The following is a 207,292-nucleotide window of genomic DNA, read 5'->3' as shown; positions in this document are numbered from 1 at the left end:
GATGGGTTCGCAGGACGCTTACCCCGGAATCGCCCGAATGGCCCGTGAACAGCCATCGGATCAAGCCCACAACTATGGCGAGAATCAAAGCCCACCACACCAGCATGAAGAGCCAGCCCAAACCGAAGCCGCCCCATCCGCCCATCATTCCATATCCATAGCCCATGACCATGCTCCCATTGGATGTTCACAATAACCAGGCACCGACCGGCTGGACCGAATCAGCGCCTTGATGATGGCACCGACGCAGCCCTCAGGCGCGCAGGGCCTCGGCGACGCGCTTGAGCTTGTCGCGCACTTCACCGCCGAGTTTGTCTACCTCGGGACGTTTGACCATGCCGAGCACGGCCGCTGGGTCCATGAACACCACGCTGACCCCGCCGTCCGCCTCTTCCCGCACGACGACATTGCAGGGCAGCAGCGCGCCAATATCCGGCTCAGCTTGCAGGGCCTGATGGGCATAGTGCGGATTGCAGGCCCCGAGGATGAGGTAGGGACGTTCCTCGATGCCGAGTTTGGCCTTGAGCGTGGCGGCCACGTCGATGGTAGTCAGGACGCCGAAGCCCTCATGTTTCAACGCTTCGGTCGCCGCTTGCACGGTGGCCTCGAAGCCTTTGGGGCTGGTCACGGTAAAGACATAGTCACTCATGGGTCAATCTCCGGGTTTGAGGAAAGAACGGGTTGAAGATGGTGGTGCACGGTCCTTGATGGCATCGTCTGGCGCATGGCTCTGTCGGCTGCATGTCACGCCTGCGCTGTTGCTACCTGCGGCCCGGCCACGGCGTTCGTGGCCGGGCCGATGCGAATGCCGGTCAACCGGGTGCGCTTGAGCATCAGGGCGTTGACTGCCACCAGCGCCGAGCTGCCCGACATGGCGAGCGCCGCCACTTCGGGACTGATGGTGAAGGGGTAGAACACCCCTGCGGCCACTGGAAACGCAATGACGTTGTAGGCCACTGCCCACCACAGGTTCTGATGCATCTTGCGCAGGGTGGCGTGCGACAGCACGATCGCGCCGACGACGTCGAACGGATCGCTTTTCATCAGCACCACGTCGGCGCTTTCGATCGCCACATCGGTTCCGGCGCCGATGGCGAAGCCGACGTCGGCCTGCGTCAGCGCCGGTGCATCGTTGATGCCGTCGCCCACCATGCCGACCCGCTTGCCCTGCCCTTGCAACTCCCTGATCTTGGCCGCTTTGTCGCCGGGCAGCACGTCGGCCAGCACGATGTCGATGCCGATCTCGCGGGCGATGCGCTCCGCCGTCGGCCGGTTGTCGCCGGTCAGCATGGCCACCTGCACGCCCCTGGCGTGGAGCGCCGCCACGGTGGGCGCGGAGGTCGGGCGCACAGCGTCGGCAATGGCGATGAGACCCATCAAGCGCCCCGCACGCGCGACGTGCACCACCGTCATCCCCTGCCCCTGCAGCCGCTGCGAATCAGCCTCGAGGCCGTTCATGTTGGCCTTGTCGAGCGCTATCAGCTTGTCGTTGCCCAGCAGCACCACCTCGCCCCCCAGTTCGGCCCGGGCGCCCATGCCGTCGATGTTGGTGAACGCGCTGGCGGGTTCGAGCGCAAGACCCTTGGCGCTCTCGAGGATCGCAAGCGCCAGTGGATGCTCGGAGAGCTTTTCGACGGCCCCGGCCGTTTTCAGCAGTTCGTCTTCGGCGATGCCGGCGGCCAGGACCAAGTCGACCACCTCCGGCCGCCCCAGGGTCAGCGTGCCGGTCTTGTCGAAAACCACCACGTTCAACTGGGTCGCATCCTCCAGCGCGGAGGCGTTCTTGAACAAGATGCCGTTCATGGCGCCGAGCCCCGTTCCCACCATCACGGCCATCGGGGTGGCAAGGCCCAGGGCGTCCGGACAGGCGATGACGAACACGGTGATGGTCAATGCCAGCGCCAGCAGCAGCGGCTGCCCCAGGATGACGTACCAGGCGACGAAGGTCGCCACGCCGATCAGGACGGCAATCACCACCAGCCATTGCGATGCGCGGTCGGCCAGCAATTGCGCCGGCGCCTTGGAGTTCTGCGCCTCCTGCACCAGCTTGACGATCTGCGCCAGCGCGGTGTCGGCGCCCACCTTGGTGGCGCGGTAGCGCAAGCTGCCGCTCTTGTTGATGGTCGCTCCGATCACCGCGTCGCCGGGTTTTTTCCCCACCGGCATCGACTCGCCGGTCAGCATCGACTCATCGACCTGCGACGCGCCTTCCAGCACCTCGCCATCCACCGGAATCTTGTCGCCGGGGCGGATGAGCACCACGTCGCCCGGCAGCACCGCGGAGGTTGCCACCGTGATTTCCGCACCGTTGCGCAGCACTGTCGCCTTGGGCGGCGCCAGATTCATCAACGCGCGGATCGCCTCGGAGGCACCGGCGCGGGCGCGCATTTCAAGCCAATGCCCCAGCAGGATGAACACCAGCAGCACCGATACGGCCTCGTAGAACTGCGCCCCCTCGAAGAGAAAGGTCGTGCCGACGCTGAACAGATAGCCCGTGCCGATGGAGAGCACGACCAGCACCGCCATATTGAGCACGCCGTTGCGCAATGCGCGAGCCGCTGCGACGAAAAACGGCCAGGCCGGATAGATCACCGCGGCGCTGGCCAGGCCGAACAGCCAGTCCTTGAGCGCGAGACCGAACGGCGGCGCCGGCGGTGCGAACAGCCCGCCCATGGGCGAGTACACGAACAGCGGGACCGTGAACAACAGGCATACCCAGAACCGGTTGCGCATGTCTCGCGCCATGTCACGCGCGTCCATGCCGGCACCATGGCCCATGTCGTGCGCCATGGCATCTATTCCGGGCGTGCGACCGGAATGGGCGTCGCGTTCGGCGCCTTGGAGCCTGGCTCCGCCATGCACCACTCCAGCCTTGTGCGCACCCTGGGCATGCACCATGGCATGCTCCTCGCGCGGCTCGCACAGATGGTCGGGAACCGACTCGCCGCGGCAGTGGTAGCCGCAACGCTCGACCTGCGCCTGCAGTGCAGCCAGGTTGGTCAAGGCCGCGTCGTACACAACCGTGGCGCTGCCCGCGACGTAATTGACCTGCACGTCGGCGACGCCCGGCAGGCGCCGGAGCTTCTTTTCGACCCCGCGGGCGGAAAGGCTCGACACCAGCCCGGAGACATCGATGACGCTGGTGGTGTTCATAGGGACCGTCTTGTTCCTAAATTGGGTGGCTACGCTGGCGGACCGGAACCTTCGCCGCTTCTCACGCTACGGTGAACTGCCCCATCATGCCGTTGCCTTCATGTTCGAGGATATGGCAGTGGTACATGAAGGGATGTGCATCGTCTGCGGGCTGAGTAAAGCGCGCGGCCATCCGGACGGTTTCGTTGATGCGCACGAGGACGGTGTCCTTCCAGCCCTGTTCCCACTCCGGTACCTCACCGCTGTTGCGCGACAGGAGGCGAAGCGAGGTGCCGTGGCAATGGAACGGATGGGCCATCATCGCATCGTTGCGCACCTCCCAGACTTCGTTGCTGCCAAGACGCACGCGCTGGTTGATCACCGCCATGTCCATGAACTGGTCATTGATGGAAAAAAGCCTCGCGCCGCCGATCCCCAGACTCATGCGGCCCGGACCCGAGTCGGGCGGGGCGCCGCGCTCCACGCCGCCACCCATGCGCATCATTCCCGAGTCGCCTCCGCCCATCATCCGTATGCCCTGCAGGGTGAAGCGGCGTACAGGCGCATCGGGCCGCAACGCGGCGTACTCGGCCATCCGTGCCGGCAGCACGGTTTTCGCCGCATTTGGCGCAACGACCCGAAGCTGAAGCAGATCGAAGCCGTTGCGGTCCCAGCCATCCGTATGCATCGGCGCGCCATTGAGGGCCGGGACCACGGCACCCGAATCGCTGCGCAGCACCAGAGTCTTACCCAGGTCGCGGGATAGATCGACGAAGATTTCGGCGCGTTCCCCCGGCGCCAGCACCAGCCGACGCATCTCCACCGGACGTTCCAGCAGGCCGGCGTCGGTGGCGATCGCATGGAACGCGCGCCCATCGCTCAATGCAAAGTTGTAGAAACGCGCGTTGGAGCCGTTCAGCAGACGCAGACGCACCCGTTGCGCCGGCACCGCGGCATAGGGTTGCTCGCGGCCGTTGACCAGAAAGCGGTCACCCTTCATGCCCATGAGATCCATCATCGAGGTCATGTACAGCAGCCGGCCGTCGGCGGCCATGCGCCGATCCTGGACGATCACCGGAATGTCGTCCACCCCCCCAGGTGCACGGCAGACCGAGGCGAGCGTCCACTCCGTTATCGATGAGCAGTAGCCCGGCCAGCCCGGCATAGGCATGCGCCCCCGTGCGCGTCTCCGGACGAGGGTGGTACCAGAGCGTCGCGCCAGGCTGGGGTCCAGGGTGAAGCGATAGTCGAAGGTTTGACCGGGAAGGATCAGACTTTGCGGACCACCGTCCATCGATCCGGGCACATGGGCGCCATGCCAATGCGTGGTGGTCGACTGGTCGAGGTTGTTGGTCACCGCGATGCGCACCGCGCGCCCCCGCGGCACGCGCAACGCCGGGCCGAGCAGCGGGCCGTTGTATCCCCAGGTCGGGGTGCGCGTTCCAGCTACGAGTTCGCTGGTGCCGACACCCATGCGCAGGGCATAGTGGAGCACACCGGCGCGCTCCTCACCGGAGATCTGCGGGGGAATCGCCAGAGGGCGCGTGAAAGCTCCTGCGTTCATCGTCGCGGGTTTGAGCAGGCCAGGCTCCATGCCCATCATTCCGCCCATGCCACCACCCATGGCTTGGGCGGACGCGCCTTTGCGCAGCGCGGGGGCGGCGAGGACCGCCAGCGCGGCTGTGCCGATCAAACGGCGTCGGCTCAGTTGCAAACCCGATTCGGTTAGCGTGGAAAGAGCATTGGACGTCCCGGAATCGGACATGGAAGATATGGAAGGACACTTGCGCTTCTTCATTTGGATACTCCCTTCGTCTCCCGCCAGAGATGGGCACTTTGCGCACTACTGATGTTTCCCGAATCTGTGACTGTCTGAACCTCTCCCCACCCCAATCCTCCCCCATCTCGTGGGGGAGGCCCGGAGGGGGAGCCTTGCGCGCTGCCTTGCGTCTGTCGCCCATTCTGGAAATCTCAATAGCCAAAAGTCGATGGACTCTAGTTTGTCGTGCAGCGTGCTTCCACTTTAGTGCCGCGACGCTGTCCCATTCATGACAGCGCCATTAAAACTTTGTCATCTCTCGCCGACCGACGCCTACGCTCACACCGACACGCCACCTGGATGATCCGCTCCGGACCGATTGACCGGTTCCGCATGGCATTCGCAGGGCTCGCCGGCCGCGGCGTGTCGCAGGTTCTGCAGGATGCCGCATGCGCTCGCCGTTCGGTTGACCTGACAGGACTCGCGCAGCGCGTGCAACTGCTGCTCCAGCAAGCGCAGCGATTCGACCTGATGATGAATGCGCGCGATCTGCCGGTCGATCAACTGGTTGATGTCGTCGCACGCCGATTCAGGATGCTCCTGAAAGCTGAGCAATACGCGCACGTCGGGCAATCCCATGCCCAGCGAGCGGCAGTGCCGAATGAAATTGAGTTGCACCAGGTGATCACTGGTGTAGTTGCGATAGCCGTTGCCCTCGCGAGAGGGCGCGTCCAGCAAGCCCTCGCGTTCGTAAAAACGCACCGTCTCCACGTCGCAGTGCCCGCGCTGCGCCAATTCCCCGATTCGCATCTTGCATTCCCCTGTCGTCTAAAGGTACTTGACCCTGTAGCAGGTACAGGCTGTTCAATGATCGCATTGTTCACCGAGATCCGCCATCATGAGCCAGCACGACCCCATCAGCACAGCGTTACGCCTGCCTGCCCAGGCGCAAGACCATGGACCCACCTGTGACCACGATCATGCGCAGGATCATGGCCACGACCACGGCCCTGATGCGCATATCCATGCCCACGCGGGGGCCGATGCCTGCTGCGCCCCGGCGACACAGACCGACTGTCTGACGGGTGTTTGCAAAACCAATCCGGCACCCGAAGGGACCAGCCGGGTTCGCTACCGCATCGACAAGATGGACTGCCCCACCGAGGAGCGCCTGATCCGCAACAAGCTGGAGGTCATGCCCGGGGTCGTCCAACTCGACTTCAACCTCCTGCAACGGGAACTCACGGTGTATCACCGTTTGGAGCAGCCGCACGAGATTACTGCAGTGCTGAGCAAGCTGGACATGGCACCCAATGTGCTGGAAGCCAATGCGTCGGTGTCTGTACTTCCCCCGGCCCTGAGCCCACGGCAAAAAGGCCTGCTCGCCGTGGCTGGCGTCGCCGCGGTCGCGGCCGAGGCCATCGCCTGGTCGACCGGGCGAGAGACCTCATCGATGGTGATGGCGCTTGCCGCTGTGTCCATCGTGAGCGCCGGCCTGCCGACCATCAAAAAGGGCTGGGTCGCGCTCAAGAACCTGACCCTCAACATCTACTTCCTGATGTCCATCGCGGTGACCGGGGCCGTGGCTCTCGGCAAGTGGCCGGAGGCGGCGATGGTGGTGTTCCTGTTCGCCGTGGCCGAGGCGATCGAGGCGCTGTCGCTGGAGCGTGCCAGGAACGCGATTAAGTCGCTCACGGCCATCGCGCCGGAAACCGCCGAGGTCAAGGCTGGCGAGGCCTGGCAGGCCAAGCCGGTGGCCGAGGTGGCCGTCGGCAGTCGCATCCGGGTGCGCACCGGCGCGCGGGTGCCGCTGGACGCGCGCGTCGTGTCCGGCCGCGCGGCGCTAAACCAAGCGCCGATCACCGGGGAAAGCATGCCCGTGGACAAGCAAGTGGGCGACCCGCTGTATGCAGGCAGCATTGTGGCCGATGGCGTGGTGGAAGCCTCCGTCACGGCCTCGGCCGGTGACAGCACCTTGGCCCGCATCGCCCTGGCCATTCAGAGCGCGCAGTCACAGCGCGCGCCGACCCAGCGTTTCGTCGATCAATTCGCGCGGTACTACACCCCAGCGGTGGTGGTCTTCGCCATCGCCGTGGCCATCCTCGGCCCGCTGCTGAGTGGTGGAGGCTGGAGTTCCTGGCTGTACGAGGCCCTGGTCATGCTGGTCATCGCCTGCCCCTGCGCCTTGGTGGTCTCCACGCCGGTCACCGTGGTCAGCGGTCTTGCGGCGGCGGCCGGGCATGGCATCCTGGTCAAGGGCGGGATCCATCTGGAAGGCGGCCGTCTGCTCAAAGCCGTGGCGCTCGATAAGACCGGCACGCTGACCCGCGGCAAGCCCGCACTGACCGATGCGATCCCGCTTGGCGACATGACCATCGCGCAGGCCTTGCGGATCGCCGCCAGCCTCGACGACCACAGCACGCATCCGGTCGCCCAGGCGCTGGTTGCCGGCTGGCGCGCGCAGCAGCCAGGGTCCACAGTGCTGCCCGTCGAGGATTTTGGTGTGCTGCAAGGGCGCGGCGTTAAGGGCAGCGTCACCGGCCAGCTCTGGCATCTGGGCAATCATCGCCTGGCCGAAGACATCGGGGTCTGTTCGGCGGCGCTGGAGGCGCAGCTTGCCGTGCTGGAGCGTGCCGGCAAGACCGCCATCGTGTTGTGCGACGCGGCTGGCCCCGTGGCCGTTTTCGGCGTCGCCGACACCCTCAGGCCAGAGAGCGCGCAGGCGGTTGCGGCCCTCAAGGGGCTGGGCGTCGAGCCGGTCATGTTGACGGGCGACAACCCGGCCACGGCAAGGGCCATTGCCGCTCAGCTCGGCATCGCCGATGCGCGAGGCAATCTGCTGCCACAGGACAAGCAGGCCGCCGTTGCCGAACTGCATGCGCGCTACGGTTCGGTCGGTATGGTCGGCGACGGCGTGAACGATGCGCCGGCGCTGGCGCGCGCGAACATCGGCTTTGCCATGGGGGCGGCCGGCACCGCCACGGCGCTGGAAACCGCCGATGTCGCCATCATGGACGACGACCCGCGCAAGATCGCCGACTTCATCCATTTGAGCCGGCGCACCGCCGCAATTCTCAAGCAGAACATCGCCCTAGCGCTGGGCATCAAGGCGGTGTTCTTCGCCTTGGCCCTGAGCGGCGTGGCGACCCTGTGGATGGCGGTGTTCGCCGATGCCGGGGCCAGCCTGTTGGTGGTGTTCAACGGCATGCGGCTGCTGTCGCTACGACGTGCAACGGTTTGATGTTCTGGGTTCATGGTTTCACAACAAGGAGATGCCGTCATGAAATGCCACGTCTGCAAGGAAAGTACCCTGGTGATGACCGAACGCCAGGGCATTGAAATTGACGACTGCCGCAATACCGCGGCGTTTGGCTCGATCGCGGCGAGCTTGACAAGATCATCGAGCGAAACCACCAACAGGAGGCGGCCAGCGCACCACAGCAAGTGAGCCGCCCATCACCACAGCCTGAAAGTCATGGCCAAAACGGCGACCACCACGGCGGTGGCAAACATCAGGGGCGCTATGGCCCGATGCCGGGCCGAAAATCGTTCTGGAAAGAAATTTTCGACTGAAGCTGCAAGGCGTTTCAGCACCGGACGCGTTGGCCGCGAGGCCACGCGCAACACGGCTTCGTCGACACCGCTCCCGGCACAGCACCCGGCGCTGAAAACTTCAACCTGACGTTGTGTTGCCATGTCAGAACTCCTTCGTTTGAACACCCATCTGTCTTGGCATGATCTCCGGGTGAACAAAGACCTGCCGCATCGCGATGGATGCACTCTAGACCTTGGAGTGAGGTCCAGAGTCAAGGGATTTCTGAACACGATAACCATCTTGCGGTGTGGTTTACGAGCCGCGCCGGAAGCACGCTGAACGCCATCACGCGCACGAACCGACAACACGTCGGAATGACGTCACCGCACGACAGCAATCTTGGTGACGATGTACTGTCCCGATGGTCCCTTGGCCAGATCGAAATTCACTGTTTCTCCCGCCTTGAGTTCGTTGAGCATGCTCTTGCTCCGCACGCCGAAGTCCATGGTCATTCCCGGCCAGCCCAGCGCCTTGATCGCCTGGTGCGTGATATTCACCGTGCCGGTGGCGGCGTTGACGCTGTTGATGGCCCCGTGAGCCATAAAGCCATTGGTCGCGGTGGCTGGATCGGACATGCCCCCCATGCCCCCACCATTCATATTGCCCATACCCGGCATCGCGTTCGATGCTGCAAAAGTAGGCGACATGGCTGCCGCGGAACCGATCAGAATGAGGGCGAGGTCGAAACGTTTCATCGAGTTCTCCTGTGTTGATCCATGATGTTTGTGGGTAGGTGCGAGCCACGGCTCGTCTGCGGCGAGTGGTGGCCACCCCGGCGCACGACCCTCAGGGCCATGCGCCACAGGGGAGGTTACTTCTGCATCAAGAATCCATGCTCCCTCCAGCAGTCCAACGGGTTGCGCACGGCTGGCTTGTCCATCAATTGGCCATGCATGCGAAAGCAGGCTTGAATTTGCGCCTCCCGGGCCTGCACCCCATTGCTGCCCGCAGCAAACGCCGGGTAGGCGGCGCCCAGCATCAGCAGGGGGGTGATGACGACCAACAGTTTCTTCATGGCAATGCTCCAGTTAATCGAAATGCAGCAGCGCTGATCCAGCAGACCTGGGGCCGGCTGCTGTGACAACCCAGATGGAAAACTTCGTATTGCCAGGCAGACTGGTGTCGCCAGTTCTGCCAAGCCGCGCATGCAGGTCTCACATCATCCCGCGCATCATCGCCGGCATGCCCTCTTTGGCGAAGCGGTCGAGCTCGCGCGAGTGCGCCTTGATCACTGCGACCATCTCCGGGTCGGTGGAGGTCTCGGTCACGGCCACGCCGTCGGGCAGGATGTCCAGTTTGCGTTGATATTTCGTCGGGTGGGCGAACATCTGCGGCACGCTGTTGCTCATGGGGTAGGGGAAAGGGTGGTTCTGATCGAGCCGTGCATACATCTCCACCACATGCTTCTGGATGAGCGCTGCAGTCGTGGGGTCGGCCGAGGTGGTCACGTCATGCACCCCGTTGGGCAGCTCGGTCACCTTGCGCTGAATCTGCTGGTGAACCTTGAACAATTCCATGCCGGTGCGCATGGGGCCGTTCATGTTCTCGGGCGACATCATGCCGCCCTTGCCGCCACCCATCATCCCTCCACCCATCATGCCCTGGGCCTGGGCGGACGGTGCGCCGCGTCCGGTCAAAAAGCCCACGACGGTTCCAACAAAACCCACAACGGTAGTCAAAAATGTACGACGTTGCATGATGAACTCCTGGTTGCAACACACGGAACAAACGACGAAAGGAAACCGATCATGATGACTTCTGTCTGCATGTCGGGGGGCGGCATGGCCCTCATGGGGTTGTTCGGACTGCTGGTGCTGGCCTTCATTGCGCTCGGCGTGGCGGCGCTGATCAAATACCTCTTCTCCAGCCCAAGGCTTTGACGCCGCAAGCTCCTGAAATGCGTGCGCCCTGCACACTGAGATCGGCGTTTGCCCAGCAGAGTTCTGGAAGCAGCCGAGCCCGGCAGCGGTGTGATTTGCCCCTGCTCAAGGGCGGGCAAGCTCGGCCGTTGCCGCATTTGCTTGACCCCTTTGGGCAAGTCTGCTTGCGGCCGATTCATGGCGTTCATGAAACCACCTCCAGCCTGGGACTCTCGCCCAGTCCCAGGCGCTGCTTCTGCCACAGGGCGTAAACCGCTGGAATCACCAGCAGCGCCAGCAGGGCGGCGGTCAGCATGCCGCCCACCATGGGTGCGGCAATGCGCTTCATCACGTCGGCGCCAGCGCCTTCGCTGAACATGATGGGCAGCAGGCCGCCGACCACCATGGTCAGGGTCATCGCCATGGGCCGCAGTCGCAGCAAGGTGCCCTCGACCACGGTCTGCTTGAGATCGTCCCAGGTGCTGAGGCGGTCTTGAATCTTGCGTCGCTCCAGCGCCGCGTCGAGATACAGCAGCATGACCACGCCGAACTCGGAGGCCACCCCAGCGGTGGCGATGAAGCCCACGCCCACCGCCACCGAGAGCTTGTAGCCGAGCCAGTCGACGTACCAGAATCCGCCCACCAGCGACAGCGGCAAAGTCAGCAGGATGATGGCGACCTCGGTGAGGTTCTTGAAGTTGAAATACAGCAAGAGCGCGATCAGGCCGATCACCGCCGGCACGACGATCTTCAGGCGCTGCACGGCCTGCTCCAGCGCCTGGTACTGCCCCACCCAGTCGAGTGTGAAACCGGGCTGCAGATGCACCTTCTGCGCCAGGGCTGCTTGCGCCGCGGCCACGTAGCCGCCGATGCTGGTGCCGGGCTTGAGGTCGATGTACACCCAGGAATTCAGCCGGCTGTTGTCGCTGGTGAGCATGGGCGGGCCGCCCTCGATGCGCAGCGTGGCCACCTGCGCCAGCGGAATCTGGCTGCCCTCGGGCGTGGCGATGCGACTTTCCATCAGCGTGGACAGCGATTGACGCAGTTCGCGCGGATAGCGCAAGATGATGGGGAAACGCTCCAGACCGTTGACGGCGGTGGACAGGATCTGCCCGCCGATCGCTGTCTCGACTAGGCGGTTCACATCCGCCACCGAAAGGCCGTAGCGCGCGGCGGCCAGCCGGTTGGTGTCGACCACGATGTAGCGCCCACCGGTGGCGCGCGCCGCATAGGCGTTCTGCGTACCCGGAACGGTTTGCAGCACGGCTTGAATTTCCTGCCCTAGTCGGTTCAGCGTGTCGAGATTGCTGCCGGTGACCTTGATGCCCAGCGGCGTTTGCAAGCCGGTGGTCAACATGTCCACCTGACCCTTGATCGGCTGGGTCCAGGTGTTCGATACGCCTGGAATCTGCAGCGACTGGTTCAGCTTCTCAATCAGCTTGGCGGTGGTCATGCCGGCCGGCCAAGTGCTGCGGTCTTTCAGGTTCACGACCGTCATGAACATCGAGATCGGCGTCGGGTCGGTCGCGGTCTGCGCCCGCCCCGCCTTGCCGAACACGCTCTCCACTTCGGGGAAGGTCTTGATGATGCGGTCGCTCTGCTGCAGGATCGCGGCCGATTGGCCGATGGAGATCGACGGATCCTGCGATACCGGCATGTACAACAAGGTGCCTTCGTTCAGGGGAGGCATGAACTCCGAGCCGAGATGCTTCCAGGGGAAATACAGACTGGCCACCGCGACGATGGCCAGCACGATCACCACCCAGGGAGCCCGCAGCACGCCGTGGATCAAGGGGCGGTAGAGCCAGACCAGTACCTGGTTCAAGGGGTTTTTCCCCTCCGGGCGGATCGGCCCGCGAATGAACCACGCCATCAGCAGCGGCACCAGAGTGATGGACAGAATGGCGGCTGCCGCCATGGCATAGGTCTTGGTGAAGGCCAGGGGCCGAAACAGCTTGCCCTCCTCGCCGCCGAGCGCGAACACCGGCAGGAACGACACCGCGATGATCAGCAGCGAAAAAAACAATGCCGGACCGACCTCCGCGGCGGCGACCCGCGCCTTCATCCAGGGATCGGCATGCGGGTCGTGCTCCATATGCTTGTGCATGTTCTCGATCATGACGATCGCGGCGTCGGTCATCGCGCCGATGGCGATGGCGATGCCCCCCAGAGACATGATGTTGGCCGGAATGCCCTGCGCCCACATCACCAGAAAGGCGGCGAGGATGCCCAGCGGCAGCGACACGATGGCCACCAGCGCCGAGCGCGCACGCAGCAGGAACAGGAAGGACACCAAGGCGACGATCAGTGATTCTTCCAGCAGCTTCTCGGTGAGGGTGTGGATGGCACGCTGGATCAGCGGCGCTTGGCTGTAGGTGGTGACGATCTTCACCCCGGGAGGCAGGGAGGGCTGGATGGCGCGAATCTTGTCCTCGACGTGTTGAATGATGGCATCGGCGTTCGAGCCCTGGTTCATCATCACGATGCCGCCGACCACCGCGCCCTCGCCGTTGAGGTCGGCGGCGCTGTTGGGCAGCTCCGGCCCGAACTGCACGCGGGCGACGTCTTTGAGCGTCAGCGGCACGCCGCCGCGCGCCGCCAGTGGCGCGTTTTCCAGGTCCCGCAGCGAGCGGATGTAGCCGGTGGTACGCACCATATAGCTGGCCTCACCCAGATCGACCACCGAGCCGCTGGTCTCGCCGTTCGCGGCGCGAATGGCATCTTCCACCTGAGGCAGGGTGAGGTTGTAGGCCAGTAGGGCCTGCGGGTTCACCACCACCTGGTATTCCTTGACCATGCCACCGACCGTGGCGACCTCGGCCACGCCCGGAATGCTTTGCAACTGGTATTTGAGGAACCAGTTCTGCAGGGTGGTGAGCTGGCTCAGGTCCTGCGTGCCACCGGTATCGGTCAGGGCGTACATGTAAACCCAGTCCACCCCCGAGCTGTCCGGACCCAGCGCCGGCGTCACCCCGGGCGGCAGTTTGGATTGCACCTGGCTGAGATACTGCAGCACCAGATTGCGCGCCTGGTAGATGTTGGTTCCGTCCTTGAAGATGACGTAGACGAAGGAGTCGCCGAACATCGAGTAGCCGCGCACGGCGCGCGCGCCGGGAACCGACTGCAGGGTGGTCTCCAGCGGATAGGTCACCTGGTCCTGCACCACCTGCGGCGCCTGCCCGGGGTAAGAGGTCTTGATGATGACCTGGGTGGGCGAGATGTCGGGGATGGCTTCCAGCGGCGTGTTGCGCACCGCCAGGATGCCCGCGGCCAGCAGCAGCAGCGCGCCGATCACCGTCAGGCTGCGGTTCTCGAAGCACCACTCCATGAGTCGCCGGATCATGGGGCGCTCCGGCCAGGGGCCATATTCATTCCGGCCATCGATCCCGCGTCAGGGGGCGCTGCTGCTGGTCTCACGGGCGGAGTAGCCGTCGGCGCGGGCATGGGCCCGGCAGCGCCGGCTTGCGGGGAGCTCGCTGGCGGCATGCCTGACATCGCCCCCGTAGCGGGCATGCCACTCGCTCCACTCGTGTTGGCTTGACCGCCGAGCATGCGCGCCTTGACCGACTGGAACTGCGATTCGGAGTACAGCAGGAACTGGGCGCTTTCCACCACCTGGTCACCCACCTTGAGCCCTCGGGCGATGACCACCCAGCCGTTCGCCTCGGGACCAAGCGCAACCTGCACCGGCAGGAAGTGGCCGCCCGCCTGCGCCAGCATGGCGTAATCGCCATCTTGCGTGCGCAGCACCGCGCTGCTCGGCAGCGCCAGCGCGGTTTGCGCCTGAGCCTGCACCGTGGCGTTGGCATACATGCCCGGGCGCAACATGCCGCCGGGGTTGGCGAAGCTCAGGCGCGCGGTGATGGTGCGAGTTTGCGGATCCAGCGTGGGGTAGAGAAAGTTCAAGCGCCCATCCCAATTCCTGCCGGGGTAGGCCGGGAGCTGGAGCTGCACGCCGTCGCCCAGACGCACCCACGGCATCTGGTAGTCGTACAGCGCCACATTGACCCAGACCCGATCCAGATTGGCGATCTCGAACAGGCTGTTCTGCGACGAGACATAGCTGCCCTGGCGAATATTGAGCGCCGTCACCACGCCGCTCTCGGGCGCCAGGATGGGAACGTCGCGCATCGGTTGGCCCGAGGCCTCCAACTGCTTGAGCGCTGCCTCGGGCAGGCCCAGCAGCAGCAGGCGCTGTTTGGCTGCGGCCAGCAAGCCCTGGTTGTCGGGGTGACTGCCGGTGTGGCTATCAGTCGTGCCCGCTAGCTGGCGCGCGATGCTGTATTCCTGCTGCGCGGCGTACAACTCGGGCGAGTAAATCTCCGCCAGCACCTGACCGCGCGCCACCGCATCGCCCACGGCACGCACCTTGAGCTGCACCACCCAGCCGGAGAAGCGCGGGGTGACGATGGTGACACGGTTCTGGTCCACCGCCACGGTGCCCACGGTCTGGATCGCCTGGCCCAGGGGGCGCATCTGTGCGGTCGTCAGACGCACGCCCAGGTTTTGCGTCAGACGCGGGTCGATGTGCACTCCGGTGTCGGCCCCTCCGGTTTCGGCCTGGGCGTAGACCGGCACGTAATCCATGCCCATGTTGTCCTTCATCGGATGGTCCGCATGGATCGCCGGATTCATCGGGCTGGCCCAGTACAGCACCCGGCGCTGCGGCGCCGCAGCCGGGGCGTAGACCGGCACATAGTCCATCCCCATGTTGTCTTTCATCGGGTGGTCGGCGTGGATGGCGGCGTTCATCGGGTTGGCCCAGTACAGCACCTGGCGGCTTGCCGGCGCTGCTGCGGAAGCTGTTGCGGAAGCCGGGGCCGCCGCGGTGTTTGCCGACTCGGCTTGCGAGGCGCCGTGCGGCAGCCAGCGACTGCTCCAGAGGCCCGCGCCGAGGCCCACCAGCAACAGGCCGAGGCCGAGAGTGAAGGTTCGCAAATTCATGGCTGCTGCTCCGAAGGCGTGGTCAGGTAGTCGAGTTCGGCCTGGGTGGCCAGCAGATCCCGGCGCAGTTGCAGGGTCTGGAGTTCAAGGGCAAAGACAGCTTGCTGCGCCTTGAGCACGTCGCCCATGCTGGCGCGGCCGTTGCTGTAGGCGGTGAGGGTGGAGTCATAGGCCTCGTGCGCCAGCGGCAGCATCTGGGCGTGCAGGCGCTGCCACTTCTCCTGCTGGCTGCGCATGCGCGCTGTGGCCGAGCGAATCTGCTGCTGCAAGGCCAGCCGCTGGTCCTGCTCGTCGTAGCGGGCTTCCATCACCTGGGCGCGCGCGCTGTCGAGTTCCTGGTCCAGCCGATGGCTGGAGAAGATCGGCAGATTCATCGACACCCCAGCCGAAAAATAGTTGGGGGAGCCCGGAACAAAGCTCTTGCCGTAGGAGGCGCCCACCGTGATGGCTGGCCGGAAATTCGTCTTGGCCACTTGCACGCCAGCCTGCGCGGTCAGCACCTTGGCCTGGGCCAGGCGCAGCAGTGGCTGGCCTGGGGGAGCTTGCTCCGGAGTCATCGCACCAGGCGCCAAGTTCGGCCAGGCAGGATCGATCTGCGGCGCATGCTCGCTGCCGAGTGCCTGAGCGATGTCGGCCAGGGCCGCTGCTTCATCGGCGGCGAGCGCGCTTTGGTCGTTGCGCAATTCGTCCTCGGCGAGACGGGCGCGCAACACATCGCTCTGCGCTCCGCTGCCCGCACGGTAGCTGGCCATGGCCGCGTCGACGTTCTCACGCGCCAGCGACTGCTGCCGTTGCACGGTCGCCATGGCCTGGCGCGTGTACACCGCCACCAGCCAGGCGCGTCGCAAAGCGAGAACCAGTTGCGCCCGCTTGGCTTCACGGCTGAAGCGTTGCTCCGAGGCTTGCGCCTGCAGCTTGCTCCCTTCGAGGGCCAGCTTGCCGATGGGTGAAAAGCTCTGACTGACGCCAACGCTGAGCATGGTCATGCCTTGCTGGGTCAGCGAAAAGCTGTTGGTGGGTAGGTTGACCGCGTCGAACGACACATGCGGGTCGGGCAAGTGCGTGGCCGCTGCAGCCTGATGCTGGAGAGCGCGGATGCGCTGTGTGGCTGCTGCCAGACTCGGGTTGGCTTGTGCCAGTTGCGCCTCGGCGGCTCTGAGGGTCAAGGGTGCATCTTGGGCTTGGGCAGCCACGCTGGCAAGCAGCGGACCGAGCAGAAACATCAAGGGGAGAGCCGCCACCCTGCGCTTTGAACAGGCGGTGGCAGATCGCCGGGCGAACGCACGGCGGCACTGAAACATGAGGGACATCGCTTTCCTCTTCGGCAGATGGTGCGCTGCAGAGTTGCAGCGTTGATCGCAAGGCGAACACGCGCATCGCCCGGTCAAAGTTCACCGGGCTTGCTTGCTGCCGAAGGGGTCAAACTTGGAGACGCGCCGCGAGGAAAGACGGTCTGGAGGGGGGTGGGGGCTCAATGCGCTGAATTTGCCAGTTCAGCAAAGCGGGGCGGACTTGCGGCACCAGCATAACACGCTGGATCAGCGCGGCGGGGCCAATACCAAAGCTCTTGATCGTGCTGGCTGGAGCCGCTGCGTTCAGGTCTTGGCAGGCTGCCTGACAAAACGCACGCTCAACCCTTGCGCTGTCCTGGCTAGAAACTTGTGCTTGTTGCCCAGCAGCTCCCATGGACATGGAGTCCATGGTCGGCATACCCGGCATATTCGCGCAGCAAGGGGCCGGAACAACCACCGGACGCGCCATGGCGACTTGCATCCACGGCAGAAACGCCAATGCGCAAACGAACGCCCAGAAGCGGGAGAAAGTTCGGAAGGAACGCATGGGCTTGGATGGGTGCATGGGACGATGAAGGTGGCTGATGATAGCGAAGGTTCCTTGCTCGTCAATCCCCTGCCCCGCCCAATGCCGATCCATCTCATGATCACCTGATCGTGTCCCCGTTCGATGGAGACCAGCGCAATGAATTCAAACACCCTATCCCCCTATAGTGTTGGCATGAGCCACACCATCCGAGAAAGAACCAAACTTCTCAACCGCGTGCGCCGCATTCGCGGCCAGGTCGATGCCATCGAGCGTGCTCTGGAGAGTGATGCGGGCTGTGAGCAAGTCATGCATGCCATCGCGGCTTGCCGTGGTGCGATGAACAGCTTACTGTCCGAGGTCGTCGAAGATCACATCCAGACCCACCTGATTGATCCCCGCAAGGGCCAACAGGATGAATCGGCCGAGGCTGCCGCCCAGTTGATCGACGTCGTGCACAGATACTTCAAGTGAGCGCATCCATGTCCGCGACCCCGTTTACCCATGAGCATGAGCATGTGTTTCTCGGTCAGGACCATGACCGCAATGCCCGCAAGACCCGGGCCGTCATCGCCCTGTGTACCGGGGTGATGGTCATCGAGATCGCTGATGGGGTTCACTTTGGCTCGCTGGCGTTGGTCGCCGATGGCCTGCACATGAGCACTCATGCTGCAGCCATGCTGATCGCCGCCATGGCCTACCACTACGCGCGCCAACATGCCCATGACGCTCGCTTCAGCTTCGGCACCGGCAAGGTGGGGGATCTGGCGGGTTTCTCCAGCGCCATCATCTTGGCCATGATCGCTTTATTGATCGGCTATGAGGCGATTGCGCGCTTCATCCATCCGGTGGCCATCGATTTCAATGCTGCCATCGCCATTGCCTTTCTCGGCCTGTTCGTCAACATCCTCAGTGCCTGGCTGCTCAGTGGCAATGAGCACAGTTATGGACATGCGCATGGTCATGTCCATGGCGCGGCAACCGCGGACGATGCCCAGTTCGTGGACACTGCCACAGGTCGCGTGCGGGTCGAGATTCATGAGGATCGCGTCCCGCCGAGGTTTCGCTTGCGTTGGCAAGATCAATCAGGCCCACCCACAAGCCTGCTGGCGTCGCACATGTGGATGGAGACGATTCGTCCTTCCGGGCAACACCAAACGTTTCAGTTTCAAGACCAGGGCGGGTACTGGGAATCGGTCGATACCATTCCGGAGCCGCATGCCTTCGAAGCACGGTTGCATCTGAACATCGGGGCAACGGTGGTATCTCGAACCCTGCACTTTGCAGAGTCTGAGGGCCATGACCATGGTCATGCAGACCATCACCGGGATCACAATATGCGCGCCGCTTTCGTGCATGTGGCTGCGGACGCCGCAGTTTCCGTGCTGGCCATTGTGGGGCTGGCAGCGGGCAAGTTCTTCGGCTTGAACTTTATGGATCCCGTGATGGGTATCGTCGGCGCGGTGGTGATTGCGAACTGGTCCTTCGGTTTGATCCGGGATACCGGCGCCATTCTGTTGGACGTCAATCCGGATGCCGCGCTGAGCCAGTCCATCCGCAAGGTCGTGCAGGAAGCGGGCGATGAATTGGCCGACTTGCATCTGTGGCGCCTCGGACCTGGGCACCTCGGAGCGATCGTGGCGGTGAAATGCAAAGATCCCACCCGGGATGCGTTGTACTACCGGCACAAGCTGCAAGGCTTTCGGGATTTGTCGCATTTGACGATTGAGGTGGAAAAAAGGCCGATAGCTTTGTAAGCCGGTCAGTGCTGACATGGCGCGAGCGTGCCCCAATGCCAGATCAGGCCGATACGCTGTCGGCGGATAGACATGCTGTATGGCTGCTCGACCCCGGAACCAGTCATTGGAACACCGGCGATACGAACGACGGGTAGGGGTCGATTGCGCAATTTCGTCATCGCCGGAACCAGACGCTGACCTGCCCGCCGCCACCGACGTCAGCAACGTGGGGCATTGCTGCCGTTGCCACGAGCCGCCCCAATGTCAGCACTGGCCGACGACCAGTCTCCCGGGGAGCGGATCGGCCTAACTCAAGGCGCAGCGTAGGCCAAGCCAAGCGATACGCCGACGCCGGTAGTGGCTTTGGATCAGAGCGACTGGCGGGTTTGAAGTGGAAACGGCGGCGGGTTCGATCAGACTACGCATGCCCGGCAAAGTGCGCCCCAAAGTGCTTGCGAGGAATGACTGAGCGCGGATCATCAAGAACTCCCCGCCCCATGCAGACAAACATGACCGTTGACCCCCTCGATGCCAATCGTGATCATGGAATGATCCGGGTCAGTTTGAGGTTATCACATCGAGGCCCGGCAAGCCACGCACGATCTTCATCGTCTCCAGACTCACCGTCACCACACGCATGAAAAGCTCCAGCGGGTAGCGTGGGTTGTGCATGGTTTCAATCGCCCAGGCGTTGGCGTCGTTGACGATGCCGCTGGCCTTGTCGGTTTTCACACCCTGACGCTCGACCACCCAGTCCAGCGCGGGCTTGCCGTTGACCACATACGCATACGCTTCAAGCGGAATGCCGGTGAGCGTGATCTTGTCGTTGTAGTGCAGGGTGGTGAGGTCTTTGTCCTTGTCGGCCTTGCCATAGCGCATCTTCTCGACGCGGTAATCGGCATCGGTCAGCGGCTGGCCGCCGCTTTCGATGCGCAGGGGGTAGGGCTCGACGGTTTCGTAATTCAGGTGCAGGGCAGCGAGGTCGCGCCCGGCTTGGGAGAACGCCCAGAAATCCGCAGGGGTTTTCACGCGCGGAATGCGCGGCAGTTCCTTGGCAAGGTTGTCGGCGTAGCGCTCGCGATAGCCGGGCGAATGCAGCAGGCCGTAGACGTAGTAGAACAAATCCTCTTTGGTGATCGCCTCATTCGGATAGGCTGCGCAAAAGTGTGCCAGCCCGGCGTCCGTGATCGCATCACGGCGGGTGCGCTGGCTGCTGGTGGGCTTGTTCTCGCTGGCAAAGAGCAGGTCTTGCTTTGGCATTTCGGGCGCGTCTTCAGCCTCATCTTCCCCTGCGGTGTCGTAGAGATACAGCGGAAAGCATTGACCTTTTTCAAGGTTGTCGTAATTGGGAAGTGTGTCGGTGATTAACGCCGAAAATCCTTTTTTGCTACCTGCTCCCAGCGCACATATGGCGACATTCTCCGCCGACGCATCCGGAAAAATCCGCGGCATCTGGTACACCATCTCGTTGAAGCGCCGGTCGAAATAAAGCCATTGCCTAGTGAAAGGCCGGTACAGGCTGGGAATCAGACTGGCGGGTTCAAATATGAATTGCCGCCCTTTGCTCAATTCCGCCTTGAGCGAGCGCGTCCAACTGATTTGCGCAGGGTCGGTATCGATGAAACCGTCCACCAGAGCGTCGCGCGCCTTCTTGTCCAGATGGCCGTGTGCCTGCTGGAAGCGCGCCGACTCGGCGTTGTAGAAGGCGATCATGCGCGCCATGTTGGCGCTCACGGCTGACTTGGAAGCGTTGTAGCACCATGCGTCGCGAGCTGTCAGAACCCCCTGCGAATAGTTTTCAAACAGGCGCAATCCGCCATCCTTTTTGTCGCCCAGCACGACGAATTCACCAAAGCCATCGTCGCGCTGCTTGAGCCAGTCGCCGTGCGCGTCTGGGGTGATGGTCTGCCAGCCACCCGCTGCGGCAATGCCCGCGACGCTGGCGTAGGCGGCGATTTTGTCCAGCTTGTCTTCGCGGCTGAGGTAGTCGCCGATGTCGTGGAATTGAATCTGGCCGGGGTGCGCAGCATTTGGGTTCTTGACCAGCAGGGTGATGGCAATCGGCGCGCGGCTGCCACTGCCAAAAATCTTGCCGCCCTCGCGCCGCGATAGCTCGCCAGCGGTGCGTTGATTGCCACGCAGGTGAAACACATACAGACTGGAAAACTCTTCCACCAGCGTCTTGCGCAAGCCGTCGGCGGTGTTGGCTTCGAGGAACCCGGCATTGGTGACAAAGCCAATGATGCCGCTATCGCCGATGCGGTCGGAAGCCCAGCGGAATGCGCGGATGTAGCTGTCGTACAAGCCTTTCGACAGCGTGGCTTTGGAGCGCGCGGCATAGGTGCTGCGGATGCGTCCGTCCAGGTGCGGGTATTCGACGTTATCGTTGTGGTCGTTCTCGCTCTTCTGCCCGATGGAATACGGCGGATTTCCGATGATCACCCGGATGTCGAGTTCCTTCTGCCGCTTGCGCCGTGCGCTGTTCTTTTCCAGAAGGGCATCGACCAGGTCTTCCTTTTCGTAGAGCTGGAAAGTGTCGGTGAGACAGATCCCCTCGAAAGGCTGGTACTCGCCGCCAACAATGCCGTGATACACGGCTTCGATATTGATGGCGGCGATGTAGTAGGCGAGCAGGACGATTTCGTTGGCGTGGATTTCAGCCTTGTATTTGGCGGGCAATTGCTCGGGCGCGATCAGTCCGCTTTGCAGCAGCCGGGTGATGAAGGTGCCCGTGCCGGTGAAGGGGTCGAGGATATGCACGCCGGGGCTGCCCAGCGTTTGCCCGAATTCGCTTTGCAGCAAGTGGGCCACGCTGTGCAGGATGAAGTCCACGACTTCGACCGGGGTGTAGACGATACCGAGCTTGTCACGCAAGCGCGGAAAGGCATTGGCAAAGAATTTGTCGTACAGCTCGACGACGATCTTCTGCTTGCCTTGCGCGTTGTCGATGCCCGCCGCGCGCAGTTTCACGCTGTTGTAGAAGGACTGGAGCGTGTCGGCTTCTTTGTCCAGGCGATGTTCCTGCAACTGGTCGAGCACGGCCTGCATGGCCTGGCTCATGGGGTTTTGGCTGGCGAAGCTGTAGCCTTCAAACAGCGCGTCGAACACCGGCTTGGTGATGAGATGCTGGGCGAGCATTTCGATGATTTCATCATCGGTGATGCTGTCGTTGAGATCGTCGCGCAGTTCCTTGGCAAAGGCGGAGAAGGCTGCGCGCTCGGCGGTGTGCGCGGGGTTTTCGAGGATGGCGTGGATGCGGTCGATGTGCGTGCGGGCGATCTTGGCGATGTCGTTGGCCCAGTCTTCCCAGTGATGGCGGTTGCCGACCTTTTGCACCAGCCGGGCATACAGCGCCCGCTCGATTTCGCCGATTTCGAATTGCAGTTCGGCCTGCACCTGCTCGGGATGCTCGGTGTTGGATTGGCCGATGGTGTGCTGGCCCCGCCCGCTGTTCTTGTTGCGCTTGCGCTGCTCAGGTGTCGTCTTGGCTGCGGGTTTTTGGATTTTGTCGGTGATGGCGATGACTTCCATCTTGCTGGGGTCTTTGCCGATCAGATCGAGTTTGTTGATGAAGGCATCAAAGCGATCGTCGTGCGAGCGCAGCGCCTGCAATACCTGCCAGACCACGGCGTAGGTCTTGTTGTCATTCAGCGCCTCGTGCGGCTCCACGCCAGCGGGGATGACGACGGGCAGAATGACGTAGCCGCGCTTTTTACCTGGCGCGTTGCGCATGACGCGCCCAACCGACTGCACCACGTCCACCTGCGAATTGCGCGGGGCGAGAAAGAGCACGGCGTCGAGGGCGGGCACGTCCACCCCTTCGGATAGACAGCGCACATTGCTGAGGATGCGGCAGGTGTTGTCGGGCGTTTCGGCCTTGAGCCATTCCAGCCTGGCTTCTTTCTGGCTGGCATTCATGCCGCCGTCCACATGCTCGGCTTCGCAGGTCAGCGCCACGGCAGGCTGATCGCCGGTGTCGCCTGAGGCGTGCTCCTGCTCCTGATAGGCCTCGACCACGGCCTGAAACATGGCCTTGATCTGCTTGGAGCTGACCTTGTGAACCTTGCCGCCTTTCTGCACTTCGATGACCTGGCAGAAAGCGACAGCGCGTTTCATCGGCGCGGCGTCGCCGATGAGGTCTTCGCTCAAATCCTGCTTGGACAGCGCCTTCCAGCAGCCGACGATGCGTGCAGCGTCGTCCACCTTGAGGGAGTTGCTTTCATCGGCCAGCAGGTTTTGCAGGCGGCGGTTGATGTGGGCTTCTTCCACCGCCAGCACGATGACCTTGTAATCGACCAGCAGGCCACGGCTCACCGCCTCGGAGAAGGTGATGACATACAGCTCGCGACCGTACAGGGCTTCATCGTCCATCGAGCAGAGGACGACGTTTTCCTTGTCGGCCTTGCTCTTGGCACCTTCGCCATAGATGCGCGGTGTGGCGGTCATATACAGGCGCTTGGCGCCGCGCAGGTAATCGGCGTCGTGCACGCGCACGAAAGCGGATTCGTCATCATCGCCAAACGTCGCACCCGTCGTGCGGTGGGCTTCGTCGCAGATCACCAGATCGAAAGCCCCCAGGCCGAAGGTGTGCTGGGCACGGTGCAGCACGTCGATGGAGTGGTAGGTGCTGAACACAACGTTCATGTGACTGGGGTCGTGACGCGCCGCGATGGCCTGCGCCAGGCGCGCGGCGTCGGTCGTGGCCGGGTAACGCAGTTCGTGGATCAGGGTCTGGTAATCGTCGCCATCCTGGCGCTTCTTGCCCACGTCTTCGTCGGAACAAACGGCGTAGCTGTGCAGCGGCACAGCGGATTCCTGCGTCCATTCAGTCAGGGTCTGCGACAGCAGGTTGAGACTGGGCACGAGAAACAGCACCTGCTTGCCCGCGCCCGCCATGGCTTCGGCGATTTTCAGGGCGGTGTAGGTCTTGCCGGTGCCGCAGGCCATGATGAGTTTGCCCCGGTCGGCATCTGTCAACCCGGCAACTACCTTGGCCAACGCGGTTTTCTGGTGGTCGCGGAGTTGCTTTTTCGGCTTGAGCTGTGGTGCCTGATCGGGCTGGTAACGCGCCCAGTCGATCTGGCTGGACTCCAGGTCATAAAGGGTGATGATTTGCACCGGCTTGTCACGCTGTTGCACCAGGGCGTTGACATGCTGGCTGGCGGTGTAGCTGGTGAGGAACAGCAGGCCGTCGGTATAGGGCTTTTTGCCCATCGCGGAGAAGAACGAGTCGATGCCATCGTCCTTGCGGATTTTGGAATCCTCGGCATAGAACTTGGCCTGGATAGCAAAGATGCGCGGGTTGTCCGCAACGTCTTCGACCGCCACCAGGTCGATGCCCGCATCTGCCCCTGGATCAGCCTGTCCCTGCCGCCTGCACTCGGCGCGCCACTCTTCCCACAGGAAGACCTTGCCGCCGAACAAGTCCCGGTAGGCGGGTTCGCTCAGTAAGTATGCCTTGACCAGCCTCTCGAAGTAGTTGCCTTTTTCGCGTTCGGACTGGGCCGCAGCACGGTAGGTGTCGAGCAGGCTGGATAAGGGGGTCATGGGTGCGTTTGTACGGGGGTGATGGTGCGAGGGATTCTAGGGAGTCAAACGTCAGACCATCCCCAGACTTTTCATCCTGCAGTGACTCCAAAAACCAGTGTGAGAAACGCAGTGCCGAACACGGCAAAACTCGGGTGTCGGGCGCAGCCTGACCAGGTGGCCGGGAATGCACGGCGCGCAAGCGCCGTGTCATACCCGGCCCTACCTTGCCCCATGCCTCTGCGTGACTCTGCGGCTTGGAAACAACACAACACGGCTTGCGGCACTACCTGTATTGCTTCGGGCTGCACCATCCCCTACATTTGGTGTATGGAAGTCATCCGAACTATTGCTCTCGCTGCCCGCGCCGCAGTCGAGCGGCCCATCAATCGCAAACACGCCATGGTTGGCGCGCTGTTGGGCGGTGGCGTCGGTTTGGTTTTGTTAACAGGTGGCGGTGCGATTCTGGCTGGCGCAGCTTGCGGGATCATTGCGCTGATGACGGCCCTCTTTGCAGGCGAACAAACTTACGGCACTTCCCTGCGACTTTGGTCTCGTCAAAAGACTGAGTCAGCCCGTGCCAATGTCGCCATGATGGTGGCGTCTTTGCTGGCCGCGCGAAGCTATGCGGTCAGCGTGGCCATCACGCTGTTGGGCATTTTGCAGCGTCTGCAAGGCTTGACACGCCAGTCGGCCAACCGCCGGACCGCACGCTGCGGCCATCGCCGCATCGTCCATATTGCCCTGACCGCCCGCGTCATCCCGGCCCCCATCGCCCGCGCCTGACGCGGGCTGTCATCCCCCATCTTTCGCTGCGTCCTGCAGCCCGCGTCGCCCCACCCGAGCAGCGTCACTCGCCGGAGGACGACATGTCGTCATTTTCTATTGGCGCGCAAGCGCTATTCGATGCGTTGCTGGCACAGGGCTACCCCATGGTCATGCCGTTGCATGATCCCCTGCTCCAACAGATTTTGAGTTTTTCTACGATTAAGGCGGCTCAACGCCGCCGCGAGCGTGGAGATTTTCCGCCTACGACGCGTATCGGCGGGCGCGTCGCCGTCATGCTGCCCGACTTGGCGGCGTGGCTGGCGAGCAAGAGCGCTGCAGCAAAGGCTGACGCGCCACCGCAGAGCGCCGGGATCCATGCTGACCACGCACCCGCTCCACGCAGACGCGGGCGCCCGCGCAAGGCCGCGCTGATCGGGAGTGCGTCATGATGCCCGGCGCAGAGGACGCTTTCGCCAGCGCGATGCGCGCGCACGGGATCGCACCAGCTGATCCTGGCGTGATCGTTGCCGACGGCGCTCTGCGCCGATTCGACGTGGAGGGTGACCGGCGCGGCAGTCGTAACGGCTGGGCCGTGCTGCACCATAACCACGGAGCAGCCGGGAACTGGAAATCTGGCGTGACCATCACCTGGATCGCCAAATCCATCGCTCGCATGACTCGGCAGGAGAGGGACGAGCATTTCCGGCTGATCCGGCAAGCCAAGGCCGAAGCCCAGCGCCAGCGCGAAGCCGATCAGCACGCCGCCGCAGAGCGCGCTGCGATGCTGTGGGAAAAGGCAGCGCCAGCAAATGCTGCGCATCCCTATCTGGTGCGCAAGCGCATCGCGCCCGGCAATGCGCGCCAGTCTGGCAATCTGCTGGTGCTGCGTATCGAGGACGCGGAAGGCAACACCCGGAGCCTGCAATTCATCGCTGCGGACGGCAGCAAGCGCATGTTGACTGAAGGCGCAAAGCGCGGGCACTTCATCGCCGTGGCTGGTGCGCTGCCTGCCGACCTGATCGTCATAGGAGAGGGTTTTGCAACATGCTCGACCGCCGCGTCACAGTTCCCCGGCGCATGCGTGCTGGCCGCAATCGACGCGGGCAACCTGGAGCCGGTCGCACGCGCAATCCGGGCGAAGTTTCCCGCCGCGCAGATCGTGATCGTCGCCGACGACGACCGGCTGACGCCCGGCAATCCGGGACTCACCAAAGCGCGCGCCGCCGCTGCTGCCGTAGGCGGCAAGGTTGCCCGCCCGATCTGGCCTGACGGCATCCCCATCGAGGCCAGCGACATCAACGATGCCGCGATCTACCTGGAGGGCCGCAGTCATGCCTGATCTGCTCGAAATCAAAGAAGTCAGGGTGCAAGCCAATATCGACGCGGTTTCCTTTTGCTCCATCCCTGCGACAGTTGCGACATCTGCGACAGCGCCCGATCCTCTGCCGCCGCTGCCGGTGTCGCAAGCATTGGAACGCGCCCGCGCCCTGCTGCTGCCACCAGAGAGCGGCACCGACGCGCCGTATCCGCTCGACGCTCTCGGCCCGCTGGCCGAAGCCGCGCGCGACCTGGCCGAAGGCGCGCAAGTGTCGCCCGCGATGGCTGGGCAATCGCTGCTGGCTGCTGCCGCGTTGCTGGCGCAGGCCGTGGCGAATGTGCGCACGCTCTCAGGCAACACCGCGCCCCTGAGTCTGTACGCCCTGACCGTTGCGAACTCTGGGGACGGCAAGGACAGCGCAGACCGACCGGCAACTCGCCCGATCCACGACATGCAGCGCGAGGAAGGCCGACGCTACGCCGCAGACCTGGCCGCATTCGAGGAGGCCAAATCGAGCCGCAAGAAGGGCGACCCAGCGCCCGAGCCGCCCGGCCCGGCCCCATATCGCATCGCCGCTGATCTGACGATCGAGGGCATGCGCAGGAGCTTTGCCGAGGGTGTCGCTGCGCAAGGCATCTTCTCGACCGAGGCGGGGGCTGTGCTGGCCGGGCATGCCATGACGGCGGAGCATCGCACCAAGACCGCCGCGAATCTGTGCGGGCTGTGGGACAGAGGGCATCTGTCCGTGGTGCGAGCCGGTGGAGGCCGCACCGAGCGTTACGGGGTGCGCCTGTCCGCTCACCTGCTGATCCAGCCCGCTGCACTCGGCGATGTGCTGGCCGACGAAACCCTATCGGGCATTGGATTCTGGCCGCGCTTCCTGCTGGCCTGGCCTGCGCCGCTTGAACCGCGCACCTTCAAACCGTGGCGACCCGAGGAAAGCGCCGCGATCCTGGACTACTGGCAGGCCTGCCGCCGCTTGCTGGCGCTGCCCATGCCTGACGATTGCGACCCCCTGCCGGTGATCGAACTCGACGCGGAGGCGACCGACCGCATGGCTGCGTTTTTCGAGAGCATGGAGATTGAAGGCAGGCAAGGCGCGCTGCGCGATGTGCAGCCCTTTGCCCTGCGCGCCACCGAGCAGGCATGCCGCATTGCCGGGGTGCTGGCCTGCTACGCAGGGCAGGATGTGATCGACGATCAGACCGCCGCTTGTGGTGCTGCGCTGGCCGCGCATAGCCTGGACAACTGGCAATCGGCGCTGGCAGGCAGGGCAGACCCAGCGCCAGCACGCGCCCTGACCTTGTATCGCTGGCTGGTGGAGCGAGTGGGCTGGGTGAGCCTGCGCGATCTGTCCAGACTCGGCCCGAACAGCCTGCGCACGCTCGACCGACGCAATGCGGCCATTGATCTGCTGGAATCCGTCGGACTGGTGGAACTCGACGGCGGCAACGTCAAAGCATCAGGGGTTGACCATGCGCGCCGCTGATCTGGTGAAGAGGATTTGGGGTGCTCCATCCCCTGCGACAACTGCGACAACTGCGACGCAATGCAGACCCCGGCCCGATCTGTCGCAACTGTCGCAACTGTCGCAAGGGGCAACGCAAGGGAATTCCCGCCTGGGTGTCGCAAGTGTCGCAGGTGTCGCAAGCGGGCAGGCAACGCAAAAGCCACCAGCTAACGACGCCAGCAGCGGCATCGCCCCGCGCCTGGCCGACCTGCTGAAAGAGCACAGCGGGTATCCCGGCGTTCGCTGGCACGAGCTGGCGCTGATCGACGCCGCGCAGTCTGATCTGTGGATCGTGCAGCGCCCCGACGGGCTGCTGACCGTGCTGGCGACCGTCGAGCCGATTGGCAGGCCGCAGAGCTATCCGCAAGCGTGGCCTGCGCGGTGGACGAGACCCGAGCTACCCGATGCAACAGACGCCACTAGTGTGCAGGCAAAGGCCCTGATCGAGCGTGTGCGCTGGTGCTGGGATTGCCGGTCTCTGTCCACCCTGCCGCGTCCCGGCAACCGCACGCCGCAATGCCAGGCCGGGCATCCCTTGCTGTGGCGCAGTGTCAACCCTGGACACCGCACCATGCCGGGCCGCACGGATGCGCGCAACTGTCCCGACCGAAAGACCGACGAGGACGGCAAATGAACGCGCCAAGCAGAGTCAAAGAGGGCACAGCTTGTCCCCGCGTCGCAGAGTCATGTGAACAGGGGCAAGGTAGGGCCGGGTATGACACGGCGCTTGCGCGCTGTGCATCCCGGCCACCTGGTCAGGCTGCGCCCGACACCCGAGTTTTGCCGCGTTCGGCACTGCGTGACTCACACAAAAGGAGTAGATGATGGTCAAAAAATCAACGCCACTCGACCGGCTCAAAGCTGCTGCCGATTTGACGCAACAACTGAAAGCCAAGCGCACCGGCGCAAGCGCACTTTGCGATACGTTCGTGCGCGCCCACATCGACGACATCCGCGAGCTGCGAAGCCGTGGCATTTCCATCGCTCGCTATGCACGTTTGATTGCACCCGGTCTGGAGGTGCGCCCGGCGGTGCTGGAAGCAGCCATTCATCGCGCACTCCCGGAGCAGATCGCACAGCAGACACCGGCACCGGCAGAGCAACCTGCCAAGCCGACCTCTGAGACAACGCAGCTAGGTGCCAGGAGCGATGCACCGTCCAGGGCCACACCGCCTGAGCGGGGCGCGGCAGATGCTTCGCGACCTGCTGCGCCCCGCTCGCTGCGCGGCCCAAAGGCCAAGCCTGTCCCGGCGGGCAAACCGGTTCAGCACTCCAAGTTCGCCAACACCATCCTGCCCGACTGGGCGGACTACTCCGACCAGCGGTTCGACGAGTCCGACGACGACTACATCTTCCGCAAGGCGCTGGAGATGCCGCCGGAGACGCAGGCCAAGTTCATCGGGGAGCATGACCGCCATGCGTGAGCGCAGTGCCATGCTGACGCTGCGCGTCACGCCCGAAGAAGCCATGCTGATCCGCCAGGCTGCCGATGCCGCCCTGCTGACGGTCAGCGCCTACCTGCGCACCAAGGCCCTGGGCGGTGATGTCTATCTGCCCCGGCTACAAAGCCTGCAAGCCGAACTGCGGCGGCAAGGGGGGCTGCTCAAGCATCTGAGCGCACAGGGGGCACTGTCGGCACAGCCCACGGCGCAGGCGCTGGCCGACTGGCAGCGCGCGGTGCGCAGCATCGAGGAGATGGCGCATGCTCGCCAAGGTCATCGCCCGTAAGTCCCCGGCGCGGGGCTTTGGCGAAGCAGTGCGCTATATCGCCCGCGACAACCCAGAGCAGGCCGACGAGCCGCGCCCGGAGATGGGCACGCTCGGACTGGACTGCCCTTTGTCAGATGCGCAAGATCGTGCGCTGGCCGTGGGCATCCTCGATGCCACAGCCGCCGCTGCCCGTAGGCCGGGCCGCAGCAGCCCGGTCTATCACGCCGTGCTGGCCTGGCAGGGTGCTGAGCATCCCACGACCAAGCAAATGCAGCAGGCGTGCGCGCATGTCATGAAGGCCCTGGGCTTCGAGGGGCATCAGGCGGTGTGGGCCATTCACCGTGACACCGAGCATGACCATGTGCACCTGGTCGTGAACCGGGTGCATGCCGACGGGCGCACGGCAGAGGTGCCCCGGCGCGACTGGCTGATTCTCGACCGCGCGATGCGTGAGATCGAGGTGCAGCAGGGATGGCGACACAGCCCCGGCCCGCACGTCGTGCAGGACGGCAGCATCACGCGCCTGAGCCGCGCCGAGCGCAGGGCGCGCGGCATCGGCCAGGACGGCCCGCACCTCTCCCCCGGCGCAGCGGCGGCAGCGCACCGGGAGGGCGGCGCGCTATCGTTCCAGGAATGGGCGGCAGGCGGGCCAGCCAAGGCGATCAAAGCCGTCATCGACACGCCGGGGGCGACCTGGGAGCGGGTGCATCAGCAGGCGGCGCGCTATGGGCTGGCGATCCAGCCTAAGGGATCGGGCATGGTCATCACCACCACGATGGACGATGGGCGAGTGTTGGCGGCCAAGGCGTCGCAGATGGGGCGCTGGGCGAGCAAGGCGGCGCTGGAGAAGCGCCTGGGGGCGTATCAGCCGCCACAGGGGCCGCTCCCCGCAGCGGGGGTGTCCTATCAGAAGGCGCTCGACGCGGACAAGGCACTGGGCACCGGGCAGAGCGCCCGGCGCGGGGTGGAATCGGAGGAACGCACGGCGCGGCGGGCGCAGCGGGCAGCGGCACGCAAGGCGCTGGCCGGGCGGTTCAAGGCTGAGCAGGACACGGCCCGGCAGGCACGGCCTGCACAGCGGGCGGCGCTGGTGCAGCAGCACCGCGCGCAGCGGCAGGAGTTGGCCAGCATGCTGCGGCAGGAACGCAAGGCCCTGCCCGAGCAGGCACGGCAGACCGGCCAGCCGCTGGCGGTGGTGCAGTCGCTGTGGGCGCTCAGAGCAGCGCAGGAACGTGAAGCCTTGCAGAAGCGCCAGGCGGCAGAGCGCAAGGCGCTCTCGGCGCGATTGCCGAAACAGGAGGTCTGGCGCAAGTGGCTGGAGCGTGAGGCCGAGCGTGGTGATGAAGCGGCCAATGCCGCGCTGCGCGGCATTCGCTATCGCGAGCAGCGCCACAAGAACAAAGCCATGGACGGCATCGAAGGGGAAGAACTCGACCCGCTGCGCAAGCTCAGTCTGGCCGGGTTTGATGCGCAGATCGACACCCGGCGGCAGCTTGTGCTGTATCGGGGCGCGGACGGGCGGGAGAAGTTCACCGACACCGGGCCGCGCATCGTGATGCACGACAAGAGCGACGAAAGCCTGGAAGCCGCCTTGCGCATGGCGGCGCAGAAGTTCGGCGGCAAGGTGGACATCACCGGCAGCGCCGAATTCCGGGAACGCGCCGCCAGGCAGGCGGTGCGGCTGGGGATCGAGGTGGAGGATGCTGATTTGCAGCACGTCGTGGCCGACGAGCGGGCGAAGATGCAGCAGGAGCGCCCGTCGCCCTTTGTGGTGCGGCCCGTCACTCAGGCGGAGATGGATGCAGAGGCCAGGCAGCGGCAGCAGCGCGTGGCCGAGATACTGGCACGCGCCGGGCAGTTTGAGGCCGCCGCCGAGCTACTGGCACACGGCGGGCACGCCAAGGCCGCCGGGCAGCCAACATTCCCGGAGGTGGATGCGGCGCTGCACGCCTGGCAGAACGCGGCCACGGCGCAGGCACGGCAGCAGGCCGTGGCGCGGTGGATGACCGGCATGGAGCGCATCGAGCGCCAGGGCGGGGACGCGGCCGCCGCCAACGCGCACAGCCGCAAGGTGCTCGGCGGGCGTTATGCCGGGTTCATGGGGGATGTGGCGATCGCTACCCGGCAGCGGCAGCGCAGCGGGCCGGGCATCGGGGGCTGAGAAACACTGGGGGCGGCCCAGCGTATTGATCAGGAGGTGTCCTGCGTCGAGCCGTCTTCGGAGTCATTCTGCAAGAGGGCTTCGTAATCTTGGCCACCGTAGAACACGCCCATGATGGAGACTTGATCGGCTTCTACATCGAACGCAATCACGGTGCGCTTTTTGTAGTGGGTGATGCGCAGGCCAGGCCGGATGTCGTCGCGCATCGTGCCGCGAAGGGGGAACGTGCACAGACTTTCGCAGTAGCTCACGATCGCCTCGGTATAACGCGCTGCGATGTCGGGTGAAGCGGCAGCGGCAATGTAGCCATACAGCGCTGCAAGCTGTTCCTCGGCTTCAGGGGTGAAGACAACGCGATACCTCATCGGGCCTTGGCATGTTCTGCGGCAAGGCGGGCGCGCACCTGGTCCACCGTCACGGCGCGGGATGGGTCTGCCTTGAGTGCGTCGTAGGCCGGTCCGACCTGCTGCTGCAGCCAGCTAGCGACGGCGCGGTCCCGTGCCAGCAGCGCCCGTAAACCATCACGGATGACTTCGCTTTCGCTGGCGTACTCGCCGGTACGCACCTTGGTTTTAACCACATCGGCCATGTCATTCGGCAGGGTGATGCTCAGTTGTTGCGTGGTTCGCATCGTGACCTCCAAACAAATCAATAGGATTGCATCCTACTCTGGGGATGCCGAGTCGTCCACGCTCATCGGGATAGGCGAAGCGCAACAGGCTCCGGCCCGACAACCGCATCCTCATGGAGGGGGAATCCAGGGGTGTCCAGCACGGGGTTGCTTTGGTGCAGTTTGGGGGAATCTAAGGGGAATCCGGGGGAAATACACCCCTCAACAGGCGAAAAAAAGCCCACATTGTTAGTGTGGGCTTGTTCTCTAATGCCTTGATTTGCTTGATAAAACTGGTGCGCCCGGCAGGATTCGAACCCACGACCCCTTGGTTCGTAGCCAAGTACTCTAATCCAGCTGAGCTACGGGCGCTAAAGAGCGGAATTATAGACATACTTCGATGAGCGCGTAAAGCCCCCTTGTGTTTCCCATCGGCCTAGGAGGCTGTCGCAGGCACAATGCCCGTCCATGTCGATGTTGCGTATTTTCTCGCTCAGCCTGCTGCTTCTGGCGGCCAGCCGCCTGCTGGGGCTGGTGCGTGACGTGGTGGTGGCCACGCAATTCGGCCTGAGCGGCCACGCCGACGCCGCGCTGGTGGTGCTGTCCTTTCCCGATCTCGCGGTGAGTCTGCTGTGGGGGGCGGCCATTCCGGCCGTGATGGTGCCGCGCATGGCCGGGCGCGGTGCGGCGCATATCTCGGCGGAGGGCGCGCGCTGGTCGCGGCTGGCTGCCCTGCTGTTCATCCTGGCGGGCATGGTCGTGTGGTGGGAGCGGCTTGCGATCGTGCATCTGCTCGCCCCCGGGCTGAATGCACCGGAGGCGGCGCTGGCGGCGCAGACGCTGGGGTGGTCGGCCCTGGTCGCCCTGCCTGCCGGGGCGGTGGCGATGGTGGGTAACGCCATGCTGCAGGCCCAGGGGCGCTTGCAGTGGCAGTACACGGGCCAGGTGGTGTTCAACCTCGGACTGATCGGCGGACTGATCGTTGCGGCGCAAACCGGCCAGTTCGCCTGGGTGGCCGGCGGGGTGGTGATCGCGGCGCTGGCGCGACTGCTGCTGATGCGCAGGGCCAGTCGCGCCGCGCTGCCCGCAGCGGCACCGGGCCGCACCTGGCCGGACGCCGCCAGCCTGCACGCGCTCGCTCTGGCGCTCGCGGCCTCCGGGCTGACGGTGCTCTACACCCTGGCGGCGCGCGCCCTGATGTCGGATGCGGGGCCGGGGCAACTCGGGGTGTTTCAGTATGCGCAGCGGGTGGGCGAGTTGCCGCTGCATACCGTTTTCGCGGTCGCTTCGGCGCTGGCGCTGGCGCGTCTGAGCGCTGCGGAAAGCCAGGGCGATTCCGCCCGCGCGCAGTTGGAGACGCGCCAATGGCTGCGGGCGATGCTGTGGCTTTCCGCTCTCATCGCGCTGGCGGGCATGGTGGCGGCGCCGGGCGTCATTCGCCTGCTGTTCGGCTGGGGCCGCATGACCGCCGAGGCGCAGCAGCAGATCACCGAAGCCATGCGCTGGATCTTGCTGTTGTTGCCGCTGCAGGCTGCGCAACTGGTACTGGCCACGCGGCTAAACAGCCACCGCCGTATCGCCGATCAGGTGCTGGGTTACGGCGCGGGGCTCGCCGCGCTCGCCCTCGCTGGCGCCCTGCTGCCGGTCACGTCTTGGCGCGGCTTGGCGGCGTATGGCGCCGCCTGGGGGGCGGCCACCGCGGTGCTGTGGTGGCGGCTGGCGCGGCATCAGGCCGATGCGCAGTGGCGCAACGCGGGAGTGCTGCTGGCGGCGCTGCTGGTGCTGGCGGCGGCAGGCGCTGCGCTGCGATTGATGCCGCTGCCCTGGGCGCTGGATCTGGCCTTGGCCGCGGTGCTGTTCGCAGCTGGCGTGTGGGCCTTGCTGCGCTTCGATCCGCTGGGACGGCTGGTGCGCGATCGCTACACTTCCCGTCGGCTACGCCGCGCTGCCTGAACCTTGCTCAAGATGGACTTCATCCAAATCACCAACGATCCCGACTTTGCCGCTTTCGCCGTGGGCTGCGGCGTATCGCGCATCATGGTCGATCTGGAGCAGCACGGCAAGCAGGAGCGCCAGGGCGGCTTGGGCACCTTCATTTCCGACCATGTTCCGCAGGACGTGGCCCGCGTGCGTCAGGCCGTGCCGAAGGCGGCGCTGATCGTGCGCATCAATCCCCTGCATGAGGCCAGCGCCAACGAGATCGATCTGGCCATCGCCAGCGGCGCCAGCCACCTCATGCTGCCGATGTTCCGCAGTGCCGACGCCGTGGCTCAGTTCGTCGCCCTGGTGGCCGGTCGTGCCCAGACCATCGCCCTGCTCGAAACCCGCAATGCGCTGCAAAGCCTGCCGCAGTGGGCGGGTCTGGACGCGTTGGACGAAATCTACGTCGGTCTCAACGATCTGCACCGAGAACTGGGCCTGCGGTTCATGTTCCAGCCGCTGGCGGACGGCGTGGTCGATCGCGTCGCCGCCGTGGCGCAGCAGCAGGGCAAACGCTTCGGCTTCGGCGGCATCGCCCGGCTGGACGAAGGCCTGCTTCCCGGACGCGTGGTGCTGGGCGAGCATCTGCGGTTGGGTTCGACCAGCGTGATTCTGTCGCGCACCTTCAACCGCGAGCGCATCGAAGCCCCCGATTCCGACTGGCGGGCCATCTACGCCGAAGAAATCCATCGTCTGCATCATGCCGTGCAGGTGCTGGCGCAGCGCGAGCCCGCCGAGATCGAGAACGATCGGCTGCTGGCCGTCGATCTCATCACCCGCGTCGCCCAGAGTCTGGGCCAACGTTGATGTTGCGCTGAACCTCCGTGGCCAAACGTCTGTTCGACATCGTGCTGGCGCTGCTGGCGCTGTTGCTGTTCTCGCCCGTGCTGCTCGCGGCGGCGCTGTCCGTGTGGCTGGACTCCGGCCGCCCGGTGCTGTTCGCCCAGACCCGCGTGGGACGGGGCACGCAGCCCTTTAAGCTCTACAAATTCCGCAGCATGGTGGTGGACGCCGCGCAGCGGGGATCGCACAGCACCGCGCAAAACGATCCCCGCATCACCCGCGTCGGCCGCATCCTGCGGCGCACGAGCATAGACGAACTGCCGCAACTGCTCAACGTGTTGCGCGGTGACATGAGCCTGGTCGGCCCACGGCCCGACGTGCCAGCGCAGCGCGCCAACTACACCGAGGAACAATGGGCGCTACGCCACAGCGTGCGCCCCGGCATCACCGGGCTGGCGCAGGCCCTCTACCGCTCGAGCGCCACGCCGCAGCAACGGCTGCAGGCCGATCTCGACTATGCAAGACACCACGGCCTGCTGGTCGATCTGCGCATCATCGGCCTCACCGTGGTGCAACTGTTCCGGCGCAACGCCAACTGACCCGTCAAACTGACCCGCGCCGTCAAAGCGCGACAATCCCGCCATGTGTGGAATTTATGGATTTTTCGACCGTACCGGCCGCGTTCTCCGCGACCAAACCCTCGCCGCGATGGACGCCAGCCTCGTCCATCGCGGCCCGGATGACAGCGGCGCCTTCACCGCTCCAGGCGTGACGATTGGCAACCGAAGGCTCTCCATCATCGACCTCGCCGGTGGGCACCAGCCCTTCGTCAGCGACGACGGGCGAATCGCCCTGGTGCAGAACGGCGAGATTTTCAACCACGTGGAACTGCGCGCCGAACTGCAGCGCCGGGGCGTGCGCTTCCACTCCGATCACAGCGATACCGAGGTCTTGCTGCGGTTGTTTGAACGCGAAGGGCTGGGCTTCCTGCCGCGGCTCAATGGCATGTTCGCCATCGCCATCTGGGACGGGCGCGATCCCGAAAACCCTCGGCTGCATCTGGTGCGCGACCGCATCGGCGTCAAACCGCTGTTCGTGCACGACGACGGCAGGCAGGTACTGTTCGGCTCCGAGATCAAGGCCGTGCTCGCCGCGCTGCCGGGCCGGTCGACGCTCGATCTGCCCGCGCTGCAGCACTACCTCGCCTACAACTACGTTCCGCCGCCCTTCACCCTGTTCGCGGGCGTGCGCCACGTCATGCCGGGCACGGTGCTCACTGTCGATGGCGCCGGCAGCCACGCCCGCCGCTGGTGGAGCCTGGCGGAGCAGACACCCGTGCCGCAAACCTTCAGCGCGTGGCAGGAAGAATTCCTCGACCTGCTCGACGACGCGGTGCGCCTGCGGCTGCGCGCCGACGTGCCCTTCGGCGCCTTTCTCTCGGGCGGGGTCGATTCCAGCACCGTCGTGGCGCTCATGGCGCGGCATGTGCGCGAACCTGCGCGCACCTTCTGCATCGGCTTTCCCGATGCGCGCTACGACGAATCGCCCTACGCCCGCGAGGCCGCGCAGCGCTTTGGCGCCACGCACCGCGAGCGCATCGTGCAGCCCGACATGCTCGACGACTGGGCCCGCGTGCTATGGCACTGCGACCAGCCGCACGGCGACGCCTCGTTCATGCCCACGCGCAGCGTCAGCCAACTCGCCGTTCAGGATGTGAAAGTCGTGCTTACCGGCGACGGCGGCGACGAGCTGTTCGCCGGTTACGACAAATACGCCAGCTTCATGGCCGACCCCGCGCTGCGCGACCTGCCCGCGGCCGACTTCGCGCGGCACTACGTGGAGCACACCGGCCTGTTCGGCGCGCAAGCCCGTGCGGCGCTGCTGCAGCCCTGGCTGCGCGCCAAGCTGGCCGATGTGGACAGCGAGCGCGACGTAGCCGCGCCCTGGTTCGAGCAGGCGTCGCACTTCGACCGCGTCAACCAGATGCTGTTTCTGGACATGATGTTGCTGCTGCCCGGCAACAACCTCGTCAAGCCCGACCGCATGGGCATGTCGGTGTCACTGGAGGCGCGCACGCCCTTTCTCGATTGGCGCATGATGGAGTTCGCCTTCCGCGCGCCCGGCGACACCAAGCTGAAGGACTGCGACAAGAAGCACTGGTTCAAACGCGCGGTCGAGCCCCTCATCGGCGCCGACCTCGCGCACCGCAAGAAGCAGATGTTCACCGTCCCCATCGGCGAGTGGTTTCGCGGGCCGCGCAAGGCCTGGCTGGCCGAATTGCTGTTCGCCCCGCAGGCGCTCGGCGCGCGGCTGTTCGAAGCCGACACGGTACGCAAGCTTTTCGACGACCATGTCTCGGGCGCGGCGAACCACACCCGCGAACTGCGCGCGCTGGCCGCGCTGGAACTGTGGGCGCAGCAGTTCGAGCCCGAGATTCCCGCATGAGCCGGGCGCAGCGCATCCTCGCCGTGGCCTATGGCGGCGGTCACATCGCCATGATGCTGCCAGTGCTGCGCGCCCTGCGCTCACGGCAGCCCGATCTCGACATCACCCTGCTGGCTCTCACCACCGCGGCCCGCGTGGCACGCGACGCCGGCGAGGCTCCGCTGGGGTACGCCGATCTGCTGCACTTGCTATCGCCCGAAGAACAAGCTCAGGCCCTGGCACTGGGCCGCGCACTGCAGCCGGGCAACACCCATCCCGACATTCTTGAAGCCGAAACCGTGGCGTATCTGGGCATCAACGCCTGGGATCTGCGGCAGCAACTCGGCGTTGCCGCAGCCGATGCGCTGCTCGCGGCGAAAGGTCGGCAAGGCTTCCACCCGCTGCATTTTTTTCGCCGCATCGTTGCCCATCTGCAGCCCGATCTGGTGCTGGCGACCAATTCACCACGCAGCGAATCTGCCGCGGTCGTTGCCGCCACTGAGGCCGGTATTCCCAGCCTGGTCATGCTCGACCTATTCGCCTTGCCAGGCGATGCCTTCGCCGCGCGCAAGCGCTATCCCAGCCGGGTCTGCGTGCTGTCTGAAGCCGTGCGCGACAACCTCGTCCGGGCCGGATGGCCGCCCGAACGCATCGCCGTCACCGGCAACCCGGCCTTCGACGCCCTCAATGCCCCGCAAACCCGCGCGGCAGGAATCGCGCTGCGCGCCGAGCTGGGCGCCCCACCGCAACGCCTCATCCTGCTCGCGCTCCAGCCCGAGCCCGCCACGCATCCGGCCTCTCCCGGTCGCCGCGGCGACCCGCGCCTGCCCGAACGCGTGCTGCAGGCTTGCCTCGACAGCGTGCGCGCGCATCCCGACTGGACCCTCATCGTGCGGCCGCACCCTTCGCAAACCCTGCCTGCTCGGCACGACGACCCGCAACTCCGCCTGTCCCTACCGTCCGAGCCGCTGCACCCGCTGCTGCACGCGGTGGACGCGGTCATCACCGGCACCTCCACCGTCGCCCTCGAAGCCCATCTGGCGGGCAAGCGCGTGCTGCAACTGCTCGATTCCATCGCCGCGCCCGCGATACCTTATCTCGCGCTGGGCGTGGCCGATGCCGCGTGTCACCTGACCGATCTGCCGCAGACGCTGTCCCCCCTGCTCGCGCAGCCCAGCATGAAGCGCGCAGCCGTCCGCGACGGCCCCGCCGCCGGGCCGCTCCAAGGCGGGCGTCTCCCCCTCCCAACCTCCCCCACGCCGTGGGGGAGGAGTGGCCGCTCCCTCTCCACTTGTGGGCAGGGCCGGGGTGGGGATGACCCCCTCGGGGGGCAGCGAGGGCAAAACCCGAGCGTGGGGGCGCCCAACACCGCCGCCGACCAAGTGAGCGAGCAGGCGCTGGCCCTGCTCGCAGCCCATCCACACCTCACCCCAACCACCCCGGCCTGAGCCCATGACCACCATCGCCACGATCTGCGCCCGCGGCGGCAGCAAAGGGCTGCCGGGCAAGAACATCCTGCCCTTCGCGGGCCTGCCGCTTATCGCGCACAGCATCCGCTTTGCGCTGCAGCACCCCGCCATCAGCGCCGTGTATGTGTCCACCGACGACCCAGAGATCGCGCGCATCTCCCGCGAGGCAGGCGCCGTGGTGCCTTATCTGCGCCCGGCGGAACTGGCGCGCGACGACACCCCCAAACTTCCGGTCATCGAACACCTCGTGGCCTATCTCGAAGCGCAGGGTCAGACCATCACCCGCATCGTCGATCTGCAACCCACCTCGCCGCTGCGCATCCCCGCAGATCTCGACGGCTGCCTCGCCCGCGCCGCCGCCCCGGACGCGCCGGGGCTGGTGCTCAGCGTGTTCGACAGCGGCTTCAACCCCTATTTCAACCTCGTCGAAGAGCAGCCCGACGGCAGCGTCAGCATCAGCAAGGGCGGCGGACTGGGTGCGCGGCAACAAGCGCCCAAAGTCTGGGCGCTCAATGGTTCGATCTACGTCTGGCGGCGCGAAGCCCTGGCTCACGCCGCGCAGCACGGCCTGTGGAGCGTGCCCGTAGCGGCTTACGCCATGCCGCCGCAACGCTCGGTGGATATCGACACCGCCGACGACTTCGCCCTGGCCGAGTGGCACTATGCCCGGCAGAACTCCGGAACCTAGAATGAAACAACCCCCTGACTCGCTACGCTCGCCTCCCCCTGAGGGGGTGTCAGTTCCTTCGGGACGGCCGTGCGGAACTGACATGCCCAACAACCGCGTCTTGCTCATTGCCGAAGCCGGCGTCAACCACAACGGCCAACTCGACCTCGCGCTGCAACTGGTCGACGCCGCCCGCGCCGCCGGGGCCGACGCGGTCAAGTTTCAGACCTTCCGCGCCGAAGACCTCGCGCTGCCCGGCACCGCCACCGCCGCCTACCAGCAAGGCGCCACCGGCGAGACCGATCAATTCGCCATGCTGCGCAAGCTCGAACTCAGCGCCGAGCAACACCGGATCATCGCCACGCATTGCGCGCGCGTGGGCATCGAGTTCATGTCCACCCCGTTCTCGGAAGACGCGGTCGATCTGCTGGTCAGCCTCGGCGTGCGGCGGCTGAAAATTTCGTCCGGCGAAATCGTCAATCGCCCGCTGCTCGCCAAGGCCGCCGCCACCGGCTTGCCGCTCATTCTCTCCACCGGCATGGCCACCCTGGCCGAAGTCAAGCAGGCCGTCGGCTGGGTACGGGCGGCGTGGGCGCTATATGGTTCACCCCTCTGCGAAGACACGCCTGACCCCGCTGCCGGGCCGCCCCAAGGCGGGGGGGGCAGCCCCCTCGGGGGGCAGCGAGGGCAAAGCACGAGCGTGGGGGCCTCTGCGCTCACCCTGCTGCAATGCACCTCCGCCTACCCCGCGCCGGATGACGCGCTCAATCTGCGCGCCATCGCCACCCTGCGCACTGAGACCGGCCTGCCCACCGGCTATTCCGACCACAGCCTGGGCAATGCCGCCGCGCTTGCCGCCGTGGCCCTGGGCGCCTGCGTAATCGAAAAGCACATCACCCTCGACCGCAATCTACCCGGCCCCGACCATCGCGCTTCCAGCGAACCGGCCGAGTTCGCCGCGCTGGCGCGCGACATCCGCCGCATCGAGACCATGCTGGGCGACGGCATCAAGGCCCCGCGGCCTGACGAGATCGACGTGCGCGCCGTGGCCCGCCGCAGCGTGGTGCTGGCCACGGCCCTGCCCGCAGACGCCGTGCTGCAGCGCGAACACCTGCAACTGCGCCGCCCCGCCAGCGGCATTCCCGCCGCCGAGCTGGATGCCGTCATCGGCCAGCGCCTGCGCGCCGACACCCCGGCGGGCGCCGTGTTGCAGTGGGAAAACCTCAAGGGCTGAAACGGAACCTAAAGCCGTTTCAGGCTTCAGCAGCCCGGCGCATCCAAGCGGGTCTGCTCGGTCGCGAGTAAAACCGGCAAAGCGTTCTGCACAATATTCCTAAGGGGCTGAAGAGCGGATTTATTTCCGTCATCACACGATATGGAACCTGATTTTGCGCACTTTCTCAATCCGGACTGCGCGAAATTTACAAAATTACCGCTGCACCGTGAAACCATGACGTGGTAATTTCGTCACATGAAGTAGATATCTTCGGGTTCGCTGCAAAACATCATGCCCACAAAAAACATCGATCTGATTTATTTCAACGCCGGAGGCGGCCACCGCGCCTCGGCTCTGGCCCTGGAAAAAAGCATTGCGCAGTCGGGTTTGCCTTGGCAGGTTCGGCTGGTCAACCTCACCGACGTGCTCGACCCGCAGGGCACGCTACGCAAATACACCTTCTCTCCGGAAGACTATTACAACGCCCGATTGGCGCGCGGCCTCACCATCGGCCTGCGGCACGAACTCAAGCTGCTGCAAGGGGCGTTGCGGCTGCTGCATCCCACCCTGCTCAAAATTCTCAAGCTGCATTGGCTGCGCACCGAGCCCGATCTGGTGGTGTCGCTGATTCCCAATTTCAACCGTTCGCTGTTCGAGAGCCTGACGGCCACTTTGCCCGGCGTGCCCTATGTGACCCTGTTGACCGATCTGGCCGATTTCCCGCCTCATTTCTGGATGGAACAGGGGCAAGACCAACACCTCATCTGCGGCTCGGCGCATGCCGTGCAGCAGGCTTTGCAGGCCGGGTTCGATGCCGAGAAAGTGCATGCGACCTCGGGCATGATCATTCGCCCCGATTTCTACGCCGAGCCGGTAGATTTCGACCGGGCGGCCAGTCTGCAGGCCATGGGTTTTGATCCGCAGCGTCCGGTGGGGGTGGTGATGTTCGGGGGGCACGGCTCGCGCAGCATGCTGGCCATCGCCGAGCGCCTGCCCGATGTTCAACTCATTTTCATGTGCGGTCACAACGCCAAGCTGGCGACCAAATTGCGCGCCTTGCCGACTACCGCGCCGCGCCATGTGATGGGCTTTACCAGCGCCGTGGCCGAGGTGATGCGGCTGGGCGATTTTTTCATCGGCAAGCCGGGCCCCGGTTCCTTGAGCGAGGCGCTGCATCTGGGCCTGCCGGTGATCGTCACGCGCAACGCGTGGACTATGCCGCAGGAGCGCTACAACACCGATTGGGTGCGTGAAAATGGCTTCGGCTTGGTGCTGCCAAGCTTTCGCGGCATCGAGGCGGCGCTGCCCGCGTTTCTCGACGATCTTGCCGCGAGCCGCGCGCGCGTGGCCGCGTATCGCAACCGGGCGGTTTTCGAGGTGCCGCAGATTCTGCAAGACATTCTGCGAAGCGCCGAGCAGGTGCAGCTTGATGCGCAGAGCTTGATGGGCGCTACCCCCCGCCTTTTTGAAAATGGGCGGTGAACTGCTGCCACCACGCCCTGCGCTTGGCGGGGTCTGCGGCAGTGAGCGACACCTCGGCCAGCCAGCGTTCGAGCACGATCAGCCCCAGCCGGGTGGGCTCGGCAGGATGCAGGCGGATGTGCCAGTCGCAACCTGCATCATGCCCTGAGTAAGCCTGTGGGCCGTCGGCGCGCAGAGTGGGGAACGCCATCGTCAGCTGCCGCGCAAACGCGCTGCGGGTGATGGCCATATCGAGTTCGCAATGAGCAGGGGCGCCTAGGCCGTACATGAAGTGTGCTCAGCCTCCAGCGACGGGCGGCCAGATCGCCAGGGTTTCACCTTCCTGTAGCACGCGGGTGTCGCGCTGGTCGGGCGCGATATAAACACCATTCACCAGAACCAGATGCACCAGCTTCCAGGGCAGGCGAAAGCGCTCCACCACGTCTTGAATGGTGGTGCCCGGCGCGATGTTGAGTGTGATCTGATGGCCCTGCCGCGGCTGCGGCAGATAGTCCGTCAAGGTGGCCATCAGCTTGAGCGTGATTTGCACGCCAGTCTGAGGCTGAGCCTGGGCAAGAGGGGATGAGGTGGGCGCATCCATGAGGGAGTGACTCGCCTTCAATGATGCACCGTATCGCCGCGACGGTCTTGCGCCTGCGCGCTGGCGAGGTAGGCTTCCATCAGGCGGGTGGGGTCGGCCAGCAGGCGGTCTTTCCAGGCGCCGAGCTTGACCCGGCCTTCGACCAAGCCGCGCAATACGCCGATGTGCTGCGTCGTGCCGATGCTGTTGCTGCCCACCATCACATCGCCCTCGAATTGCAGGCTGAGGTGTTTGTATCCTGCCCGGTCGGTCAGCTCCACGCCTTGCCCTCCTTTCACGCCCTGCCATTGGCCGAAGCTGCTGGAGATTAGTCCCAGGGTGTCGAGCACGTTGATCTGCGTCACTCCGCGCAGCTGGGTGCGCCGACCGGCCATATTCATGGCTGCGACATAAGCCTGATCGACCGCGTTGGGCTGGATGGCGCTGACCATCGGCTTGCCGTAAAGCATGTCGAACGCCTCGGCGCAATCTCCAGCGGCAAAGATGCCGGGAACATTGGTCTGCAGGTGTTCATCGGTGAGCACGCCTTGCAGGCAATGCACGCTAGAGCCTTCGAGAAAACCGATATTGGGCTTGACGCCGGCCGCCGAAATCACCAGATCGGCGGGCAGACGTTCGCCGGTGGACAGGCGCACGGCCAGCGGGGCGGCTATGTCGCTGGGGTTGGATTCGATGGACTCGATGCGCGCGCCGGTGTGCACCGTCACGCCCTTGCCCTGCACCCAGTCGCGGATCATGCCGCCGGCGGTTTCGCCCATCATGCGCGGCACCATGCGGTCGCCCATTTCCACCACGGTGAGCTGCACCCGGCGGCGCACCAGACTTTCCATGATGATGCAGCCGATGAAGCCCGCACCGAGCTGGATGACCCGCGCGCCGGGCACGGCGAACTGGGTGATGGCGCGGGCGTCTTCCAGTGTCCAGCAGGTATGCACCCGCTGAGCGTGAATGCCGGGAATGCGCGGCAGCGTCGGCGTGGACCCGGTGGCGATCAGCAGGGTGTCGAAGGACAGCGTTTCACCGGATTCGAGGGTGAGGGTTTTGCGCGCCGCGTCGAGCGACTTCACCCGCGCATGGCGCTGGCTGACGCCGATCTGCCTGAAGTGCTGCGGGTCTTTGCGCAGCCAGGTGCCGCGCTCGGTGATGTCGCCGTGCAGCAGGTAGGGAATCGCCATGCGCGAATACGGCGGCCCTTCTTCGTCGCCGATCAGGGTGATGGTGTCTTCGGTGGCGCTGTGCTTGCGCAGGGTTTCTGCAGCAACGACACCCGCGGGGCCGTTACCGATGATGATGTGATGTTTCATGGGGTCTGCCTCGATTCCGAGCCGATCTCACGCCGTCCACCATCCCCCCAAACCGTAGGGGAGGTGGTGGGTGCACAACCCTCCCCACGCGTGGGGAGGGGGCTCCAGTCAAAGCCCGAGCCGCGTGCGGGTTTCGGGCTTGAGCGTGCCTTCCGGAGTCCAGCCGCGCAGCTCGTAATACCGGGGCAGCATCTCGGGCAGCTTGTTGGTCAGCCCCTTGGCCGGGCCGGTCTTGGCGGGCTCTTTGAGCAGACGCGGCGGCAAGGTGTCGTCTTTGGCGGTGAAGCCCGCGCGGTTGTTGTAGTCGCGCTCCATGTTCCAGATGCGCTCGCCTATGGTGTTCAACTCGTCCATGGTGAACTCTTCCAGGCAGGCGGCGGCAAGCTGCGGCTGCACGTCGGCCAGCGTCCAGGCGAAACTGGTGAAGAGGCAGATGCCGGCAGAGTCGAACACGGCGGTGGCGTCCTGAAACGCCTTGACCAGTTCGGGTTTGCCGTCGGCCACGAGCGGGTCAGTCTTGACCGGAATGCCCAGCACTTCCGAAGCCACCGTGTAACCGCGCAGATGGCAGGCGCCGCGGTTGCTGGTCGCGTAGGCCAGACCCATGCCTTGAATGCCACGCGAGTCGTAGGCCGGGAACTCTTGGCCCTTGACGCTCATGCTCAGTTCCGGGTGGCCGTACTTGGCCGTCAGGCGTTTGCTGCCCAGCGCCAGTTCCTTGCCGAAGCCCTCGCCGCGGGCGGTGATTTCGGCGAAGTAGGTCAGCGCCTTGGCCGAGCCGAATGGCGCTTCCACGCCGAGTTGTTCCTTGGTCAGCAGGCCCATGTCGTACAGCTCCATCACCGCGCCCACGGTGGCGCCGAAAGTGATGGGGTCCATGCCGTCTTCGTTGCAGAGGAAGTTGGCGTAGGTCAGTGCCTCGAGGTCGCTCACGCCGTTGGCCGAGCCCAACGCCCAGGCGGCTTCATATTCCAGACCGCCCGATGCGCCCCAATACTGCGGCTTGTTCTCGACGCTGAAATGGTGTTCGTCGATCTTGCTGATGCGGCCGCAGGCGATGGTGCAGCCAAAGCACGCCTGGTTGGTGACCAGATTGGGCTTGCCATCGGTTTTGCGCGGCTCGTGCATGGCCTCGCCGGAGATGTCTTTCGCGCCTTCGAATTGCACGTCGCGGTGGTTACGCGTGGGCAGGGCGCCGATTTCGTTGATCACGTTCATCAACACCTGGGTGCCGTATTTGGGCAGACCCTGGCCGGTGACGGCGTTGTCGTGCAGCACTTTTTTGCCTGCGTTGACCGCAGCCATGAACGCCTTGGGGTCGCGCACATTGCCCACGCCCAGGGTGCCACGCACCGCGATGGCCTTGAGGTTCTTGCTACCCATCACCGTGCCCACGCCCGAGCGACCGGCGGCGCGGTGCAGATCGTTGACGATGGCCGCATACATCACCCCGTTTTCACCCGCACGGCCGATGGAGCTGACGCGGATCAGCGGGTCTTGGTGATGGTTCTTGATCCAGGGCTCGGTTTCCCACACGGTCTTGCCCCAGATCGGCGAGGCGTCGAGCAGTTCGGCCTTGTCGTTCTCGATGGACAGATACACCGGCTTGGGCGATTTGCCTTCGACGATGATCATGTCCCAGCCCGCCATCTTCAGCTCGGCGCCGAAGTAGCCGCCCGAATTGGAGCAGGCGATTGCGCCGGTCAGCGCGCCTTTGGTAATCACCGAATAGCGCCCGCCGGTGGACGCCATGGTGCCGGTGAGCGGCCCGGTGGCGTAAATCAGCTTGTTGTCGGGCGAGAGCGGATCGACCTTGGCGTCGACCTCCTCGACGAAATACTTGGTCGCCAGCCCGCGCTGGCCGATGTACTCGCGCGCCCACTGCCTATTCAGCGGCTCGCTCTTGATGGTGCCTTGCGTGAGGTTCACGCGCAGAATTTTTCCGGCCCAGGTCATGGTCGTCTCCTCAATGTGGTTGCGGTCAGGCCGCGGCGTTCTGGTTGCCCAGCTTGTCGGCCCATTGCTGCATGCGCGACAAGCCGGTCCAGCTGGCATCGATATAGGTGATGGCGCCAGTGGGGCAAGCTTCGGCGCAGGCCGGCTCGCCACCGCACAAGTCGCACTTTTGCACCTTGCCGGTATCGGCGACATAGTTCACCGTGCCGAATGGGCAGGCGATGGTGCAGACCTTGCAGCCCACGCAAACATTTTCGAGCACGACCTTGGCGCCCGTGGCGGCGTCGAGTTTGATGGCCTCTACCGGGCAGGCGTGCAGACACCAGGCTTCGTCGCACTGGGTGCAGGTGTAGGGCACCTTGCGGCCAGTCTCATGGAAGTCGAACACCTTGATGCGGCTTTTTGAGGTGTTGAAAATTCCGTAGTTTTCATACGAGCAGGCCATCTCGCATTGCAGGCAACCCGTGCACTTGTCAGGGTCGATATGCAGGGACTTTTGCATCTTGCATCTCCTCGATTGTTATGGACATCTGAGCCACTTGACCGCGCTGCACGCCCGGTACTTACTGCGAACGGGCCTGATGCGGCTTTGACCATCGCAATATAGGCCGTGGTTCTGAAGGGTGAAAGCGGGCGAAATGCTTTGCCCGACTAGGACGCTCGGGTATGTGCCGGAGCGTTATCCACCTGCTGTGCAACGGGAGAAACCACGAAGCTCGCGGCGGGCTTTCGCGCCCGAATTCACGCGGCCATCACCCGCCGCGCCAGATGGGTCAAAGGCCGCTCGATCAAATGCTCCATACGGTGCGGCAGCGCCAGCGGCTTGAGCAGCATCTTCACCGCCTGCTCCATCGGAAGCCGCGCGCCCACATGGTGGTACAGACGTTGGCAGATATGCTCGAAAGGTACATCGCCGACTGCATCGAAGTGGGGCTGGAACAGCCAGACGTGACGCAGCGCGATATCGGAATCGCTGGTGCGCAGTTCAGCCAGCCGACGCTTGAGCGCGCCGAGAATGCGTGCGCGCGACAGATTGCGCTCGGCGTTGATCTCTTTGAAGTAGCGGTAAAAGTGCTTGTAGTGCTGCACCTCGTCGACACGAATGTGCTCGGCCAGTTCGTTGAGAACCGGCTCGCAAGTGAAGTCGCGCAGGGTCTGGTAGTAAGTGGCCGTGCCGGTTTCCACCACACAACGGGCGACGAGCTCCAGTGCGCGGTCGTCTTCAAGTTCTTCGACGGTGCACAGGCGCGAGTATTCGCTGAAAAAAGAAGCGTAGGCTGCCTCCCAGTCGAACTCGGGCCAGACGGTCTGCACATAGGTCTTGAGCGCGCGGCCGTGCTGCAGTTCCTCCGGTTCCCACTGATGCTGCAGCCAGTCGGAAATAGCGGGATAGGCGTCGAAATGTTCGACCAGATTACGGGTGTAGGTTTCCGAGCCCGACTCGACAAAAGAAGCGCTGGCCAGCAGATAGAACAGTTCGACGTTGTCGTGAACCGACTCGGTGCGGATACGCGGGTAATCGATCCAGTCCAGCGTCCAGTGCGGTTGATGGTCTGACGCGCTTCGGCCGGGGGATGGGGATGTTGGAGTGGCGCGGTTCATGAGATGACTTTCTACCCTGTCATGCTTCAAGCATAGACTGAAAATTCGACATCACAGTTCCTCATCCGCCTCCCAACCCGTCTAAACTTGTCACAAGGCATGACCTCTTCACATTGGCACAAGGAGCCCTTCATGAAGTCCCAAAAAACCCTGGCAGTCGTTCTCTCCGCCAGCCTCGTCGCGCTGTCGCTGGGCGGCTGCGCGAACATGAATGAGTCGCAGAAAACCACCGCCTCCGGTGCGGGCATCGGCGCCGCTGCCGGGGCTGTGATCGGCGCTTTGACGGCGGGCGGCAACACCGGCAAGAGCGCCGCAACTGGCGCGGTAGCGGGTGCGGCAGTGGGCGCCTTGGGCGGCTATTTGTGGAATCAGCATCTGGAGAAGCAAAAGCAGGACTTGCAGGCTCAGGCGCAGGCCTCGGGGACGGGCGTGCAGGTCACGCAAACGCAGGACAATCGTCTCAAGATGAACGTGCCGGCCGATGCAGGCTTTGCCACGGGCAGCGCGCAGCTCAACCCGCGCATGTATCCCATTCTGGAAAGCCTGGCCACCGGCCTGAATCAGAACCCTTCTGAAACCGTGCAGGTGTTCGGTTTCACCGACAACACGGGAACCGACGCGATCAACTACCCGCTTTCTGAAAACCGCGCGCTGACGGTAAAGAATTTCCTGGTGTCGCGCGGCGTGGCGCCGCAGCGCGTCACCACCCAGGGCCTGGGCCCGCAAAACCCGGTGGCGAGCAACGCCACGGCACAGGGCCGCGCCGCAAACCGGCGTGTGGAAATTTATGTGGCCATGCCAGCCCAGCGCTGAGACGGTGCCTCTCTGTGCGGTGCTCCCCTAGCAGCGCTGCACTTCAGGCGGCGAGGGCCATGGGTTCCGGTATCGGGCGCTCCAGCAGTTCCACGGCTTTGCACAACGCGTCGAAACACTGGGGGTCGAGTGCGGTGCCCACGGTCTTGGACATGATCTGCAGGGTTTCCGGGATGGGCACGGCGCCGCGGTAGGGCCGGTCGGCGGAAATGGCGTCGAAGATGTCGGCGGTGGTGATGATGCGGGTTTCCAGCGCAATGTGTTCCGCGGTAAGGCGGCGCGGGTAGCCGGTGCCGTCGAGCCGCTCGTGATGCGCGGCGCTGACGCGGGCCAGCTCGGAGAAGGCGCTGATCCGTCCCAGAATGCGCTCGGTGTAGGTGGCATGCATCTGCACGGCCTGCCATTCGGCCGTGTCGAGTTTTCCGGCCTTGTCGAGTATCGCATTGCTCACGCCGAGCTTGCCCACGTCGTGCAGCAGCGCGCCGCGGTACAGCCAGCGGCGGCGCTCGGGCGCGAAATCAAGCTGGGTGGCGATGTGGTCGGCATAGAGCGCCACGCGGGCGCTGTGTCCGGCGGTGTAGGGGCTTTTGGCATCGACAATCTGACCGAAGGCGGCGGCGATTTCGTCCAGATAGTCTTCGTCCAGCGGCACGCAGCATTGCGCGGGCTCCAGTGCGAGAACCTGGTGGTCGAGATCGGGGGCGCGCAGCGTCTGCCAGAAGCCTTCGCGCTCCGAGAGGGCGAGAAAGGCATCGACCAGTGCAGGGTCGAACCAGCCGCCTCGCCGACGGCGGATTTCCTCGCGCGCCTCGGCCGGGCCGCTGGCGGTGAAAAACACATCGACCACCTGCGACAGCAAGGCCAGCCGGGCGTAGAGCGGAATGTGCTCGCCTGTCAGACCTTCGGGTTTGCCGCTGCCATCCCAATGTTCATCCAGTCCGTGGATGCCTTGGGCGACGTTTTCGGGAAAGCGCAGTTGCCGCGCAATGTCGGCGCCGCGCTGGCAGCGGGTCTGAATGAGTTCCTGCGCGATGTCACTGCCATTGCGAAAGATGTTGAGCGTGGCGCGAAAGCGCTCGGCCAGGCCGCTGCGCAGACCCGTGTGATCGAGCACGAAGCGCAGCACATGCGGCAGGCTGCCGTCGAGCAGCTTGAAGTCGCGCTTGAACTGCAGATCGTCGGCGAGGTAGAGCTCGCAGATGCGCGCGGCATTGCTGCTGCAGCCCAGGTCTTTGAGCAGCAGGGTGTAGTACAGCTCCCATTGCTGCGGAGCGGGCAGGCCGATTTCTCGACCGACCGACATGCCGATCCAGGCGCAGCGCACGCAGTGGCCTTCGGGCTGGCCCTCGGTCATGTCGAGCGCGTGACTGAGGGCGCTCATCAGTTCGGCGAGTTTGAGATTTTCCATGCGGACAGCATAGAAGCTAGGGATTTCCCGAGTTTGTTGTGTTGCACCATCTGATCGGCGCTTGCGTGAAATTTGTCACGAAAATGCCCTGAGCGTTGTTCTCATATGGAAATAACAGCCTCCCTACAATGGCGGTTTATCTCCCCCGCTCCGCCTGCCGGACGCCGCTGCGATGAACGCCCCCGCTTCACACGCTCCTGAATTGATGCCCGCCTTGGGCGCAGACGCGGCCGATGCCGCCCCCCGCCTGCGCGAAATTCCGTACAACTACACCTCCTTCTCCGACCGCGAAGTGGTCATGCGCCTGCTCGGCGAGCAAGCCTGGGACTGGCTCAACCAGTTGCGGCAGGAACGTCGCACCGGGCGTTCGGCGCGCATGTTGTACGAAGTGCTGGGCGACATCTGGGTGGTGCAGCGCAACCCGTTTTTGCAGGACGATTTGTTGCAGAGCCGCAAACGGCGTGCCGCGCTGATCGGTGCGCTCGAACACCGCCTGCGCGAAATCGACCGCCGCCGCGACGACAGCGCGCACAGTGGCAACTCGGATGCGCAGCGCGACGCCCTGGTGCGCCAGTTGCTCGACCGCGCCCGTGGGGCCGTAGCCGCCTTCGCCGCCTGGTTCGACGAGGCCGCGGCGCTGCGCCAGCGCGCCCGCAAGGTGCTGGGACGGCACAGCGCGCAGGGCGCGATCCGCTTCGACGGCATGGCGCGGGTGTCGCATGTGACCGACGCCACCGACTGGCGGGTGGAATATCCCTTCGTCGTGCTCTGTCCCGACAGTGAGGACGAGATTGCCGGGTTGGTGCGGGGCTGCATCGAGCTCGGGCTGACCATCATCCCGCGCGGTGGCGGCACCGGCTATACCGGCGGCGCCATTCCGCTGGTGTGGAAGAGCGCGGTGATCAATACCGAAAAGCTCGACCGCATCGGCACGGTCGAATACCTCGAACTGCCCGGCGTGGCCCATCCCGTGCCCACCATCCAGACCCCGGCCGGGGTGGTGACGCAGCGCGTCTCCGACGCGGCCGACGCCGCCGGACTGGTGTTCGCCGTCGATCCCACCTCGGCCGACGCCTCCTGCGTGGGCGGCAATGTGGCGATGAATGCGGGTGGCAAAAAAGCCGTGCTGTGGGGTACAGCCATCGACAACCTCGCGTCCTGGCGCATGGTCGATCCACAGGGCCGCTGGGTGGAGGTGCAGCGGCTCGACCACAACCTGGGCAAGATTCACGATGTGGATGTGGCCCGCTTCGAGGTGCGCACCTTGGCGGCCGACGGCGTGACCTTGCTGGAGCAGCGGCTGCTGGAAATTCCCGGCGTGCGCTTCCGCAAAGAGGGGCTGGGCAAGGACGTGACCGACAAATTCCTCGCGGGCCTGCCGGGCGTGCAAAAGGAAGGTTGCGACGGCATCATCACCAGCGCCCGCTGGGTGCTGCACAAAATGCCGCCGCATGTGCGCACCGTCTGCCTGGAATTTTTCGGCCAGGCGCGCGAGGCCATTCCCAGCATTGTCGAGATCAAGACCTTTCTCGACGCGCGGCCGGGCGGCGCCATTCTGGCGGGCCTGGAGCATCTGGACGACCGGTACCTGAAGGCCGTGGGATACGCCACCAAGAGCGCGCGCGGCACCCTGCCCAAGATGGTGCTGTTCGGCGACATCGTCGGCGAAGATGAAGCCGCCGTGGCCCGCGCCGCCTCTGAAGTGGTGCGCATGGCCAATGCGCGGGTGGGCGAAGGCTTCATCGCGGTGAGTGCCGAAGCGCGCAAAAAATTCTGGCTCGACCGCAAGCGCACTGCGGCCATTGCCCGTCACACCAATGCCTTCAAGATCAATGAAGACGTGGTGATTCCGCTGCCGCGCATGGGCGAATATGTTGATGGCATCGAACACATCAACGTCGAGCTGTCGCTGAAAAACAAGCTGGCGCTGGTAGCCGAGATCGACCGGACGCTGCGCGGCACGCTGCCGCTGGCGCGCAACGAAGAGCTGGCCGATGGCGAGCCTGCGCTGTCCAAGGAAGACCTGGAGGCCAAGCGCGCCCAGGCGCTGGAACTGCTGGCGGCAGTGCATGCGCGCTGGTCGTTCTATCTCGATCAGCTCGACAGGCCTTTGGCGGAACTGCCCGATGCACAGCGCGCGCTGTTGTCTGCATCGCCCGCATTGCTGGCGCTGCCTGCGGGGGCAAGTGCTGAAGACCGCACCCTGTTCCACCTGCTGCAGGATCATTCCCTGCGCGCCTCTTGGAAGGCCGAGTTGCGCAAGCCTTTGGCGGCGGTGTTTTCCGGCGGCTTGTTCGAACCGCTGCGCCGCGAGATCGACGCCATTCATCAGCGCGTGCTCAAGAGCCGCGCCTGGGTGGCGCTGCACATGCACGCGGGCGACGGCAATGTGCACACCAATATCCCGGTCAACTCCGACGACTATTCGATGCTGCAGCAGGCGCACGACGCGGTGGCCCGCATCATGGCGCTGGCGCGCAGCCTGGGCGGGGTGATCTCGGGCGAGCACGGCATCGGCATCACCAAGCTGGAGTTTCTCACCGAAGCCGAGATCGGCGCTTTCCGCGCCTATAAGCGCGAAGTCGATCCCGAAGGGCGTTTCAACAAGGGCAAGCTGCTCGACGATCCGGCGTATCCGGCTGATCTGCGCAACGCTTACACGCCCAGCTTCAACCTGATGGGGCACGAGTCGCTCATCATGCAGCAAAGCGACATCGGCGCCATCAGCGCCTCGGTGAAGGACTGCCTGCGCTGCGGCAAGTGCAAGAGCGTGTGCGCCACGCATGTGCCGCGCGCCAATCTGCTGTATTCGCCGCGCGACAAGATTCTCGCCACCTCGCTGCTGATCGAGGCCTTCCTGTACGAAGAGCAGACCCGGCGCGGGGTGAGCATCCGGCATTGGGAAGAGTTTGAAGACGTGGCCGACCACTGCACGGTTTGCCACAAGTGCGTGACGCCCTGCCCGGTGGACATCGACTTCGGCGATGTCACCATGAATATGCGCAACCTGCTGCGCAAAATGGGCAAGAAGAGCTTCAAGCCGGGCAACGCGGCGGCGATGTTCTTCCTCAATGCAACCAATCCGCAGACCATCAAGCTGGTGCGCAGCGCCATGGTGGACGTGGGCTTCAAGGCGCAGCGCCTGGCCACGCGCCTGCTCAAACCCGTCGCCCGGGCGCAGACTGCGGCGCCTAAGCTCACGGTGGGCAAGCCGCCGATCCGCGAGCAGGTGATTCACTTCGTCAACAAGCCCATGCCGGGCGGCCTGCCGAAAAAAACCGCGCGCGCGCTGCTCGACATCGAAGACAAGGATTTCGTGCCCATCATCCGCAACCCGCGCGGCACCTCGGTGGACAGTGAGGCGGTGTTCTATTTTCCGGGCTGCGGCTCAGAACGCTTATTCAGCCAGGTCGGGCTGGCGACGCAGGCCATGCTGTGGCATGCGGGGGTGCAGACCGTGCTGCCGCCGGGCTATCTGTGCTGCGGTTATCCGCAGCGCGGCTCGGGGCAGTTCGACAAGGCGGAGAAGATCATCACCGACAACCGGGTGCTGTTCCACCGCGTGGCCAACACCCTCAACTATCTCGACATCAAGACCGTGGTAGTGAGCTGCGGCACCTGCTACGACCAGTTGCAGGGCTATGAATTCGAGAAAATTTTTCCGGGCTGCCGCATCATCGACATCCACGAATTCCTGCTGGAGAAGGGCTATAGCCTCAGCCTCGGCGGCGCGGCGGGCGAGGTCAAGTACCTCTATCACGACCCCTGCCACAGCCCGATGAAAACGCAGGAGCCGATGAAAACGGTCAAGGCGCTGCTGGGCGACGGCGTGGTTAAGAGCGAGCGCTGCTGCGGCGAGAGCGGCACGTTTGGCATCTCACGGCCCGACATCGCCACCCAGGTGCGTTTCCGCAAGGAAGAAGAGCTGCGCAAGAACGAGCTGGCGCTGCGCGCCGATGGTTTTGCCGGGGACATCAAGATTCTGACTTCCTGTCCGTCCTGCCTGCAGGGGCTCACGCGGTATGGCAACGATCTGCAGCATGGCTTGCTCGAAGCCGACTACATCGTGATCGAAATGGCGCGTCACCTCATCGGCGAAGACTGGATGGCCGACTACGTCAAGGCTGCGAACAACGGCGGCATCGAGCGCGTGCTGGTGTGAGCATGAAGCCTGCGCCCGTGCTGCTGGTGATCGATGTGCAGAACGGCTTTTGCACTGGAGGCGGCCTGCCGGTGCCGGATGGCGAAGCCGTGGTGCCGGTGATCAACCGGCTGGCGGCCAAGTTTTCGCAGGTGGTGTTGACGCAGGACTGGCACCCGCCGGGCCATGCGTCGTTTGCCAGCGCGCATCCGGGGCGGCAGCCTTTCGAGACCATTACCTTGCCCTACGGCCCGCAGGTGCTGTGGCCGGATCATTGCATTCAAGGTACACGCGACGCTGCCCTGCACCCCGATCTGCACATTGCGCACGCTCAAGTCCTCATTCGCAAAGGCTGGCGGGCCGGCATCGACAGTTACTCAGCCTTCATGGAAGCCGACCGCAGCACGCCCACCGGCTTGACGGGCTATCTGCGCGAGCTGGAGGTGCGCGAACTGGTGTTGTGCGGATTGGCCACGGATTTCTGCGTGGCCTGGAGCGCGCTGGACGCTCGGGCTGCAGGTTTTGAGGTGACCGTGGTGGAAGACGCCTGCCGCGCCATCGATCTCAACGGCTCGCTGGATCAGGCCTGGGCGCAGATGCGCGCCGCCGGGGTGCGGCGCGCAATGTCCACCGCGTTCTGATTAGGGCCTGTTCACGCTATTGATGCCCCCGCGTTGCCCCCAGACGGGGAGGGATGCAAGGCGGAGGTGCGAGGCAAGGCTGGTCGCCTTGCCTCGCACCGACAACGCCGCAGACGCCCCGTCTGGGGGCAACCCTTCGGGCCGGGGGTCTGGGCGGCGCACTGCCACGTTGCAGTCCGCTTGTGGTGCAATACACCATGGCGCGGCCTGCGCCTCGCATTGCCTCCGCCCAGACCCCGGCGCGGGGGCATCAATAGCGTTAACAGGCCCTAGACGTTTTCGCCCGGCGTGAGCGTGGCCGTGGGAGCAACCGAGGGGGCGGCCTTGGCCCGCGGATGGTGATGCACCGGCTCGTCTTCATAGCCGCGGATCATGGCCATGATGTGCGCCAGCGGCGTGTGGCCCGTGGTGGTGAGATAGACGTGGATGATGAAAAAAATCAGCATCATGTAAGCGCCGATGGTGTGCGCCCAGGCCACAGTCTGCAGGCTGATGCCCCATTGCTTCCAGATGGGCCAGGCGCCCCAGTCGGCGAAGAACAGCAGCCAGATGCCGCTGATCCAGATGATGGGATTGATCATCAGCTTCACCCACAGATAGGCCAGACGCTGCAGCGGGTTGTGCTTGCGCGCGACGGTCTGGTGATAGGGATGTTCCTCGCCGCGGAACATGCCATAGGCGTAATGCCGTGCGACCAGAAAAATCTTGTCGAATGTGGGGATGTATTGCTTCCATTCCCCGGTGGTGAAGTGCCAGAAGATGGCGAACACCCACAGGGTCACCAGCGCCCAAGCCGCAAAGGTGTGAATGCGCAGCGCGGTAAGGAACTCCACGCCGAGGTCATACAGGCCGTGGATGCGAAAGCCGGTCACCATCAGCAGGATGATCAGCCCGGCCTGGCTCCAGTGCCAGAAGCGCTCGAACCGCTTGAACAGGATGACGTGTTTTTTGTGTGACATGACGAATTCCTCGAAGTGTCTGTGTGAGGTTGCACTGCGGGCTGCGGGTCAGTGGCTCTTGCTTCCGGGTTTGTTGCGGCGGCGCAGCCACAGAAAACTGCGGATGCCGCCATGCACCATCACCCCGGCCAGACTCAGCCCGGCAACGCCCAGGCCGATGGTCTCGATCCAGTTCTGATGGTCTTTGTCGCGACCCGGGATGTAGATGCCGTCGATCTTTTCCAGCCGACCGTTGTTGCTGTGGCATTGCGCGCAGCTCAGCGCCTTGTCCTTGGGTGCGACCATATGCGTGATCGGCCAGGTGGTAGTGGTCTTGACGAATTCGTACTTGCCCGACCATTCCAGCCCCGCCTCCTTCATGCCGGCGGCGATGGACTTCTGCCAGTCCATGGTGTGCCAGTAGGCCGCATCGTCGAAGCCTGCGTTGTGGATGGCGAGCAGGCGGTGCATCTCCGGGTCGTAGGGCTGGGTGCCCTTCATGGTCTTCACCGGCCAGATGCGTGATTTGCCATCGGTAGCGCTGCCGCCGTACTGGTTGATGGCGACGACGCCGTCTTTGTTGGGCGTCACCTTCTCGCCGATGTTCATCCACTTCACCGCGCCGTTGAACCAGGTGTAGTCGGGCACGACGTTTTCACCCAGCTTGAACTGGCCTTTGATGCCGAGGTAAGTGGGGTGGCCGTGCTCGTCCTTGATGACCAGGGGCTTGCCGTCCGGGCCGCGCTGGCCCGCCTTGGAATAGTCCCATTCCATTTTGGTGGGCACGCCGCCGCGGGCGAACTCGGGGATGTGGCAGGTCTGGCAGGCGATATTGCGGGTGTGCATGTTCAGGTCCTGCGCCAGATTGCCCTTGTGCGGGGTGTCGCCGTGGCAGGACTGGCAGCTTGCCGCGCTGCCCATATTGTGTTGGCTGCCGCGCACATACTGTCCGCCCTCGTGCTTGGCGTCGAGCTTGTAGTGGCTGCCGCTGACCTCGTGTCCGCCGGTGGCGTGGCAGGTCTGGCACTGGAAGTTCAGCCCGTCCTTGGCCATGTGCACGTCGAGTGATTTGGGCGGATTAATCAGCGAGCTGTCCAGGTCGCCATGCTTCACGCCGTCTCCTCCGCCGCCGTTGAAGTGGCAGGTGCCACAGTTGGCGCGCGAGGGCGCGCCCACATGCTGCGCGATCAGGGCCAGATCGATCGGTTCGATGAACTTGCCCGAGCCAGGCGGCATTTCGATGCGGGTGGTGGGCGGGTTGCCCGACTGATACGGCGCTTTGACGTATTTGCCGGTCTGGTCGTGGCAGACCAGGCAGTCCACATCGGTATCGGGGCGTTTGCTGAAGGCGACGAACTCGCCGCTTTTCGCATCGCCGTAGCCGACATGACAGCCGGTGCAGAACTGCTGGTTGCTCGGCGTGGACACGCAGAAGTTGTTCATCACCTTGTTCTTGCCGACGATACGCTTGGAGTCCTGCTCCACCTCCTCCCACTTCCAGTGGATGGTGCCCTTGATCTGCTTGGCCGCCTCGGTGTGGCAACTCAGGCAGGCGGCGGTGACCTCGGAGCCGCTTTTGAACGGACCCTGCAATTCCTTGAACTTGCTGTGATCCGCCGTGGTTTTTGCGCCTGTAGGCATTTTGGGCACCACGCGGTAAGGCGAGTGGATGTCGACCTCGGCTATTGCCGACTGCGGCGCCGACGGAGGGATAGACGCAGCAGGGTTGGCCAGGGCTGGCGGGGCGCTGGTCGCAACCGCGCAGACAGCGGCCAGACGAAGCCAGAAGCCGAAGCGGGCGGCAGGCGCGAAGCGGTGGGTAAACGGCATGACGAACACTCCAGTCGGTGTGCGAAACGGATCGATCAGGAGCGCATGGTTGCAGATACATACAGTTGCAAAAGTGACAAGACGCAAAAACTTCCCAGCCCGATATGCCGGAATTGCAATCTTTTGATCTGGGATAAATGAATCGCGCGGTTTGAATCCGTTTTGCCCGCTGGCGCGTAATTCGAGCAACAGCCGCACAGACCGCGCTGTTCTCGTTTTTTCCCTTTCAGGAGGTATCACCATGCAACGCACGCAAGCCGTAGTCCACACCGCCCTTTCCCCTTCCGCCGCCCCCGAGGATTCCAGCGGGCAGGGTGCCAGCCGCCGTCAGTTCTTCCGCGTCGGCGGCCTGTTCGCCGCGGGGCTGGCCGCTTCCAGCGCGCTGGCACCAGCAACGAGCTGGGCAGGGACGATGTCCCAGTCGACCACGGACGACATCGCCATTCTCAACGTCGCACTCGGGCTGGAATATCAGGCCATCGCTGCCTATCAGGTCGGCGCCGAATCGGGTTTGCTGGAAAAGCCGGTGCTCGCCGTGGCCGTGAAGTTCCAGGGACAGCACAAGGCGCATGCCGAGGTACTGTCGTCCACCATCGGCAAGCTGGGCGGCACGCCGGTCATGGCCAAGAAGCCCGCTGAGTTCGGCTTCCCCACAGCCTCGCTCAAATCGCAGGCCGACGTGCTGGAATTCGCCGCCGGGCTGGAAAAGGGCGCGGCCAGTGCGTATCTGGGCGCGGTGCCGCAATTCCACAACAAAGATCTCGCCAAGGCCGCGGCCAGCATCATGGGTGACGAGACCATGCATTGGGCCATTCTGCTCAACGCCTTGGGCAAAGACCCGGTGCCTGCGGCGTTCATCGCCTGATCGCCGGGGGCATCCCGGACAGCGGGTGCGGCGCGATGTCGGTAACATTCGTCGCAAACCCGCCTGCTTTGCGGCACGCCTTCATCGGGCGGCGCTGCGAAAGCCGGATTGCCCCTCACGCTGCGCTCATGCCCGACCTGCAATCCCTGCTTGCCTACACCGCCCTGGCCGACCGCGATGCGTTCAGCCAGTTATACGCGGCCACGCAAAACCGGGCCTGGGCGATCTGCCTGCGGCTGCTGCGCGACCGGTCGTTTGCCGAAGAGGCCATGCAGGATGCGTATGTGAAGGTCTGGCATCAGGCCGCAAGCTACCGGCCCGCTTTGGGCAGCCCGGAGGCCTGGATTTCCGCGCTGGTGCGCAACACCTGCCTCGATCGCCTGCGCGCCAACAAGCGCGAGGCGCAGTATGTCGTTTCACTGCAGGGCGATGAGGCGGATGATCCGCCCGAGATCGCGGATGACCGCACGCCTGAAGCGCTGCTCGAAGCCCGCTTGCAGGGCCAACCGATGGAGGATTGTTTGGGACAGTTGCAACCCCGCCAGCGTGATCTGCTCGCGGCGGCGTATGTCTTGGGGCAGTCGCACGCCGAAGTCGCCCGCGAGCGCGCTCTGCCGCTGGGCACGGTGAAAACGCTGATCCGGCGCGCGGTGCTGTTTTTGCGCGACTGTCTGGGGGAGGGCGCAAGGTGACGCTGCCCGCACGCTACCGCAACAGCGATCTGCTCGACCGGCTGGCGGCCGACTGGCTCACAGGCGGGCTCAGCCCGGCTGCGCAGCGTCGCGCCCAGCGTTTGCTGGAGCAGAGCCCTGAGTTTGCCCAAGCGGTGCAAGGCTGGCGCACGCGGCTCGATGCCAGCTTGCTGTCGGCAGCGCAAATCGGTCAGCCGTCCGACTCGGTCTGGCAGGGCATCACCGCGCGCCTCGATTCCCCGCGCGCGACTCAGCCTGCGGGGGCTGGCAAGTCGACTTCCTGGAGCGTTGAAGCCTGGCGGCGCTTGTCTCTGTGGCTCGGCGGCGTGGCCGTGGCTGCGGTGGCCTTTTCAGTCGTGGTGCTGGTGCAGAACCCGGAGGTCGGCCGTGGTACGGCCGCGCCAGTACAGATGGCGGCATTGATGCACGGCGCGGGCGGGCAGGCCGCCGTTGTGACGGTGCAGAACGGCAAGCTGACTTTGACGGCTGTTGGCGCCATGACGCCACCCAGCGGCAAGAGCTACCAGCTCTGGCTGTTGCCCACGCAGGGCGCCCCCATTTCTTTGGGCGTCGTGGCGGCGGGGCAGAGCCGCTACCCCATTCCCGAGTCGGCGCAGTCGCATCTGTCGCAGGCCAAGGCGTTTGCCGTCAGCGTGGAGCCGCCCGGTGGTTCTCCCACAGGCCTGCCGACCGGGCCGGTGATCATGGTGGGCGCGGCGCAGCGCGCGTGAGCGATGTCGAGCGAGACGGCCTGCGCACTCTGTAAGACCGACGGCGGGCGGCTGATCTGGCGCGGTGCGGAATTCCGCCTGATCCGGGCAGACGACGCCCTGCTTCCGGCGTTTTACCGGGTGGTGTGGAACGCGCATGTGGCCGAGTTCAGCGACTTGACTGCGCTGCAGCGCCTGACCTGCCTGGACGCGGTGGCGCTGGCCGAGCAGTCGCTGCGCGAAACGCTGGCACCCGACAAAATCAACCTCGCCAGCCTGGGCAATGTAGTGCCGCATCTGCACTGGCATGTCATCGCACGCTGGCGCTGGGACGCTTACTGGCCGCAATCCGCCTGGTCTGCCGCGCAGCGCCCAGCCGACGACGCCATGCTGGTCAGCCTCGGTGCGCGCCTGCCAGAGGTGGATGCGGTTTTGCAGCGCGCGTTCGCGCAGCGTTTCGGCGGGGCATAAGTCGAAAAATCAGATCAGGGTGATCAGACGTACTCGCCCTTGCTCAGATCGTGCTCACCGCGCTCGTGAATGAAGTTGGCGCGGCCGACGATGAGGTTGTCCACCTCGCCGATGCGCGTCACATCCTTGCCGGTGTAGGGCAGCGAATGCAGCACGTAGCGCATGGCGTTGAGGCGCGCGCGCTTCTTGTCGTTCGACTTCACCACCGTCCAGGGGGAATCGGCCGTGTCGGTGTGGAAGAACATGGCCTCCTTGGCGCGGGTGTAGTCGTCCCACTTGTCGAGCGAGGCCATGTCGATGGGCGACAGCTTCCACTGCTTGAGCGGGTGCACCTGTCGCTCCTTGAAGCGGCGGCGCTGCTCGTCCTGGCTGACTGAGAACCAGAACTTGATGAGGTGAATGCCGCTGCGCACCAGATTGCGCTCGAACTCCGGCGCTTGGCGCAGAAATTCGTGGTACTCGGCGTCGGTGCAAAACCCCATCACGCGCTCGACCCCAGCCCGGTTGTACCAAGAGCGGTCAAACAGCACGATCTCGCCGGCCGTGGGCAGATGCTGCACATAGCGCTGGAAATACCACTGGCCGCGTTCGACCTCGCTAGGTTTTTCGAGCGCCACCACGCGCGCGCCACGGGGGTTGAGGTGCTCCATCACCCGTTTGATGGTGCCGCCCTTGCCCGCTGCGTCGCGCCCCTCGAACAGAATGATCACACGCTGTCGGCTTTCCTTCACCCAAGCCTGCAGCTTGAGCAGCTCGGTTTGCAACACGAATTTCTGCCGCTCGTAATCTCGCCGCAGCATCTTGAATTTGTAGGGATAGCCGCCCTTGCGCCAGTCTTCGGCCAGCTCATCACTGGTGTGTTGCGGGGCGGGCTCGCCCGCCGGCATGCCCAGCGCCGCCCGCATGGCCGCTGCATCGTCGGGGGCGTCACCCTCCAGAATGGCTTGCACGCCTTCGTTGTGGAGGTCTGCAGGCGGCGGGCCTTTGAGGATGGTGTCGAGCGCCGCCAGTTCAGCCTGCTGCGCCGCTTCTTGCGACTGATCGATCACGAACTTGCGCACGCCAGCAGGCGTGAGATGCGGCGGAATGTCGCCTTGCGCAACCTTGTTGTGGGCGGTGTTGTGCGCGGCCTGGCGCTGCTGTGCCGACTTTGCCGGGCTGACCCGCTTGCGCGCAGGCCGTGCTGTTGTTTTACGTGAGGCGGTGGGTGAATTCATGGCATCTCCAAGTGGATACTGCCTTTATAGACCCTGGGTACGGCCGCCCACAATGACATCGGACAAACGGCAGCGCTTATAAGCGCCCCCAGGGCCGGACTGCGCCCAGCCCGCCCCCCGTGGGGGTCAAGGAAACTTGGGGCGGCCCGGCGTTTCCTTGAGCGCTGTGTTCAGCTTGACCTGACCCCCGACCACTCCTCGCCAAGATCGTGGGCGATGGCGAACTGGTCGAGCACGCGCGCCAGGCTGGCGTCGACCATGGCTTCGATGCTGGCGGGCCGCAGATAGAACGCGGGCAGGGGCGGGAAAATGACGCCGCCCATTTCCGTGACGGCGGTCATATTGCGCAGATGGGCGAGGTTGAGCGGCGCCTCGCGCGGCAGCAGCACCAGCTTGCGGCGCTCTTTCAGGCACACGTCTGCCGCGCGGGTGATGAGGTTGTCGCAAAAGCCGTGGGCAATGGCTGCCAGAGAGCGCATGGAGCAGGGCGCCACCACCATACCCAAGGAGGAAAACGAGCCGCTGGCAATGGTCGCGCCGATGTCGCCGACGGGATGCACCACATCCGCCAGCGCCTCGACTGCCTTGCGGTCGAGGTTCATTTCCACCTTGAGGTTGAGCACGCCGGCGGCGGAAATCAGCAGATGCGTCTCAACGCTGCCGAGCCGCTGCAGATGTTGCAGCAATCGCACACCATAGACGATGCCCGTCGCCCCGGTCAGCGCCACGATGAGTCTAGGCCGGGTCATGGGAGCAGCGGGCTGAAGGGGGGCGTCAAGCGAATGCGAGTCAAACGAATGCGCGCTTATTTCAGGCTGCCCAGCAGAGCTTGCAGCTCGCCGCTTTGCGCCATCTCGGCCATGATGTCCGAGCCGCCGACGAATTCGCCCTTGACGTAAAGCTGCGGGATGGTGGGCCAGTTGGCGTATTCCTTGATGCCCTGGCGAATGCCTTCGTCCTGCAGCACGTCCACAGCCTTGATCTGGCTGACGCCGCACGACTTGAGCAACTGCACCGCGCGCCCTGAAAAACCGCACATGGGGAATTGCGGCGAGCCTTTCATGAACAGCACTACGTCGTTGTTCTTGACGATTTGATCAATTTGCTCTTGCACACTGGACATGGCGGCATTTCCTGGTTGATGTCGATCAAGCAATTTTAGAGGGCGGCCGGTTTTGTTGCGGACGGGAGCCTATTTCGAGAATCGCCGCAACCAGCCGCGACTATCCCGCCGCTCACCCGTTCGATACCGGCCAGATCACGTGCGCTGAACACCTTGCGATACCCGTGAGCCTCCAGCAAATCGCGCACGGCGGCCGCCTGATCGTAGCCATGCTCCAGGAGCAGACAGCCGTCGTTCCGCAGAAACCGGTCGGCCTGCGCAATGATCTGGCGCAGATCGCCCAGCCCGTCCGGGTTGGGATGCTGGCCGGTCAGCGCGAGGGCGGGTTCATGGCGCAAGGCGGGCAGATGCGGGTCGTGCGCAGCGATGTAAGGCGGGTTGGAAACAATGCAGTCGAAGCGCGCTGTCGTCGCCGGGGGTTGCAAGGCATCCCACCAGTTGGACTGGAGAAAGTGCACTTCGCCGCCTGCGCGCCGGGCATCGAGCAGCCGCCGCGCATTGCCTTGCGCCACGGCGAGCGCGGCAGCGCTGGCGTCCAAGGCCCAGACCTGCACATGCGGGCGTGCATGGGCGATGGCGATGGCAATCGCTCCGCTGCCGGTGCCCATATCGAGCACCGTGGGCGCGTGGGTGGCGGGCAGGGCGTCGAGATGGCGCAGGGCGAGTTCCACCAACAATTCGGTATCCGGGCGGGGAATGAGCACATCGGGGGTTACTTCGAAACTCAGGCCGAAAAACTCGCGCTCTCCCAGCACATAGGCCAGCGGCTCGCCGACGAGCAGGCGCGTCGCCAGCGTGTGCAGCCGGGTCTGTTCGGCCGTGTCAAGCAGGCGTTCGGAATGGGCGGCTTGCTGGGCGCGGCTCCAGCCGAGTACGGCCTCGATGAGGGCCTGTGCGTCCAGCCGGGGTAGGCCGCAGGTTCGCGTCCAAGCGGCCAGATCGCGCGGCGCTGTCATCTCATGCTCCCAGGGCCGCCAGTTGCGCGGCCTGATCTTCGGTGCGCAGGGCGGTGAGCAGTTCGTCGAGGTCGCCGTCCAGGATGGCGTCGATTTTGTAGAGGGTGAGGTTGATGCGGTGCTCGCTGACCCGCCCTTGCGGAAAGTTGTAGGTGCGGATGCGGTCGGAGCGGTCGCCGCTGCCCACCAGGCTTTTGCGCGTGGCCGCTTGCTCCGCCTGCCGGGCCTGTCGTTCTCGCTCGGCCAGACGCGCGGCCAGTACCGACAGTGCGCGCGCCTTGTTGCGGTGCTGCGAGCGCTCGTCCTGGCACTCCACGACCAGCCCGGTGGGCAGGTGGGTGATGCGTATGGCCGAGTCGGTCTTGTTGATGTGCTGACCGCCCGCACCCGAGGCGCGAAAGGTGTCGATGCGCAAGTCGGAAGGATTGATCTGGATCGCCTGAGCCTCATCCATCTCGGGCATCACGGCCACGGTGGCCGCACTGGTATGAATGCGTCCCTGCGTCTCGGTCTTGGGCACGCGCTGCACGCGGTGGCCGCCCGATTCGTATTTCAGCAGACCGTAGGCGCCTTCACCCGCGACGCGCAGAATCACTTCCTTGTATCCGCCGAGATCGCTCGGGCTCTCGCTGATCAATTCGGTCGCCCAGCGCTTGCGCTCGGCATAGCGCGCATACATGCGCAGCAAGTCGGCGGCGAAAAGCGCGGACTCTTCCCCCCCCGTCCCGGCCCGGATTTCCACGAACACGTTGCGGCTATCGTCCGGGTCGCGCGGCAACAAGGCGACCTGAAGCTGGGCTTCAAGCGCGTCGAGGGCAGCGCGTGCATCCTGAATTTCCTGCTGCGCCAGCTCCTTCATGTCGGGGTCGCTCAACAACGATTCCGCCTGCGACAGGTCTTCTGTTTTTACCTTGTATTGCACATACAGCCCGACCACGGGTTGCAGCTCGGCCAGTTCCCGCGTCATGTTGCGAAAGCGCTGCAGATCCGCGGTGCAATCGGGTGCGGCAAGCAAGGCGTCAAGCTCGTCGGCCCGGCGTTGCATCTGCTCCAGTTTGTCCAGCAGAGAAGGTTTCATGGGGGATGTGGAACAGCCGCGCCTGGGTGCGCGGGCGGTAAACCGAAGGCGCTAAAAAAAGAAGCGCTGGATTTGGAGGGCATGGAGGACGCGCTAGACCTGCGAGTCAGAGGGAGAATCGGAATCGCGTCGGTGCGGGCACAGAAACACCCGCTCGACCGCCTGCGCCACGACTTGGCGATGAGACGGATCGCCCTGGTGCAGCGCGGTGAAGGCGCCGTGCAGGAATTTGTGCGACAGGCCGCGCGCAAGTGCGTCCAGCACGGCCTCGGGCGACTCGCCCCGAGCCAGCAGACGTCGGGCGCGTTCGACCTCGTGTGTCTGCCACTGTTCGCTTTGCGACTGCAGTCGTTGAATGAGGGGCACCTGCGAGCGCAGATCAAGCCATTCGAGAAAACCATGCACCCGGTTTTCGATGATGGCCTCGGCCTGTTCGATCGCGGCCTGGCGCTTCTCCGTATTGCTGCGCACCAAGGCAGACAGATCGTCGACCGAATACAGGTAGACATCGCGCAGCTGCGCGACCTCGGGCTCAATGTCGCGCGGTACGGCCAGATCGACCATCACCATGGGTTTGTGCCGCCGCTGTTTGATGCTGCGTTCAACCGCGCCCAGACCGATGATCGGCAGGCTGCTGGCGGTGCTGGTCACGACCACATCAAATTCGCCCAGCCGCTGCGGTACGTCGGTCAGCCGAACGGCTTCTGCCCCGAACCGCTGTGCCAGATGGGCGCCGCGCTCCACGGTGCGGTTGGCGATCACCATGCTCTTGGGATGGTGCGCGGAAAAATGCGTGGCCACTAGTTCGATCATGTCGCCCGCGCCGATGAACAACACGCGACACTCCTGAAGGCTCTCGAACACGGTCTGCGCCAGGTGCACACTGGCGGCGGCCATGCTGACCGAATGAGCGCCGATTTCCGTATTGGTGCGTACCTCTTTGGCGACAGAAAAAGTTCGCTGAAACATCTGGTTCAGCGTGCTGCCCAGAGCGCCCGAATCCGAGGCGACCCGCACCGCTTCCTTCATCTGCCCCAGAATCTGCGGCTCGCCGAGCACCATGGAGTCCAGGCCGCTGGCCACACGGAACGCGTGTCGAACGGTACCGTCTTGTACCAGGCGATAACTATGGTCGGCCAGATCATCGAACTGCACTTGGCGCTCGGTGGATAGCCAGTGCAATAGGGCATCACGCGGGTCGCTTTCGGCCGCGCAATAGATTTCAGTGCGGTTGCAGGTCGATAGAATGGCCGCTTCGATGGGGCCATTTCGGCGCCCGTTCAGCATGTTCACCTTCAGCCGTTGAAGCGCGTCTACCAAGGTATCGGCAGAAAACGCCAGCCGCTCACGTACCCCGACGGGTGCGGTTTGGTGGTTGAGTCCGATGGCAGCGAGCAACATAATCAGATCGTGATTTTAAGAACTGTCGCGACTTTGAGCGACTGATCTTGATCAAACCAAGAATGCGCTTGAGGCCTTCAAAGATGACATTGTCCACCATTAAACGACCTGGTGCATCGGTGCAAACAGCAGGTTTCGCGCATTGCTGACGTTCTTCCCGCACGATTTCTTCGAGAATTTTCATGTTCCCCCTCTTTTTATCGTGGCTGATCCAGACGAGCCTCATGCCCTTGTTTGTGGGCGCCTTGACCGGGGGATTGGCGCACCTGGCTTGGGGAGGTGGCTGCGCCGCCAGCTGGGGACGCCGAGCGAGTTGGGCGGCGATCGGTGCGCTGCTGTTGCATTTCGTACTCGTGGGGGGCGGATTGCTTCGCGAAGGATCGATCTGGGATTACGCTGCCGTACTGCTGGCGGCGTCTCTCATCAGTGCTGTCGCTTGCCGGAGTGGCCGCGTCACCAAACGCTCTTGAGCATCAAAGGCGGAAGGTCGCAAAAAGGAGTTGACAACGGCTTTGCGTCCTTGCACAATTCAATGCTTCGCCGTTTTGCAGCTCTTTAAAGGGTGCAAAAGGCGCGAAGCCAGCCGATGTTCGTGATGCTGCAAGTTGGCGCACGGTGGCTGCTGAACAAAAACTGAGCAACACAGATCAATTCCCGCACCAGGGAGCCAAGACTGGCGCATTTTTTGCGACTAAGTTGGGTGAAGGAAATTACATGATTCAGACGCAATCCAGACTGGATGTCGCCGACAATACGGGCGCCAAATCCGTCATGTGCATCAAGGTGCTGGGCGGCTCCAAGCGCCGCTACGCCGGCGTGGGCGACATCATCAAGGTCAGCATCAAAGAAGCTGCCCCGCGCGGTCGCGTGAAAAAAGGTGAGGTTTACAGTGCCGTCGTGGTACGTACCGCCAAGGGTGTCCGTCGTGCGGACGGCTCCTTGATCAAGTTCGATGGCAATGCGGCCGTGCTGCTCAATGCCAAACTCGAGCCCATCGGTACGCGCATTTTCGGCCCGGTGACGCGTGAGCTGCGCACTGAGCGCTTCATGAAGATCGTGTCTCTGGCGCCTGAGGTTCTTTGAGCCCTGCTCTGAGCTGTCGAAAAAGGATTTGTGATGAACAAGATTCGCAAAGATGACGAAGTGATTGTCATTGCTGGCAGCGACAAGGGTCGCCGCGGCAAAGTGGCGGCGCGTGTGGATACCGACCATATCGTGGTCGAGGGTGTGCATACGGTCAAGAAGAATGTGCGCCCCAATCCGATGAAGGGCGAGGCGGGTGGTGTGGTGTCCCGCGACCTGGCGATTCATCAAAGCAATGTGGCTATTTACAACCCCGCGACCGGCAAGGCGGATCGCGTCGGCTTCAAGACTCTGGGTGATGGCGCCAAAGTGCGCGTCTTCAAATCCAGTGGCGAGCAGATCAAGGGCTGACCGGAGGATTTATGTCGCGCCTGCAGACGATTTATAAAGACAAAGTCGTGCCCGAATTGATGGCCAAGTTTGGCTACAAGTCGGTCATGGAAGTGCCCCGCCTGACCAAGGTGACACTCAATATGGGTGTGTCCGAGGCGGTGGCTGATAAAAAAGTGATGGAGCATGCGGTGGGTGATCTCACCAAGATCGCGGGCCAAAAGCCGGTTGTCACCAGGTCGCGCAAGGCGATTGCAGGATTCAAAATCCGCGAAGACCTGCCCATAGGTTGCATGGTGACCTTGCGTGGTGGTCGCATGTACGACTTCCTCGATCGTTTTGTGACCATCGCCCTGCCGCGTGTGCGTGATTTCCGCGGCATCTCCGCGCGTGCTTTTGACGGTCGTGGCAACTACAACATCGGGGTCAAAGAGCAGATCATCTTCCCGGAAATCGAGTACGACAAGATCGATGCGCTGCGCGGTCTGAATATCAGCGTGACCACGACGGCGAAAACCGACGAGGAGTGCAAGGCATTGCTTGCCGCGTTCCGCTTCCCTTTCAAGAACTGAAGAATCATCATGGCGAAACTGTCCCTGATCAACCGCGAAAAGAAGCGCGAAGACTTGGTTGCAAAATTTGCATCGAAGCGCGCTGAACTGCAGGCCATCGTTGATGACGCCTCCAAGTCTTTTGAAGAGCGTTACGAGGCGCGCTTGAAGATTCAGCAGATGCCGCGCAATTCCAGTCCAACCCGGCTGCGCAATCGCTGCGCCATCACCGGTCGCCCGCGCGGGACGTTCCGCCAGTTCGGGTTGTCGCGCAGCAAGATTCGCGAGCTGGCGTTCCGCGGGGAAATCCCCGGCGTGACCAAATCCAGCTGGTAATCGGTCACACAGACGAGTTGAGTTCGGTTGTCACGTATCGATTGTTGCGTTGCTTGCCGACTAGACGCCAAAAGTTTTTAGGAGAGTATTGATGAGCATGAGTGATCCCATCGCCGACATGCTGACGCGTATTCGTAACGCGCAGATGGTCGAGAAGGCGAAGGTAACGATGCCAGCTTCCAAGATCAAAGCTGCAATCGCTCAGGTCCTGCACGAAGAGGGCTATATCGACGGCTTCAATATCCGTCGTGAGAGTGATGCCAAGGCGAATCTTGAGATTTCGTTGAAGTACTACGCGGGCAAACCGGTGATCGAGCGTCTTGAGCGCGTCAGTCGCCCGGGCCTGCGCGTCTATCGCGGCAAAGAAGCCATTCCCCAAGTGATGAATGGCCTGGGCGTTGCCATCGTTTCGACTCCCCGTGGGCTGATGACCGACCGCAAGGCGCGTCAAGTCGGCGTGGGTGGCGAAGTTCTCTGCTACGTCGCTTAAGGAGAGAACGGACATGTCACGTATTGCCAAATATCCGGTTGCAGTGCCGGCAGGTGTTGAGGTCAGCCTCAGTGCCGAGACTATCGCCATCAAGGGCGGGCTCGGCAAGCTGGAGCGTGCCCAATACGCCGGCGTGCGGATCGCCCAAGAAAATGGGGAACTGACTTTCGCCCCGGCCGACGAGTCTCGTGAGTCGCATGCCATGTCGGGAACCATGCGTGCCCTGGTTGCGGGCATGGTGCACGGCGTGTCCAAGGGTTTTGAGCGCAAGCTTACCCTGGTGGGTGTGGGCTTCAAGGCTCAGGCTCAAGGCGCCAAGTTGAATCTCTCGCTGGGTTTTTCCCATCCCATCGTCAAGGACATGCCTGAGGGCATCAAGGTCGAAACGCCTACCCCTACCGAAATCGTCATCAAGGGTGTGGATAAGCAACTCGTTGGCCAGATCGCTGCCGAAGTTCGTGCCTATCGTCCGCCTGAGCCCTACAAGGGCAAGGGTGTGCGTTATGCCGACGAAGTGGTGGTGATCAAGGAAACCAAGAAGAAGTAAGGGCCAGGATTATGATCAGCAAAAACATTTCCCGCCTGCGCCGTGCCCAGGCAACTCGCCGCCGTATCGCGCGTCTGCGTGTGGTTCGTCTGTCGGTGCATCGCACCAATCAGCATATTTACGCCAACATCATTTCCGCCGAGGGCGACCGCGTGCTCGCCTCTGCATCAACCGTGGAAGCGGAAGTTCGCGGACAACTGGGCGGGCATGGCGGCAACCTGGCAGCCGCGGTTGCCGTGGGCACCCGTATTGCCGAGAAGGCCAAGGCGGCCGGCATCGACACCGTCGCTTTCGACCGTTCGGGTTTTCGCTTTCATGGGCGCGTCAAGGCGCTCGCTGAGGCTGCGCGTGAAGCCGGCCTGAAGTTCTGAGAACGAGCACATCATGGCTAAAGTTCAAAACAAGTTTGCCAACGAAGCGCGCGACGATGGTCTGCGCGAGAAGATGATTGCGGTCAACCGCGTCACCAAAGTTGTCAAGGGCGGTCGTATTCTCGGTTTCGCCGCCTTGACCGTGGTGGGCGACGGCGATGGCCGCATCGGCATGGGTAAAGGCAAGGCGCGTGAAGTGCCTGTGGCCGTTCAAAAGGCCATGGAGCAAGCGCGTCGCAATATGGTGAAAGTGCCCCTGAAGGGCGGCACGCTGCACCACAAGGTGATGGGCCAGCATGGTGCTTCGAACGTCATGATGCTGCCTGCTGTGCAGGGCACGGGCATCATCGCGGGTGGCCCAATGCGCGCCATGTTCGAAGTGCTAGGGGTGACCGACATTGTGGCTAAGAGCCACGGTTCGTCCAACCCGTACAACATGGTCCGTGCAACGCTCGACGCCTTGACCAATATGAACTCCGCTCAGGAGATCGCCATGAAGCGTGGCAAGACCGTTGAAGAAATTCTGGGTTGAACATCATGAGTGACAAGAAAACCATCAAGGTCAAGCTGGTTCGCAGCGTGATCGGCACGCGCGATTCGCATCGCGCGACGGTGCGTGGCCTCGGTCTGCGCAAGCTGGGCAGCGTGCGTGAGCTGGAAGACACGGCTGCCGTGCGCGGCATGGTCCGCAAGGTCAGTTATTTGGTTGAAATCTGCGAATAAAGCCGATTCAGATCGGGCGCAAACCAGCGGCTGATCCAGCTTCGGTTTGCGCGCAACAGCAGAATTTGTGAAATTCGCGATTAGTGAGATTCAATATGCAACTCAACACCATCAAACCCGCCGCTGGCGCCAAGCACGCCAAGCGCCGCGTTGGCCGCGGAATTGGATCGGGTCTCGGTAAGACCGCGGGCCGCGGTCACAAGGGCCAAAAATCGCGTTCCGGCGGTTTCCACAAGGTGGGCTTCGAAGGCGGTCAAATGCCCTTGCAGCGCCGTCTGCCCAAGCGCGGTTTCAAGTCGCCGATCGCGCGCTACAGCGCGCAGGTCACTCTGGCTGATCTGAACCGCATGCAGGAAGACGAAATCGACATGCTCACGCTAAAGGCTCACGGATTGGTGCCTGACTTGTCGCGTACCGTCAAGGTTATCGCTTCGGGTCAGATTGCTCGCGCTGTCAAACTACAGGGCATTCTGGCAACCAAGGGCGCCCGCAGCGCCATCGAAGCGGCCGGCGGAAGCATCGCCGAAGTCGCAGCAGCCTGAACGGACGTCTCGACATGGCCAGCACAGGCGTGACTCAGCAGGGCAAGTACGGCGACCTCGGTCGTCGTCTGCTGTTCCTGCTCGGCGCACTGGTGGTGTACCGCATTGGTGCACACATCCCTGTGCCCGGAATCGATCCGACGCATCTGCAACAACTTTTCCAGAACAATTCGAGCGGCATTTTGGGCCTGTTCAATATGTTCTCAGGTGGAGCGCTGGCACGTTTCACGGTATTTGCGCTGGGGATCATGCCGTATATCTCGGCGTCGATCATCATGCAATTGCTCACTTATGTGGTGCCCTCGCTCGAAGCCCTTAAAAAGGAAGGTGAGGCAGGCCGGCGCAAGACAACACAATACACGCGCTATTTCACTTTGGTGCTGGCGCTTTTTCAGTCCTTCGGCATTGCAGTGGCGCTGCAGGCTTCCCCTGGCCTGGTCATTAGTCCCGGCATCGGCTTTCAGCTCTCTGCCGTGCTGACCCTGACCTCTGGCACCATGTTTCTGATGTGGCTGGGTGAGCAAATTACCGAGCGCGGTCTGGGTAATGGTATTTCCATCATTATTTTCTCGGGTATTGTGGCTGGCTTGCCTTCCGCGATCGCCGGGCTGATGGAGTTGGTCAGTACAGGCGCGATGAGTGTATTGGTGGCGCTGTTCGTATTAGCCATCGTGGTGCTGGTGACCTATTTCGTGGTATTTGTCGAGCGGGGTCAGCGCAAGATTCTGGTGAACTACGCGCGGCGGCAGGTGGGCAATAAGGTGTATGGTGGACAAAGCTCGCATCTGCCCCTGAAGTTGAATATGGCAGGCGTGATTCCACCGATTTTTGCATCGTCCATTATTTTGCTTCCGGCGACGGCAGTGAGCTGGTTTGGCGCTGCCAAAGGTATGGGCTGGTTGAAGGATATTGCCGGTGCGCTTTCGCCAGGGCAGCCGCTCTACATTCTGTTGTACGCCACTGCGATCATTTTCTTTGCTTTTTTCTACACGGCCTTGGTTTTCAATAGCCGTGAAACTGCCGATCAGCTCAAAAAAGGTGGCGCGTTTATTCCTGGCATTCGGCCAGGGGAGCAGACCGCTAAATTCATCGACAAGGTGCTGATGCGCCTGACGTTGGTGGGGGCGATTTACATCACTTTGGTTTGCCTGCTGCCGGAGTTTCTTGTATTGAAATACAATGTGCCGTTCAGCTTTGGTGGAACTTCGCTGCTGATCATTGTGGTGGTCACCATGGATTTCATGGCGCAAGTGCAAGCTTATGCCATGTCGCATCAGTACGATGCCCTGCTGAAAAAAGCCAATTTCAAATCGGGTCTTGGCGGGGTGCGTTAACGGAGTTTTATGGCCAAGGACGATGTCATTCAGATGCAGGGGGAGATTCTCGAAAATCTCCCGAACGCAACCTTCCGCGTCAAGCTGGAAAACGGCCACACGGTTTTGGGGCATATTTCCGGAAAAATGCGCATGCATTACATCCGCATTCTTCCGGGAGACAAGGTCACGGTTGAGCTGACGCCCTACGATTTGTCACGTGCGCGGATTGTATTCCGTGCCAAGTAATAGCAAGAGAGGATCATCATGAGAGTGAGCGCATCGGTTAAAAAAATGTGCCGTAATTGCAAGATTATTCGTCGCAAAGGTGTTGTGCGTGTGATTTGCACCGACCCGCGTCACAAGCAGCGCCAGGGTTGAGCCCAAATCATTTTTTGAAGTTCGAGGTATTCAATGGCACGTATTGCTGGTATTAACATTCCGCCACATCAACACTCCGAAATCGGCCTCACGGCGATTTACGGCATTGGTCGCACCACCGCGCGCGCCATTTGTGATGCTTCGGGCGTTCCCTACAACAAGCGGATCAAGGATCTGTCCGACGCCGACCTGGAGAAGGTGCGCGAAGCCATTGGCAAGCTCACCATCGAGGGTGACCTGCGTCGCGAGATCTCCGTCAACATCAAGCGCCTGATGGATCTGGGTTGCTACCGTGGCTTCCGCCATCGTCGCGGCCTGCCCGTGCGTGGTCAGCGCACCCGCACCAATGCCCGCACCCGCAAGGGACCGCGCAAGGGCAGCATCACGCTGAAGAAATAAGTAAGGAACATCGCAAATGGCTAAACCGTCTTCCCAAAACTCCGCAGCCCAGCGCGCACGCAAGAAGGTTCGCAAGAACGTCTCTGACGGCATTGCGCACGTTCACGCGTCGTTCAACAACACCATCATCACCATCACCGACCGTCAGGGCAACGCGCTGTCGGCATCGTCTTCGGGTGCGCAAGGCTTTAAGGGTTCGCGCAAATCCACCCCGTTTGCGGCGCAGGTTGCTGCCGAGCAGGCGGGCCGTGTGGCTCTGGAATACGGCATCAAGAACCTGGAAGTTTTCATCAAAGGCCCAGGCCCGGGGCGTGAGTCGTCGGTGCGCGCACTGAACAACCTCGGCATCAAGGTCACGCTGATTGAAGATGTGACGCCGATCCCGCACAACGGCTGCCGCCCGCCGAAGCGCCGTCGCGTCTGATTTTGTTGATAGGTTTTGTCGGTAGGTTTTGTTGAATTTTTGTTGCACTGATTTGTAGAACTATCCCCGCGCCCTTTGGTCGTCTGTCGGCCCTGGGCGCGTTTTCAAGCCCACTGCCCGATTGTTCGGGCTCCCATGCAATTCACGGCATGGCAGTATTGAAAGGAATTCCAAGTGGCTCGTTTTATTGGCGCCAAAGGCAAACTCACCCGCCGCGAAGGCGCAGACCTCTTTCTCAAGAGCGCACGCCGCGGTATCGACTCCAAGGTCAAGCTCGAGACCAAACCCGGTCAGCACGGCCGCACTTCAGGCGCCCGCACGTCCGACTACGGCAAGCAACTGCGTGAAAAGCAGAAGGTCAAGCGGATGTATGGCGTGCTTGAGCGCCAATTCCGCCGTTATTACGAAGAAGCGCAACGCCGCTCTGGCAATACCGGCACCAATCTGCTGATGCTGCTGGAATCGCGCCTGGACAATGTGGTGTATCGCATGGGTTACGGCTCGACCCGCGCTGAAGCGCGTCAGTTGGTCAGCCATCGCTCGATCACTGTCAACGGCAAGGTGTTGAATATCCCCTCGGCGCTGGTGAAGACGGGCGATGTGGTCGCGGTGCGTGAAAAGTCGCGCAATCAGGCCCGTATCCAGGAATCTGTGAAACTGGCTGAGTCGAATGGTTTCCCTGCCTGGGTGCAGGTGGATGGCGCCAAGATGGAAGGCGTCTTCAAGAAGGCCCCGGACCGCGATGAATTTGGCAACGACATCAACGAGTCGCTGATCATCGAGTTGTACTCGCGTTAATTTTTATCCACGCCCCGGACTCCCGGGGTGTGTTCGTGCCTTGCCAACGCTGGCAGCGGCCGCTCACCTCAGCCTTATCCGCGTAACGTGCGGAGGGTATTGAACAGGAAGCCTTATGCAAACTGCACTTCTTCGCCCCAAGTCGATTCAGGTCGAATCTCTCGGTCACAACCGTTCCAAAGTGGTGCTCGAACCTTTCGAGCGCGGCTACGGACACACCCTTGGCAACGCGCTGCGCCGCGTCATGCTGTCGTCGCTGGTGGGTTACGCGCCGACCGAGGTCAGCATCAACGGCGTGCTCCACGAGTATTCCGTGGTCGACGGCCTGCAGGAAGATGTGATCGGCGTGCTGCTCAACCTCAAGGGCGTGGTGCTCAAGCTGCACAACCGTGACGAAGTCACCCTGTCGCTGCGCAAGGAAGGCGAAGGCGTAGTGACTGCTGCCGACATCCAGACGCCTCACGACGTCGAGATCATCAATCCGGATCACGTGATCGCGCATCTGTCGCAAGGCGGCAAGCTCGACATGCAGATCAAGGTCGAAAAGGGTCGTGGCTACGTCCCCGGTACCCTGCGTAATTTCGGTGATGAAGGCGGCAAGAGCATTGGCCACATCGTGCTCGACGCTTCGTTCTCGCCGGTGCGCCGCGTCAGCTATGCCGTGGAAAGCGCCCGCGTGGAGCAGCGTACCGATCTGGACAAGCTGGTCATGGAAATCGAGACCAACGGCGTGATCAGCGCGGAAGAAGCCATTCGTTCGTCTGCGCGCATTCTGGTTGAGCAGTTGTCGGTGTTCGCCAGCCTGGAAGGCGCCGAGACGACTGAGGCCGCCGAGGCGGCTGCGGGTGGGCAGACTTACGATCCGATCCTGCTGCGCCCGGTTGACGAGCTCGAACTGACGGTGCGCTCGGCCAACTGCCTCAAGGCCGAGAACATCTATTACATCGGCGACCTCATTCAGCGTAGCGAAACCGAACTGCTCAAGACCCCCAACCTGGGCCGCAAGTCGCTCAACGAAATCAAGGAAGTGCTCGCCGCGCGCGGGCTGACGCTGGGCATGAAGCTCGACAACTGGCCGCCCAGCGGCTTGGACAAGCGCTGAGCAAACCTGGTTGATCAATCTCGTTGATTACAAGCTTTTTGATTACAAGTTTCGCCGGGTGGAGTACCCGGCAGTGCAGGGCCAGTACCTGATCCGGCTGGCCTAATTCATAAGGAAAGGAAAGCACCATGCGTCACGGAAACGGACTTCGCAAACTCAATCGCACCTCCAGCCATCGCAAGGCCATGTTTCGCAACATGGCCAATTCGCTGATCGAGCACGAGGCCATCAAAACCACGCTGCCCAAGGCCAAGGAATTGCGCGCCGTGGTCGAGCCCCTGATCACCCTGGGTAAAAAGCCCTCGCTGGCCAATCGCCGTCTGGCGTTTGACCGCCTGCGCAACCGGGACTCTGTGGCCAAGCTGTTCAACGTGCTCGGTCCCCGTTATCAGACTCGTCCGGGCGGTTACACGCGCACGCTGAAGTTCGGTTTTCGCGTGGGTGACAACGCGCCGATGGCTCTGATCGAACTCGTTGACCGGCCCGATGTGGACGCCGCGCCGGCCGAAGACAAGTCGGAATAAGTCAGGCGGAACCTGAAAGTATCGGCGGGCCCTCTTGCCGTCATCCTGAAATGCGCCAGCAGTTGCTGGCGTTTTTCATGGCCGAAGCAGTTTTCACAGCGAGCCCGTAGCATGTCCCCCATGCCAGAAAGCACTGCCCGCCTGCCCGATACACCCGCACTCTCCGTGCTGCTTGAACTCGATCAGGTCTATAAAAGCTATGGGCGGCTGCAGGTAGTCGATGGCCTGAGTCTGCGGCTGTCGCGCGGCGAGTGTTACGGCATCATCGGCCCTAACGGCGCCGGAAAAACCACCACCATTCAACTTTGCCTCGGCCTGGCCCGGCCCGATCGCGGGCAGATTCGGCTGATGGGGCAGCCCGTGCCGCAGGCGGCCCGGCAGGCCCGCCTGCGTGTGGGGGTGGTGACGCAGTTCGACAGCCTCGATCCCGACTTCACGGTGGAAGAGAACCTGTTGGTCTTTGGTCGTTACTTCGGCTTGCGCGACGCCGAGTTGCGTCCGCGGCTGCCGCAGTTGCTGGCGTTCGCCGCGCTCGAATCAAAAGCGCGGGCGCGTATCAGCGAGTTGTCCGGGGGCATGCGGCGGCGGCTGAGTCTGGCACGCGCGCTGGTCAATGATCCGGATCTGATTTTTCTGGACGAGCCGACCACCGGCCTCGATCCGCAGGCCCGCCACCTGATCTGGGAGCGTCTCAAAGTGCTGACCGCGCAGGGCAAATCGCTGCTGCTGACGACGCATTTCATGGACGAGGCCGAACGCCTGTGTCATCGCATTCTGGTGCTCGACCACGGCCGTCGCATCGCTGAAGACACGCCCCGCGGCCTGATCGCCGCCCAGGTCGAAGCCGAAGTCATCGAGATTGACGGCGAGGGGCTCGACGCCGCAGAGCAATTGCTGCGCCCGCATGTGCAACGCATGGAGCGCAGTGGAGATGGTTTGTTCGCCTACATGACGCATGGCGCCGAGGCGTTGCGCGCGCTGGAGGCGATGCCTGGCCTGAGGGTTTTGCACCGCCGCGCCAATCTCGAAGACGTTTTCCTCAAACTTACCGGGCGGCAACTGCGCGATTGACGACGCGCGCGCCCGATCTGCCGATGCACCATGTCTGATCTCACTCTGCTCGAGCGCCACAGGTTGCGCTTCTTCCCCATTTGGCAGCGCAACTTTCTGGTGTGGAAGAAGCTCGCCATTCCCAGTCTGATCGGCAATATCGCGGAGCCTCTGATCACCCTTTTGGCCTTTGGGTTTGGCGTGGGCGCCCTGGTCGGCACGGTTCATGGCGTGCCCTACATCCAGTTTCTCGCTTCCGGCGCGATCTGCATGAGCGTGATGATGGCCGCGAGTTTCGAGGCGCTATATTCCGCGTTTTCACGCATGCATGTGCAAAAAACCTGGGACGCCATCCGCGTCACCCCCACCTCTCTCGACGACGTGCTGCTGGGCGAACTCACCTGGGCGGCGAGCAAGTCCGTGTTCAGCGGCGTGGCCATTCTTGCGGTCATCGTGGTTCTGGGCATCAGCCGGCAGTGGACGCTGCTCATCGCGCTGCCCTTGCTGCTGCTCACCGGGCTGGTGTTTTCCGCCATCGGTCTCATCGTCAACGCCAAGGCGCGCGGTTACGATTTTTTCACCTACTACTTCACCCTGGTACTCACGCCGATGACGTTTCTGTCCGGCGTTTATTTTCCGCTGACCGCGCTGCCGCAGCCGCTGCAGTGGCTGGCGCAGGTGCTGCCCCTGAACGCCGCAGTCGAACTGGTGCGCCCGCTGTTTTTCGGACAATTCGACCCGCTGGCGGGGCTGCATCTGGCCGTGCTGGTGTTTGATTTGCTGCTGGCTTGGTGGGTGGCGCGCACGCTGACGCAGAGACGCTTTCGGGCCTGAGAGCGCCCCAGCTCCGATGCCGGGTAATTCAGCGAGTGCAGCAGGGCAAGCCCTAAGGCATTCAAATATGCCACTGGACTTATATTTCAACTTCCACGCGCTGCGCGACGCCTGACGGGCTGTCAGGATTTCACGCGGCACGCGACCAAACGATAAGACAAGGGAGACCGTTCATGCGCCACAGCATTCCATCCACTTCGCGAGCACCGCGTTTCTGGGCAGGGCTCAGTCGTGCTCTGCTGGGCTTTTTCCTGCTCTGGGCCGGCGTTTTGCAGCCCGTGGCGCAGGCTCAGCAGGCCGATTTCCTGCCCCCGGACGAAGCCTTCCAGTTCACCGCCAAAGTGCAGGATGCCAAGACGGTGCTGCTGCAGTTCAAGGCGCACGACGGGTATTACCTGTACCAGGAGCGGTTTCATTTCGAGTCGCAGACACCGGGCGTGGAACTCGGCAAGCCAGAATTTCCCCCGGCACACAAAATTTTCGATAAGAACCTCGGCCACGAGGTGTTTCACTACCGCGGACTAGTGCCGATTCCCCTGCCCGTGCTCAAGGCACCGGCCACCTTCAAGATGTTGGTGACGTATCAGGGCTGCGCCGACGCGGGGCTTTGCTACCCGCCGATCGAAAAGCTCGCCACCGTCAGTCTTAGTGGGTTTGGCGGCAACGGAACGGTGAGCATTTCCGAACCCGATGACGAAAGCGGTAGCGCACCCGCGGCAAGCGGCAGCGGAGCCAGCGGCTTGGTACAGGGCTTGATGGCTGGCGCCAGCGCAGCACAACCGGCGGCGGTCACGGCCTCTGCCACGACCGCGCCAGCTCCGGCTGCAACGGCATCGGCCGTCGCCGCCCCGGCTGCTGCGGCCGCTGTCGCCCAGGGTGGCGACTCGTCGCGCATTGGTCAGGCGCTGGCGTCGGGCAGCCTGCTCAGCATCATTCCCATGTTCCTGGTGTTCGGTCTGCTGCTGGCCTTCACGCCCTGCGTGCTGCCGATGATTCCCATTCTGTCGAGCATCATCGTGGGGCAGGGCGACAAAGTGTCCCGCGGGCGCGGCTTCGCCCTGGCGGTGGCTTATTCGCTGGGCATGGCCATTGTGTATACGGCCTTTGGCGTGGCGGCCGGTCTGCTGGGCCAAGGGCTGGCGGCCACGTTGCAGAACCCCTGGGTGCTGTCGGTCTTCGCCTTGCTGCTCGTGGTGCTGTCGCTGTCGATGTTCGGTTTCTACGAACTGCAAGTGCCCAGCAGCCTGCAGAGCAAGTTGTCATCCACCTCCGACAAGATGCGGGGCGGACACTTCGCCGGGGTTTTCATCATGGGCGGCATTTCGGCGCTCATCGTCGGGCCCTGCGTGGCCGCGCCGCTGGCTGGTGCCCTGCTCTACATCAGCCAGACCGGCAACGCGCTCATCGGAGGGGTGGCGCTGTTCTCGCTGGCGGCGGGCATGAGCGTGCCCTTGCTGCTGGTCGGTCTGGGCGCGGGCACTTTGCTGCCCAAGGCGGGCGGATGGATGGATGGCGTCAAGGCCTTCTTCGGTGTGCTGCTCATCGCCACCGCGCTGTACATGATCGCCCCGGTTCTGCCGACCTGGCTGCTGATGGTGCTGTGGGCGCTGCTTTTGATCATCAGCGCCAGCTTCCTGCGAGTGTTTGACCGGCTGCCCGATGAGGTTTCGGGCTGGAAGCGGCTGTTCAAGGGCTTCGGTGTGGCGTTGGCCGTGGCGGGCGCGGCGCTGATCGTCGGCCTGGCGGCGGGCAACCGTAATCTGCTGCAGCCGCTCGCCGGGATGGGCGGCGGCGCAGCGGGGGCGGTGAGCGCCGCGCCTGCGGTGCAGTTTCAGCGCATTCACACGGTGGCTGATCTCGACCGTGTGGTCGCCAGCAGCAGCAAGCCCGTGATGCTCGACTTCTACGCCGATTGGTGCGTGTCGTGCAAGGAAATGGAGCACTTCACCTTCACCGATCCCGCAGTGGCGCAACAGTTGGCGGGCTTTACGCTGATTCAGGCCGACGTGACGAACAACACCGCCGACGACAAGGCGTTGCTCAAGCGTTTCCAGCTGTTCGGCCCGCCGGGCATCATCTTTTTCAAGGACGGCAAGGAAGTGGGCCGCGTGGTGGGCTTCGAGGATGCCAAGACCTTCCTGGCATCGATGCAGCGCGCGGGGGTTTGAGCGCGGTTTCGACGCTTGGCAGAGATTCAGTGCGCTGTGCCGCGGCAGTGTGCCGCGCGCACTGCGCTGATCCACTGCTGCCATACCGGGTTCGGTGCCCAGATCTGCGACATCGGCCACGACGCTTGTTCTTCAGTTTCGCCACGAATGAGCAGGCGGTAGAGATAGACGAAGACCGAGGCCCTCATATTTTTTGCGCAATGCAGCCAGACAGGTTGTTGCCCGAGCGTAGCCATCACCCCGGCGAACTGCTCAAACTGCACAGGTTTCGGCGCGTCCCACAGCACCGGGATGTGCACATAGTTCATTCCCAAGGACGTCACCTGCTCGGCTTCACCGGACAAGGCCTTGGAAGACGTCGGCAGCGCGAGGTTGATGACCGTGGCCACGCCCAGAGCAGGCAGGCGGGCAATGTCGGCGACGCTGAGCTGGCCCGAGCACCAAAGACCTTCGAATGCCGCGAAGGTGTTTTCGGCGTCAAAGCGCAGGGGCGCTGTCTCAGTCACGCTGCGGCCACTTCCACCAGGCAGTCGTAGAAGCACGGCCCATTGCCCAGATCGGTCAGGCGCTGGTGGGTGAGGGCATTGACGTTGTTGCCATCGGCGGAGAGCTTGCGCCACCAGATGCCTAAAGCGACGATCTGGCCAGGGCGGGTGCGCGAGCTCAGGCGGGCGCGGGTGAGGGTGGTGCCGCGGTCGTTGAAGGTGCGCACCATCTGGCCGTCGGCAATGCCGCGCGCTACAGCATCATCCGGGTGGAGCAGCAGCAGCGGTTCGCCTTCGAGATTGCGCAGGCTGTCGACGTTGACAAAGCTGGAGTTGAGGAAGTTGCGCGCCGGGGGCGAGATCATTGCCAGCGGGTAGCGCGTGGCGAGCTCCGGTGCAGAGGCGACAGACTCGTAGGGCAGCAGCACCTCGGGCAAGGGGTCGCGCCCGGCATCCGCTTCGCGTTGTGACCAGAATTCGCACTTGCCCGAAGGCGTGGGAAAGCCGCCCTGCGCAAACGGGGCGGCGGCGCCCGGCAGCTTGGCCCAGCCGCTGGCCCGCAATTGCTTCCAGGTGATGCCACCGTTGCGCGGATCTGGCGCGATGGCTTGTGCGGCAATGTGCTCATCGCTCTCGGCAAAGCACGGTTCGGTGTAGCCCATTCGCGCGGCCAGTAACCGGAAGATTTCGGTATTCGGCTTGGCCTGCCCCAGCGGGGCGATGGCGGCGTTGTTCGCCATCCAGTAGCGGTGGCCGTAGGCCTTGTGCACGTCGAGATGTTCGAGCTGGGTGGTGGCGGGCAGCAGGTAGTCGGCGTAGTCGGCGGTATCGGTCTGGAAGTGCTCCAGCACCACGGTGAACAGATCGTCGCGGGCGAACCCGGCGCGCACCTTGTTGCCCTCGGGCGCAACCGCCAGCGGATTGCTGTTGTAGACGATCACGGCTTCGACTTTCGGGCCGAATTCGGCTGAGCCCGGCCGCAGAAGATCGTCGCCGATGGTCACCATATTGAGGGTGCGCGGGGCGCGTCCGGCCAGCAGATCGGGACGTTCCAGCGCGGCGCCGTTGGCGGCGAAATGATTGGAGCTCGACATCAGCAGGCCGCCGGCATCGTGCCGCCAGGCGCCCACGAGCGCCGGCAGGCAGGCAATGGCGCGCACCGCATTGGCGCCGCCGCGCACGCGCTGCAGGCCGTAGTTCATGCGGATGGCCGCCGGGGCGAGCGTACCGTAGTCGCGCGCCAGTTGGCGAATTTGCTCGACGGGCACGCCGCAGACCTCGGCGGCGCGCTCGGGCGGCCACTCCAGCGCGCGTTCGCGCAGGGCGGCAAAGCCTACGGTGTGCTGCGCGATGTAGTCGTGATCGAGCCAGTCGTGCGCAATGAGTTCGTGCATCAAGGCATAGGCCAGCGCGGCATCGGTGCCGGGACGCAGTTGCACATGGTTGTGGCACTTCTCGGCGGTGTCGTTGCGCCAGGGGTCGATGCACACCAGCTTGGCGCCATTGCGCTTGGCGCGCTGCGCGTAAGTCCAGAAATGCAGATTGCTGGTGATGCTGTTGCTGCCCCAGATGAGGATGAGCTTGCTGTGTTCGAACTGCTCCACGTCCAGCCCCATCTTGCCGCCGATCACCGCCTTGAGTCCGGCCTCGCCCGCGGTGGAGCAAATGGTGCGGTCGAGCAGGCTGGCGCCGAGCTTGTGAAAGAAGCGCGCCGCCATGCTTTCGCTCTGCACGAAACCCAGCGTGCCGCCGTAGGAGTAGGGCAGGATGGCCTGCGGGTCGCGGGCGGCTATCTTCTTGAGCCGGGCGGCGATGTCGTCCAGCGCTTCGTCCCAGCTCACCGGGGCGAACTGCCCGGTGCCTTTGGGGCCGACTCGCTTCATCGGCTGCAGCAACCGGTCCGGGTGATAGGTGCGCTCGGTATAGCGCGAGACCTTGGCGCACAGCGCGCCGTGCGTGGTGGGATGGTCGGGGTCGCCGCGCACGCTGATGGCCACGCCATCTCGCACGGTGACGAGCAGGGCGCAGGTGTCGGGGCAGTCGTGCGGGCAGGCGGCGCGCACGACGGTGTCTTGGGCGGAGACTGCGTTGGAAGAGTCGGGCATGGCGACGGTTTTTGAAGTCAGGGAGTCAGCCCGCGAGTTTAGGCGGCAAATCCCCTGATCGCAGTTTGCGGTTGACAAAGTGCCGAGAATCGGAAATAGTACGACCGTTCGTTTTTTATCAACCCCTCCCGCACACGACAAAAATGACCGCCAGCCACTCCCCGATCTCTCCGCGCCGAGCGCCGCACCGCACGGCGGGCGCCAAAACGGCGGTAAAAGCGGTGGCAAAGCGCGGCGTGAGCGCAAGCCCGCCAGTTGAGCCAGTCGGCAGCGGTTCGGCCAAGGGGCGGCAGACGCGGCAGGCCATCATCGACTGCGCGCTGCAGATGGCCGGGCGCATCGGCCTGGAGGGTTTGTCCATCGGGGTGCTCGCCGACCGGATGGAAATGAGCAAATCGGGTGTGTTCGCGCATTTCGGTTCGCGCGAAGAGTTGCAGATCGCGGTTATCCGCCACTATCACGACCAGTTCGAGCAAGAGGTGTTTTACCGCGCCATCGAGCAGCCGCGCGGCATGCCGCGTCTGGCGGCCATGGTGCAGCGCTGGCTGCAGCGGGTGAGCGTGGAAATGGAGACCGGCTGCATCTACATCTCTAGCGCGGTCGAATTCGACGACCGCCCGGGCACGGTGCGCGATGCGCTGGTCGCCATGATCCAGACCTGGCACGACGCGGTGCGGCGCGCCATCGTGCAAGCGATCGAGATGGGCCATCTCAAGCCCGACACCGATCCGCAACAGCTCATGTTCCAGATTCACGGCTACATCCTGGCGCTGCATCACGATGCCCGGCTGCTCAGGTTGCCCAACAGCCTGGAGCTAGCCTGCCGCAGTCTTGACGCGCTGCTGCGCGACCACGCCACGCCCGAAGGCTTGCCCCTGCTTTTGCCTTGTCTGGCCAAGGAGCGCCCCGCAAGCGACTCCGCACCCCATTGAGCGCGTTTCCAGTCCATTTTCAGCCCATTTTCAGCCCGTTTTTCGATTCACGATTTTCAGGAGACAGTTATGCCCCAATACACCCCGCCCTTGCGCGATATGCAGTTCGTCATGCACGAAGTCCTCGACGCCACCACCCTGCTCAAAGAGCTGCCGCCGTATGCCGAGGTCGATGCTGACCTGATCAACCAAGTGTGCGAAGAGGCGGGCAAGTTCTGCAGCGAAGTGCTGCAGCCGCTCAACGCCAGCGGTGATGCCGAGGGCTGCCATTACGACGCCGCCACGCACACCGTGACCACGCCCAAGGGTTTCAAGGCGGCGTGGGATCAGTTCGTGCAGGCCGGTTGGACTTCGCTGACGGCGGACGCCGAATTCGGTGGCCAGGGCCTGCCGCACCTGGTGGGCAGCGCGGTGCACGAGATGCAGAACGCCGCCAATCAAGCCTGGACCATGTACCCCGGTCTGACGCAGGGCGTGACCGAATTGCTGAACGCGCATGGCAGCGCCGAGCAGAAGGCGCTCTACATGCCCAAGCTGGTTGCGGGCGAGTGGACGGGCACCATGTGCCTGACCGAGCCGCATTGCGGCACCGACCTCGGCCTGATCCGCACCAAGGCCGTGCCGCAGGGCGACGGCAGCTACAAGCTCACCGGGCAGAAAATTTTCATCTCCAGCGGCGAACACGACCTGGCGGACAACATCATTCACATGGTGCTGGCCAAGCTGCCGGGTGCGCCCGAAGGCAGCAAGGGGATTTCGCTGTTCATCGTGCCCAAGTTCGTGCCGACCGCCGATGCGGGCGTGGGCGAGCGCAACGGCATTTTCTGCTCCGGCATCGAGCACAAGATGGGCATTCACGCCAACTCCACCTGCCAGATGACCCTCGAAGACGCCACCGGCTGGATGGTGGGCGAGCCCAACAAGGGCCTGGCGGCGATGTTCGTGATGATGAACGGCGCCCGGCTCGGCGTGGGCATGCAGTCGCTTGGCCTCACCGAAGTGGCGTATCAAAACGCGCTGGCCTACGCCCGCGACCGGCTGCAGATGCGTGCGCTCACCGGGCCGAAGGCGCCCGACAAACCGGCCGATCCCATTTTGGTGCACCCCGATGTGCGCCGCATGTTGCTCACCGCGCGCGCCTGGGCCGAAGGCGGACGTTTTCTGGCTTACTGGATTTCGCTGCTGCTCGACCAGTCGCTGCATCACCCGGACGCCGAGGTGCGCAAGGACGCCGACGACCTGGTCTCGTTGCTCACCCCCATCGTCAAAGCCTTCATCACCGACAACGGTCTGCAGGCCACCAACGAATGCCTGCAGGTGTTCGGCGGGCACGGCTACATCCGCGAATGGGGCATGGAGCAATTCGTGCGCGACGCCCGCATCAACCTGATCTATGAGGGCACCAACACCATTCAGTCGCTCGACCTGCTGGGCCGCAAAGTGTTGATGGACGGCGGGGCGCGGCTGCGCAAGTTCGGCAAGATCCTGACCGATTTCATCGAAGAAGAGGGCGTCAACGAGGCCATGCAAGAGTTCGTCAACCCGCTGGCCGATCTGGCCGACAAGGTGCAGAAGCTCACCATGGAGCTCGGCATGAAGGCCATGGCCGACAAGGACGAAGTCGGCGCGGCCGCCGTGCCGTATTTGCGCGTGGCCGGTCATGTGGTGTTTGCCTACGCCTTCGCCCGCATGGCGCAGGTGGCGCAGCGCAAGATTGCTGAAGGCGACGACTCGCCCTTCTACCAAGCCAAGCTGCAGACGGCGCGCTTTTACTTCGGGCGCCTGTATCCCGAATCCGCCGCCGCGATCCGCATGGCACGCAGCGGCGCAAAGAACTTGATGGACACCGAGGCGGTGTTCGCCTGAATCCCCCGAAGGAGCTGACATGACACAGACGATACACATCCGCAAAGTCGCCGTACTCGGCGCTGGTGTGATGGGCGCGCAGATCGCGGCCCATTGCATCAACGCCCGGGTGCCGGTGGTGCTGTTCGACCTGCCTGCCAAAGAAGGCAGCAAGAACGGTATCGTGACCAAGGCCGTGGCCAACCTCAAGAAACTCAGCCCGGCGCCGCTGGGCGACGCGGCCGAGGCCGGCCTGATCACCGAAGCCAACTACGAGACCGACCTCGAACTGCTGCAGGGCTGCGATCTGGTGATCGAGGCCATTGCCGAGCGCATGGACTGGAAGCACGATCTCTACAAAAAGGTCACGCCGCATCTGGGCGCGAACACCATCTTCGCCTCTAACACTTCCGGCTTGTCGATCACCGCGTTGTCGGCAGGCTTCGACGCCGATCTGCGCAAGCGCTTTTGCGGCGTGCATTTCTTCAACCCGCCGCGCTATATGCATCTGGTGGAACTCATCCCCACCGCAAGCACCGACGGCGCCATTCTCGACCGGCTCGAAACCTTCCTCACCACCACGCTAGGCAAGGGCGTGGTGCGGGCCAAGGACACGCCGAACTTTGTCGCCAACCGCGTGGGCGTGTTCTCCATTCTGGCGGTGATCAAAGAGGGTGAGAAATTCGGTCTGGGTTTCGACGTCATCGACGACCTCACCGGCAGCAAACTGGGCCGCGCCAAGAGCGCGACCTTCCGCACCTCCGACGTGGTCGGCCTGGACACCATGGCCCACGTCATCAAGACCATGCAGGACACCCTGCCCGCGGATAAAGACCCCTTCGCCGCGCTCTATGCCACCCCGCCCGTGCTGGCGACTCTGGTTGCCAATGGCGCGCTGGGGCAGAAGAGTGGCGCGGGTTTTTACAAAAAAGTGGGGAAGGACATTCTGAAGTTCGACCCCGCCAAGGGCGACTATGTGCCGGGCGGCGGCAAGGCCGATGAGATCGTGGTGCGCATGCTGAAAAAACCCGCGGCCGAGCGTTTCAAGCTGCTGCGCGAATCGAGCAATCCGCAGGCGCAATTCCTGTGGAGCATTTTCCGCGACGTGTGGCATTACGTGGCCCTGCATCTGGCCGACATTGCCGACAACGCCCGCGATCTCGACTTCGCCATCCGCTGGGGCTTCGGCTGGAACGAAGGCCCGTTCGAAAGCTGGCAGGCCGCAGGCTGGAAGCAGATCGCCGACTGGATCAGCGAAGACATCGCCGCAGGCAAGACGCTGTGCAGCGCACCGCTGCCCGCCTGGGTGAGCCAGGTGGACGGCGTGCACAAACCCGAGGGCTCCTACTCGGCGGCAAAGAACGCCTACATCGGCCGCTCTAAGCTGCCGGTCTATGCCCGCCAGCCGTTCAAGCAGGCCGTGCTGGGCGAGAACGCGCCCGACCCGCGCACTGCGGGCAACACCGTGTTCGAGGATGAGTCGATCCGCCTGTGGACGGCGCCCGGCGCCGACGATGTGCTGGTCGCCAGCTTCAAGACCAAGATGAACACCATCGGGCCCGGGGTCATCTCCGGGCTGCACAAGGCGGTGGAACTGGCCGAAGGCCGCTACAAGGGCGTAGTGGTCTGGCAGCCGACCTCATTGTCGGGCGGGCCGTTCAGTGCCGGGGCCGATCTGCAGTCGATGATGCCCGCCTTCATGGCCGGTGGCCCCAAGGCCATAGAGCCGGAAGAAAAAAAGTTGCAGGATCTGATGCTCACCCTGCGCTACGCCCAGGTGCCCGTGGTGGCCGCAGTCAGCGGCATCGCCCTGGGCGGAGGCACCGAGCTGAGCGTGTACTGCGCCAAACGCGTGGTGCATTTCGAGAGCTATATGGGCCTGGTGGAAATGGGCGTGGGCCTGATTCCGGGCGGCGGTGGCCTTACCTATCTGGCGCGACGTGCTGCAGAGCAGGCGCAGGGCGGTGACATCCTGCATTTCCTCAAGACGGGCTTCCAGGCTGCGGCCATGGCCACGGTAGGCAAGTCGGCGCTGGAAAGCCGCAATCTGGGCTATCTGCTGCCCAGCGACGCCCTCGTCATGCATGCCCACGAACTGCTGCACGTGGCCGTGGGCCAGGCGCGGGCGATGTTCGACGCGGGCTATCGTCCGCCGATGCCGGGCCAGACTTTCCCGGTGCTCGGACGCAATGGCATCGCCACCATCCGCGCGCAACTGGTCAACCTGCGCGACGGTGGCTTCATCTCCGCCTACGACGACGAAATCGCCACCCGCATCGCCACCGTGCTGTGCGGCGGCGATGTGGAAGAGGGCGCTCCGGCCGACGAGGTCACGCTGATGGCGCTGGAACGCAAGCACTTCTGCGAACTGCTCGGCCAGGGCAAGACCCAGGAACGCATCATGGGCATGTTGCAGACCGGCAAGCCGGTGCGTAACTGATCCGCCACCAGGAGAACAACATGAGCAAACAAGTTCAAGACGCCTACATCGTTGCCGCCACCCGCACGCCGGTGGGCAAGGCCCCTCGCGGGCTGCTGAAAAACTATCGTTCCGACGACCTGCTGGTGCACGTCATCCGTGCCGCATTGGCGCAGGTTCCCAACCTCGATCCCAAGTTGATCGAAGACGCGATCATCGGCTGCGCCATGCCCGAGGGCGATCAGGGTATGAATGTGGCGCGCATCGGCGCGCTGCTGTCCGGCCTGCCCGACACGGTGGGCGGCGTGACCGTCAACCGTTTCTGCGCGTCGGGCATCACGGCCATTCAGATGGCGGCAGATCGCATCCGCGTGGGCGAGGCCGATGTGATGATCGCCGGGGGCACCGAGAGCATGAGCCGTGTGCCCATGGGCGGATTTCATCCCAGCTTCAATCCGGCCATCTTTGCCAACGACGAGCATGTGGGCATCGCCTACGGCATGGGCATGACGGCCGAGAAGGTGGCGCAGCAGTGGAAGGTGACCCGCGAGGAGCAGGATGCCTTCGCGCTGGCCTCGCACCAAAAGGCGCTGGCCGGCATTGCCGCAGGCGAGTTCAACGAAGAAATCACCCCGCTGGACATCGTTGAAAAGTTTCCCCGTCTGGGCACCGCCGAGGTGGTCATCAAGACCCGCAAGATGACCGTGGACGAAGGCCCTCGTGCCGACACCACGCTCGAAGCGCTGGCCCGGCTCAAGCCGGTGTTCGCGGCCAAGGGCAGCGTGACCGCGGGCAACAGCTCCCAGACCTCGGACGGCGCGGGCGCGCTCATTCTGGTGAGCGAGAAGATTCTCAAACAGTTCAACCTCGTGCCGCTGGCGCGTTTTGTGAGTTTCGCCGTGCGCGGCGTGCCGCCCGAGATCATGGGCATCGGCCCGAAGTTCGCCATTCCTGCGGCGCTGGACAAAGCCGGGCTCAAGCTCGACGACATCGGCTGGATCGAACTCAACGAAGCCTTCGCCGCGCAGTCGCTCGCCGTGGTGAAAGATCTGGGCATCAACCCCGAAGTGCTTAACCCGCTGGGCGGCGCGATCGCCTGGGGCCACCCGCTGGGCGCCACCGGCGCGGTTCGCGCGGCCACGGCGATCTACGGCATGCGTCGCCGTAAAGCGAAATACAGTATGGTGACCATGTGCATCGGCACGGGGCAGGGCGCTGCGGGCATTTTCGAAAACGTCTGATTGCAGCCGTTTGCAGCCCTTCGGCCAAGGCCCGGGCTGGCGCGCCCGGGTTTTTAATTGGGAGACAACATCATGAGTCAGGTGCAGGTGGAATTGCGCAGCGGGGTGCTGCACATCGTGTTCAATCGCCCCGAAAAAAAGAATGCGCTGACCCTGGCGATGTACGAGGCGGCCAACGAGGCCTTCGAACGCGCTGCGACCGACGCGGATGTCAAGGCGGTGCTGATCGCAGGCGAAGGCGGCAGCTTCACCGCGGGCAACGATCTGCAGGACTTTCTCTCCGCACCGCCGCAGGGTGAGGAGGCGCCGGTGCTGCAGTTTTTGCGCCATCTCGCCGGGTTGGACAAACCGCTGGTCGCAGCCGCCCAAGGCTTTGCCGTCGGAGTGGGCACAACGCTGCTGATGCATTGCGATCTGGTCTATGCCGCCGATGACGCGCAGTTCGTGCTGCCCTTCGTTCATTTGGGTCTGTGCCCCGAGGCGGCGTCCAGCCTGCTGCTGCCGCAGATCGCCGGTTACCAGCGCGCGGCGGAAAAGCTCTTGCTGGGCGAACCGTTCGATGCTGCCGAGGCCTTGAGCATGGGCCTGGTCAACCGCGTGCTGCCTATCGAAAATCTGCGTGAATTTGCCGTGGCGCAGGCCGAAAAATTCTCTCGTCTGCCTGCGCCCTCGGTGCGGGCGACCAAGCGCCTGCTCAAAGGCCTGGGCGATCAGGGGCCGCAGGCGGTGCTGGCGCGCATGCGCTCGGAGGAGGCGGTGTTTCAGGCGCTGCTGGGCGCACCGGCCGCGCGCGAGGCGATGATGGCGTTTTTGCAAAAGCGCAAACCCGACTTCTCGTCCATCACCTAAGTTTAAATTCCACCGGCGTAGCCGTTCTGTCGCCAGGCTTCGAACACGGCGACAGCGACCGAGTTCGACAGATTGAGACTGCGCTGGCCTTCGCGCATGGGCAGTCGCAGCCGTTGCGTCGGGGCGAATTGCTCGCGCACCGCATCGGACAGGCCGCGGGTTTCGGCGCCAAAGACAAAACAGTCGCCCGGCTCGAAGCGCACGGAGCCGATCAATCGACTGCCGCGCGTAGTGAAAGCGAACAGGCGCTCGGGGCGCGGTTGCAGCGTTTGCATCAACGCGTCCCAACTGGCGTGCGTTTGCAGCGTGGCGTATTCGTGATAGTCGAGCCCGGCGCGGCGGAGCTGTTTGTCATCCAGCGAAAAACCCAGCGGTTCAACCAGGTGCAGGGTGCAGCCGGTATTGGCGCACAGGCGGATGACGTTGCCGGTGTTGGGCGGAATTTCGGGCTCGACAAGAACGATGTGGAACATGGGTCGCAATGCGGAAGATCAGGGATTGGAATCGCGAGGAGTGCGCAAGGCGATGGCGACCCAGACCGCAGCGGCGCCCTGGCGCAGCAGCACCCGGGTGGCTTCATGCAGCGTGGCGCCGGAGGTCATCACATCGTCCACCAGCAGCAGGGTCTGGCCATCCCAGCGGGTATCGCAGGCGTAGGCGCCGCGGATGTTGCGGCTGCGCGCGTCCAGCGGCAGGCTGCTTTGCGCGGCGCTATGCCGCAGCCGCTGCAGCGCGTAGGCATTGCCAGGGCGGTTCAGCGTGGCAGCGATGCGCCGCGCCATTTCCCACGCGGGGTTGAAGCCGCGCTCCAGCAAGCGCTCGCGCGAAAGCGGAATGGGCAGAATATGGTCGGGCAGCGGCATGTCGGCTTGCGCCCAGCGCCCACCGAGCAGGTCGCCAAACCACCGGCCCAGCGCGGGTTCTGCGCCGAACTTCATGCGCAGAATGAACTGATCGTTGGGAAATCGATAGTCGCCCACCGCCAGGGCGCCCGCCCACAGCGGGGGGTGCAGCAGACATTGGCCGCAGACCTGTCCCTCTTGCGCCACCGCCACCGCGCAGCGCGGGCAGCGTGGACGCAGGGGCAGGTCTTCATGCAGGCAATCGTCGCACAGCGGCTGACTGCTGCGCGCGTCGCAATGGGCGCAGCGACCGGGCCAGAGCGCAGACCAGCGCGAGGCAGGCAAAATAGGACGCTCAAGTGCGGACATCGCCGCACTATATCGCCCGCGCCTGCGGTGCCGACGCCTTCGCCGCAGTCCCTTGAATAAGCTGATGGATCGCCCCGATCAATTCCTTGCCGCACAGCAACAGGCCCGATGGCTGGCGGCTGCGGCCTGCGCGCGTGATCGCCTGGCGCGCTGGCCCGCGCCCTACATCTGGCAGGAAGCCGCGCGCCGCATGGCCGAACGTCTGCCCTTGTTGCGGGCGCAGGCGCAGCGCGTGCTCGATGCGGGCTGTGCCTGGGGCGATGGGCTCGACTTGCTGCAAAAGCAGTATCCCGCCGCGCTGATTCTGGGCTACGAGCCCTCGCCCCTGCTGGCGCAACTGGCCTCGAAGCGGTTTGCTCGTGCGGGGCTGGCGCGTTGGTTCGGGCGGCCCAGCCGGGTGCAGGTGCAGGCGGTGGATGCGGCAGACCCCGAATATCCCGCGCAGGCCGACGTGCTGTGGTCCAACCTCTATCTCGATTGGCACCATGACCGCATGCGGGTGCTCGAAGCCTGGCGGCGGCAGCTTCAGCCCGAAGGGGCGCTGTTTTTCACCACCTTCGGGCCCGACACGCTCAAGGAGCTTGGCGAGGTATGCCGCGTCCTCGGCCATTCCTCGCAGCCGATGGCGTTCACCGACATGCACGACCTGGGCGACGAACTGGTGCAGGCCGGTTTTGCCGACCCGGTGATGGATATGGAGATGGTGCGCATGACCTGGCCGTCGGCGCAGGCGGCGCTGACCGAGCTGCGTGCCCTCGGCGCCGTGCCTCACGCCGCGCATTCGCGGGGCCTGCGCACGCCGCGGGCCTGGCAGGCGTTGGTCGATGCCCTGAATGCCACAGCGCAGGCGGATGGCCGCGTCACCCTGACCTTCGAACTGGTCTATGGGCACGCTTTTCGCCCGCGCACCGAGCGGGCACGGGCTGGAGAGGCCACTTTCGGCGTCGAGCAATTGCGCAACACTGCGCGTCAACCCGGATTGCCGACCCGTACCCATCGGGGCTAAAACTGCGGCAAATCGTCGCGATGGATGGCGGTCACATAGATGGATCGAAATGTAACGGGCCCATCTTGATCTCACGCAAAATCAGATCAACTGATGCCGTGATTTTCGATGCGTCATTCTGTCGCACCTATAATCGCTCACTCATATAGACCCGTCATGGCTTGGCACAGATGCCGGGTTGTGACCCCGATTGACGCAAATGCACCACGCTGATCTTCCGCAAAGCGCATCCAACCTCCCGCCGCAGGATGTCCCTGCAGCCGAGGCTGGGGTGGCGCTTGAGCAGTCGTCTGGCCAAGCGCCTGATCGGGAGGCAGGCGAGGGCTGGATGCGCGACTGGGTGTTCCGCCGCAACTGCTCTATGTCGCCGCGACAGCTGATTGTGTTTTACGCCTCGCTGTGCGTGGTGTCGCTGATCGTTGCGTCTATCGCGTGGGACGTGGGCGGCTCGCTGGTGTTGCCGTTCACTGGCATTGAGTTGGGGTCGGTGGCGCTGGCGCTGGTGGTGTATGGGCGTCATGCCACGGACCGCGAACGAGTGCGTCTGTCGACGCAGCAGTTGCAGGTCGAGTGGGAAAACGCGGGTGTGGTGCAGTCGGTCAGCTTCAATCCGCATTGGGTGCGGGTGTCGCTGCCAGAAAGCGGGCTGGTTGAAGTGTCTTCGGCTGGTCGCACGGTTTACATCGGCCGGTATTCGCGCCCCGAGCGGCGTGCCGTGCTGGCAAAAGATTTGAGGGCCGCGTTGCGGGCCCTTTGAAGTGTTTTAGGGACGAGACCAATTCTTAGAGTGGGGCGACATGAAAGCAATACATCAAATCCGTCTGGCCACCGCAGCATCGCTGCTGGGCGTCATGGGCGCGGCCCATGCCGCAGTGGAAAGTCTGCCGGGTGGGCCGCAGGTGCTGGGGCTGTATTTCCAGAACCCGGTTTCGCCCATCGCCAAGCAGGAAAAATTCCTGATGGACATGATGCTCTGGGTCTGTCTGGGGATCGGTATCGTGGTGTTCGGGGCGATGTTCTATTCGGTATACAAGCACCGCAAATCCAAGGGCGCCGTAGCGGCCCACTTCCATGAAAGCACCAAGGTCGAGATTGCCTGGACGATTATCCCCATTCTGATCGTGATTGCCATCCTGATTCCGGCGACCCGTACCGTGATCGCGCAGGAAAACCACAGCGACTCCTTCATGACCGTCAAGGCGACGGGCGCGCAGTGGAAGTGGGGCTACGACTACATGGCCGGTCCGGGCAAGGGCATTTCTTTCTGGTCCACCCTGACCACGCCTTATTCGGAAATCTACGAAGGCAAGGATCTGCCCAGCAACTTCGTGCTGGCCGTCGATCACGAACTGGTCGTGCCGGTGGACAAAAAGATCAAGATTGTCACCACCTCGGATGACGTGCTGCACGGTTTCTATGTCAACTCGCTGGGTGTGCAGATGGATGCGATTCCCGGGTTTGTGCGGTCGACCTGGTTCACCGCCGAGAAAACCGGCACCTACTACGGGCAGTGCGCCCAGATTTGCGGCAAGTACCACGCCTTCATGCCCATCGTGATCAAGGTCGTGACTATGCCCGAATACGAGCAGTGGGTTGCGCAGTGGAAAAAGGCGCATCCCGACAGCACCCCGCCAGCCGACGGCGCGGCGCCCAGCAAGACCTGAGCCGGTGTGGTGAGAGACAAACCCTAAAAGCAGCCGAGTTTAGAACGAAGTATCAACATTTTCTGGAATGGCAGGAAAGGAAAGCACTATGAGCGCAGTCATCGATCACGCACCGCCATCGGCTCACGCCGGTGATCATGCCCACGAACATCCGCACGGCTGGCGCCGTTGGCTGATGTCCACCAACCACAAAGACATCGGCACGATGTATCTGCTGTTTGCCTTGTGGATGCTGTTCGAGGGCGGCATTCTGGCCCTAGCGATTCGCACCGAGTTGTGGAAACCGTATGTCTGGCTGCTGAACCCTGAGTTGTTCAACGCCTTCGGCACCATGCACGGCATCATGATGATCTTCGGTTCGGTCATGCCCGCGCTGGTGGGCTTTGCCAACTGGATGATTCCGCTGCAGATCGGTGCCCCCGACATGGCCTTCCCGCGGCTGAACAATCTCAGCTTCTGGCTGCTGATTCCCGCAGGCATTCTGCTGACGGCCTCGTTCTTCGTGCCAGGCGGCGCCCCGGGTGTGGGCTGGACGCTGTATGCCCCGCTCACCCTGCAGCAAGGCATGGGCATGGATCTGGTGATTTTCGCCATCCACCTCATGGGCGCTTCGTCGATCATGGGTTCGATCAACATCATCGTCACCATTCTCAATCTGCGCGCCCCAGGCATGACGCTGATGAAAATGCCGTTGTTCGTCTGGACCTGGTTGATCACCGCTTACCTGCTTCTGGCCATCATGCCGGTGCTGGCTGGCGCCGTCACCATGACTCTGACTGACCGCCACTTCGGCACCAGTTTCTTCAGTGCCACCGGCGGCGGTGACCCGGTGCTCTATCAGCATCTGTTCTGGTTCTTCGGCCACCCCGAGGTGTACGTGATGATTCTGCCGGTCTTCGGTATTGTCAGCTCCGTCATCCCGGCCTTTGCCCGCAAGCGTCTGTTCGGCTACAGCTCGATGGTGTATGCCTCGGCCTCCATCGCCATTCTGTCCTTCCTGGTCTGGGCGCACCACATGTTCACCGCGGGCATGCCCACGACCGGACAGCTGTTCTTCATGTACGCCACCATGCTGATCGCCGTTCCCACGGGCGTGAAGGTGTTCAACTGGGTGGCCACCATGTGGCGCGGTTCCATGACGTTTGAAACTCCCATGCTGTTCGCCGTGGGCTTCATTTTCGTGTTCACCCTGGGCGGTTTCACTGGCCTGATGCTGGCCATGGTGCCCATCGACACGCAGGTGCACAACACCTACTTCGTGATTGCGCACTTCCATTACGTGCTGGTCGCAGGTTCGCTGTTCGGCATTTTCATGGGCTTCTATTACTGGTCGCCCAAGTGGACGGGTGTGATGTACAACGAGACCGCAGGCAAGATTCATTTCTGGACCTCGATGATCTCGTTCAACATCGCTTTCTTCCCGCAGCACTTCCTGGGTCTGGCTGGCATGCCGCGTCGTTATGTGGCCTACCCGGTGCAGTTCACCGACTTCAACCAGATATCCACCATCGGCGCCTGGCTGTTTGGTCTGTCACAGGCTTACTTCCTGTTCGCAGTGGTGATTCCGGTGTTGCGCGGCAAGGGTGAAAAAGCCCCTCAACGTCCCTGGGAAGGTGCGGAAGGTCTGGAATGGGAAGTTCCCTCCCCGGCGCCGTTCCACACTTATGAAACCCCTCCCAAGCTGAATGCCGATGCCACCCGTGTGCTGGGTTATAACTGAGATCAGATATGAGTAATCGCCAACTTCCTCCCGAAAAACGCCGCCAGAATTTCAAAACGGCGATGATTATGGTCAGTATTGCCTTGGCGATTTACTTCGGTTATCTGATCAAGGCACAGGTTCTCGGTTTTTGACGAACGAGAGCGACAGGCCATCAGTACTGGTGCTGTCGCTCTCTCTTCATCAAGGAAATATGCGTTGAGCTCACCTTCTCAGCCTTCTTTCCTGCGCGCATTGGTTGCCGTACTCTGGTCTTTTGCCGGAATACGCAAATCGAGTGAGCGAAGTAAAGATTTTCAGAATGCAAAACCCGAGCACATCATTGCGGCAGGACTGTTGGCTGCTTTGGTCTTTGTGGTCGGACTGATATTGATCGTTAATTTAGTGATTTCAAGCGCGGCGCGCACATAACAGGAGGCAATATGGCATCTACAACCCAGCCCCATGGCTATTTTCTGCCTGGGCCTTCCGCATATCCCCTGCTGACGGCGGCGGGTTTGCTGGCGATGGCGTTTGGCGCAGGGCTCTGGTTTAATGGCGTACGGCACATGGAGTGGCTGTTGTTGGCCGGTTTCCTCTGGCTGGTGTATGTCGTTTACCACTGGTTCGGTCAGGCGATCGGTGAGAGCGAGGGCGGCAAACACAGCCAGCGCGTCGATACATCCTTTCGCTGGAGCATGGCCTGGTTCATCTTCTCCGAGGTGATGTTCTTCGCCTCGTTTTTTGGCGCGCTGTATTACTCACGCGAATTTTCTCTGCCGGATCTCTCGGCCCTACACAGCAAGATTCTGTGGCCGAATTTCACGGGCACTTGGCCGTCCACCGGTCCGGGCGGCTTGATTCCGTCCTTGCATGAGGCGCTAGGCCCTTGGCCTATTCCGACCATCAACACCGCACTGCTGCTGAGTTCTGGCGTCACGCTCACCATTTCTCACCATGCGCTGCGGGCATCGCATCGCGGTAAGGCTATTTTCTGGCTGTCACTGACGATTGCGCTTGGTGTGTTGTTCCTTTTCATGCAGGGCTATGAGTATCACCACGCTTACACCGTTGAGGGTGTGAAACTGACCTCAGGTATTTACGGTTCGACCTTTTTCATGCTGACCGGGTTTCACGGTTTCCACGTGTTTCTCGGTGCGACCATGTTGTCCGTAGTGCTGGTTCGCTTGATCAGGGGTAATTTCACCGCAGATCATCACTTCGCCTTCGAAGGCGCCGCGTGGTATTGGCACTTCGTTGACGTGGTCTGGTTGCTGCTGTACGTCTTGGTTTACTGGCTCTAAGCTCCACTCAGCAAAAAAATGCGCCGCATGTTGCGGCGCATTTTTGTTCGGGTTATTGCCCGACATCATGTGGGTGTATCCACCCCATCTTGTAGCTGATGATCAGAATCAAAAAAAGCAAGACCGAGAATCCCACCCGGAAAGTCAGTGCGTACACAGCGCGATTGCTTTTGCCCTTATCCTTCATCACAAAGAACAGGCCGGAAAACAGGCTGCCGATGATGAGCAGGAAGGCGATGGGGATCAGGATTTTCATGGTGCGGGCTTGTGCAGATGTCTAAACAGATTACCTCAGATTCCGGGATGCTGATGTCTGAGAAGGCCTTTGGCCCCAAAGAGTTGCTGATCATCATTTTGGGGCTGTTGGTGATCGGAGTGACGACGTCGCTCGGATTCTGGCAACTGGGCCGCGCACACGAAAAAGAGGCGCTTAATCTGCAGATGGATCAGCGCGAAAAGGCGCATCCGCTGCAGATCGGTCAGGCCGAAGTTCGGCTCAGTCGCGATGTCTGGCGGCGCGCTGAAGCGCGTGGCGTGTTTGCCGAGCAGTGGACGATCTACCTGCAGAACCGACAGCAGAACGAGCAGGTGGGCTTCTGGGTGCTGACGCCCTTGAAGCTCGCAGGTAGCGATACCTATTTGATGGTGTTGCGCGGTTGGGTGCCGCGAAATTTTCAGGCGATGGACTTGATCAAGCCCTATAAAACGCCTCAAGGATTGACAGTGATCGATGGACTTATTGCCCCGCCGCCATCAGAATGGTTTTCGTTTTTCACCGAGCCGCCGGGCCAGGTCATACGCCAGAACGTCAATCTGCAGAAGTACGCGGACTTTCATCACATCAAGCTTCTGCCCTTCGTGTTGAGACAGTCAGGCGACCTGCACGATGGACTTGGCAGGCAGTGGCCCGCAGCGAAAACCGGAGTCGGCACCAACTATGGCTATGCCGCTCAGTGGTTTGGCATGAGTGCCACGGGTGTGGTGTTACTGCTGTATTTTGTCTTTCAGCGTTTGCGCAAGACCAAGTCAAAGCGTGGCGCCGAAGGCCCGACTGCACCGCATGTGCTATGACCGCACGTTCAGCCCTGAATTGACCGATTGATTGTTTCGACGCCTTTGACTTGATGCCCTGACCGTGAGCTCTCCCTTGACCTCCAGCCTGCCCCCCTCCGCCCAGCCGCCTGTGCGCAAACCGCGGTCGATGTTGACGCTGTGGCTGTTGTTCGCCATGGCGGCAGCGCCCATCGTGGCCGCGTTTTTTCTGTTTTACGTCGTCCATCCTGCGGGCAAGCCGCCTTACGGCAGTCTGGTCGAGCCGCAGCGCCCAATTCCCTTGAATCTGGGCCTTAAAACGCTGGACGGTCAACCCTACAGCCTGAAACGGCTCGAGGGCTACTGGCTGATGGTGATGGCAGCGCCGGGCGCCTGCGACAAAGAGTGCCAACAATCCTTGTTTTACATGCGGCAGATCCGCATCGCCCAGGGCGATAACCGCGACCAGGTCGTGCGCGTCTGGCTGGTGACGGACAATGCGCCGATCAACCCAGGCGTGTTGGAGCCGGCCGAAGGAACGTTGATCTTGCGCGGCAACCCGCAACAACTGGCCAGTTGGCTGCCTCACAAAGACGGCAGCTTGCAGGGGCCGACCTGGCTAGTCGATCCGTTCGGCCACCTGATGATGCAGTTTCCGGCCAACCCCGATCCCACCCGGATGCGGCGTGTGCTCGCCAAGCTGCTCTACAACAACGCCGGTATCAAGTTCAAGCATGTGGAGCCCGTCCAATGAGTGTCGCAAGCAATGCCATTTGGCAGTTTTCTCTGCACTGGGTGCAGGCGCTGGTGTGGGTGCTGGTGCTGGCCGGGGTGTTTTGGATGGGGCTGAAAATGCGCTGGTCCAAGCTCACCGCGGTACTGGTGTTCCTCACCCTTGATCTGGTGATGTTCGGCTCGTATGTGCGCCTGACCGACTCCGGCCTGGGCTGCCCCGACTGGCCCGGCTGTTATGCCAAGTTCACGCCGCTGCAGGCGCATGAGCAGATCGCGCAGGCGGTAGAAGAGCAAGGCGGCACCCAGGGCTATGTGAGCCCCTTCAAAGCCTGGGTGGAAATGATCCATCGCTACGCCGGCAGCATTATCGGCACGCTGATCATGGTGCTGCTGGCCCGGGCGATCTGGGCGAAAAAACATGGAGAAGACATCAAGCTCGGCTTGCCGATCGTGCTCTTTTTCTGGGTGGTCCTGCAAGGCCTGTTCGGTAAATGGACGGTGACCATGCAGTTGATTCCCCTGATCGTCACCCTGCATCTCATGGGGGGCGTCATCCTGCTGGCGCTACTGGCCTGGTTCTGGATGCGAAACCGGGCAGATTTGGTGAGCGTGAACGCCGGTACGCTCACGCGCGCTTTGCTGTGGATCGCGATGATCGCGGTCGGCATTCAGATTTTCCTCGGCGGCTGGACGAGTACCAACTACGCCGCGCTGGCCTGCAGCGGCTTTCCTACCTGCAATGGAAGTTTCGACCCCAATGCCAACTGGGCGCAGGGCTTCACGCTTTGGCGCCACCTAGGTCTGACCGGTGACGGCCAGCCGATCACCGAGGCCGCGCTGGTGGCCATTCAATGGGGGCATCGCCTGTTCGCCATCGTCGCCACCGCGGCGGTGTTTGCGGCCGTGGCGGCGCTCTGGCGTTTTACAGCATTGCGCCGTCTGGCGATGTGGATTGCAATTGCCGTGGTGCTGCAAGTCGTTTTCGGCATCGTGCTGGTCACCGAGGGACATCCCCTGATCGTTGCCGTGGCGCATAACGGCGGCTCAGCCGTCCTGATGCTGCTGCTCGTCATGGGGATTTACCGCGTCAGCGCCACCGCGCGTCAACAAGCGCCTTCGGAATCGCTCGGCTCGGCCTTCGTCAAAGTGACGCCGCCCCATCCCTTGCCGAAGCATTGAGGCCTGCTTCAGGAGACTCTCATGAATCATCAAGTTCTCAACAACACTCCCAGCCCCCTGCGAGTTGCGTCGCAGCTTTATGCGCTGACCAAGCCGCGCGTGGTGCAGCTGATCGTGTTCTGCGCGGTCATCGGCATGTTTCTCGCCGAGCCCACCCTGCCGGCTTGGCAGCCGGTGTTGTTCGGCACGCTGGGCATCTGGCTGGTGGCCAGCGCTGCAGCTGCGTTCAACTGCCTGGTCGAGCAGAAGATCGATGCGGTGATGCGCCGCACCGCCTGGCGGCCCTCGGCCAATGGTGAACTGAGCGCGCCGGTCATCATCACGTTTTCTGGGGTGCTGTGCGCGGCTGGCATGTGGCTGCTCTACACCCAGGTCAACCCGCTGACCATGTGGCTGACCTTCGGCACCTTCGTCGGCTATGCCGTGGTTTACACCATCTTCCTAAAACCGGCCACGCCGCAGAACATCGTCATTGGCGGCGCCTCGGGCGCCATGCCGCCGGTACTGGGCTGGGCGGCAGTGAGCGGCAACGTCTCGGTCGACGCCATGCTGCTGTTCCTCATCATTTTTCTGTGGACGCCGCCGCATTTCTGGGCGCTGGCGCTTTACCGGGTGGAAGATTATAAAAAGTCCGGACTGCCCATGCTGCCGGTCACGCATGGTTCCGAGTTCACCCGCACGCAGATTCTGCTCTACACCCTGCTGCTCAGCGCGGTGACGCTGCTGCCCTATGTGCTGGGCATGAGCGGCCTGATCTATTTGGCCAGCGCGGTGGTGCTCGACGGTATTTTTATCGCCTACGCCTGGGCGCTCAAACGCGAGTACAGCGATTTGCTCTCGCGCAAGACTTTCCGCTATTCCATCCTGTACCTTTCGCTGCTCTTCGCCGCCCTGCTGGTGGACCATTACCTGCACTTCCACTTCGTCTGAACGCTCGTCTGATGCCCGCCCGCTTTTCTGCCGCACGCCGCTCGCTGGTTCTGTCTGCCGCTTTTGCGCCCCTTGCCCCTTTGGTGCTGGCGGCCTGCAGCAAGCCCTATGTGTTTCACGGCGTGGACATCACCGGGGTGCCTTATGCCGATGGCTTTTCGCTGACCGATTTCAATGGCAAGACCCGCACCCTGGCCGACTTTGCCGGCAAGGTGGTGGTGATGTACTTCGGCTATACCCAATGCCCCGACATCTGCCCGGCATCGATGCAGGTGGTGGCGCAGGCCATGGACGATCTGGGCGAGAAAGCCCGCGATGTGCAGTTTCTGTTCGTTACCGTCGACCCCGAGCGTGACACGCCGGAAATCCTCAAGGCCTACGTCACTCATTTCAACCCGACTTTCCTGGCGCTTACCGGCACGCCCGCGCAGATCGCGCTAACGGCGAAAGACTTCAAGGTCTATTACAAAAAAGTGCCGGGCAAGACGCCGGGCAGCTACACCATGGATCACACCGCCGGGTTTTATGTGTTCGATCCCAAGGGCAAGATCCGGCTGTTCGAGCGCGAGGGCGTCTCGGCCAAAGATCTGGCACAGGACATCAACGCCCTGATTGAAGGGCATTGAGCGAGGGGCATCGAGCCCGGGTCGCCAGTGTCCGCTGGCATGACGACATCCCTACAGATACAGACTTACGTCGGCCGGTTTGCGCCGTCACCCACCGGGCCGCTGCATGCGGGCTCTCTGGTCGCTGCGCTGGCCTCCTGGTTGGACGCGCGCGCGCATGGCGGGCTCTGGCTGGTGCGCGTGGAAGATGTGGACTTCACCCGCAACCAGCCCGGCGCCGCTGAGTGCATCCTGCAGCAACTTGCGGACTGCGGTCTGCAGCCCGATCAGCCGCCCGTTTGGCAATCGCAGCGCGAGGCGCTCTATCAGCAGGCGCTCGACCAACTCGTCACCTCCGGTCGGGCTTACCCCTGCGGCTGTTCCCGCTCAGACATTCTGGCGCTACTTGGCGCGCAGGGCCGCCTGCCGGCGCGCGGGCAAGAGGCGGTCTATCCCGGAACTTGCCGCACAGGGCTGCACGGCCGCAGTCCGCGATCATGGCGCGTGCGTCTGCCTGACGATGCCGCGCAGCCCCTGCGCTGGAGCGACCGCCGCTCGGGCGCGCAGTCTCAGGTGCTCAGCCAGGAGGTGGGCGACTTTGTGCTCAAACGCGCCGACGGCGCCTGGGCCTATCAACTCGCCGTGGTGGTGGACGATGCGGCGCAAGGCGTGACCGATGTGGTGCGCGGGGAAGACCTGGCCGCGTCAACCGCCCGGCAGATCGCCCTGCAGCGTCTGCTCGGCCTGCCGACGCCACGTTATCTGCACACCCCGCTGGTGCGAGATGCGCAGGGACAAAAGCTCTCCAAGCATCAGGGCGCGGCAGCCTTCGTGGCCGGGGCGCAGAGCGTGCAGCACGCGCTCGGTGTGCTGGGGCTGGACGTTCGTTCCAACACCCTGCCCGAACTGCTGGCGCAGGCGGTGCAGGCGTGGCGCGACAAATGGCCTACAGCGCAGCAAGCCGTTTGAGCGCTGCGTCCAGCGTGGCGTCTTGTTTGGCGAAACAGAAACGAACCACGCCGCGCTGCCGTCCGTCGGGCTCGAAGGCCGATAGCGGAATGGCGGCCACGCCGATCTCGGCTGTGAGCCAGCGGCAGAAGGCGTCGTCCGGCAGGTCGCTGATGGCGTCGTAGCGCACGCACTGAAAGTAGCTGCCGCTGCAGGGCAGCAGTTCAAACCGGCTGGCCGCGAGCCCGGCGCGGAAGCGGTCGCGCTTGGCCTGATAGAAGCCGGGCAGATCGCGGTAAGGAGCCGGGTCGGCCAGATAGTCGGCCAAGCCATGCTGCATGGGCGTGTTGACGGTGAATACGTTGAACTGATGCACCTTGCGGAACTCGGTGGTGAGCGCGGCCGGGGCGGCGACGCTGCCGACCTTCCAGCCGGTGACGTGAAAGGTTTTGCCGAAACTCGACACCACGAAGGCACGCGCGGCCAAGCCGGGAAACCGCGCGGCGCTTTGATGCTGTGCGCCGTCGAACACCATGTGCTCGTACACCTCATCGGCAATCAGCACGATGTCGGTGGGCGCGAGCAGCGCTTCGAGCTGCCGCATATCGGCCTCGCTCCAGACCGTGCCGCTGGGATTGTGCGGACTGTTGATGAGCAAGGCACGGGTGCGTGGGGTGATGGCCGCGGCAATGGCGGCGAAATCCGGGCGGAAGTCGGCTTGCAAGGGCACGGTGCGGGCCACGCCACCGCACAAGGCGATGTTGGGCAGGTAGCTGTCGTAGCTGGGCGTGAGCACAATGACCTCATCTCCCGGATGCACAACGGCGAGCAGGGCCGTGAAAATGGCCTGAGTCGCCCCGGCGGTGATGGTGATTTCTGCGTCGGCGTCATAGCGCGCACCGTGGAGGGCCGCGATCTTGTCGGCCACCGCTTGCCGCAAGGCGGGAACCCCGGCCATGGGCGGATATTGGTTGGCGCCGCGGCGCATGGCCTGATCCACCGCGTCGATGAGGCGCGGGTCGCAGGAAAAATCCGGAAATCCCTGGCCGAGGTTGATGGCGCCATGCTCCTGCGCCAGTGCCGACATGACGGTGAAGATGGTGGTGCCGACTTGCGGCAGACGCGAGGCAATGTGGGGCGTTTGGTGAGTTTGGAGCGACATGGGGAACCGCGGCGATCAGATGGAAAACACGTCTTGCCCGTCCAGCTCACCACGCAGGGTTTGTTCCACCAGTTTGCGCGGCAGGCGGGGCGAGATCAGCTCGGTGAACAGGGGCACGAAACTGCGTTGCAGCACGCCGCGCTTGAACGCCACGCGCGTGAGCTGCTGACCGAACAGATGGCCGGCGGGAAGCGCGCGCAGTGCGGTGTCACGTTCAGCCGAGATGGCCATTTCGGCGATCAGCCCCACACCCAGCCCCAGTTCGACATAGGTTTTGAGCACGTCGGAATCGAGCGCTTCGAGCACGATCTGCGGTTGCAGGTTGGCATGGGCGAAGGCGGCATCGATCTGGCGGCGTCCGGCAAAGGTGGGCTCGTAGGTCACCAGCGGAAAGGTGGCCAGTTCGGCCAGGGTGAGCTCGGTGCGATCACACAAGGCGTGCCCGTGCGGCACGACAGCCAGATGCTGCCAGCTGTAGCAGGGCAGGGTAAGCAAGTCGGGAGAATCCTGCAGCGACTCGCTGGCCAGGCCCAGATCGGCGCGCTCTTCGCGCACGGCCTGCGCCACTTGGTCGGGCGTGCCCTGCAGCAGTTGCACCTGCACGGCGGGCATGCGTCGGCGGAACTCGGCAATCACCCAGGGCAGCTTGTAGCGGGCCTGGGTGTGAGTGGCGGCCACAGTGAGCTGGCCTGCATCGCGCGCGGCGTAGTCCTGCCCGATGCGCTTGAGGTTGGCGACCTCGCGCAGAATGATGTCCACACTGCGCAGCACCTCGACGCCCGGCTCGGTGAGTTTGCGGATGCGCTTGCCGTGGCGGCTGAAAATTTCCACCCCCAGCTCGCTCTCCAACTCGATGATGGCCTTCGACACGCCGGGCTGCGAGGTATGCAGCGCCCGCGCCGCCTCGGTGAGGTTGAGCTTGCGGCGCACGGCCTCTTGCAGAAAACGGAATTGGTGCAGGTTCATCGCAATCCTTGTCCGGCCGGTTTTAGCGGAACCGCACCTGCCAGGCAAACACGATCAGCCCCAGTCCGCCAAACAGCAGCATGGGCATGGCCGCGGTGATGGCCGGCGGCCACGTTCCCAAAATGCCCAGACTGGAAAACAGGGTGTTGAGCAAGATGAACGCGATTCCCAGCACGATGCCTGCGAGCACTTTGCCGCTGACGCCTTTCGAGCGTGTGTGCAGGTAAGCGAAGGGCAGGGCCAGCAGCAACATCACCACAACGCTGAAGGGATAGAACAGCTTTTTCCACAGCTGGATTTCATAGCGTTCGGCCGCCTGATGATTGGCGCGCAAATGCTGGATGTAGCGCCACAGATCGATGGCCGACATCTTGTCGGGCGACAGCAGCAGCACCCCGAGCACGCTGGGCGAGAGCGAGGTCTGCCAGCGATAGCTCGGCAACTGGGTCACTTTCAAGGCGGCGCCGGTCTGTTGCGGGAGTTCGGTGCGGGTGACGTTGTGCAGCATCCAGGTGCCGCCGCCTTCGTACTGGCCACTGGGCGCATGCAGTTCGGCAGCAATCTGCGCCTGGGCATTGAGCACATAGATGTGGATGTCAGTGAGATCGCCTCGGGTGTTGATGGCCTTGATGTTGACGGTCTGATTGCCGCTTCGGTCTGAATCGTTGCGCAGCCAAACGCCCGAAGCCAATTGGGTGCCGATGCCGGAACCGCCCCCGGCCTGCAACCGAGCCGACAGTTGCCCGGCTGCCGGCGCAAGCCACTCACCGAGCAGGAACAAGGTGACCACCAGCGCGGCGGCCAGTTGCAGCAGCAAACCCAGCGCTGCGCGCGGGCTCAGTCCCGAAATTCGCAGAATGGTGAACTCGCTGCTCGCAGCCAAAGAGGCCAGCGCGAACACGCCGCCCACCAGCGTGGCGATGGGCAAGACTTCATAGGCGCGGCTGGGCATGCTCAGCGCAACATGCAGCAGGGTGCCGCTCAGGCTGAAACCCGGCTTGCCCAGATTGCTCAGGTCGTTGAGCATGTCGATGAAAAACAGCAGCGCGAGAAAGGCCAGGGTCACCAGACCCACGGCGCTGAGCACATGCAGCAGCAGAAAGCGGCGAACCGTGCGCATCAGGCGTGTGCTCCGGATCGTGCGCGGCCTGGCCACAGGCGGTGCAGCCAGCCGTTGCCCCGCATCAGCAGCAGCAACAGGAACAGTACCGCGCCGCCATGCACCAGCAGGAAGCCGCTGGTAAATCCCACCCGGCCTTCGCTGATCCAGCCTTGCAGCACATTGAGCAGGTTGAAATAAATCAGGTAGACCAGAATGGCGCTGATCAGGCTGCCCGCGCGGCCGGTTCGCACCGAGCCCGAGGCCAGCGGCAGCGCCATCAAGGCCAGCAAGGCCGCAGACAACGGCACACCCAGCCGCCACGACAGTTCGCCCAGCCAGTTGGGAATGGCGGGGTTGAACAGATACTCGGTGGGCACGTTGCGGTTGGGCTGCGTGAGCCAGTTGACCGGCCCGGTCTTATTGCCCGCCACATTGCTCAAGCCCGCGGTGGCATCGAGCCGCATGTCCAGCGAATCGAAGGAGGTGATGGTGTAGTTGGCCTGCCCCGGCGTATGTGCGTAGCGGTTGCCGTTGCTCAGCACCAGAAAGGGCTGACCATCGATGCGCTGCACCTGCGCCGATCGCGCCGTGATCAGCACCGTCTGGCCCGAGGTGTCATCGCGGATGAAGATGTCGTGCGCCACCCCCCCGGCCTGCGCGCCCTTGTCGATGAAAAACACCCGCTTGCCCGTGGCCGATTCGCGGAACTGCCCCGGTGCCACGCGCGAAATGTCGGAGCGTTGCTCAAAGCGAATGCGCAACGCCGTGGACTGCTGGTTGGCCCAGGGCCAGGCAAACAGGGTGAGCGCGGCGATCAACAGCAGAATGGGCCACGAAAAGCGCAGCACGCTGATCATCAAACGCAGCCGCCCCACCCCGGTGGTGCGCCAGATGGTCATCTCGGAATCGAGCCACATGCGGGTGAAGGTGAGCAGCACCGCCAGAAACAGTGACAGGGTGATGACGATCTGCAAATAGCTCAGCGCGGTCAGACCGATGAGCAAAAACACATCCTGCGGGCTGGCCTGACCATCGGACGCCTGACCCAGAATGCGAATGAGCATCAGGGTGATGACCACGGTGAACAGCACGGTGAAAGCGCCGCCGAAATTGCGGCTCATTTCACGGCGCAGGGTCAAATCGAGGAGCATGAGGAAAACTGGCGGCTGGGGCGATGTGGGCGGCGGGCCGCTGGGGGGCGTAAAGCGAAGCGCGATGGAATAATGCAGCCACACTCACTCAGGAACCCTGAACATGAAATTCAGTATATCCGCCGTCAAAAAGCCGCTTCAGACCAAAACCGATGCCCTGGTGGTCTTTGTGCCCGAGGGGCGCGGCGCCAGCGGTCTGAACGATGCGGACGCACTCGACAACCTGATCGCCCAACTGGCCGTGGATGGCGATTTCAAGGCCAAGCCTGGCAGCGTTCTATCACTGCACCGGCCCACCGCAGTCGCGGCGCGGCGTCTGCTGCTCGTGGGGCTGGCGGCCAAGCCGGAATTGCGCGACTGGAAAAAGGCGCTGCAGGCCGCCGCCCAGATGCTCAAGACCTTGCCGGTCAAGCAGGCGCATCTGCTGTCGGTCAATGGCCTGGATACCCTGGCTGAACTCACGCCCACGGTGTTCTCCGAGGTGTTCTACCGCTTCGATACGACGCGTAACGTCGAAGACGCCGATACCCCTGCGCTCGAAGCCGTTCAGCTCTGCGCCGTGGGGGGCGATGCCGTGCCGGCTTCGGCGAAAGCCGCCCTGCAGCAGGCCGAGTCGGTCGCCATCGGCGTGCGCCTCACGCGCGAACTCGCCAATCTGCCGGCCAATTACTGCACGCCCACTTACCTCGCTGAAATGGCGAAAAAGATGGCCAAATTCCACGGGCTGGACTGCAAGGTGCTCGGGCGTCCGGAAATGGAAAAGCTCGGCATGGGTTCGTTTCTGGCCGTGGCGCAGGGCTCGGTGCAGCCGCCCAAGTTCATCGTGCTGGAATATCGCGGCGCGGGCAAGAAAGACGCGCCGCATGTGCTCGTCGGTAAAGGCGTGACCTTCGATACCGGCGGCATTTCGCTCAAGCCCGGCGCCGAGATGGACGAAATGAAGTTCGACATGTCCGGAGCCGCGTCGGTGCTGGGCGCGTTCGAGGCCATTGCCCGCATCAAACCCAAGATCAACGTGGTCGGCCTGATCGCGGCCACCGAGAACATGCCCGACGGCGGCGCGATCAAACCCGGTGATGTGGTGACCAGCATGTCGGGTCAGACCATCGAAATTCTCAACACCGACGCCGAAGGCCGCCTCATCCTCTGCGACGCGCTGACCTACGCGGCACGCTACAAACCGCAGTCGGTGGTGGACATCGCCACGCTCACCGGGGCCTGCGTGATTGCGCTGGGCAAGGTCAACAGCGGCCTGTTCACCGCAGACGACGCTCTGGCCGACGCGCTGCTCGAAGCCGGTCGCGCCACGCTCGATCCCTGCTGGCGCATGCCGCTTGAGACCGACTACGCCGATGCGCTCAAGAGCAATTTCGCCGATGTGGCCAATATCGGCGGGCGCCCTGCTGGCGCCATCACCGCAGCCTGCTTCCTGTGGCGTTTCGCCAAAGACTACCGCTGGGCGCACCTCGACATCGCGGGCACGGCCTGGAACAGCGGCGCCAACAAGGGGGCCACCGGCCGCCCGGTGCCGCTGCTGGTCAGCTACCTGCTGTCGCAGGCGCAGTAAGCGTTGTCCGGCAACCCGCCGTTGCGCGCCATCATGCCCTGCTCAGTCGAGTTTCGTGTGAACCTGCCTGACCCGCTGCGTTACGCCTGTGGGCTGCTGCGCACGGCGACACAGCGCGGCGCTCGCGTGCTGGTAGCCGCGCCCGAGCCCTTGCTCACGGAACTCGATCCGTTGTTGTGGACTTTTCAGCCCGGCAGTTTTGTGCCGCATGTCTGGCAGGACGACCCGCTCGCTGACAAAACGCCGGTCATCCTGGCGCCTCAGCCCGATCTGCCCCGGGCCGGGCGGGTGACTGCCCTGGTGAATCTCGGCCCCGGTCTGGTGACCGGCTGGGAATCTCTGGAGCGGGTGATCGAACTCGTCAGTGAAAACGGGCCCGACAAGCCCGCCGCCCGCGAACGCCTGCGCGCTTATCGGGCCGCCGGATTCGATCCCGCCATCATCCCGTCCCGATCATGAAATCTTTACCGCCCAACCCTGTCGTCTTGCCCGTGCTCACCGAGCGATTGGAGCCTGAGGATGCCGTGATCGAGGAAGACATCGTCGACCCCCCGTTTACAGTCCAGCCCTCGGCCTATGCGCAGGCGGTCTATCGCGGCCCCGAGCTTGCACAGTCTGCAGACGTTCCGTTGCTGGAGGTGCCCGCCATCGACCTCGACGAACTCTGGCTGCGCATCGCACCCGGGCTGCAGCAGCAGTTGCTGGAACTGGTTTATGCCGAGTTGGATGCGCTGGCTCCCCAACTGGCCGCCAGACTGTTCGACACCCTCAAGCCAACCCTGCGCGCCTCGCTCGCCGAGGCGTTGCAGCAAGCTTGAAACCGCTTGAACTGAAATAGTTTTGCCAGACGGTCAACCCAAACGCCAGCAGGCACATTGCTTGCTAGTGTTGGTAATGGCGATCTGTTCAAAATTCTGTAACTCGGTTAATGTATCGCCCTGTCAGATTCAAGCTGACTTCACAACACAACACACGTCTTTCCTATTGGAGGCTCATTCATGAAACTGAAATACGTCGCTCCGCTGCTGGCCCTGTCCATGGCCATTGGCACCGCCTACGCTGCGGACACCATCACCGTCACCATCGGTAGCGCATCTCCCCTGTCTGGCCCGCAAGCCAGCTTCGGCCAGGACAACGCCAACGGCGTGAAAATGGCCATCAAAGATCTGAACGCGCAGAACATCGTCATCGGCGGCAAAAAGGTCGAGTGGAAGGTCGATGCCCAGGACGACCAAGCCGACCCGAAACAAGCCACCACCGTGGCGCAAAAATTCGTTGATGAAAAGGTCAATGGCGTCGTCGGCCACTTGAACTCCGGCTGCACCTTCCCCGCTTCGCGCATTTACAACAACGCCGGCATCCCCAACATCACCCCTTCATCCACCGATCCCAAGATTTCGCAACAAGGCTTCAAGACCTTCTTCCGCATCATCGCCAACGACAGCGCGCTGGGCGCAGGTCTGGCCAACTACGCCAAGAACACGCTGAAAGCCAAGACCGTCGCCGTGATCGATGACCGTACCGCCTACGGTCAGGGCGTGGCCGACGTGTTCGCCAAGACGGCCCAGAAAGACGGCATGAAACTGGTGGATCGCGAGTACACCAACGACAAAGCCACCGACTTCTCCGCCATTCTGACCAAGATCAAGGCATCGCAGCCGGACATCATTTTCTACGGCGGCATGTATCCCCAGGCCGGCCCGCTGGTTCGCCAGATGCGCCAACTGGGCATCAAGGCCACGCTGATGGGCGGCGATGGCATCTGCGCACCGGAACTGGGCAAGCTCGCGGGTGAAGCCGTTGCTGGCGTCACCTGCGCCGAAGGCGGCTCCCCGCTGAGCCAGATGCCGGGCGGCGAAGCCTGGAAGAAGCGCTATGACGCCGAGTTCGGCGCCAGCGCGTTCCAGCTTTATTCGCCTTACTCGTATGATGGCACCATGGTGCTTGCGCATGCGATGATGAAAGCCAAGTCAGTCGATCCGAAGAAGTACCTGCCCTTCATCCAGAACATCGACTACAACGGCGTGACCAAGAAAGATATCCACTTCACCAAGACCGGTGAGTTGGTGGACGCCACCATCACCATCTCGACGTTCGACAAGGACGGCAAGAAGAGTGTGGTGGCCGTGCAGTAAACCCGGTGCGATTAGACCGTCTGTTGCGGCAGCGGTCCATCAAACCCAAGCGCCTTTCGGGGCGCTTTTTTGTGGGCGCCGACTCAGTCTGTGGGAGCGGCGCGCATAAAAAAGCCGAGAGACCTAGCGGCATCTCGGCTTTTCAGCGTCGCAGACCTATCGATCTACGTCCTTCAAGGCAACATTAGATGTTGCGGGTGTCGCCTATGAATGCGTATGAATTACTTCTTCAGGGACAGCACCCACTCGGCCAGTTGCTTGGCTTGGGCGGGGGTGACTTGCGGATTGGCGGGCATGGGCACCGGGCCCCACACGCCAGACACGCCGTGCAGGATGGCCTTGCTCAGGGTGTCAACCGCACCCGGTTTGCCAGCGTACTTGGCGGCGACTTCCTGGTAGGACGGGCCAACCAGTTTTTTGTCCACTGCGTGGCAAGCCAGGCAGTTCTTCGATTTGGCCAGAGCCAGCATGTCTTCAGCGGCGAAAGCCGATGACATGGTCATGGTGGCGGCAGCGGCCAGGGCAGCAGCGAAAACAGCTTTTTTCATTCCAGTCCTCCAGTAGGGTTAAACAAAACGGGTACAGCCAAGTAACGCATCTTAATCAATTCGGTTGACGCGCAGCACAAGAAGTCAGCGAGAATTGCTCAGGTGTCATTTCAGATTGATTTCACGCAACACGCGCAGTGCAAATCGGTGTTTCCTTTTGTATCTTGTCGCTATTTCCTCTCATGGGTGCACTGTCATGGCGTTTGTCATTCTGGGTCTGATCTTTATCGTCCTCAAACTCCTGAGCATCGGGCCCGTGGCGGCCTGGTCTTGGTGGTGGGTGCTCCTGCCCTTGGCGCTGGCGTTCATCTGGTGGGAGATCATCGACCCCATGTTCGGCATCTCGAAAAAGCGGGCCATGGGCGACATGGCCGATCGGCAGCAGGCAAGACGGCAAAAGTATCGTGAAAGCCTGGGGCTGGGCGGGGCAGAGCGCCGAAAAAAATAATCCGCGCAAGCCTTTGTCGGGCTGCGATACACTGGCTCTAGTCAGGAGAGCGCTGCGGTGTCATGCGGCCGCCGAAGGCGTAAGCCCTTACCGGGTGTACCGCTCAGGCAAAAGGACTGACCACACCGCAAGGTGTTCCTCACTGGAGAGTGGCGCTGAAATTGAGCGCTCACCGAAGGGGCAAGTCTGGCAACTCGGGTTCGCCGGATCAATCTCTCAGGTACCCAGGACAGCGAGGGGTTGAGTGCTGTGTCTTGCGCCGCGATGGCAAGAGATGCGGCGGCATTGGCGCCTTCAGGCGTCTCACCCCCCGCGAGAACCGACGTGTCCCACTCCGCAGATTCCGAACTGATTTTGACTCCCCTGCACGCCTTGCACCTTGAACTCGGTGCGCGCATGGTGCCGTTTGCCGGTTATGCCATGCCGGTGCAATATCCGAAGGGCATTCTGGCCGAGCACCTGCATACCCGGCAAAGCGCGGGGCTGTTCGATATTTCGCATATGGGGCAAGTGGCGCTGCGCGGCGATGACGCCGCTGCGGCGCTCGAAACCTTGGTGCCCATGGACATCCAGGGGCTGCCCGAGGGCAAGCAGCGCTACGCCTTGTTCACCAATGAGCAGGGCGGCGTGCTCGACGACCTGATGGTGATTCCGCGTCAGCGTGCCGATGGAGCCGGGCAGGAGCTATTCCTTATCGTCAATGCCGCCTGCAAGGTGCAGGATGTGGCCTTGCTGCAGACGCTTTCTGATCGCTGCGAGGTTGTGCCCATGCCCGAGCAGGCCTTGCTGGCGCTGCAGGGGCCGCAAGCCGTGCAGACCTTCGCCCGTCTGGTGCCCGAGGTGGCCGACCTGGTGTTCATGACAGGTCGCTGGATGGATGTGCCGGCCGAGGGCGGGGCGATTCGCATTTTTGCCACACGCAGTGGCTACACCGGAGAAGACGGGCTGGAAATCTCGGTGGCCGCCGCCGATGCGCAGCGGCTTGCGCGTTTGCTGCTCTCTCTGCCCGAGGTTGAGCCCATCGGTTTGGGGGCGCGCGACACCTTGCGGCTCGAAGCCGGGCTCTGTCTTTACGGTCACGATATCGACACCTCGACCACGCCGGTCGAGGCGGGGCTGACCTGGGCGATTCAGAAGGTGCGGCGCCACGGCGGCGCGCGCGCCGGAGGATTTCCGGGCGCCGAAGTCATCCTGGCCCAAATCGATCAGCCAAATCTCGCGCCCCGGCGCCGCATCGGCCTTATCGGTCTGGATCGCACCCCGGTGCGAGAGGGCGCGGAGCTGCTGGCCGCCGATGGCCGCTCGGCGGGCCGGGTGAGCAGCGGCAGCTTTGCGCCGAGCGCGGGCGGCCCCGTGGCGATGGCCTATGTCGCCGCCGAGTTTGCCGTTCCCGCGGGCACGCTGTATGCCCAGGTGCGCGGCCGTGCCGTGCCCATGCAGTTGCAACCCATGCCGTTTGTGACTCACCGCTATTGGCGCGGTTGATGGCGCGATTGCAGCCTTGATGCCTTGCCGCGTCTAATTTGATTCCCTTTTTGATATCCGGAGTTTTCCATGAGCCTGAAATTCACCCCCGACCATGAATGGATTCGCGTCGATGCCGCTGGCGTCGCCACCGTGGGCATCACCCCGCATGCGCAAGATGCGCTGGGCGACGTGGTGTTCGTCGATCTGCCCGAAGTGGGCAAGACCTACGCCGCGCACGACACCGTGGGCGTGGTCGAGTCGGTGAAGGCGGCGGCCGATGTATTCAGCCCGGTTTCGGGCGAAGTGACCGAGGTCAATGAGACCCTGCGCGCCGATCCGTCGCTCGCCAACACCGACCCGCAAGACAGCGGCTGGTTTTTCCGCATCAAGCTGTCTGATCCGAGCCAGCTCGACGGCCTCATGGACGAAGCCGCCTACGCCGAACTGCTCAAGAACGCCTGAACACACCTGCCTTTCCGGAGATACGCATGTTGATGTCCACCCAACCCGCGCTGCGCGATCTTGAAGACGCGCAGGCCTTCCAGCGCCGTCACATCGGCCCCGATGCGGCAGAGCAGCAGCAGATGCTGTCGGCGCTGGGCGCTGAAGATCTGTCGGGTTTGATGAGCGCGGTGATTCCATCGGCCATCCGACGCAAGCAGGCGTTCGACTTGCCGGCGGCCATCGACGAAGCTCAGGCGCTGAGCGAGTTGCGGGGCATCGCCAGCGGCAACCGGGTGATGCGCAGCTATATCGGCCAGGGCTACTACAACGCCCTGATGCCCGGCGTCATTCAGCGCAATGTGCTGGAGAACCCGGCCTGGTACACCGCGTACACGCCGTATCAGCCGGAGATCAGCCAGGGGCGGCTGGAGGCGCTGCTCAACTTCCAAACCCTGGTGGCCGATCTCACCGGCATGGATGTTTCCAACGCCTCCATGCTCGACGAGGCCACCGCCGCCGCCGAGGCCATGACGTTGGCGCTGCGTTCGAGCAAGTCGCCCTCCAAATCGCAGCGCTTTTTCGTCGCTGACGATGTGCTGCCGCAAACCCTCGAAGTGCTGCTCACCCGCGCCGCGCCGCTGGACATCGAGGTCGTTACCGGCGCGGTGGACGAGGCGCTGGAAGGTGAGTATTTCGGCGTGCTGCTGCAATACCCGGGCGTGGACGGCACCGTGCGCGACGACCGCGAACGCATCGCCGCGCTCAAGGCCAAAGGCGTGCTGGTCGTGGTGGCGGCCGATCTCCTGGCGCTCACCCTGCTGATGTCGCCGGGTGAACTCGGGGCCGACATCGCCTGCGGCACCACCCAGCGTTTCGGTCTGCCGCTGGGGCTGGGCGGCCCGCATGCCGGTTATCTGGCGGTGCGCGACGCGCTCAAGCGCTCGATGCCCGGCCGCCTCGTCGGCGTGAGCCAGGACGCGCACGGACAACCGGCTTATCGCCTGGCGCTGCAAACCCGCGAGCAGCACATCCGCCGCGAAAAAGCCACGAGCAATATCTGCACCGCGCAGGTGCTGCCCGCGGTGCTGGCTAGCATGTACGCGGTTTATCACGGCCCCGAGGGCCTCAAGCGCATCGCCCAGCGGGTGCATGCCTACACCGTATTGCTGGCGCAGGGGCTGGAGCAGGTCGGCCTGCCGGTGCTCAACGCCCAGTTCTTCGACACCCTGACGGTGCACACTGGTGCGCGCACTGAAGAGGTGCATGCCGCTGCGCTGAAGCGGGGCATCAACTTCCGCCGCATCGGCGCGCAGCATGTCGCGGTGTCGCTGGACGAAACCGTGACCCGCGGCGATCTGGCCGACATCCTGGCCTGCTTCGGCGTGACGCAGAATGAGGCGCTGTTTGCCGCCGCCGAAAAGGGTGTGGCGCCGCGCTGGCCGCAGCAACTGGCCCGAGTCAGCGCATTCCTCACCCATCCGGTGTTCCATCGCTATCGCAGCGAGACTGAAATGCTGCGCTACCTGCGCCGTCTGGCCGACAAGGACATCGCGCTCGACCGCGCCATGATTCCGCTGGGCTCCTGCACCATGAAGCTCAACGCCACCAGCGAGATGACGCCCATCACCTGGCCTGAGTTCGCCGCCATACACCCCTTTGCGCCCGCAGACCAAACCCGCGGCTACACCCAACTGGCCAAGCAGCTCGAACAATGGCTGTGTGCCGCCACGGGCTACGACGCCATGTGCCTGCAGCCCAACGCCGGGTCGCAGGGCGAGTACTCAGGGCTGCTGGTCATTCGCGCCTATCACGCCAGCCGGGGTGAAGGGCATCGCGATGTCTGCCTGATTCCCTCTTCGGCCCACGGCACCAACCCGGCGTCTGCGCAGATGGCGGGCATGCGGGTGGTCGTCACCGCCTGCGATGCGCAGGGCAACGTCGATCTGGCCGATCTGCGCGCCAAGGCTGAGCAGCATGCCGACCGGCTCGCCGCGTGCATGATCACCTACCCGAGTACGCACGGCGTGTTCGAGACCGAAGTGCGCGCCATTTGCGACATCATCCACCAGTATGGCGGGCAGGTGTATGTGGACGGCGCCAATATGAACGCGCTGGTCGGCCTGGCCAGCCCGCCCGAGTTCGGTGCGGATGTGTCGCACCTGAATCTGCACAAGACCTTCTGCATTCCGCACGGCGGCGGCGGCCCCGGCGTGGGGCCGATCGGCGTGCGCGCCCACCTCGCCCCGTTCCTGCCAGTGCATCGCACTGCGGGAGTGGACCGTCCTGAAGCGGTGGGGGCAGTGAGCGCAGCGCCATTGGGCAATGCCAGCGTGCTGCCGATTTCGTGGATGTATATGCGCATGATGGGCGCGGACGGCCTGACGCAGGCCAGCCGCGTGGCCATTCTGTCGGCCAACTACATCGCCGAAAAGCTCAAGGACCATTATCCGGTGCTCTACACCGGCGAGAACGGCCGCGTGGCGCACGAATGCATTCTCGATCTGCGCCCGCTGAAGGATGCCACGGGCATCAGCAACGAAGATGTCGCCAAGCGCCTGATGGACTACGGTTTTCACGCACCGACCATGAGCTTCCCGGTGCCGGGCACGCTGATGATCGAGCCGACCGAGAGCGAGTCGCTGGCCGAGCTCGACCGCTTCATCGACGCCATGATCGCCATCCGCGCCGAGATTGCCCGGGTGGAAAAAGGGGAATGGCCTCCTGAGGACAATCCTTTGAAGGCCGCCCCGCACACCGCAGCGAGCGTGCTCGGCGCGGATTGGGCGCATGCCCACAGCCGCGAGGAGGCCGCCTTTCCGATTTCCGCCTTGAGGGCCAACAAATACTGGCCGCCCGTGGGCCGGGTGGACAACGCCTGGGGCGACCGCAACCTGCAGTGCGCCTGCCTGCCCATCAGCGACTACACCTAAAAAGACGCACCATGCACCCCCCTGAACTCCGCCAGCATTTCGCCAGCGACAATTACGCCGGCATCTGTCCCGAAGCCCTGCACTGGCTGCTGCAGGCCAATGCCTCGGGCCATCAGCCGGCGTATGGCGACGATGGCTGGACGCACCGCGTCTCCGACCGGCTGCGCGATCTGTTCCAGACCGATTGCGACGTGTATTTCGTGTTCAACGGTACGGCCGCCAACTCGCTGGCGCTGGCCGCCATGTGCCAGAGCTATCACGCAGTGATCTGCACCCCGGTGGCGCATATCGAAACCGATGAATGCGGCTGTCCGGAATTTTTCTCCGGCGGCTCCAAGCTGCTGATCACCGAGGCTGAAAGCGCGCAGGCGCGGCGCGGCAAGCTCACGCCCGAGGCCATCGACTTTCTGGCCACCAAGCGCAGCGACATCCATTCGCCCAAGCCCAAGGTCGTCTCCATCACCCAGGCCACCGAGTTGGGCACGGTGTATAGCGTCGAAGAGGTGCGAGCCATTGCCGCCATGGCCAAGCGCCATCACCTCAAGCTGCACATGGACGGGGCCCGATTCGCCAACGCCGTGGCTACGCTGGGCTGTCATCCGAGCGACATCACCTGGCGCGCCGGGGTGGACGTGCTGTGCTTCGGCGGCACCAAGAACGGTCTACCCGTGGGCGAAGCCGTGGTGTTTTTCGACCGCGAACTGTCCGCCGATTTCGCCTGGCGCGTGAAGCAGGCCGGGCAGCTCGCCTCGAAAATGCGCTTCATTTCCGCGCCCTGGCTGGGCATGCTGGAAAACGACAACTGGCTGCGTCACGCCCGCCATGCCAACGCCATGGCGCAGCGTCTTTATGCTGCCATCCATGAGGTGCCCGGCGTACGGGTGATGCATCCGCCCGAGGCCAACGCGGTGTTCGCCCATCTGCCGCGGGCCGTCATCGATACCCTGCACGGCCAGGGCTGGCGCTTCTATGAATTCATCGCAGACGGCGGCTGTCGCCTGATGTGCGCCTGGGACACCACGCCGGAATCGGTCGATGCTTTCGCCGCCGATCTCATCGCAGCCTGCGCGGCGCAGGCTTGATCTGAAGGAGACGTCATGGCCGTCTCCGTGTTCGATCTGTTCAAGGTGGGCATCGGCCCCAGCAGTTCGCACACCGTGGGGCCGATGCGGGCGGCGCGACTGTTCGCCCTGCATCTGCAAAGCAGCCAACTTATGTCCCGCGTCGCCCGATTGGAATGCGCGCTCTATGGCTCGCTGGGCGCAACGGGCAAGGGGCATGGCAGCGACAAGGCGGTCATCCTCGGTCTGATGGGTGAGCAGCCCGATACCGTGGATGTGGACACCATTCCCGCGCGCATCGCGTCGCTGCAGACCACGCACCGGCTCGATCTGCTCGGCACACAAGTGCTGGACTTCGACCCTGCGCGCGACATTGTGTTTTTCGCGCTCAAGCAGTTGCCGCTGCATGCCAACGGCCTGCAATTTTCCGCCTATGACGCTGCTGGCGCGCTGATTGATCGGCGGATCTACTACTCCGTGGGCGGCGGCTTCGTGGTGAGCGAAGACGTCGCGGCCGATGGCGAAAAGCAAAAACGCATCGCGCCCGACACCACCGTGCTGCCCCTGCCTTTTCACAGCGGAGCAGAGCTGCTGGAACTCACTCGTGCGCACCAACTCAGCATCGCGGACGTCATGCGCCGCAACGAGCAGCATTGGCGCAGCGATGCCGAAATCAACCGCGACCTGCAGCACATCTGGCAGGTCATGCAAGCCTGCGTCGCGCATGGCTGCGCCACCGAAGGCGAGCTGCCCGGCTGGCTGCATGTGCGGCGCCGTGCGCCCAAGCTCTATCGCACCCTGAGCGGCGCAGACGGCGCTGCGCTGACTGATGCCTCCGCGCTGCCGATGCCGCCAACGCCGCTGAGCGATCCGCTCCAAGTCATCGACTGGGTCAATCTCTTCGCCCTGGCCGTCAATGAAGAGAACGCCGCGGGCGGTCGCGTGGTCACCGCGCCGACCAACGGCGCTGCGGGCATCATCCCCGCCGTGCTGCACTACTACACCCGCTTCGTCCCGGACGCGAGCGAGGCGGGCGTGGCCGACTTCCTGCTCACCGCGGGCGCCATCGGCCTGCTCTACAAAGAAAACGCCTCCATCAGCGGCGCCGAGGTCGGCTGCCAGGGTGAAGTGGGCGTGGCCTGCTCCATGGCTGCCGGTGCGCTCTGCGCTGTCATCGGCGGCACGCCCGAACAGGTGGAAAACGCCGCGGAAATCGGCATGGAACACCACCTCGGCCTGACCTGCGACCCCGTTGGGGGGCTGGTGCAAGTGCCCTGCATCGAGCGCAACGCCATCGCTTCGGTGCAGGCGCTCAACGCCGCGCGCATGGCCCTGCACGGCGACGGCCGCCACATCGTCTCGCTCGATCAGGTCATCAAGACTATGCGCGACACCGGCGCGGACATGCAGACCAAATACAAAGAAACCGCCCGCGGCGGTCTGGCGGTGAATATCGTCGAATGTTGAGCGCGGCTGCCGCGTGCGCGGCTGCAGGCAGCCGTCGGCAACGGCCGCCTTGGTTATGCTTTGAGAATTTTGCTGACCTGCATCGGACGTTTCCTCATGATCTTCCTCACCGGAGCCGCCGGTTTCATCGGCGCCAATTTTGTGCATCACTGGCTGGGCCAGCAAGACGAGCCCGTGCTGGTGCTCGACGCGCTCACTTATGCGGGCAACCTGGAGAGCCTGGCCCCAGTGGCCTCCGACCCGCGCTACCACTTCGCGCAGCTCGATATTTGCGACCGCCCAGCGGTGGCCGCGCTGCTGACCACGCACCGCCCCCGCGCCCTCCTGCACTTCGCCGCCGAGAGCCATGTCGACCGCTCCATCCACGGTCCCGGCGACTTCATCCGCACCAATGTGCAAGGCACCTTCGAGCTGCTCGAAGCCACCCGCGCCTACTGGGCCTCGCTACCCGCGCTGGAGAAAGCCGCCTTCCGCTTCCTGCACGTCTCCACCGATGAGGTGTACGGCAGCCTCTCGCCTACCGACCCCGCCTTCACCGAGACCACCCCCTACGCGCCCAACAGCCCCTACAGCGCGAGCAAGGCCGCAAGCGATCATCTGGTGCGCGCCTGGCATCACACCTACGGCCTGCCGGTGCTCACCACCAACTGCTCCAACAACTACGGCCCCTACCAGTTCCCCGAAAAGCTCATTCCCCTCATGATCCACAACGCCCTGGCCGGCAAACCCCTGCCGGTGTATGGCGACGGCCAGAACGTACGCGACTGGCTGTATGTGCAAGACCACTGCCGCGCCATCGCCCGCGTGCTCGAAGCCGGTCGCCTAGGTGAGACCTACAACGTCGGCGGCTGCAACGAGGTGAAGAATCTCGATGTGGTGCACACCCTGTGCGACCTGCTCGATCAACTCCGCCCCAAGATGGATGGCAGCAGCTACCGGGCGCAGATCACTTTTGTGGCCGACCGTCCCGGCCATGACCGGCGCTACGCCATCGACGCCCGCAAGATCGAGCGCGAACTGGGCTGGACGCCGCAAGAAACCTTTGCCACCGGCCTGCGCAAAACCGTGCAGTGGTATCTCGACAACCCGGACTGGGTGGAACACGTCACCAGCGGCGCCTACCGCCAGTGGGTCGGCAAACAGTACGGAGCTGCCGCTTGAACCCGCCGCGCATCCTGCTGCTGGGCGCCGACGGCCAGGTCGGCTGGGAGCTGCGCCGCGCCTTGCTGCCGCTGGGCGACGTGCGGCCGCTGAACCGCACCCAAGCCGACCTTGGCGACCTCGATGCCCTGCGCACCGTGCTGCAACGCGAGCAGCCTGAGCTTATCGTCAACGCCGCCGCCTACACCGCCGTCGATAAAGCCGAGACCGACCCCGAACTGGCCCAGCGCATCAACGCCGCTGCCCCGGGCGTGCTCGCCGCCTGGGCCGCCGAACACCACGCCATGCTGGTGCACTACTCCACCGACTACGTGTTCGACGGTGCCAAACCCGCGCCCGGCAGCTACACCGAGGCCGACACCCCCAACCCGCAAAGCGCCTACGGCCGCAGCAAGCTCGCGGGTGAGCAGGCCATCACCGCCAGCGGCTGCCGCCACCTCATCCTGCGCACTTCCTGGGTGTACGCCGCGCGCGGCGGCAACTTCGCCAAGACCATGCTCAAACTCGCCACGGAGCGCGACAGCCTGCGGGTGATCGCCGATCAGTTCGGCGCCCCCACCAGCGCCGAGCTGATTGCCGACACCACCGCGCAGATGCTGCAACGCCTGCGCACTGACCCGGCGCTCGCCGCACAGGCCAGCGGCCTCTACCACCTCACCGCGCAGGGCAGCACCAGTTGGCACGGCTACGCGCAATTCGTCATCGCTGCCGCTGCTGCGCGCGGCCTGCCGCTGCGCTGCGCGCCCGAACACGTGCAGGCCATCACCACGGCGGATTACCCGCTGCCCGCCCCGCGCCCGGCCAACTCCCGGCTGGACTGCAGCAAACTCCAAACCACCTTCGACCTGTTTCTGCCGCCCTGGCAGACCCAGGTGCAACGCCTGATCGACGAACTTCCGCTGTGACTTCCGCTATGACCCAAGCCCGCAAAGGCCTCATCCTCGCCGGTGGCTCCGGCACCCGGCTCTACCCCGTCACCCAGGCGGTGAGCAAGCAACTGCTGCCGGTGTACGACAAGCCGATGATCTACTACCCGCTGTCCGCGCTCATGCTCGCGGGCATCCGCGAGGTGCTCATCATCTCCACCCCGCAAGACACCCCGCGTTTTGCCCAGTTGCTCGGCGACGGCAGCCAGTGGGGCTTGAGCCTGCAGTACGCGGTGCAGCCCAGCCCCGACGGCCTGGCGCAGGCTTTTATCATCGGCCGCGACTTCATCGGCAACGCGCCGAGCGCGCTGGTGCTGGGCGACAACCTGTTCTGGGGCCACGATCTGCAAGCCTCGCTCAAAGAGGCTCACGCCCAGACCCAAGGCGCGACGGTCTACGCCTATCACGTGCACGACCCCGAACGCTACGGCGTGGTCGAGTTCGACGCCACCGGCCGCGCCATCAGCATCGAAGAAAAGCCCGCCAAGCCCAAGAGCAGCTACGCCGTCACCGGCCTGTACTTCTACGACCCGCAGGTGTGCGACATCGCCGCCCACCTCAAGCCCTCGCCGCGCGGCGAGCTGGAGATCACCGACGTCAACCGCGTCTATCTGCAGCAGGGCCAGTTGCAAGTGCAGACCCTCGGCCGCGGCTACGCCTGGCTGGACACCGGCACCCACGACAGCCTGCTCGAAGCCGGGCAGTTCATCGCCACCATCGAGAAGCGTCAGGGCCTGAAGGTCGCTTGCCCGGAGGAAATCGCCTTCCGCCAACGCTGGATTACTGCCGCCCAGCTCGAACAACTCGCCGCCCCGATGAAAAAGAACGGCTACGGCCAATATCTGCTGCGCCTGCTGGCCGAGGAGAAGGCATGAAGGTCATTCCCACCGCCCTACCCGAAGTGCTCATCCTCGAACCCAAGGTGTTCGGCGACGACCGCGGCTTTTTCTTCGAGAGCTACAACCGCAAAACCTTCGCGTTGGACACCGGGCTGGATGTGGAGTTCGTGCAGGACAACCACTCCAAATCCGCCCAGGGCGTGCTGCGCGGCCTGCACTACCAGCTCGTCAAGCCGCAGGGCAAGCTGGTGCGCGCGGTCGCCGGCACGGTCTGGGATGTGGCGGTGGATCTGCGCCGCAGCTCGCCTCGGTTCAAGCAGTGGGTGGGCGTGGAACTGAGCGCGCAGAACCAGCGCCTGCTGTGGGTGCCGCCGGGCTTCGGCCACGGCTTTTTGGTGCTGAGCGAAACCGCCGACTTCCTCTACAAGACCACCGACTACTGGTACCCGGAACACGACCGCAATCTCGCCTGGAACGATCCGGAACTGGCCATCGCCTGGCCGCTGAAAGGTTTGCACCTGCCGGGCGGCCAGCCGAGTCTTGCCGCCAAGGATGCGGCGGCGCCCCGGCTGGCGCAGGCCGAGGTGTACGAATAAGGGCTGACTGACCGTCTCTCAGGCCCCCTTGCGGCGTGCGCTTTGTTGAGCAGATTGACGGGTGCACTGAAATAATGCGCCCATGCCTTCCAAAAGCCACTCCTTTCTTGACCCAAGCACCGTTCTTCTGCTGACCCTGCCGCCTCTGTTCTGGGCCGGCAATGCCGTCGTGGGGCGGCTGATGGTGGGGCAGATTCCCCCCATGGCGCTGAGCTTTTACCGCTGGTTGTTCGCGCTGTTGCTGGCGCTGCTCATCGTCGGCCCCGATCTGTGGCGCAACCGGGCGGTGTTGCGCAGCAAGTGGAAGTCGCTTGCGGTCATGGGCATTCTGGGGGTGGGCAGCTACAACTCGCTGCAATACGTGGCGCTGGAGACCACCACGCCGCTCAACGTCTCGCTCATCACTTCCAGCGCGCCGGTGTTCATCCTGCTGATCGGCGGGGCGTTTTACAAGCAGACTGTGGGACGGGCGCAATGGATCGGCGCCATGCTGTCGATCGCCGGGGTGGCGCTGGTCGTGGCCAAGGGCGATCTGGCGCATCTGACGGCGCTGCACTTCGCGCCGGGCGATCTCATCATGCTCGTGGCCGTGTTTCTGTGGGCGATCTACACCTGGGAGCTGCGGCAGCGGCCCCTGGGCCTGGCGCCGATGACTTCGCTGGCCGCGCAAATGATCTGGGGCGTGCTGTCCATCCTGCCTTTCATGCTGGCCGAACGCTGGATCGGCGGTCAGACGACTCATTGGGGCGGCCCGGTCTGGCTGGCGCTGGCCTATGTGGCGGTGTTGCCGTCGCTGCTGGCCTACTGGTGCTGGGGCAGCGCGGTGGGCAAGGTCGGGGCGCAGATTCCGTCTTACTTCGGCAATCTGGCGCCCTTGTTCGCCGCGCTGCTGAGCTGGTTGTTTCTGGGCGAAACCATCCACTGGTATCACTTGTGGGCGGCTTTGTTGATCTTCGCCGGGATTCACGTCGCCCTCAACGCGCGCCAGCAGCCGGTGCCGCTGGAGCAGGAATTGTGAAGTCTTTCACACAATCCGCGGCTCTTCACCGAAGTCCGGGAATGGGGCGTTGTGGTGGTTTGCCAGCGCAGGGTAAAGTGCAGCAAGCTTGAAATCCACCCCGATGATGTCCACTGCCCCGATTGAATGACTTCCGAGCCGAACGTCAACGGCGCCTCACCCGATACCCTGACTTTCGGGATGGAGCAGCAGTCCGAGCTGCCCTTGTCGGCCTCTGGTCAGGCGCCGCAACTGGCGCCGACGCCCATCGTGCAGCGCTGGATACGCCGCACTTACTGGACGCTGTTCATCACCTTCGTCGTGCTCGCGCTGGTCTACGCCGTGACCTCCTGGCGGGGGCAGCGCGAGATTCTCTACGGCTCGCTCGACACCAGTTCGAGTTTTCTGGTGAGCGCAACGCAGTCTTACTTCCAGGGTTTTTCGTCGGTGCTCGAAGCCACCGGCTCCGACCTTCAAGACAAGGCCGATTTGCTGCAGCATCCCGAAGTGCTGCAGATTCTGCTCGAACGCAGGCAGGCGCTGCTGCCGGGATCGCTGTCGATCAACATCGTATCGGCCGATGGGCGTTTTCTGGGCAGCTCGCTGCGCTCGGACAAACTCCCCGATCTGCAGCACTATCCCGATTTGCTGCATGCGCTGGCGCGCCTGCGCGCCCAGCCGCAGAAAAACAAGCTCATCATCGGTCGCCCCCTGATCGGTCCGCTGTTGGGTAAATGGGTGATCCCGCTGGTGCGCGAGATACCCGCGGGGCAGACGCATCCGGCGTTCTACGTCATTGCCGCGGTCAGTACCCAGGCTTTTCTGCAACAAACCCTGGCGAACACGGCGCTGCCTTACAGCGGAATTGCCGCCGTGCTGGCGCGCAACGATGGCTATGTGCTCGCCCGCTGGCCAGCACCCAAAGAAGCGTCGTTCTTCTCCAAGCCGCAGACCGGGGTATTCGCCCAGTCTTTGACCAATCAGCCGGCGACCCCTAGTGCGCATTACAACGGCTGGGTCGCAGCGGACGGTTCGATGCGTATCGGCAGTTGGCAGCGGTTGCCGGGCTATCCCGATCTGGCGGTGGCGGTTTCGGTGCCAGGCAGTCTGCTGTGGACGCAATACCTGCACACCATCTGGCCGCCGATGGTGGGGCTGTTGCTGCTGTTGCTGCTGCTCACCGTGCTGTATCGCTACGCCACGGGCCAGATCGGCCGCGAACAGGCGCTGGCGCAGGTTCAGCAGCAGCGGCTGCGTACCCTGGCTATCACCGATCCGCTCACGGCGGTCGGCAACCGCGCGCTATTGCGCGAGCGGCTCCAGGTGGCGCTTGAAACCGCCTGGAGACGTCAGGGCGAATTCGGCCTGCTCCTGCTCGATCTCGATGGCTTCAAACAAGTCAACGATGCCTATGGGCACTCGGCCGGCGATGCTTTGTTGCGCGAAACCGCGCAGCGTCTACAGACCATCCTGCGCGAAGGTGAAGTCATGGCCCGCATGGGCGGGGACGAATTCGCCGTGCTGCTGACGGAGGGGCTGGGCAGCGGCGAAATCGCGGCCGAAGCGGCGGCGCAGCGCATCCTCTCGGCGCTGCGCCAGCCCTTCGATCTGGGCGTGGGTCGGCAGGCGTCGATTTCGGTGAGTCTGGGCTGCGCACTTTATCCGCAAGACGGCGGCGATGCCGAAACCTTGCTGCGCCGCGCCGATCTGGCGCTCTATGCCGCCAAGGCTGCGGGGCGAGATCGCTACCTGCGTTTCAAGCCCGATTTCGAGCGCGAGGCGCAGCGCCAGAAAAATTTGCTCGAAAGCGTGGAGGCCGCCTTGCAGCAAGGGCGGCTGTCGCTCAATTACCAGCCCATCGTGGCCATCGGGGGTGATCCGGCGCGGCCCGCGGTGGTGGGCGTCGAAGCCTTGCTGCGTCTGCAGACCGAGCAGGGCGGGCAAATGGTGGCGGCCGACTTTGCCAGCGTGCTCGACCACGGACGGCTGGCGCGCGCCATCGGCCGCTTCGTGCTCGACCAGGCGCTGACCCAGGGCGTGCAGTGGCGCGCCGAGGGCTTGGAGCTGCATATCGCTGTCAATATCAGCGCCGAGCATCTTCTGGCGCCCGAGTTTCTGGACGATCTGCATCAGGCGCTGCACAACCATCCCGGTTTTCCCGCGAGCGGGCTGATGCTCGAGGTCACCGAGTCGGCGCCGCTGCGCAACCTGGAGCAGGCGCGGCAGATTTTGCAAAGCTGCCAGGATCTTGGCCTGAGCGTCGCGCTCGACGACTTCGGCACCGGCGCGGCCTCGCTCACTTACTTGCAGCAGTTGCCCGCGCAGTCGATCAAGATCGATCAGTCCTTCGTGCGCGACATGGTCAACGACCCGAAAGACTTCGCTATCGTCTCCGCCGTGGTCACCGCGGCCAATCTGCTCGGGCTGGAAGTCATTGGCGAAGGCGCCGAAACGCTGGAGCATCTCTCGGTGCTGGCGGCGATGAACTGCACCCTGGCGCAGGGCTACGCCATTGCCCGCCCGTTGCCCGCCGACGCCGTGGCCACCTGGGTGCAGACCTGGGTGCGGCCCACGGCCAATCTGCGCGCCGCCGAGTTCCCGCACGAAGTCGAGGTGGCGCAGTTGCGCCGGGTGGAACGGCTGCAGCAGGCGGTGCGCGGCGAGGTGCCGTTTCCCGACCATGTGCTCGATGTGGCGGCGGAAAACCAGTGCCACCTCGGCCTGTGGCTCAACGGTCAGGGGCGGCTGTATTACGGCCGCGACCCGCGCTACGCGCTGCTGCTGGAGCAGCATGCCGAAATCCATGAACTCGCGCGCCAGGCCAAGGCCGCGCTTGATCTGGGCGAGCTGAACGCCGCCCGCCGCTACGGGCAGGATGTGGCCGAGCTCAGCGCCATCGTGCTTGCGGGCATCCGCCAGCTCAGCGCCACGCCTCAGGATTGAGCTGCCGCCGCAGCAGCAGCCACTACTTCGCCCAGCTCGATGACCGCCAACGCGTAAAACGCCGACTGGTTGTAGCGGGTGATGACGTAAAAATTGTCCGTGCCCAGCACATAGTCGGGCGCGGCGTCGGCATTGGGCAGTTGCACCACGGCCAGCTTGCCCGCATAGGCGCGGGCCTGCGGCAGCAGCGGCAGGCCCATTGCCACGAGCTGGTCGGCGGTGAAGGTTGGCGTAATGTCGGGCCCGAGCAAGGTGTCGAGACTGGCCTGCGGCAGATCGGGCGGCAGTTGCAGGGGGAAGTGCGCTGGCTGGCCGCGCACCCAGCCCTTGGCCGCCAGATAGCTGGCCACCGAGCCGATGGCGTCTGCCGGGTCGTTGATCAGATCGATGCCGCCGCCGTGGTCGAAGTCCACCGCATATTTCAAGATGCTCTCGGGCATGAACTGCGGCATGCCGATGGCTCCCGCATACGAGCCGCGCACCTGCAGCGGGTTGCGTGCGTCTTGTGCGCACCACTGGAAAAAATCGCCGAGCTGCACGCCGAAGTAAGCGCTGCGGTCGCGCGGCGCCTGCGCGGGGTAACGCAGCGCCAGGGTCGAGAGCGCATCGACCACGCGGAAGTTGCCCATATTGCGGCCATAGATCGTCTCCACTCCGAGGATGCCCGCGACGATGTGCGGCGGCACGCCGTAGCGCTCCTGCGCTCGCTGGAACCACACGCCGAATTCCTGCATGAAGTCGCTGCCCGCGCCGATGCGCAGAATGTCGAGAAAGCGGCTGCGGTACACCCGCCAGTTTTTCTTGCCCGGCGGCCCCGGCAGAATGAGCCGTGCCACCGTCGCGCTGTATTGCGCCCGGCCGATCAGCCGCGCTACCAGCGCTTCGGGCAGCTTGTTGCGCTCCACAATGCGCGCAATCAAGGCCTGTACGGCGCCGACATTCCAGTCGCCCAGTTGGGCCGAAGACAGCGTTGCGGCTGGAGCCACGCTGCTCGCGCCGGGAAGCGGAGCGGATGTGGATGTATCAGCGCTCTGGGCCGAGGCCGCAGGGGGCAGCAGCGCGCCCAAAGCCAGTCCGGCGCCTGCGTGCAGGCAGCGGCGGCGGCCCATATTGTCGGGAGGGAAGGGGACTTGCGGGAGTTTGAACATCGAGGCGGGCAGCAGGCGGAGCAATGCCGACATGTTCGCACGATGGCGCTTTGCGCCGGACGCAAACGCGCAGGGCGCGGCAGACGATTCAACATCTTGTCACATTTGAACTGTAACTTTTCGTTTTCAGCCGTAACGCTATTGTTGTCGGCCCTTCCCTGATGGAGTTCAAGATGTCCCAATCCCCAGCCAATCCTTCACGACGCCAGGCCCTGAAGCTGTTCGGTGGCGCGCCTTTGCTGCCGCTGGGCGCCGGCCTGGGCGGTTCCGCCCTGCTCGCCGCCTGCGGTGGCGGCTCGACGGCGGCCACTGCGGCCACCGCCACCCCCACGGCCGCAGCCTTCACCGCGATGGCCGCGCCCGGCATCGCCGACCCGGCGAGCATGGCGACGACCAACGTCGCTTCGGCGCTCAAAGTGGCCTACAGCGACGGCAGCAGCCAGACTTACCAGCTTGGCTACCAACCGTTTTTCATCACTGGCCAGCAAGTACCCAACGGCAATGGCGGCACACTGATCGCCGGCAGTTACTTCGACATCAACGGCAAGCCCATCATGGATAACTCCGTGCCAGCGTCGGCACGACAGTTTTTCTCTGACGCCCCCGACGGCACGACGCTGCTAACGGTGCCGGGCGCGAAGGTGGCTGGGGTGAAGGGCAACACCGTGTTCGCCGTGGTGCAGTTCGAATACACCAGCCTGGATCAGGCGGGTGTCTCGGCCTACGGCAAACTGCCATCGCCCATCGCCGTGCTCACCCTCGACCAAGACCCGGCCACCGGCAAGCTCAGTCTGGTGAAGTATTACAACGTGCCCACCGCACCGGCCAATGGCCTGTGGATCACCTGCGGCGCCAGCTTGTCGCCCTGGGGCACCCATCTGTCCAGCGAAGAATACGAGCCCGACGCCGCCTCCATCGCCAAGAACACCCAGTTCCAGGCCTTCATCACCAATCTGTACGGCGACGCCGCCGCGGTGAGCGATCCGGTCAAGGCCAATCCTTATCTTTACGGCCATCTGCCCGAAGTTACCGTCAACGCCGACGGCACCGGCACGGTGAAAAAACACTACTGCATGGGCCGCATTTCGCATGAACTCATCCAGGTCATGCCCGACCAGCGCACCGCGCTGATGGGCGACGACGCCACCAACGGCGGCCTGTTCCTGTTCATCGCCGATAAAGCCGCCGACCTGTCGGCCGGCACGCTATACGTTGCTCAAGCAACGCAGACCAGCGCTCCGGGTGTGGGCACCGGCACCTTCACGCTGAAATGGGTGAACCTCGGCCATGCCACCAGCGCGGAAGTGCTGGCGCTGGCGCAGGCCGCGGCGCAAAACGGCGGCACGCCCAGCATCATGGACGTCAAGACCACCGACCCGGGCGATTCCACCTACACCCAGGTCTGGCTGGGCGGCAAGAAAAACTGGATCAAGCTCGTTCCGGGGCAGGAAAAGGCGGCAGCCTTCCTCGAAACCCACCGCTACGCCGGGCTCAAGGGCGGCACCATGGCCTTCACCAAAATGGAAGGCACGACCGTCAACGCCAAGGACAAGATCGCCTACTCCGCCATGTCCTATATCCAGTCGTCGATGGTCGATGGCTCGATCCCCGGCTTCAAAGTCGCCGGGCCGAAGGCCGGTGCGGTGTACGCCCTCAACCTCAAGGCCGGGCAAGTGGACACCAGCGGCGCCGCGATGAACAGCGAGTGGGTGCCGGTGGACATGGCTGCGCCTGCCGCGCTGGTGGGCGAAGACCTGGCCACGCCCGATGCCTTGGGCAATCTCGCCAATCCGAACAAGATCGCCAACCCCGACAATCTCAAGTTCTCGGAAAAGCTGCGCACCCTGTTCATCGGCGAAGACAGCGGCATGCATGTCAACAACTTCCTCTGGGCGTACAACGTCGATACCAAGCAACTCAGCCGCATCCTCTCCACCCCGGCGGGTGCCGAGAGCACTGGCTTGCAGGGCGTCGATGACGTGAACGGCTGGATGTATGTGATGAGCAACTTCCAGCACCCCGGCGACTGGGAGATCAAGACCGTCACCGCCAACGGCGTGACCAATACCACCGGCCTGCACGCCAAGGTGTACCAGACTCTGGAGCCACTGATCGACAAGAACTACGAAAACGGCTATGGCGCTGCCGTGGGCTACATCACCGGCTTGCCGCAGACCACCAAAGTCTGAGCATCCCACAGACGTTTCATCCAGACCCGCCGCGTGCGGGCCTTTTTTCTGCGGGTTCATCCCGGTGTCAATCGGGCGCCAAATCGGCATACTCCCTGGACTGTGGCGCAGCGTGTTGCGCGATCAAAACCAAGGAGACCGGTGCGGCGCCCAAGCCGCGCCCGAAGGAGATGTCTGCTGAATTGCCGCTCGATTGGATACTGGAAAAAACGCCCAAGGGTCGTGAAGAACTCGCCACCCGTGCCCACCATCTCCTGCCCGGGCAGCGCAATCTGCTCATCATGGCCGATGGCCATCGGCCGGTGGCCGAGTTGCTCAAAGCGGGCGCCGACCCCGAGCGCTGCCTGCTAGCGCTGCGCGGCTTGCTCGATGAGGGCTATCTGGTGCGCAACACCGCCGCGTCTCTCTCAGTTGCGCCCGCCTCCTTGTTTGCCGCCGACGCGCCGCAGCAGACCCCCCACGGCCTGCTCATCGCCCTCGTCGAAGAACAGTTTGGCGCCCAGGCCCCCCGGCTGGTGCAGAAAATCGAGCAACACCCCGATACACCCGAAGGCCATGCCGCTGCCGTGCAAGCCTGCGTCAAATTCATCCGTCTGTTCATCGACGAGAAACAAGCACAAGCCTTCGCTCAGCGCGCGCAGGAGCTGTTGCCTGACTGACCCACCCGCTTGAAATCCAGCCTGTCGCCGTGTCGTCGCGCCACGGCAGGGCTCCATCACCATCCCCTGCGCGAGTGTTTCAAACCCTCTTGGAGACAACCCCCCATGAAAACACTGTTCAACCCCCGCCGTTCGCTGCAAGCCTTCGGTCTGGCCGCCGGTCTGGCCCTGTCCTGCGTGTCGGCCACAGCCTGGGCCGACACCCCGGTGCTGATGTCGCCCCAATGGGCCAGCGAAGCCTGCACCGCCTGGAACAACACCCCCGAGCTGACCAACGGACTCAAGGGCGAGTTCATGCACGACGACAAAGGCCGCGGCTACAAGCTGGTGGAGATGTACCGCACCGATTGCGGCAAGGACACCGCGGTTGAACTCAAGTTGCAGTTGCAAAACGACAAGGCCATGTGCGTCTCCGGCGGCGCGCCCACCCTCAAGCCTAATTTCGATGTCGACTTTCTCATGCACGCCAACACCAAGCAGTGGGAAGAAATGGGCAAGGGCGAATACGGCCCGATGAAAGCCATGATGTTCGGTCGCCTCGAATTCCAGGGGCCGAAGATGGTGGCGATGCGCGCCATGGACCCGTTCTCCTCTTTCCTGCTGCTGGTCGGCAAAGTGCCGGGCAGCACGGCCACCTGCCCGAAATAAACAAGAGGTGCGTTTCACGCGCCTGAAATCAAAAAGACAGGGACGCAGTGCATCCCTATCTTTTTGATGTGCCTCGATCATAGACCAGGCTTCGGTGCTGAGGGATGGATATACGCCCACCCTTGCGCTTCCCGAATGGTGATTTCTCCCATTCCGGACGGCACCACAGTGATGAATGGATATAGATCCTTGCGATCCACATGCAACTCGCGCAAGGTATTGGCACATTGCGCTAACAGCACGCCCTGCTGTTGCAGAACTTGCAATTTTTTCTCAAAACCATTGTTCTTGACGTAGGCGGCGAATCCCTGGGCGTTGGCGATCAACTCGACCTGGACCTTGCCTTTGAGCCTGGGGTCATGGAGCAGGTTTTCTATATTGTTGATGGTCTTTTTGATAGCGCCTGGACTACCGGAGTCGATCTGGAAGATCGCACCGTAGTGCGACTGCGTGGCGATTGCCGGAACCGTATCCTCAGCGTGTGCCAGACCGGGCAAGAATGCAAATGTAGTGAGCGTTGCGCCAACAAGCGCACGTCGGATGAACATGTTCATGATGTTTCCTTGGACAAAGTGGGTAATGGCGCTGGAGCCATCAGAAGAAATGACGCAGGCCGATGGTTAGACCACTGGCACTCGCGCCGCCAACGGTTCCCTGTGCGGTGAAACCGTTATCGCCAACATACAAATCTGTTGCCGAATCGTTGCGGATGCGTGAATACGATGTATAGATGTTCGTCCTCTTGGAGAGCGGATAAAGATAACCAATGGCCACTTGCGTTGCAGTGGTGTCAGATTTGTTCATGTCACTGCGCCTGGAAATTGAAGCCAGAAATTTCCCTCGCGGCAGGGGAATAGTTGCGCCAAGCATCCATATTTTCAAATCCGGTACGAAATGTCCTGCCGCATAGGGCAGACCATCGCCGTATTTTTCGTCAGAGTAAAGTGCAGTCAGTTTGGCGACGGAAAAATCATATCCACCATAGAGCTGGACGACTTCATTATTGAACGAGCCCTGTTGGGTGAGCGTTGCAGCTGGACCGAATTCCCAGGCCAGTGCAACATAAGGATTAAATTTGCTGCCTGCGCTGTACGGATGGTTATTTTTTAGGTAATCAATTCCAGCGGTAAATTTTTTGGATTCATAATCCACGTTCAGTTCATAAGACTGTCCCTTTGAGAAGCTTCCGGGCTGTCCACCAAATGCGTAGAGCATGGCGGCCGTTAGCCCGCCAAAATCGGGAGTCCGGTATCCAACAGCCTGCGAAAATCGAACGTAGTTATAGCCTGCCGGGTCGATGTTTTTCACAGCCCCAGTCATCCCTGTCATGAATGGATCGATCTTGACGAGATTGTCATAATTCAGACTGTAAAAGCGACCGGCCTTAAAAACGCCATAGCGGCTTTTTAACCCCAGCACGCTGAGGCGACCCATGAACCCCCCACCCGAGCAAACACTCGATCCCACGGCACTGTTATCCCCTTTGTATACGAGGCTGCCTGGAAACGAATTAGTGCCGTTCCCACAAAATCCGGTTTCGACATAAAAAAATGTTTGCAAACCTCCTCCTAAATTTTCCTGTCCTCGTATCCCGATCCGGTCTGTGGATTGCACGCCGGAACCGAGCCGGTTCAGGCTGGTGTTGTCATAGGTCAGCCTTTCAATGCCCATGTCGATGACGCCGTAGAGCTGGGCACCCTCCTTAGCGTGGGCCATTTGACAGCATGCCCCTATGACTACAGCTGCCATGATGCTTTTTTTCATGCAATCTCCTCCTTGATCTATTTTTGAACCCGATAGCGTGCTGCTCGGCTCTGGACTGAAGGACTTCAGCAAGGCGGATTCAAATAGAGATTGCAACTCTCAACAAATGGATTTTTCTTGTTACTTATATGAATTAAATTTGTGTCAAATTCGGGGCATTAAATATAATAAAATAATTATATGGTGAAAAATATAATAATTATTTTCTTATATTTTAAGAATTTCAATGGGTTGCACGATTCCTCGGCATTCCTATCAGAAAATTCGCAAAGAATATTCATGCAATGAAGCCAATTGACACGGCGTGATCAGTCCAATCGCAGCAGGACGGCGAAGTCTCCGCTGTTACATTAAGACGGATTTGTTGCAAGTGGCCTGGCGCGTCCTTGGCTTTGCCGTCGTGCTGTCAAGCTGATTGCGCTGGACAAACCGTATCGACCAGCTCAGGACTGGCGGGAAACAGGCGGGGGCTGTCAGGTCAGCACAATGTCGTACTGTTGCTGCGAAAACGCGGGCTCGACCTGCAGCGAGACGGGCTTGCCGATGAAGTCGGAGAGCGAGGCCAGATGCTGGCTTTCTTCTTCGAGGAACAGGTCGATGACGTCGGCGGCGCCGACGATGCGGAACTCGCGCGGGTTGAATTGTTTGGCCTCGCGCAGAATTTCGCGCAGGATTTCATAGCACACGGTGCGCGCGGTTTTCACTTGCCCCAGCCCGCCGCAGGTGGGGCAGGGCTCCAGCAGCATGTGCGCCAGCGAGTCTCGGGTGCGTTTGCGGGTGAGTTCCACCAGGCCGAGTTGCGAGAAGCCGCTGACGGTGACTTTCACCTTGTCGCGCGCCAGCGATTTACGCAGTTCGTCGAGCACGGCGGCGCGGTGCTGGGCGTTGTGCATGTCGATGAAGTCGATGATGATGATGCCGCCCAGATTGCGCAGTCGCAGTTGGCGCGCGATGGCCTGGGTGGCTTCCAGATTGGTGCGGTAGATGGTGTCGTCGAAGTTGCGCGCGCCGACGAAACCGCCGGTGTTGACGTCGATGGTGGTCATCGCCTCGGTCTGGTCGATGATGAGGTAGCCGCCGGATTTGAGATCGACCCGCCGCCCCAGCGCGCGCTCGATTTCCTCGTCCACGTTGGCGGTCTCGAACAGCGGGCGCTCGCCGCGGTAGAGCTGCAGGCGGCCGCTGACGCGGGGCATGTATTCGGCGGCGAAGCTCTGAAGCTGCTCGAAGTTTTCGCGCGAGTCGATCTGCACGCTGCGGGTGGCGTCGCTCACCAGATCGCGCAGCACGCGTTGCGCCAGGCTGAGTTCCTGGTAGATCAGGGCGCTGGGACTGGTGACGTGCGCGCGCTGCTGAATGGCGGCCCAGGTCTTGCGCAGGTAGGCGATGTCTTCGGCCAGCTCCGCGTCGCTGGCGTCTTCGGCATTGGTGCGCACGATGAAACCTTGCGAATCGCCGGCATCCGCCGCCAGCAGGGCGCTCATGCGTTCGCGCAATGCGGTGCGCAGCTCTGCGCCGTCGATTTTTTGCGAAATGCCGATATGGTTGTCTTGCGGCAGGTGCACCAGCATGCGTCCGGCCAGGCTGATCTGCGTGGTCAGGCGCGCGCCCTTGGTGTTGATCGGGTCTTTGAGCACCTGCACCATCAACGTCTGGCCTTCGTAGATCAGCTTTTCGATGGGCTGAAGGGGCGGTGCTGTCGCGGCTTCGCTGGCGGCCTCGGTGGGCACGGGAATGGCCTGGCGCTGCCACAGGTCGGCCACATGCAAAAAGGCGGTGCGCTCCAGACCGATATCGATGAAGGCGGACTGCATGCCGGGCAGCACCCGTGCCACTTTGCCCAGATAGATATTGCCCACCAGACCGCGTTCCAGGCTGCGTTCAATGTGCAGTTCCTGCACCGCGGCGTGGGCCACCAAGGCGACCCGGGTTTCCTGCGGGGTGATGTTGATGAGAATGTCTTCGGGTGTGGGATTCATGGGCGCGTTGTCTCTTGTGGTGTGGGGCTGTGCGGGTGGGCAGACCAACCGGCTGCGCGCAGCAGCTGCAGGGTTTCAAACAGCGGCAGGCCGATGATGCCACTGGCGCTGCCGCTGAGGTGTTCCACGAAGGCCGCGCCGCGCCCTTGCAGGGCATAGGCGCCGGCCTTGCCAAAAGGCTCGCCGCTGGCGATGTAGTCGGCGATGTCCTGCTCGCTCAAGGCGGCGAAGCGCACCTGCGAGGTTTGCAGCGCCGCGTGTCGCGCCGCGCCTCGCTGCACGCAGACCGCGGTGAGCACCTGGTGCGTTTTGCCTGAAAGGGTGCGAAGAATGCGCGCGGCGTCGTCGGCGCTTTCCGGCTTGCCGTAAATCACGCCGTCCAGCGCCACGGTGGTGTCGGCGCACAGCAACACGGCGGCCTCGGGCGAGACCTCGGGGCGGCAGCGGGCCAGACGCTCGCGCGCCGCCTCCAGCTTGAGGCGGGTGACGCGCTGCACATAGTCGGCCGGAGGCTCGCCGGGCAGCGCGGCTTCCAGCGCCTCGCTGTCTTCGTCGGGCAGCGGCGCCAGCAGTTCGAAGGGCACGCCGATCTGCCACAGCAACTCCTGCCGCCGCGGGCTGGCGGAGGCCAGATAGACGGTGATGGCGGACGTGCGGTCTAGGTTGGGCTGCATGCGGGGAGCGGAAAACGACGGAGCGCTTATTGTCCGTGTAAACGCCTGTGAAAACCGGTTTATGCGGGTTTGCGGCGGTGCGGACGGCGGCTCCTAGAATCTGCCGCCATGCATATTCATATTCTTGGCATTTGCGGTACCTTCATGGGCGGCCTGGCGGCGCTGGCGAAGGAGTCCGGGCACCGCGTGACCGGCTGCGACGCGCAGGTCTATCCGCCCATGAGCACGCAGTTGCAGCAGTTGGGCATCGAACTGGTCGAGGGCTACGGCGCCGACCAACTCGCGCTCAGGCCCGATCTGTGGGTCATCGGCAATGTGGTGTCGCGCGGCAATGCCTTGATGGAGGCGATTCTCGATGCCGGGCAGCCTTACATCAGCGGGCCGCAGTGGCTGGCCGAGCATGTGCTGCAGGGCCGCTGGACGCTGGCGATCGCCGGTACGCACGGCAAGACCACCACCACCTCGATGCTGGCGCACATTCTCGACGTTGCCGGGCTGAAGCCCGGTTTTCTCATCGGCGGCGTGCCGCTGGACTTTGGGGCCTCGGCGCGTTTGGGGGGCGACAAGACTCCCCACCCCAACCCTCCCCGCGAGCAGGGACGGAGCGATCTCGCTTCTTCCCCGCGCGGGGAGGGGGAAAGCTCCTCCTCCACAACGTGGGGGAGGCTGGGAGGGGGAGGCTTTTTCGTCATCGAAGCCGACGAATACGACACCGCCTTTTTCGACAAACGCTCCAAGTTCGTGCATTACCGCCCGCGCACCGCCGTGCTCAACAACCTGGAGTTCGACCACGCCGACATCTTCCCCGATCTCGCCGCCATCGAAACCCAGTTCCACCATCTGGTGCGCACCGTGCCGTGCAGCGGGCAGCTCGTGGTCAACGCCCGCTCGGACGCCTTGCAGCGCGTGCTCGCGCGCGGCTGCTGGAGCGAAGTGGTGCGCTTCGACGACGATGAGAACGGCTGGAGCGCGCAGGGCGGCGAGCAGCAGTTCGAGGTGCGGCTGCGCGGCAAACGCATGGGCGAAGTGCGCTGGAACCAAACCGGCGCGCACAACCGCAGCAATGCCCTGGCCGCCATTGCCGCGGCCCAGCACGCCGGGGTGTTCGCCGACGAAGCCTGCGCCGCGCTGTGCAGCTTTCAGGGCGTGAAGCGCCGTATGGAACTGCGCGGCACCGCGGGCGGCGTGCAGGTCATCGACGACTTCGCCCACCACCCCACGGCCATCGCCACCACGATCGCCGGGCTGCGGCATCGCATGCAAGCCGATTCCCATGCCGCTTCAGGCCGCATTCTGGCGGTGTTCGAGCCGCGTTCCAACACCATGAAACTCGGCGCGATGAAGGCGCTGCTGCCTGGCGCCCTGTCGGGCGCCGACCTGAGCTTTGGCTACGCCGGCGGCTTGGGCTGGAACCTCGCCGAAGCGCTGCAGCCGCTGGGCGACAAGGCGCAGGCGTTCGACGATCTCGGCGCGCTGGTGGCCGCCGTGGCCGCAGCCGCCCGCCCCGGCGACCGCGTGCTGGTGATGAGCAACGGCGGCTTTGGCGGGGTGCACGACAAGCTGCTCGACGCCTTGCAAGCGCGCGACCTTCCCCCTCAACCCTGAAAGTCCTCCCATGTCCGGCAACACCCTCGGCCTGCTGTTTGCAGTCACCACCTTCGGCGAATCCCACGGCCCGGCCATCGGTTGTGTCATCGACGGCTGCCCGCCCGGCATGGCGTTGAGCGAGGCCGACATCCAGCCCGATCTCGACCGCCGCCGTCCGGGCACCAGCCGCCATGTGACGCAGCGGCAGGAAGCCGATCAGGTGGAAATCCTCTCCGGCGTGTTCGAGGGCAAGACCACCGGCACGCCCATCGCCCTGCTCATCCGCAACACCGACCAGCGCAGCAAGGACTACGGCAACATCCTGAACACCTTCCGTCCCGGCCATGCCGACTACACCTATTGGCGCAAATACGGCCTGCGCGATCCGCGCGGCGGCGGTCGCTCATCGGCCCGGCTCACCGCGCCCATCGTCGCCGCCGGTGCGGTGGCCAAGAAGTGGCTGGCCGCGCAGTACGGCGTGACGGTTCGCGCCTGCATGACCCAGCTCGGCGAAGTGCCCATCCCTTTTCAGACCTGGGATGCGGTGCATCAGAACCCGTTCTTCTCGCCCAACGCCGACATCGTGCCCGAGCTGGAGGCGTATATGGACGCGCTGCGCAAATCGGGCGACTCGGTCGGCGCGCGCATCATGGTTGCCGCCAGCGGCGTGCCCGCAGGCTGGGGCGAGCCGCTGTACGACAAACTCGACGCCGACATCGCCCACGCGCTCATGGGGCTGAACGCGGTGAAGGGCGTGGAGATCGGCGCGGGCTTTGCCAGCGTGGCGCAAAAAGGCACGCAGCATGGCGACGAACTCACCCCGCAGGGCTTCACCTCGAACAACGCCGGCGGCGTGCTCGGCGGCATCAGCACCGGGCAGGACGTGGTGGCCTCCATCGCCATCAAACCCACATCGAGCATCCGCCTGCCGCGGCAGTCCGTGGACCTGCACAACGCGCCCACCACGGTGGAAACGCATGGTCGGCACGATCCCTGCGTGGGCATCCGCGCCGCGCCCATCGCCGAAGCGCTGGTGGCCATCGTCCTCATCGACCACGCCCTGCGCCACCGCGCGCAATGCGGCGACGTGCAATTCGACGTGCCGCCTATTGCGGGCACCTGAAGATGACCAAGCTGCTGATCTGATCCCGGCTTTGCTCGCCCTGGGATGGCCACTTGAAAAATGGTCTCCCAGGCGCGTGAGCTGGCATCACATGAGCAGTGGCGTGCCGCATGCGCTAAGCAGAAGTGGCACGGCAAAAATAGCGGCAATCAAAAGTAGTCTGGACATGACGTTCTCCTTAGGTGATTAGATTTCTGGGATCCTCTGGAACAGCCAATTGCTGTTCCATTGGTTTTCAACTTAGGCCGCGTGCGCGTACAAAAACACCTACTGATCAGTAGTGATCCGCCGCGAATGCGGGGTCAAAGCGGCTCCTCGTAGCCAGAGTGACATGAATTCGGTACGTCCATGCACGCCGAACTTGCGATAGATGCTCGTCGCATATTGGTGCAGTGTCGCTTCGGTCAGGCCGAGGTGGTTGGCGATGACCTTCTCACGGTCGCCATTGAGCAACTCCGGAACCAGTCGCTGTTCGGCAGGGGACAGGGGTTCGGCGCACAAGCCAAGACCATGCCCGCAGAGCAACTGCCAATGGAACCACTTGATACCGCGCAGCGCCTCTACGGCCCGCTGCATGAGGGCTGCGTCAAAAATTTTTCCGTTGATACAGGTGTCGAACATGAATGCCGACTCAGCGTGGGCATTGACTGGCGAGACGATCCACGTCCGGGTGGAAATGTTGGGCTGGTGATCGAAAAGGAGTAGTGCTGGGTCTGCTCATGCGCCGTCGGGTCGAACATCCCGGTGCACATGCTGAAGCTGCGAAACGTTCCAGAGGTGGCGACAATCATTTGCGCGGCTGCGTCGGCAGTTGGCGTCTGCATGATCGGCGTGCCGTGCTGGATACGCTCTGGGGTTGTGAATTCGGTGCGCAGCATTTCCACAGATGCGCCAATTCGCCACCCCTTGAGCAAATCAGGGCGCTGGGCCTTGTGGGGAAGGCGCACAAGGCCCATCCAGTACCCGTTTTGTGAGCCAGTCCAATCGCACAGGGTTCTCAGACAGAGTGCCAACGCTGCCTGCATATCCTGCGTGCCGTGGTCGGCCAAGTCGTCCCATAGACGATACACGTCGTCGTCGAGCGGGGTATGCATTGGTTCTTCTTTTTATGGGCAGCCAAATTGGTCCCGCCGACAGGAATCGAACCTGTATTTGCCGCTTAGGAGGCAGCTGTTCTATCCATTGAACTACGGCGAGGTGTGCGCCCGAATTGTAGGCGCGCAGGGTTCAGCGGCTATCGCGCAAGCGCTGGTGGAGGTGCTCGGCGATGGCCTCGCGGGTCTGCTGGGCCAGGGCGCGGCGGCTGGGCGCGCGCAGCGGGGGCAGGTAGTTGACTTCCACGCGCAGGGGGGCGGCGGCGCTCATGCGCCACAGGCTGCCGACCATGGTTTCGTCGCCCACATACGAGGCGGCACGGCTGAAGCGGCCGCTGCGCTGGTCGGCGTAGAACAGCAGCACGGGTTGCACCGCGGCGGGGCAGTCTGATGAGCAGGCGGCCTGGAACAGATTGGCATGAAACGGCAGCAGATCGTGGCCGTAGCTGGTGGTGCCTTCGGGAAACACGCCGACATGGTCGCCGTCTTGCAGGCATTGCGCCATCTGGTGGATCACGCGCACCACGTCTTGCGCGCGCTCGCGCTCGATGAACAGCGTGCCCACGCCGCGCACCAGCGGGCCGATGAGGGGCCACCCTGCCGCCTCCGACTTGGAGACGAAGCGCACGGGCTGCACGGCGTTGATGGCGAAGATGTCGATCCACGACACATGGTTGGCGGCAACTAAAGACGGGGTTTGCTGCGGCGCGCCGTTGACCTGTAGCGCAATGCCGCTGAGCCGCAGCAGCTCGGCCGACCAGTCGCGGATCTGTTGCTGTTTTCCAGCCGCGTCGAGCTGGGGAAACAGTTGACGCACGATGCGCTGGCCGCGTAGGGCGTGGGCGCTGAGCCGGGTCAGCCGGGTGGCGAAACGCAGCGGCGCGCTGACGCGGCGCAACACCGGCGCGGGGGTTTGGGCGGGCGGCTCGCAGAGCAGCGCCGGAGGGTTTTCGGCGGGCTGCGGCGCCGGGTTCATGCAGGAGTGGCGACGGGCTGCGCGCTCCACACCACGCGGCCGTCGATCACGGCGTGCCGGGTGCGGCCAGGTAGTTCCTGCTCGGCCAGAGGAGTGTGGCGGCTCTGGCTTTGCAGGGCGTCAGGCAGGGCGCGCCAGCGGGCCTGCGGATCGACGAGGATGAGCTCGGCCGCCGCGCCGGCTTCCAGCGTGGCCGGGGGCAGACCGGCGGCCTGCGCGGCGCGGTGGCCCACACAGTCCAGCGCCTTGACCAGCGGCAGGCCGCTGTCGGCGGCGAATTGCAGTGCGGTGGACAGCAGCAACTCCAGCCCGGTGGCGCCGGGCGCAGCGTCGGCGAAGGTCTGGGTCTTGTCGTCGGCGCTGATGGGGGTGTGGTCGGAGCACAGCGCGTCGATGGTGCCGTCGGCCAAGGCGACGCGCAGGGCGTCGCGGTCTCGGCTCTGGCGCAGCGGCGGGTCGAGCCGGGCGCGGGCGTCGAAGTAGCCGATGTCCAGATCGGTGAGCATGAGGTTGTTGATCGACACGTCGCAGGTCAGCGGCAGCCCTTCGGCCTTGGCCTGGCGGACCAGCGCAACGCCTGCGGCGCTGGAGAGCTTGCTCACATGCACCGCGCAGCCGGTGGCGCGCATCAGCTCGAACAAGGTGTGCAGTGCCACGGTTTCGGCCATGGCGGGCACCCCGCTCAGGCCCAGGCGCTGGGCGTAGGCGCCGCTGGCGGCGATGCCGCCGCGGCTGAGCGAGGCGTCCTGCGCACGCAGCCAGACCTTGTAGCCGAAAGTGCTGGCGTATTGCATGGCGCTATAGAGCACCTTGGTGTCGGTCATCGGCGTGTCGGCTTGGGAGAAGCCGATGCAGCTCGCCCGGGTGAGTTCGGCCATTTCGCTCAAGCTCTCGCCTTTGAGGCCTTTGGTGAGCGCACCCAGCGGATAGACGCGGGCGCTTTTGATGCGCCGGGCGCGCCAGCGCAGCATTTCCACCAGGCTGGGTTCGTCGAGCACGGGGTCGGTGTCGGGCGAGCACACCACGCGGGTGACGCCGCCGGCCAGCGCCGCGCGCAGTTCGGTTTCCAGCATGCCCTCGTGCTCATAGCCGGGCTCGCCCAGGCGGGCGCACAGGTCGATGAGACCGGGCAGGACGAGCAGACCGCGCGCGTCGAGCGTCTGCTCGGGGGTGAAGCCTTCGGGCGCTTTGCCCACGGCGACGATGCGCTCGCCGGAGATGGCGATATCGCCCTCGGTATCGAGCCCACGTAGCGGGTCGATGAGGCGGCCGCCGCGGATCAGAAGTTGCGTGGTGCTCATGCGGGGCTTTCGGTGGAGGCGACGATGGACAGCACGGCCATGCGCACAGCGATGCCGAAGCGCACTTGGTCGAGGATGACGCTGCGTGGCCCATCAGCCACGCTGCTGTCGATCTCGACGCCGCGATTGATGGGGCCGGGATGCATGACGATGACATCGGGCTTGGCCAGTGCCAGGCGCTCGGGCGTGAGGCCATAGGTCATGTTGAATTCATGCGCGGACGGCAGCAGTGCGCCCGACATGCGCTCGTTCTGCAAGCGCAGCATCATGATGACGTCGGCGCCGCGGATGCCCTCGGCCATGTCGTGGCAGACGCGCACGCCCATGTCGCGCAGATTGTCGGGCGCCAGGGTCTTGGGGCCGACGGCGCGCACCTCGGCGGCGCCCAGCGTGGTGAGCGCGTGAATGGCCGAGCGCGCCACGCGCGAATGCACGATGTCGCCGACGATGGCCACGGTGAGGTTGCTGAAGTCGCCCTTGAAATGACGGATGGTGTACATGTCCAGCAGGCCCTGGGTGGGGTGGGCATGACGGCCATCGCCGGCGTTGACGATGTGCACATGCGGGGGCGTGTGCTGGGCGATGAGAAAGGGCGCGCCGCTGTCGGAATGGCGCACGACGAACACATCGGCATCCATCGCTTCGAGGTTGGCGATGGTGTCGAGCAGGCTCTCGCCCTTGCTCGTGCTGGAGCGCTGGATGTCCAGATTGAACACGTCGGCCGACAGGCGTTGCGCCGCGATCTCGAAGGTGGTGCGGGTGCGGGTGCTGTTTTCGAAGAACAGGTTGAACACGCTCTTGCCGCGCAGCAGCGGCACTTTTTTCACTTCGCGGCTGCCGAAGCTGACAAAGCCCTGCGCGGTGTCGAGGATGTGCGTGAGCACGTCGCGCGGCAAGCCTTCGGGGGTGAGCAGGTGGCGCAGCTCGCCGTTTTTGTTGAGTTGGGGGTTGTGGGCGCGGGTCATGGCCGACTTCATTTACTTGTTCACCAGATCGAAACGGAAGCGGATGCCCTCCAACACGTCCTCATCGCGCAGCAGCGCCAGCGAGACCTCGTCGGGCAGATCGAGGAGGGTGCTGGCGGCGATTTGCGGGCAGATGGGCAGCTCGCGGCCGCCGCGATCGACCAGCACCGCCAGGTCGATGCGCGCCGGACGGCCGAAATCGAACAGCTCGTTCATCGCGGCGCGGATGGTGCGGCCGGTGTGCAGCACGTCGTCGATCAGCAGCACGGCCTGATCGGCGATGGGCACGGGCAGCGCGGTGCGATTGGCGCTGGGGTGCAGACCGCGGGTGGCGAAGTCGTCGCGGTGAAAGGTCGAAGACACCACGCCGTAGGGCTGCGCCAGTTGCAGGTCGGCGTGCAGCCGCTGCGCCAGCCAGGCGCCGCCGGAATAGATGCCGATGAGCAAGGGCGGCTCGGCCTGTGCTGCGACAGCGCTGCGAACCTGCGCGAGCAATTGGGCGTAGAGCCCCTCGGCGTCTGGAGGGGCGGCGATTGGGGAAGCAGGAGAGGAAGGCATGGTCAGCGTTGCTGCAGGTATTGTTCGACGATGAGCTGGGCGGCGGCGCTGTCCACATCTTTGGCGCCGTCGTCTTCGGCGGCGACCGAGGTGTAGCGTTCATCGACCAGCGCCACCGGCAGCCGGAATCGGCCTTCAAGCTGGCGGGCGAAGCGCTGGGCGTGGGCGGTATTGTCGTGCGCGGCGCCGTCGGGGTGCAAGGGCAGACCGACCACGAGCTGCTGCGGCTGCCACTCGCGAATGAGCACGGCGATGGCGTCGAACTTGAGGTCGTTGCGATCGGCGCGCAGGCTGCGCAGCGCCGTGGCGCTGCGGGTGAGGCTGTTGCCTACCGCCGTGCCGATGCGCTTGGCGCCCCAGTCGAAACCCAGAACCGTGATCTCACGGCCCGCGGCGGGCTGCATGGCCTCAGGCATGTCCTGCGGTTTGCGACAACATGGCCGGGTTGAAGCCCAGCAGCGCCATGGCCGCGTTGAAGCGGGCCTCCACCGGGGTGTCGAACAACACGATGGGGTCGGCCTCGACGGTAAGCCAGCCGTTCTGGCCGAGTTCTTCTTCGAGCTGCCCGGCGCTCCAGCCAGAGTAGCCCAGGGTGATGAGGCTGCGCGTCGGCCCGTCGCCCGCGGCCATGTGTTCGAGCACGTCCTTGGAGGTGGTCATTTGCAGGCCACCGGGAATGTCGAGGCTGGAGGCATAGGCCGTATCGGTGGTTTCGTGCAGTACGAAGCCGCGCTCGGTCTGCACCGGGCCGCCCTGCAGCACAGGCTGCGAGGCGTACAGTCCCGCGTGGTCGAGGCCAACGCGTTCGAACAATTCCTTGACGGTAATGTCCGACGGGCGGTTGATGATCAAGCCGAGCGCGCCGCGCGCGGAGTGCTCGCAGACATACACCACGGTACCGGCAAAGTTCTCGTCGGCCATGCCCGGCATGGCGATCAAAAACTGGTTGCTCAGATTGGAGGCGTCGGGGCGAGGGTTCATGGGGTGGAGTTTATCGCGCCGGGCCGCAGATTTTGTGCTGCTGGGTTATGGTTGATCTCCATTTTTTCTCGAACCCTCTGCACATGCTGACTTCCATTGCCGACCGTCCCGCCAGCTCTGCCGTGGAAAAACTGCCGCTCGGTCTGGTCTGGCTGCGGCGCGATTTGCGACTGCACGACAACGCGGCGCTGCACGCCGCCCTGCGCGCCTGCGACAAGGTGGCGATGGCGTTTGTTTTCGACCGAGACATTCTCGATCCGCTGCTGCAGCGCGGGCTGCAGGCGGATCGGCGGGTGGAGTTCATTCTGGTTGCGGTGGCGGAGATCGACGCCGCTTTGCGCGAGCGCGGCGCCGCGCTGATCGTGCGCCACGCCAGCGCGCGCGAGGCGATTGCCGCGCTGGCTGCCGAGTTGAGCGCGCAGGCGGTGTTCTGCGGGCGCGACGATGAGCCCGCAGCCCTCGCGCGCGATGCAGCCGTCGAGCGCGCCTTGCGGCAAGACGGGCGGGCGCTGCGCACCGTCAAAGAGCACATGATTTTCGAGCGCGACGAGGTGTTGACGGCGCAGGGCAAGCCGTACTCGGTCTTTACACCCTACCGCACCGCCTGGCTGGCGCGGTACGCCGCACAGCCGCAGCAGCCCCTCGATAGCGCAGTGACCTCCGCCCGGCTGGCTGCGCTGCCAGCGGCACTGCGGCAACCGTTGCCTACCTTGTCCGAGCTGGGTTTTGCGCCGTCGAATTTGCACGCGCTGAAACTGCCGCTGGGCGCGTCTGGCGCGGCGGCGCTGGTGGACGACTTCAGCCGTCGCATCGATGACTACGACCAGGCGCGCGACTACCCGGCACGCAAGGGGCCGAGCTATCTCTCGGTGCATCTGCGCTTCGGCACGGTCTCGGTGCGCGAGCTGGTCGCGATGGCCTGGGCGCGGCAGCAGGCGGGCAGCGAGGGGGCCCGGGTCTGGCTGTCCGAGCTGGTGTGGCGCGACTTTTATTTTCAGATTCTGTTCCACCATCCGCATGTGGTGAATGCGGCTTTCAAGCCGGTTTACGACCGCATTCAGTGGCGCAACGACCCGGCGCAGTTCGCCGCCTGGTGCGAGGGCCGCACCGGCTATCCGCTGGTGGACGCGGCCATGCGCCAGATCAACCAGACCGGCTATATGCACAACCGCCTGCGCATGGTGGTGGCGAGTTTTTTGACCAAAGACCTGGGTATCGACTGGCGCTGGGGCGAACGCTACTTTGCCGATCATCTCAACGATTTCGACCTGGCGGCGAACAACGGCGGCTGGCAGTGGGCGGCGAGCAGCGGCTGCGATGCGCAGCCGTATTTCCGCATTTTCAACCCGGTGGCACAAAGCGAGAAATTCGATGCGGGCGGCGATTTCATCCGCCGCTATGTGCCCGAGCTGGCGCAGCTTGCGTCCAAGGACATTCACGCGCCTTGGAAGGCGCCCGCAGCGCTGCTGCAGGCGGCCGGGGTGCGATTGGGCAGCACTTACCCCGCGCCGATCGTGCGACACGATCTGGCGCGGGCCGAAACGCTGGAGCGCTACGCGGTGGTGAAGGCTCAGTGATTCACTGCTGACTGGGTAAAGGTGCGAATCAGTTCGAGCAGCTCGGTCTCGGAATAGGGCTTGCCGAGATAGTGATTCACCCCAAGCTGCGCGGCGTAGTTGCGATGCTTGTCGGCAATGCGCGAGGTGATCATGATGATGGGCAGCTTCTGCAGCCGTGAGTCGGCGCGGATGTTGCGGGTGAGGTCGAAGCCGTCCATGCGCGGCATTTCGATGTCGAGCAGAATCACATTGGGCAGGGTGCTGATCTGCTGCAATTGCTCTAGGGCGTCGAGGCCGTCTTTGGCGAGTTGCACCAGATAACCGTTGCGCTGCAGGAAGCGCTGCGTGACGCGGCGCACGGTGATGGAGTCGTCCACCACCATGATCAGCGGATTGCCGCTCTTCGCGGCCTGCGCCGCGTCGCCCGTGGGAGGCAGCCCGGGAGTGAGCCCGGACGCATCGATCGGCGTCTCGCTGGGCTCGGAGGTCGAAACCGAGGTGGAGACAGCGGCGGGAGCGGCGTCTGCACTCGGGGCCACGGGCGTCAGCGGCACAGCCTGCATGCGGGCCGAGGCATCAGCGCCATAAACCGCGGCGAGCGCCACCGGGTTGTAGATCAGCGCGGCGTCTCCGTTGGGCAGCACGGAAATGCCGGCCAGACCCGGCACGCGCGAGAGCTGCGGTCCCAGGTTTTTCACCACCACTTCGCGGTTGCCCACGACTTCATCGACCTGAATGGCCACACGCTGCGTGGCGCTGCGAATCACGACCACGGGCACGCTCTTGCCGAACGGCTCACTGCTGCCGCCCGATTGCCCGAGCAAGGCGCCCAGCCAGTAGAAGGGCAGGGTATTGTTGGCATACTCGATGCTCTGGGTGCGCGCGGCGCTGGCGATCTGCTCGGGCTTGAAGCGCAGCACGATGTCCACCAGATTGGCGGGCACGGCATACACGGCAGCGCCGGTGCGCAGCAAGACCACATGGGTGATAGCGGTGGTCAGTGGCAGCAGCAGGGTGAAGCGAGCGCCGGAGCCCGGCTGGTTGTCGAGCAGCACGCGACCGCCCAGGGCGTTGACTTCGGTGCGCACCACGTCGAGCCCCACGCCGCGGCCAGCCACTGCGGTGGTGCTCTCGGCGCTGCTGAAGTTCGGGCGGAAGACCAGTTGCGTCAGTTCTGCCTCGGAGACGTTCTGCCCTGGGGCGAGCAGGCCGAGGCGTTCGGCCTTGGCGCGGATGGCGGCATAGTTGAGACCGCGCCCGTCGTCGGCCAGGGTGATGACGACTTCGTTGCCGTCTTGCCGCAGGCTCAGGGTGAGGGTGCCGACTTCGGGCTTGCCCGCCGCCTTGCGTTCTTCCGCAGTCTCGATGCCGTGCGCCACGGCGTTGCGCAGCAAGTGGTCGAAGCTGCTGGAAACGCGCTCGAGCACGCCGCGGTCGAGTTCGATGGCGCCGCCGATGATTTCCAGGCGCACCGCTTTGTTCAGGTCTTTGGCCGCCTGACGCACGGTGCGGTAAAGCCGCTCGGACAGGCTGTCGAACTCGACCATGCGGGTGCGCAGCAGGTCGCGCTGCAGCTCGCGGGTCTGGCGCGCCTGGCGGGTCATGTCGTCGTCGACTTCGCGCAGCAGGCGGCTGAGCGTGCCCTGCACCATAGCGATGTCGTTGACCGACTCGGCCATCATGCGTGTGAGTTCCTGCGCGCGGGTGAAGCGGTCGAATTCGAGCGGGTCGAAATCGCGGTTTTCGTCGCGCGCGGCCTGCACCTGCGCGCTCATCTGCGCCTCGGCCTGAATTTCGATTTCGCGCACCTGCTGGCGCAGACGGTCGAGGTTGTCGCTCAGATCTCCCACCGAAGCGCGGATGGCACCGAACTCGTTTTCCAGCCGGGCGCGCGAAATGGTGATTTCACCCGCCTGATTGACCAGACGGTCGAGCAGCCCGGCGCGCACGCGCACAGCCTGTGCGGCGATACGCGGCGCGAGGACGCGGTTGACCGGCTCGGCCGCGGCAGGCGTGGCAGCTGTAGTGACGGCAATCGCAGGCTGGATCGGCGTGGCGATGTCGGGCTCGACGCTTGGGGTGAACACCTCGGAAACCGTGGCCACCGGGAGGTCGGCCAGCTGGCTTTCGCCGCGCTGCGCCGCGCTGCACAGGCGGTCGAAGCGGGTGTTGAGATGGTCGAAACGGCCCAGCAGCTCGGCCAGATCGGCCTCGCTGACCGGCGCATTGGCCGTCAGGGTGTCGATGTCGGATTCGAGGCTGTGCGCCAGGTCGCCGAGTTGCATGGCGCCGGCCATGCGCGCACTGCCTTTGAGCGTGTGCAGCGCCCGCATGGCTTGAGCGGCTGGCGCGGTGTCTTGCGGATGCTGTTCCCACTGGCGCAGGCTGGCGGCCAGGGCGGGCAGCAGTTCGTTGGCCTCTTCCTCGAAAATTGGGAACAGGTCGGGATCGATGGTGTCGACCAACTGGTCGGCAGACGCGGCAGATTGGGTTGCGCTGATCTGCGGCTGCGAGGCTTCGGCCGAGGCGGGCTCGAGCGTTGCGGGCGCAAGCTCTGGAGCGGCGATTTGTTCAGGCTGGACAGCCGGTTCGGCCGTGTGGGTCAACTCGCTTACCGACTCGGCGCTCGGCTGGGCATTCTGGGCCAGCGCAGCTTCCTGCAGGGCTTCGAGCCGGGTGAGCAGCTCGGCTTGCACGGGCTTGAGGAAGCCTGCGGCAAACTGGTGCAGCAGTTGTTTGATGTCGCTGGCCGCCTGTGCCAAGGCGTCGAGATCGGCCGGGCGCGCGGCGTGCGCGGGCAGGTCGCGCAGGGCGTCGAGCGCATGCTCGGTCTGGCTGGCAAGATCGGCCACACTGCGCAGGCCGACGGTGGCTGAACTGCCCGCGAGCTTGTGCGCCGAAATGACGGCCGCATCGCCGAGCGCCTGGGCGGGATCGGTCAGCCAGTCGTGAATGTCGCTGTGCAGATGGCGCGAGAGTTCGTCGGCTTCGGCCAGGTAAATGTTGTAGAGCGGGGTGGGAATGCGCAACTCGCCGATCTGGCGGTAGCCGGGTTCGCCTTCGTCGCTATTTTCGGGCGGCGCTGGTGCGATATCGGTGTCGGCGGCGGTGTCGGCCGGGGGAGCGTGCTGCGCAGAGACGGCCGCCTCGAATTCAGCCATGTCGGCTTCTTCGACCTGGGGCAGTTCGACAGCGGGCGCATCGCTTGAAGGCATCTCGGCCGGGGGCGCCTCGACCGCGGACATCTCGGCCGAAGGCATCGGCTCGGGTGCGAAGGTGTGATGGGGAAGTTCGAGGTCGATGCCTTCGAACAGGGCATTGAAGTCGGTGGGTTCGTGCAGGGCCTCCGGTTCTGGCGCTGCTGGTTCTGGCACTGCTGGTTCGCCGGGCGATTCCGCCGCTTCAACGGCGGCGGGTTCGGCGGCCATTGAGGGTTCCCTGGGCGCCTCGTGCAGGGTGGGCAACGCGGGCTCGGCGGATTCGCCTGCTGCATAGGCCTCGGCGGCACGGCGCAGGGGCTCGCTGCTGAAGGCCTCGGCCTGGCCTTGCTGGATCGCTGCCGTCCATTCGCCAAGCTCGGTGAGCGCGTGCGCGGCCAGGTTGAGCAAGGGCGGCGAGGCCCGGTGCTGATCGGCGATTTGGCGGTTGAACACCTGTTCGAGCGCCCAGGCGGCTTCGCCATAGTCGCGCAGGCCAACCATGCGCGAGCTGCCTTTGAGGGTGTGAAAAGCGCGACGCAGGCTGGTGAGCGCGCCTTCGTCGTCGAGGTTGGCGTGCAGCTGCTGCAGTTGTTCGTGACCGCTTGCGATGACCTCCCGGGCTTCCTCCAGGAAGATGTCGATCAGTTCGTCTTCGGCATCGTCTTCGGGCTCGGCGGGCGGGGTCGCCTCCTGAGCGGGTTCAGGGGCGGATTCAGGCGTGACAGTCGGCTCGGCCGGGGTTGCGGACGCCTCTTGCGCGGGGACGGCGTCTATTTCCTGGGGCGTGTGAGGTTCACTCGGCAGTTCGCTCACACCTTCGCTGGGCACGCTCAGCATCTGCGCCGGAAGATCGGGTACGCCGGCCAGGGCGGCTTCGGCGCGCAACTGCGCCAGGCGTTGCTGCGCCTGCTCGGGCGGCAGGCCCTGGGCGATGTCGTCCTTGAGTTGCTGCGCCGCGTGCTCGACGTCTTGCTGCAGGGTGGGCGGCGCGGTGCGCTGGGTGGAGGGAACGACGGCGCGCAGCTCTTTTTTGTCGTTGTCGAACACGAACAGGGTTTTGGCCAGCTCGGGTTGGTAGGACAGCATGTCGACCAAAAAACCGAGCACGCCGATATTGCTGGCCAGGGCGTCGAAGCGCTGGCTGTCGGTCGGCACATCGTCGGCCACGAGGCTGTCGATTTCGGTGCGCAGGTAGCTCAGCGCCTGGCTGGCGACATCGACGCCGAGCACCGAGAACACGCCGCGCATCTGCGACAGTAGGCGTGGCACCTGTGCCAGATCGGGCTTGTGCGACGGGTCGCGGAAATAGGCGTCGAGCAGTTTCTCGACGGTGCTCATGTCGGCGCGCAGTTCTTGCACCACGCTGCCCATGGTCTGCGACTCGGAGGCCTGGCGGAACAGGTCTTCCATCCAGCCGGCCAGCGGGTCTGGCGTTTGGCCGTTGGCGCTCTGGTCGAGGCGCCGCGCGAGGATTTGTGAGCGCTCCAGAAATCGCTGCTCTTCGGGACGGAAGTGGGCAAAGGTGATTTCGAGAAACAGAATGGCGGTGGCGACATCGAGCGCGCGCTCGAGGGTGAGAAAGTCGCTGCGCGCGCTGATTTTCTTGAACAGGCCCGCGAGCGATTGCGGCAGCGCTTCGCTGCCCGGCGTGAGCGCATGCAGAGGTTGTTCCAGCGCCTGGGTGAGATCGACCAGGCGAGCCATGCGTGCGGGATCGAGATGCGTCTGCGCGTGACCGGCCAGGGCGCTCCAGGCGTCGCGCAGAGTTTGCACGCGCTTGCGGACTTGCTGCACCAGGGCGGGGTCGATCAGGCCGAAATGGCTTTGGTGGTAATCGGCAAACGGCGCGGCAGCGAGATGCAGCCGGTTGTCAATGGCTCGCAGCACCGGAAGGGACTGCGCGGTGACGTCGCCATTGCCGTGCAGCGACTGGGCGCAAAAGAAGGTGAGGTCGTGACCCAGCCTTTGGGGGGCGGGGGTTTGCCCTTGCAACTGGCTGCGCAATTGCAGGTTGAGGCGGTTGAGCAGCCGTTTGATGTCGAGATCGGGCGTGAGCAGGCCGCTGCCGATGGCTTCGAACAAGCCGCGCGCGAGCCACCACAGGCTGGCCGTCGGCCCCGCGCTGCTGGCCTGCGCCCGACGCGCGACGGCGTCGAGCGTCTGCATGGCGGAGGCGGTCTGCTGACCGCGCAGCACCTGCAGCAAGCCCATTTCGAACTGGGCGCGATCATCCGGCGTCAGCGCGGGGGCAGGGGCGCCCGCGGCGTCGGTGACGGGCGGAGCGTCCGGCCAGGTCCAGTCGTAGTCCCACAGGTCGGCCGGGTGGATGCGCTCGGCCTGCGCCAGTTCCATCAGGTCGCGGTACTGCGGATACAGCTTGAGCGCCGGTTCATTTTTGCCCGCCCGCTGGGATTCGAGAAAATCGACCAGGGCGTTGAAGCCGGCCTCGAAACGCTGCAGTGCGGTGTTGTCGAGTTTTTCCGGATGGTCGATGAGTTGATCGAGCGCGTTCTCGGCGGCCTGCATCAGGCGCGCCGCGCCAAAAAAGCCCAGCAGTTCGATGGCGCCTGCGGCCTGGTGCACCTGGGTGCGAGCGGTGCGTAGACCCGTTTTTTCGGCCTGGACCGAACCGAGCACGCCGTCGTCCTGCTGCTGGGCGGCGCGCTTGAGCGCGGTGCGGGCGGACTGGAGGTTGTCGCTGATCTGATCGAGCAGCCAGGCCAGAGGCCCCATGTCCGTCTCAGGGGCGGGTGCCACGGCGGGGTTCGAAGCGGAGACTGTGTTCATGCCGGAAAACGCGAGGGACGGACGTTGGAATGCAAACGAGGAGGGCGGGTCAGTTGATCTTGAACCGCGAGACGGACTGGCGCAGATCGTCGGCGACACGCGCGAGGTCGCGCACCAGCGAGGCGGTGGAGCGCGTGCCTTCGGAGGTCTGCTCGGTCACGGTGAAAATGGTCTGGATGTTGTCGGCCACCTTATTGGCAGAACTGGCTTCGACCTGGGTCTGTTGCGAAATCCGGGTGATCAGCTCGGCAAGCTGGCGCGACACCGCGTCGATCTGGGCCAGCGCGGCGCCGGCGTTATCGGCCAGCTTGGCCCCTTCGACCACGCCTTGGGTGCTCTTTTCCATGGCGGCCACGGCGTCTTGGGTGTCGGTCTGAATGGTGCGCACCAGCGCGGCAATCTGCTTGGCCGACTCGGCCGAGCGCTCGGCCAGGCGCTGCACTTCCTCGGCCACCACTGAGAAGCCGCGACCTGCTTCACCCGCTGACGCGGCCTGAATGGCAGCGTTCAAGGCCAGCACGTTGGTCTGTTCGGTAATGTCGGAAATCAGCTCGGTGATTTCGCCGATCTCCTGCGACGATTCACCCAGCCGCTTGATGCGCTTGGAGGTGTCTTGAATCTGCTCGCGGATGCTGTTCATGCCGTCGATGGAGTTGCGCACAGCGCGCTGCCCCTGCTCGGCGGCCTGCAGCGACTGGTTCGCCACCTCGGCCGATTGCTGCGCCTGAACCGACACCTGGTTGATGCGCTGCGCCATGTCGAGCACCGACTGACCGGTTTCACGAATTTTGTTGAGCTGCTCGTCGGCGCTGCGCATCAGGCGGTCGGAAGTGGTTTGCGCCTGAGAGGCGCCTTCACCCACCTGGTCGGCCGTCTGCTGCACCTGTCCCACCAGGGTGCGCAGCTCTTCCACGGTGTAGTTCACCGAGTCGGCGATGGCGCCGGTGATGTCTTCGGTCACGGTGGCCTGCTGGGTGAGGTCGCCCTCGGCCACGGTTTGCAGTTCGTTCATCAACCGCAAAATAGCGGCCTGATTCGACTCGTTGGTGCGCCGGGCTTCAAGCTCTTGACGCTCGGTTTGCCGACGCTGCAGTTCCACCAGCGTGGCACGTTGGCGCGCCTCGTTGAGCATGATGTAGATCAGGTCGGTGGCGGCGATGATGGCCAGCAGCCCCAGCAGGGCGAGGAACAAAATCGCCGGCCAGCTCACGCCGGTGCGCGAGGAATACAGGCTTTGCAGCTGATTGAGGTTGTCGTAGAGCTGGCCGGATGAGGCGAGCACCGCGTTTTGCGCCTCACGCGCCGAGGCCAGGCTGGGCAGGTTGGCCAGCAGGGTGCGAGCAGAGGCTTCGGTCTTGGCGTAGGTCTGGATCAGGCTTTGCAACTGCTGGCGCGATTGCGGATCGGCTAGGGCGGTGAGTTGCAGGTCGGCATTGCCGTCCAGCAGTCCCTTGCTCAGCGCATTGAAAGTGGTCAGATCCTTGCCGAGGGTGAACACAGCCTCGGGCCGCACGCCTTGAAACGACAGAAAAGCGTTGGCCGATTTGTCGATGCGCTGGGTCAGCATGGTGAGCTGGCTGGCGGCGTTGATATTGCTCGCCGACGCTTTTTGCTGCAGCAGCAGCGAGGTCAGCGTCTGGGCGCTATCGAGCAGGGCATCGGTCTGGCGGTTGATGTCGGTGAGCTGCTGGGCGGTCGTCGTCAGCACAGCTTCCTGCTTGGCGAGTAGGTCGGCGTTTTTCACGCTGGTCTCGGTTTCCGGGCCAACCTTGTCGAGCAGCGACTGACCGCCGGCGGGCACGCTGGTTTGCTGCAGGACGGTGACTTCCGCTTTCAGGGCCTCGGCGCTGGAACGCACGGTGGCGAAAGCGTCTTTATTGCCCAGCAGCGCCGCGTTCATCGAACGCGCCAGACGCTGCGACTGGGTCAGCGCCGCGCCGGAGGCTTCGAGCTGCCGGGCCGAGTCGGACGTTCCGCGCAGCACCACAATCAGGGTCAGGCCGAGCAGTACCAGAGAGATGATGAGCAGCACGCCGAAAAAGCGCTGTTGCTGGGCCAGCATCATGCGGCTGATCATCGGCAGCCGCAGAATCAGCGGGCGGTTGCCCTGGGCTTGATGCAGGGCGCTGGTCGGATCTCCGATGCTGGAATCGATCTGCAGGGTTTCCTGTCCACCCCGGCCGAGCGCCGTCGGCGCGATTTCGGTGTCGCTTGACGATTCGTTGTTTTTCGTTCCGAAAAGGGACGAGAGTAAGGACATGACCGCTCCGTAAAACGTGATGAAGTTGAGGATGCAAACCGGCAGATGACGGTTGACTAAAAACAGGTACAGCGCAGTGAAAGCAAATTCAGCAAATTCAGCAAAATCGCGTGTCGATCGAAATTTCAGGTGACGCTCAGGAATTGTTCGTTTTCGGCCAGAGCCAGCAGGTCGACTTCATGCCAGAGGTTCTGCTCGGCATCGCGATACGTGGTTCTCAGCCAAGGGTGCGTCCCTTCACCAGGCCCCTCCTCTTGAACGCCGAGAACTTTCTGGAGTTGATCGGGGTTGCGCAGCCCGACCAGTTGATCGACCAGCAGGGCGGTGTTGATGTCGAGCGCCGGGGCGAACTGGATGAGTCGGGCCTGCGGCGTCAGGGCAGCGGCGTCTTCGCCCATGAACCGGCCCAGATGCACCACGCCGCAGACCTGGCCCCGCAGACTGACCAGGCCCAGGAACCAGGGCAGGGCGTGCGGCAGCGGGGCGCAGTGCTGCAGGGGCGAAATCTCGCCCGAGAACTCCAGGGGCAGCAAAAAGCGCCACCGCCCCGCCAGCACGGCCAGCCAGCGTGAAGGGGCTTGCCCGCTTTGCGCGGCCGTCAGGCGTTGTGCGAGATGGGTCTGAAATTCGCGCAGCGAGGCTCTGGACATGGGCGGAGACGTTGGGTGGAAGACGAAGCGGTGCGGACGAGTGTGAGCTTCAGGCGATGGCGCGGATCTTGTCGAGCAACTCGGTGGCGTTCACCGGCTTGATGACATAGTCGGACGCGCCTTGACGCATGGCCCAGACCTTGTCGGTTTCGAGCTTCTTGCTGGTGCACATGATGACCGGTATGCCGGAGTAAGCCGGGTCGCGCGTGATCTGCCGGGTGAGCTGAAAGCCGTTCTGGCCGGGCATCACCACATCCATCAGAATCAGATCGGGCTTCACGGCCGCGAGCATGGCCAGCGCCTGCTCGCCGTTTTCCGCCGTGTTCACCGCAAAGCCGTGCTTGGTGAGCAGGTCGGAGAGGAAATACAGCTCGGTCTTGGAATCGTCAACGATGAGAATATTGTGTACGGGCATGGCGGATGAAAAGATGAGCGAGAAGAGCGAGAAGCGCGATCAGGAGCCGGTCGCAGCAGCAGGCTGGTTGGCGTTCAGGTGCCGCTTGACCGCGTCGAGCAGTTGATCTTTGGTGAACGGCTTGGTCAGATAGTCTTGCGCGCCGACCATGCGGCCGCGCGCCTTGTCGAACACGCCGTCCTTGCTGGAGAGCATGACCATGGGGATATGGGAAAACTTGCCGCTGCGGCGGATGACGGCCACGGTCTGATAGCCGTCGAGCCGGGGCATCAGAATGTCGCAGAAAATCAGGTCGGGCTCGTGGTCGTTGACCTTGGACAAGGCGTCAAAGCCGTCTTCGGCGAGCAGCACCTCATAGCCGGCCTGCTTGAGAAAAATCTCGGCGCTGCGGCGGATGGTGTTGCTGTCATCGATGACCAACACTTTGAATGGGCTGGTAGGCGCAACCATGCACATCCTTTGCAAAAGGGGAAAAGGAAAAACGCTGAAAAAAGCTGCGGTGACTTGCCGTTCCCGATTAAACCGGCACCTTCTCAAAAAATGGCGCCGTCTAGACCGGCACCATTTCGAAATCTTCTTTGCGCGCACCGCACTCGGGGCAGGTCCAGTTCATCGGCACATCGGCCCAACGCGTACCCGGTGCAATGCCGCTCTCTGGATGGCCCTCGGCTTCTGAGTAAATGAAGCCACAGATCAGGCACATCCAACTGCAAAGTTCTTGTTTGTCCACAGCGTATCGGGGTAGAGGAGAAGATTCAACGATTCTATGGCGCGCTGTTGCATTTTGACCTACAGGGCAGGCGCCGCTGCGGAGGATCAAGAAGCGCTTGGTCAAGATCATGGCAAGGTCGGTGCGGGGCCAGGCTTGCGCCGACCTGCAGTCGCACTACCATGCCAGCATGATGACCGAATCCACAGAATCCCCCCCCGCCGTGATGTTCTTCAACGCGGCTGACCCCAGCGGCAGCGCGGGGCTCGCGGCCGATCTGGCGTCGTGCTCGGCCGTGGGCTGCCATCCCCTGCCGGTGACGACCGCGCTCTGGGTGCGCGATACCGCAGAGATTTTCGACACCATCGAGATCGAGGCCGACGCCGTGGTGGAACAGGCGCGGGCCGTGCTCGAAGACGTCGAGATCTCGGCCTGGAAGGTCGGCTTTCTCGGTAGCGTCGACGTGGTCAATGCCGTGGCCGAACTGCTGGCTGACTACAGCCAGGTGCCGCTGGTCACCTATGCCAGCAATTTCCACGTGCTCGACGAGTCGCAGACCGACGATTACATCAAGGCGATGCAAGACCTCATCCTGCCGCAAACCCGCGTGCTCACCGGCAACCAGAGCGCGCTCACCCAGTTGTTGCTGCCGGAATGGGACGGCGAAGCGCCGCCCACGCTCGATGCGCTGATGCAAAAGTCGCAGCAACTCGGCGTGCAATATCTGCTGGTGACCGGTATCGTGGCCAGCGAGGGCAGGGTGGAGAACGTGCTGATGAGCCCGCGGCGGGTGTTGCTGCGCGAGAGTTTCGAGCTGTTCGAGGCCGGGTTCACCGGCGCGGGCGATACCTTGTCGGCGGTGCTCACCGCGATACTCGCCAATGGCGCCAAGCTCGATCAGGCGGTGCATGAGGCCATCGAATACCTCGATCATTGCCTCGATTTCGGCTACCGCCCCGGCATGGGGCAGGTGGTGCCCGACCGCTTCTTCTGGGCGCAGCCCACCGAGGAGGAAGACGATACGCCGAGCGAGCCGGGCACGCCGACCTTGCAGTGACCTCGGGGGCCTTGGGCACGTTTGGCATTCCGCGGCCCGGGCGCCAGTCAAACAACCCCTATCTCGTTTTTTTCCCATCGCCCTGCTAGGAGTCTGTCGGACTTGAGGATCGCGGGCTGCAAAATGACGCTGCGGCGCCTTGCGCCAGCGGCTTTTTGCCCCATAGCTGCGGCTATGGGGCGGCAAATCCGCCGCCACAGGGCATCCCCATCGCCATTTTTCGCCATCCGCGCCCCAAGCCCGACAGACTCCTAGCCGGGGCGATGTTCGTTCAAGAAAGAGCCTCATGTCCATCACGAATCAGCAACTGTTCGATCGCGCCCAGCGCACCATTCCCGGCGGGGTCAACTCGCCGGTGCGCGCATTTCGCCAGGTCGGCGGCGTGCCGCGCTTCATCGACCGCGCCGAAGGCCCCTATATGATCGACGCCGAAGGCACGCGCTACATCGACTACATCGGTTCCTGGGGGCCGATGATTGCCGGGCACGCTCATCCGGAGGTCGTCGAGGCGGTGCAGCGGGCCGCCACCCGCTCGCTGAGTTTCGGCGCGCCCACGGCCGACGAAATCGACATGGCCGAAGCCATTTGCAAGCTCATGCCTGCGGTCGAAATGGTGCGCTTGGTGTCCAGCGGCACCGAAGCCGGCATGAGCGCCATTCGCCTGGCGCGCGGCTTCACCGGGCGCGACGCCATTGTCAAGTTCGAAGGCTGCTACCACGGCCATGCCGACAGTCTGCTGGTCAAGGCCGGTTCGGGCTTGCTGACCTTCGGCAATCCCAGCTCCGCCGGGGTGCCTGCCGATCTGGCCAAGCACACGCTGGTGCTGGAGTTCAACAACATCGCCCAGATCGAGGAATTGTTTGCCCGGCAGGGACACGAAATCGCCTGCGTGATGGTGGAACCCATCGCGGGCAATATGAATTTCATCCGGGGCACACCGGCCTGGCATCAGCGCCTGCGCGAGCTCTGCACCGAGCACGGCGCGTTGCTGGTGTGGGACGAGGTGATGACCGGTTTTCGCGTGGCGCTGGGCGGCGCGCAACAGGTGTACGGCATTCGCCCCGATCTGGTGGTGATGGGCAAGGTGATTGGCGGCGGCATGCCGCTGGCGGCCTTCGGCGGCCGCGCCGACGTGATGCACAAGCTCTCGCCGCTGGGCGCGGTGTACCAGGCGGGCACGCTGTCGGGCAATCCGGTGGCGGTGGCTGCCGGCATGGCACAACTGCGCCTGATCCAGCAGCCGGGGTTTTACGAGCGCCTGAGCGCGGCGACCCAAAAACTCATGCGCGGCCTGGACGCCGCCGCTGCACGGCACGGCGTGACTTTCCGCACCGATTCGCAAGGGGGCATGTTCGGCTTTTATTTCGCCGCCGAGTTGCCGCGCAACTATCCCGATATGGCCACAGCCGACGTCGAGGTGTTCAAACGCTTTTTCCACGCCATGCTCGACCGCGGCGTGTACCTGGCGCCGAGCATGTACGAAGCGGGTTTCGTCTCCGCAGCGCACGACGATGCGGTGATCGAGGCCACGCTGCAGGCGGCCGACGGTGCGTTTGCGGACATGAGCAAGGGTTGATTGGCGCTTAGCGCGGCACTTGAACATCCCACAGCCGCGCGGCGATTACGGCGGTGCGGCCGTTCATGTAAGGCGAGTACAGGCGCTTTTGATAAATGCGCGGGGCGGGCAGCATGACGGCCAGCCTTGCGGCCTGCGCCGGGCTGAGTCGGGCGGCGCTGGTGTGAAAGTAGGTTTGCGCGGCGGCTTCGGCGCCGTAGATGCCGTTGCCCCATTCCACGCTGTTGAGGTAGATCTCCAGAATGCGGCGCTTGCCCAGAATGCCTTCGAGCATGAAGGTGATGATCAGCTCCTGGCCTTTGCGCAGATAGTCGCGCTCGGGCGAGAGAAACAGGTTTTTGGCGAGCTGCTGGGTGATGGTGGAGCCGCCGACGACTCTTCCGCTGCGCTCGAAGCGGCGACTGTGGTTGCGATCCCAGGCGTTTCGAATGGCGTCCCAGTCCACGCCGTCGTTGGTGAGAAAGGTTGCATCTTCCGAGGCGACCACGGCGCGTTTGAGGTAAGGGCTGATGGCGTCGTAAGGCGCCCAGTCGTGCTTCCAGGGCACGGTGTCGCCGCTTTTGAGGATGCGCAGTTGGGCCGCGCGCATGAAGGTGGTACTGGACGGCGCAATGACTGTCCACAGCGCGATGCGCAGGGCGAAATAGCCTTGCAGCACCAGGCCGGAAAGCACGAACAGCCACAGCAGGCGGCGCCACAGCGGCGCGGGTCTGTCTCGTTTCATGCTGAGTGTTGGCGGGCGGCGGCGAGTTCGGCGCGCAGCGTGGCCAGCACCGGGGCGGTGGCTGGCGCTTCGCCGTGCCACAGGGTGTAGCTCTGCGCGGCTTGTTCCACCAGCATGCCCAGCCCGTCCCAGGCGCTGGCGCCCGCGGCGCGGGCCTGTGCGACAAAGGGGGTGTCGTGCGCGCCGTACATCATGTCGTAGGCCCACTGCGCGGGGCGCAGCACGCCGTCCGGCAGATCGAGCGCGCGGCCGTCGAGACTGGCGGCAGTGGCGTTGATGACGCCATCGGCCCAGTGCGTCGGCGGCTCGAGCACCACTTGCAGATCGGCGCCGTGCTGCGCGGCCAGGGCGCTGTGGCGCGCGGCCAGGGCTTGGGCCTTGTCGGCACTGCGGTTCCACAGGGCGATGGCGCGCGCGCCTGCGGCGATCAGCGGCCCGAGTACGCCGCTGGCCGCACCACCGGCGCCGAGCAGCAGCACGCGCTGCCCCTGCAGCGGGCGGCGGGTATCGGCGGCCAGCACGCGGGCCAGATCGCGCACCAGGCCGATGCCATCGGTGTTGTCGCCCCACAGGCCGCCTTCGTCCCAGCCGAGGGTGTTGACCGCCTGCGCCAGTTGCGCCGCCGGGCTGCGGCGGACGCACAGGCGCCAGGCGTCGAATTTGAACGGCACCGTGATGTTGGCGCCCCGGCCGCCTTCGGCATAGAAGGCGTCGAGCGCGGCTTCGAAGCCATCCACCGGGGCGAGCCGCGCCTCATAGCGCAGCGCCACGCCGGTTTGCTCGGCGAACAAGGCGTGAATGCGCGGCGAGCGGCTGTGCGCGATGGGATTGCCGAACACGGCGTAGAGTGGGGGCGGGGGCGAGGGCGAAGTCATGGAAGCGTCTGCCGTCAGGGTGTGGCTTGCGCCGGGTTTTGCGGGGCCTGCACCGCGGTTTCCAGGCCCTGCGTGCGGGTGAAGCGGAAACGCGAGATCACCACGATTTGATCGGCCTGCCTGAGCATGCCCTCGGTGAACCGGCCATAGGGCTGCGCGGCCTCGACAATGGCGCGCGCCTGTCGGTCGAGCGTGGGGTTGCCCGAGCTTTGGACGATTTCGGTGGAGACCACCCGGCCACTGGCGTCGACGGTGATGGACATGATGAGGCTGCCGTACAGCTTGTTGCCCCCGCTTTGCGGAAACTCGCGCGTGCCCAGGGTTTCGATCTTGGTGCGCAGCTTGTCGTAATACAGCGCGTAGGCGGCTTCACGGGTGGACGGGCCGATGAAGCGGCGGCGCGGCTTGGCGTTCTGCTGCTGAATCTGCCGCTCGATGGCGCCCAGCATATCGAGCAACTGCCGCCGTTTCTGCTCCAGCGCCTGTTGTTTCGCCGGATCGTTTTCCTGACGCACGGTCTGCGCCAGTTGCACGATCTGCTGCCGCACCTGGGTGAGCAACTGCTGCTGCTTTTGCTCCAGCGCCGAGAGGCTGCGCTGCTGGTTGACCGCCGCGTCGCCGTGCGAGACATCGGCGGTGAACGGCAGCGGCGTGGTGGCCAGGCCCTTGTTGGCGTCGCCGCCGCCGTCGAGGTTGGCCTGGGCGATGGCTTGCGGTTTGGCCGGGGCGTCGTCGGTGCGCTGGTTCACCAGCACCACGTCGAGCGGCGCGTTGTCGAACATGCGGTTGAAGGTCTCGGGCGCCGCAAAGCGCAGGCTCAGCAGCGCGAGATGCACCCCGACCGAGGCGATCAGGGCCCAGTGCAACGGGGTGAGGGAGCGCAGGCGGAGGGGGGGCACGGAGGGGGCGGGGCAGACCAGGCAGGACAGATCGGGCAGCGGCGATTTTACGAAGCCTGCTGCGCGGCGGGGGCGGCCGATTCGGCGTCGGGCTCATCGGTATCGACCGCCACGCTGATGGGCGCAGCCAGGGCGACGGCTTCGTCGCCCTCTTCGTCGTCCTCCTCGCTGACTTCAGCGCTGGCTTCGGTGTCCGTGGCCGCAACTAGCTGCGGGGCGTCGAGCTGGCTGAGCACGCGGCCAAAGACATCCAGGGTGATGAGATCGGTGCCGGTGATCTGCACCTGCACCCGCGTGTTGCGCGGCAGGTCTTGCGCGCCCACGGCAGTGAACACCAGCGGCAGGCCGTCCACACGCACCGCGCCTTCGCGCAGCACGCTGGCCTCAAACGTGTCGAGCCCTTGCTGGGCTAGATAGCGCAGCGTCCAGTAGCGTTCTAGCGCCGACTGGTGGGTGGCGTAGGCCTTGTAGGTGTCTTCGAACGATTCGACGATGGCGTACAGCAGCGGGTCGCGCGGCTTGAACGGCGCCTGCAGCAGCGCGGTCTTGCCGAAGCGGGCGCAGGCGATGAGCTGGCCCTGGTTGAGCAGATCGACATAGCGCCGCAGCGGCGAGGTGCACCAGGCGTATTGCGCCACGCCCAAGCCCTGGTGCGGCGCGGGTTTGAGGCCCATGCGGGTGCGCAGATTGGCGCCGAAACCGCTCTGGCTGCGGTAGATGCCGGGCATGCCCAGCTCGGCGAGCCAGCCGCCCCAGGTGGCGTTGGCCAGAATCATCAGCTCAGAAACGATGGTGTCGAGCGGCGCGCCGCGTCGGCGCGGCTCGATGCGAACCGTGGCGGCTTCGGCGCCGCGCTCCAGGCCGTCGATGCGGAAGGTGTAGTCCACGCCTCCTGCGCGCTCGGGTTTGCCGCGCACCTGTTCGCGCCCGCGCTTGAGTTGCTGCGCGAACGTCCACAGCCACGCCAGCTCTTTGGCGTGGGGGTAGCTTTGCGTGGCCGGGTCGGCCGTCAGGGCTTCCTCGGTGACCAGGGCGTCGAGCTGATCGTGGCGCAGATTGCTGGCCATGCGCACCTGCTCCACGCGGGTTTCGAATTCGGAAGCCTGGAGGTCGCTGCCGACGGTGCAGTACAGCGACAGCGCGGGGCACTCGCAGCCGGCTTGCAGGGTGAAGGTCTGCACCAGGGCGTCGGGCAGCATGGTGAACTTGTCGCCCGGCATATACACGGTGGACAGGCGGTTGCGCGCGAACTGCTCCCAGTCGGAATCGCGCGTCAGCGCCAGCGCCGGGGCGGCGATATGAATGCCCAGCCGTACCCGGCCATCGTCCAGCCATTGCAGCGAAAACGCATCGTCGATCTCGGTGGTGGCCGAGTCGTCGATGCTGAACGCCGCAGCGGCGGCCAGCGGCAGCGCTTCGTTGAACGACGGCATCGGCAGCGCCGGAAAGGCCGTGCCCTTGGGAAAGCGTTCCAGCAAAAAGCGCTGCATGTGAAACGCCCACGGCGAGGCGATGGCCCCGGCGTCGCGCAATAGGGTGAGCGCGCCATGCCCGGTCTGCTTGACCGCCAGCGCCACGGCCTTGAACTCCGGGCTGTTTTTGTCGGGCTTGAACAGGATTTGATAGAGCTTTTCCGCGATGGGCTGCGGGCAGCGGCCCGCGGCCAGTTCGGCGGCGAAGGCGTCGATCTGGCGCAGCTGTTCTTCCTTGCGGGCGATGGCCGCGAGCGCGGCCTGCACCTGCTGCGTGGGCGCCTTGCGGAACTGGCCGCCGCGCCCGCGCCGCTGGAAGTAATGCGGCGCGCCGAACAGCCGCAGCAGAATAGCCGCGCGTTGCCCGGCGCCCGGCGTGCCGCCGTAGTAGTCGGCCGCGACCTGATCGAAATGGAATTCGTCTTCCGGGGCGAATTCCCACAGCAGATCGAGGTCGATGCCTTCTTGCTGCGCCTGCGCCCAGTCCATGAGTTCGGCAGGCGCCGGTTTGTCGAAGCGCACCAGCGCCTGCGCCGCCTTGATTTTCTGCCGTTTGCCCGAATCGAGCTCGACCTGCAGACTGGCCTCGGCCTCGCTCATGATGCGACCGGCGTGGAACTTGCCACCATCCTCGAACAGCACATTCATAGAGTCATACCGCCGTCAACCTCGATGACCGCGCCGCTGATGTAGGAGGCTTCGCTACTGGCGAGAAAGGCATAGACGCTGGCGATTTCTTCCGCCTTCCCCAGGCGGCGTAGCGGCACGCGCTCGGCCATTTGCTCCATCACCTTGTCGGGAATGGTGGCGAGCATGGGCGTCTGGATGAAGCCGGGCGCCACCGCATTCACCCGCACGCCCTTGGGGCCGAGTTCGCGCGCCCAGGTCTTGGTCATGGCGATGATGCCGGCCTTGGTCGCGGCGTAATTGGTCTGGCCGAAGTTGCCGTACAGCCCCACCACGCTGGAGGCGCTGAGAATGGCGCCGCGGCCGCGTTCGATCATGTGCGGCGCGACGATCTGGGTGCAGCGGAACACCGCGCGCAGGTTCACGTCGATCACGGCGTCGAACTGCTCGTCGGTCATTTTCACCAGCCTCGCATCGCGGGTGATGCCCGCGTTGTTCACCAGGGTGTCGATTTTCCCGAACTGGGCGATGGCGGCGTCGACCAGCGCGGTGAACGCGGCGCGGTCGGACACATCGAGCGCCTGCGCCAGCACTTGCGCACCGCCGCGGCGCAACTCGTCTGCAACGGGGTCGAGGGTGGCCGGGTTGCGGTCGCATAGCACCAGGTGCGCGCCTTCGGCGGCGAATTTGCGCGCCGTGGCCAGGCCGATGCCTTGCGCCGCGCCGGTGATGAGGGCGATATGGTCTTGAAGTCGCATGAGGAGAGTCCTTTAAAAGTCGTTTGAAGCGGGGTTGAGGCACCACCGCAGAACCGGGTCGAGATGCTGCTGCGCGTAATCCGACAGCGCATGATCGCCGCCGGGCAGCACGCTGCACTTCGCGCCGCGATAGCGTGCGGCCATTTCGCGCCAGTCCAGCACCTCGTCTCCCTGTGCAATGATGACCAAGTAACGTTGCGGATCGGGGACGGGGGCGCGCAGATCGCCGACTTCCAACGCGTGGAGCTCATCCACATGCTGCGCGGTGAAGTCGAATTGCAGCGCCGGGTCGTGCCAGGCCGTCAGCGTGCCGATCTGCCCGCGCAGATCGCGCGCCGGATCGACCGCGGGGTTGAGCAGCGCCGCGCGGGCCTGCAGGGTGTGCGCCAGATACGTGGCATAAAACCCGCCGAGCGAACTGCCGATGAGGCAGAGATCGTCGCCGCGTATGTTGCCCAACAAATCGTGGCACAGCGTCATCGCCGCGCGCGGCGAGGGCGGAAGCTGCGGGCAAAGCCAGCGCAGCGGCGGCTGACCTTGGCGGGTGCGCTGCTGATTGATTTGCTCAACGCGCTGCGCTGTGACGCGCGCCTTGGCGGATTGCGGCGACGAACGAAAGCCGTGGAGATAGAGCAGGGTGGGCATGGGGGCGGATTCAGCGCGGCGCGAGCGGGCGCCGCCCCTGAATGCTACCCGCCCATAGACCGGGGTTCAGCTTCGCGCCGGAGTCGAGGCCGGCATGGGCGCCCCGGCCGTTTCGGGCTGGCCTTCGTCTTCCGGCCAGTCGCGGATGTAGGCCTTGAGCATCTGGTTCTCGAAATCTTGCTCGCGCACCACGGCCTGAGCTACGTCGTGAAAGGAAATCACGCCCAGCAGCGCATCGTCCTGCATCACCGGGATGTAGCGCACGCCGGCCTCCAGCATGGTGCGGCGCAGGGTGTCCAGCGTGGTTTCGGGGCCGCAGACTTCGTAATGCGTGTCCATGCGTTCGGCCACGATGTGATCGCCCAGCACGCCTTCGCCCTCGGCGACCGCGGCCATCACTTCCGAAAAAGTGAGCAGGCCGACGAGCTTGCCGTGCGCCATGACCACCAGCGAGCCGATGTCATGCTGGGCCATGGTCTGCACCGCCTGCAGCAGGCGGGCCTCGGGCGGTATGGTGAACAGCACATGACCTTTCACCCGCAGAATGTCGCTGACTTTCATGGCGTTCTCCTCTGTTTTTTCAGTAGGTGAAATATAGTCAGTCCATTGCGTACAGACCAGAGGTCATTCCCGCAGGTCTTGCGCTTGCTGGGCGCCCATTGGAGTCTGTCGGACTTGAGGATCGTGGGCTGCAAAATGGCGCTGCGGTGCTCTGTGCCAGCGGCTTTTTGCCCCATAGCAACGGCTATGGGGCGGCAAATCCGCCGTCACATGGCTTCCACATCGCCATTTTTCGCCATCCACGCCCCAAACCCGACAGACTCCCAGGGTTGGCTCGCCGACCCGCCCCCCGTGGGGGTCAAGGAAACTTGGGGCGGCCCGGCATTTCCTTGACAGCCCATTTTTGAACCAAACGCCATGTCCGCCCATCATCCCTCCTCCATTCCCCTCGTATTGCTGCACGGCGCGGGCGGCGACGCCAGCGTGTGGGCGGCGCAGACCGACTGGTTGACGGCGCGCGGCTGGCATTGCCTGGCGCTGGAGTTTCCCGCGCACGGCGCCACGCCCGCGCCGCCGCTGGCCCGCATCGAGAGCATGGCCGACTGGATCTGGTCGCAGCTCGACGCGCGTCAGATCGGCCCGGTGGTGCTGGCCGGTCACAGCATGGGCTCGCTGGTCGCGCTGCATGCCGCAGGCCAGCGCCCCGGTCAGCTCAGAGGGCTGGCGCTACTGGGCATTTCCTGGCCCATGCGGGTGTCGCGCAAGTTGCTGGTGCAGGCCGAGGAGGCGCCGCAAGAGGCCATCGACAACGTGGTGAAGTGGTCTTACGCCCAGGCGGAGCCGCTCACCCCCGCGCCGGGTTTTCAGTCGCCGCAAGCCTACCGCGAGCTATTGCTGCGGCAACAGGCCCATTGGGCCGAGGGCAGTCTGCTGGCCTCTGATCTCGCCGCCTGCGACCGCTATTCGGCGGGCGAGGCGGCGGCGCGCTCGTGGGGCGGGCCGACCCTGTTTTTGCTCGGCGAGCACGACCGCATGACGCCGCCCGCGCAGGCCGAAGACCTGCGCGCGGCGCTGCCGCGCCAGCGCACGGTGATGCTCGATTGCGGTCACAACCTCATGGCCGAAGCGCCGCACGCCGTGGCCCACGCGCTGGCTGACTGGATGGAGCGCGAACTCGGCATGGCGGTGTGAGGCGACGAGGCGACTCGGTCGCAGGCGCCCAAGCGCAGCCGCGCCGTGCCGCACCACACGGTGAGCACCACCCGGCCTGAGCCGCGTACCGTGTAGCCGTCGCCAGGGTGCAGAAACACGTCGTCCGGCTGGCCTTCTTCGGTGAGCCAGACGCGCACCGGGCCGGGCTGTGACGCCAGCGTCTGCGCCGACTCCAGTCGCACGCTTTGCCCTGCGGCGTTTCGCAGCGTCAGCGAATCGCCGGGCTGCAACAGGATCCAGTCGCGCTGGATGGACACTTCGGTCTGCGGCATGATGACCTCCCGTTAGTATGTCAAAAAAGCATGAAGATGAAGAGCGCCAAAGAGTTCTCGGTTCGCTCTCGGTCCTCATTTTGATTGAAGTCTAGGCGGCCGATCGGCCTGTAAAAAGCGCAAATACGGAAGGTTCATCATGCGAAAAATGGATGATGGCACGCAACATCAAGCCGCCCCTTCGGCCGTGCTGACGCCGCGCAGTCGTCAGGTCGATGCGGGCAATTTGCGCGGCTTCGAGGCGGCGGCGCGGCTGGGAAGTTTCACTGCCGCGGCCGATGCCCTGGCGCTGACGCAGTCTGCGCTCAGCCGTCAGATCCAGACCCTGGAAGTCAGCGTCGGCGTGCCGCTGTTCGTGCGCGAGGGGCCGCGCGTGCGCCTGTCACCCGCTGGCGAGCAGTTCGCGGTGGTGGTGCGGCAGGCGCTGCAGCAACTCGACGCCGCGGTGGAGGGGCTGCGCGCCAGCCAGGGGCGGCCGCGGGTGCGGATTACCACCTTTGCCTCGCTCGCCAGCCAGTGGCTCATTCCCCGGCTGGGAGAATTTCAGAGCGCCCATCCCGACATCGACATCGCCGTCGAAACCTTCGACAACCTCAGCGACCTGGAAACTGGCGGGTTGGACATCGCCATTCGCCGCCTGCGCGACGACAACCCCTTGGCCCGCGCGCCGCACACCACTTTTCTGTTCGGCGAACAAATCACTCCGGTGTGCAGCCCCGCGCTGGCGCAGACCGGCCGCGCGCCCGGCGCTCTGGACGATCTGCCCCGCTGCGTGTGGATCGACGATGTGCGCATCCACAGTGCGCCGCCCATCGCCCGCGCCAATCTGCAGGCGCTGTCGTGGGGCGGCTGGTATGCGGGGCTGGGCTTGCCGCAACCCGAGCCGCAGCGCTGGCTGCGGTTCAACTACACCTATCAGGTCATTCAGGCCGCGGTGGCCGGGCAGGGCGTGGCGATGGGGCAGATCGGCCTCATCCGCGATCTGCTGGCCGCAGGCACGCTGATCGCCCCGGTGGGCCGAAGGGTCGATGCCGGCTACGGCTACTACCTGGCGGTGCGTTCCGGCGCGCAGCAGCGCCCGGAAGTGGCAGCCATGCTGGACTGGCTGCAGCAGCAGTTCGAGGCGTGGCGGGCCATCGAGATCGGCGGCTGAGAGGACATGCAGGGGCGCAGTCTTGCGTCAATGTTCGGCGCGCTGCAGCGGGTGGCGCAGGCGCTGCAGGGCGTGCAAGGAAGCGGCTTTGGCGCCGTCCACCCAGGCGCTTTCACCCACGGGTTTGGGGTTTTGCAGGCCAATGCGGCGCAGGCGGGCGTTGAGTTGATGCGCGGCGGTGTGGCGGTCGGACTGCCGGGTGCGGAAGGTGAAGGCCAGCGAGACGGACAGGTTGGAATGCGTCCACACCCGATGCGGCGCGATGAAAGGGTGATGCAAACCCAGCCCGGGTCGCAGCGAGAAGTGCAGGGCGCGCTGCTCGAACTCCGGTTTGTAGGGCGGCCGCGTGCCCTCGTAGGCCAGCAGCCGGTCTTTCTGCGCCGGGCTCATGATGAGCGGGTCGGTCTGACTCCACAGATCGGCGGTCTTTTCGCCGCGAATCTGCAGCAGAAAATTCATCTCCCGATCCATGTGATACGGCGTGACGGCGCCTTGCGCCGAGATGAACACATAGGTCGAGTACCAGGTGATGTGCGGGTCGAGCGGGTGCGTGTGCGCGGTGATCTCCGCCAGCAAGCTCTCGATCTGCGGCCGGTATATCGCATCCTGCTCGGGGTTGCTGATGCAGATATAGCCGTGCAAGGGCTCGAAGTGCGTCAGCAAATGGTCGAGCGTCAGCTCCGTATCCGTGCGGACAAAAGAGGCATCGAAGTCGGCATCGGGCGCAATGTCGCCGCGGCGGAACGACACCTTGTTGGCCGGATGGCGGCGGGCCAGCTCGAACAAAGGTTCGATGTCGAACATCGGGTGCTGGTTCAGCCGATGCTGCAGCAGAAAAGGGTGGCGGTTGTAGTGGCTTTGCATTTGCGCCGGGTCGAACTGCAGCCAGCCTTCGCTGTCTTGTTGCCCGCGTTGCAGCAGGCGGGCGTACTGCTCGGCACTGACGAATTCGCCCAGCATGAAAGCCTCCCGGGAGTGGAGAGAGTGTTTTGTCGCACTTTACAAACGCACCGGGGCGTTGTCCATCCGGGGCGCCACGAGGGGGCTCTGGCTCAATCAGGCGGCTACGTTTGTGCGTGGCGCAGGCGCCGCAAGGCCGTGCGGGCGGGGTCGATGCTGTCGGCCAGGTCGGTTTCGAGGGGCAGCGGCGTGCCTTCGATCTGGGCCAGCAGGGTTTCGGCCAGCAGTGGGGCAAGGGTGAGGCCGCGCGAGCCCATGCCCGTGCACACGGCCAAGCCCGGCAGGCGGGGGAGTTCGTGCAATTGTTTGCCAGCGGCGCGCTGGGGGTTGGCCAGCAGCGGCGCGAGATCGGCGACGGGGCCGCAGTAGGGCAGACGGTCAGTGCTGGCTGCGCGCGTGCCGACAAAGTGGCGCAGCGCGGCAGTGTGTTCGGGCAGGGGCGGCGAGGCGGTGAGCGCGCTCAGGCCCGCGCGGTTGTGCGCCCAGGCTTGTTCGGGGGTGAGGGGCTGGTCTTCGGTTTCGAAGGTGGCGCCAATCAGCAGCCAGTCTTGCTCGCCAGACTCTTGCAGCAGGCGCGCCGCCGCGCGCGGCAGGCGCAGCACATAGCCGCTGCCCATCCACGGCTGCGCAAGCCCTTGCAGCGCGGGCCAGAGGTGGGCGGGCAGCGCCTGCGCCTGGCCGCGCAAGGGGTGCAGGGGCAGCCAGTCGGGGCTGGGGATCAGCCCGCTGGCGGCCAGCAGCGCCGGGGTTTGCACGGCAGCCGCGAGCACGATTTGCGGGGCGTGGGCCAGCGCTTGCCCGGCGGCGTCGAGCACGCGCCAGGTGCTGCCGTCGCGTTGGAGCCGGGCCGCCTGCGTGTTGCGGCGCAGGGTGATGCACGGGGAGTCGAGCCAAGCCGCGCACAGGGCCTGATTGGCGAGCACTGCGCTGTCCACCTGCCAGCCGGCTTCGGTCCATTGCGCCATTTCGGCGGGCAGGTGCACGCTCGAGCGCCAGTCTTGCATGCGCTTTTCGTCGGCGGCGTCAGTGGGGGTGAGGGTGGCCGGACCGAATTGCGCGAGATCGTGTCTCAAGAAAACGCCGGGCCGTCCCAAGTTTTCTTGCCCCCCTCGGGGGGCGGGCTGGGCGCAGCCCGGCCCTGGGGGCGCTGGTTCGGACGGCAGGGCGCGGCGCAATGCGGCCATGCCTGCGCGGGTGAGGCGCGAGAGCAGGTTGTCGTCTGCAGAGGGTTGCAGATGCGCCAGACCTGCGGGCATGGCCGAGCCGCCGCCCGCGGGGTGCGGGCCGGATTCGAGGACTTCGACCGTCCAGCCGCGCTGCGCCAAGGCATGGGCGCAGGCGGCGCCGCTCAAACCGGCGCCGATGACCACGGCATGCCGCGGCAGCGCTGCGGGCCAGGGTGCGGGCAGGGTGTGGCGGGTGCGCTTCCAGCGGGGGTTGAAGGTGGCTTGCAGGCGCTGCCGCTTGCCGCCCCAGCCGGGTTGCAGTTCGATGGTGAAACCGGCCTGCTCCAGTCCTTTTTGCACGGCATGCGCCACGGTGTAGCTGGCCGCGCGGGCGCCGGGCTTGACCAGGCGGGCGAGGGCGCGGAAGAGCTCGGGCGTCCACATGGCGGGGTTGCGCGCGGGCGCGAAGCCGTCGAGGTAGAGCGCGTCGGCGCCCAGCTTGAGTTTGGGCGCGAGTTCGGCGGCATCGCCAAAGGCCAGCAGCAGATGCACCCCGCCGCCGGACTGCTCCAAGGCGGGCAACTCCCCCTCCCAAGCTCCCCCACGAGGTGGGGGAGGCGTGGTTACTCCCTCTCCACTTGTGGGGAGGGTTGGGGTGGGGATGGGTTCCCCGGCGGGCAGCGCAGCCGGAGCGTGGGGGGCGTCCAGCCTGTTCGCATCAAGAAGGATGCGGTGCAGACCGCGTACCGGAGCGGGCCATTGCGCGGCCAGTTCCACGGCGAGCGCTTGCAATTCGGGCGGGGCATGGCGCAGCAGATCGGCGGCGCGCACCGGGTGCAGTTCTAGGCTGACGTAGTCGAGCCGGGCGCAGCGCTGCGGGTCGGTGCGCCACGCCGCCCAGGTGGCGAGAAAGTTCACCCCGAGACCGAAGCCGGTTTCCAGCACGGTGAACTGCTCGCGGCCCGCCCAGCGCGGCGGGGCGTCGAGCAGGCCGCAGCCCTGCAGGTAAACGCCGCGCGCCTGTCCGAGCGCGCCGGCGCGGCTGGCGTAGATGTCGCCGTAGCGCGGGCTGGACGCCTGGCCACTGGCGTCGGGGGCGACTTCGGCGTATTCCAGCAGCGGATCGACCTTGGGCTTCAATCGACCAGGGTGAGCGAGAGCGCGTCCAGGCCGTACAGGCCGTCTTCGGTCAGCACCAGGTCCATGAGCTGGTCGTGCGGCTGCATGTCGAGTTGGTGCAGCTCGCAGCAGGCATAGCTCAGGCCCACGGTGTAAACCTCTTCGCGCCCGGCCAGGTAGCGGTCGTAATAGCCGCCACCATAGCCCAGACGCAGCCCGACGTCGGCAAAGCCCACGCAGGGGACGAGCAGGGTGGTGGGGTTGAGCACGGCCTCGCCCGTGGGTTCGGCGATGCCGTAAGGGCCAGGACGCAGCGGCTCGCCCGGCGCCCAGGCGAAGAAGGTCATTTCCTTGGTGGCTTCTTTGACACGGGGCAGGGCGAGGGTGCATTCGGGGTGCGCCGCCAGCCATTGGGTGACGGCAGGCATGGGGTCGAACTCGCCGCGGGTGGCGCAGTAGGCGCCGAGGGTTTCGGGCTCCAGGGCGTCGAGCACCTGCAGCAGACGCTCGGTCAGCTCGGCATCGCGGCGTTCCAGGTCGGGCAGCGCCTGACGTTTGGCGATCAACTCGCGCCGCAGATTGGGGCGCAATTGCTGATCGGTCTCTGGGGACAATGGGTCGTACAGGGGCGGGTTCACGGTAAGCTGACGTCCTATGAGAATGAATCGGTTGTTGCCGCTTATTTTGCGCCGCTTCGTGCGTTGTTTCGGCGGGCTGGGTTTGAGTGTGCTCACACCGCTGGCGATGGCGCAGTCTGCGCCCATCGCCGCCCGTGCGGCGGCGCCCGCTGCGCAGGCCAGCGTGAGCGCGGCGCCGGTGGTCATGCCGGCCATGCCCGTCATTCCGGTCGATCAGGCGCAGTTGCTGCTGGCCGCGCAAAAGGCCTCGCAGCGCGGCGACCCGCAGCCCGCGCTCGATGCCCTGCGGCAACTCAAAGGCACGCTGCTCGAACCCTGGGTGGCTTACTGGGCGATCAAACCCACGCTCTCCGAAGCCACGCAGGCCGATTTCGACGCCTTCGCCCGCAACTACCCGCACACTTATGTGCTCGACCGTCTGCGCAACGACTGGCTGTTAGAGCTGGGCAAGCGCGAAGACTGGACCGATTTCAACCGCGTCTATCCGCACTTCATCATGCGCGACGACCCGCAGGTGCAGTGCTACGACCTGCAGAGCCAGTTCGTCACCCAACATGCCGACGTGACGGCGCAGGTGTTCAAGCTGTGGATGGATCAGCGCTATGGCGGCGTGGGCTGCAACAGTGCGGCCAGCGCGCTGCTGCAAGACGGCGCCATGCCGCGCGAGATGCTGTGGCAGCGTATGCGCCGGTTTTACGAAGACGGCCGCGCCAAGCAGGCGCGCGATCTGCTCGCGCCTTTTCTGCCGACCGGAAGCTGGCGCATTCTGGCGCAGACCGACTCCGACACAGTGCGCTACCTGCTCGATGTGGTGCGGCGGGGGCCGTCTGCGGCGATCGCCAACGCCGATCAGCGGCAATATCTGGTGCTGGCGCTGCTGAGCATGGCGCGGCAAGATCCAGGGCAGGCCGCACGCCTGCTGCAAGACAATTTCTCCGCGCTGCCCGCGCGAGACCGGGCTCAGATCTGGGGACGCATCGGTCTGTCGGCCGCGCTGGGTCTGCAGCCCGAAGCCGCCCGCTGGTATGCCCGAATGGGCCAGGCCGATCCGGCCTTTGTGCCTTCGACCACGGTGCTCGAATGGCAGGTGCGCGCCGCGCTGCGCGCGCAAGACTGGCCGCTGGTGCGCAGCGCCACGCGCACGCTGATCGATCAGGGCGACAAAGACCTGTCTTGGCGCTACTGGCACGCCCGCGCGCTCGAAAAACTCGGCCACCCGATCGAGGGCCGCGCGCTGCTGGCCGAGGTGGCGAATCCCTGGGATTTTTACGGCCAGCTCGCTACCGACGCGCTGGGCATGAAGGTCAGCCTGCCGGCTTCCCTGCCCCCGGCGCCTTTGTCGGTCGTTGCGCAGCAAGCGGCGCGGCCGGGGCTGCAGCGCTCGCTGGCCTTGTTCAGCATCGACCTGCGCAATGAGGCCGTGCGCGAATGGAATTTTTCGCTACGCGGGCTCGACAACCAGCAAATGCAGGGCGCAGCCGAACTGGCCTGCCAGCAACAGCTCTGGGATCGCTGCATCAACACCAGCGAACGGGTGACGGGCGGGGTGGACATCGCCCAGCGCTACGCCATGCCTTACCGTGAAGCCATCGCCAAAGCCTCTCAGGCCGAAGACGTGAACGAGGCTTTTCTCTACGGCCTGATCCGCCAGGAGTCGCGCTTTATCGCCAACATCAAGTCGTGGGTGGGCGCTTCGGGGCTGATGCAACTCATGCCGGCCACCGCCAAACTGGTGGCGCGCAAGATCGGCCTGACCGGTTACAGCCACGACCAGATCGCCGACGTGGGGGTGAATGTGCAACTCGGCAGCGCCTACCTCGGCGGGCTGCTGCAGCAGTTCGATGGCTCCGAGGCGCTGGCCGCCGCGGGCTACAACGCCGGGCCGGGGCGGCCGCTGCGCTGGCGCAATATGGGTCTGCCCGATCAGCCGCTGCTGCCCGGCGCCATCTTCGCCGAGAACATTCCCATTCCCGAAACCCGCGATTACGTCAAGCGCGTGCTGGCCAACGCCACGGTGTACGCCGCCATCCTCAGCGGCAAGCCGCAGTCGCTCAAGGCCAGACTGGGCGATGTGGGCTCGCCCGACGCCATGCTGGCGAGCAATCAGGGCAATCGGCCCTGAGTAATCCGCACTGAGCAGTCCGCACTGAGCGCCCCCACGTTTCCTTCAGAGGCAACATGGGGTGCCGGGGCTTGATGCGGCGCATTCCCCTTCCGGCGGGGTTCTGGCACACTTTGCCCTGTCGCGATCTTTCAGGAACTCTCATGCAGCAGCAGAACATTCTCGTCATCGGCGGCAGCGGTTTCATTGGCAGCCGCCTGGTCAACGCCCTGTCGCTGGCCAATCATTTCGTCACCGTGCCCACCCGCCGCCGTCAGCGCGCCCGTCATCTGGTGCAACTGCCGCTGGTCGATGTGGTCGAGACTGATGTGCATGATGACGCCAAGCTGGCCAAACTGGTGGCCGGGCGCGACGCCGTGGTCAACCTCGTGGGCATTCTGCAAGGCAGGCGCGGCCAGCCCTACGGGGCCGACTTCGCCCGCGCGCATGTCGATTTGCCGCGCCGCATCGCCGCCGCCTGTGCGCAGCAGGGCGTGCGCCGCGTGGTGCACATGAGCGCGCTCGGGGCCGATTCCAACGGGCCGTCGATGTATCTGCGCTCCAAGGGCGACGGCGAGGCGGCGCTCAAGGCGCAGGCCGGGATCGACCTCACTATTTTTCGGCCCTCGGTGGTGTTCGGCCCCGAAGACAACTTTCTCAATACCTTCGCCAAGTTGCAGCGGGTGTTTCCGGTCGTGCCGCTGGCCGGGGCGAAAACCCGTTTTGCCCCGGTGTACGTCGGCGACGTGGTCACGGCGTTTGCCAGCAGCCTCGTGGGCCCGCAGGCGGGTGAAACCCTCGGCCAGACTTACGAACTCTGCGGCCCGGGCACCTACACCTTGGCCGAACTGGTGCGGCTTTCCGGCCAGTGGGCGCGGGTGGGCGGCGGCAGAGGGCGCAGCATCATCCCCCTGCCCGACGCGCTGGGACGGCTGCAGGCGCTGATGATGGAACTCGCTCCGGGCGAGCCGGTGATGAGCCGTGACAACCTCGACTCGATGAAGGTCGACAGCGTGTGCAGCGGGGCCCTGCCCGGCTTCGCGCCGGAGCTCGGCGTGCCGCACCCCGAGTCTTTGGAGGCCATCGCCCCCACCTACCTCGACCCCAAGTATCAGGAGTCGGAATACGGGCCGATGCGGGCGACTGCGGGGCGCTGATTTTCCAAGGGCATCCACCATGCGCCGCCCGCATGGCGGCCATGCGAAAAAACGGTTTGGAAAGCGCGGGGTCGGGCGGGACAATGGCGGCCTTTATCTCCCGCGCGAAGGACCGTCATGTTCATCCTGCACATCGGCAACAAAAATTATTCCTCCTGGTCCATGCGCCCCTGGGTGGCGATGACCGCGTTTGGCATTCCCTTCGAAGAACGCCCGCACTGGCTCGATACGCCCGAGTTTGCCGCGCAGTTGTCGCCCCTCTCGCCCGTGGCGAAGGTGCCGGTGCTCGAAGACGGCGATCTGCGCATCTGGGACTCGCTGGCCATCGGCGAATACCTGGCCGAGCGTTTTCCGGAGCTCGCACTCTGGCCGCAAGACGTCGCTGAGCGGGCGCTGGCCCGCAGTCTGTGCGCCAGCATGCACAGCGGCTTTGGCGCCTTGCGCGAGCACATGGTGATGAACATCGAGGCCGATCTGCCGGGCCGGGGCTGGAACCCGGCCGTGCAGCGCGACATCGACCAGATCCTGCGCATGTGGCAAGGCGCGCTGCAGACCAGCGGCGGCCCCTTCCTCTTCGGCGCATTCGGCCTGGTCGATGCGTTCTACGCCCCGGTCTGCATGCGTTTTGTCACCTACCGCCCCACGCTGCCGGACTGGGCCTGGCGTTATGTGCAAACCGTTGCCGCCCTTCCGGCGGTGGCCAAGTGGATGACGCAAGCCAGGGCCGAGGGGGTTTTCTTGCCCGCGGATGAGCCTTACCGGGCGCAAGGGGCACTGGCCAGTGAGAGTCATGCGGCTTCTCCCATAGCCTGCTTTGATGCGCAGGTTCCGTATTTCGCTGTGATTTTTTCATCCCTTCGGTCCGCGGACGACGCTGGCTATGAGGCCATGTCACGGCGCATGGCCGAATTGGCGCCCCAACAAGCGGGCTACCTTGGGATCGAGAGCGTCCGGCGCGCAGACGGCTTTGGCATCACCGTGTCTTATTGGTCGTCCCTAGATGCGGTGGCCCGCTGGAAACAACAGGTCGAACACCTTGGCGCGCAAGACCTGGGCAAGGCCAAGTGGTATGTCGACTATGCAGTCCGCGTCGCCCGAGTTGAGCGTTCCTACGCCAAGGTGAAGGTTGACCGGGCCGTGGTTTGATTCGCGCTGCGGTGCGGGTCTTACACTCCACCGCTTTGCGTCTTCAACTGCCTCATGCTCAACGCTGCCCAGGAACGTGCCGTCGCCCATCTTTCCGGGCCTTGCCTCGTCATCGCCGGGGCGGGCAGCGGTAAGACGCGGGTCATTACGCACAAGATCGGGCGGTTGCTGCGCGCTGGGCTTGAGCCCGATCAGATCGCGGCCATCACCTTCACCAACAAGGCGGCAGCCGAAATGCGCGAGCGTGCGGCGCAACTGGTGGACAAGCGCGGCGTGGCCAGCAAGCTCGCCATCTCCACCTTCCACGCTTTGGGCGTGCGCATGTTGCGCGAAAGCGGGCAGGCGCTGGGGTTGAAGCCCAAGTTCTCCATCCTCGCCGCCGACGACGTCACCGGCCTGTTGCGCGATGCCGGCGCCACCACCGATAACGCCCAGGCGCGGCGCTGGCAGTGGACCATCAGCCTGTGGAAAAACGCCATGCTCACGCCCGAAGCGGCGGCGCGCGTGGCAGAGAACGACGACGAGCGCGTGGCGGCCAAGGTGTACGCGCGTTATGCCGACATGCTGCAGGCCTATCAGGCGGTCGATTTCGACGACCTGATCTGGCTGCCCGTCACCCTGTTGCAGCAGCATGCCGACGTGCGCGAGCACTGGCAGAGCAAGTTGCGTTATTTGCTGGTGGACGAATACCAGGACACCAACGCCGCGCAGTACGACCTGCTGCGTCTGCTGGTGGGCGACAAAGGGCGATTTACCGCAGTGGGCGACGACGACCAGAGCATCTACGGCTGGCGCGGCGCCACGCTGGACAATCTGCGCCGCCTGCAGACCGACTGGCCCACGCTTGAAGTCATCAAGCTGGAGCAGAACTACCGCTCGACCAACGCCATTCTGCGCGCGGCCAACGCCATCATTCAGAGCAACCCCAAGCTCTACCCCAAGAGTTTGTGGAGCGAGCATGGCGAGGGCGAGGCGGTGGAGGTGCGCGCCGCGCAGAATGAAGACGAAGAGGCGCAGATGGTGGCCGCGCGCATCCAGGCGCTGCGCAGCGGGCGCAATGCCGAACTGGCGCACATCGCCGTGCTCTACCGCGCCAATCACCAGTCGCGTCCGCTGGAGCAGGCGCTGCGCCGCGCCAACATTCCCTATGTGGTCAGCGGCGGGCAGAGCTTTTTCGACCGGGCCGAGATCAAGGACGTCTGCGCCTATCTGCGGCTGCTGGCCAATCCCGACGACGATCCCGCCTTTCTGCGCGCCGTTACCACGCCGCGCCGGGGCGTCGGGCCGCAAACCCTGGCGGCGCTGAGCACCTTCGCCGGGCAATGGAAGGTGTCGATGTTCGAGGCGCTGTTCCGCGATTCCATGCCCGCCGCGGTGGGCGCGCGCCCGGCCGATCATCTGCGCGAGTTTGGCCGTCTGCTGCACGACATCGAGTGGCGCGCCCGCACCGCGCCGGCCGGCGAGTTGCTGCGCGAGATGCTCGAGACCATCGGCTTTCGCGCCTGGCTGGAAGAGCACAGCGACAACCCGCGCGAGGCCGAGCAGCGCTGGAAGAACGTGGACGACTTTTGCGGCTGGATCGAGCGCAAGGCCGAAGAAGACAAGGTCGGCCTCACCCAGATCGCGCAGACCATCTCCCTCATCACCCAACTGCAGGAGCGCGGCGACCAGCGCGACGCCGTGACCCTGTGCACCCTGCACGCCGCCAAGGGGCTGGAGTGGCCGCATGTGGTGCTGGCCGGCTGCGAGGAAGGTCTGCTGCCGTTTTTCACCGACGACCGGCCGCTGACCGACTCTACGCTGGAAGAAGAACGCCGCCTGATGTATGTAGGCGTGACCCGCGCGCGCCAGACCCTGGTGCTGAGTTGGTGCCAGAAACGCAAGCAGGGGCGCGGCGCAGCGGGGCGCAGCCCCAGCCGCTTCATCGGGGAAATGCAGACCGGGCAGCCCAAGACCAGCAACAAGGACGCCGCGATGGCGCGCATCGCCGCCCTGCGCAGCCGACTGGGCGCGGCGGCGGCCGAGCAAAGCGCTGCTGCTGCTGCTGAAGCGAAACCGTGAACACACCCTAGCCGAATTGCCCCGAATCGGCTATGTTCTGGAAATCGAACGGGCGTGCTTTTTCCCGTTGCGCTGCATTCAAAACAAAGCAGGAGACAGTTCATGGAGCGGATCTGGCTGGCGAACTATCCCGCAGGCGTGCCTGCGGACATCGACCCGGACATTTTTTCCAATGTTGGAGCGCTGCTGGGGCGCAGCTTCAAGGCCTACGCCGAGCGCCCCGCCTACGCCTTCATGGGGCACAAGACGACTTACGCGCAGTGGGAGGCGCAAAGCACCGCGTTGGCGGCTTATCTGCAATCGCTGGGGCTGAACCAGGGCGACCGCGTAGCGATCATGATGCCCAATGTGCCGCAATATCCGGTGGCGGTCGCCGCCGCGCTGCGCGCCGGGCTGGTGGTGGTCAACGTCAACCCGCTTTACACCCCGCGCGAACTCGAACACCAGCTCAAGGACAGCGGGGCGGTGGCCATCGTCATCCTCGAAAACTTCGCCCATACCCTGCAGCAGGTCATCGACCGCACCGCGGTGCGACAGGTGATCGTGGCGAATATGGGCGAAACCCTGGGTTTTCCGCTGGGCGCCATCGTCAACTATGTAGTGCGGCACAAAAAGCGGCTGGTGCCGCGCTGGTCGCTGCCGGGCCATGTGGCCTGGAAGGCGGCGCTCGGTCAAGGGTCTGGCCTGACCTTCAGTCCGCCGCAGGTGGGGGCGGAAGACGTGGCCCTGCTGCAATACACCGGCGGCACCACCGGCGTGGCCAAGGGCGCCACGCTCACTCACCGCAATATCGTCGCCAACATCGTGCAGTCCGCCGCCTGGTATGCCCCGGCGCTGGGCAAGCTGCCTGCAGGCAAGCAGCTCAATACCATTTGCGCGCTGCCGCTCTATCACATCTTCGCCTTCACCGTGATCATGATGCTCAGCGCGCAGGAGGGTGGCATGATGATTCTCATCCCCAACCCGCGCGACCTGCCAGCGACGCTCAAGGAACTGGCGAAGTACGAGGTGCACTCTTTCCCGGCGGTGAACACGTTGTTCAACGGACTGCTCAACCACCCGGACTTCGACACGGTGAACTGGAAGGCGTTGAAAATGTGCCTGGGCGGCGGCATGGCCGTGCAGGAGGCCGTGGCCAAGCGCTGGCTGGAGCGCACCGGCTGCCCCATTTGTGAAGGCTACGGCCTGTCTGAAACCTCGCCCTCGGCCATCTGCAACCCCACCGATACCGACCGCTACAGCGGCACCATCGGTATGCCGATTCCGTCCACCGAGTTGCAACTGGTGGACGACAACGGCCGCGAAGTGGCGCCCGGCCTGCCCGGTGAAATCGCCTTGCGCGGGCCGCAGGTGATGCGCGGCTACTGGAACCGCCCGGAAGAATCCGCCAGCACCTTTACCGCCGACGGCTTTTTACGCACCGGCGATATCGGCGAGATCGATGCGCGGGGCTTCGTGAAAATCATCGACCGTAAGAAAGACATGATTCTGGTGTCGGGCTTCAACGTCTATCCCAACGAGATCGAGGGCGTGGCGGTGATGCATCCCGGCGTGCTCGAAGCCGCCGCGGTAGGCGTGCCTGACGCGAATTCCGGCGAGGCGGTCAAGCTGTTCGTGGTGAAAAAAGATCCGGCGCTGACTGAAGCGCAACTGCGCGACTTCCTGCACGAGCAACTCACCGGCTACAAGCGGCCCAAGTTCATCGAGTTCCGCGGCGAACTGCCCAAGACGCCGGTCGGCAAGATTCTGCGGCGAGAGCTGCGTCCGGAGTAGGAGCCCCCACGCTTCGGCTTCGCCTGCGCTGCCCCCCAAGGGGGTTGCCGCCGCCTTGCGGCGGCCCTGCGGCGGCGGCGTGTTCCTGTCCTGGGTGTGGCGGGCGTCAGTGGGTTTGCTGGGTGCGCAGGTCGCGCAGCAGGTTCAGGGTCTGCTGCAGATTGAGGGCGCGGGAGAATACCCAGCCCTGAATCATCGGGCAGCCCGCGCGCTCCATCCACAGCAGGTCGGCGACGGTTTCCACGCCCTCGGCCACCGCTTCCAGGTTGAGGGTCTTGGCCATGGTGAGGGTGGCGCGGGCGATGGCGGCTTTAAAGCGGTCGGTGCTCACGCCCGAGGCAATGGCGCGGTCGATCTTGATCTGCGACACCGGCAGGCGGGTGAGATAGCCGAGGTTGGAATAGCCCACGCCGAAGTCGTCGAGCGAGAGCTGCACGCCCATCTGGCGGAATTGCTCGAACACCGCGAGCAGGTCGGGGTTGTGCTCGATTTCCACGTTTTCGGTGAGTTCGAGTACCAGCTTGTCGCGTGGCACGTCGAAACTGGCCGCCATGTCGAAGATGCAGGACACGCAGGCGTTCACATGCAGTTGTCGCGGCGACACGTTGTAGGCCATGGTGCCTGTGAAGCCTTGTTCCTTGCGCAGGCGCGCGAAGCCCTCCAAGGCGACGGACATCATCACCGGGCCGAAGCTGTCGAGCAGGCCGCAGTCGGCCAGGATGGTGATGAACTCGTCGGGCTGCACGCGCTCGCCGTTGCCGCGCGTCCAACGCGCCAGAGCCTCGACCCCAGCGATCTCGTAGGCGCTGCGCAGGATCTCCAGCGTGGCGGAGTCGTCGTGCAGCAGCACGTTTTGCTTGCGTGACCAAATGGGCTGGAAATGCACCTCGAAGCGCCGGTTGGCAATGGCTGCGCGCAGCTCTTCTTCCAGTTGCGAGCGGCGTTCGATGCGCGACTGCAACGCCACCGAGAACGACTCGACGCGATTGCGCCCCAGCATCTTGGACTCATGCATCGCCGCATCCGCGCGGCCCAGCAGTTCGGCCGTGGTGCGGCCGTGCTGCGGGAACACCGCTACCCCGATGCTCGCGGTGGTCTGCAGGGTGCGCTCGGCATGGTGCATGGGCTCGGCGAGCGACTGCTGCACCAGCATGGCCATGCGCAGGGCCTGCGCGGCATCATGCGCGTCGCGGGCCAGGATGAGGAATTCGTCGCCGCCAAAGCGCGCGGCGGTGTTGTTGGGCCGGGCGAGCTGCACCAGGCGCTGGGCGGTTTCCACCAGGACCTTGTCGCCGACGGCGTGGCCCAGCGCGTCGTTGATCAGCTTGAAACGGTCGAGGTCGATGAATAGCACCGCGAAGCTCTGCCCCGGCGGGGTGACGGCAATAGCGTCTTCCACATGCTTTTCAAACAGGGTGCGGTTGGCCAGGCCGGTGAGCGTATCGCGATAGGCGGCGAGTTCGAGTTTTTCTTCGGCTTGGTGCGCCTTGGTGACGTCGCGCACCACGCCGCGGTAACCCTGAAACAGACCGAGATGGTCGATCATCGGCGAGGCGTCGATCCGCCACCACAGCAAGGCCTGATCCGGCCCGAGGCGGAATGGCACGATGAGATCGCGCACCTCTTCATGTTCTTCCATGAGAAAGCGCAGTTGCGCCCATTCCGGTGAAAACTCCTGCCCCGGATAGAGCGAATTGAGGTTGTGCCCCACCAGATTGAGCGTTGCCAGCGGAGACTCGCTAACGCGGCGCGAGCTGCGGGTGATGTAGATCAGGACATCGTTGGGGTCGGACTCCCAGAACCACTCGCTCGACAACTCCGCCAGCATGCGAAAGCGGCTCTCGCTGCGCTGCAGCCGGGTCTGCGTTTGCCGCAACTCGGTGATATCCCAGGTCAGGCCGAAGATGCGCGTGGCGACGCCACCGGGCCCGCGCTCGCGCACCATGCCGTGGTTCATGGTGGTCACTGTGCTGCCGTCCACTCGGATGAAGCGGGTCTCGACCGTCTGCACAAAACCATCGGGGGCACTGATGCGCGCAATCGCCTGTTCCAGCGCGGGCAGATCGGCTGGCGCCACATGGCCCATCCATTCCGGAATGGTGAAGGTCTTGGGCTCATGCCGGTGCGCCTCGTCGAGCCAGTTCTGCTCGGCGTGCAATTGCCCGGTCTGCAGATCGAGTTCCCAGACCGTCAGTCCCGGACTGGTGCGCAGCAGGTCGAGCGAGGTGTCGCTGGCATGCAGTCGGGTGGTGTCCTGCATGAAGCAGAAATAGCCGAGTACCGCGCCTTGTTCACCTGGCGGAAAAGGCACCAGCCGCACCCGCAGCCATCTTTTCGCCTGGCGTCCTGCGTGATGCCCCTGGCGTTCGTATTGCGCGATCTCGCCGCGCAGCACGGCGGCAATGTGTGGCGTGATGGTGACCAGCGTTTCATGCGGAACCAAGGCATCCAGCGACTTGCCCAGCAGTTCCGCCGGGGTCTTGCCCAGCCAGTTCGCATACGCCGTATTGCAATACAACAAGTGGCTGTGCGCATCGAAACAAGCGGCCATCAGCGGCAAATGCTCCGCCCACTGTGCAATGTCCTCGCACCAAGAGTCGGCAACTCGCGCTTGTGTTTCTTGCCCCATATGCCGGGATGTTCCTGCAGAAAAATGAAGAGGAACGGTCACTATTCAATACGAATTTCGATGACCGGGCTCATATCGCTGTTTGTCGTTGTTTGCGACTTTGTAAAGTCTAAGCGAAGCAGCGTAGCAGCGGTAAGCTGCGGAGGATTTGGCGAAATGTGTCAATTTTTGAAACGCCGGAAAAATTGGCTGTTCGAAAGTTGGACAATTTCATCCACATCGCCGCCAAGCAGGAGGGTTGGGCGATTCAGTTCATTGAAAAACATAATCGGAGGGGGTATGAAAAACGTGATGTGGAACTACCGGCATGTAGCCGTGTTGGGCTTGGTGGCGCTTCTGGCGGGGTGTGGCGGGGGTGGGGGTGGAGGAACAGCACCTGCGACCTGCACGGCGGATTGTGTCTCAGGCAAGGTGACAAACAGTTCTGGAGGTGGCGTCTCCGATGTCTACGTCACGGCGACCAACCCAGCAACTGGACAGGTTTGTTCCACTTCTCCCAACAAAACGAGCAGTGATGGCAGTTATGTGTTGTCGACCACGGCTTGTGGAAACAATGCCGTAGTCATTACGGCGCCAATCGGCAGCGACACTGTTGTGAATAGCTGGAATCCCGATCAGCCCAGCACGGGGGTGAATCTCAATCCTGGTACGACGTCCTCGTTAGCAGCCTTTGCTGGTACTTGGACGGCAAGCTACTCATCTTCGTTGCCGTCAGGCGGTGATTCTGGTAGTTGCACGGTAGTCGTCAATCAATCAGGAGTGATCGACGCAACCCAAAATGTGAACAACTGCACTTCCAACTTGTACGGGTCTTTCACCTTGACCGGAGCCTTGAATGATCAAGGGCAGTTTATGGGCAACACGAGCACAGGTGCCACGTATATCGGTCAGTTCGATGCGACTAACAAGTCAGCAAATGGCAAATGGCAGAACAGCGGCAATACGGACAATGGGCCGTGGCTAGCCTCGTTGCCGTGAGCACAAAGTGACTTGAATGGAAACAGGCCGCCTCGGGCGGCCTGTTTCCATTTGGCAGCGGGCTTTTACACTGACCGGCATGACTTCTTCTGTCGTTCATCCTCCCGGTCGTTCCTTTGTCGTCGGCGGTGCGGTGCGTGATGCCTTGCTGGGGCGTCCGCATGGCGACCGCGACTGGGTGGTGGTGGGGGCGACGCCGCAGCAGATGATCGATGCTGGGTTTCTGCCGGTGGGGCGCGACTTTCCGGTGTTTCTTCATCCGCAAACCCACGAGGAATACGCCCTGGCGCGCACCGAGCGCAAGACGGCGCCGGGCTATCGGGGATTTGTCGTGCAGGCGGCGCCCGAGGTCACGCTGGAGGAAGATTTGTTGCGCCGCGACCTCACCATCAACGCCATGGCGCGCGCGGCGGATGGCACGCTTATCGACCCCTACGGCGGCTGGCGCGATCTGCAGGCGCGGGTGTTGCGGCATGTCTCGGCGGCGTTTGCGGAAGACCCGGTGCGCATTCTGCGGCTGGCGCGGTTCGCGGCGCGCTTCGGCGATTTTTCCGTCGCCCCCGAGACCATGGACTTGATGCGCCACATGGTGCATGCGGGCGAGGTGGATGCGCTGGTCCCCGAGCGGGTGTGGCAGGAACTGGCGCGCGGCCTGATGGAGCCGCAGCCGCAGCGCCTGTTCGCGGTGCTGCGCGATTGCGGCGCGCTCGCGCGGTTGCTGCCGGAGCTAGACCGGCTGTGGGGCGTGCCGCAGCGGGCCGACTATCACCCCGAGATCGATACCGGGGTGCACGTCATGCTGGTGTTGCAGGCGGCAGTTGCACTCGACGCCCCGCTGGCAGTGCGCTGGGCCTGTCTGATGCACGATCTGGGCAAGGGTACGACCCCGAAGGACGTGCTGCCGCGCCATATCGGACACGAGCAGCGCAGCGTGGCGCTGGCGGCCGAGGTGGCGCGGAGACTGCGCGTGCCGACCGACTGCGCCGAGCTGGCCGCCGTGGTGGCCGCCGAGCACGGCAATATTCACCGCTGTCTGGGCTTGAGCGCCGAGGCCACGTTGCGTCTGCTGCAGCGCTGCGATGCCTTGCGCCGACCGGAACGATTCGCGCAGGCGCTGCTGGCCTGCGAAGCCGATCATCGCGGACGCGGCGGCGACTTTCCGCAGCAACCGTATCCGCAACGCGCGCGCCTGCTGGCCGCACTGGATTCGGCGCAGGGCGTGGACGCGGGGGCGATTGCGCAGCAAGTGACGCAATCCGGCGGCAAGGCCACGGCGATTGCGCAGGCGGTGCAGGCCGCACGCGAGCAGGCTGTGGCGCTGCGACTGCCACCCCTCATGGCAGGCTGAACGCGATGGTGTCGCAGCATCACCCATCGGGCCGCATGGGCTGGATCGCGTGGTTGCGCGGTGCGGCGCTTTGCTTCCTTTTCGCCGGGGGCGTGGCCGCGCAGGCGGCGTCGCCGCGCACCAATCATCTAGCGGATTCGCACGATCCTTACCTGCTGGAGCATGCCCATGACCCGGTGGACTGGTACCCGTGGGGGCCGCAGGCGCTGGACAAGGCACGGCGCGAGAACAAGCCCATCTATCTCTCCATCGGTTACTCCGCCTGCTACTGGTGCCATGTGGCGCAGCGCGAGCTTTACCGCAACCCGCAGATCGCCGCGTTGATGAACCGCTGGTTCGTCAACGTGCTGGTCGACCGCGAACAGCGGCCCGACATCGACCACATCTACATGCTAGCGCGGCAAATCATGACGCGCGACAGCGGCTGGCCGAACAACGTTTTCCTCACCCCCGATCTGCAGCCGTTCTACATCGGCAGCTACTTCCCGCCCAAGGCCACGGCGCAGCAGGAGGGCTTTCCCACCCTGCTCGCGACCTTGCACAAGAACTGGACGCAGCATCCGGCCGAGGTCAAGCGCATCGCCGCGCAGATCGCGCAGGCCATGCAAGCTGCGGCCATTGCGGGCGATGCCTCGGCGCCGAGCGACCCTGCGGCCTGGACGCAGACCGCGCAGACCGAGGCGCTTCACCGCTTCGACGCCCTCGACGGCGGTTTCGCCTCAGCCACTTCTGCCGCGCGTTTTCCGCAGCCGCCGCTGCTGGCCTGGATGTTGGCGCGTGGCGGCGCGGGCGAGCCGAAAGCGACGCATGCCGCGGTGTTCACGCTGCAGGCTATGGCGCAGGGCGGGCTGATGGATCAGCTCGGCGGCGGTTTTCGCCGCTACGCCGTCGATCCCGGCTGGTCGGTGCCGCATTTCGAGATGATGCTGTCGGACAACGCGCAACTGCTCTCGGTCTATACGCGGGCCTACGCGCAGACCCGGCTGCCCGACCTGCGCTGGACGGCGCAGCGCACTGCAGGCTTTTTGTTGCGCGATCTGCGCCTGCCCCAGGGCGTGTTCGCCACGGCCATCGCCGCCGAAACCGGCGGGGTGGAAGGCGCCACCGATCTGTGGACGACGGCCCAGATCGACGGCGTGCTCGGCCCGCAGCAGGCGCAGGCGTGGTTTGCGCTCTATGCGCTGACGCCCGTGCACCCGGGAAGCGAATCAGGCTTGCTGCGCCAGCGGCGCGACGTGGCCGAGCACCTGCTGCGGCAGGGGCTGTGGGTCGCGCGGCTGGAACAACTCGCGCCTCAGCGCCGCGCCCTGCTCGCCGCGCGCAACCATCGCCCGCAGCCGCGGCGCGATGACAAGATCGTCACCGCCGACAACGCGATGGCCATCCGCGCGCTGGCTCAGGCGGGCATGGTGCTGGACGACCGCGCGCTAACTGAGGCCGCCGTGCGCGCGGCCGACTGGGAGTGGCAGCACGCCTGGAACCCGCATCAGCGTCTGCTGGTGCATCAATGGGCGGGCGGGCACGTCGGCAATCCCGGTTTTCTCGACGATTACGCCGAGCTTGCCCGCGCCTATCTCACCCTGGCCAGCGTGCAGCACGATGCGCGCTGGAGCCAGCGCGCCAGCGATCTGGCCGCGGCCATGCTGCAGCGGTTTGCCGCGCCTGATGGCAGCCTGCGCTCGGCGCCGACATCCGATGCCTTGCCCTTCCCCACGCCCTTGCAGGGCGATGTGCATCGGCCTTCGGGGCAGAGCGCGGCCATTGCCGCGCTGCTTGAATTGGCGCAGCGCACCGGGCAGGCGCATTGGGCTGATGCGGCGCGCCGCGCGCTGCGGCCTTTGGCGCTGCAAGTGCAGGCGCGCCCGCTCGATTGGCCCGATCTGCTGCAGACGCTCGACAGCGCCGCGGGGCGCGCGGTCTGGGCGGTACCGTCGGCCAATGCCGAAACTCGGCCTGCAGATTGCGTCGGTCTGCCCCAAGGCGCATGTTCCTCCGACCGTGTGCAGGTGAAATGGTCGGCGAGCGACCGGCTGCAATTGCACATCGCACCGGGGTTTCACATCAACGCGAACCCGGCTTCCGAGCCGAATTTGATCGCTACCACCGTGCTGGCCGGTGGCCAGCCGCTGCCGGGGGTGCGCTATCCGCCTCCGCTGCTGTTTCGTCCGGCTTTCGCCCCTCAGGGCATCGCGGTGTGGGAAGGGCGGGTGACGCTGGATCTACCCGCCCTGTCGCCCGCTCAGCGTGCCGCGCTGGCGCTGCGGGTGCAGGCCTGTAATGCCACAACCTGTCTGGCGCCTAGCGTGATGCCAATCTCCGCGCCGACATCCTCCCCACCCCAGCCCTCCCCACAAATGGGGAGGGAGTAGCGCGCCTGTTTTTACTCCTCCTCCACGCAGTGGGGGAGGTTGGGAGGGGGAGTGTTCACCCCATCAGCCGCGGCGTGCCCGTGCATTGCAGGCGGTCGTCGATTTCGCCCAGAGCGGCGCTGAGGCCGTTGGCATTGGCCTCGATGGCGCTGCGCAATTCGCGGTCGAGTTGGTCGATGCGCGCGATCAGCTTGTCCATGTCGGTGCTGTGCAACTGGCGCAACTCGTCGAAGCGCGAGGCTTCGGCCTTGTCGGCCAGTTCGCGCTGGGCCTTGAGCTCCTTGGCGACGCGGCGCGATTCGCTCATCATCGCGGCTTGCAGCACGACGATGTAGATCAGGAACACCGCCGCCAGCGCCACGATGAGCCCGAGCATGATCAGCCCCAGCGGCGCCTTCGCCGTGGTGAAGCCCAGCGATAGTTCGGTGTGCGCCATCAGCACGCTCCAGTTCAGTGCGGAAAAGATGGCGATGAGCACGATCACCAGGATGACTAGGCCGCTGCGCAAATTCATGTTCGCTCCCTTGTTGTCGAATGCGTTCGCTACAGTTTAGGGTCTACACCCGCCCTAGCAATCATGCGTTGCGGCACGCACCTTGCTTGCTGAATCAGCGCCCCATCAACGGAGACTTCGATGACCCCCAGCATTCCCGCCACCCTGATCGCCGGAGACGGCATCGGCCCCGAAATCATGGAGGCCACCCTGGCCGTGCTCGACGCGCTGGGCGATCCCTTCGACTGGGACGCGCAGGTGGCGGGCCTGGGCGGGGTGAAGACCGCGGGCGACCCGCTGCCCGCGGCCACGCTGGCCAGCATCCGCACCACGCGGCTGGCGCTCAAGGGGCCGCTGGAAACGCCCTCGGGCGGCGGCTATCGCTCCAGCAATGTGCGCCTGCGCGAGGCATTCAAGCTCTTCGCCAATATGCGCCCGACCAAGACGTTGATTCCCGGCGGGCGCTATGACAACATCGATCTGCTGGTGTTTCGTGAGAACGTCGAAGGCCTGTATATGGGCTATGAACACTACATCCCGATCGACGGCGATCCGCACGCCGTGGCCATCGCCACCGGGGTGAACACGCGGCAGGGCGCGCGCAACATCCTCGACTACACCTTCCGCACCGCGATCGCCCTGGGGCGCAAAAAGGTGACCGTGGTGCACAAGGCCAACATTATGAAGGCGCTCACCGGCATCTTTCTAGAAACGGCCTACATGCTGCACAAGGAGAAGTACGCCGACCAGATCGCGCTCGACGACGTGATCGTCGATGCCTGCTGCATGAAGCTGGTGATCAACCCGTGGCAGTTCGACACCCTGGTGACCACCAATCTGTTCGGCGACATTTTGTCGGATCTGGCCGCAGGGCTGGTGGGTGGACTGGGCATGGCGCCCGGCGCCAACATCGGGGAAGATGCAGCCATTTTCGAGGCGGTGCATGGCTCGGCGCCTGACATCGCGGGCAAGGGCATCGCCAACCCCATCGCATTGATGCTGGCCGCTGCCCTCATGCTCGACCATGTCGATCTGCACGACAAAGCCAACCGCCTGCGACAGGCGATCTCCGACACGCTGAATGTGGACCACATCCGCACCGGCGATCTGGGCGGGCGGGCCAATACCCAGCGCTTTACCGACGCCATCGTCAGCCGCATCAAGAACGGTTGACGACGCGCGGTAACGCGCAGATCAACTGCACTTTCACTCCTTGCGGGTGTCTGGCGTGTAGTGCGTCTGCAGGTAGGTGATGATCTCCTTGGCCGTCGCTTCCTGGATGGGTGCGCCGAAAGCCTTGATCATCTTGTGCACCTCGGCTTCCCACGTCGCCGCAGGCAGCGGGGGCTGCTGGGTGATGTAGGTCACGCTGTGGCACATGCTGCAGTTGCCCAGCGTGGCATCGCGCCCGGGACCTGCGGCTAGCTCGGCGGTGTAAGTGGGCCACTTGCCGACGCGATACACCGCACCGTTGCCCGGCTGCACGCGCGCGGGCTGCAGTTCCGAGCCCAGTGGCCCTCCGGCATAGTCGCCGGCACTCAACAGCCCGGGGCGCGGGGTTTCGGCTAATGCCGATGGCAGGGACAGCGTCAACAGCGCCAGCCCAGCGGCGGCAGCGAGGGTGAGCAGGTTGAGGGTTTTTTGCATGATCTTCTCTCCCGATCAGGCGCCGAGCACGAGCACTTGCTGGCGCTCGATCTTGTTCCACAGATAGCCGCCGGGGTTCCACACCCCAGTATCGGGCTGCACATGTCCGCCGGTGTCGGTGGCGCGCACCGCCAGCGTCTGCAAGCCGGGTAGTTCGGGCTTCCATGCCAGTTCAAACTCGCGGAAGGAATAGCGGCCTAGATCGCGTCCGAGCTTGGCCGCCTTCCAGGTCTGGCCGCCGTCGGTCGACACCTCGACCTTGCGGATACCGCCCATGCCGCTGAAGGCGATGCCGCGGATCACCGTGGGCAGGCCGTGTACCACGGGCGCGCTGTCGTCCGGGTCGATGATGAAGGAGCGCACCGGCATGTTCACATGACCGATGGGCACCAGCTTGACCTTGCCCGCTTTGAGTTCTTCCGGCGTGGTGCTGCCGTTGGGGGTGTCCGGAATCTGATAGGCCGGGTACATCCAGAAGTTGGTGTCCGGCGTGGTGAGCGCGCGGATGTGGGTGAGGTGCTTGGTCCAGTACGTGGCGAACTTGCCCGGCATGACCAGCCGCACCGGAAAGCCGTTGAGCATGGGCAGCGGCTCGCCGTTCATGGCGTAGGCGATGACCGCCTCGTCAAGAATGGGCTCGTGGACGTCCCACGACTTGATGAAGCGTTGCGATCCTTTGCCCTCGGGGCCCGGTCCGTGGTCGAGACCTTCGAACTGTATCTGCACCGTGCCCTTTTCGATACCGGCGCGGGCCAGCACGTCGCGCAGGCGCACGCCCGTCCACATGGCATTGCCCATCGCGCCGTTGCCCCACTGACCTCCTGGCACGCGCGGCTGAAAGTAGCTACGAGAATTGCCCGAGCATTGGTTCACCGCGGCGATATCCACGCTGCGGAACTCGCGCAAGAGCTGATCGAAGCTCAACTGCAGCGGGCGCTTGAAGTTGCCGGTGAGCTCCAGACGCCAGGTCTTGAGGTCGATCGCGTTGGGAATATCGGGCAAGTGATAGCGCACATAGAACGCCTCGTTGGGCGTGATGGCGCTGCGGAAATAGGCGCGCGGGGTTTCGAGCTGGATCGGGCGGTCGGTCAGGCGCAGCAGCGGCGATTTCTGCGGGTAGGTCACATACGGCCCCACGCTGTTCCAGAACGGATTGGCGCCTGGTCCGGTGAAGCTTTGCAGCGGGGTTTCGGCCTGTGCCGCGACCACGGCCCAGGCCGGGCGCGCGATCAAAGCCGCGGTGCTCGCGGCGGCCAGCGTCAGCCACTCGCGACGATGCAAGGTGCGATCCATCAAGTTCTCCTCGGGTTGGGCCATCGCGCGATGGGGGGCGTGGCCGTTGCTTTTCGACACGAATCTAACGTGTCTTCACCCTAAGGTCATGCGTGTTTTCATACAGACGGGAGCATGGCGGCGGGTCGCGCCCGCCGCTGCGTTCAGAGCCCGGTGAAGCGACTGACGATGCGGAAATACAGCCCGCGCGGCAGCAGCCGCAGCAGCTTGAGCCACAGGGTGAAGCGGCGCGGAAAGTGGATGTCGAAGCGGCCCGCTTCCAGTCCGGCGAGGATGGCGGCGGCCGCCTGCTCCGGGGTGATGAGCGCGGGCATGGCGAAGGTGTTCTGCGCGGTGAGCGGCGTTTCCACAAAGCCGGGGTTGATCACGTGCACGCCGATGCCCAGCGGGTGCAGATCGAGGTAAAGCGTTTCGGCGAGATTGATCAGCGCGGCCTTGGTCGGCCCGTAGGCCAGCGCCTGCGGCAGCCCGCCAAAGCCGGCCACGCTGCTGACCAGGGCGATATGCCCCGCGCGCTGGGCGTTGAACAGCGGCAGCGCGGCATCGAGGGCGTGCAGCGCACCGCGGTAGTTCACATCGTCATGCTGCAAGGCGCTGGCCAGATCGAACTCGGTGGCGCGCATGGGGCGGTAGGTGCCGGCGCAGTAGAGCAGCAGATCGAGGCCGCCCCAGTCGCGCTGCAGACTTTGCATCGCGGCGCGTAGGGCCTGCGCATCGGTCACGTCCAGCGGTATGGGCAGGGCGCCGTCGATCTGCTGCAGCGCCTGCGCATTGCGCGCCGACACCGCCACCCGCGCGCCGCGCTGCAGCAGCGCGATGGCGGTGGCGCGGCCGATGCCGGTGGACGCGCCGATCACCCAGACGCGCCGTTCCTTCCAGCCAGTGATGCGCGGGTTGAGCGGCATGGTCATCAGGGCTTGTTGAACGACAGGAACACGCTGCCCACCTTGAAGCCGAACTTGGTGATGACCGAATGGTTGAGCAGCACATGATCGTCCATCAGATACATCCAGTCGTCGAACTGCACGTTGTAGACCGTGCCATCCACCGGCAGCGCCAGGGTGTAGTGCCAGTTCAGCGCATTGCCCGCCGCCCGGCCGATGGCCTCGCCGATCACATCGCCCGCGGTGCCGATATAGCGCTTCTCGCCATCTTTTTCGGGCAACTCGCGGATGGTCCAGATGCGCTCCTGCTTGGCGCCATCGTTGTAGACAAAGTGTTCGTCCAGCGTGCCCACGTCGCCCTTCCAGGAGGCGTCGATGGTCACATGAAAGCGCCGCGTCATCTTGCCCGAGCGGTCGAACACAATGCCCACCGCGGTGAGCCGTCCGTTGAAATACTGCTTGAGATCGAACGTGGGCGTCTGACCCCGATAAGCCAGCGGCGTGACGCTGGCGCAGCCCGACAGCAGACTGATGCCCAGCACCGCGGCCAGCAGCCAGCCGCGACGAAACGACATCCAGGAGTGCAAAGCAGATTTGAACGACATGGGAAGACTCTCCATTCAGGAAGCAAACGCGGCCGGGCCTGACCGACCGCGAACGAAAAATTGCCAAAGCAGCCCGGCAGACACGAGCTTGAGCAAAGACGGCAACAGGCAGTACGCCACCACCAGCGGGGGCAGCACGCCGGTTTCCAGCGTGCCCGGTCGGTAGCCGAACAGCGCCAGCAGCGGCAAAGCCAGCCCGGCAGCCAGTGCGAGGTTCAGCTTGGTCGCAAAGTTCCACACGCCGAAGTAACTCCCTTCGAGCCGGTTGCCGTGCCCGCCCGCGCGGATCACCCCGGCGAGCAGCGCGGGCGGCATCACCAGATCGGGTCCGAGCGCCGCACCCGACAGCACCACCACCAGCGCATAGCCCCAGCGATCGCCCGGCTGCAGCAACGCCGCCCAGACGAAAGCCGCCACCGCCAGCCCCATGCCCAGCAGCCAGCAGCGCGCCGCGCCCCAGCGCCGCACCGCGCGCAGCCAGATCGGCACCAGCAGCCCGGCCGCGGCGAAATAGGCGAACAGATACGCGCCCGACAGCGCCGCCGCATCGAGCCGGTCGCGGATGAAAAACAGCACCAGCGTGGCCGGAATGGCGGCTGCGATGCCGCTGGTGACGAACACCGCAAGCAGGGCCACGAAGCGCCGGCTGTGCAGTGGCGCCAGCAAGCTGCGCCAATGCAGTTTGGCGTGGGCGACGGCATGGTGGGGCGCGGGGTCAGGCGCGCGCCGCAGCAGCGCCAGGCTGAGGATCAGGGCGACGGCGAAGACCGCGACCAGCGCAGTCGCGCCACCGAGCTGCGGCACGACGGCCGCGAGCAGCACCCCGGCCAAACCCAGCCCTTCGCGCCAGGCCACGGTGCGGGCGAGCTGTGCCTCGTCGGCGCCCAGGGTGGCGCCCCAGGCCTGATGCACGATGGACGCGGCGCTGAACCCCAGATAGGTCAGCAGCAGCGCCGCGATGAATAGCAGGGTGAAGCGCCATTCGCCCGCCGCAAAGGGAAGCAGCGCGGGCAGCGCGAACAATGCGGCAAACCCCGCGAACATCAGCGCGCAGGCCGCGAGCAGCGCAGGTTTGGCCCAGCCGCGCCGCAGCAGATGATCGGCCAGCCGCCCCAGCCAGGGGTCGAACAGCGCGTCGGCAAAACGGGTGAGCAGCAGTACGCCGCCGAGATAGCCCAGCGGCACCGCATAACGCGTGGCGTAATGCTCCGGCAGATAGACGTAAAGCGGCAGGGCGACGAAGGCAAACGCCAGACTGGGCGCGCCGTAGCGCAACAACGCCAGGGCGTGCAGCGGCGCGGCGGCGGGCGTGAGCGCAGCCGCTGCGGCGGGTAAGACGGCGGGCGGCGCGTTCATGGCCGAGTGGACTGTTCGCCCAGATTGGCCAACAGATCGCGGCGCAGCCCGGGGGCGGGGGTTTGCGGCGACAGCCAGATGGAGAAAAACGCGCGGGCGAAGGCCACGCCGTTTTCAGCCCCGCGCAACGCGCCGTTGAAGTAGAAGCGGGTCTGCGCAGGCAGGGCGCCCGCGGGGGTGAACACGCCGGTGAGGGTGTCGCCATCGGTCACGTCGGGGAAAAGCCGTTGCATGGCTTGCAGCCAGGCGGCGCGCTGCTGCAGCGTGCCTTCACCGAGTTTGCGCATCTCCTCCTCGGAGCGCGCCGCGATGTCGGCGCCTTTGAGGCTGCGGGCGTAGCGCAATTGCAGGGCGAAGGGGGTATCGCCGAGTTCTGCGCCCAAGCCTTGCGGGCCGACCCAGAGCGTGGCGTGATAGACCAGAAAACCGAAGTAACGAAAGTCGCCGCTGCCCGCGCGCCGGGCCTGCGAAATCGCGGCGCTGACTTCACTTGGAACGCCTGCAGCAGCTTGCGCCCACGCGCGCCGGGGCAGCGCCGAGGCGGCTACGGCCAGCAACACCGCACGGCGTGACAACCCGTGCAAGTTGGGTTCAGCGCGCGCGGGCATGGCGCAGGGTGAACTGCCACACATCGGTTGAGCCCTGGCTGAAACCCGCCTCGCAGTAGGCGAGATAGAAGGTCCACAGCCGTAGGAAGCGGTCGTCGAAACCCTGGGCCTTCACCGCTTCGAGCTGGGCGGTGAAGCGCTCGCGCCATAGCGCCAGGGTATGGGCGTAGTCGGCGCCGAAGGCCAGCTCTTCAACGACCTCCAGCCCTGCGGCCTTGGCTTGCGCGATGAAAGCGCGGCGCGAAGGCAGCATGCCTCCGGGGAAGATGTAGCGCTGGATGAAGTCGGTACCGCGCCGGTAGTCGTCGAACAGATCGTCGGCGATGGTGATGGTCTGGATGCAGGCGCGTGCGCCGGGTTTGAGTTGGCGCGCCACGGTGCGGAAAAAGCCGGGCCAGTAAGCCTCGCCCACGGCCTCGAACATTTCGATGGAGGCGATGCCGTCGTAGCCGTCTGGCGGGGCGATGCGGTCGAGATCGCGGTAGTCGCACAGTTCAAGCCGGGCAGGCGGCGCGGCCTGGGCGAGCCGGGCGCGGGCGTAGGCCAGCTGCTCGGCGGACAAGGTGATGCCATCCATGCGCAGCCCCCGCTGCGCACCGACTTCGGCCAAGCCGCCCCAGCCGCAGCCGATTTCCAGCACCCGCGCGCCCGGCTGAAGTTGCAGCTGGTCGAGCACGCGGGCGTATTTGGCGGCCTGCGCCTGTTCCAGCGTCTGCGCGGGGTCGCCGTTGAACAGGGCGCTGGAGTAGGTCATGCTCGGGTCGAGCCAGAGCGTGTAGAAGGCGTTGCCGATGTCGTAATGCGCGTGGATGTTGTCGCGGCTTCCGGCGCGGCTGTTGCGGCGCAGAAGATGGCGGATGCGGTCGGGCAGCCGGCCCAACAGGCTGCCATGCAGCGCGCGGGCGATGATCTCGCGGTTAGCCACCAGCAGCTTGAGCAGCGCGGGCAGATCGGGTGTGTCCCAGGCGCGGCGCATCCAGGCTTCGGCAAAGGCGATGTCGCCGCGCTTGAGTACTTCGCCCATGACCGCCCAGTCGTGCAGCGCGACTTCGGCATGCGGGCCGTTGTCGTCTTGGCCGAAGTGCCGCCAGACGCCATCCGGGCCGTGAAAATCGAGGCGGCCGATCTGCAGGCGTTCCAGCAGCCGCAGCACGCCGCGCGCGGCCAGCGGGGGTTTGCGCGGCTTGCGGGTTTGGCCTGCGGCGAGGGTCGGGTCGAGAGAGAGCGGTGACAGGCTGCGGTCGCTGGCGTTCATGATCGGCTCGCGAAATGGTCAGGAGGAAGGGGCTTGGAATGAAACGGCACGCGCTTGCGCCAGAGCTTGAAGGCTTGCCAGTGGATGCGCGCAATGACGCCGAAGCTGTGCATGGGGTGACGCAGTAGGGCCATGCGGGCGCGGGCAGCGGTGAGCGGCTGCAGGACGCCGCTGATGCTGGTTTCGATCAGCGGGCCTTGGGCGTCGTCATGGTCGATGCGCAGAAGCATGCGGTCTGTGCCCGCGCCCGTGCTGCGCATGAATCGGAAGCGGTAGCCGCCCTCCACCGTGCAGAACGGCGAGACGTGGAACACCTTGCTGGCGCGATATTCGGCGCCCCATTGCAGGCTGCGCTCGCCCGCCGGTGGGGTGAGGATGTAGCAGTGCCGTTCGCCGAAGGTGTTGTTGACCTCGGCCACGGCGCAGCGCAGGCTGCCGTCGGCGCGCTCGCACAGCCACAGGCTCACCGGCTTGAACACATAGCCCCATATGCGCGGAAAGGTCTGCAGCCAGACCTCGCCATCGGCGTCGAGAATGCCTTGCGCCGCGAGCAGGCTTTGCAGCCAGGCAAGGCTGTCGGTGCCGCCGTCGCCGTGGTCGGCATCGAAAAAGCTCATCGCGCCAAAGCGGTTGCGGGCAATGGGCAGCAGCGCTGGGTCCCGCGCTAAGCTGCGCATGGGCAGCAGCAAAAACATCGCGCGGTAGCTGAACGCATGCACCGCCGGGCGCAGGCGGCGGTGGCGTACCGGGCCGCTGCCGATGAGCGGCTGGTGCGGGTGGGGCGATGCAGCGGTGGACATGGCGCTGGCTTTCATGCGGCCAGGGCGCGGTCGGCGGGCTGCGCGTCCACATGGGTCAGCAGGGCTTGCGCCGCGGCGTAGCCCGACTTCAGGCCATCTTCATGAAAGCCGTAGCCGCACCAGGCCCCGCAGAAGTAGCTATGCCGCTGGCCTTGCAGTTCGGGCACGCGCTGTTGGGCATCGATTGCCGCTTGGTCGAAGATCGGATGGGCGTAGCTGATCTCGCGCAGCACGGTGTGCTCGGCGGGCTCGCGCAGCGGGTTGAGCGACACCACGATGGGGCGTTGCGTGGGCAGGGGCTGCAGCTTGTTGAGCAGGTAGTGCAGGCAGACGGTGGGCTGCTCGCCGTGCGCGTTCACCGTGCTTTCGTAATTCCACGCGGCCCAGGCTTGGCGCGCCTGTGGCAACAAGCGGGTGTCGGTGTGCAGCAGCGCGCGGTTGGGTTGGTAGCGGATGGCCCCGAGCACTTCGCGCTCGGCCGGGCTGGGGGAGTCGATCAGCGCGAGGGCCTGATCGCTGTGGCAGGCGAAGATCACTTCGTCGAACCAAATGGCGCCGCCTGTCGTGTGCAGTTCAACCCCGTTGTCATGCCGCACCACCCGCTGCACGGGAGTGCGTGGACGCGCGTCGGGCAGTTGGGCGAGCATTTTCTGCACATACTGCCGCGCGCCGCCACGCACGGTGAACCATTGCGGCCGATTGTTGACCTGCAGCAGGCCGTGGTTGTCGCAGAAGCGCACCAGCGTGGCCAGCGGAAAGTCGAGCATCTGCCCCGGTGGGCACGACCAGATGCAGGCGGTCATCGGCAGCAGATACCAGTGCAGAAACGGATCGCAATAGCCTTCGCGACGCAGGTAGTCGCCCACGGTCTGGTTGAGGTCGAGTTCGGCGTCGGGTTTGCGCGCCAGCGCCGTGGCCTCGCGGTTGAAGCGCAGGATGTCGCGCAGCATCCGCCAGAAGGACGGTCGGGTCAGGTTGCGGCGCTGGGCGAAAACCGTGTTCAGGTTGGAGCCGCTCCATTCCAGCGTGTTGCCGCCGGGCAGCGGGGTCTGCACCGAGAACGACATGTCGGAGGTCGCCAGCGGCACGTCCAGCTCGGCGAACAGCGCCTGCAGCTTGGGATAGGTGCGCTCGTTGAGCACGAGAAAACCCGTGTCCACGGCGAAAGGCACTTCGCCGGGCAGATCGACATCCACCGTGTGGGTGTGGCCGCCAAAGTGCGAACCGGCCTCGAACAGCGTGATCTGCGCCCGATGACGCAAGGCCCACGCCGCTCCGAGGCCTGAGATTCCCGTTCCGATGATGGCAATGCGCATGGTTTTGGCTCCCTGGCCGCGTTAGGTTTTGCGGCCTTCTACCAAGGCATACGCCGAATGGTTGTGGATGGATTCAAAATTCTCCGATTCCACGGTGTAGGCGGCCACGCGCTCATCGCGCTCCAGCGCCACGGCGACATCGCGCACCAGGTCTTCGACGAACTTGGGATGGTCGTAGGCGCGCTCGGTGACGTACTTTTCGTCGGGCCGCTTGAGCAGGCCCCAGAGTTCGCACGAGGCCGCCGTCTCGGCGATGCGAATCTGCTCGTCCAGCCCCATTTCACCGCGCAGCGTGGCGCCGATGGTGACATGCGAGCGCTGGTTGTGCGCGCCGTAATTGGAGATTTCCTTGGAGCACGGGCACAGGCTGGTGACCGGCACCTGCACCTTTTGCGTGAGCGTCAGCGCGCCCACCTTTTGCGCCGCGTGCAGGGTGACTTCGTAATCCATCAGGCTCTCCACGCCCGACACCGGCGCGGTCTTGCGGGCAAAGTAGGTGAACTGCGCGGTGATGGCGCCTTCGCTGGCCTGTAGGCGAGTCAGCATGTGCTGCAGCAGCACGCCGAGTTGCTGGGCGTCCAGCGGCTCGCGGTGCGCTTCGAGCATTTCGATGAAGCGCGACATATGCGTGCCCTTCACTTCGGGCGGCAGCGCCACCGTCATCTCGAAGGTGCCCACGCTGGGCTGCACGCCCTGCGCTGAGCGAATCTGTACGGGATAGCGCACACCGCGCACACCCACTTGCTGAATGGCGATGTTACGGCGGTCAGGCGTGGCCTGCACATCGGGCAGGGTGGCTGCGGCAGCCTGGGCAAACAGTTTTTCCGGGGCGTTCATGGCGGGCCTTTCTGTGGCGGTGGCGGGGGAGGAGAAATGACTCAGGGCTTCTGCGCGAGCAGAGTCTTGATCTTGGCGACAAAGTCTTTGTTGTCTGGCGAGACCAGGCTGGGATAGACGCCCACGACCTTGCCGTCGCGGCCGATCAGGTATTTGTAAAAGTTCCACTTGGGCTGATCGCCGGTGGCGAGGATGAGCTGTTCGAACAGCGCGTTCGGCTTGGGCTCGGTGACGTGCGAGGGCGCGAACATCGGGAATTGCACGTTGTAGGTGTCTTTGCAGAACGCGGCGATTTTGGCGTTGTTATCCATTTCCTGATGGAAATCGTTGGACGGAAAGCCCAGCACCACCAGGCCCTGCTTGCCGTACTCGCGGTACAGCGCCTCCAGCCCCTTGTATTGCGGGGTGAAGCCGCAATAGCTGGCCGTGTTGACCACGAGGATGACTTTGCCCGCGTATTGGCAAAGGCTCTCGGGCTTGTCGTCCTGCAGGCGGGGGAAGGTCTGGTTGAGCAGGGTAGGGCAGGTGGCCGACGCTGCGGGCGCCGACTGAGCTGCGGAGGCGGACGGGCTGAACAGCTGGGCGCCAAGCGCGAGCAGCGCGGCTGCTGCGAAGCGAGAGATCGGGTTAAGCGTAGTGCGGTGCATGGACAACTCCTGTAGACGGGTGGGTGTTTGTCTAGGACAATGATGCTTGAGTTCAACTTCAGTACCAAGTATTTTCAAATTTGTCCTAGACATAAGTAGGGTTATCAGTCTGGGGTCAGACGGCTTACCATACTGTTACGCTGAGAAAGCGCTAATGGATTCAACCTTGGATCCAACTTCTCTACCTACTGCTGGACAAGCAAAGAAATGCAAACCGAAATGCTTTGTCCAAGACGACGATCTTTCCGATGAACGACCGCACCGTGAATACCGCCTTGCAACTCAGCATTGCCGCTGTCGAGCGCGACACCGGCATCGGCAAGGACACGCTGCGGGTCTGGGAGCGGCGCTACGGTTTTCCTCAGCCCCACCGAGATGCGTCGGGCGACCGGCTCTATCCGCTCGATCAGGTCGAGCGCTTGCGGGTCATCAAGCGTTTGCTCGACGGCGGGCACCGTCCCGCGCAGGTTGTGGCACTGCCGATCGACGAACTCGATGCCTTGGCGCGCGGCCGCAGCTCGGCCGAGATTTCGCCCGATGCCGCCGCTGCGTCGGCAAGCGAGCAAATGCCGACGGAAAGCGCCGAAGTGCACGCCTACCTCGCGCTGCTTAAACGGCACGATGCCGAACTGTTGCGGCGTGCGCTGCTGCAAGACGCGATGCGCATGGGCATCAGCCGATTTGTCACTGAAGTGGTCGCTCCGCTCAATTCCGGCGTGGGGCAGGCGTGGATGCGAGGCGAACTGGAGGTGTTTGAAGAGCACCTGTATTCCGAGGTCATTCAGCGCGTGCTGCGCACCGCCATCGACGCCATTCCGCTGGGTGAAGCGGCGCAGTCGCGTCCCAAAGTGTTGATGACCACCGTGCCGCAGGAGCCGCATGTGCTGGGTCTGCTCATGGCCGAAGCCATGCTGGCGCTGGAGGGTTGCCGCTGCGTTCAGCTCGGCGCGCAACTGCCGCTGGGCAATATGCTCATGGCCGCTCAGGCGCACGCGGCCGATGTGCTGGTGCTGAGTTTCTCTTCCCTGCTGCAGGCCGCGCAGGTGTTCGACGCCCTGGCCGAACTGCGCGACCGTCTGCCGCGTGCCGTCGAACTGTGGGCGGGCGGCTCCAATCCGGCGTTGCGCAAGCGTCTGCCCGAGGGCGTGCGGGTGACCGCAGCTTTAATGGACTTGGCGCATAGCGTTCACGACTGGCGCGAACGGCATCGCGTGAGCGGTTTCTGATCCAAACCCTAATCGCGCGACTGATCGACGTTGCGCGGATTGAGCGGCGGCGGCGCTTCGCTGTCGCCAACCGACGCATTGGAGACGGCGTGCTGGCGCCCGGTGATGGCGTCGAACAGCGAGGTACGGCCGCTGGCGCCCTCCTTCAGTCCCAGGGCTTCGGCATACACCGAGCGCTCGCGCAGCAGGCTGCCGATCACCGAGGCCACCACGCAGGCCGGCATGGCGGCCAGCACCACGTTGTAATTGCGCGTGATTTCGAACACCATGATGGCCGACATCGCCGGCGCATGGGTGGTGGCCGCCAGCAGACTGCCCATGCCCACCAGCACCCACAAGGCCTGCGCGTGCGTGGCGTCACCCAGCAGCAGGGTGTGCTGCACCATCAGGCCGATGGCGCCGCCGAGCATCAGCGTGGGCGTGAGCACGCCGCCCGGAATGCCCGCCGCGCTCGCTGCTGTCACCGCAATGATGCGCAGCACGAACACCAGCACGAGGGTGGACAGCGCCCAATGATCGACCAGCATGGATTGCACCACGCTGTAGCCATTGCCCCAGACCTCCGGGCGGATCATCGACAGCAGGCCGATGAGCAGGCCCATCAGCCCCATGCGCAGCGGCAGAAAATTGATCAGCGGCTGATAGCGCTTGCGTGCCGTGTCGAGCAGCCAGAGGAAGGCGGGCCCGAGCAGCCCGGCGATCACGCCGATGAACACGGCATCGACCAGGTCAGAAAACCCCACCACCGGGATAGCGTGAGACAGGTATAGCGGCCCGGTGGCGAACAGCGCTTGCGTGGTGAGTTCGCCCATCACCGCGGCGACCAGCACGGCCGCGATTTCACGCAGCGCCAGACCGCCCAGAATGATTTCGGCAACGAACAGCGTGCCCGCGATCGGCGCGTGATACGCCCCGGCGAAACCAGCGGCCGCCCCACACGCCACGATGAGCCGACGATGCGCCGCATCCGTCTTGCCGATGCGGCCCAACAAAGACGACACCAGCGCCGCGAACTGGATCATGGTGCCCTCGCGGCCGATGGTGATGCCGCTGCTCACCCCGACCAGAGACGACAACGTGCGCGTGAGGTTGGGGCCTAGAGGCAACCGACCATCGCCCACCAGCACCGCCTCCATGTATTCCGGCCCGCGCGGACGCTTGATCCAGCGGTGCCCGGCCCACATGATCAAGCCTCCTAGCGTGGCGCCTACTGTGGGGATGACCACCCGCGCCCAGAGCGGCAGCCCCGCGGCGGCGGCCACGAGATGTTCTTGTTCGGTGTAAAGGCGCATGACCGCGTACATGGCCTGGCGGAATCCCTCTACCGCGATCGCAGCGATGAAACCCACAGCAGCGCCGACCAGCGTCATGGGCACCATCGGATCGATGTTCCGCCAAAACAGGCGCAGTCGGCCGAACAATGCGGAGGTCACGGCAACAGACTCACTTTCTCGAAGCGCCCGACATGCAGGTCAATCGATGAATGGATGGAAATAGATTGATCAAAATCATATCGACTTCCGTTTGGCGCAGGCGTGAACAAAAGTGAACGCGCCTGCAGAATCTAGCGTCACCCACAGCCGCTAAGCTTTGCCCCATGCATTTTCTTGAAAAAATCGTGGCTTCAGAGCACCTTGAAGCGCGGCTGGCCGCCTTGCCGCGGCCGCTGGTGTTCACCAATGGCGTGTTCGACATCCTGCACCGGGGCCATGTGGTGTACCTGGCCGCCGCCCGCGCGCTGGGGGGCAGCCTGGTGCTGGGGCTGAACTCCGACGCTTCGGTGCGCCTGCTGGGCAAAGGGCCGGAGCGCCCGCTCAACGCGCAGGACGACCGCGCCGCCGTGCTCGCCGCGCTGGAAAGCGTCAGCCTCGTCACCCTATTCGAAGAGCGCATGCCCTTGAACCTGATCGAGCGCGTGCGCCCTGATGTGTATGTCAAAGGCGGCGATTACGACATGGCCACGCTGGCCGAGACCGCGCTGGTGCAGACCTGGGGCGGCCGCTCGGTGGCCATTCCCTTTGTCGAGGGACGTTCGACCACCGCGCTGGTGCAGCGTATCCGGGAGTCGTCATGACGCTTGTCCGCGCCGCTTTGCCCGGGCTGGCCGTTGCCATTCCCGGCGCCGACAGGCTGGCTCTGCGCCACCTGCTGATCGACTTCAACGGCACCCTCGCCTGCAACGGCGCGCTGATCGACGGTGTGGCCGAGCGCCTGAGCGCGCTGAGCCAGATCCTGGAGATCGAGGTGCTGACCGGAGACACCTACGGCACGGTCGCGCAGACGCTTTCGGGCCTGCCGGTACGTCACGCCGTCGTGCTTACCGGTGCAGACAAAACCGCTCGCGTGCGCACCCTGCTGGCCGAAGGCGGCGGCGTGGCCGCCCTGGGCAACGGACGCAACGATGTGGACATGCTACGAGCCGCTACCCTGGGCATCGCCGTGCTCGGGCCGGAATGCACTCATGCGCTCACGCTGGCGGCCGCGCAACTCGTCGCTCCCGACATTCACGCCGCCCTCGACTTGTTTTTGCAGCCCCAGCGCCTGATCGCCGCCTTGCGCCCTTGAGCGATGTGTTTGCAGCGCGTCAACTGCGGCGCTGCATTGCGGGCTAACATGTTCCGCAGCGTTTCACGTTTTTTCCATTCAGGAGTTCACCATGACCAAGTCAGTCCAAGAGATCAAATCCGATGTCGCGCTCGTGATCGACCACGCAGAAGATCTGCTCAAACAGGCTGCAGCCAGCAGTGGCGAGCAAGCCGCTGAACTGCAGCGCCGCGGCATGAAACTGCTGCGCCAAGCCGCCGAGAAAGCGCAAGACCTGCAGGACGCCGTGGTCGAGCGCAGCAAGGCCGCCGCTCAGGCCACCGACGACTATGTGCACGACCACCCCTGGAAGGCCATCGGCATGGCCGCAGCCCTGGGCCTGGCCGTGGGCCTGCTGATCAACCGCAGCCGCTGATTTCGTCAGCTCATGACCAAAGACGCGCAACCCGGACAGTCCGAAGGCCTGGGCGCGGCCGGTCAGCGTTTGCTCAGCAGCGCGGCTGCGCTATTGCAAAGCCGCATCGAGCTCGCCAGCATCGAGCTGGCCGAAGAGCGCCAGCGCCTGGTGGCGCTGATCGTGCTCGGCGCGGTGGTCATGCTGTTCGGTCTGCTCGCCGTGGGCAGTCTCACCGCGCTGCTCGTCATTCTGTTCTGGGATCGCAGCCACTGGCTGGTGCTGGCTTTGCTCTGCCTGCTCTACATCGCCGTGGCCGCGTATGGTGTCTACCGCATCCTCGCCGCCATCCGGCATGCCCCTGTGCCCTTCGCCGCGACCCGCGCCGAACTGGCCAAAGACGCCGCAGTGTGGCGCTCCCGAGCCTGACCTGCGTTTCCTGCACTGTCGCACCATGGCCATGACTCAGCCTTCAGCCGACTTCACCAAGCAGTTGCCGACCTCGGTACGCAAGCAGCTTTTGGTGGCGCGCATCGCCGTCGAGCGCGTTGAGTTCGTGCAGGCGGCGGAACAGTTTCGCGAGCGGGCGCAGCCGGCTCGGTTGATCAAGGCCGCTCTCTCTGGCTCGGTACTCGGCGCGCTCAACCCGGCCAGTTCGGTGCTGGGTCTTTTTCGCTTTACCCGCAGCCACCCCTACGTCGGCTCCATCATGGGCTCCGTCGTCTCGATGCTGCTGCGCAGGCGTCTTTCGCGCTTGCTGCTCGGACGTCTCCTGAAACTGGGCCTGGCTGGCGGCGCGATCTACGGCATCACGCAGTTTCTGCGCAAAGACCGCGCCGGTTGAAAGTCTCAAAGCGGCTGACCGACGGCAGCTAAACCATGCCGTGCGACTCAGACGACGAGAAAATTTACCGGGCTGCCCACGAATACATGACCCAGAAGGGATTTGGGCCGCAGCAAAAAGTCGGCACGCTGCTCGACCAGTTTGCCTTCATCGAAAAATCGCCCGCACTGAACCGGGTTCATCCCGAGCTCAGGATGACGCCCCTCAAAGGGTTTGCCGGCATTCTCCAGGCGAACGTGCAGAAAGTCGTCACCGACTCTTCCATGAGCGCCTTTGATGTGCTCGGAAACTTCTATCATGAGTTCCTCGCGTGCGGAGCAAGTTGACCGACGGGCCAGGCATTCTGCGTCGTCGCCTAGAACGACAACCTTCAGGTTAAATTTGAGCTTGGAACTTCCATGTCAATAGTCACAGGGATTTATGTGATGTGCGCCGTCGCCGTGATCGGTGTAGGCGCATTGACGGGCTTAGTTTTCTGGTTGTCGCGCAATGCCAGCAAGGATCGACGCAGGCGCGGCTAAGGACAACAGCTTGGCAGCATACGAGGGCGTCGCAACAACGTTCCCGCGTCCTGGTGTGACCCATGCTTGAGGATGCTTGGCGGCGCAACGCGCAGCACCGGGTGGTCGCCTCGAAGCTGGAAGTATTCGGTCCATGCCGGGTCTAACGGGTCAGCATAGTGTCGAACTTTCGTGTGGCTCTCGTGTGGCGCTTGATGGGCGGGCTAGCGTATTGACAACTGCTACACGCTGCATCACAATTTGTATATCTTTTGTGTATGCACAAATAGGAGAAAACCAATGCGTGACGCCGCCATCAACCTGCGGGCCCTGCCTGAGCAGCGCGACCTGATCGATCACGCCGCCAGCCTGCTCGGAAAGAACCGATCAGACTTCATGCTTGAAGCAGCCTGCGACCGCGCCCAGTCAGTGGTGCTCGATCAGGTCTTTTTCAGCCTGGACACTGACAAGTTCAAGCAGTTCACCGCGATGCTCGACGCACCTATCGGCCCCAACCCCGGGCTTGAACGTCTCATGTCCGTCAAGGCGCCCTGGAGCACCGATACAGCATGAGCTTGCACTTAAGCGCACCGAATCCGCTCGTCGCCATCCACATCCTGGACGATTTCGCTTGCGGTGAAGCCAGTCTCGATGAATGGCTCAAGCGCCGGGCACTAACCAACCAATTGAGCGGCGCCAGCCGCACCTTCGTGGTCACGGATCAGGAAGCGCGAGTCTTCGGCTACTACGCGATGGCCGCAGGTGCGGTTTCACATCAGGCGGCAACCAGCAGCGTGCGACGCAACATGCCCGATCCTGTTCCAGTGATGGTTCTGGCCCGACTGGCCGTCGACCATCGAGCGCAGGGCGTCAAGCTCGGAGCGTCTTTGCTGCAGGACGCAGTCGGTCGCGCCGTGAGCGTTTCGCAGAACGCTGGCGTGCGGGCGCTGCTCGTCCACGCCCTGCACGACCGCGCCAAGCAGTTCTATGAGCACTACGGCTTCCAGGAGTCGCCGCAGCATCCGATGACGCTGATGCTGCGCTTGAACTCCGTCAAGCCTTGATCCAGCGGGCAGCAAATGCCGAGCTTGGCTTCTTCGCTGGCCTGCCCACGCACCTAGGAGCCTGCGACTGGGCGAACAGCGGCACCTAACCCTCTTTTCTCAGATACAAGTGATGGCGCGTCATGTAATCAAAATGATGATATGCAAGGTGCCATGATGAGTGGTGAATCCAAATCTCGCGGTCTTTCGGTCGTGATGCATGGATCAGGAGTCTCTGACCATGCACTCTCAGCGTGTCGAAAGTTTGAGCCAAGCCCAACGCGAGCGCTTGGCGTATATCGACTTTCGTCTGTACTACATGGGTGAAGTTGGGCGGCCTGACTTGACAAGCCGCTTTGGCGTGGCACCCGCAGCACTTTCGCAACCCGATCTCTGTAGCCAAGGCCAAAAAGGCCATCAGCGATTACAAAAAGGCGGTTGGTCAGCCCGAGGGCTTGGCCGAACTCACGGTGTTTTACTGCGAGGAAGTGTTCGATTTTCTGGCCGGATGCGGCATGGACGACGATGGCTTTTATGACGCGCTGGTGCGGATGTTCGAGCAGGCGCTCAAATACGTGCTGGCCTTGCCCAAGGCGCAGCAGAAAGCATTCCTCGCCCGGCTCGACCGAGTGCGCCAACTCGGCCAGGACGTCGGCTGGGGCGTGGGTGATGACTTTAATCACATCTGGTCGGAGGCCGGATTGGAGGGGGACGAATGAACAAATCCGAGAAGGCTGTGCTGGGCGCCTGGCGCATTACCGGCATGGAAGTCTGGGACGCTGACTACTTTGATAGCGAAGTTCCGGCGCATATCACGCTCCGTGACGATTTGACGGGCGCGTTCCAATTCGGCTTGGTGCAGGGCGACATCGATGCTCGTGTCGGCGGGGTTGGCGGCGTGGTGCGTGTTGAATTCTCCTGGTCGGGCGCTGATGAAAACGACCCGGTGAGCGGGCGCGGCTGGCTGGAGGTGACGGGCGATCAGGCGCAGGGGCGCATCTTCATTCATCTGGGCGACGACTCGGCTTTCACTGCGGTTCGCGCCGGATGAACGGCCCGGAGGTCGATCTGGCCTTGGAGCTGGAAGTCCTCCAAGCCGAAAACGCCCGCCTGATCTCACTGCTCGAATCTCATGCGATCGAATGGCGGGCGCTGCCACAATTGATTGTTGTTGCCGTACAGGAGCCCGAGTCATCCCGGTTGTCCACTGCTGAGAAGGTGGCACTGTTCCGCCGTCTATTTCGCGGGCGAACAGATGTGTACCCGATCCGCTGGGAGGGCAAGACCTCTGGCAAATCGGGCTATGCCCCAGCCTGCGCCAACGAGTGGCGTGCCGGTGTTTGTGAGAAGCCGCGTATCAAGTGCGGTGACTGCGGCAACCGTCTGCTGATCCCGCTGTCCGATGCGGTGATCTACGACCATCTGGCTGGCAAGCACACGATCGGCGTCTATCCTCTGCTGGAGGATGACACCTGCCACTTTCTTGCAGTCGATTTTGACGAGGCCGACTGGCGTGATGATGCTCGAGCCTTCATGCAATCCTGCCACGAACTGGGGGTTGCGGCTGCGCTGGAAATCTCTCGCTCTGGGAATGGCGCGCATGCGTGGGTGTTTTTCGCCCGCCGCGTTTCGGCTCGTGACGCAAGGCGCCTTGGCACTGCCATCATCAGCCACACCTGTTCGCGTACCCGGCAATTGAAGTTGGAATCCTATGACCGGCTGTTTCCGAACCAGGACACCATGCCCAAGGGCGGGTTCGGCAACCTGATCGCCTTGCCGCTGCAGAGGGGGCCGAGGGAGCAGGGTTTTAGCGTCTTCGTCGATGCGGGTCTTCGACCGTACCCCGATCAATGGGCGTTTCTCGCGTCGATCCAGCCGATGGACGCGCACGACATCGAGCCCACCATCCTGCGGGCCACGGGTGGCGTCCATCCGCTGGATGTCAACTTCATCGATGACGAGGACCTGGCCACCCCTTGGAGGCGCGAGAACATATCGACCAAGAAGCTGGCCGGGCCGATGCCGAAGGCACTGACCGTCACGCTGGCCAATTTGATCTATTTCGAGAAGGCCGAGTTGCCGCAGGCTCTAGCCAACCGGCTGATCCGGCTGGCGGCTTTCCAGAACCCTGAGTTCTACAAGGCCCAGGCGATGCGGATGTCGGTGTGGGACAAGCCGCGCGTCATTGGCTGCGCCGAGAGCTATCCCCAGCACATCGCCCTGCCGCGGGGGTGCTTGGATGCCGCGCTGTCCTTGCTGCGAGAGAACGGCATTGTGTTCGTGCCGATGGAATTTTG

At 64.3% G+C, this 207,292-nt stretch carries 196 protein-coding genes, 2 tRNA genes, 1 pseudogene and 2 riboswitches; of the genes and pseudogenes, 113 read left to right on the top strand and 86 right to left on the bottom strand.

Translation table 11 applies throughout. From position 1 onward, the window contains the following. Nucleotides 1-253: 253 nt before the first annotated feature. The 4 genes from B3H47_RS04110 to B3H47_RS04095 form a co-directional block, all read right to left on the bottom strand. Nucleotides 254-649, bottom strand: coding sequence for a DUF302 domain-containing protein (locus B3H47_RS04110; protein WP_055451813.1), 396 nt, complete (start codon nucleotides 647-649; stop codon nucleotides 254-256). A 95-nt stretch (nucleotides 650-744) separates the two neighbouring features. Continuing rightward, nucleotides 745-3,153, bottom strand: a complete 2,409-nt coding sequence (locus tag B3H47_RS04105; protein WP_055451812.1) for a heavy metal translocating P-type ATPase — start codon at nucleotides 3,151-3,153, stop codon at nucleotides 745-747. Between the two features lie 61 nt (nucleotides 3,154-3,214). Then, nucleotides 3,215-4,930, bottom strand: a complete 1,716-nt coding sequence (locus tag B3H47_RS04100) for a multicopper oxidase family protein (protein WP_245610081.1) — start codon at nucleotides 4,928-4,930, stop codon at nucleotides 3,215-3,217. A gap of 300 nt (nucleotides 4,931-5,230) precedes the next feature. Continuing rightward, entirely contained in the window at nucleotides 5,231-5,701 is a 471-nt protein-coding gene (locus B3H47_RS04095) for a Cd(II)/Pb(II)-responsive transcriptional regulator (protein ID WP_055451811.1), read from the bottom strand. Between the two features lie 88 nt (nucleotides 5,702-5,789). Here B3H47_RS04095 and B3H47_RS04090 point away from each other — a divergent pair, with 88 nt between their 5' ends. Further along, nucleotides 5,790-8,132 (top strand): heavy metal translocating P-type ATPase, encoded by a 2,343-nt coding sequence (locus B3H47_RS04090; RefSeq protein ID WP_082454473.1) that lies wholly within the window; start codon nucleotides 5,790-5,792, stop codon nucleotides 8,130-8,132. Nucleotides 8,133-8,347: 215 nt separating this feature from the next. Here B3H47_RS04090 and B3H47_RS04080 read toward each other — a convergent pair whose 3' ends face one another. The 4 genes from B3H47_RS04080 to B3H47_RS04065 form a co-directional block, all read right to left on the bottom strand. Further along, entirely contained in the window at nucleotides 8,348-8,587 is a 240-nt protein-coding gene (locus tag B3H47_RS04080) for a hypothetical protein (RefSeq protein ID WP_167344863.1), read from the bottom strand. Between the two features lie 219 nt (nucleotides 8,588-8,806). Further along, nucleotides 8,807-9,181: a copper-binding protein gene (locus tag B3H47_RS04075; protein ID WP_055451810.1), complete on the bottom strand. Its 375-nt coding sequence runs from the start codon at nucleotides 9,179-9,181 to the stop codon at nucleotides 8,807-8,809. Between the two features lie 116 nt (nucleotides 9,182-9,297). Further along, nucleotides 9,298-9,501 carry a hypothetical protein gene (locus B3H47_RS04070; RefSeq protein WP_055451809.1) on the bottom strand — a complete coding sequence of 68 codons (204 nt, stop codon included), beginning with the start codon at nucleotides 9,499-9,501 and terminating at the stop codon, nucleotides 9,298-9,300. 139 nt (nucleotides 9,502-9,640) lie between these two features. Further along, the gene (locus B3H47_RS04065; protein ID WP_055451808.1) at nucleotides 9,641-10,183 is read right to left on the bottom strand and encodes a hypothetical protein; all 543 of its coding nucleotides are present in this window, start codon (nucleotides 10,181-10,183) and stop codon (nucleotides 9,641-9,643) included. A gap of 51 nt (nucleotides 10,184-10,234) precedes the next feature. Here B3H47_RS04065 and B3H47_RS04060 point away from each other — a divergent pair, with 51 nt between their 5' ends. Then, on the top strand, nucleotides 10,235-10,366 hold the full coding sequence (locus B3H47_RS04060; protein ID WP_281173312.1) for a hypothetical protein: 132 nt from the start codon (nucleotides 10,235-10,237) through the stop codon (nucleotides 10,364-10,366). A gap of 184 nt (nucleotides 10,367-10,550) precedes the next feature. Here the strand turns inward: B3H47_RS04060 and B3H47_RS04055 are convergent, their stop codons facing one another. The 4 genes from B3H47_RS04055 to B3H47_RS04040 all read right to left on the bottom strand — a co-directional run bounded on the left by B3H47_RS04055 (nucleotide 10,551) and on the right by B3H47_RS04040 (nucleotide 17,221). Beyond that, nucleotides 10,551-13,688 (bottom strand): efflux RND transporter permease subunit, encoded by a 3,138-nt coding sequence (locus B3H47_RS04055; protein ID WP_055451807.1) that lies wholly within the window; start codon nucleotides 13,686-13,688, stop codon nucleotides 10,551-10,553. Next, entirely contained in the window at nucleotides 13,685-15,289 is a 1,605-nt protein-coding gene (locus tag B3H47_RS04050; RefSeq protein WP_055451806.1) for an efflux RND transporter periplasmic adaptor subunit, read from the bottom strand. Before B3H47_RS04050 ends, B3H47_RS04055 begins: the two co-directional genes overlap by 4 nt. Continuing rightward, a complete protein-coding gene (locus B3H47_RS04045; RefSeq protein ID WP_286986153.1) occupies nucleotides 15,286-16,455 on the bottom strand; it encodes a TolC family protein in 1,170 nt (389 codons plus the stop codon). The genes B3H47_RS04050 and B3H47_RS04045 overlap by 4 nt, the downstream gene beginning before the upstream one ends. 253 nt (nucleotides 16,456-16,708) lie before the next feature. Then, nucleotides 16,709-17,221, bottom strand: coding sequence for a hypothetical protein (locus tag B3H47_RS04040; RefSeq protein WP_055451804.1), 513 nt, complete (start codon nucleotides 17,219-17,221; stop codon nucleotides 16,709-16,711). Between the two features lie 81 nt (nucleotides 17,222-17,302). On the opposite strand from B3H47_RS04040, the gene B3H47_RS04035 reads away from it, so the two are divergent. Together B3H47_RS04035 and dmeF are read left to right on the top strand one after the other, a co-directional pair. After that, nucleotides 17,303-17,581, top strand: coding sequence for a metal/formaldehyde-sensitive transcriptional repressor (locus B3H47_RS04035; RefSeq protein WP_055451803.1), 279 nt, complete (start codon nucleotides 17,303-17,305; stop codon nucleotides 17,579-17,581). An 8-nt stretch (nucleotides 17,582-17,589) separates the two neighbouring features. After that, nucleotides 17,590-18,864 carry a CDF family Co(II)/Ni(II) efflux transporter DmeF gene (dmeF, locus tag B3H47_RS04030; RefSeq protein WP_055451802.1) on the top strand — a complete coding sequence of 425 codons (1,275 nt, stop codon included), beginning with the start codon at nucleotides 17,590-17,592 and terminating at the stop codon, nucleotides 18,862-18,864. Nucleotides 18,865-19,404: 540 nt separating this feature from the next. On the opposite strand, the gene B3H47_RS04025 is transcribed toward dmeF, so the two are convergent. Then, nucleotides 19,405-24,393 (bottom strand): DEAD/DEAH box helicase, encoded by a 4,989-nt coding sequence (locus tag B3H47_RS04025; protein WP_286986151.1) that lies wholly within the window; start codon nucleotides 24,391-24,393, stop codon nucleotides 19,405-19,407. A gap of 381 nt (nucleotides 24,394-24,774) precedes the next feature. On the opposite strand from B3H47_RS04025, the gene B3H47_RS04020 reads away from it, so the two are divergent. From B3H47_RS04020 to traI, 8 genes are all read left to right on the top strand, one after another. Next, nucleotides 24,775-25,158: a hypothetical protein gene (locus B3H47_RS04020; protein WP_286986149.1), complete on the top strand. Its 384-nt coding sequence runs from the start codon at nucleotides 24,775-24,777 to the stop codon at nucleotides 25,156-25,158. 83 nt (nucleotides 25,159-25,241) lie between these two features. Further along, complete coding sequence (locus B3H47_RS04015) at nucleotides 25,242-25,589, top strand: hypothetical protein (protein ID WP_286986147.1); 348 nt, start codon at nucleotides 25,242-25,244, stop codon at nucleotides 25,587-25,589. Then, entirely contained in the window at nucleotides 25,586-26,479 is an 894-nt protein-coding gene (locus B3H47_RS04010; protein WP_286986146.1) for a toprim domain-containing protein, read from the top strand. The genes B3H47_RS04015 and B3H47_RS04010 overlap by 4 nt, the downstream gene beginning before the upstream one ends. Continuing rightward, on the top strand, nucleotides 26,472-27,947 hold the full coding sequence (locus B3H47_RS04005; RefSeq protein WP_286986144.1) for a DUF3987 domain-containing protein: 1,476 nt from the start codon (nucleotides 26,472-26,474) through the stop codon (nucleotides 27,945-27,947). Before B3H47_RS04010 ends, B3H47_RS04005 begins: the two co-directional genes overlap by 8 nt. Next, the gene (locus B3H47_RS04000) at nucleotides 27,934-28,602 is read left to right on the top strand and encodes a hypothetical protein (protein WP_286986143.1); all 669 of its coding nucleotides are present in this window, start codon (nucleotides 27,934-27,936) and stop codon (nucleotides 28,600-28,602) included. Before B3H47_RS04005 ends, B3H47_RS04000 begins: the two co-directional genes overlap by 14 nt. A 190-nt stretch (nucleotides 28,603-28,792) precedes the next feature. Continuing rightward, complete coding sequence (locus tag B3H47_RS03995; protein ID WP_286986141.1) at nucleotides 28,793-29,392, top strand: hypothetical protein; 600 nt, start codon at nucleotides 28,793-28,795, stop codon at nucleotides 29,390-29,392. Further along, nucleotides 29,385-29,696: a plasmid mobilization protein gene (locus B3H47_RS03990; RefSeq protein WP_286986140.1), complete on the top strand. Its 312-nt coding sequence runs from the start codon at nucleotides 29,385-29,387 to the stop codon at nucleotides 29,694-29,696. The genes B3H47_RS03995 and B3H47_RS03990 overlap by 8 nt, the downstream gene beginning before the upstream one ends. Continuing rightward, the gene (gene traI / locus B3H47_RS03985) at nucleotides 29,671-31,839 is read left to right on the top strand and encodes a TraI/MobA(P) family conjugative relaxase (RefSeq protein ID WP_286986139.1); all 2,169 of its coding nucleotides are present in this window, start codon (nucleotides 29,671-29,673) and stop codon (nucleotides 31,837-31,839) included. Before B3H47_RS03990 ends, traI begins: the two co-directional genes overlap by 26 nt. 29 nt (nucleotides 31,840-31,868) lie before the next feature. On the opposite strand, the gene B3H47_RS03980 is transcribed toward traI, so the two are convergent. The 3 genes from B3H47_RS03980 to B3H47_RS03970 form a co-directional block, all read right to left on the bottom strand. Further along, a complete protein-coding gene (locus B3H47_RS03980; protein ID WP_286986137.1) occupies nucleotides 31,869-32,204 on the bottom strand; it encodes a type II toxin-antitoxin system RelE/ParE family toxin in 336 nt (111 codons plus the stop codon). After that, nucleotides 32,201-32,470 (bottom strand): ribbon-helix-helix domain-containing protein, encoded by a 270-nt coding sequence (locus B3H47_RS03975; protein WP_286986135.1) that lies wholly within the window; start codon nucleotides 32,468-32,470, stop codon nucleotides 32,201-32,203. The genes B3H47_RS03980 and B3H47_RS03975 overlap by 4 nt, the downstream gene beginning before the upstream one ends. Nucleotides 32,471-32,743: 273 nt before the next feature. Further along, nucleotides 32,744-32,821: transfer RNA gene (locus tag B3H47_RS03970), tRNA-Arg, on the bottom strand. Nucleotides 32,822-32,917: 96 nt separating this feature from the next. On the opposite strand from B3H47_RS03970, the gene B3H47_RS03965 reads away from it, so the two are divergent. The 8 genes from B3H47_RS03965 (at nucleotide 32,918) to B3H47_RS03930 (ending at nucleotide 42,470) form a co-directional block, all read left to right on the top strand. Continuing rightward, complete coding sequence (locus tag B3H47_RS03965; protein ID WP_286986133.1) at nucleotides 32,918-34,402, top strand: lipid II flippase MurJ; 1,485 nt, start codon at nucleotides 32,918-32,920, stop codon at nucleotides 34,400-34,402. Between the two features lie 12 nt (nucleotides 34,403-34,414). Further along, nucleotides 34,415-35,236, top strand: a complete 822-nt coding sequence (locus tag B3H47_RS03960) for an aldolase/citrate lyase family protein (RefSeq protein WP_286986132.1) — start codon at nucleotides 34,415-34,417, stop codon at nucleotides 35,234-35,236. Between the two features lie 17 nt (nucleotides 35,237-35,253). After that, nucleotides 35,254-35,811, top strand: coding sequence for a sugar transferase (locus tag B3H47_RS03955; protein ID WP_286986131.1), 558 nt, complete (start codon nucleotides 35,254-35,256; stop codon nucleotides 35,809-35,811). Between the two features lie 43 nt (nucleotides 35,812-35,854). Continuing rightward, nucleotides 35,855-37,657 carry an asparagine synthase (glutamine-hydrolyzing) gene (gene asnB / locus B3H47_RS03950; protein WP_286986129.1) on the top strand — a complete coding sequence of 601 codons (1,803 nt, stop codon included), beginning with the start codon at nucleotides 35,855-35,857 and terminating at the stop codon, nucleotides 37,655-37,657. Then, a complete protein-coding gene (locus B3H47_RS03945; RefSeq protein ID WP_286986127.1) occupies nucleotides 37,654-39,084 on the top strand; it encodes a UDP-glycosyltransferase in 1,431 nt (476 codons plus the stop codon). The genes asnB and B3H47_RS03945 overlap by 4 nt, the downstream gene beginning before the upstream one ends. Before the next feature lie 4 nt (nucleotides 39,085-39,088). Beyond that, on the top strand, nucleotides 39,089-39,793 hold the full coding sequence (locus B3H47_RS03940) for a cytidylyltransferase domain-containing protein (RefSeq protein WP_286986125.1): 705 nt from the start codon (nucleotides 39,089-39,091) through the stop codon (nucleotides 39,791-39,793). 82 nt (nucleotides 39,794-39,875) lie between these two features. Continuing rightward, nucleotides 39,876-41,006, top strand: coding sequence for an N-acetylneuraminate synthase (neuB, locus tag B3H47_RS03935; RefSeq protein WP_286986121.1), 1,131 nt, complete (start codon nucleotides 39,876-39,878; stop codon nucleotides 41,004-41,006). Nucleotides 41,007-41,279: 273 nt separating this feature from the next. Continuing rightward, nucleotides 41,280-42,470, top strand: coding sequence for a glycosyltransferase (locus tag B3H47_RS03930; protein ID WP_156053472.1), 1,191 nt, complete (start codon nucleotides 41,280-41,282; stop codon nucleotides 42,468-42,470). On the opposite strand, the gene B3H47_RS03925 is transcribed toward B3H47_RS03930, so the two are convergent. The 6 genes from B3H47_RS03925 to B3H47_RS03900 all read right to left on the bottom strand — a co-directional run bounded on the left by B3H47_RS03925 (nucleotide 42,439) and on the right by B3H47_RS03900 (nucleotide 47,912). Continuing rightward, the gene (locus B3H47_RS03925; RefSeq protein ID WP_232054204.1) at nucleotides 42,439-42,699 is read right to left on the bottom strand and encodes a hypothetical protein; all 261 of its coding nucleotides are present in this window, start codon (nucleotides 42,697-42,699) and stop codon (nucleotides 42,439-42,441) included. The genes B3H47_RS03930 and B3H47_RS03925 overlap by 32 nt on opposite strands. A gap of 48 nt (nucleotides 42,700-42,747) precedes the next feature. After that, nucleotides 42,748-42,999 carry a MoaD/ThiS family protein gene (locus B3H47_RS03920; RefSeq protein WP_013107030.1) on the bottom strand — a complete coding sequence of 84 codons (252 nt, stop codon included), beginning with the start codon at nucleotides 42,997-42,999 and terminating at the stop codon, nucleotides 42,748-42,750. A 68-nt stretch (nucleotides 43,000-43,067) separates the two neighbouring features. Further along, nucleotides 43,068-44,354 carry an NAD(P)/FAD-dependent oxidoreductase gene (locus B3H47_RS03915; protein WP_286986120.1) on the bottom strand — a complete coding sequence of 429 codons (1,287 nt, stop codon included), beginning with the start codon at nucleotides 44,352-44,354 and terminating at the stop codon, nucleotides 43,068-43,070. A gap of 108 nt (nucleotides 44,355-44,462) precedes the next feature. Beyond that, nucleotides 44,463-46,310: an aldehyde ferredoxin oxidoreductase family protein gene (locus B3H47_RS03910; protein WP_286986119.1), complete on the bottom strand. Its 1,848-nt coding sequence runs from the start codon at nucleotides 46,308-46,310 to the stop codon at nucleotides 44,463-44,465. 25 nt (nucleotides 46,311-46,335) lie between these two features. After that, nucleotides 46,336-46,812, bottom strand: coding sequence for a 4Fe-4S dicluster domain-containing protein (locus tag B3H47_RS03905; protein WP_013124126.1), 477 nt, complete (start codon nucleotides 46,810-46,812; stop codon nucleotides 46,336-46,338). Nucleotides 46,813-47,051: 239 nt separating this feature from the next. Next, nucleotides 47,052-47,912 (bottom strand): ferritin-like domain-containing protein, encoded by an 861-nt coding sequence (locus B3H47_RS03900; protein WP_013106924.1) that lies wholly within the window; start codon nucleotides 47,910-47,912, stop codon nucleotides 47,052-47,054. A gap of 132 nt (nucleotides 47,913-48,044) precedes the next feature. Here B3H47_RS03900 and B3H47_RS03895 point away from each other — a divergent pair, with 132 nt between their 5' ends. Next, nucleotides 48,045-48,725, top strand: a complete 681-nt coding sequence (locus B3H47_RS03895; protein WP_013106923.1) for an OmpA family protein — start codon at nucleotides 48,045-48,047, stop codon at nucleotides 48,723-48,725. Between the two features lie 43 nt (nucleotides 48,726-48,768). Here B3H47_RS03895 and B3H47_RS03890 read toward each other — a convergent pair whose 3' ends face one another. Next, nucleotides 48,769-50,133 carry an HD-GYP domain-containing protein gene (locus B3H47_RS03890; protein ID WP_286986116.1) on the bottom strand — a complete coding sequence of 455 codons (1,365 nt, stop codon included), beginning with the start codon at nucleotides 50,131-50,133 and terminating at the stop codon, nucleotides 48,769-48,771. A 172-nt stretch (nucleotides 50,134-50,305) separates the two neighbouring features. Between B3H47_RS03890 and B3H47_RS03885 the strand changes: the two genes are divergently transcribed. Then, nucleotides 50,306-54,295, top strand: a complete 3,990-nt coding sequence (locus B3H47_RS03885; protein ID WP_286986114.1) for a DUF3683 domain-containing protein — start codon at nucleotides 50,306-50,308, stop codon at nucleotides 54,293-54,295. A 2-nt stretch (nucleotides 54,296-54,297) separates the two neighbouring features. Continuing rightward, entirely contained in the window at nucleotides 54,298-54,915 is a 618-nt protein-coding gene (gene pncA, locus B3H47_RS03880; RefSeq protein WP_156053465.1) for a bifunctional nicotinamidase/pyrazinamidase, read from the top strand. Between the two features lie 269 nt (nucleotides 54,916-55,184). Here pncA and B3H47_RS03875 read toward each other — a convergent pair whose 3' ends face one another. Both B3H47_RS03875 and B3H47_RS03870 read right to left on the bottom strand, forming a co-directional pair. Then, on the bottom strand, nucleotides 55,185-55,874 hold the full coding sequence (locus tag B3H47_RS03875) for a cytochrome b/b6 domain-containing protein (protein ID WP_286986111.1): 690 nt from the start codon (nucleotides 55,872-55,874) through the stop codon (nucleotides 55,185-55,187). 48 nt (nucleotides 55,875-55,922) lie between these two features. After that, nucleotides 55,923-57,683 carry a tetrathionate reductase family octaheme c-type cytochrome gene (locus B3H47_RS03870; RefSeq protein ID WP_286986109.1) on the bottom strand — a complete coding sequence of 587 codons (1,761 nt, stop codon included), beginning with the start codon at nucleotides 57,681-57,683 and terminating at the stop codon, nucleotides 55,923-55,925. Between the two features lie 241 nt (nucleotides 57,684-57,924). On the opposite strand from B3H47_RS03870, the gene B3H47_RS03865 reads away from it, so the two are divergent. The 4 genes from B3H47_RS03865 to B3H47_RS03850 all read left to right on the top strand — a co-directional run bounded on the left by B3H47_RS03865 (nucleotide 57,925) and on the right by B3H47_RS03850 (nucleotide 60,421). Continuing rightward, the gene (locus tag B3H47_RS03865; protein WP_286986108.1) at nucleotides 57,925-58,548 is read left to right on the top strand and encodes a ferritin-like domain-containing protein; all 624 of its coding nucleotides are present in this window, start codon (nucleotides 57,925-57,927) and stop codon (nucleotides 58,546-58,548) included. Nucleotides 58,549-58,676: 128 nt separating this feature from the next. After that, nucleotides 58,677-59,240 carry a sigma-70 family RNA polymerase sigma factor gene (locus tag B3H47_RS03860; protein ID WP_286986105.1) on the top strand — a complete coding sequence of 188 codons (564 nt, stop codon included), beginning with the start codon at nucleotides 58,677-58,679 and terminating at the stop codon, nucleotides 59,238-59,240. Then, entirely contained in the window at nucleotides 59,237-59,971 is a 735-nt protein-coding gene (locus B3H47_RS03855; RefSeq protein WP_286986104.1) for an anti-sigma factor, read from the top strand. The genes B3H47_RS03860 and B3H47_RS03855 overlap by 4 nt, the downstream gene beginning before the upstream one ends. Nucleotides 59,972-59,974: 3 nt before the next feature. Beyond that, complete coding sequence (locus B3H47_RS03850) at nucleotides 59,975-60,421, top strand: HIT family protein (RefSeq protein WP_286986103.1); 447 nt, start codon at nucleotides 59,975-59,977, stop codon at nucleotides 60,419-60,421. A gap of 23 nt (nucleotides 60,422-60,444) precedes the next feature. Here the strand turns inward: B3H47_RS03850 and ppk2 are convergent, their stop codons facing one another. The 7 genes from ppk2 to B3H47_RS03815 all read right to left on the bottom strand — a co-directional run bounded on the left by ppk2 (nucleotide 60,445) and on the right by B3H47_RS03815 (nucleotide 66,380). Next, entirely contained in the window at nucleotides 60,445-61,638 is a 1,194-nt protein-coding gene (gene ppk2, locus B3H47_RS03845; RefSeq protein WP_286986101.1) for a polyphosphate kinase 2, read from the bottom strand. A gap of 170 nt (nucleotides 61,639-61,808) precedes the next feature. Continuing rightward, a complete protein-coding gene (locus tag B3H47_RS03840; protein ID WP_286986099.1) occupies nucleotides 61,809-62,387 on the bottom strand; it encodes a UbiX family flavin prenyltransferase in 579 nt (192 codons plus the stop codon). A gap of 56 nt (nucleotides 62,388-62,443) precedes the next feature. After that, nucleotides 62,444-62,761 (bottom strand): Grx4 family monothiol glutaredoxin, encoded by a 318-nt coding sequence (grxD, locus tag B3H47_RS03835; RefSeq protein WP_013106911.1) that lies wholly within the window; start codon nucleotides 62,759-62,761, stop codon nucleotides 62,444-62,446. Between the two features lie 35 nt (nucleotides 62,762-62,796). Next, nucleotides 62,797-63,717 carry a peptide chain release factor N(5)-glutamine methyltransferase gene (gene prmC / locus B3H47_RS03830; RefSeq protein WP_286986097.1) on the bottom strand — a complete coding sequence of 307 codons (921 nt, stop codon included), beginning with the start codon at nucleotides 63,715-63,717 and terminating at the stop codon, nucleotides 62,797-62,799. Nucleotide 63,718: 1 nt separating this feature from the next. Beyond that, nucleotides 63,719-64,795: a peptide chain release factor 1 gene (gene prfA, locus B3H47_RS03825; RefSeq protein WP_286986095.1), complete on the bottom strand. Its 1,077-nt coding sequence runs from the start codon at nucleotides 64,793-64,795 to the stop codon at nucleotides 63,719-63,721. A gap of 93 nt (nucleotides 64,796-64,888) precedes the next feature. Then, complete coding sequence (gene hemA / locus B3H47_RS03820; protein ID WP_286986093.1) at nucleotides 64,889-66,196, bottom strand: glutamyl-tRNA reductase; 1,308 nt, start codon at nucleotides 66,194-66,196, stop codon at nucleotides 64,889-64,891. Further along, nucleotides 66,141-66,380, bottom strand: a complete 240-nt coding sequence (locus tag B3H47_RS03815; RefSeq protein WP_141130606.1) for a hypothetical protein — start codon at nucleotides 66,378-66,380, stop codon at nucleotides 66,141-66,143. Before B3H47_RS03815 ends, hemA begins: the two co-directional genes overlap by 56 nt. A gap of 530 nt (nucleotides 66,381-66,910) precedes the next feature. Here B3H47_RS03815 and rplN point away from each other — a divergent pair. The 21 genes from rplN to dsbD all read left to right on the top strand — a co-directional run bounded on the left by rplN (nucleotide 66,911) and on the right by dsbD (nucleotide 80,162). Beyond that, nucleotides 66,911-67,279: a 50S ribosomal protein L14 gene (gene rplN, locus B3H47_RS03810; RefSeq protein WP_013106906.1), complete on the top strand. Its 369-nt coding sequence runs from the start codon at nucleotides 66,911-66,913 to the stop codon at nucleotides 67,277-67,279. Nucleotides 67,280-67,312: 33 nt separating this feature from the next. Next, on the top strand, nucleotides 67,313-67,630 hold the full coding sequence (gene rplX / locus B3H47_RS03805) for a 50S ribosomal protein L24 (protein ID WP_286986091.1): 318 nt from the start codon (nucleotides 67,313-67,315) through the stop codon (nucleotides 67,628-67,630). 11 nt (nucleotides 67,631-67,641) lie between these two features. After that, nucleotides 67,642-68,181: a 50S ribosomal protein L5 gene (gene rplE, locus B3H47_RS03800; RefSeq protein WP_013106904.1), complete on the top strand. Its 540-nt coding sequence runs from the start codon at nucleotides 67,642-67,644 to the stop codon at nucleotides 68,179-68,181. A 9-nt stretch (nucleotides 68,182-68,190) separates the two neighbouring features. Continuing rightward, a complete protein-coding gene (rpsN, locus tag B3H47_RS03795; protein WP_013106903.1) occupies nucleotides 68,191-68,496 on the top strand; it encodes a 30S ribosomal protein S14 in 306 nt (101 codons plus the stop codon). Between the two features lie 91 nt (nucleotides 68,497-68,587). Further along, nucleotides 68,588-68,986: a 30S ribosomal protein S8 gene (gene rpsH, locus B3H47_RS03790; RefSeq protein WP_013106902.1), complete on the top strand. Its 399-nt coding sequence runs from the start codon at nucleotides 68,588-68,590 to the stop codon at nucleotides 68,984-68,986. A gap of 13 nt (nucleotides 68,987-68,999) precedes the next feature. Next, a complete protein-coding gene (gene rplF / locus B3H47_RS03785) occupies nucleotides 69,000-69,533 on the top strand; it encodes a 50S ribosomal protein L6 (protein WP_013124109.1) in 534 nt (177 codons plus the stop codon). Nucleotides 69,534-69,547: 14 nt separating this feature from the next. Continuing rightward, nucleotides 69,548-69,904 (top strand): 50S ribosomal protein L18, encoded by a 357-nt coding sequence (rplR, locus tag B3H47_RS03780; protein ID WP_041608734.1) that lies wholly within the window; start codon nucleotides 69,548-69,550, stop codon nucleotides 69,902-69,904. Between the two features lie 13 nt (nucleotides 69,905-69,917). Then, nucleotides 69,918-70,436: a 30S ribosomal protein S5 gene (gene rpsE, locus B3H47_RS03775; protein ID WP_013106899.1), complete on the top strand. Its 519-nt coding sequence runs from the start codon at nucleotides 69,918-69,920 to the stop codon at nucleotides 70,434-70,436. Nucleotides 70,437-70,441: 5 nt separating this feature from the next. After that, nucleotides 70,442-70,627, top strand: a complete 186-nt coding sequence (rpmD, locus tag B3H47_RS03770) for a 50S ribosomal protein L30 (protein ID WP_013124108.1) — start codon at nucleotides 70,442-70,444, stop codon at nucleotides 70,625-70,627. A gap of 95 nt (nucleotides 70,628-70,722) precedes the next feature. Further along, the gene (gene rplO, locus B3H47_RS03765) at nucleotides 70,723-71,169 is read left to right on the top strand and encodes a 50S ribosomal protein L15 (RefSeq protein WP_013106897.1); all 447 of its coding nucleotides are present in this window, start codon (nucleotides 70,723-70,725) and stop codon (nucleotides 71,167-71,169) included. Between the two features lie 14 nt (nucleotides 71,170-71,183). Then, complete coding sequence (gene secY / locus B3H47_RS03760; protein WP_013124107.1) at nucleotides 71,184-72,503, top strand: preprotein translocase subunit SecY; 1,320 nt, start codon at nucleotides 71,184-71,186, stop codon at nucleotides 72,501-72,503. A 9-nt stretch (nucleotides 72,504-72,512) separates the two neighbouring features. Further along, on the top strand, nucleotides 72,513-72,731 hold the full coding sequence (gene infA, locus B3H47_RS03755) for a translation initiation factor IF-1 (protein ID WP_013106895.1): 219 nt from the start codon (nucleotides 72,513-72,515) through the stop codon (nucleotides 72,729-72,731). 18 nt (nucleotides 72,732-72,749) lie between these two features. Next, entirely contained in the window at nucleotides 72,750-72,863 is a 114-nt protein-coding gene (gene rpmJ / locus B3H47_RS03750) for a 50S ribosomal protein L36 (protein ID WP_013106894.1), read from the top strand. 33 nt (nucleotides 72,864-72,896) lie between these two features. Then, nucleotides 72,897-73,262, top strand: coding sequence for a 30S ribosomal protein S13 (rpsM, locus tag B3H47_RS03745; RefSeq protein WP_013106893.1), 366 nt, complete (start codon nucleotides 72,897-72,899; stop codon nucleotides 73,260-73,262). A 16-nt stretch (nucleotides 73,263-73,278) separates the two neighbouring features. Further along, entirely contained in the window at nucleotides 73,279-73,686 is a 408-nt protein-coding gene (rpsK, locus tag B3H47_RS03740) for a 30S ribosomal protein S11 (protein ID WP_013106892.1), read from the top strand. A 174-nt stretch (nucleotides 73,687-73,860) separates the two neighbouring features. Next, nucleotides 73,861-74,484, top strand: coding sequence for a 30S ribosomal protein S4 (gene rpsD, locus B3H47_RS03735; protein WP_013106891.1), 624 nt, complete (start codon nucleotides 73,861-73,863; stop codon nucleotides 74,482-74,484). A gap of 115 nt (nucleotides 74,485-74,599) precedes the next feature. Continuing rightward, nucleotides 74,600-75,586, top strand: a complete 987-nt coding sequence (locus tag B3H47_RS03730) for a DNA-directed RNA polymerase subunit alpha (RefSeq protein ID WP_286986088.1) — start codon at nucleotides 74,600-74,602, stop codon at nucleotides 75,584-75,586. A 128-nt stretch (nucleotides 75,587-75,714) separates the two neighbouring features. Continuing rightward, nucleotides 75,715-76,110 (top strand): 50S ribosomal protein L17, encoded by a 396-nt coding sequence (rplQ, locus tag B3H47_RS03725; protein WP_013106889.1) that lies wholly within the window; start codon nucleotides 75,715-75,717, stop codon nucleotides 76,108-76,110. A gap of 120 nt (nucleotides 76,111-76,230) precedes the next feature. Then, the gene (locus tag B3H47_RS03720) at nucleotides 76,231-77,181 is read left to right on the top strand and encodes an ATP-binding cassette domain-containing protein (protein WP_414718223.1); all 951 of its coding nucleotides are present in this window, start codon (nucleotides 76,231-76,233) and stop codon (nucleotides 77,179-77,181) included. A 30-nt stretch (nucleotides 77,182-77,211) separates the two neighbouring features. Further along, the gene (locus tag B3H47_RS03715; RefSeq protein WP_286986084.1) at nucleotides 77,212-77,994 is read left to right on the top strand and encodes an ABC transporter permease; all 783 of its coding nucleotides are present in this window, start codon (nucleotides 77,212-77,214) and stop codon (nucleotides 77,992-77,994) included. Between the two features lie 173 nt (nucleotides 77,995-78,167). Beyond that, nucleotides 78,168-80,162: a protein-disulfide reductase DsbD gene (gene dsbD / locus B3H47_RS03710; protein ID WP_286986082.1), complete on the top strand. Its 1,995-nt coding sequence runs from the start codon at nucleotides 78,168-78,170 to the stop codon at nucleotides 80,160-80,162. A 26-nt stretch (nucleotides 80,163-80,188) separates the two neighbouring features. Here dsbD and B3H47_RS03705 read toward each other — a convergent pair whose 3' ends face one another. Both B3H47_RS03705 and B3H47_RS03700 read right to left on the bottom strand, forming a co-directional pair. After that, nucleotides 80,189-80,668 (bottom strand): protein tyrosine phosphatase family protein, encoded by a 480-nt coding sequence (locus tag B3H47_RS03705; RefSeq protein WP_286986081.1) that lies wholly within the window; start codon nucleotides 80,666-80,668, stop codon nucleotides 80,189-80,191. Further along, nucleotides 80,665-82,752, bottom strand: a complete 2,088-nt coding sequence (locus tag B3H47_RS03700; protein WP_286986079.1) for a molybdopterin-containing oxidoreductase family protein — start codon at nucleotides 82,750-82,752, stop codon at nucleotides 80,665-80,667. Before B3H47_RS03700 ends, B3H47_RS03705 begins: the two co-directional genes overlap by 4 nt. A gap of 236 nt (nucleotides 82,753-82,988) precedes the next feature. Here B3H47_RS03700 and B3H47_RS03695 point away from each other — a divergent pair, with 236 nt between their 5' ends. The 5 genes from B3H47_RS03695 to B3H47_RS03675 all read left to right on the top strand — a co-directional run bounded on the left by B3H47_RS03695 (nucleotide 82,989) and on the right by B3H47_RS03675 (nucleotide 90,038). Continuing rightward, nucleotides 82,989-83,684 (top strand): TetR/AcrR family transcriptional regulator, encoded by a 696-nt coding sequence (locus B3H47_RS03695; protein WP_286986077.1) that lies wholly within the window; start codon nucleotides 82,989-82,991, stop codon nucleotides 83,682-83,684. Between the two features lie 69 nt (nucleotides 83,685-83,753). Then, nucleotides 83,754-85,550 carry an acyl-CoA dehydrogenase C-terminal domain-containing protein gene (locus tag B3H47_RS03690; RefSeq protein WP_286986075.1) on the top strand — a complete coding sequence of 599 codons (1,797 nt, stop codon included), beginning with the start codon at nucleotides 83,754-83,756 and terminating at the stop codon, nucleotides 85,548-85,550. Between the two features lie 19 nt (nucleotides 85,551-85,569). Then, entirely contained in the window at nucleotides 85,570-87,969 is a 2,400-nt protein-coding gene (locus B3H47_RS03685) for a 3-hydroxyacyl-CoA dehydrogenase/enoyl-CoA hydratase family protein (protein ID WP_286986074.1), read from the top strand. Nucleotides 87,970-87,989: 20 nt separating this feature from the next. Next, nucleotides 87,990-89,189 (top strand): acetyl-CoA C-acyltransferase, encoded by a 1,200-nt coding sequence (locus B3H47_RS03680; protein WP_286986072.1) that lies wholly within the window; start codon nucleotides 87,990-87,992, stop codon nucleotides 89,187-89,189. A gap of 72 nt (nucleotides 89,190-89,261) precedes the next feature. Next, nucleotides 89,262-90,038, top strand: coding sequence for an enoyl-CoA hydratase (locus tag B3H47_RS03675; RefSeq protein ID WP_276731281.1), 777 nt, complete (start codon nucleotides 89,262-89,264; stop codon nucleotides 90,036-90,038). Nucleotides 90,039-90,040: 2 nt separating this feature from the next. On the opposite strand, the gene trmL is transcribed toward B3H47_RS03675, so the two are convergent. Then, nucleotides 90,041-90,511 carry a tRNA (uridine(34)/cytosine(34)/5-carboxymethylaminomethyluridine(34)-2'-O)-methyltransferase TrmL gene (gene trmL / locus B3H47_RS03670; RefSeq protein WP_286986070.1) on the bottom strand — a complete coding sequence of 157 codons (471 nt, stop codon included), beginning with the start codon at nucleotides 90,509-90,511 and terminating at the stop codon, nucleotides 90,041-90,043. Between the two features lie 18 nt (nucleotides 90,512-90,529). Next, the gene (locus tag B3H47_RS03665; protein ID WP_286986069.1) at nucleotides 90,530-91,249 is read right to left on the bottom strand and encodes a ComF family protein; all 720 of its coding nucleotides are present in this window, start codon (nucleotides 91,247-91,249) and stop codon (nucleotides 90,530-90,532) included. A 64-nt stretch (nucleotides 91,250-91,313) separates the two neighbouring features. Here B3H47_RS03665 and B3H47_RS03660 point away from each other — a divergent pair, with 64 nt between their 5' ends. From B3H47_RS03660 to B3H47_RS03630, 7 genes are all read left to right on the top strand, one after another. Next, nucleotides 91,314-92,255 carry a methyltransferase domain-containing protein gene (locus tag B3H47_RS03660; protein ID WP_286986067.1) on the top strand — a complete coding sequence of 314 codons (942 nt, stop codon included), beginning with the start codon at nucleotides 91,314-91,316 and terminating at the stop codon, nucleotides 92,253-92,255. Nucleotides 92,256-92,454: 199 nt separating this feature from the next. After that, complete coding sequence (locus tag B3H47_RS03655) at nucleotides 92,455-93,012, top strand: DUF2244 domain-containing protein (RefSeq protein WP_286986066.1); 558 nt, start codon at nucleotides 92,455-92,457, stop codon at nucleotides 93,010-93,012. Nucleotides 93,013-93,052: 40 nt separating this feature from the next. After that, entirely contained in the window at nucleotides 93,053-93,919 is an 867-nt protein-coding gene (gene coxB / locus B3H47_RS03650; RefSeq protein ID WP_013124090.1) for a cytochrome c oxidase subunit II, read from the top strand. Between the two features lie 88 nt (nucleotides 93,920-94,007). Continuing rightward, nucleotides 94,008-95,639: a cytochrome c oxidase subunit I gene (gene ctaD, locus B3H47_RS03645; protein ID WP_013124089.1), complete on the top strand. Its 1,632-nt coding sequence runs from the start codon at nucleotides 94,008-94,010 to the stop codon at nucleotides 95,637-95,639. Between the two features lie 8 nt (nucleotides 95,640-95,647). Beyond that, nucleotides 95,648-95,773 carry a hypothetical protein gene (locus B3H47_RS03640; protein WP_013124088.1) on the top strand — a complete coding sequence of 42 codons (126 nt, stop codon included), beginning with the start codon at nucleotides 95,648-95,650 and terminating at the stop codon, nucleotides 95,771-95,773. A 64-nt stretch (nucleotides 95,774-95,837) separates the two neighbouring features. After that, complete coding sequence (locus tag B3H47_RS03635) at nucleotides 95,838-96,050, top strand: DUF2970 domain-containing protein (RefSeq protein WP_013106872.1); 213 nt, start codon at nucleotides 95,838-95,840, stop codon at nucleotides 96,048-96,050. Nucleotides 96,051-96,061: 11 nt separating this feature from the next. Beyond that, a complete protein-coding gene (locus tag B3H47_RS03630) occupies nucleotides 96,062-96,922 on the top strand; it encodes a cytochrome c oxidase subunit 3 (protein WP_286986065.1) in 861 nt (286 codons plus the stop codon). Nucleotides 96,923-96,974: 52 nt separating this feature from the next. Here B3H47_RS03630 and B3H47_RS03625 read toward each other — a convergent pair whose 3' ends face one another. Beyond that, nucleotides 96,975-97,178: a twin transmembrane helix small protein gene (locus B3H47_RS03625; protein ID WP_013106870.1), complete on the bottom strand. Its 204-nt coding sequence runs from the start codon at nucleotides 97,176-97,178 to the stop codon at nucleotides 96,975-96,977. Nucleotides 97,179-97,195: 17 nt separating this feature from the next. Between B3H47_RS03625 and B3H47_RS03620 the strand changes: the two genes are divergently transcribed. The 6 genes from B3H47_RS03620 (at nucleotide 97,196) to gluQRS (ending at nucleotide 102,372) form a co-directional block, all read left to right on the top strand. Then, nucleotides 97,196-97,993 (top strand): SURF1 family protein, encoded by a 798-nt coding sequence (locus tag B3H47_RS03620; protein WP_286986063.1) that lies wholly within the window; start codon nucleotides 97,196-97,198, stop codon nucleotides 97,991-97,993. Between the two features lie 64 nt (nucleotides 97,994-98,057). Beyond that, a complete protein-coding gene (locus B3H47_RS03615; protein WP_286729128.1) occupies nucleotides 98,058-98,708 on the top strand; it encodes an SCO family protein in 651 nt (216 codons plus the stop codon). After that, the gene (locus B3H47_RS03610) at nucleotides 98,705-99,868 is read left to right on the top strand and encodes a COX15/CtaA family protein (protein ID WP_013124086.1); all 1,164 of its coding nucleotides are present in this window, start codon (nucleotides 98,705-98,707) and stop codon (nucleotides 99,866-99,868) included. The genes B3H47_RS03615 and B3H47_RS03610 overlap by 4 nt, the downstream gene beginning before the upstream one ends. Nucleotides 99,869-99,889: 21 nt before the next feature. After that, on the top strand, nucleotides 99,890-100,798 hold the full coding sequence (gene cyoE, locus B3H47_RS03605) for a heme o synthase (protein ID WP_013106866.1): 909 nt from the start codon (nucleotides 99,890-99,892) through the stop codon (nucleotides 100,796-100,798). Between the two features lie 11 nt (nucleotides 100,799-100,809). Next, entirely contained in the window at nucleotides 100,810-101,424 is a 615-nt protein-coding gene (locus B3H47_RS03600; RefSeq protein WP_013124085.1) for an SCO family protein, read from the top strand. Nucleotides 101,425-101,463: 39 nt separating this feature from the next. Next, the gene (gluQRS, locus tag B3H47_RS03595) at nucleotides 101,464-102,372 is read left to right on the top strand and encodes a tRNA glutamyl-Q(34) synthetase GluQRS (protein ID WP_286986060.1); all 909 of its coding nucleotides are present in this window, start codon (nucleotides 101,464-101,466) and stop codon (nucleotides 102,370-102,372) included. Here gluQRS and B3H47_RS03590 read toward each other — a convergent pair. Genes B3H47_RS03590 through lptF form a run of 4 tightly spaced genes read right to left on the bottom strand, consistent with a single transcriptional unit; the run spans nucleotide 102,350 to nucleotide 106,732 of the window. Beyond that, a complete protein-coding gene (locus tag B3H47_RS03590) occupies nucleotides 102,350-103,513 on the bottom strand; it encodes a pyridoxal phosphate-dependent aminotransferase (protein WP_276708000.1) in 1,164 nt (387 codons plus the stop codon). The two genes, gluQRS and B3H47_RS03590, sit on opposite strands and share 23 nt — an antisense overlap. Before the next feature lie 15 nt (nucleotides 103,514-103,528). After that, the gene (locus tag B3H47_RS03585) at nucleotides 103,529-104,479 is read right to left on the bottom strand and encodes a CysB family HTH-type transcriptional regulator (protein ID WP_013106862.1); all 951 of its coding nucleotides are present in this window, start codon (nucleotides 104,477-104,479) and stop codon (nucleotides 103,529-103,531) included. A 22-nt stretch (nucleotides 104,480-104,501) separates the two neighbouring features. Beyond that, complete coding sequence (gene lptG, locus B3H47_RS03580) at nucleotides 104,502-105,599, bottom strand: LPS export ABC transporter permease LptG (protein WP_276708002.1); 1,098 nt, start codon at nucleotides 105,597-105,599, stop codon at nucleotides 104,502-104,504. Next, the gene (gene lptF, locus B3H47_RS03575) at nucleotides 105,599-106,732 is read right to left on the bottom strand and encodes an LPS export ABC transporter permease LptF (RefSeq protein ID WP_286986058.1); all 1,134 of its coding nucleotides are present in this window, start codon (nucleotides 106,730-106,732) and stop codon (nucleotides 105,599-105,601) included. The genes lptG and lptF overlap by 1 nt, the downstream gene beginning before the upstream one ends. Before the next feature lie 103 nt (nucleotides 106,733-106,835). Here lptF and B3H47_RS03570 point away from each other — a divergent pair, with 103 nt between their 5' ends. The 4 genes from B3H47_RS03570 to B3H47_RS03555 all read left to right on the top strand — a co-directional run bounded on the left by B3H47_RS03570 (nucleotide 106,836) and on the right by B3H47_RS03555 (nucleotide 110,434). Further along, on the top strand, nucleotides 106,836-108,299 hold the full coding sequence (locus B3H47_RS03570) for a leucyl aminopeptidase (protein WP_286986057.1): 1,464 nt from the start codon (nucleotides 106,836-106,838) through the stop codon (nucleotides 108,297-108,299). Nucleotides 108,300-108,332: 33 nt separating this feature from the next. Next, nucleotides 108,333-108,758, top strand: a complete 426-nt coding sequence (locus B3H47_RS03565) for a DNA polymerase III subunit chi (protein ID WP_156053432.1) — start codon at nucleotides 108,333-108,335, stop codon at nucleotides 108,756-108,758. Beyond that, nucleotides 108,755-109,117 carry a hypothetical protein gene (locus B3H47_RS03560; protein ID WP_286986056.1) on the top strand — a complete coding sequence of 121 codons (363 nt, stop codon included), beginning with the start codon at nucleotides 108,755-108,757 and terminating at the stop codon, nucleotides 109,115-109,117. The genes B3H47_RS03565 and B3H47_RS03560 overlap by 4 nt, the downstream gene beginning before the upstream one ends. Nucleotides 109,118-109,297: 180 nt before the next feature. Next, nucleotides 109,298-110,434, top strand: coding sequence for a branched-chain amino acid ABC transporter substrate-binding protein (locus tag B3H47_RS03555; protein WP_013124077.1), 1,137 nt, complete (start codon nucleotides 109,298-109,300; stop codon nucleotides 110,432-110,434). A gap of 221 nt (nucleotides 110,435-110,655) precedes the next feature. On the opposite strand, the gene B3H47_RS03550 is transcribed toward B3H47_RS03555, so the two are convergent. After that, a complete protein-coding gene (locus tag B3H47_RS03550; protein WP_013106855.1) occupies nucleotides 110,656-110,982 on the bottom strand; it encodes a c-type cytochrome in 327 nt (108 codons plus the stop codon). Nucleotides 110,983-111,178: 196 nt separating this feature from the next. Here B3H47_RS03550 and B3H47_RS03545 point away from each other — a divergent pair, with 196 nt between their 5' ends. From B3H47_RS03545 to B3H47_RS03490, 12 genes are all read left to right on the top strand, one after another. After that, the gene (locus B3H47_RS03545; protein WP_276708009.1) at nucleotides 111,179-111,430 is read left to right on the top strand and encodes a TIGR04438 family Trp-rich protein; all 252 of its coding nucleotides are present in this window, start codon (nucleotides 111,179-111,181) and stop codon (nucleotides 111,428-111,430) included. A 32-nt stretch (nucleotides 111,431-111,462) separates the two neighbouring features. Beyond that, nucleotides 111,463-111,559: riboswitch (glycine riboswitch) on the top strand. Between the two features lie 3 nt (nucleotides 111,560-111,562). Continuing rightward, a riboswitch (glycine riboswitch) is annotated at nucleotides 111,563-111,673 on the top strand. An 81-nt stretch (nucleotides 111,674-111,754) separates the two neighbouring features. Then, nucleotides 111,755-112,915: a glycine cleavage system aminomethyltransferase GcvT gene (gene gcvT / locus B3H47_RS03540; protein WP_286986055.1), complete on the top strand. Its 1,161-nt coding sequence runs from the start codon at nucleotides 111,755-111,757 to the stop codon at nucleotides 112,913-112,915. A gap of 69 nt (nucleotides 112,916-112,984) precedes the next feature. Then, nucleotides 112,985-113,359, top strand: a complete 375-nt coding sequence (gcvH, locus tag B3H47_RS03535) for a glycine cleavage system protein GcvH (RefSeq protein ID WP_156053428.1) — start codon at nucleotides 112,985-112,987, stop codon at nucleotides 113,357-113,359. A 26-nt stretch (nucleotides 113,360-113,385) separates the two neighbouring features. Next, nucleotides 113,386-116,271, top strand: coding sequence for an aminomethyl-transferring glycine dehydrogenase (gene gcvP, locus B3H47_RS03530; protein WP_286986054.1), 2,886 nt, complete (start codon nucleotides 113,386-113,388; stop codon nucleotides 116,269-116,271). Nucleotides 116,272-116,282: 11 nt separating this feature from the next. Further along, the gene (locus tag B3H47_RS03525) at nucleotides 116,283-117,353 is read left to right on the top strand and encodes a threonine aldolase family protein (RefSeq protein ID WP_286986053.1); all 1,071 of its coding nucleotides are present in this window, start codon (nucleotides 116,283-116,285) and stop codon (nucleotides 117,351-117,353) included. Nucleotides 117,354-117,368: 15 nt separating this feature from the next. Next, nucleotides 117,369-118,799 carry an L-serine ammonia-lyase gene (locus tag B3H47_RS03520; protein WP_286986052.1) on the top strand — a complete coding sequence of 477 codons (1,431 nt, stop codon included), beginning with the start codon at nucleotides 117,369-117,371 and terminating at the stop codon, nucleotides 118,797-118,799. 96 nt (nucleotides 118,800-118,895) lie between these two features. Beyond that, nucleotides 118,896-119,960, top strand: a complete 1,065-nt coding sequence (gene rfbB / locus B3H47_RS03515) for a dTDP-glucose 4,6-dehydratase (RefSeq protein WP_286986051.1) — start codon at nucleotides 118,896-118,898, stop codon at nucleotides 119,958-119,960. After that, nucleotides 119,957-120,865, top strand: a complete 909-nt coding sequence (gene rfbD / locus B3H47_RS03510; protein WP_286986050.1) for a dTDP-4-dehydrorhamnose reductase — start codon at nucleotides 119,957-119,959, stop codon at nucleotides 120,863-120,865. The genes rfbB and rfbD overlap by 4 nt, the downstream gene beginning before the upstream one ends. Nucleotides 120,866-120,873: 8 nt before the next feature. Beyond that, nucleotides 120,874-121,761 carry a glucose-1-phosphate thymidylyltransferase RfbA gene (gene rfbA, locus B3H47_RS03505; RefSeq protein WP_286986049.1) on the top strand — a complete coding sequence of 296 codons (888 nt, stop codon included), beginning with the start codon at nucleotides 120,874-120,876 and terminating at the stop codon, nucleotides 121,759-121,761. After that, nucleotides 121,758-122,321, top strand: a complete 564-nt coding sequence (rfbC, locus tag B3H47_RS03500) for a dTDP-4-dehydrorhamnose 3,5-epimerase (RefSeq protein WP_286986048.1) — start codon at nucleotides 121,758-121,760, stop codon at nucleotides 122,319-122,321. Before rfbA ends, rfbC begins: the two co-directional genes overlap by 4 nt. Nucleotides 122,322-122,403: 82 nt before the next feature. Continuing rightward, a complete protein-coding gene (locus B3H47_RS03495; RefSeq protein ID WP_276709630.1) occupies nucleotides 122,404-123,339 on the top strand; it encodes a DMT family transporter in 936 nt (311 codons plus the stop codon). A gap of 126 nt (nucleotides 123,340-123,465) precedes the next feature. Next, entirely contained in the window at nucleotides 123,466-126,261 is a 2,796-nt protein-coding gene (locus B3H47_RS03490) for an EAL domain-containing protein (RefSeq protein WP_286986047.1), read from the top strand. Here B3H47_RS03490 and mltB read toward each other — a convergent pair. Continuing rightward, nucleotides 126,252-127,442, bottom strand: coding sequence for a lytic murein transglycosylase B (gene mltB / locus B3H47_RS03485; protein WP_286986045.1), 1,191 nt, complete (start codon nucleotides 127,440-127,442; stop codon nucleotides 126,252-126,254). The two genes, B3H47_RS03490 and mltB, sit on opposite strands and share 10 nt — an antisense overlap. A 140-nt stretch (nucleotides 127,443-127,582) precedes the next feature. On the opposite strand from mltB, the gene B3H47_RS03480 reads away from it, so the two are divergent. From B3H47_RS03480 to B3H47_RS03470, 3 genes are all read left to right on the top strand, one after another. Beyond that, nucleotides 127,583-129,598 carry a PhoX family protein gene (locus B3H47_RS03480; protein ID WP_276709635.1) on the top strand — a complete coding sequence of 672 codons (2,016 nt, stop codon included), beginning with the start codon at nucleotides 127,583-127,585 and terminating at the stop codon, nucleotides 129,596-129,598. A gap of 170 nt (nucleotides 129,599-129,768) precedes the next feature. Continuing rightward, a complete protein-coding gene (locus tag B3H47_RS03475) occupies nucleotides 129,769-130,257 on the top strand; it encodes a hypothetical protein (protein ID WP_276709637.1) in 489 nt (162 codons plus the stop codon). A gap of 105 nt (nucleotides 130,258-130,362) precedes the next feature. After that, nucleotides 130,363-130,905: an SCP2 sterol-binding domain-containing protein gene (locus B3H47_RS03470; protein WP_013106838.1), complete on the top strand. Its 543-nt coding sequence runs from the start codon at nucleotides 130,363-130,365 to the stop codon at nucleotides 130,903-130,905. A 77-nt stretch (nucleotides 130,906-130,982) separates the two neighbouring features. Here the strand turns inward: B3H47_RS03470 and B3H47_RS03465 are convergent, their stop codons facing one another. The 4 genes from B3H47_RS03465 to B3H47_RS03450 all read right to left on the bottom strand — a co-directional run bounded on the left by B3H47_RS03465 (nucleotide 130,983) and on the right by B3H47_RS03450 (nucleotide 135,322). After that, entirely contained in the window at nucleotides 130,983-131,459 is a 477-nt protein-coding gene (locus B3H47_RS03465; RefSeq protein WP_013106837.1) for a DsrE family protein, read from the bottom strand. Nucleotides 131,460-131,499: 40 nt separating this feature from the next. Continuing rightward, a complete protein-coding gene (locus tag B3H47_RS03460; RefSeq protein WP_286986042.1) occupies nucleotides 131,500-132,669 on the bottom strand; it encodes a porin in 1,170 nt (389 codons plus the stop codon). Nucleotides 132,670-133,142: 473 nt separating this feature from the next. Beyond that, nucleotides 133,143-134,648 (bottom strand): ribonuclease G, encoded by a 1,506-nt coding sequence (gene rng, locus B3H47_RS03455; protein ID WP_286986041.1) that lies wholly within the window; start codon nucleotides 134,646-134,648, stop codon nucleotides 133,143-133,145. After that, nucleotides 134,645-135,322, bottom strand: coding sequence for a Maf family protein (locus B3H47_RS03450; RefSeq protein WP_286986039.1), 678 nt, complete (start codon nucleotides 135,320-135,322; stop codon nucleotides 134,645-134,647). Before B3H47_RS03450 ends, rng begins: the two co-directional genes overlap by 4 nt. Nucleotides 135,323-135,430: 108 nt before the next feature. Between B3H47_RS03450 and mpl the strand changes: the two genes are divergently transcribed. Further along, nucleotides 135,431-136,927, top strand: coding sequence for a UDP-N-acetylmuramate:L-alanyl-gamma-D-glutamyl-meso-diaminopimelate ligase (gene mpl / locus B3H47_RS03445; protein ID WP_286986038.1), 1,497 nt, complete (start codon nucleotides 135,431-135,433; stop codon nucleotides 136,925-136,927). A 10-nt stretch (nucleotides 136,928-136,937) separates the two neighbouring features. After that, complete coding sequence (gene aroC, locus B3H47_RS03440) at nucleotides 136,938-138,032, top strand: chorismate synthase (protein ID WP_286986036.1); 1,095 nt, start codon at nucleotides 136,938-136,940, stop codon at nucleotides 138,030-138,032. A gap of 267 nt (nucleotides 138,033-138,299) precedes the next feature. On the opposite strand, the gene B3H47_RS03435 is transcribed toward aroC, so the two are convergent. The 8 genes from B3H47_RS03435 to B3H47_RS03400 all read right to left on the bottom strand — a co-directional run bounded on the left by B3H47_RS03435 (nucleotide 138,300) and on the right by B3H47_RS03400 (nucleotide 143,907). Further along, entirely contained in the window at nucleotides 138,300-138,653 is a 354-nt protein-coding gene (locus tag B3H47_RS03435) for a helix-turn-helix transcriptional regulator (RefSeq protein WP_286986034.1), read from the bottom strand. Nucleotides 138,654-139,154: 501 nt separating this feature from the next. Next, a tRNA-Arg gene (locus B3H47_RS03430) sits at nucleotides 139,155-139,229 on the bottom strand. Nucleotides 139,230-139,259: 30 nt separating this feature from the next. Next, nucleotides 139,260-140,102 carry a lysophospholipid acyltransferase family protein gene (locus B3H47_RS03425; RefSeq protein WP_286986033.1) on the bottom strand — a complete coding sequence of 281 codons (843 nt, stop codon included), beginning with the start codon at nucleotides 140,100-140,102 and terminating at the stop codon, nucleotides 139,260-139,262. Beyond that, nucleotides 140,099-141,403: a dihydroorotase gene (locus B3H47_RS03420; RefSeq protein WP_286986031.1), complete on the bottom strand. Its 1,305-nt coding sequence runs from the start codon at nucleotides 141,401-141,403 to the stop codon at nucleotides 140,099-140,101. Before B3H47_RS03420 ends, B3H47_RS03425 begins: the two co-directional genes overlap by 4 nt. After that, a complete protein-coding gene (locus B3H47_RS03415) occupies nucleotides 141,400-142,368 on the bottom strand; it encodes an aspartate carbamoyltransferase catalytic subunit (RefSeq protein WP_276732666.1) in 969 nt (322 codons plus the stop codon). Before B3H47_RS03415 ends, B3H47_RS03420 begins: the two co-directional genes overlap by 4 nt. A 12-nt stretch (nucleotides 142,369-142,380) precedes the next feature. After that, nucleotides 142,381-142,926, bottom strand: coding sequence for a bifunctional pyr operon transcriptional regulator/uracil phosphoribosyltransferase PyrR (pyrR, locus tag B3H47_RS03410; RefSeq protein WP_286986030.1), 546 nt, complete (start codon nucleotides 142,924-142,926; stop codon nucleotides 142,381-142,383). Nucleotides 142,927-142,928: 2 nt separating this feature from the next. Further along, entirely contained in the window at nucleotides 142,929-143,342 is a 414-nt protein-coding gene (gene ruvX, locus B3H47_RS03405; protein ID WP_286986028.1) for a Holliday junction resolvase RuvX, read from the bottom strand. Next, nucleotides 143,335-143,907: a YqgE/AlgH family protein gene (locus tag B3H47_RS03400; RefSeq protein WP_013106825.1), complete on the bottom strand. Its 573-nt coding sequence runs from the start codon at nucleotides 143,905-143,907 to the stop codon at nucleotides 143,335-143,337. The genes ruvX and B3H47_RS03400 overlap by 8 nt, the downstream gene beginning before the upstream one ends. An 83-nt stretch (nucleotides 143,908-143,990) precedes the next feature. Here B3H47_RS03400 and B3H47_RS03395 point away from each other — a divergent pair, with 83 nt between their 5' ends. Further along, nucleotides 143,991-145,484, top strand: coding sequence for a cryptochrome/photolyase family protein (locus tag B3H47_RS03395; RefSeq protein ID WP_286986026.1), 1,494 nt, complete (start codon nucleotides 143,991-143,993; stop codon nucleotides 145,482-145,484). Here the strand turns inward: B3H47_RS03395 and B3H47_RS03390 are convergent. The 6 genes from B3H47_RS03390 to B3H47_RS03365 all read right to left on the bottom strand — a co-directional run bounded on the left by B3H47_RS03390 (nucleotide 145,478) and on the right by B3H47_RS03365 (nucleotide 155,481). After that, a complete protein-coding gene (locus B3H47_RS03390) occupies nucleotides 145,478-151,399 on the bottom strand; it encodes an Hpt domain-containing protein (RefSeq protein ID WP_286986025.1) in 5,922 nt (1,973 codons plus the stop codon). The two genes, B3H47_RS03395 and B3H47_RS03390, sit on opposite strands and share 7 nt — an antisense overlap. Before the next feature lie 103 nt (nucleotides 151,400-151,502). After that, the gene (locus B3H47_RS03385) at nucleotides 151,503-153,713 is read right to left on the bottom strand and encodes a methyl-accepting chemotaxis protein (RefSeq protein ID WP_286986023.1); all 2,211 of its coding nucleotides are present in this window, start codon (nucleotides 153,711-153,713) and stop codon (nucleotides 151,503-151,505) included. Nucleotides 153,714-153,838: 125 nt separating this feature from the next. Then, nucleotides 153,839-154,363 carry a chemotaxis protein CheW gene (locus tag B3H47_RS03380; protein WP_286986021.1) on the bottom strand — a complete coding sequence of 175 codons (525 nt, stop codon included), beginning with the start codon at nucleotides 154,361-154,363 and terminating at the stop codon, nucleotides 153,839-153,841. 49 nt (nucleotides 154,364-154,412) lie between these two features. Then, nucleotides 154,413-154,778 carry a response regulator transcription factor gene (locus B3H47_RS03375; RefSeq protein WP_013106820.1) on the bottom strand — a complete coding sequence of 122 codons (366 nt, stop codon included), beginning with the start codon at nucleotides 154,776-154,778 and terminating at the stop codon, nucleotides 154,413-154,415. 39 nt (nucleotides 154,779-154,817) lie between these two features. After that, complete coding sequence (locus B3H47_RS03370) at nucleotides 154,818-155,228, bottom strand: response regulator (RefSeq protein ID WP_013106819.1); 411 nt, start codon at nucleotides 155,226-155,228, stop codon at nucleotides 154,818-154,820. 100 nt (nucleotides 155,229-155,328) lie between these two features. Further along, nucleotides 155,329-155,481 (bottom strand): rubredoxin, encoded by a 153-nt coding sequence (locus B3H47_RS03365; protein ID WP_013106818.1) that lies wholly within the window; start codon nucleotides 155,479-155,481, stop codon nucleotides 155,329-155,331. 199 nt (nucleotides 155,482-155,680) lie between these two features. Here B3H47_RS03365 and thiD point away from each other — a divergent pair, with 199 nt between their 5' ends. After that, a complete protein-coding gene (thiD, locus tag B3H47_RS03360) occupies nucleotides 155,681-156,544 on the top strand; it encodes a bifunctional hydroxymethylpyrimidine kinase/phosphomethylpyrimidine kinase (protein WP_231836205.1) in 864 nt (287 codons plus the stop codon). A gap of 286 nt (nucleotides 156,545-156,830) precedes the next feature. Next, entirely contained in the window at nucleotides 156,831-158,120 is a 1,290-nt protein-coding gene (gene hemL / locus B3H47_RS03355; RefSeq protein WP_286986018.1) for a glutamate-1-semialdehyde 2,1-aminomutase, read from the top strand. A gap of 7 nt (nucleotides 158,121-158,127) precedes the next feature. On the opposite strand, the gene mtgA is transcribed toward hemL, so the two are convergent. The 7 genes from mtgA to B3H47_RS03320 all read right to left on the bottom strand — a co-directional run bounded on the left by mtgA (nucleotide 158,128) and on the right by B3H47_RS03320 (nucleotide 164,681). Continuing rightward, the gene (mtgA, locus tag B3H47_RS03350) at nucleotides 158,128-158,844 is read right to left on the bottom strand and encodes a monofunctional biosynthetic peptidoglycan transglycosylase (protein WP_013124042.1); all 717 of its coding nucleotides are present in this window, start codon (nucleotides 158,842-158,844) and stop codon (nucleotides 158,128-158,130) included. Beyond that, a complete protein-coding gene (gene aroE, locus B3H47_RS03345; protein WP_276707737.1) occupies nucleotides 158,841-159,719 on the bottom strand; it encodes a shikimate dehydrogenase in 879 nt (292 codons plus the stop codon). The genes mtgA and aroE overlap by 4 nt, the downstream gene beginning before the upstream one ends. Nucleotides 159,720-159,733: 14 nt before the next feature. Beyond that, nucleotides 159,734-160,618: an energy transducer TonB gene (locus B3H47_RS03340; protein WP_276707735.1), complete on the bottom strand. Its 885-nt coding sequence runs from the start codon at nucleotides 160,616-160,618 to the stop codon at nucleotides 159,734-159,736. Between the two features lie 47 nt (nucleotides 160,619-160,665). Then, a complete protein-coding gene (locus B3H47_RS03335) occupies nucleotides 160,666-162,738 on the bottom strand; it encodes a ribonuclease catalytic domain-containing protein (RefSeq protein WP_286986016.1) in 2,073 nt (690 codons plus the stop codon). Beyond that, the gene (fabG, locus tag B3H47_RS03330) at nucleotides 162,735-163,475 is read right to left on the bottom strand and encodes a 3-oxoacyl-ACP reductase FabG (RefSeq protein ID WP_013124038.1); all 741 of its coding nucleotides are present in this window, start codon (nucleotides 163,473-163,475) and stop codon (nucleotides 162,735-162,737) included. The genes B3H47_RS03335 and fabG overlap by 4 nt, the downstream gene beginning before the upstream one ends. Nucleotides 163,476-163,487: 12 nt before the next feature. Further along, complete coding sequence (locus B3H47_RS03325; RefSeq protein ID WP_286986015.1) at nucleotides 163,488-164,120, bottom strand: YqiA/YcfP family alpha/beta fold hydrolase; 633 nt, start codon at nucleotides 164,118-164,120, stop codon at nucleotides 163,488-163,490. Nucleotides 164,121-164,186: 66 nt separating this feature from the next. Continuing rightward, a complete protein-coding gene (locus tag B3H47_RS03320; protein WP_013124036.1) occupies nucleotides 164,187-164,681 on the bottom strand; it encodes a CBS domain-containing protein in 495 nt (164 codons plus the stop codon). 357 nt (nucleotides 164,682-165,038) lie between these two features. On the opposite strand from B3H47_RS03320, the gene B3H47_RS03315 reads away from it, so the two are divergent. Next, nucleotides 165,039-165,812 (top strand): alpha/beta fold hydrolase, encoded by a 774-nt coding sequence (locus B3H47_RS03315; RefSeq protein WP_286986014.1) that lies wholly within the window; start codon nucleotides 165,039-165,041, stop codon nucleotides 165,810-165,812. Here B3H47_RS03315 and B3H47_RS03310 read toward each other — a convergent pair. Further along, the gene (locus B3H47_RS03310) at nucleotides 165,728-166,105 is read right to left on the bottom strand and encodes a DUF2917 domain-containing protein (RefSeq protein ID WP_286986013.1); all 378 of its coding nucleotides are present in this window, start codon (nucleotides 166,103-166,105) and stop codon (nucleotides 165,728-165,730) included. The two genes, B3H47_RS03315 and B3H47_RS03310, sit on opposite strands and share 85 nt — an antisense overlap. A 139-nt stretch (nucleotides 166,106-166,244) precedes the next feature. Between B3H47_RS03310 and B3H47_RS03305 the strand changes: the two genes are divergently transcribed. Further along, nucleotides 166,245-167,258 carry a LysR substrate-binding domain-containing protein gene (locus B3H47_RS03305; protein WP_286986012.1) on the top strand — a complete coding sequence of 338 codons (1,014 nt, stop codon included), beginning with the start codon at nucleotides 166,245-166,247 and terminating at the stop codon, nucleotides 167,256-167,258. Nucleotides 167,259-167,285: 27 nt separating this feature from the next. On the opposite strand, the gene B3H47_RS03300 is transcribed toward B3H47_RS03305, so the two are convergent. The 3 genes from B3H47_RS03300 to B3H47_RS03290 all read right to left on the bottom strand — a co-directional run bounded on the left by B3H47_RS03300 (nucleotide 167,286) and on the right by B3H47_RS03290 (nucleotide 171,141). Continuing rightward, complete coding sequence (locus tag B3H47_RS03300; protein ID WP_276707715.1) at nucleotides 167,286-168,218, bottom strand: transcription factor jumonji JmjC domain-containing protein; 933 nt, start codon at nucleotides 168,216-168,218, stop codon at nucleotides 167,286-167,288. A 104-nt stretch (nucleotides 168,219-168,322) separates the two neighbouring features. Continuing rightward, nucleotides 168,323-170,524 (bottom strand): FAD-dependent 5-carboxymethylaminomethyl-2-thiouridine(34) oxidoreductase MnmC, encoded by a 2,202-nt coding sequence (gene mnmC, locus B3H47_RS03295; protein ID WP_286986011.1) that lies wholly within the window; start codon nucleotides 170,522-170,524, stop codon nucleotides 168,323-168,325. Beyond that, nucleotides 170,521-171,141 carry a 5-formyltetrahydrofolate cyclo-ligase gene (locus B3H47_RS03290; RefSeq protein ID WP_013106803.1) on the bottom strand — a complete coding sequence of 207 codons (621 nt, stop codon included), beginning with the start codon at nucleotides 171,139-171,141 and terminating at the stop codon, nucleotides 170,521-170,523. The genes mnmC and B3H47_RS03290 overlap by 4 nt, the downstream gene beginning before the upstream one ends. A 22-nt stretch (nucleotides 171,142-171,163) precedes the next feature. Here B3H47_RS03290 and B3H47_RS03285 point away from each other — a divergent pair, with 22 nt between their 5' ends. The 5 genes and pseudogenes from B3H47_RS03285 to B3H47_RS03265 all read left to right on the top strand — a co-directional run bounded on the left by B3H47_RS03285 (nucleotide 171,164) and on the right by B3H47_RS03265 (nucleotide 179,379). After that, nucleotides 171,164-173,263, top strand: a complete 2,100-nt coding sequence (locus B3H47_RS03285) for a lytic transglycosylase domain-containing protein (protein WP_286728684.1) — start codon at nucleotides 171,164-171,166, stop codon at nucleotides 173,261-173,263. A 143-nt stretch (nucleotides 173,264-173,406) separates the two neighbouring features. Beyond that, nucleotides 173,407-174,399 (top strand): complex I NDUFA9 subunit family protein, encoded by a 993-nt coding sequence (locus B3H47_RS03280; RefSeq protein ID WP_286728685.1) that lies wholly within the window; start codon nucleotides 173,407-173,409, stop codon nucleotides 174,397-174,399. 117 nt (nucleotides 174,400-174,516) lie between these two features. Next, a pseudogene (locus B3H47_RS03275) lies at nucleotides 174,517-175,167 on the top strand (glutathione S-transferase family protein); the annotation flags it as partial. 432 nt (nucleotides 175,168-175,599) lie between these two features. Then, complete coding sequence (locus B3H47_RS03270; RefSeq protein WP_286986010.1) at nucleotides 175,600-177,606, top strand: ATP-dependent helicase; 2,007 nt, start codon at nucleotides 175,600-175,602, stop codon at nucleotides 177,604-177,606. A 102-nt stretch (nucleotides 177,607-177,708) separates the two neighbouring features. Continuing rightward, complete coding sequence (locus tag B3H47_RS03265) at nucleotides 177,709-179,379, top strand: long-chain-fatty-acid--CoA ligase (protein ID WP_286986009.1); 1,671 nt, start codon at nucleotides 177,709-177,711, stop codon at nucleotides 179,377-179,379. Between the two features lie 106 nt (nucleotides 179,380-179,485). Here the strand turns inward: B3H47_RS03265 and B3H47_RS03260 are convergent, their stop codons facing one another. After that, entirely contained in the window at nucleotides 179,486-182,008 is a 2,523-nt protein-coding gene (locus tag B3H47_RS03260; protein WP_286986008.1) for a sensor domain-containing protein, read from the bottom strand. Nucleotides 182,009-182,287: 279 nt separating this feature from the next. Here B3H47_RS03260 and B3H47_RS03255 point away from each other — a divergent pair, with 279 nt between their 5' ends. The 3 genes from B3H47_RS03255 to B3H47_RS03245 all read left to right on the top strand — a co-directional run bounded on the left by B3H47_RS03255 (nucleotide 182,288) and on the right by B3H47_RS03245 (nucleotide 186,703). After that, on the top strand, nucleotides 182,288-182,986 hold the full coding sequence (locus B3H47_RS03255; RefSeq protein WP_286986007.1) for a carboxypeptidase-like regulatory domain-containing protein: 699 nt from the start codon (nucleotides 182,288-182,290) through the stop codon (nucleotides 182,984-182,986). A gap of 79 nt (nucleotides 182,987-183,065) precedes the next feature. Next, nucleotides 183,066-184,334: a multifunctional CCA addition/repair protein gene (locus B3H47_RS03250; protein ID WP_286986006.1), complete on the top strand. Its 1,269-nt coding sequence runs from the start codon at nucleotides 183,066-183,068 to the stop codon at nucleotides 184,332-184,334. 5 nt (nucleotides 184,335-184,339) lie between these two features. Further along, nucleotides 184,340-186,703, top strand: a complete 2,364-nt coding sequence (locus B3H47_RS03245) for a thioredoxin domain-containing protein (protein ID WP_286986001.1) — start codon at nucleotides 184,340-184,342, stop codon at nucleotides 186,701-186,703. A 55-nt stretch (nucleotides 186,704-186,758) separates the two neighbouring features. On the opposite strand, the gene B3H47_RS03240 is transcribed toward B3H47_RS03245, so the two are convergent. Then, nucleotides 186,759-187,217, bottom strand: coding sequence for a LapA family protein (locus B3H47_RS03240; RefSeq protein WP_286728690.1), 459 nt, complete (start codon nucleotides 187,215-187,217; stop codon nucleotides 186,759-186,761). A gap of 120 nt (nucleotides 187,218-187,337) precedes the next feature. On the opposite strand from B3H47_RS03240, the gene B3H47_RS03235 reads away from it, so the two are divergent. Continuing rightward, nucleotides 187,338-188,369, top strand: coding sequence for an isocitrate/isopropylmalate dehydrogenase family protein (locus B3H47_RS03235; protein ID WP_286728691.1), 1,032 nt, complete (start codon nucleotides 187,338-187,340; stop codon nucleotides 188,367-188,369). Nucleotides 188,370-188,402: 33 nt separating this feature from the next. Here B3H47_RS03235 and B3H47_RS03230 read toward each other — a convergent pair whose 3' ends face one another. The 11 genes from B3H47_RS03230 to B3H47_RS03180 form a co-directional block, all read right to left on the bottom strand. Further along, nucleotides 188,403-188,843, bottom strand: coding sequence for a sulfide dehydrogenase (locus B3H47_RS03230; protein ID WP_286728692.1), 441 nt, complete (start codon nucleotides 188,841-188,843; stop codon nucleotides 188,403-188,405). Between the two features lie 15 nt (nucleotides 188,844-188,858). Next, nucleotides 188,859-190,136 carry a molybdopterin-dependent oxidoreductase gene (locus tag B3H47_RS03225; RefSeq protein ID WP_286728693.1) on the bottom strand — a complete coding sequence of 426 codons (1,278 nt, stop codon included), beginning with the start codon at nucleotides 190,134-190,136 and terminating at the stop codon, nucleotides 188,859-188,861. A gap of 143 nt (nucleotides 190,137-190,279) precedes the next feature. Next, complete coding sequence (locus B3H47_RS03220; protein ID WP_286728694.1) at nucleotides 190,280-191,047, bottom strand: SDR family NAD(P)-dependent oxidoreductase; 768 nt, start codon at nucleotides 191,045-191,047, stop codon at nucleotides 190,280-190,282. Beyond that, nucleotides 191,047-191,625, bottom strand: coding sequence for a DUF3833 domain-containing protein (locus tag B3H47_RS03215; protein ID WP_197737900.1), 579 nt, complete (start codon nucleotides 191,623-191,625; stop codon nucleotides 191,047-191,049). Before B3H47_RS03215 ends, B3H47_RS03220 begins: the two co-directional genes overlap by 1 nt. 15 nt (nucleotides 191,626-191,640) lie before the next feature. After that, the gene (locus B3H47_RS03210; RefSeq protein ID WP_286728695.1) at nucleotides 191,641-192,981 is read right to left on the bottom strand and encodes an MFS transporter; all 1,341 of its coding nucleotides are present in this window, start codon (nucleotides 192,979-192,981) and stop codon (nucleotides 191,641-191,643) included. After that, nucleotides 192,978-193,589, bottom strand: a complete 612-nt coding sequence (locus tag B3H47_RS03205) for a chalcone isomerase family protein (RefSeq protein WP_286728696.1) — start codon at nucleotides 193,587-193,589, stop codon at nucleotides 192,978-192,980. Before B3H47_RS03205 ends, B3H47_RS03210 begins: the two co-directional genes overlap by 4 nt. After that, nucleotides 193,573-194,844, bottom strand: coding sequence for an SAM-dependent methyltransferase (locus tag B3H47_RS03200; RefSeq protein ID WP_286728697.1), 1,272 nt, complete (start codon nucleotides 194,842-194,844; stop codon nucleotides 193,573-193,575). The genes B3H47_RS03205 and B3H47_RS03200 overlap by 17 nt, the downstream gene beginning before the upstream one ends. Next, a complete protein-coding gene (locus B3H47_RS03195) occupies nucleotides 194,841-195,659 on the bottom strand; it encodes a DUF1365 domain-containing protein (protein WP_286728699.1) in 819 nt (272 codons plus the stop codon). Before B3H47_RS03195 ends, B3H47_RS03200 begins: the two co-directional genes overlap by 4 nt. Next, nucleotides 195,656-196,960 (bottom strand): NAD(P)/FAD-dependent oxidoreductase, encoded by a 1,305-nt coding sequence (locus tag B3H47_RS03190; RefSeq protein WP_286728700.1) that lies wholly within the window; start codon nucleotides 196,958-196,960, stop codon nucleotides 195,656-195,658. The genes B3H47_RS03195 and B3H47_RS03190 overlap by 4 nt, the downstream gene beginning before the upstream one ends. 21 nt (nucleotides 196,961-196,981) lie before the next feature. Continuing rightward, nucleotides 196,982-197,797: a GTP cyclohydrolase FolE2 gene (gene folE2 / locus B3H47_RS03185; protein ID WP_286728701.1), complete on the bottom strand. Its 816-nt coding sequence runs from the start codon at nucleotides 197,795-197,797 to the stop codon at nucleotides 196,982-196,984. Nucleotides 197,798-197,838: 41 nt separating this feature from the next. Next, entirely contained in the window at nucleotides 197,839-198,444 is a 606-nt protein-coding gene (locus B3H47_RS03180; RefSeq protein WP_286728702.1) for a glutathione peroxidase, read from the bottom strand. 248 nt (nucleotides 198,445-198,692) lie between these two features. On the opposite strand from B3H47_RS03180, the gene B3H47_RS03175 reads away from it, so the two are divergent. Then, nucleotides 198,693-199,670, top strand: coding sequence for a MerR family transcriptional regulator (locus B3H47_RS03175; protein WP_286728703.1), 978 nt, complete (start codon nucleotides 198,693-198,695; stop codon nucleotides 199,668-199,670). Between the two features lie 8 nt (nucleotides 199,671-199,678). Here B3H47_RS03175 and B3H47_RS03170 read toward each other — a convergent pair whose 3' ends face one another. Beyond that, nucleotides 199,679-201,103, bottom strand: a complete 1,425-nt coding sequence (locus B3H47_RS03170; protein WP_156053364.1) for a chloride channel protein — start codon at nucleotides 201,101-201,103, stop codon at nucleotides 199,679-199,681. 164 nt (nucleotides 201,104-201,267) lie between these two features. Between B3H47_RS03170 and rfaE2 the strand changes: the two genes are divergently transcribed. From rfaE2 to B3H47_RS03115, 11 genes are all read left to right on the top strand, one after another. Further along, on the top strand, nucleotides 201,268-201,744 hold the full coding sequence (gene rfaE2, locus B3H47_RS03165) for a D-glycero-beta-D-manno-heptose 1-phosphate adenylyltransferase (protein WP_013124006.1): 477 nt from the start codon (nucleotides 201,268-201,270) through the stop codon (nucleotides 201,742-201,744). Continuing rightward, on the top strand, nucleotides 201,741-202,235 hold the full coding sequence (locus tag B3H47_RS03160) for an HAD family hydrolase (protein WP_286728706.1): 495 nt from the start codon (nucleotides 201,741-201,743) through the stop codon (nucleotides 202,233-202,235). The genes rfaE2 and B3H47_RS03160 overlap by 4 nt, the downstream gene beginning before the upstream one ends. A 91-nt stretch (nucleotides 202,236-202,326) precedes the next feature. Then, the gene (locus tag B3H47_RS03155) at nucleotides 202,327-202,629 is read left to right on the top strand and encodes a DUF883 family protein (protein WP_013106777.1); all 303 of its coding nucleotides are present in this window, start codon (nucleotides 202,327-202,329) and stop codon (nucleotides 202,627-202,629) included. A gap of 12 nt (nucleotides 202,630-202,641) precedes the next feature. Further along, nucleotides 202,642-203,037 carry a phage holin family protein gene (locus tag B3H47_RS03150; protein WP_286728707.1) on the top strand — a complete coding sequence of 132 codons (396 nt, stop codon included), beginning with the start codon at nucleotides 202,642-202,644 and terminating at the stop codon, nucleotides 203,035-203,037. A 31-nt stretch (nucleotides 203,038-203,068) separates the two neighbouring features. Next, nucleotides 203,069-203,452, top strand: a complete 384-nt coding sequence (locus B3H47_RS03145) for a hypothetical protein (protein ID WP_276708118.1) — start codon at nucleotides 203,069-203,071, stop codon at nucleotides 203,450-203,452. A gap of 35 nt (nucleotides 203,453-203,487) precedes the next feature. Next, the gene (locus tag B3H47_RS03140; protein ID WP_286728708.1) at nucleotides 203,488-203,778 is read left to right on the top strand and encodes a hypothetical protein; all 291 of its coding nucleotides are present in this window, start codon (nucleotides 203,488-203,490) and stop codon (nucleotides 203,776-203,778) included. A gap of 474 nt (nucleotides 203,779-204,252) precedes the next feature. Next, entirely contained in the window at nucleotides 204,253-204,525 is a 273-nt protein-coding gene (locus B3H47_RS03135; protein WP_156053358.1) for a DUF1778 domain-containing protein, read from the top strand. Next, nucleotides 204,522-205,016: a GNAT family N-acetyltransferase gene (locus B3H47_RS03130; protein ID WP_286728709.1), complete on the top strand. Its 495-nt coding sequence runs from the start codon at nucleotides 204,522-204,524 to the stop codon at nucleotides 205,014-205,016. Before B3H47_RS03135 ends, B3H47_RS03130 begins: the two co-directional genes overlap by 4 nt. Before the next feature lie 335 nt (nucleotides 205,017-205,351). After that, the gene (locus B3H47_RS03125; protein ID WP_286728710.1) at nucleotides 205,352-205,714 is read left to right on the top strand and encodes a hypothetical protein; all 363 of its coding nucleotides are present in this window, start codon (nucleotides 205,352-205,354) and stop codon (nucleotides 205,712-205,714) included. Beyond that, nucleotides 205,711-206,046: a hypothetical protein gene (locus B3H47_RS03120; RefSeq protein ID WP_286728711.1), complete on the top strand. Its 336-nt coding sequence runs from the start codon at nucleotides 205,711-205,713 to the stop codon at nucleotides 206,044-206,046. Before B3H47_RS03125 ends, B3H47_RS03120 begins: the two co-directional genes overlap by 4 nt. Then, the coding region (locus B3H47_RS03115) for a TOTE conflict system archaeo-eukaryotic primase domain-containing protein (RefSeq protein WP_324343964.1) at nucleotides 206,043-207,292 on the top strand (1,250 nt) is incomplete at its 3' end. The genes B3H47_RS03120 and B3H47_RS03115, both read left to right, overlap by 4 nt.

It is taken from the genome of Thiomonas sp. UBA7699 (genome assembly GCF_002482605.1).
GTDB lineage: Bacteria > Pseudomonadota > Gammaproteobacteria > Burkholderiales > Burkholderiaceae_C > Thiomonas > Thiomonas arsenitoxydans.
The sequence above is the reverse complement of the archived record's forward strand: the minus strand, read 5'-3'. Positions and strand labels throughout refer to the sequence as shown.

What these genes read in the sequence shown, in the direction of transcription:
- B3H47_RS03620 (WP_286986063.1), top strand. Translation starts at nt 97,196, where the DNA reads ATGTCTAAACAGATTACCTCAGATTCCGGGATGCTGATGTCTGAGAAG.
- B3H47_RS03465 (WP_013106837.1), bottom strand. Translation starts at nt 131,459, where the DNA reads ATGAACATGTTCATCCGACGTGCGCTTGTTGGCGCAACGCTCACTACA.
- B3H47_RS03190 (WP_286728700.1), bottom strand. Translation starts at nt 196,960, where the DNA reads ATGCGCATTGCCATCATCGGAACGGGAATCTCAGGCCTCGGAGCGGCG.
- rpsE (WP_013106899.1), top strand. Translation starts at nt 69,918, where the DNA reads ATGGCTAAAGTTCAAAACAAGTTTGCCAACGAAGCGCGCGACGATGGT.
- rfbC (WP_286986048.1), top strand. Translation starts at nt 121,758, where the DNA reads ATGAAGGTCATTCCCACCGCCCTACCCGAAGTGCTCATCCTCGAACCC.
- B3H47_RS03900 (WP_013106924.1), bottom strand. Translation starts at nt 47,912, where the DNA reads ATGAACCGCGCCACTCCAACATCCCCATCCCCCGGCCGAAGCGCGTCA.
- B3H47_RS03990 (WP_286986140.1), top strand. Translation starts at nt 29,385, where the DNA reads ATGCGTGAGCGCAGTGCCATGCTGACGCTGCGCGTCACGCCCGAAGAA.
- B3H47_RS03390 (WP_286986025.1), bottom strand. Translation starts at nt 151,399, where the DNA reads ATGGGGCCTCTGGCCTGGCTGCTCGATCAGATCAGCGACAACCTCCAG.
- B3H47_RS03260 (WP_286986008.1), bottom strand. Translation starts at nt 182,008, where the DNA reads ATGGGGCAAGAAACACAAGCGCGAGTTGCCGACTCTTGGTGCGAGGAC.
- B3H47_RS03940 (WP_286986125.1), top strand. Translation starts at nt 39,089, where the DNA reads ATGACCACCATCGCCACGATCTGCGCCCGCGGCGGCAGCAAAGGGCTG.
- B3H47_RS03560 (WP_286986056.1), top strand. Translation starts at nt 108,755, where the DNA reads ATGAAATCTTTACCGCCCAACCCTGTCGTCTTGCCCGTGCTCACCGAG.
- B3H47_RS03910 (WP_286986119.1), bottom strand. Translation starts at nt 46,310, where the DNA reads ATGACCTGGGCCGGAAAAATTCTGCGCGTGAACCTCACGCAAGGCACC.
- B3H47_RS03625 (WP_013106870.1), bottom strand. Translation starts at nt 97,178, where the DNA reads ATGAAAATCCTGATCCCCATCGCCTTCCTGCTCATCATCGGCAGCCTG.
- B3H47_RS04050 (WP_055451806.1), bottom strand. Translation starts at nt 15,289, where the DNA reads ATGAATTTGCGAACCTTCACTCTCGGCCTCGGCCTGTTGCTGGTGGGC.
- B3H47_RS04010 (WP_286986146.1), top strand. Translation starts at nt 25,586, where the DNA reads ATGATGCCCGGCGCAGAGGACGCTTTCGCCAGCGCGATGCGCGCGCAC.
- B3H47_RS03495 (WP_276709630.1), top strand. Translation starts at nt 122,404, where the DNA reads ATGCCTTCCAAAAGCCACTCCTTTCTTGACCCAAGCACCGTTCTTCTG.
- ruvX (WP_286986028.1), bottom strand. Translation starts at nt 143,342, where the DNA reads ATGCCTGAGGCCATGCAGCCCGCCGCGGGCCGTGAGATCACGGTTCTG.
- B3H47_RS03205 (WP_286728696.1), bottom strand. Translation starts at nt 193,589, where the DNA reads ATGCCCGCGCGCGCTGAACCCAACTTGCACGGGTTGTCACGCCGTGCG.
- aroC (WP_286986036.1), top strand. Translation starts at nt 136,938, where the DNA reads ATGTCCGGCAACACCCTCGGCCTGCTGTTTGCAGTCACCACCTTCGGC.
- B3H47_RS03980 (WP_286986137.1), bottom strand. Translation starts at nt 32,204, where the DNA reads ATGAGGTATCGCGTTGTCTTCACCCCTGAAGCCGAGGAACAGCTTGCA.
- B3H47_RS03700 (WP_286986079.1), bottom strand. Translation starts at nt 82,752, where the DNA reads ATGCCCGACTCTTCCAACGCAGTCTCCGCCCAAGACACCGTCGTGCGC.
- B3H47_RS03610 (WP_013124086.1), top strand. Translation starts at nt 98,705, where the DNA reads ATGAGTGTCGCAAGCAATGCCATTTGGCAGTTTTCTCTGCACTGGGTG.
- B3H47_RS03715 (WP_286986084.1), top strand. Translation starts at nt 77,212, where the DNA reads ATGTCTGATCTCACTCTGCTCGAGCGCCACAGGTTGCGCTTCTTCCCC.
- B3H47_RS03400 (WP_013106825.1), bottom strand. Translation starts at nt 143,907, where the DNA reads ATGAACCCTCGCCCCGACGCCTCCAATCTGAGCAACCAGTTTTTGATC.
- B3H47_RS04055 (WP_055451807.1), bottom strand. Translation starts at nt 13,688, where the DNA reads ATGATCCGGCGACTCATGGAGTGGTGCTTCGAGAACCGCAGCCTGACG.
- B3H47_RS03270 (WP_286986010.1), top strand. Translation starts at nt 175,600, where the DNA reads ATGCTCAACGCTGCCCAGGAACGTGCCGTCGCCCATCTTTCCGGGCCT.
- rfbB (WP_286986051.1), top strand. Translation starts at nt 118,896, where the DNA reads ATGATCTTCCTCACCGGAGCCGCCGGTTTCATCGGCGCCAATTTTGTG.
- B3H47_RS03265 (WP_286986009.1), top strand. Translation starts at nt 177,709, where the DNA reads ATGGAGCGGATCTGGCTGGCGAACTATCCCGCAGGCGTGCCTGCGGAC.
- B3H47_RS03250 (WP_286986006.1), top strand. Translation starts at nt 183,066, where the DNA reads ATGACTTCTTCTGTCGTTCATCCTCCCGGTCGTTCCTTTGTCGTCGGC.
- B3H47_RS04095 (WP_055451811.1), bottom strand. Translation starts at nt 5,701, where the DNA reads ATGCGAATCGGGGAATTGGCGCAGCGCGGGCACTGCGACGTGGAGACG.
- rpsH (WP_013106902.1), top strand. Translation starts at nt 68,588, where the DNA reads ATGAGCATGAGTGATCCCATCGCCGACATGCTGACGCGTATTCGTAAC.
- rfbA (WP_286986049.1), top strand. Translation starts at nt 120,874, where the DNA reads ATGACCCAAGCCCGCAAAGGCCTCATCCTCGCCGGTGGCTCCGGCACC.
- B3H47_RS04035 (WP_055451803.1), top strand. Translation starts at nt 17,303, where the DNA reads ATGAGCCACACCATCCGAGAAAGAACCAAACTTCTCAACCGCGTGCGC.
- B3H47_RS03905 (WP_013124126.1), bottom strand. Translation starts at nt 46,812, where the DNA reads ATGCAAAAGTCCCTGCATATCGACCCTGACAAGTGCACGGGTTGCCTG.
- B3H47_RS03335 (WP_286986016.1), bottom strand. Translation starts at nt 162,738, where the DNA reads ATGAATGTGCTGTTCGAGGATGGTGGCAAGTTCCACGCCGGTCGCATC.
- B3H47_RS03420 (WP_286986031.1), bottom strand. Translation starts at nt 141,403, where the DNA reads ATGAGCACCACGCAACTTCTGATCCGCGGCGGCCGCCTCATCGACCCG.
- rfaE2 (WP_013124006.1), top strand. Translation starts at nt 201,268, where the DNA reads ATGCATTTTCTTGAAAAAATCGTGGCTTCAGAGCACCTTGAAGCGCGG.
- B3H47_RS03925 (WP_232054204.1), bottom strand. Translation starts at nt 42,699, where the DNA reads ATGGCCATCACCCGCAGCGCGTTTGCGCGGCAGCTGACGATGGCGTTC.
- B3H47_RS03395 (WP_286986026.1), top strand. Translation starts at nt 143,991, where the DNA reads ATGCTGACTTCCATTGCCGACCGTCCCGCCAGCTCTGCCGTGGAAAAA.
- pyrR (WP_286986030.1), bottom strand. Translation starts at nt 142,926, where the DNA reads ATGCCTTCCTCTCCTGCTTCCCCAATCGCCGCCCCTCCAGACGCCGAG.
- aroE (WP_276707737.1), bottom strand. Translation starts at nt 159,719, where the DNA reads ATGACTTCGCCCTCGCCCCCGCCCCCACTCTACGCCGTGTTCGGCAAT.
- B3H47_RS03875 (WP_286986111.1), bottom strand. Translation starts at nt 55,874, where the DNA reads ATGTCACACAAAAAACACGTCATCCTGTTCAAGCGGTTCGAGCGCTTC.
- secY (WP_013124107.1), top strand. Translation starts at nt 71,184, where the DNA reads ATGGCCAGCACAGGCGTGACTCAGCAGGGCAAGTACGGCGACCTCGGT.
- B3H47_RS04040 (WP_055451804.1), bottom strand. Translation starts at nt 17,221, where the DNA reads ATGGATCGGCATTGGGCGGGGCAGGGGATTGACGAGCAAGGAACCTTC.
- B3H47_RS03460 (WP_286986042.1), bottom strand. Translation starts at nt 132,669, where the DNA reads ATGAAAAAAAGCATCATGGCAGCTGTAGTCATAGGGGCATGCTGTCAA.
- rpsM (WP_013106893.1), top strand. Translation starts at nt 72,897, where the DNA reads ATGGCACGTATTGCTGGTATTAACATTCCGCCACATCAACACTCCGAA.
- rpsK (WP_013106892.1), top strand. Translation starts at nt 73,279, where the DNA reads ATGGCTAAACCGTCTTCCCAAAACTCCGCAGCCCAGCGCGCACGCAAG.
- B3H47_RS04075 (WP_055451810.1), bottom strand. Translation starts at nt 9,181, where the DNA reads ATGAAACGTTTCGACCTCGCCCTCATTCTGATCGGTTCCGCGGCAGCC.
- B3H47_RS03600 (WP_013124085.1), top strand. Translation starts at nt 100,810, where the DNA reads ATGCCCGCCCGCTTTTCTGCCGCACGCCGCTCGCTGGTTCTGTCTGCC.
- B3H47_RS03130 (WP_286728709.1), top strand. Translation starts at nt 204,522, where the DNA reads ATGAGCTTGCACTTAAGCGCACCGAATCCGCTCGTCGCCATCCACATC.
- B3H47_RS03135 (WP_156053358.1), top strand. Translation starts at nt 204,253, where the DNA reads ATGCGTGACGCCGCCATCAACCTGCGGGCCCTGCCTGAGCAGCGCGAC.
- rplO (WP_013106897.1), top strand. Translation starts at nt 70,723, where the DNA reads ATGCAACTCAACACCATCAAACCCGCCGCTGGCGCCAAGCACGCCAAG.
- mltB (WP_286986045.1), bottom strand. Translation starts at nt 127,442, where the DNA reads ATGTCGGCATTGCTCCGCCTGCTGCCCGCCTCGATGTTCAAACTCCCG.
- prmC (WP_286986097.1), bottom strand. Translation starts at nt 63,717, where the DNA reads ATGACAGCGCCGCGCGATCTGGCCGCTTGGACGCGAACCTGCGGCCTA.
- B3H47_RS03370 (WP_013106819.1), bottom strand. Translation starts at nt 155,228, where the DNA reads ATGGTTGCGCCTACCAGCCCATTCAAAGTGTTGGTCATCGATGACAGC.
- B3H47_RS03675 (WP_276731281.1), top strand. Translation starts at nt 89,262, where the DNA reads ATGAGTCAGGTGCAGGTGGAATTGCGCAGCGGGGTGCTGCACATCGTG.
- B3H47_RS03315 (WP_286986014.1), top strand. Translation starts at nt 165,039, where the DNA reads ATGTCCGCCCATCATCCCTCCTCCATTCCCCTCGTATTGCTGCACGGC.
- rplX (WP_286986091.1), top strand. Translation starts at nt 67,313, where the DNA reads ATGAACAAGATTCGCAAAGATGACGAAGTGATTGTCATTGCTGGCAGC.
- B3H47_RS03555 (WP_013124077.1), top strand. Translation starts at nt 109,298, where the DNA reads ATGAAACTGAAATACGTCGCTCCGCTGCTGGCCCTGTCCATGGCCATT.
- B3H47_RS03915 (WP_286986120.1), bottom strand. Translation starts at nt 44,354, where the DNA reads ATGAAACATCACATCATCATCGGTAACGGCCCCGCGGGTGTCGTTGCT.
- B3H47_RS03965 (WP_286986133.1), top strand. Translation starts at nt 32,918, where the DNA reads ATGTCGATGTTGCGTATTTTCTCGCTCAGCCTGCTGCTTCTGGCGGCC.
- B3H47_RS03895 (WP_013106923.1), top strand. Translation starts at nt 48,045, where the DNA reads ATGAAGTCCCAAAAAACCCTGGCAGTCGTTCTCTCCGCCAGCCTCGTC.
- gcvH (WP_156053428.1), top strand. Translation starts at nt 112,985, where the DNA reads ATGAGCCTGAAATTCACCCCCGACCATGAATGGATTCGCGTCGATGCC.
- B3H47_RS04065 (WP_055451808.1), bottom strand. Translation starts at nt 10,183, where the DNA reads ATGCAACGTCGTACATTTTTGACTACCGTTGTGGGTTTTGTTGGAACC.
- B3H47_RS03490 (WP_286986047.1), top strand. Translation starts at nt 123,466, where the DNA reads ATGACTTCCGAGCCGAACGTCAACGGCGCCTCACCCGATACCCTGACT.
- B3H47_RS03365 (WP_013106818.1), bottom strand. Translation starts at nt 155,481, where the DNA reads ATGTGCCTGATCTGTGGCTTCATTTACTCAGAAGCCGAGGGCCATCCA.
- B3H47_RS03180 (WP_286728702.1), bottom strand. Translation starts at nt 198,444, where the DNA reads ATGCACCGCACTACGCTTAACCCGATCTCTCGCTTCGCAGCAGCCGCG.
- B3H47_RS03160 (WP_286728706.1), top strand. Translation starts at nt 201,741, where the DNA reads ATGACGCTTGTCCGCGCCGCTTTGCCCGGGCTGGCCGTTGCCATTCCC.
- B3H47_RS03525 (WP_286986053.1), top strand. Translation starts at nt 116,283, where the DNA reads ATGCACCCCCCTGAACTCCGCCAGCATTTCGCCAGCGACAATTACGCC.
- lptF (WP_286986058.1), bottom strand. Translation starts at nt 106,732, where the DNA reads ATGCTCCTCGATTTGACCCTGCGCCGTGAAATGAGCCGCAATTTCGGC.
- dsbD (WP_286986082.1), top strand. Translation starts at nt 78,168, where the DNA reads ATGCGCCACAGCATTCCATCCACTTCGCGAGCACCGCGTTTCTGGGCA.
- B3H47_RS03930 (WP_156053472.1), top strand. Translation starts at nt 41,280, where the DNA reads ATGCCCACAAAAAACATCGATCTGATTTATTTCAACGCCGGAGGCGGC.
- B3H47_RS03225 (WP_286728693.1), bottom strand. Translation starts at nt 190,136, where the DNA reads ATGGATCGCACCTTGCATCGTCGCGAGTGGCTGACGCTGGCCGCCGCG.
- B3H47_RS03325 (WP_286986015.1), bottom strand. Translation starts at nt 164,120, where the DNA reads ATGCCCACCCTGCTCTATCTCCACGGCTTTCGTTCGTCGCCGCAATCC.
- B3H47_RS03255 (WP_286986007.1), top strand. Translation starts at nt 182,288, where the DNA reads ATGAAAAACGTGATGTGGAACTACCGGCATGTAGCCGTGTTGGGCTTG.
- B3H47_RS03375 (WP_013106820.1), bottom strand. Translation starts at nt 154,778, where the DNA reads ATGCCCGTACACAATATTCTCATCGTTGACGATTCCAAGACCGAGCTG.
- B3H47_RS03220 (WP_286728694.1), bottom strand. Translation starts at nt 191,047, where the DNA reads ATGACCATGCCGCTCAACCCGCGCATCACTGGCTGGAAGGAACGGCGC.
- B3H47_RS03320 (WP_013124036.1), bottom strand. Translation starts at nt 164,681, where the DNA reads ATGAAAGTCAGCGACATTCTGCGGGTGAAAGGTCATGTGCTGTTCACC.
- B3H47_RS03665 (WP_286986069.1), bottom strand. Translation starts at nt 91,249, where the DNA reads ATGTCCGCACTTGAGCGTCCTATTTTGCCTGCCTCGCGCTGGTCTGCG.
- rplQ (WP_013106889.1), top strand. Translation starts at nt 75,715, where the DNA reads ATGCGTCACGGAAACGGACTTCGCAAACTCAATCGCACCTCCAGCCAT.
- B3H47_RS04080 (WP_167344863.1), bottom strand. Translation starts at nt 8,587, where the DNA reads ATGGCAACACAACGTCAGGTTGAAGTTTTCAGCGCCGGGTGCTGTGCC.
- asnB (WP_286986129.1), top strand. Translation starts at nt 35,855, where the DNA reads ATGTGTGGAATTTATGGATTTTTCGACCGTACCGGCCGCGTTCTCCGC.
- B3H47_RS04110 (WP_055451813.1), bottom strand. Translation starts at nt 649, where the DNA reads ATGAGTGACTATGTCTTTACCGTGACCAGCCCCAAAGGCTTCGAGGCC.
- rpmD (WP_013124108.1), top strand. Translation starts at nt 70,442, where the DNA reads ATGAGTGACAAGAAAACCATCAAGGTCAAGCTGGTTCGCAGCGTGATC.
- B3H47_RS04100 (WP_245610081.1), bottom strand. Translation starts at nt 4,930, where the DNA reads ATGAAGAAGCGCAAGTGTCCTTCCATATCTTCCATGTCCGATTCCGGG.
- B3H47_RS04090 (WP_082454473.1), top strand. Translation starts at nt 5,790, where the DNA reads ATGAGCCAGCACGACCCCATCAGCACAGCGTTACGCCTGCCTGCCCAG.
- B3H47_RS03630 (WP_286986065.1), top strand. Translation starts at nt 96,062, where the DNA reads ATGGCATCTACAACCCAGCCCCATGGCTATTTTCTGCCTGGGCCTTCC.
- hemA (WP_286986093.1), bottom strand. Translation starts at nt 66,196, where the DNA reads ATGTTGCTCGCTGCCATCGGACTCAACCACCAAACCGCACCCGTCGGG.
- B3H47_RS03640 (WP_013124088.1), top strand. Translation starts at nt 95,648, where the DNA reads ATGAGTAATCGCCAACTTCCTCCCGAAAAACGCCGCCAGAATTTCAAA.
- B3H47_RS03300 (WP_276707715.1), bottom strand. Translation starts at nt 168,218, where the DNA reads ATGCTGGGCGAATTCGTCAGTGCCGAGCAGTACGCCCGCCTGCTGCAA.
- B3H47_RS03380 (WP_286986021.1), bottom strand. Translation starts at nt 154,363, where the DNA reads ATGTCCAGAGCCTCGCTGCGCGAATTTCAGACCCATCTCGCACAACGC.
- B3H47_RS03945 (WP_286986127.1), top strand. Translation starts at nt 37,654, where the DNA reads ATGAGCCGGGCGCAGCGCATCCTCGCCGTGGCCTATGGCGGCGGTCAC.
- rplF (WP_013124109.1), top strand. Translation starts at nt 69,000, where the DNA reads ATGTCACGTATTGCCAAATATCCGGTTGCAGTGCCGGCAGGTGTTGAG.
- B3H47_RS03425 (WP_286986033.1), bottom strand. Translation starts at nt 140,102, where the DNA reads ATGAACCCGGCGCCGCAGCCCGCCGAAAACCCTCCGGCGCTGCTCTGC.
- rpsN (WP_013106903.1), top strand. Translation starts at nt 68,191, where the DNA reads ATGGCGAAACTGTCCCTGATCAACCGCGAAAAGAAGCGCGAAGACTTG.
- B3H47_RS03415 (WP_276732666.1), bottom strand. Translation starts at nt 142,368, where the DNA reads ATGACCCGCGCCCACAACCCCCAACTCAACAAAAACGGCGAGCTGCGC.
- B3H47_RS03475 (WP_276709637.1), top strand. Translation starts at nt 129,769, where the DNA reads ATGTCTGCTGAATTGCCGCTCGATTGGATACTGGAAAAAACGCCCAAG.
- rplN (WP_013106906.1), top strand. Translation starts at nt 66,911, where the DNA reads ATGATTCAGACGCAATCCAGACTGGATGTCGCCGACAATACGGGCGCC.
- B3H47_RS03245 (WP_286986001.1), top strand. Translation starts at nt 184,340, where the DNA reads ATGGTGTCGCAGCATCACCCATCGGGCCGCATGGGCTGGATCGCGTGG.
- B3H47_RS03200 (WP_286728697.1), bottom strand. Translation starts at nt 194,844, where the DNA reads ATGAACGCCAGCGACCGCAGCCTGTCACCGCTCTCTCTCGACCCGACC.
- B3H47_RS04020 (WP_286986149.1), top strand. Translation starts at nt 24,775, where the DNA reads ATGGTTGGCGCGCTGTTGGGCGGTGGCGTCGGTTTGGTTTTGTTAACA.
- B3H47_RS03305 (WP_286986012.1), top strand. Translation starts at nt 166,245, where the DNA reads ATGCGAAAAATGGATGATGGCACGCAACATCAAGCCGCCCCTTCGGCC.
- gcvP (WP_286986054.1), top strand. Translation starts at nt 113,386, where the DNA reads ATGTTGATGTCCACCCAACCCGCGCTGCGCGATCTTGAAGACGCGCAG.
- thiD (WP_231836205.1), top strand. Translation starts at nt 155,681, where the DNA reads ATGACCGAATCCACAGAATCCCCCCCCGCCGTGATGTTCTTCAACGCG.
- mpl (WP_286986038.1), top strand. Translation starts at nt 135,431, where the DNA reads ATGCATATTCATATTCTTGGCATTTGCGGTACCTTCATGGGCGGCCTG.
- B3H47_RS03150 (WP_286728707.1), top strand. Translation starts at nt 202,642, where the DNA reads ATGACCAAAGACGCGCAACCCGGACAGTCCGAAGGCCTGGGCGCGGCC.
- B3H47_RS03720 (WP_414718223.1), top strand. Translation starts at nt 76,231, where the DNA reads ATGCCAGAAAGCACTGCCCGCCTGCCCGATACACCCGCACTCTCCGTG.
- B3H47_RS03590 (WP_276708000.1), bottom strand. Translation starts at nt 103,513, where the DNA reads ATGTCGCTCCAAACTCACCAAACGCCCCACATTGCCTCGCGTCTGCCG.
- B3H47_RS03285 (WP_286728684.1), top strand. Translation starts at nt 171,164, where the DNA reads ATGAATCGGTTGTTGCCGCTTATTTTGCGCCGCTTCGTGCGTTGTTTC.
- B3H47_RS04005 (WP_286986144.1), top strand. Translation starts at nt 26,472, where the DNA reads ATGCCTGATCTGCTCGAAATCAAAGAAGTCAGGGTGCAAGCCAATATC.
- B3H47_RS03660 (WP_286986067.1), top strand. Translation starts at nt 91,314, where the DNA reads ATGGATCGCCCCGATCAATTCCTTGCCGCACAGCAACAGGCCCGATGG.
- folE2 (WP_286728701.1), bottom strand. Translation starts at nt 197,797, where the DNA reads ATGAACGCCCCGGAAAAACTGTTTGCCCAGGCTGCCGCAGCCACCCTG.
- rplE (WP_013106904.1), top strand. Translation starts at nt 67,642, where the DNA reads ATGTCGCGCCTGCAGACGATTTATAAAGACAAAGTCGTGCCCGAATTG.
- B3H47_RS03155 (WP_013106777.1), top strand. Translation starts at nt 202,327, where the DNA reads ATGACCAAGTCAGTCCAAGAGATCAAATCCGATGTCGCGCTCGTGATC.
- prfA (WP_286986095.1), bottom strand. Translation starts at nt 64,795, where the DNA reads ATGAAACCTTCTCTGCTGGACAAACTGGAGCAGATGCAACGCCGGGCC.
- B3H47_RS03685 (WP_286986074.1), top strand. Translation starts at nt 85,570, where the DNA reads ATGACACAGACGATACACATCCGCAAAGTCGCCGTACTCGGCGCTGGT.
- B3H47_RS03550 (WP_013106855.1), bottom strand. Translation starts at nt 110,982, where the DNA reads ATGAAAAAAGCTGTTTTCGCTGCTGCCCTGGCCGCTGCCGCCACCATG.
- rpmJ (WP_013106894.1), top strand. Translation starts at nt 72,750, where the DNA reads ATGAGAGTGAGCGCATCGGTTAAAAAAATGTGCCGTAATTGCAAGATT.
- B3H47_RS04015 (WP_286986147.1), top strand. Translation starts at nt 25,242, where the DNA reads ATGTCGTCATTTTCTATTGGCGCGCAAGCGCTATTCGATGCGTTGCTG.
- mtgA (WP_013124042.1), bottom strand. Translation starts at nt 158,844, where the DNA reads ATGAAACGAGACAGACCCGCGCCGCTGTGGCGCCGCCTGCTGTGGCTG.
- pncA (WP_156053465.1), top strand. Translation starts at nt 54,298, where the DNA reads ATGAAGCCTGCGCCCGTGCTGCTGGTGATCGATGTGCAGAACGGCTTT.
- B3H47_RS03435 (WP_286986034.1), bottom strand. Translation starts at nt 138,653, where the DNA reads ATGTTCGACACCTGTATCAACGGAAAAATTTTTGACGCAGCCCTCATG.
- gluQRS (WP_286986060.1), top strand. Translation starts at nt 101,464, where the DNA reads ATGACGACATCCCTACAGATACAGACTTACGTCGGCCGGTTTGCGCCG.
- B3H47_RS03145 (WP_276708118.1), top strand. Translation starts at nt 203,069, where the DNA reads ATGACTCAGCCTTCAGCCGACTTCACCAAGCAGTTGCCGACCTCGGTA.
- B3H47_RS03960 (WP_286986132.1), top strand. Translation starts at nt 34,415, where the DNA reads ATGGACTTCATCCAAATCACCAACGATCCCGACTTTGCCGCTTTCGCC.
- B3H47_RS03565 (WP_156053432.1), top strand. Translation starts at nt 108,333, where the DNA reads ATGCCCTGCTCAGTCGAGTTTCGTGTGAACCTGCCTGACCCGCTGCGT.
- B3H47_RS03585 (WP_013106862.1), bottom strand. Translation starts at nt 104,479, where the DNA reads ATGAACCTGCACCAATTCCGTTTTCTGCAAGAGGCCGTGCGCCGCAAG.
- B3H47_RS03280 (WP_286728685.1), top strand. Translation starts at nt 173,407, where the DNA reads ATGCAGCAGCAGAACATTCTCGTCATCGGCGGCAGCGGTTTCATTGGC.
- B3H47_RS03655 (WP_286986066.1), top strand. Translation starts at nt 92,455, where the DNA reads ATGCACCACGCTGATCTTCCGCAAAGCGCATCCAACCTCCCGCCGCAG.
- B3H47_RS04105 (WP_055451812.1), bottom strand. Translation starts at nt 3,153, where the DNA reads ATGAACACCACCAGCGTCATCGATGTCTCCGGGCTGGTGTCGAGCCTT.
- ppk2 (WP_286986101.1), bottom strand. Translation starts at nt 61,638, where the DNA reads ATGAATTCACCCACCGCCTCACGTAAAACAACAGCACGGCCTGCGCGC.
- B3H47_RS03175 (WP_286728703.1), top strand. Translation starts at nt 198,693, where the DNA reads ATGAACGACCGCACCGTGAATACCGCCTTGCAACTCAGCATTGCCGCT.
- B3H47_RS04025 (WP_286986151.1), bottom strand. Translation starts at nt 24,393, where the DNA reads ATGACCCCCTTATCCAGCCTGCTCGACACCTACCGTGCTGCGGCCCAG.
- B3H47_RS03730 (WP_286986088.1), top strand. Translation starts at nt 74,600, where the DNA reads ATGCAAACTGCACTTCTTCGCCCCAAGTCGATTCAGGTCGAATCTCTC.
- hemL (WP_286986018.1), top strand. Translation starts at nt 156,831, where the DNA reads ATGTCCATCACGAATCAGCAACTGTTCGATCGCGCCCAGCGCACCATT.
- rng (WP_286986041.1), bottom strand. Translation starts at nt 134,648, where the DNA reads ATGAATCCCACACCCGAAGACATTCTCATCAACATCACCCCGCAGGAA.
- B3H47_RS03140 (WP_286728708.1), top strand. Translation starts at nt 203,488, where the DNA reads ATGCCGTGCGACTCAGACGACGAGAAAATTTACCGGGCTGCCCACGAA.
- B3H47_RS03230 (WP_286728692.1), bottom strand. Translation starts at nt 188,843, where the DNA reads ATGCAAAAAACCCTCAACCTGCTCACCCTCGCTGCCGCCGCTGGGCTG.
- cyoE (WP_013106866.1), top strand. Translation starts at nt 99,890, where the DNA reads ATGAATCATCAAGTTCTCAACAACACTCCCAGCCCCCTGCGAGTTGCG.
- B3H47_RS03520 (WP_286986052.1), top strand. Translation starts at nt 117,369, where the DNA reads ATGGCCGTCTCCGTGTTCGATCTGTTCAAGGTGGGCATCGGCCCCAGC.
- B3H47_RS03840 (WP_286986099.1), bottom strand. Translation starts at nt 62,387, where the DNA reads ATGACCCGGCCTAGACTCATCGTGGCGCTGACCGGGGCGACGGGCATC.
- B3H47_RS03975 (WP_286986135.1), bottom strand. Translation starts at nt 32,470, where the DNA reads ATGCGAACCACGCAACAACTGAGCATCACCCTGCCGAATGACATGGCC.
- B3H47_RS03885 (WP_286986114.1), top strand. Translation starts at nt 50,306, where the DNA reads ATGAACGCCCCCGCTTCACACGCTCCTGAATTGATGCCCGCCTTGGGC.
- neuB (WP_286986121.1), top strand. Translation starts at nt 39,876, where the DNA reads ATGCCCAACAACCGCGTCTTGCTCATTGCCGAAGCCGGCGTCAACCAC.
- B3H47_RS03210 (WP_286728695.1), bottom strand. Translation starts at nt 192,981, where the DNA reads ATGAACGCGCCGCCCGCCGTCTTACCCGCCGCAGCGGCTGCGCTCACG.
- B3H47_RS03870 (WP_286986109.1), bottom strand. Translation starts at nt 57,683, where the DNA reads ATGCCGTTTACCCACCGCTTCGCGCCTGCCGCCCGCTTCGGCTTCTGG.
- B3H47_RS03480 (WP_276709635.1), top strand. Translation starts at nt 127,583, where the DNA reads ATGTCCCAATCCCCAGCCAATCCTTCACGACGCCAGGCCCTGAAGCTG.
- B3H47_RS03860 (WP_286986105.1), top strand. Translation starts at nt 58,677, where the DNA reads ATGCCCGACCTGCAATCCCTGCTTGCCTACACCGCCCTGGCCGACCGC.
- ctaD (WP_013124089.1), top strand. Translation starts at nt 94,008, where the DNA reads ATGAGCGCAGTCATCGATCACGCACCGCCATCGGCTCACGCCGGTGAT.
- B3H47_RS04000 (WP_286986143.1), top strand. Translation starts at nt 27,934, where the DNA reads ATGCGCGCCGCTGATCTGGTGAAGAGGATTTGGGGTGCTCCATCCCCT.
- trmL (WP_286986070.1), bottom strand. Translation starts at nt 90,511, where the DNA reads ATGTTCCACATCGTTCTTGTCGAGCCCGAAATTCCGCCCAACACCGGC.
- B3H47_RS03545 (WP_276708009.1), top strand. Translation starts at nt 111,179, where the DNA reads ATGGCGTTTGTCATTCTGGGTCTGATCTTTATCGTCCTCAAACTCCTG.
- B3H47_RS03815 (WP_141130606.1), bottom strand. Translation starts at nt 66,380, where the DNA reads ATGAAAATTCTCGAAGAAATCGTGCGGGAAGAACGTCAGCAATGCGCG.
- B3H47_RS03995 (WP_286986141.1), top strand. Translation starts at nt 28,793, where the DNA reads ATGGTCAAAAAATCAACGCCACTCGACCGGCTCAAAGCTGCTGCCGAT.
- B3H47_RS03215 (WP_197737900.1), bottom strand. Translation starts at nt 191,625, where the DNA reads ATGTCGTTCAAATCTGCTTTGCACTCCTGGATGTCGTTTCGTCGCGGC.
- B3H47_RS03570 (WP_286986057.1), top strand. Translation starts at nt 106,836, where the DNA reads ATGAAATTCAGTATATCCGCCGTCAAAAAGCCGCTTCAGACCAAAACC.
- B3H47_RS03450 (WP_286986039.1), bottom strand. Translation starts at nt 135,322, where the DNA reads ATGCAGCCCAACCTAGACCGCACGTCCGCCATCACCGTCTATCTGGCC.
- traI (WP_286986139.1), top strand. Translation starts at nt 29,671, where the DNA reads ATGCTCGCCAAGGTCATCGCCCGTAAGTCCCCGGCGCGGGGCTTTGGC.
- B3H47_RS04070 (WP_055451809.1), bottom strand. Translation starts at nt 9,501, where the DNA reads ATGAAGAAACTGTTGGTCGTCATCACCCCCCTGCTGATGCTGGGCGCC.
- grxD (WP_013106911.1), bottom strand. Translation starts at nt 62,761, where the DNA reads ATGTCCAGTGTGCAAGAGCAAATTGATCAAATCGTCAAGAACAACGAC.
- B3H47_RS03865 (WP_286986108.1), top strand. Translation starts at nt 57,925, where the DNA reads ATGCAACGCACGCAAGCCGTAGTCCACACCGCCCTTTCCCCTTCCGCC.
- dmeF (WP_055451802.1), top strand. Translation starts at nt 17,590, where the DNA reads ATGTCCGCGACCCCGTTTACCCATGAGCATGAGCATGTGTTTCTCGGT.
- B3H47_RS03235 (WP_286728691.1), top strand. Translation starts at nt 187,338, where the DNA reads ATGACCCCCAGCATTCCCGCCACCCTGATCGCCGGAGACGGCATCGGC.
- B3H47_RS03195 (WP_286728699.1), bottom strand. Translation starts at nt 195,659, where the DNA reads ATGAAAGCCAGCGCCATGTCCACCGCTGCATCGCCCCACCCGCACCAG.
- B3H47_RS03890 (WP_286986116.1), bottom strand. Translation starts at nt 50,133, where the DNA reads ATGGAAAATCTCAAACTCGCCGAACTGATGAGCGCCCTCAGTCACGCG.
- infA (WP_013106895.1), top strand. Translation starts at nt 72,513, where the DNA reads ATGGCCAAGGACGATGTCATTCAGATGCAGGGGGAGATTCTCGAAAAT.
- B3H47_RS03470 (WP_013106838.1), top strand. Translation starts at nt 130,363, where the DNA reads ATGAAAACACTGTTCAACCCCCGCCGTTCGCTGCAAGCCTTCGGTCTG.
- coxB (WP_013124090.1), top strand. Translation starts at nt 93,053, where the DNA reads ATGAAAGCAATACATCAAATCCGTCTGGCCACCGCAGCATCGCTGCTG.
- B3H47_RS03120 (WP_286728711.1), top strand. Translation starts at nt 205,711, where the DNA reads ATGAACAAATCCGAGAAGGCTGTGCTGGGCGCCTGGCGCATTACCGGC.
- lptG (WP_276708002.1), bottom strand. Translation starts at nt 105,599, where the DNA reads ATGCGCACGGTTCGCCGCTTTCTGCTGCTGCATGTGCTCAGCGCCGTG.
- B3H47_RS03680 (WP_286986072.1), top strand. Translation starts at nt 87,990, where the DNA reads ATGAGCAAACAAGTTCAAGACGCCTACATCGTTGCCGCCACCCGCACG.
- fabG (WP_013124038.1), bottom strand. Translation starts at nt 163,475, where the DNA reads ATGCGACTTCAAGACCATATCGCCCTCATCACCGGCGCGGCGCAAGGC.
- B3H47_RS04060 (WP_281173312.1), top strand. Translation starts at nt 10,235, where the DNA reads ATGATGACTTCTGTCTGCATGTCGGGGGGCGGCATGGCCCTCATGGGG.
- B3H47_RS03850 (WP_286986103.1), top strand. Translation starts at nt 59,975, where the DNA reads ATGTCGAGCGAGACGGCCTGCGCACTCTGTAAGACCGACGGCGGGCGG.
- B3H47_RS03385 (WP_286986023.1), bottom strand. Translation starts at nt 153,713, where the DNA reads ATGTCCTTACTCTCGTCCCTTTTCGGAACGAAAAACAACGAATCGTCA.
- B3H47_RS03690 (WP_286986075.1), top strand. Translation starts at nt 83,754, where the DNA reads ATGCCCCAATACACCCCGCCCTTGCGCGATATGCAGTTCGTCATGCAC.
- B3H47_RS03240 (WP_286728690.1), bottom strand. Translation starts at nt 187,217, where the DNA reads ATGAATTTGCGCAGCGGCCTAGTCATCCTGGTGATCGTGCTCATCGCC.
- B3H47_RS03310 (WP_286986013.1), bottom strand. Translation starts at nt 166,105, where the DNA reads ATGCCGCAGACCGAAGTGTCCATCCAGCGCGACTGGATCCTGTTGCAG.